Consider the following 177281-nt stretch of genomic DNA (forward strand, 5'->3'; position numbering starts at 1 on the left):
TTCTGGGCATGCGCATTTTGGGCGGGCTGGGATTTGTATGGTGGGAGCGGGCTTGCCAGCGAGCTTTTGGAGGCCCACAAAGCTCGCTGGCAAGCCAGCTCCCACAGTTGCAACTTGCAGCCGGCTAGCGCATCAATACTGAATGAACCTGCCCGCTTCCGACGACCCGGCGCTCGACGGTTTCCACCCCGCCACCCGCGCCTGGTTCCAGCACACCTTCCCGGCCGTGACTCCGGCCCAGGCGCGCGCGTGGCCATTGATCAAGGCCGGCGAATCACTGCTGGTGGCGGCGCCCACCGGCTCGGGCAAAACGCTGACGGCGTTCCTGGCGGTGATCGACGACCTGGTGCAGCTGGGCGACGCCCTGCCCGAGCAGACCCTGGTGGTCTATGTGTCGCCACTGAAAGCGCTGTCCAACGACATCCAGATCAACCTGCAACACCCCTTGGCCGGCATCGGCGAACAGCTGCAGGCCATGGGCCTGCCGCCGGTGCCGATTCGCACGGCGGTGCGCACTGGCGACACCCCGCAGAAAGAGCGCGCGGCCATGCGCAAGCAGGCGCCGCACATTCTGGTCAGCACCCCTGAATCGCTGTATGTGCTATTGGGCTCGGCCTCGGGGCGCAAGATGCTCGGCAACGTCGGCACGGTGATCGTCGACGAGATCCACGCGGTGGCCGCCAGCAAGCGCGGCAGCCACCTGGCGCTGAGCCTGGAGCGTTTGCAGGCGCTGTGCCCGGCGCCGCTGCGGCGTATTGGCCTGTCGGCTACCCAGCAGCCCATCGAACGCGTGGCGCGGTTCCTGGTAGGGCACGAACGGCCGTGCGCCATCGTCGACATCGGCCATGCGCGGCCCCGCGACCTGGCCATCGAGGTACCGCCGGTGCCCTTGGGCGCGGTGATGGCCAATGACGTGTGGCTGCTGGTCTACGACCGCCTCGCCGAATTGAGCCGCCAGCACCGCACCACGCTGATCTTCGTCAACACCCGGCGCCTGGCCGAACGCCTCGCGCGGCACCTCAGCGACCGCCTCGGCCGCGATGCAGTGGCCGCCCACCACGGCAGCCTGGCCAAGGAACAGCGGCTGGCCGCCGAACAGCGGCTCAAGCGCGGCGAGCTGCGGGTGCTGGTGGCCACCGCCTCGCTGGAACTGGGGCTGGACATTGGCGACGTCGAGCTGGTGTGCCAGATCGCCTCGCCGCGCTCGATCTCGGCGTTCCTGCAAAGGGTCGGGCGTTCGGGCCACCAGGTGGGCGGCACGCCCAAGGGCCGGCTGTTCGCCACGTCCCTGGACGACCTGATCGAATGCGCGGCGTTGCTCGACTGCGTGCGCCGTGGCGAGCTGGATATCCTCCACGTGCCCAAGGCCCCCCTGGACGTGCTGGCCCAGCAGATCATCGCCGAGGTCAGCTGCCAGGAATGGCACGAAGACGCACTGCTGGCGCTGATGCAGCGGGCCATGCCCTACGCGCAGCTGGACCCGGCCCATTACCAGGCGCTGCTGCGCATGCTTGCCGAGGGCTACAGCGGGCGCCAGGGCGTGCGTGCCGCGTACCTGCACCGCGACGCGGTGAGCGGTACCCTGCGTGGCCGCCGTGGCGCACAGCTGACCGCCGTCACCAGCGGCGGCACCATCCCCGACAACGCCGACTACAGCGTGGTGCTCGAACCCCAGGGCCTGAACGTGGGCAGCGTCAATGAAGACTTCGCGGTGGAAAGCATTGCCGGTGACATCTTCCAGCTCGGCAACACCTCGTACCGCATCCTGCGCATCGAGACCGGCCGGGTGCGCGTGGAAGACGCCCAGGGCCAGCCGCCGAACATCCCGTTCTGGCTGGGCGAGGCGCCGGGGCGCAGCGACGAGCTGTCGCTGGCGGTAGCGCGCCTGCAAGGGCATATCGACGAACGCCTGGGCGCACTCGACGGCCAGCTGCGGAGGCTGATCGAGCAACTGCAGGCCGAGCTGGGACTGGGCGCCGACAGTGCCGAGCAACTGGTGGACTACCTGGCCCGCACGCGCAACGCCCTGGGCGCCCTGCCCTCGCGCGACACGCTGATCATGGAGCGCTTTTTCGACGAGTCCGGCGGCACCCAACTGATCATCCACACACCGTTTGGCAGCCGCATCAACCGCGCCTGGGGCCTGGCGCTGCGCAAGCGCTTCTGCCGCACCTTCAACTTCGAGCTGCAGGCCGCCGCCAGCGAAGACGCCATCGTGCTGTCGCTGTCCACCAGCCACAGCTTCGCCCTGGACGAGGTGTGGCGCTACCTCAACAGCAACAGCGCCGAGCACCTGCTGATCCAGGCCGTGCTCGACGCGCCGTTGTTCGGCGTGCGCTGGCGCTGGACCACCGGCGTGGCCCTGGCGCTGCCGCGCTACACCGGCGGCCGCAAGGTGGCGCCGCAGGTGCAGCGCATGAAGAGCGAAGACCTGATTGCCACGGTGTTCCCCGACCAGATTGCCTGCCTGGAAAACATCGTCGGCGAGCGCGAGATTCCCGACCACCCGCTGGTGGAACAGACCCTCGACGACTGCCTGCACGAGGCCATGGACAGCGAAGGCTGGCTGGCCCTGCTGCGGCGCATGGAACAGGGCCAGGTACGGCTGATCAGCCACGACCTGCCGGCACCCTCGCCGTTGGCCGCGGCAATTCTGAATGCGCGGCCCTATGCGTTTCTCGACGACGCGCCGCTGGAAGAACGCCGCACCCAGGCGGTGCTCAACCGCCGCTGGCAGGAACCTCAGGCGGCCGATGACCTGGGCGCGCTGGACGCCGAAGCGATTGCCGCGGTGGCCGCCGAAGCCTGGCCGGCGCCTCATACGCTGGACGAGATGCACGAGGCGCTGATGCAACTGGCGGCCATCAACAGCCACGAAACCGCCAGCCAGCCCCAGTGGCAAGGCTGGCTGCAAGCCTTGGCGGCGGGCGGCCGCGCGACGCTGATAAACGCCGGCAACGGCCAGTTATTGTGGCTGGCCGTGGAGCGCCTGCCGCTGCTGCGGGCGCTGTACCCCGCCGCGCGCTGCACGCCCGCCTTGCACCCATTGCCTGGCTTCGACGAGCCTTGGGACCGCGACGCTGCCTGCCAGGAGCTGCTGCGCGCGCGCCTGAGCGGCTTCGCGCCGCTGCGCCTGGGGGAAATCGCCGGGCCGCTGAACCTGCCCCTGCCACAGGTGGAACAGGCGCTGGCGCGGTTGGAAGGCCAGGGCTACCTGTTGCGCGGCCAGTTCCGCCCCGGTGTGCGCGACAGCCAGTGGTGCGAACGGCACCTGCTGGCACGCATCCATCGCTACACTGTGAAACGCCTGCGGCGCGAAATAGAACCGGTCAGCCTGCAGGATTTCATGCGCTTTCTGCTCGACTGGCAGCACCTGGGCAGCAGCACCCGCTTGCAAAGCCAGGCTGCCCTGGGCCAGGTGCTGGAACAACTGGAAGGCTACAGCGCCCCAGCCGCAGCCTGGGAAAGCGACCTGCTGCCCTGCCGCCTCAAGGACTACAGCGGCCAATGGCTGGACGATGCCTGCCGCACCGGCAAAACCTTGTGGACGCGCCTGGCCGCCAGCGGCAAGGCGCTGACCGCCACCCTGCGCAGCACGCCCATCGTGCTGCTACCGCGGGCGCGGGCCAACCTGTGGCGCGGCCTGTCGCCGGCGGTGGGCATTGAAGAACTGTCACCGCGTGCGCGCAAGGTGCACGAGGTGCTGGGCCAGCACGGCGCGCTGTTCTTCGACGAGTTGGGCAGCGACGCGCACCTGCTGCGCAGCGAGCTGGAGACCGCCCTGCAGGAATTGGTCTCGGCGGGCCTGGTAAGCGCCGACAGCTTCGCCGGCCTGCGTGCGCTGATCACCCCCGCCAGCAAGCGCCAGGCCCGCAGCCCCCGGCGCGGGCGCGGTGCGTTCATCGGTGGCATGGACGACGCCGGGCGCTGGGCGCTGCTGCGGCCGGTGGGCAACGACAAGCGTGACCCGCTGGACGAGGTGGCCATGACCCTGCTGCGGCGTTATGGCGTGGTGTTCTGGCGGTTACTGGAGCGCGAGGCCGACTGGCTGCCCAGCTGGCGCGAATTGCTGCGTACTTATCATCGCCTGGAGGCCCGTGGCGAGATACGCGGTGGGCGCTTTGTCAGCGGCCTGGCCGGTGAGCAGTTCGCCCTGCCCGAGGCCATTCCGGTGCTGCGCGAGGTGCGCAAGCGGCCGCTGGACGACAGCCTGGTGGCCATCAGCGCCAGCGACCCGCTGAACCTGGCCGGCACCTTGCTGCCCGGCGCCAAGGTGCCGGCCATCAGCGGCAACCGCCTGGTACTGCGCGACGGCTTGCCGGTGGCGGCGATCATTGCCGGCAAGCCGCAGTATTGGCAACCCGAAACCCCAGCGCTGCGCGCCGCGTTGCTGCATACCCCGTAGCAGCTGCCGCCAGGCTGCGTCACCCGCACCGCGAATTATCAGGCATAGGCGGCGGCCTCGGACGCAGCCTGCGGCAGCTGCTACGTGGGTTCGGCGGGCTGCGCGGGAGGCAATCGCGCCAGGCACCTGTAGCAGCGGCCAAAGGCCGCGTCCGAACACACCGCGCCATAGGACGCAGCCTGGCGGCAGCTGCTACGAGGCGGTTATGTCGCTTCCTGGAAATCCATCTCCGGTGGTTGGCGGCGCAGGCCGCCGGTCAGCACCAGCAGGTAAACGCAACCCAGCGCCAGCCAGCTGACGCCGAGAATGATCGCCAGATGGTCGAGGCTGATCATCAGCCACAGGTCCGCCAGCAGGCCGATCAACGGGCACAGCAGGAACAGCAGCACTTCGCGTGGGCCGCGTTTTTCACCATTGATCCAGTAATGGAAGATGACCGACAGGTTCACCAGGCTGAAGGCCAGGAAGGCGCCGAAGTTGATGAACGAGGTGGAGGTGGTCACGTCCATTTTCAGCGCCAGCAACGCCACCACGCCGCACAGCAGGATGCTGTTGACCGGCGTGCCGAAACGCTCGCTGAGCTTGCCGAAGAACGCCTTGGGCAGCACGCCGTCGCGGCCCATGGCGAACAGCAATCGCGAGCCGCTGGCCTGCGCCGACAGCCCCGAGGCGAACTGGCCGACGATCAGGCCGATCATGAACACCGACACGAACAGGTCGCCACCGATATTGCGGGCAATTTCATAGGCCGCAGAATCGACGTTGTCGAACACGAACGAGGGGTGCGCCAGCTGCACGAAGTACGACACCGCCACGAAGATCAACCCGCCGATCAGGGTGATGAGCATGATCGCCCGCGGGATGGTGCGGCGCGGGTCACGGGTTTCCTCTGTCAGCGTGCTGACCGCATCGAAGCCCAGGAACGAGTAGCAGGCGATGGCCGCGCCGCTCATGATCAGCGGCATCTGCATGTCACCGTTGAAGAACGGTGCCACGGTCCACAATGGCTTGCTGGCATCACCGGCCACGTAGTGCACGGCCAGCGCGACGAAGGCCACCAGCACCAGGAACTGCACCAGCATCAGCAGCGCGTTGACGGTGTTGGCCAGCTTCAGGCCCACGCAGTTGATCAGGCTGGTGACGCCGATGAAGGCCAGCACCCACAGCCATTGCGGCACGGCGGGGAATGCCGAGCCCAGGTAGGCGGCGCCGATCAGCCAGATGGCCATGGGCAGGAACAGGTAGTCCAGCAGCACTGCCCAGCCCGCCAGGAAGCCCAGCTTGGGGCTGATGGCCTTGCGCACGTAGCTGTAGGCCGAGCCGGCCACCGGGAAGGCGGCGGCCATGCGCCCGTAGCTCATGGCGGTGAAGAACATCGCCACCAGCGCCGCCAGGTAAGCGGCCGGCACCATGCCGGCGGTGGACTGGGCGAGGATACCGAAGGTGCCCAGGACGATGATCGGGGTCATGTAGGCGATGCCGAACAGCACCACCGAACCCAGGGAAAGGGTGCGTTGCAAACGAGCCATGTACGACTACTCCGCGAATTATTGGATTTATGGCAGAACCGAGGTCGGCAAAAACAGCAGGCGGCGGGCCTCTGCGGGCCCGCGCGCCAAAAGTGCATCAGCGCGGGATAAGCAGCTCGCGCAGGCCGTTGGCGTGCTCAACGACTTCGCCCGGCAGGCGCAGGCGCTGGTCGTCCAGGTAGCGATAGTCCTTGCGGGCGGCCTGCAGGCGAGTCAGGTCCAGTTCGACACTGAACTGCACCTCGTCGCGGCCGGCTTCCTCAAGCAGCGTGCCGAACGGGTCGACCAGCGCGCTGCCGCCGGCGAACAGCAGGCCGCCATCACCATCACCAACGCGGTTGACCATCAGCGCGAACGCCTGGTTTTCCTGGGCGCGGGCCATGATCGCAGTGCGGTGCGTGGGGCCGTAGGGGTCCATGTTGCCGTTGGTGACGATGATCAGCTCGGCGCCCAACTGCCCCAGCGCGCGGGCGCTTTCCGGGAACTCGATGTCGTAGCAGATCAGCAGGCCTACGCGCACGCCCTGCCACAGGGTGGTGGCGAAGCGGTCACCGGCGCTGAACACGCCACGGTCCGAGGCCCACAGGTGGGTCTTGCGGTACTTGAGGGCAATACCCTCGGGGGTGATCAGCAGCGTGGTGTTGTAGAACCTTCCCTGGTCGTTCTCGGCCACGCCGATCACCACGGCAATATCGCGCTCGCGGGCGGCCTGCTCGATGGCGCGCACGGTGGGGCCGTCCAGCGGCTCGGCGACCGCAGCCACGGTGTGGGCGGAGGGGAAGCCCATCAGGTGGGTTTCCGGGAACACCACCAGGCGAGTATCCTCGGCGCACGCGGCAATCGCCGCCAAGGCGCGTTCAAGGTTGTACGCGGTGGCATTGTCCTGGCCCGCCAGCTGGGCAAGTTCGACCTTCATGGGTTCTCCTTGTTGGATAGTGAATTCCCTGTAGCAGCGGCCGCAGGCCGCGTCACTGCCAACGCCGTGGCGGCGCCGGACGCCGCCTGGCGGCAGCTGCTACGGGATTGAGCCAGTATGCGCAGCACACCCCCACCAGGGGAATTACGCAGCCGGGGTAACCCGATAGGGGTAGTTGCATGAGTCTTTCGCTGGACGACGTGGCCTGGCACCGGGCCGTCGGGCAATTGATCGAGGGCCTGGACAAGGCCAATTTCTGGACCCGCCTGGTGCGCCTGCTGGACCAGTACGTCAGCTTCGACAGCTGGGTGGCGCTGCTTTTCAGCAGCAACCAGCGGCCCGTGGTGTTCGCCGAGTGCCCCGGCGAGGACGGCAGCCCCGACCAGCTGTTCCAGGACTACCTCAAGGGCCTGTACCTGCTGGACCCGTTCTACATCGCCAGCCGCGAGCCCACCCCTGACGGCCTGTACCGCCTGGCCGAGGTGGCGCCCGAGCATTTCGAGCTGACCGAATACTACCAGCGCTACTTCCGCCTGAACGTGGTGGCCGACGAGATCCAGTTCAACTGCCGCATCGACGCCGACCGCACCTTGTGCCTGTCGCTGGGCAGCACCCGGCGCTTCGGCAACGAGCAGATCGCCCTGCTGGCGCTGATTCAGCCGTGGGTGCTGGCCCTGCTGCGCCAACGCCTGGCGTTCGAGGACAACAGCCCGCCCGCAGTGATTGCCGCGCCGGACTGGCGGGCGCAGCTGGAGGCCTCGGTGCAGCAGCTCAAGGGCGCGCAGCTGACCGCGCGTGAACTGGACGTGGGCCGCCTGATGCTCAGCGGCTGCTCCAGCAAGGAGATCGCGCGCAAGCTGGATATTTCGGTGGAAACCGTGAAGGTGCACAAGAAACACATGTACAGCAAGCTGGGCATCAAGTCGCAATCCGAGCTATTTTCCATATTCCTGCAGGCCCAGAACACCTGAGCCTGACATGTACTGGTCACCCGGGGATATTGCATGAGCCTGTCGCTGCTGAGCCGCTACGCCTTCTTTGCCGCCTGTGTCCTGTTCACCCTCGCCTGCATGCCGTTCATGAACCACGACTGGCTGTGGCCGTTCGCGTTCGCCAGCGGCATCCTCAGCCTGATCGGCATTTTCGACCTGCTGCAGACACCCCACGCGGTGCGCCGCAACTACCCCATCCTGGGCAACATTCGCTACTTGGTGGAGGGCATACGCCCGGAAATCCGCCAGTACCTGCTGGAGTCCGACAGCGACGCCCTGCCCTTCTCCCGCGCCCAACGTTCGCTGGTGTACGCCCGGGCCAAGAATGAGACCGCCGACAAGCCGTTCGGCACGCTGATCGACGTGTACCACCCCGGCTTCGAGTTCATCGGCCACTCCATGCGCCCGGCGCCGCTCAGCGACCCGGCCAGTTTCCGGGTGATCATCGGCGGCCCGCAGTGCACCCAGCCCTATTCGGCGTCGATCTTCAACATCTCCGCCATGAGCTTCGGGGCCCTCAGCGCCAACGCCATTCGCGCGCTGAACCAGGGCGCCAAGCTGGGCAACTTCGCCCATGACACCGGCGAGGGCAGCATCAGCCCTTACCACCGCGAGCACGGCGGTGACTTGACCTGGGAGCTGGGCAGCGGCTATTTCGGCTGCCGCACCAGCAGCGGCCTGTTTGACCCGGAAAAATTCGCCGTGCAGGCCCGCGAGCCGCAGGTGCGCATGATCGAAATCAAGATGAGCCAGGGCGCCAAGCCCGGCCACGGCGGCATCCTGCCCAAGCACAAGGTCACCCGCGAGATCGCCGACACCCGCGGGGTGATGATGGGCGAAGACTGCGTGTCGCCGTCACGCCATTCGGCGTTTTCCACGCCCATCGAGATGATGCATTTCATTGCCCAGCTGCGCGAACTGTCCGGCGGCAAACCGGTGGGGTTCAAGTTCTGCATGGGCCACCCCTGGGAGTTCATGGGCATCGCCAAGGCCATGCTGGAGACGGGCATCCTGCCGGACTTCATCGTGGTGGACGGCAAGGAAGGTGGCACCGGCGCCGCCCCCGTGGAGTTCACCGACCACATGGGCACGCCCATGCGCGAAGGCCTGCTGTTCGTGCACAACACCCTGGTGGGCATGAACCTGCGCGACAAGATCAAGCTGGGCGCCAGCGGCAAGATCGTCAGCGCGTTCGACATCGCCAGCGTGCTGGCCATCGGCGCCGACTGGGCCAACTCGGCGCGTGGCTTCATGTTCGCCATCGGCTGCATTCAATCGCAAAGCTGCCACACCAACAAATGCCCCACCGGCGTCGCCACCCAGGACCTGCTGCGCCAGCGCGCCCTGGTGGTGCCGGACAAGGCCAACCGGGTGCTCAACTTCCACCACAACACGCTCAAGGCGCTGGCGGAAATGCTCGCCGCGGCGGGCCTGGTGCACCCCTCGCAGCTGGAAGCCAAGCACCTGGTGCGGCGCATGTCGGCCACCGAGGTTAAGCTTTTTTCCCAGCTGCATGTGTTCCTCAAGCCCGGTGAACTGCTGAGCGGCGAAGTCAGTGGCGAGTTCTACCAGCGCATGTGGGCCATGGCCCGCGCCGACAGTTTCGAGCCGAATGCGATCTGACCCGCGTGGTAACATGCATGACATTTTGCGAGAGCTGCCATGCTGATTCCCCACGACCAACTGTCGCCCGAGACCCTGACCCTGCTGATCGAGGATTTCGTCACCCGCGACGGCACCGACAACGGCGACGAGACGCCGTTGCAGACCCGTGTGGAGCGGGTCCGCCACGCCCTGGCGAAAGCCCAGGCCTTCATCGTGTTCGACCCCGAGAGCCAGCAATGCACGCTGATGCTCAAGCACGACATCCCCAAAGAGCTGTTCGACTGAACCTGGCGGCCTCAGCTGCCGTGCATCACCGCCGCCGCTTCGCGTGCCGTCTGCGCCATGATGCGGCGGTACACCTCGGCCCGGTGGATCTCGACATGCTTCGGCGCCTGGATGCCGAAGCGCACCTGGTTGCCCCGAACCTCCAGAATTTTTACCCAGATGTCATCGCCAATGGCAATGGCCTCGCCCACCGATCGCGTCAATACCAGCATCGTCCAACCCTCACGCTCATTGAATGAGCCCTGAGACTGCGCCGGGTATTGACCGCTATCAATGCTTACGGATCAAAACAGGATTGCCCTACAAGCCGTGTCGAATTTGCCTACAGAAAAGTCTGAGGAAATGACGTAGGACCACACCAATTCGTACGGTTTCGAACGCTTTTCCACCCTTATGAACTGTGCAGTTTCGGCCCCCACAGGATGATGCTGGCGCCGATCACGCACAGCACCGCGCCCAGCCAGTCACTGCCCGCCGGGCGCACGCGTTCCACCAGCGCCAGCCACGCCAGTGAAGTCACGATGTACAGGCCCCCGTAGGCGGCATAGGCGCGCCCGGCGTAGGCGGCTTCGACGCGGGTGAGCAACAGCGCGAAGCAGGCCAGGCTGAGCAGCGCCGGCACGGTCCACCAGGCGCTCTTGCCCAGCCGCAGCCACATGTAGAAGGCGTAGCAGCCGGCGATTTCGAAGACAGCCGCCAAGATGAACCACAGATAGTTGAGCACAGCGCCTCCCGGGTAGAAAAAAACCCGGGCGTCTGGCCCGGGCTTTTCAAGGATACTCAGGATCGCGCCGTGGTTACGAGCCCTGCCGTGCCTTGGCGCGCATTTTCTCTGCCATGCTCGCCATCTCGTCATACAGCGCCTGCGGATTCTGCTGCTTCAACGCCCACGCCTGCCGCCCCTGCTCATGCGGCAAGATCATGAATTCGCCCTCTGCCACCCGCCGGTAAACGTAATCGGCAATATCGGCCGCCGTGATCGGCGAGCTTTCCAGCAGCTTGCCCACCTGCACCTTCATGGCCGGGGTGGGCCCGCGGAAAGAGTCCAGCAGGTTGGTCTGGAAGAACGACGGGCACACCACGTGCACGCCCACTTCCTGCTGGCGCAGTTCCACCAGCAAGCTCTCCGACAGCGCCACCACGCCCGCCTTGGCGACGTTGTAGTTGCTCATGGCCGGGCCCTGCATCAGCGCCGCCATTGAAGCGATGTTGATGATTGTGCCCTTGCTCTTTTCCAGCAACGGCAGGAAAGCCTTGCAGCCCTTGACCACGCCCATCAGATTGATCGCTATCTGCCAGTCCCAGTCCTCCAGCTGCAACTCGCTGAAGAAGCCACCGGAGGCAACGCCGGCGTTATTGACGATGACGTCGATGCCGCCCAGCTTCTCCTCGCACGCCTGCGCCAGGGCCGTGAGCTGGCTGTAGTCGCGCACGTCGCAACGTTGCACGAAGCCGTCGCCGCCTGCTTCACGCACCAGCTTCAGCGTCTGCGCCAGGCCCGCCTCGTTGACGTCCGCCAACGCCAGGTGCCAGCCCTCGCGTGCCCAGCGAAGCGCGATTTCGCGGCCCAGGCCCGACCCGGCGCCGGTGATCATCATGCGATTGTGCATAGCCAATGCCCTGTGTTCCTTGAATGGTAGTGGCCAGTCTAGTGAAGGAAGGCGCAGGGCTCATGCACCATCAGGTTAGTGAATGGGTGATGCAAACGAAGGCCTGCCCAGCGCTTTGTGACATTCGGTAATAACCCGGTTTTGCAATCACCGGCAAAAACCGCGACCCTCCCCGCCGCTGATCGGTCGTCATGCTTCACGCGGAACCTGCCCGCCGAACGCCTATCCTTATTCCATCACCTTTCGTTCAAGGCCATTCATCATGATCACTCGCCGCGACCACCGTATCGACTTCTATCGAGGGCTGGCGTTGATCTTCATCTTCTGGGATCACATACCGCAAAACCCGCTCGCCAACTTCACCGCGCGCAATTTCGGCTTCAGCGACGCGGCGGAGATCTTCGTGTTCCTGGCCGGCTACGCGGCCGTGCTGGCCTACGGCAAGATTGCCCTGCGCAGCGGCTACCTGATCGCCACGGTGCGCATCCTGCGCCGCGCCTGGGTGCTGTACGTGGTGCACATCTTCCTGCTGGTGCTGTTGATGGGCATCATTTTCGTCGCCAACAGCCATGTCGAGACCCGCGACATGATTCAGGAAATGAACCTCAACTACTTCATCTTAAACCCCCAGCAGGCGCTGGTGGATGAGCTGCTGCTACGCTTCAAGCCCAACCTGATGGACCCGCTGCCGTTGTACATCGTGCTGTTGGCGGGGCTGCCGCTGGTGCTGCCGGTGCTGATCAGGCACACCGGGCATGCGGTGGGCGTGTCGCTGGCGGTGTATGGCCTGACGCAGTGGTTTGGCTGGAACATTCCTGCCCACGGCAACGGCCTGTGGTATTTCAACCCCTATGCCTGGCAGGCACTGTTCGTGCTGGGCGGCGCGGCGGCGCTGCATAGCCAGGCGCCGCAGGTGGCCGATACGCGCCCGTTGCGCCAGCAGCCGCTGTTCATGACCTGCGCAATTGCTCTGGGCGTCAGCGCGGTGGTTGCCCTGAGCTGGAAATGGCCGGCGCTGCACGACGCCTTCATGCCCACCTGGATCGCCGAGCGCCTGTACCCCATCAGCAAGACCAACCTGGCGCCGGTGCGCCTGCTGCACTTCCTGGCGCTGGCGTATTGCGTGGGCAAGTTGGTGCCGTCCGGCGCCTGGGTGCAACACTGGCTGGTGCAGAAGGTGGCGACCATGGGCCGCTATTCACTGGAGATTTTCTGCCTGAGCGTGGTGCTGGCGCCGCTGGCGGACATGGCCAACGCCCTGGCCGATGACCGCATGCCCATGCAGATAGCCACGTCGCTGGCAGGCGTGGGCCTGATGCTGGCCCTGGGGCAGTGGCTGGAATTGAACAAGCGGCTGACCAGCCCGGCGCCAACGGCGGCGGGCGTGGCCAGCCAGGCCTAGGCAGCCCCTAGGCGTTGCCGGACAGCTTCATCCGTGCAGCCTGGGTGAAGTCGAGCATGCGCTTGAGCGGGCGGATGGCCTGGGGAATCAGCGCCGGGTCGACGAAGATTTCGTTGCGCCCTTCACGCAGCGCGTTCAGCGTGCGCTCCAGGGTATTCATCGCCATCCACGGGCAATGCGCGCAGCTGCGGCAGGCGGCGCCGTTGCCGGCGGTAGGCGCTTCCACAAAGATCTTGTCGGGGCACAGCTGCTGCATCTTGTAGAAGATGCCGCGGTCGGTGGCGACGATGAAGGTCTTGTTCGGCATGCTCTGGGCGGCTGCGATCAGCTGGCTGGTAGAGCCCACGGCATCGGCCAGCTCGATCACCGACTCCGGCGATTCAGGGTGCACCAGGATGGCCGCGTCCGGGTACAGCGCCTTCATGTCTTCCAGTTGGCGCCACTTGAACTCCTCGTGAACGATGCACGAACCGTCCCATAGCAGCATGTCGGCGCCAGTCTTTTTCTGGATGTAGCGGCCCAGGTGCTTGTCCGGGCCCCAGATGATGGTCTCGCCGTTGTCCATCAGGCTTTCGACGATTTCCAGCGCGCAGCTGGAGGTCACCACCCAGTCGGCACGCGCTTTCACCGCCGCCGAGGTGTTGGCGTACACCACCACGGTGCGTTCGGGGTGCTGGTCGCAGAAGGCCGAGAAGTCTTCCACCGGGCAACCCAGGTCCAACGAACAGGTGGCGTCCAGCGTCGGCATCAGCACGCGCTTTTCCGGGGTGAGAATTTTTGCCGTCTCGCCCATGAAGCGCACGCCGGCCACCACCACGGTCTTGGCCGGGTGGTTCTTGCCAAAGCGGGCCATTTCCAGGGAGTCGGACACGCAACCACCGGTTTCTTCGGCCAGGGCCTGAATTACCGGGTCACAATAGAAATGCGCGACCAACACGGCGTCCTGAGCCTTGAGCTCGGCGGCGATGGCGGCACGGTAGTCGGCTTCCTGCTCGGGCGTCAGCGGCTTGGGCTGCTTGGCATCGAGGTGGGCCTGGACCAGAAGGCGTTCGGAAATCTGCGTCATGTTGGCAAGACCTGCAGGCGCTTGTGCGCGAAAGTCGAGTATACCACCCGTGCTTACGCGAGCCTGGGCGTTGTTTCCCTGGTGGTACAAACCACCGGGCCGACGAAGGCTACAGCCAATGAGATGATTTCCAAAGATTTTTTTGCGCGCCGCAGACAGCCAGCGATGAATAGAAAACGCGGACGAAAAAAGCCGGATCGTGCTGTGCACGTTCCGGCTCTTTTCTTCTTGCATATGGTGGGTCGTGTGGGACTCGAACCTACGACCAATTGGTTAAAAGCCAACTGCTCTACCAACTGAGCTAACGACCCGCTGTGTTAGCATCGCTGCGACTGTGTGTCTGTGTCGCCGCGTTGTGGTGCGTATAATACTGATTTCTAACGAGAATTCAACACCTTATTTGAAAAAAATCAAAAATATCTCGTTGGGTCGTTTACACCGGCCGCCGCGAAGCCTTCGGCGCGCAGGCGGCAGCTGTCACATTTGCCACAGGCACGGCCCTGATCGTCCGCCTGGTAGCAGGAAACGGTAAGGCTGTAATCCACGCCGCGGGCGATGCCTGCCTTGACGATATCGGCCTTGCTGAGGTTCTGCAGCGGCGCCTGGATGGTGAAGCCCTGCCCTTCCACGCCAGCCTTGGTGGCCAGGTTGGCCATGCGTTCGAACGCTTCGACGAACTCGGGGCGGCAATCGGGGTAGCCGGAATAGTCCACGGCGTTGACGCCGATGAAGATGTCACGGGCGCCCAGCACTTCCGCCCAGCCCAGGGCCAGGGACAGGAACACGGTGTTGCGTGCTGGCACGTAGGTCACCGGGATACCTTCGGTGGGGGCCTCGGGCACGTCGATGCTGCTGTCGGTCAGGGCCGAGCCACCGATGCCGTTGAGGTTCAGGCCGATCACTTTGTGCTCTACCGCGCCCAGGTCGCGGGCAACGCGGGCGGCAGCGTCCAGTTCTGCGCGGTGGCGCTGGCCGTAGTCGAAGCTCATGGTGTAGACGCTATAGCCGTCGGCCTTGGCCATGGCGACGACGGTGGCCGAGTCCAGGCCGCCGGAGAGCAGGATTACCGCTTTTTTGTCAGTCATGTCTGATGTCCTTGAAGAAAATCGACGGGGATTTAGCGGCCGGGTTCGTCGTTCCACAGCAGTTTATGCAGTTGCACCTGGAAGCGTACCGGCAGGTTGTCGGCGACGATCCAGTCGGCGAGGTCGGTAGCGTTCAGTTGGCCCTTGCTCGGCGAGAACAGCACATCGCTGACACGACGGTCGAGGCCGTACTGAATCAGCTTGGAGACCGCCCAATCGTAGTCGTCACGCGAGCAGATCACGAACTTGACCTGGTCATTGGGGGTCAGCAGCTCGATGTTCTCGTAGCGGTTGCGGTGCGATTCCTCGGACGCCGGGGTCTTGAGGTCCAGCACGCGGCTGGCGCGGGTGTCGACCTTGGAAATATCCAGGGCGCCGCTGGTTTCCACCGACACTTCATAGCCGGCGTCGCACAGCTGCGCGATCAACGGAATGGCGTTGGGCTGGGCCAGGGGTTCGCCGCCGGTAACGCACACGTAGCGCGGCTTGAATTCGGCCACCTGTGCCATCAGCGAATCGAGGGTGCGAATGGTGCCGCCCGTGAAGGCGTAGGCGCTGTCGCAGTATTGGCAGCGCAGCGGGCAGCCGGTCAGGCGCACGAAAACCGTGGGCAGGCCCGCCGTACGAGTCTCCCCCTGCAGCGAGTAGAAGACTTCGGTGATGCGTAATGTGTCTTGCATAGGGTCCACGGGCATGACAGCTAAACAGGCTGACCGCCTCCGTTGGGCACTTCGATGAACCCGCAAACGCGTAGTCCAGGGAAGCGTGTTCGAATAAAAGGGCATCAATTCTAACGAAAAAACCCGCGGCAAGCGCGGGTTTCTTCAAGTTGGCAGTGCCAGCTTACATTTTCTGCAGGTCACGCTGGGCCAATTGCGCAGCGGAAGTGCCAGGGTACTGGCTGACCACTTGCTGAAGGATGCCCTTGACGCGGTCGGTATGGCCCAGGCGGCGCTCCACGTCGGCCAGCTTGTACAGCGAATCAGGCACTTTGGCGTGCTTGGGGTACAACTGGCTGACCTTGGCGAAGGCCTGGCCGGCGCCTTGCAGGTCGCCCTTGGCCAGGTTCACTTCACCCAACCAGTATTGGGCGTTGCCCGCGTACTGGCTGTTGGGGTATTTGCGCAGAAAGGCGGCGAACGCCAGGCTGGCCTTGTCGAAGTCCTTGGCCTTGATGAGGTCGAAGGCGGCATCGTAGTACAACTTTTCCTTTGCCGGGTCACCCGGCTCGGCGCTGGCCGCAGGCGCCTGGGCGGCTTGCGGAGGCACCGGGGAACCGGCGGCGTTGATATCGCCACCGGCTTGAGAATTCTCGGAAGGTGCGGCGGCTGCAGGTGCAGTGCCGGTTCCAATACGACGATCGAGATCCTGATAACGCTCCAGGCCCTGCTGTTTAAGCTGCTGGATATCGTTTTGCTGGACTTCGACCTGTCCGCGCAGACGCGCGATGTCTTCCTGCATTTGTTGCAGCTGCATGAACAGCTGACCCTGCGCGGAAACCGGGGCTTGCGCCCCGGCATCAGCGTAGGCGCCGCTCGTGCCATAACCCGATGGCGGATTACTGCTGGTACCGTTGGTACCATCACCATCAACCACAGGAACCTCTGCCCAGGCCACGAGTGGCAGGGCGAGAGCCAGAATAGTTACAGCACGGCGGCACGTTCGCATATCGAATTACTTACGCAGTTCGACGCGACGGTTCTGAGCCCACGACTGCTCGTCGTTGCCAGTTGCAACTGGACGCTCTTCGCCGTACGAAACGATTTCCAGCTGAGCTGGCGAAACGCCTTGCAGGACCAGGTAGCGTTGAACGGCTTTCGCACGACGCTCGCCCAGAGCCATGTTGTACTCGCGGGTACCGCGTTCGTCGGTGTTGCCTTCCAGTACGACGTGAGCGCCATTGGCTTTCAGGTCTTTAGCGTGGACGTCCAGAGCGCGCATGGCTTCTGGTTTCAGGTCCGAGCTGTCGTATTCGAAGTAGAAGGTGGTGATTGCGCGCAGAGCAGCTTCTTCGCTCAGGGAGCCATCAACGGCACCGGTGTTTGCGCCGTAACCAGCGTTAGGGTCAACAGCTGCTTGACCAGCGTTGTCGCCGCCTTTCGAAGAGCAACCTACAGCTACGGCCATGGCCAGAGCCAGCGCAGCAAACTTACCAAACTTCAGCATTTCCATCGTGAAACTCCTAATGAACCCCAATGTGTTAAGTACAACGTGTAGCGCCGCGTCAGTTCAGGTAAGGGGACCAGGACGGTTCTCTGACTTCGCCTTGAGCGGTAGGAAGCGGGAGCCTCACGCGGCCGTTTAGCGACACGAGCATCAAGACTCCCCGGCCCTGCTGGCGGGTGGCGTAGATTACCATGGTGCCGTTGGGCGCAACAGTAGGCGACTCATCAAGACTTGAATCTGTGAGGATCTTTACAGTTCCGCGTTCCAGGTCCTGGGAGGCCACCTTGAAGTTGGTGAAACCATCCTGACGGTGGATCATCACCAGGGTCTTTTCATCAGCCGACAATTTCGGGTTGGCGTTGTAGTTGCCAATGAAGGTAACGCGAGTTGCGCCACCGCCACCCAGCGACTGTTTGTAGATCTGTGGCTTGCCACCGCGGTCGGAGGTGAAGTAGATGGTCGAGCCATCCTTGCCCCAGAACGGTTCGGTGTCGATGGCCGGATCATTGGTCAGGCGGGTGAGGTTGCGCGAGCCCAGGTCCATCACGTAGATCTCCGGGTTGCCGTCCTTGGACAGCACGAACGCCAGCTTGCTGCCGTCAGGCGAGAACGCCGGGGCACCGTTGAGGCCTTCGAAGTTGGTGATCTGCTGGCGGGCACCGGTGTCGACGTTCTGCACGAAGATGCGCGGGCGCTTCTGTTCGAACGAAACGTAGGCGATGCGCTTGGCATCCGGTGCGTAGCGTGGCGACAGGATCGGCTCGCGCGATTGCAGCAGGGTCACGGCGCGGGCGCCGTCATAGTCCGAGCGCTGCAGGGTGTAGCGGGTGCTGTTGGTGCTGAAGCGTTCGGCGGTTACATAAAGGAGGCGAGTGGAGAACGCGCCCTTCACGCCGGTCAGCTTCTCGAACGACTGGTCGGAGATGTAGTGGGCCATGTCGCGCAGTTGGTCCACGCTACCCGACACGCTGCCGGTCAGCACAGGCTGCTGGCTGCTGACGTTGAGCAGTGCATACGACACCTGCAGGCGGCCGCCCGCAGGGACGATGCTGCCGACCATGACGTACTGGGCGCCCAGGGCCTGCCAGTCGCGCCATACCACTTCGCTTGGCTGCGACGGGGTGCTGATCATGTTCTGCTTGTCGATCGGCGAGTAGTAGCCCGAGTTGCGCAGGTCGTTGGCGATGATCTGGCCCATGTCCTCGGGCAGCACGGCGCCGCCCTGGGAGCCGAACGGCACGACGGCGATCGGGGTGGCCCGGTCGCTGCCGCTGGTGACCAGAATGTTCTTTTCATCTGCCTGGGCAACGGCTGCAACGCAGCACAGTGCAACCAGCAGTCCTCGAAGAAGGGTAATCACAAGGCAAGGTCCTCAGGGGTGAATGTCATCTTGAAATTGCGGTAAGGGTTGAAATCACTTGGTTTCAGGCCCTGCATTTCGGTTAAGCGACCGATGTTCTTGACCGCTGCCACTGCCGACGCATCGAACGGACCGTCGCCGCTGGACTTGGCCACGGTTACGTTGGTCACGGTGCCGTCAGGCAACATGTTGATCTGCAGCACAACCGTCATGTTCTTGCGCGCGGATGGCGGACGAGTCCAGCCTTCGGCGGCACGCGAACGGATCAGGTCATCGAAGTTGCCGGCGGTCTGGTCGCCCTGCTCGTCCGCCAACGCCTGCTGACGCTGTGGCGTATCGGACAACAGATCAGCCAATGCCTGCGCCTTCTTGTCTTCAGCGGCCTTGCGGGCGGCTGCCTGGGATTTCTTCTTGGCGTCGTCGGCCGCAGCCTTCTTCGCATCCTCGGCGGCTTTCTTCTTCGCCTCCTGCGCGGACTCGGCAGCTTTCTTGGCGTCGTCAGCGGCTTTCTTCTTGGCGTCCTCGGCGGCTTTCTTCGCAGCCTCGGCAGCCTTCTTCGCGTCTTCCTCGGCCTTTTCCTTCGCCGCTTCCTCGGCTTTCTTCTTGGCTATGTCAGCCTGCTCGGCTTTCTTGGCCTCGGCAGCCTTCTTCGCGTCGTCGGCTTTCTTGGCAGCATCCGCCGCGGCCGCCTTGGCCTCGTCGGCAGCAGCCTTCTTGGCGTCATCGGCCTTCTTGGCTTCCTGGGCCTTTTGAGCGGCTTCTTCCTGCTTTTGTTCCGCGGCCTTCTCAGCTTGCTCCTGCTTCTCCTGCTCGACCTTCTTCTGCTCCATCTGCTCGACTTCGGTCTGTTTGGCAGCCGACTTCTTGGCCTCCCCGGCAATCTTCTGATTGGTCTGGGTGGTGGCCTGGCTCTTGGACTTCAGCTGATACAGCGTAGCCTGAACGATGGGCCTGGCAGGGGGCAGATCCGGGGTCATGGCGAAGCTTATGAACAGCATGCCAAAAATCAGGATATGCAGCGCAATGGCCCAGACACTGGGCCAGAAATAGCTTTCCGAGGCGGAGGGCTCTCGTTGTCGCATCAGGGCGCCTCGGTAATCAGGCCAACGTTACCGACACCCGCCTTCTGCAACCCACCCATGGCACCCATCACGGCGCCGTAGTCCACGGACTTGTCGCCGCGGATGAATACCTGGGTGCGTTTGCCGCCTTCGTTGCCGGCGCGAATGATCTTGGTGACGGCGTCGGTCATGGCAGGCAGGGTCATTGCCTTGTCCATCACCTTGTCGGCGTCGACTTCGCTGCCAAGGTTCCAGTAGTAGGTCTTGTCAGCCTTGATCGAAATGGTCAGGACCTGGGTGTTGTTGTCCTGCGGCAAGGCTTCGCTGGAAACCTTTGGCAGGTCAACCTTCACGCCCTGGTTGAGCATTGGTGCGGTGACCATGAAGATAACCAGCAGTACCAACATCACGTCGATGTAGGGCACCACGTTCATCTCGGCGACCGGCTTGCGTTTCTGGCGAACTCGGGCCATGGGTAATTACCTGCTCACTCTTCGCTGGTGTGCACTTTACGGTGCAGGATGGCCTGGAACTCGTCAGCGAACGTGTAGTAACGGCTGATCAAGGTTTCGCTGCGGGCGGCGAAGCGGTTGTAGGCGATAACCGCCGGAATTGCCGCGAACAGGCCGATGGCGGTGGCCACCAGGGCTTCGGAAATACCCGGGGCAACGGTGGCCAGGGTGGCCTGCTGGGCGCCGGCCAGGCCGCGGAAGGAGTTCATGATGCCCCACACGGTGCCGAACAGGCCGATGTACGGGCTTACCGAACCAACGGTGGCCAGGAACGGCAGGGTCTGCTCAAGCTTTTCCTCTTCGCGCGAGATGGCCACGCGCATGGCACGGCCCACGCCGTCCATGACTGCGTCCGGGTCCACGCCCGGCTGCTGGCGCAGACGCGAGAACTCCTTGAAACCGGCGCGGAAGACTTGCTCCACACCCGAATCCGGGTCTGGGTTGCTGCCCGCCTGGCGGTACAGCTTGGACAGGTCGATGCCCGACCAGAAACGCTCCTCGAAGGTGTCCAGGGCCCGGCGGCCGGCACGAATCAGTGCGCTGCGCTGGAAAATCATGACCCATGAAGTGACCGATGCGGCTACCAGAATCAGCATTACCAGCTGTACAACCACGCTGGCATTGCTGACCAGGCTCCACATGGAGGTATGGTCGACGACGTTAGCTTCCACGCTTAATCTCCTGCTTTTGAGTGTGTACCCGGGCCGTCTGCAGCGGCGAAGGCCGCGCGCAGAGCTTCGGGAATGGCCCGGGGTTTGAAAGTATCGGCGCGCACACAGGCCACCAAAAACTGCCCTTCGCAGAGCAGCGTCATATCCGCTGCGCGCCAGACCTGCTGCTTGAAGCGCAGGCTGGCGCGGTTCAATTCAATTACCTGCGCAGTGACGAGCAATTCGTCGTCCAGACGGGCCGGCACCAGGTAGCGCGCCTCGCTGGAATGCACCACGAACAGCAGGTTCTCGCGTGCCAGAACCGACTGCACGTAACCCAGCTCACGCAGCCTTTCGGTGCGTGCCCGCTCCATGAACTTGAGATAGTTGACGTAATAAACGACGCCGCCCGCATCGGTGTCCTCGTAATAGACGCGACAGCGATGTGCGAACGACTCAACCCCATTTTGCGCGCGCATACTCTAGTGCTTACTCCTCAGGTTGCCAATCCGGCCAGGCAACTGTTTTTTCATCGTTTTTGCGCCGTTCAGGCAGGGCAAAACACTGCTCGCACCCTAGGACCGCAAAAACTCCAATTAAATCGCCACCATGACGTTATTCGTCAGCCGGATCGACGAACTGCTCGGTCGCCGGCATTTCCCCCAGGCGGCCGGGAATGTTCAGGCCGAAATGCAGGTACGCATGGCGGGTAACCACCCGGCCACGCGGGGTGCGCATGATATAGCCCTGCTGGATCAGGTACGGCTCCAGCACGTCCTCGATGGTGTGGCGCTCTTCGCTGATGGCCGCGGCCAGGCTGTCGACGCCCACCGGGCCGCCATCGAACTTCTCGATCATGGTCAGCAATAGACGCCGGTCCTGGTGGTCGAAGCCACGTTCGTCGACGTCCAGCAGGTTCAGCGCCAGGTCGGCGATGGGCTTGGTGATATGGCCCTTGCCACGCACTTCGGCGAAATCACGCACACGGCGCAGCAGGCGGTTGGCAATACGCGGGGTGCCGCGGGCGCGGCGGGCGATCTCGAAGGCGCCCTCGTCTTCCACCGGCAAGCCGAGGATATTGCCCGAGCGGCTGACAATGGTCGCAAGGTCGGCGGTGCTGTAGAACTCCAGCCGCTGAACGATACCAAACCGGTCACGCAACGGGTTGGTGAGCATGCCCGCGCGCGTGGTGGCGCCCACCAGGGTGAATGGCGGCAGGTCGAGCTTGATGGAACGCGCCGCCGGCCCCTCGCCGATCATGATGTCCAGCTGGAAATCTTCCATGGCCGGGTACAGCACTTCCTCGACGATGGGCGACAGCCGATGGATTTCATCGATGAACAGCACATCGTGCGGCTCAAGGTTGGTGAGCAGCGCGGCCAGGTCACCGGGGCGTTCGAGCACCGGGCCCGACGTGCTCTTGATGGACACGCCCATTTCCTGGGCGATGATGTTCGCCAGGGTGGTCTTGCCCAGGCCAGGCGGGCCGAAGATCAGGGTGTGGTCCAGGGACTCGTTGCGCCCGCGGGCAGCCTGGATAAACAGCTCCATCTGTTCGCGCACGGTGGGCTGGCCAATGTAGTCGGCCAGGCTCAGCGGGCGGATGGCCCGGTCCTGCTGTTCTTCCCGGTCACGGCCCGTGGTGGCGGTAATCAGGCGGTCGGCTTCGATCACTTAAATCATTCCCTTCAGGGCATGGCGAATCAGCTCTTCGCTGCTCAGGCCTTTGGTCTTGATGGCGGCCACAGCCTTGCTGGCCTCCTGGGGCTTGTAACCCAGGGAGATCAGCGCGCTGACGGCATCGCTTTCGGCGCTGGCCACCGGCGCGACACTGTTGGGGCCGGTAGGCATCAATTCGAACATCGCCGGCGCGGTTTCCCAGGCCTTGAAGCGGTCCTTGAGTTCCACCAGCAGGCGCTCGGCGGTTTTCTTGCCCACACCCGGCACCTTGGTCAGGGCCGACGCATCCTGGGCCTGCACGCAGCGCACCAGCTCATCCACATCCAGGCTCGACATCAGCGCCAGGGCCAGCTTGGGCCCTACGCCGTTGAGGCGGATCAGCTCGCGGAACAGTTCGCGCTCGCGTTTTTCAAAGAAGCCGTAGAGTAACTGAGCATCCTCGCGCACCACCAGATGGGTGTGCAAAGTCACCGCCTGACCGACCGGCGGCAGGCGGTAAAGGGTGGTCATCGGCACTTCCAGCTCGTAGCCCAGGCCATTGACGTCGAGAATCAGGTGCGGCGGCTGCTTTTCCGCCAGGGTGCCGCGCAAGCGTCCAATCACGTTTCAATCCTATGTTCGGTACCAGCAAGCAATGCTCGCCATCATTGCAGGCCCGGCGGGCCATGCAAGTCAAAAATCTTCAGCAGATGATGCTATCAGAGCCGCAGGCGCCCGCCGCGGCTGCGTGCGGTGCCCAAGCCGTGGGGAATCAGGCTGGAGCGAGTGTGGGCATGGGTCAGGGCGATAGCCAGGGCGTCGGAGGCGTCGATCTGCGGCTTGGCCACCAGCTTCAGCAGGTGCATGACCATCATCTGCACCTGCTCCTTGTTGGCGCCACCGGTACCGGCCACGGCCTGCTTGACCTGGGTGGCGGTGTACTCGGCCACTTCCAGGCCCTCTTCCATGGCCGCGACAATAGCGGCGCCGCGCGCCTGGCCCAGCTTGAGGGCGGAGTCGGCGTTGCGGGCCATGAACACCTTCTCGATGCCCATGGTGACCGGGCCGTAGGTCTGGATCACTTCGCGTACGCCGCGGAAGACAATCTGCAGGCGTTCCTGCAATTCGCCGCTGCCGGTACGAATACAGCCCGAAGCCACGTACTCGCAGCCGCGCCCGGTGTCGCGCACCACGCCGTAGCCGGTAATGCGCGAACCGGGGTCGATACCAAGAATTAACGTCATAAAGCCTGCAGCTCGAAAGGTGCCGAAAAAGCAGAAACCGGAGCGGCAAAGTCGCGCTGTTGAACGCGATTCTGCTGCTCCGGCCTCAAGAGTAGAACGTGGCGCGGGATCAGCCGAGCTTTTCCATCACCTCGTCGGGGATCTGCGCGTTGGAATAGACGTTCTGCACGTCATCCAGGTCTTCGAGCATGTCGATCAGCTTGATGACTTTTTCCGCCCCTTCCAGGTCCAGTTCGGCACTGGTGCCTGGCACCATGACGATTTCCGCGTCGGTGGACTTGAAGCCCGCCGCTTCCAGGGCGTTGCGCACCGCGTAGAAGCTGGCGAACGAGGTGAACACGTCCATGGAGCCATCTTCGTGGGTGGTGACGTCGTCGGCATCGGCCTCCATGGCCGCTTCCATCAGCGCGTCTTCATCGGTGCCCGGCGCAAAGGAGATCTGCCCCTTGCGTTCGAACAGGTAGGCCACCGAACCGTCGGTACCCAGGTTGCCGCCCGACTTGCTGAAGGCGTGACGCACGGCAGCCGCAGTGCGGTTGCGGTTGTCGGTCATGCACTCGACCATCACCGCCACGCCACCTGGGCCGTAGCCTTCGTAGGTCAGCTCGACCATGTCGTCCGTGGCTGCTGCGCCAGTGCCGCGCGCCACGGCGCGGTCAATGATGTCGCGGCTCATGTTGGCGCCCAGGGCCTTGTCCAGGGCCAGGCGCAGGCGCGGGTTGGAGCCCGGGTCGCCGCCGCCCTGACGGGCCGCGACGGTCAGCTCACGAATCCACTTGGTGAAGATCTTGCCTCTCTTGGCATCCTGACGCTCTTTGCGGTGCTTGATGTTCGCCCACTTGGAATGGCCAGCCATAACAACTCCGAAATTCTTTTTTCAAAACACCTGCAGGTGTTTTTTTGTGGGAGCTGGCTTGCCAGCGAGCTTTGGGAAAACCCTGAAAAACTCGCTGGCAAGCCAGCTCCCACACGAACAGTGCCCCACTTTTGATGGGGAGGCAGAACCCTCTGCCATGTAAAAAGCGCATCCGAAGATGCGCTCTGGTTCAGCTTTTACTCAGCCTTTGGCTGTTCGCGCAGGCGAATGTGCAGCTCGCGCAGGGCCTTGGCGTCGACCAGGCCAGGGGCCTGGGTCATGACGCATGCGGCGCTTTGGGTTTTCGGGAAGGCGATCACTTCGCGGATCGACTGGGCGCCGGTCATCAGCATCACCAGGCGGTCCAGGCCGAAGGCCAGGCCACCGTGCGGCGGTGCACCGTACTTCAGGGCGTCCAGCAGGAAGCCGAATTTCTCTTCCTGTTCGGCTTCGTTGATGCCCAGCAGGCGGAACACGGCCTGTTGCATTTCCTTGCGGTGGATACGGATCGAACCGCCACCCAGCTCGGTGCCGTTCAGGACCATGTCGTAGGCACGCGACAGCGCGGTGGCCGGGTTGGCCTCCAGCTCTTCAGGCGAGCACTTCGGCGCGGTGAACGGGTGGTGCAGCGCGGTGAAGCTGCCGTCATCGTTCTCTTCGAACATCGGGAAGTCGACGACCCACATCGGTGCCCATTCGCAGGTGTGCAGGTTGAAGTCGTTGCCAACCTTGATACGCAGCGCGCCCAGGGCCTCGCTGACGATCTTGGCCTTGTCGGCGCCGAAGAAGACGATGTCGCCATCGACCGCGCCAACGCGATCCAGGATGGTGTTCAGCGCAGCTTCAGGGATGTTCTTGACGATTGGCGACTGCAGGCCTTCGACGCCCTTGGCGCGCTCGTTGACCTTGATGTACGCCAGGCCCTTGGCACCGTAGATGCCGACGAACTTGGTGTAGTCGTCGATCTTGCTGCGCGGCATGCTCGCGCCGCCAGGCACGCGCAGGGCGGCAACGCGGCATTTAGGGTCGTTGGCCGGGCCGCTGAACACCTTGAATTCCACGTCTTTCAGCTGGTCGGCAACGTCAACCAGCTCCAGCGGGTTACGCAGGTCCGGCTTGTCGGAACCGTAGCGGCGCATGGCCTCTTCGAAGGTCATGTGCGGGAATTCGCCGAATTCCAGGTCCAGCACTTCCTTGAACAGGTTGCGGATCATGCCTTCGGTCAGGCCCATGATGTCTTCCTCGTTGAGGAAGCTGGTCTCGATGTCGATCTGAGTGAACTCAGGCTGACGGTCGGCACGCAGGTCTTCGTCGCGGAAGCATTTGGCGATCTGGTAGTAACGGTCGAAGCCGGCCACCATCAGCAGCTGCTTGAACAGCTGTGGCGATTGCGGCAGGGCAAAGAAGCTGCCGGCGTGGGTGCGGCTAGGCACCAGGTAGTCACGGGCACCCTCAGGGGTGGCGCGGGTCAGGATCGGCGTCTCGACGTCGAGGAAGCCGTTCTCGTCCAGGAAGCGACGGATGCTGGTGGTCATGCGCGAACGCAGACGCAGCTTCTCGGCCATTTCCGGGCGGCGCAGGTCGATGAAGCGGTAGCGCAGGCGGGTTTCCTCGCCAACGTCGGAGTATTCGTTCAACGGGAACGGCGGGGTTTCTGCTTCGTTCAGCACTTCCAGCTCGTAGCCCAGCACTTCGATCATGCCCGAAGCCATGTTGGCGTTGCCGGCACCGGCCGGGCGCAGGCGCACCTTGCCGGTAACCTTGACCACGTATTCGCTGCGCACGCGGTCGGCCGCGGCGAAGGTCTCGGCGCGATCCGGGTCGAAGACCACCTGGGCCAGGCCCTCACGATCACGGATATCGAGGAAGATAACCCCGCCATGGTCACGACGGCGGTGGACCCAGCCGCAAAGGGTGATTTCCTGACCTTCCAGGGTCTCGTTCAGTTGGCCGCAATAATGGCTGCGCATCATGATGGTGGTTTCGCTTCTCGTATTCGGTATTCGGGGAAGGCCTTGCAAGCCTGGCTGGCCTAATAGTGCAAGACCCTGCGGGTGCAGTTCAACTCAATCGGCTTTGTCGCCGCCCGCCAGATTCTTTTTGCTGCCGGTCTTGAAGTCGGTTTCGTACCAGCCGGTACCACTCAGGCGAAAGCCAGGCATGGAGAGCATTTTCTTCAGCTCGGGGGCCTGGCAGGCCGGGCAGTCCGTCAACGGTGACGCACTGATCTTCTGGATGACTTCCATCTGGTGACCACAGGAAGCACATTGATAGTCATACATGGGCATGGGAATGTCTCGGCAAGCAAATACACGGCACAGGCCGCACCACGCGGCAAAGAGCGGGATTATATCCTTATACCGCGCGCCTGTGCAGCCGTGACGACACCCCGAATGTCGCCCTGCCCCCTCCACGCGCTTCAGTGCGCCCCACAATAGCGCTCCATCAGGTGCACCACGCAGACGACTCGCACCAGCCCGCTGAAATTCTTCACCCCACCGTGACGCAGGTGCACCTCGCGGTCCACGTGGGAAAGAATGGCATTGACCGAACAGCCATTGGCCCTGGCGATGCGTTCCAGTACCTTCCAGTACACCGACTCAAGACGCAGGCAGGTCGCAAAACCGTTCAACCGCACGGAACGCGACAACGGCTGCGCCAGTTCCATATTGAAGTCAGCCAGAAAAGGATCATGAGGTATCTTTCCCGTCCTCGCCACCAGCCGAGTGCTTTGAATTAATTCGCTGGACATAACTATCACCACATCCTTGTGTAAAACAACACTGAGAAAAAACAGTTACAGTTTTAGCAATTCCCCCCGTCCATGAGGCCCTAACTAAATACCTACAACCAGCGGAAGCGGCACTTCGCCTCGTAGGAACAAGCTGCCAAGTGCCTGTAATTAGTTCACCCACGTGCAGTCCCACTCCCCTCTGCCCGGCGCAGCGCCAAGCCGGCCGGGGCCTACGGGCAAAAGTTCACGGTGGCAAACCCGAACTCCACGGGGACTGCCCAGCGCACCCAACGCTCCACGCCCTGCAACTAATCCAATTTGCGAAATACCAACCCGCCTACAACCACGCAGGCACTTTCTTATTGCCAACTCACCGCTGGGATGTTGCACCACCGACGCAGCGCAAACGTTTGGTGAATGCAGCGAAAAATGACCGTCCGGTGCGCTGATTTGAGTAGCCACCGGCTTTGCTGTTAAATAGAACGCCTGCACCCCGCACACCTTCATTGCGTGCGGGTGTTCAGGCTGAGCCCGCCCCGTGAACTGCGTCTCATTTTGTTCCGATGCGCACCGTGACGTGCCAGCTCTTCCTCGTGATCCGTCTGAACGTGAGTTAATAAAATGTTGAAAATTGTTCACCTCCTAACGGGCGCTGCAGCCTTGCTGCTGTCGTTCATACCCAGCCTGCGGGCAGAAGCGGTGCCCTACCTGCAACAACCCGAAGCCATTTACCTGGCATTGTTCGGCCTGCTCAACCTGACCCTCGCCCCGGTCATTCCATACTGGAACCGCGGCCCGCGGCATCAAGTGCAAAACCTGGTCAGCGCCCTGCTGATCCTGGCGGTAGTGGCACAGACCGTCACCCTGCTGGCCGAGTGGAACAGCATCGGCGGCTTCCCTGCCCTGCTGCCAGCCCTGGCCTGTGCGGTACTTGCCGTATTGCTGCACCTGGCAGTCAGCTTCTACAAATCCTCCCCTGCCGCTGCTGCACCTTCGTATGACATGAGCAACCGCGATACCGGCACCGTGAAGTGGTTCAACACTTCCAAGGGCTTCGGCTTCATCTCCCGCGACTCGGGCGACGATATCTTCGTGCATTTCCGCGCCATCCGTGGCGAAGGCCACCGCGTACTGGTCGAAGGCCAGCGCGTGGAGTTCTCGGTGATGAACCGCGACAAGGGCCTGCAGGCTGAAGATGTGATCGCCGCTTCACCGCGACGCTGATTGCCAGCCACAAAAAAACCGCGCCTAGCGCGGTTTTTTCATGCCTGCGATTTTGTCACCGGCCGGCCTTAATAATGTGGGGGCGGCGCCTCGTGCTCGCTGACCCCGAACTGGCCTACCATCTCTTCCTGACGCTTGAGCAGGGCCGCCATCTGCAACTGCAGGCGCTCCAGCTGGCGCTGCTGCTGCACCAGCTCGTCATTCAGGGCCTGGATGGTGTCATCCTGGAAGGCCAGCCGGGTTTCCAGCTCCATGACCCGCGCTTCAAGCGTCATGGGCAGCCTCCAGGAATGTAAAATCTTGCGTCAGTATTCCCTTCAGCCGCTCACGAATGGCCGTAACTTGTTCGGCACTGTAAGGCTGCCCGGCAACTTTGCCCCAGACTGGCGCCGGCCATGCCGCATCTTTCTTGTAACGAACAATGACGTGCATGTGTAGCTGGCTAACAACATTACCCAAGGTAGCGACATTCATCTTGTCGGCGGCAAAGTGCTCATTAAGCAGTTTCGCCAGGGTATTCGTTTCCTGCCACAGTTGAAGTTGCTCAGTGTCATTGAGCTGAAACAGCTCGCTGATACCATCGCGGCGTGGCACCAGAATAAACCAGGGATAGTTGGCGTCGTTGCTCAGGAGCAGCCGGCTCAGGGGGAAATCCCCGATGAGGTGGGTGTCGTGCTGCAGGCGCGAATCTAAAGAAAACACCGCGAGATCTCCGGCAAGGTGAAAATTTTTTTAGCCCCATGAGCCAGGAGGGCCCATGCACCTACAGGATACCTGCGATCGAACCCGGGTTCACGGGCAACCACGCGAAACCCCACAAACAGGCTCGCTCGACACCGAAGAAAACGCACCATATAAGCGCACTCCGCACCAAAAAACCCCATGCAAGGCGCGGTTTTTACTGCCTTCCGGCAGGTGCATGCGCAACCTTGCGCGCAATCGTTTTATTGGCAAGGGCCACCACCTGGCGGGCCGGTTTGCCAAAGTGCAACTGTGGGCTAGGCTGCCTTGGGCAACCGCTACTTTTCGCACCAAAACGGGCCGGAGTGAGTAATGCCAGTGCGCCAGTCATCCGCCAAGTTCCCACTTGCGAACGTGGACGGTAACGTTTCCGCCCAGCTCGGCGAGCTCACCCGATCCTCGCCGCCGCGTCAAGTTCCCCAGCGCACCCCCGATTTCATGAGGCGGCACCGCCGCCCGGTAAAAAAAGTGAAAGAAATGTCATGCGATGGCACGTTTGGGCGCGCTTGTTGCATTCCTACCCACCCAAGTCGGCAGGCAGCCCTGGATGGGGATGATTCGCGACAAATAACAACAGCTGCACGGAAGACCAAGGAGTTTTCAGGCAGGAGCTTAGAAGTAATTTTCCTATGCTCGCCCCCTTGAAAACAGCGCTGAAGTTGTGCAGCTTGTGTTACCCGAAGCTGTGGTTTGCGACACGGACGGAAGTTTTTGCGACAGGCTCGAGAAGAAGCCGGACGATTGAGCTTAGAAGTATCGCCATAAAGCGTCAGCGTGATATAAGTTTGCGCTGACACAAAAAGAAAGAGCCGCCCAGATAATAAACCAGGTGGGACGGCAGTACTCTTCCTAAAAACCAAAGGAGCAAATCACGATGAAAGTGATTAAGTGGAGCGCAATCGCACTGGCAGTTACCGCGGCTAGCTCGCAGCTGGCCGGCGCCGCAGCATTCGTTAGCGATCAGGCAGACTCGAAGGGCTTCGTCGAAGACGCAACCCTGAACTTGCTGCTGCGCAACTACTACTTCAACCGCTACTCGTTCGGTTCCGAGCACAAGTCGGCTGACTGGACCCAAGGCATCCAGGGCGTCTTCACCTCCGGCTTCACCCAAGGCACCATCGGTGTCGGTATCGACGCATTCGGCTACCTGGGCCTGAAACTGGATGGCAGCAGCGGCACCACCGGTACCAACAACCTGACCGTGGGCGAAAACGGCCCGAACGACAGCTACGGCAAGGCCGGCGCTGCGGTCAAGTTCCGCATCTCGAAGACCATGCTGAAGATCGGTGATCAACAGCCTAGCACCGCACCGGTATTCGCAGTGGGCGGCTCGCGCCTGACCCCGCAGACCGCTTCGGGCATCTCCCTGATGAGCAGCGAGATCAAGGGCCTGGACCTGGAAGGCGGTCACTTCTACTCGGCTTCGAGCGAAAGCAGCACCAACCGTGATGGCTCCCTCTGGGCCACCTACGCCAACGTGCCAGCCAACTCGATCGACTACGCCGGTGGCAAGTACGCGTTCAACGACAACTTCACCGCTTCGCTGTATGGCGCGAACCTGGAAGATATCTGGAACCAGTACTACACCAACCTGAACTATGTTCTGCCACTGGCTGATACCCAGTCGCTGACGTTCGACTTCAACTACTACCGCACCACCGACGCCGGTAGCGCCAAAGCAGGCAGCATCGACAACAACACGTTCTCGCTGTCGGCCGCCTACTCGTTCCTGTCGGCACACACCATTACCCTGGGCTTCCAGAAGGTCAACGGCGACACCCCGTTCGACTACATCGGTGTGGGTGACAACAACCGCGGTGGCGACTCGATCTTCCTCGCCAACTCCATTCAGTACTCCGACTTCAACGGCCCAGGCGAGAAATCGTTCCAGGCTCGTTACGACCTGAACATGGCGACCTTCGGCGTGCCTGGCCTGAGCTTCATGGCCCGTTACGCACACGGTGACGACATCGACGGCACCAAGATGGCTGCCGACAGCCCTTACCGCGCCTACGGCTACGGTGAAGACGGCAAGCACCACGAGACCAACGTCGAAGCCAAATACGTAGTACAGGAAGGCCCAGCCAAAGACCTGTCCTTCCGTATTCGCCAAGCGTGGCACCGTGGCAACGCCGACCAGGCCGAAGGCAACGTCGACGAGTTCCGCCTGATCGTCGACTACCCTCTGTCGATCCTGTAATTACAGGGCAACCGCCAGCGGTACCGACAGCTATATAAAGAAGCCCGGCGCATGCCGGGCTTTCTTTTGCTCGCGATACCTCATGGCCACCACCCTGTACGTCGCCGGGCGTGCACCGTACAATGCCCAGCTTCAATAAAATTCAGCAACAGACACGGCCTATCATGCGCACCAGTCAATATTTGCTCGCCACCCAGAAAGAAATCCCCAACGACGCGGTCGTCATCAGCCACCAGCTGATGCTGCGCGCCGGCATGATCCGCAAGCTTGCCTCGGGCCTGTACACCTGGCTGCCGATGGGCCTGCGCGTGATGCGCAAGGTGGAAAACATCGTGCGCGAGGAAATGGACGCCGCCGGCGCCCTGGAAGTGCTGATGCCTGGCATCCAGCCTGCCGAGCTGTGGCAGGAATCCGGCCGCTGGGAACAGTACGGCCCAGAGCTGCTGCGCCTGAACGACCGCCACGGTCGTGATTTCTGCGCCGGCCCTACCCACGAAGAAGTCATCACCGACCTGGCACGCAACGAGCTGAACAGCTACAAGCAGCTACCGATCAACCTGTACCAGATCCAGACCAAATTCCGTGACGAGATCCGCCCGCGCTTCGGCTTGATGCGTGGCCGCGAATTCATCATGAAGGACGCCTACTCCTTCCACGCCGACCAGGCATCGCTGCAGCAGACCTACGATCGCATGCACCAGGCCTACTGCAACGTCTTCACCCGCCTGGGCCTGAAGTTCCGCCCGGTGGAAGCCGACAACGGTTCGATCGGCGGCGCCGGCTCCCACGAATTCCACGTGCTGGCCGAGTCCGGTGAAGACGACATCGTCTTCAGCGACACTTCCGACTACGCCGCCAACATCGAGAAGGCCGAAGCCGTCCCACGCGAGACCGCCCGTGGCGCTGCCACCGAGGCGCTGCGCCTGGTGGACACGCCGAACGCCAAGACCATTGCCGAGCTGGTGGAAAACTACGGCCTGGCCATCGAGAAGACGGTCAAGACCCTGATCGTGCACGCGGCCGAGGAAGGCAAGCTGATCGCCCTGGTAGTGCGCGGCGACCACGAACTGAACGAAATCAAGGCCGGCAACCACCCCCTGGTTGCCAGCCCGCTGGAGATGGCCAGCGACGCCGAACTGCGTGACGCCATCGGCGCCGGCGCCGGCTCCCTGGGCCCGCTGAACCTGCCGCTGCCGTGCATCATCGACCGCTCCGTGGCGCTGATGAGCGATTTCGGCGTGGGCGCGAACATCGACGACAAGCATTACTTCGGCGTGAACTGGGAACGCGACCTGCCGGTCCCGGAAGTTGCCGACCTGCGCAATGTCGTCGAGGGCGACCCAAGCCCGGACGGCCAGGGCACCCTGGTGATCAAACGCGGCATCGAAGTGGGCCACATCTTCCAGCTGGGCACCAAGTACAGCGAAGCGATGAAGTGCCAGGTACTGGGTGAAAACGGCAAGCCTGTCACCCTGACCATGGGTTGCTACGGCATTGGCGTATCGCGCGTGGTGGCTGCTGCCATCGAGCAGAACAACGACGCCGGCGGCATCATATGGAACGACACCCTGGCGCCATTCCAGATCGCCCTGGTGCCGCTGCGCTATGAAACCGAGCAGGTGCGCGAAGCTACCGACAAGCTGTACGCCGAACTGACCGCCGCAGGCTTCGAAGTGCTGCTGGACGACCGCGACAAGAAGACCAGCCCCGGCATCAAGTTCGCCGACATGGAGCTGATCGGCATTCCGCACCGCATCGTCGTCAGCGACCGCGGCCTGGCCGAAGGCAACCTGGAATACAAGAGCCGCACCGAAGGCGAGGCCCAGGCCATTCCAGTCGCCGACGTCCTGTCGTTCATCCAGGCCCGCGTGCGTCGCTGATCCAGACCAGGGAAACCATGTACAAGCGAAGTGGCTTAAAACTGGGGAGCACCGCCTTGTGCGGTGCTCTGCTTCTGGGCGGTTGTGCCAACCACATGTCCCAGCGCAGCGAACATGACGAGCGGGTCGAGCGCAAGCTGCTCGACCACAGCCTGCAGATCGACGCTGGCAGCCCCGCGGCGCTTGAACTGCCGCAACGCCGGGTACGTATTCACGAGCAGAAGACCTTCGAGGTTACCGAGTTCGAGGTTACCCGCCGTTACGACCGCTACACGCCCTACCAGCCCTGGCGCGAGCTGTACGAAGTGCCGCTGGGCGCGGTAGCCGTGGTGGCCGGCGTTGGTGCCAACGTGGTGAACGTGCTGATGTTCGGGCAACTGCCCGACAGCGTCACCAAGGACTGGATCAGCTACGGTTTCGCCGGCCTCAACCCGTTCATGAACGTGCAATCCAACGGCCGTGCGCAACAGAATCTGGCGGGCGTGGACCAGGTGCAGAAAGACAAGCGCCTGGAAACCACAACGCTCCCGTGGAGCGAGCGCCCGGTGGACGTGCAGTCGGGCAAGCAGACCTATGAGCTGACCACCGACCGCAATGGCGTGCTGAAGGTCAACCTGCTGGACAGCCCCTTCGCCGACCAGGACCTGAAAAACGTCAGCCAGCTGAAGATCAGTGTCGAGGACGCCGACGACAACGTCCGTGCCGACGCGACACTGGGCCTTGGCAACGACCTGCGCGGCAAGCTGGCCGAAGCCCACGGGCTGATTTACGACGACCTTGAAGGCGAGGACGTCCGCCAGTGGGTGCACCGGGTCAAACGCCTGTCGGACCTGGGCATGGAAGAGGAGGCCAGCGAGCTTGAGCAGAGCCTGATCGAGCTGACCCGCAACGATCCAGAACTGCAACAGCAATTCCTGCGCTCGCTGACCCGCGACGCTGGGCGCCTGGTGGCCGACCCCGGTTTGTAACCCGGGACGCAGATGGACGCGGCCTGCGGCCGCTGCTACGGGATCGCATGTAGCAGCTGCCGGCAGGCGGCGTCCAGCCGTTACCCATTCTCACCAAACAGTTCCAACTGCTCCAACGCGCCACGCAGGTCCTGCAGGCGCACGCCAATCCCCAGCAACCGCACCGGCTTGCCGCCGCGCGCCACCGCCTGGCTCAACAGCTGCCGGTAACTTTCCAGGTCCCTGCCCGCCCCCGCCTGCTCCAGGGTAGTCTGGCTGAAGTCATGAAACTTGACCTTCACGAACGGCTTGCCCGGCTTGTAGCTGCTGTCGATGCGCGCCATGCGCGTGGCCAGGGTTTCCATCAGCTCCGGCAATTTCGCCAGGCAGGCCTCCACATCAGGCAAGTCCGTGTCGTAGGTGTTTTCCACGCTGATGGACTGCCGCCGGCTATCGTTGTGCACCGGGCGCTCATCAATGCCGCGGGCCAGGCCCCACAGCCGCTCGCCGAAACTGCCGAACTCGCGCACCAGGGCCAGCTTGCTCCAGTCGCGCAACTCCAGGCAGTTGCTGATACCCAGCCGCCCCAGCCTGTCGGCGGTGACCTTGCCCACACCGTGCAGCTTGCTGACCGGCAAGGCGGCGACAAAATCCTCCACCTCACGCGGTGTCACCACGAACAACCCGTTCGGCTTGCGCCAGTCGCTGGCAATCTTGGCCAGGAACTTGTTGGGTGCCACCCCGGCCGACACAGTGATGTGCAACCGCCGCGACACCTTGCGGCGGATGTCTTCGGCGATGCGGGTAGCGCTGCCGGCAAAGTGCGGGCAATCCGACACGTCCAGATAGGCCTCGTCCAGCGACAGCGGCTCAATCAGCTCGGTGTATTCGCGGAATATGCCATGGATCTCGCGCGACGCCTCTTTATAGGCCTCCATGCGCGGCTTGACGATGGTCAGGTCGGGGCACAGCTTCAACGCGTGGCGCGACGACATGGCCGAACGCACGCCGTAGGCCCGGGCTTCATAGTTGCAGGTGGCAATAACGCCGCGCCGGTCCGCCGAACCGCCCACAGCCAGGGGCTTGCCGGCCAGGCTGGGGTCGTCGCGCATTTCGATGGCGGCATAGAAGCAGTCACAGTCGACGTGGATGATTTTGCGCTGCGTCATGGCCCAGGTGTTTCTATCTATATAAAGGAGGCGTTTTCGTACGAAACGCTGGCCAGTATCTCACTCACCCCGCTGCGATGGCAGACCCAGGCGGGATCCGATATTTATTTTCTCAATCAAAATGCCACCACCGATAGGGCTGAGAGCCCCGCCCCGCCTGCCTCGCAGCCATTTTTGAGCACGCTAAGCACTTGAACAAAAAGACTTTTCCTGAAACTGGCGTTTGACACACATGGGGAAGTCTGTAGAATCAACTCCACAGACGCGGGATGGAGCAGTCTGGTAGCTCGTCGGGCTCATAACCCGAAGGTCGTCGGTTCAAATCCGGCTCCCGCAACCAAACATCGAAGAAGGCCACTTGAAAAAGTGGCCTTTTTTGTGCGCGTGTGTTTTAGGCGACGTCGCCCTTGGACGCAGCCTTCGGCAGCTGCTACGGGAATTGTTTGGTAGTTCAAGGGGTTATCCAAGATTAACTGTTGACACCTTGCCGCCGTGCTGTAGAATCCGCCCACACAGACGCGGGATGGAGCAGTCTGGTAGCTCGTCGGGCTCATAACCCGAAGGTCGTCGGTTCAAATCCGGCTCCCGCAACCAAACATCAAAGAAGGCCACTTGAAAAAGTGGCCTTTTTTGTTTCTGCTTGTTTCAAACAATACGCTCCCCTCGTAGCGGCTGCCGAAGGCTGCCTCCAACAGCGACGCGGCCTTCGGCAGCTGCTACGAAGTTCGACGAATTCCTTGGCACTTCAAAGACTTGCCTAAAGCGCGCCACTTTGTCGCAGCACTGTATTAACAGTTGACACCCTACCCTCTTACTGTAGAATCCGCCCCCACAGACGCGGGATGGAGCAGTCTGGTAGCTCGTCGGGCTCATAACCCGAAGGTCGTCGGTTCAAATCCGGCTCCCGCAACCAAATATCGTAGAAGGCCACTCGCAAGAGTGGCCTTTTTCGTTTGGGCGCAGAAATAAAAACGGCACAAACCTGCCGTATCGTGGTCCACCCTTGCGCGACCTCAGGTGGAAGAAACATGAAACTTCCCCTATAGATAAAGCGTCCGAGCCCGATAAAAGGTCAAACGGGTTAATATATTCCGAATTATTTTTGTATAGGGATTGGTAACTTGACTGGATACCTTCATCCTGTTGCGCACAATCCACGAGGTGATTGATGCGCCCCGACTCGCCAGAACTGCCTGAAACCGTGACTGCCCCACATCCGTTGAACCCAAGCAAAATGCGCTGGCTGGAGCTGCTGAGCAAGTACCGTCAACCCATCGGCCTGGTCGTGACCCTGTTGCTGTTCGGCATCGCCCTGATCGCGTGCCGTCACCTGCTCGCCGAACTCGATATCTATGCCCTGCATGATTCGGTACTGAGCACGCCCAAGGCTTCCCTGTTCGGTGCATTGGCTGCGGCCGCTGCCGGTTTCGTCGTGCTGCTGGGTTATGAATGGTCGGCCAGCCGCTATGCCGCCGTGACGCTGCCGCGCCGTACCCTGGTGCTGGGCGGGTTCACTGCGTTCGCCATTGGCAACGCCATCGGCCTGTCGCTGCTGTCCGGCGGCTCGGTGCGCTACCGTCTGTACGCCCGCCACGGCATCGGCGCCGCCGAAGTGGCACGCATGACCCTGTTCGCCAGCCTTTCGCTGGGCTGCGCACTGCCGCCGCTGGCAGCCCTGGCCACGCTGAGCAACCTGCCCGCTGCCTCTGCCGCCCTGCACATCGCCCCCGGCCTGCTGGGTACCATTGCCGGCGCCGTCATTGCCCTGACCGCGCTGCTTGGCGCCGGTATCTACCGCCGCCGCCTGGGCGAGCAACCCATCGCAGACAACCTGCTGGTCAAGGTCGGCCGCCGTACGCTGCGGCTGCCGGGTGTGCGCCTGACCCTGCTGCAACTGGTGATCACCGCCCTCGACGTGCTGTTGGCAGCCACCGTGCTCTACCTGCTGCTGCCCGACGCCCCGCCGTTTGGCGCCTTCGTGCTGGTGTACCTGCTGGCCCTGGCTGCCGGCGTGCTCAGCCACGTGCCCGGCGGCGTCGGCGTGTTCGAGGCCATCCTGCTGGCCGCTTTCGCCAATGAACTGGGGGCCGCGCCACTGGCCGCCGCCCTGCTGCTGTACCGCCTGATCTACGTGATGCTGCCGCTGCTGCTGGCCTGTATCGTGCTGCTGGCCACCGAAGCCAAGCGCTTCTTCTTCGCCCAGCAGGCCATTCGCGTGGCCTCCGGCATGGCGGCGCCGATCCTGGCGCTGCTGGTGTTCCTGTCTGGCGTGGTGCTGCTGTTCTCCGGCGCCACCCCCGAGATCGATACGCGCCTCGAACACCTGGGCTTCCTGATTCCCCACCGCCTGATCGACGCCTCGCACTTCGGTGCCAGCCTGATCGGCGTGCTGTGCCTGCTGCTGGCCCAGGGCCTGCGCCGGCGCCTGTCCGCCGCCTGGATGCTCACCACCACCCTGCTGCTGGTGGGCGCGCTGCTGTCGCTGCTCAAGGGCTTCGACTGGGAAGAAGCCAGCCTGCTGATCTTCACCGCCTGCCTGCTGGCGATCTTCCGGCGCTCGTTCTACCGCCCCAGCCGCCTCCTGGAGCTGCCGTTCTCGCCGTTCTACCTGATGGCCAGCGCCTGCGTGGTGGGCGCCTCGATCTGGTTGCTGCTGTTCGCCTACCAGGACATTCCCTACAAGCACCAACTGTGGTGGCAATTCACCCTGGACGCTGACGCCCCGCGCGGCCTGCGTTCGGCCCTGGGCAGCGCCGTGCTGCTGGTGATCGTCGCACTGACCTGGCTGCTGCGTACCGCACGCCCGGTGATCCACCTGCCTGACAGCGAGGAACTGCACAAGGCGGCGAAAATCCTGATGACCTCCGATCAGCCGGACGGTGGTCTGGCGCTGACGGGTGACAAGGCGCTGCTCTTCCACCCCAACGACAACGCCTTCATGATGTACGCCCGCCGCGGGCGGAGCCTGGTTGCGCTGTACGACCCCATTGGGTCGACCCAGCAACGGGCGGAAATGATCTGGCAGTTCCGCGACCTCTGCGACTTCCATCATGCCCGCCCGGTGTTCTACCAGGTGCGTGCGGAGAACCTGCCGTTCTACATGGACATCGGCCTGACCGCGATCAAGCTGGGCGAGGAAGCCCGGGTAGACCTGGTCAAGTTCGACCTGGAAGCCAAGGGCAAGGAGATGAAGGACCTGCGCTACACCTGGAACCGCGGCACCCGCGACGGCCTGTCGCTGGAGATCCACGAGCCGGGCCATGCGCCGCTGGAAGAGCTGAAGGTGATTTCCGATGCCTGGCTGACCGGCAAGAACGTGCGGGAAAAAGGCTTCTCCCTGGGTCGTTTCAGCCCGGAGTACCTGCAGCATTTTCGTATTGCAATCATTCATTTCGAGGGACGCCCCGTGGCGTTCGCCAACCTGCTCGAGACCCACAGCCATGAACTGGCCAGTCTCGACCTGATGCGCGCACACCCCGAGGCACCAAAGCTGACCATGGAGTTCATGATGGTCGGCCTGATTCAACATTATAAGAGTCATGGTTACGCGCGCTTCAGCCTGGGCATGGTGCCGTTGTCGGGCCTGCAACCACGTCGCGGCGCACCGCTGACCCAGCGTCTGGGTTCGATGGTGTTCCGCCGTGGTGAACAGCTCTACAACTTCCAGGGCCTGCGGCGCTTCAAGGATAAATTCCAGCCCGACTGGGAACCCCGTTACATGGCCGTGCCCGCAGGACTCGATCCGCTGGTGGCACTGGCCGATACCGCCGCCCTTATCGCGGGCGGCCTGACAGGATTGGTGAAACGCTGATGATTCGACGCAACTGGCGTAAATGGCTGGCGGTCGTGGTGGTAGTGATCGCTGGCGCCGCGGCGGTCTACTGGTACATGAACCGCCCCGCCCCCGCGCCCCTTCTTGAACAGGTGAAGCTGGACGACGGCAACACCGCGACCCTGGTAACCCCCGGCACCCGCATCAAAGCGCGCATCGTGCTGTCGGTGCCGGCCGAGCAGGCGCTCACCGACAAGCAACTGACCGACCTCAGCAAGGACGGCTCGGCGCAACTGGTGCAAGTGCTGCTGGCCAAGTCCGACTGCGACGAGCAGGAGGCCGACCTCAAGGCCGCGGCCCAGCACCTGGACGGCCCGGTGACGCTGTTCGGTGGCATCGGCTCCGGCGCTGCCGAAGCCTGGTCGTGGCTGGCCAGGCAGACCGACGACAAGGCCACTGCCGTGTCGGTGGGCTTCAGCCTGGAACAGCCTGGCTGCGCCACCCCGCTGCCGAAGAAAGCCGAGCACGGCCACTGGATCGTTGCCTGGAACGACAACCCGGATGACGCCAGCGCCTCCTTCGTGCGCGACACCCCGAACGCCGAGACCAGCATCAGCGACTACGACGTGCACCTGCCACAGGTGCTCAAGAACGAGCTGACCAAGCTGCTGGTTGGCGACAACAAGGACGCCCTGAGCATGCCCGTGGTGGAAGTGCCCGCCGGCCAGGCCACCGACACCGTGACGCTGTTCCTGTCCGGTGACGGCGGCTGGCGCGACCTGGACCGCGACGTGGCGGGCGAGATGGCGAAAATGGGCTACCCGGTTGTGGGCATCGACATGCTGCGTTACTACTGGCAGCACAAGACGCCTGAGCAGAGCGCCGAGGACCTGTCCGCGCTGATGCTGCATTACCGCCAGAAGTGGGGCACCAAGCGCTTCATCCTCGCCGGTTACTCGTTCGGCGCCGACGTGCTGCCTGCCACCTACAACCGCCTGCCGGCCGAAGACCAGAAGCGCATCGACGGCGTGCTGCTGCTGGCCTTCGCCCGCAGTGGCAGCTTCGAGATCGAAGTCGAGGGTTGGTTGGGCAACGCTGGCAAGGAAGCACCGACAGGGCCTGAAATCGCCAAGATGCCGCAGGACAAGATTCTGTGCGTGTACGGTGTCGAGGAAGCCGACGAAACCGGCTGCACCGACAACAAGACCTACACCGGCGAGACCCTCAAGCTGCCTGGCGGCCACCACTTCGATGAAGACTACCCGGCACTGGCCAAGCGCTTGATCGACGCGATCGAGAAGCTGCAAGGCAAGCCACCGGTGGCCAAGGCCAACTAAGGCCCTGCCCCGCCGTTAAAAAAGCCTCCCTTGTGGAGGCTTTTTTGTGCGCACAACCAACTTGTGGGAGCTGGCTTGCCAGCGAGCGGTTGAGGCCCCAAAAGCTCGCTGGCAAGCCAGCTCCCACAAGGACAATTACAGCCACCGCCGACTGCGTCGACAAGGACAATTACAGCCACCGCCTACTGCGTCGACCAGGCCGCCAGGTAATCCGCCACCACCTGCACCCGGCGTGGCAAGCCACCTTGATACGGATGCACCAGGAACAGCGGTGCGCTGGAGGTCTGGTACTCACGCAGCAGCCACACCAGCCTGCCCTCTGCCAGATCCTCGTGCAGCATGTATGACGGCAACCTGGCCACCCCAGCCCCCGCCAGCGCAGCTTTCTTCAACAGGCTGTAATGGTTGCTGGCGAACGGCCCCGCCACGGCCACGCGGATTAGCTCGTGCTGCAGGTGGTAGCGCCACTCCTCCCGCCCCCGGTAATGGCTGTTGAGCAGGCAGGCGTGCGCGGCCAGGTCCTGCGGGGTTTGCGGGGCCGGCCGCGCAGCCAGGTAAGCCGGGCTGGCGCAGGTTATTTCCTGCATGGTCAGCAGCGGCCGCGCCACCAGCCGCTCGTCGCTGGCCACAGTCTCGCGTACCGCGAGGTCAAAGCCGTCGCGGGCCAGGTCGCGGTAGGCGTTGCTCAGGTCCAGCTCCAGGTTGATCTGCGGATAATCCCGGGCGAGCGCCAGCAGCAACCCCTCGAAGAAGGTTTCGCCCAGCGACACCGGCACCGTCAGGCGCACTGGCCCGGCCAGTTCGTCCTTGAGCTGCGCCAGGGCCTGGTGCGCGCGCTGCATCTGCGCCACCAGCGCCTGCGCCTCGGGCAGCAACGCGGCGCCCGCCGCCGTCAGGCTCAGGCGCCGGGTGCTGCGGTGCAGCAGCTGCACGCCATGGCCGCTTTCCAGGGCGCTGATGCGCTTGGACAACTGCCCCTTGCTCCAGCCCAGCTGCTCGGCGGCACGGGTGAAACTGCCGGCGCCGACCAACGTCGCGAACGCCGCCAGGTCATCGAGCTCACTCATGGATTGTTTCCATATGAAAACCAAAGGTTGCCTATTAGAGGGATTATCCGAAAAAAGCAAATCCCTACACTGGTTGCCTACACCCATGAGGACTCAACCATGAAGATTCTGTTGCTAGGTGCCAGTGGCACCGTCGGTTCCGCCGTTGCCAGCGAACTTGCCCAACGCCACGAAGTGATTCGCGTGGGCCGCACCAGCGGCGACTTCCAGGTGGACATCAGCGACCCCGACTCCATCCGCCGGCTGTTCGAGCAGACCGGGCGTTTCGATGCCCTGGTGAGCGCCGTGGGCAGCGTGACCTTCAAACCGCTGGGGGAAATGACCGACAGCGATTTCAGCCTGGGCCTGCACAACAAACTGATGGGCCAGGTGAACCTGCTGCTGATCGGCCGCGAGTTCGCCAATGACGGCGCCTCGTTCACCCTGACCTCAGGCATCCTCAACCGCGACCCTATCCGCACCGGCGCCTCGGCGGCGCTGGTCAACGGCGCGCTGGACGCCTTCGTGCGCGCGGCCGCCATTGAACTGCCCCGCGGCCTGCGCATCAACGCCGTGAGCCCCACGGTGCTGGTGGAAGCCATGGGCAGCTACGCGCCGTACTTCCGCGGCTACAAGCCGGTGCCTGCGGCCGATGTGGCGCTGGCCTACGCCAAGAGCGTGGAAGGCCTGCAGACCGGCCAGGTGTTTATCGTCGGCTAGCAGGCCGCACAATTTTCACTTCTGCTGTGCTACGGTGCGCCCCACTTACCAGGAGGCCCCCGATGCGTGTTGCCCGTAATCTGCTGTGTTTTGCCCTGCTGCCGCTGTTCGCCGGTTGCCAGCTGTTCGCCTCTGCGCCCAGCCAGCCTTCCCACGCCGACCTCACGCGCATGCAAGGCGTGCTGATGGGCAACAACGGCCAGCTGCTGTTCCAGCCCTGCGGTGAACAGCGCCACTACACCGTGACCGATGTCGGCCATACCGGCGTGCTGCAGGAAGCGGCCGGTATCGTCGGCAAGTCCGGGCAGGTCTACGCCGATGTGCGCGGGCGCTTCGAAGCCAGCAAGACCGGCGGCCTGGACGGCACCATCGACCTGCGGCAGTTCTACCGACTGGAACGCACCACCGCCGCCTGCAACGACCCCAATTTCAAACTGCTGACCCTGCGCGCCGCCGGCACCGAACCGTCGAAGTGGGAACTGCGCGCCAGCGGCAAGGGCCTGGAGCTGAGCCGTGCCGACCAGCCGCCGCTGGCCGTGCCCTTCGTCGAGGAAACCCTGCCTGATGGCCGCCTGAGCCTGAGCACCGAAGCCAACGGCCTGAAGGTCGAATTGTGGGTTGCGCCGCAGCGCTGCGTGGACCCGACCACCGGTGGCATTATGCAGATGAGCGCCGAATTGCGCGTGAACGACCAGCCTTACCGGGGCTGCGCCTACTTCGGTGGCGCACGCAACGACTGAACATCTGCCGTCGGGCAGTTAAAACCTGACGGCAACTGCTTCCGAACGCTTATAATGGCCGGTTAGTGCAAAGCTGCCGGGTCAACCCTGTGGCCCGGATATTGGACCCTGTCATGTTACGAATCACCGAACTCAAACTGCCCCTGGACCACGCCGACGAGGCCCTGCGCCCGGCCATCGTGCAGCGCCTGGGGATCGCCGACGCCGATCTGCTGGACTTCACCCTGTTCAAGCGCAGCTACGATGCGCGCAAGAAGAACAGCGAGCTGCAATTCATCTACACCATCGACCTCAGCGTGCGCGACGAAGCCGCCGTGCTGGCGCGCTTCGCCGAGGACCGCAACGTCGGCCCGGCGCCGGACGTCAGCTACAAGGTGGTGGGCCATGCCCCCGCCGGCCTGGAAGAACGCCCGCTGGTGGTCGGCTTCGGCCCGTGCGGTATCTTCGCTGCCCTGCTGCTGGCGCAGATGGGCTTCAAGCCGATCGTGCTGGAGCGCGGCAAGGAAGTGCGTCAGCGCACCAAGGACACCTGGGGCCTGTGGCGTAAAAGCGTGCTGAACCCCGAGTCCAACGTGCAGTTCGGCGAAGGCGGCGCAGGCACCTTCTCCGACGGCAAGCTGTACAGCCAGATCAAGGACCCGCTGCACCATGGCCGCAAGGTGCTGCACGAGTTCGTCAAATCCGGCGCGCCGGAGGAAATCCTCTACGTCAGCAAGCCGCACATCGGCACCTTCCGTCTCACCGGCATGGTGGAAACCATGCGCAAGGAGATCGAAGCACTGGGCGGCGAGATTCGTTTCGAGCACAAGGTCACCGACCTGCTGCTGGACAACGACCAGGTGCAGGGCGTTGTGCTGGAAAACGGCGAACAGCTTGCCTCGCGTCACGTGGTCATGGCCCTGGGCCACAGCGCCCGCGATACCTTCCGCATGCTGCACGCCCGTGGCGTGTTCATGGAAGCCAAGCCGTTCTCCATCGGTTTCCGCATCGAACACCCGCAAGGGCTGATCGACCAGGCGCGCCTGGGCAAGTACGCCGGCCACCCGAAACTGGGCGCGGCCGACTACAAGCTGGTGCACCACGCCAAGAACGGCCGGTCGGTGTACAGCTTCTGCATGTGCCCGGGCGGCACCGTGGTTGCGGCCACGTCCGAGCCAGGCCGGGTGGTCACCAACGGCATGAGCCAGTACTCGCGCAACGAGCGCAATGCCAACTCGGGCATCGTCGTCGGCATCACCCCGGAAGTCGACTACCCGGGTGGCCCGCTGGCCGGTATCGAGCTGCAGGAAAAGCTCGAATCCACCGCCTACCTGCTGGGTGGCAGCAACTACCAGGCGCCTGCGCAGCTGGTGGGTGACTTCATCGCCAACACGCCGTCCACGGCGCTGGGCGAGGTGGAGCCGTCTTACAAGCCAGGCGTGTCCCTGGGTGACCTGGCGCTGTCGCTGCCGGACTTCGCCATCGAGGCGATCCGCGAAGCACTGCCGGCCTTCGACAAGCAGATCCGCGGCTTCGCCCGCCCGGACGCGATTCTCACCGGCATCGAGACCCGCACTTCGTCGCCGCTGCGCATCACCCGTGACGCCAGCTTCCAGAGCCTCAACGTCAAGGGCCTGTTCCCGGCCGGTGAGGGCGCAGGCTACGCTGGCGGCATCCTGTCCGCCGGTGTCGACGGTATCCGCATCGCTGAAGCCGTGGCCCGCAGCATGCTCGGCATCGACGCCTGATGTCCCTGTAGCAGCTGCCGAAGGCGGCGTCCGAAGCACTTGGGTGCTCAAGACGCAGCCTGCGGCAGCTGCTACGGGAAATGTCCTACATCCATATCAGACACGTCCTATCTCCGCTGGCCTCCTTCGCTGTTAGGGTCCACTGCCCTGCCGTACCTGCCATTTTTGTTATAACAAAAAAGAATATAACTTTTGTTTTAACAACTGCCAGTTAGGGTTAGGGTGTCCCCCTTCGAACACCAGGATGGAGAGCGACCGTGCCCCTGCGCAGAACCCTGACACGATTCTTTCAACTGGAAGCTGCCAGCGGCCTGCTGTTGATTGCCGCCGCCGTGCTGGCACTGATCATCAACAATTCCCCCCTGACCGGGCTGTACAACAGCTTCCTCGAAACGCCAGTGGTGGCCCAGGTGGGCGCCCTGAAAATCGACAAGCCACTGCTGCTATGGATCAACGACGGCCTGATGGCCCTGTTTTTCCTGATCATCGGCCTTGAGGTCAAACGCGAAGTGCTTGAGGGCCAGCTGTCCAGCGCCTCGCAGATCGCGCTGCCGGGTGCCGCGGCGATTGGTGGCATGGTGGTGCCAGCACTTATCTTCTGGGCCCTGAACAAGGACAACCCCGAGGCGCTCAGCGGCTGGGCCATTCCCATGGCTACCGACATCGCCTTTGCGCTGGGCGTGCTGGCCTTGCTGGGCAAACGCGTGCCGGTGTCACTGAAGCTGTTCCTGATGACCTTGGCCATCATTGACGACCTCGGCGCCATCGTGGTGATCGCGCTGTTCTACTCGGGCGCCATTTCCGGCCTGGCGTTGGCGCTGGCCGCGGCCTGTCTGGTGGCGCTGATCACCATGAATCGCCTGGGGGTGGTAAAGCTGGCGCCCTACCTGGTGGTGGGCGCCATTCTATGGGTATGCGTGCTGAAGAGTGGCGTGCATGCCACGCTGGCCGGCGTCACCCTGGCCTTCTGCATCCCCCTGCGAACCCGCAACGCCGAGCCGTCGCCGTCGCGCAGCCTGGAGCATGCCCTGCATCCTTGGGTGTCCTACGCCATCCTGCCGCTGTTCGCCTTCGCCAACGCCGGGGTGCCGTTGGCGGGCGTCACCTTGGAAAGCTTTACCCACCACGTGCCGCTAGGCATAGCCAGTGGCCTGCTGGTGGGCAAGACCCTGGGGGTATTCGGCCTGACCTGGCTGGCGATCAAGGTGGGCCTGGCCAAGCTGCCCCAGGGCGCCAGCTGGACCCAGCTGCTGGGGGTGGCGATCCTGTGTGGCATCGGCTTTACCATGAGCCTGTTTGTCGGCTCGCTGGCCTATGTGCCAGGTGAGAGCGTGTTTGCCGGCGAGGACCGCATGGGCATTCTGACCGGGTCGATACTGGCGGCATTCATTGGTTACGCGGTAACGGCCTTGGCCAGCCCCAAACGGCGATAGCCCTGCCCGCCCTGGGCATAAAAAACCCGGCCTAGGCCGGGTTTTTCATGTGCAGCAAGTATCAGTGCGAAACGCGGCTGGTGCCATCCACGGTCATGATGCGAACACGTTCGCCGACGCGGAAGATTTCGTTTTCCTGAACCTGCTGAACGTAAGCACGCATGCTGCCGTCGTCTTCACGCACGGTGATCTCCACGCCCTGGGCGCGGGTCATGCCCTCTTCAGCGGCAGAACCTACCAGGCCACCGGCCACTGCACCGATTACCGCAGTAATGATGCTGCCACGGCCGCCACCAATGGCGCTGCCGGCAACGCCGCCGACCACTGCACCGGCGCCAGCGCCGATTGGGGTCTTGGTACCTTCGATTTTCACTGGGCGCAGGGACTCGATGGTGCCCATGCGCACGGTTTGCACACGGCGAGCTTCATCACGCGAATAGGTGTCGCCCTGCAGGTTGGAGACGCAACCACCCAGGAACAGGGACGAAGTCGTGAAGCAGGCAAGAAGCAGTGCGGATTTACGCATGAAAATTCTCCGTAGGGCGTGTTTGCCCATTAAACGCTGGCCGCCGCAGGGTGTCACGACGCCAGCTGTAATAAATTGCGTCCATTCAGCTGTAGTACAGCCGGTACTGGCGGGCTTCGGGAAGCCGACGAAATGGCACGCTTGCGCACAATATGCCACATCGTCTGGACAACACAGGAGAGGAAAAGGTCGAACGCGCCGATCAGGGGGCCAGGCGCTCGCGCTGCCAGGCCTGGTCGGCCCAGCGGAAGTTCAGCCGATCATGCAGGCGGCTGGAGCGCCCTTGCCAGAATTCGATGCGCTCGGGTACCAGGCGGTAGCCGCCCCAGTGCTCGGGGCAATGCGGCTGGGTGTCGCTGAAGCGCTGCTCGGTGGCCTTGAGCAGGCCCTCAAGCTCGGCGCGGTCGGCGATGACCCGGCTCTGCGGCGAGGCCCAGGCACCCAGGCGGCTACCCAGCGGGCGCACCTGGAAGTAGGCATCGGACTCGTCGTGACTGACCTTGCTTACCCGCCCTTCGATACGCACCTGGCGCTCCAGGGTGGGCCAGAAGAACGTCATGGCCGCGAACGGGTTGGCTTCCAGCTGCCGGCCCTTGTCGCTTTCGTAGTTGGTGAAGAAGGTGAAGCCCTGGGTATCCAGGGCCTTCAACAACAGCACGCGGCAGTGGGGCCGGCCCTGTGCATCGACGGTGGCCAATGTCATGGCGTTGGCCTCCACCGGCGCTTGCTCGGTGGCAATTGCTTCCTCGAACCAGCGCGTGAACAGCGCGAACGGCTCGGCCGGGGCATTCGCCTCGGTCAAGCCGTCACGGGTGTAGTCACGGCGCATGTGGGCGAGTGCCTGGGTCATTGCGCGTTCCTTGACGATCAGTTCTGGGTCTGGGCGACCGCGTCAGCCTTTTTCTTGGCCGGGGCTGCTGCCTTGGCCGGGGTTACCTTTTTCTTGGCAACGGCCTTGGCCGGGGCCTTCTTCGCGGCAGTGCCTTTCTTGACTGCGGCTTTCTTGCCGGCCGGCGCTGGAGCCACGACTGGCTTGACGTCCTGCACGGCAACCATTTCGGCCACTGGCGGGGTTGGCGAGTTGTACTTGGCCACCAGCGCGACCATAGTTTCTTGCGGGGTCAGCATGATTTCGATACGGCGGTTCAGCGCACGGCCCTGGACGCTATCGTTGGCAGCGCGCGGCATCAGCGAGCCCATGCCACGCATGGCCAGGCGCTTACGGTCCAGGCCGCTGAGGCGGAAGATGGCAGCAACCGAGCCAGCACGCTTCTGGCTGATTTCCTGCACGTCGGCGGCACCGGTTGCATCAGCGTGGCCGAGCACCAGCACGGCGGTCTTGGGGTCAGTCTCGATGGCCTTGGCGATGTTGGTGATCGGGCTCAGGGTTACCGGCAGCAGCAGTTCAGGACGCTTGGGGTTGAAGCTGCTGTCGATCGGGGCGATGACCACCAGCACGTCTTCACGGCGCTCTACCTGGAAGCTGGTGCCTTTGACGGCTGCACGTACTTTTGGCTCGTAGCTGTCCAGCCAGGCCTGGGTCATCTTGGCGTCGATTTTCGGTACCACGGCCACGGCCGGGGCGGCAGGCTTGGCGGCATCGCTGCTGCCGAACGGCCAGTACCAGTGCTTGCCAGTGTCGGCCGGGGCGGCGGCCACGGCAGCGGGGGCAGTGACAGGGGCAACGGCAGACTTGGCTTCATCCTTGGCGACTTTGTCGTTGATCGCGCCAGCCACGTTCTTGTCGGCGGCGTGGTCCGCAGCGCCGAACGGCCACCAGCGGAAGCCGCTGTTGTCGGCGGTGCTGTTTTGTGGAGTCTGGGCGCAGCCGGTCACAGCCAGGCACAGGGCTAACGCGATGGATTTATTGGAGTACATAAGCTTTCCACAAGGATGAGGTTGATACAAAGCGGGTTAGAAAACCCGTTTAAACCGTTGATTTGATATTAGATGAATCGGCCGTTCGCAACTGCCCGTCGGTCGATTCGCGCAGTTTATAGACAAGTGGCAAGTACCCGCACCAGCTTTTGCGCGCGCGGGTCCATGAGGATGTACGGGCCCAGGGTATTGGTGACAAATCCGAAGGCAACGTCGTGCTCGGGGTCGGCAAAACCCACCGAGCCGCCGGCACCCGGGTGCCCGAATGCCTTGGCGCCCAGGCCGAAGGTGGCGTTGGCCAACGTGGGCTGGTCCAGCATGCAACCCAGGCCGAAACGGGTGGGCGTCAGCAGCGTCTTGTCCGGGCCGACGCTGTGCTCCCGCGTCAGTTCACCCAGCAGATCGGGCTCCAGCAGGCTGCCATCGAGCAGGCCGCTGTAGAAGCCGGCGAGGCTGCGCGCGTTGCCGTGGCCATTGGCCGCCGGCTGCTGCATGCGGCGCCATTCCGGCTTGTTGGTGCTGGTAAGTACCGACGGCGGGTTGGTGAAGGCACGAGTGCTCATGGCGGCAGGCTCACGCATGGTGACCTGTAGCAGCCGCTGGGCCGCCTCGTCGCCCATGTTGCCCTTGCCGCGGGCGATGTGCGCGACGCGGTGAAACTCTGAATCAGCCAGGCCGACGTGGAAATCCAGCCCCAACGGCCGCGCGATGCGGGCAACAATGGCTTCACCGGGGCCACGGCCATCGGCGCGGCGCAGGAGCTCGCCAACCAGCCAGCCATAGGTGATGGCCGCATAACCGTGGCCGGTGCCCGGCGTCCACCAGGGAGCCTCGGCGGCCAGCGCATCGACCATAATCTGCCAGTTGTACAGCGCCTCGGGGGGCAGCAGCTCACGCAGCGCCGGTAGCCCGGCCTGGTGGCATAGCAGCTGGCGCAGGGTGACGCTTTCCTTGCCGGCAGCGGCAAACTCGGGCCAGTAACGGGCCACGGGCAGGTCGAGGTCAAGCTTGCCCTCGCCTACCAGCTGCAGGGCCGTGACGGCCGTGAAGGTCTTGGTGCAGGAGAACAGGTTGGCGATGGTGTCGCTGTGCCAGGCCTCCTGGCTGTCCTTGTCGGCGGTGCCGGCCCACAGGTCGATGACCGTGCGCCCGCCTACCTGGATACACAGCGCGGCGCCGCGTTCCTGGGGATCGTCGAACAAGGCGGCGAACGCCTCGCGCACCGCTTCGAATTGAAGCTCGTAATGACCCTGAATCTGCACTCAGTGACTCCTGCACGACATTGAACGAAGTGGCCGGCATTGTTTCAGCCCTTGGGGCTTTTGTGAACAGATGCCGGTCAGTTGGCGGGTATCTTTCTGCATACAGCGTGTATCTGCTGCTGCGTGGGAAATGGCATAGGCCGCAGGACGCGGCCTATCGGCGGGTGGACGCGCCACCGCTGCTACCGGTTATTTGTGGGCGCCGCCCTTGTCGCCTTTTTCGGCGGGGGCTGCTGCGGGCAGGGTCTTGGCGAGCTGGTCCAGGGTGTCCTGGTTGCTCTTGCGCACCGCGTTGATGAAGCCCTGGTACGGTACGTCGGTAATGCCCACCAGGCCGAAGTGGCCGTTCTCGCCGTCCAGCAGGCGCCCGGTGACGGGCTGGTCCAGGTACTGGAACCAGTGCACGCCGACAATCGTCGGTTCTTGCAGGGCGGCCTTGAGGAAGCCCGTATAGGCAGCGCCACGGTCTTCTTCCTTGGCCACTTCCATCGGGCCTGGCCAGAACGGGCCGCGGTCGCGGGAGCCGAAGGTGAACTCGGAAACCAGTACCGGCTTGTCCAGTTGGCGCAAGCGGGCGAAGTCATAGCCATCCTGTGGCTTGGGCGTGTAGAAGTTGAAGCTCAGCACGTCGCAGTATTGCGCGCACGAGTCCACCGCTTCGGGGCTGGATACGGCGAAACGCCCGCCCAGCAGCAGGTGGTTGGGCGCATGCCACTTCAAGGCATCGGCGATAGTCTTGAAGTAGGTGTCGGCGAACACGCGCTGGAACTGCTTGAGGTCAGCCTCGATCTCCGGGTGTTCGGCGTTGGGCAGCGGCGCTTCGAAGCCCGGGTCTTCCATCAGCTCCCACGCTGGCAGGTTGATGCCCCAGGCCTTGGACAGGCCTTCCTGGTTCCGGTACTTGTCACGCAGCTGCTTGAGGAAGGCGCGCTTGGCCGGCACGTCGGTGGTCTGGCGCAAGGTGCCGTAGGCCAGCGCGTAGCGCGACTTTGGATCATTGCCAGGGCCGGCCCACGCCAGTTCGTTGTCTGCGAAGTAGCCGATCAGGAACGGGTCGTCGCGATGGTCCCGGGCGGCAATGGCCACGGCTCGTTCGGTGGCCATGGCGAAACGCGGGTCGAACGGGTCGGGCATGCGGCCCCACCAGTCCATGCCCGTGCTGATACTGGCGTAATCGCCGACGATGGACAGCGGCAGCACGTACGGCACGCGCTGGTTGCCCTCCAGCGTCGGCGCGCTCCAGTTGCCCAGGGTGTTGAAGCCCCACGCCTGCAGGCGGTCCAGGGTGTGCTTCTGCCAGCGCATGCCATCGAACGGCTGGGCCACGCACGGCGCCTGCGGCGTTGGCGTACACGGGGTGCCGTAGGTGCGCTGCAGGTTGGCGGCGTAGAAGTCGAACCAGCGCCCACTACCGAAGCCGCGCCCCACGGACGAACCATTGCCGTCCTGGTTGCTGCTCTGGCCGTAGTACTGGGCCGAGGGGTTTTCGGCCTTGGGCAGGTCGCTGAACATCCACTCGCGGCCCTGCACGTAGGTGCGGTCATTGTCCGGGGCCACGGCATTGACGCCCAGGGAATAGAACGGGTGGCCCTCAGGGGTCACCAGGTACCAGCGGCCGTCACGTTTCTCGGTGCGGAAGTAACCGCTGGCGTTGAACGCCGGGCCCTGCTCCAGGCCACCAAACTTGTCCAGCGCAGCCTTGCCGCGCTCGGCCAGCCAGCCCTTGAGCTGCTGTTGCTCGCGGCCGGCGGCCGCCTTGAGCTGGTCGTCGCTGGCAACTTTTTCCGGCCAGCGGCCGCGGCTGAACTGCCCGTATTCGTCGACGATGTCGGCGTAGGCGGCCTTCTGCATTTCGTCGCCTTCGACCACGCCAAAGCGCTCCAGCAGGATGTTCTGGGCCACGGCAGGCTTGTCCATCGACAAGGTCACCGAGACCACCTGGCTGGCGGTGACCTCACCCTCGCTGCTGGCCAGCAGGGTGCGCTGGCCATCGTGCAGCCACGGCATCGGCGGGCCCGCGCGCATGCCCTGGCTGAGCGGCGAGTTGGCCGTCAACGGAATGACCAGGGTCTGCGCCGGGCCGGCCGGCAGGTCGATGCGGCTGGTCAGGGTCTTGCCATCGTTGCTCTGAATCTTCACGTACAGCGTCACGGCCCAGTCCATGGCGCTTTGCGCACGCAGGGTCATGGCACTGTCGGCAGACCAGTCCCAGGCCCCGGTCTGCGGCTTGAGCGTGAGGCTGGGCGCCGCCACCGGGTTGAAGGTTACCCGGCGCAACACCTCACCTTCGGCCGTCTGTTCGGCGTTGTACTGCGGCAGGCTGGCATCCGCGACCGTCACTTGCACCACATCGGCGGGACGGACGAAGTTGAACAGCGTCTGCTGGGCGCCCGGGGCCGCCAACAGCGGGTTGGCGCACAGCAGTGCGAATACAGCGGGTAACGAACGGCGAATCATGGGGTTCCAGCTCTCCTTGATGGCCGGTGTCGGCCTCGGTCAGGGGTATAGACAGCAAAGCAGGGATTTTTCACCCTGCGTGCATCAGGAAATTTCGCGACGGAACGGCGGCAGCGCGTTGAGGATTGCCTTGCCGTAGCGCTGGGTGACCAGGCGGCGGTCCAGCAGGGTGATGGTGCCGCGGTCCTGTTCGGTGCGCAGCAACCGGCCACAGGCCTGGATCAGCTTCAGGGACGCGTCGGGCACGGCGATTTCCATGAACGGGTTGCCGCCCCGCGCTTCGATCCATTCGGCCAGGGCCGCTTCCACCGGGTCGTCCGGCACCGCGAAGGGGATCTTGGCGATGACCACGTGTTCGCAGTAGGCACCCGGCAAGTCGACCCCTTCGGCGAAGCTGGCCAGGCCGAACAGCACGCTGGAATCACCGCCATCGACGCGTGCCTTGTGCTTGTTCAGGGTTTCCTGCTTGGACAGGTTGCCCTGGATGAACACCTGCTTGCGCCAGTCGCGGTCCAGGCCGTCGAACACATCCTGCATCTGCCGGCGCGAGGAGAACAGCACCAGGGTGCCGCGCGAACCTTCCACCAGGCTGGGCAGGTCGCGGATGATGGCTGCGGTGTGCGCCGTGGCGTCGCGCGGGTCGGCACGCAAATCCGGCACCCGCAGCAGGCCGGCGTCTGCATGGTGGAACGGGCTGGGCACCACGGCGGTAACAGCCGTCTTGGGCAGGCCCGAACGCATGCGGAAACGGTCGAACTTGCCCAGCGCAGTCAGGGTGGCCGAGGTCACCACCGCGCCATGGGCGACGTTCCACAGGTTGCGCCGCAGCATCTCGGCGGCGAGGATGGGGCTGGCGTTGACCTCGATGTCGAACATGGCGCCGGCCTCGGCCAGGGTCAGCCAGCGCGCCATGGGCGGGCTGTCTTCCGGGTCTTCGGCGGTGAAGGCGGTCCACAGCTCCCAGTTGCCCAGGGCGCGGGACTGCAGGCTGCCGAACAGCGGGTACCATTCCTCGGCCTGGTGGCTGGGGATGCCGATACTCTTCTCGGCGTCCATGCCTTCCTTGAGCAGGTCGGCCAGGCGGGTGAGCAGGTCATTGAGACGGGCAAAGCCCTTCTTCAGCTCGATGCCCATTTCACGCATGTGCTCAGGCACCACGCCGCCGACGAAGCGATGGCGTGGGCGTTCGCGGCCTTCCATGTCCTCGCCGGCGCGAAAATCGGCCAGTTGCTCGCAGGCACTGAACATGAACTGCTGGTGGGTCTTGATCTCGCGGGCCAGCTCCGGCACCTGCTCGATCCACTTGCCCAGGTCACCCGGCAGCGGGTGCTGGGCCAGCAGCTTGGTCAGGTTCTTGGCCGTGCTTTCCAGCCAGTCGGCGGTGGAGCGCAGGCGGGTGTAATGGGCGAAATGGCCGATGGCCTTGTCCGGCAGGTGGTGGCCTTCGTCGAACACGTACATGGTGTCACGCGGGTCGGGCAGCACGGCGCCGCCGCCCAGGGCCAGGTCGGCCAGGACCATGTCGTGGTTGGTGACGATCACGTCGACCTTGCCCATGCCTTCGCGGGCCTTGTAGAAGGCGCACTGCTGGAAGTTGGGGCAATGGCGGCTGGTGCACTGGCTATGGTCGGTGGTGACGCGGGCCCAGTCCTTGTCTTCCAGGGCGGTTGCCCAGCTGTCGCGATCACCGTCCCATTTGTTGCCGGCCAGCTTCTCGATCATGCTGGTGAACAGCTTCTGGCTGGCTTCGTCCACCTCGATGCGGAAGCCCTCCTCCTCGAACAGCTGGGCGGTGGCGGTCTGCGCATGGCCTTCCTGCAACAGGATGTCGAGCTTGGAAAGGCACAGGTAGCGCCCACGGCCCTTGGCCAGCGAGAACGTGAAGTTCAGGCCGCTGTTCTTCATCAGGTCCGGCAGGTCCTTGTAGACGATCTGCTCCTGCAGGGCGACGGTGGCCGTGGCTATGACCAGGCGCTTGCCCGCTTCCTTGGCAGCCGCGATCGCCGCCAGGCTGTAGGCCACGGTCTTGCCGGTACCGGTGCCGGCCTCGACGGCCACCACGGCGCATTCGCCCGAGCGACGCCCTTCGTCGTCACACTCGATGTCGCCCAGTACCTTGGCGACTTCGGCGATCATCAAGCGCTGGCCATAGCGGGGCTTGAGGCTCTTGGCTTCGAGGAAACGCGTGTAGGCGCCCTGGATCTGGGTTTTGAGTTGGTTGCTGATCATGATTCTGGGGCGTGAACGCCTGGATAAATTTTCAGTGTTTCATTAAGGGCCGCTATCATACCCCGCTAAACCCTCGCGCGCTGAACGGAGATCCACATGGCTGCATATGCCCCCCTCTACACCTTGCATGTCTGGGCAGCCCTGATCTGGGTAGGCGGCATGTTCTTCGCCTGGCTGGTGCTGCGCCCGGCGGCGGTTACAGCCCTGGACGCACCCGCGCGGCTGAAGCTGTGGGGGGAAGTTTTCCGACGCTTCTTTCTCTGGGTCTGGCTGGCCGTGCTGATTCTTCCGATAAGTGGCATCGCCATGATCCAGATCAGCTTCAGCGGTTTCGAGACCGCGCCGCGATACGTGCAAGTGATGATGGGGCTTTACCTGGTGATGGTGGCGCTGTTCATCCGCATCACCCTGCTGCAGCTGCCAACCTTCAACACGGCGCTGCAGGCCCAGGACTGGGCGACGGCAGGCACCAGCCTGGCGCAGATACGCAGGCTGGTGGGGGTGAACCTGATTATCGGCTTCCTGCTGGTGGCCGTGGCTGCGGCCCGGCCACCGTTCTGAGGGCGCCTACAGGCGCTGCACGGTCAGCGCACCAGGCTGGCCGGCGACACCAGGCTCGCCCGGCTGGCCAGGGCGGCCGGCCTTGGCACCTGCGGTGCTGTAGATAAGGCAACCCTTCGACTTGCCGCCGACACCGGCCTTGCCCGCCGCGCCCGCCATGCCACCGGCGCCGCCGTCCAGCTGCACCTTGATGGCATCGTTGGGGTAGTCACGTGGCACCTGCAGGCGCACCTGCGCGCCGTTGGCACCGTCATGGCCGTTGCCGCCATTGAGGCCGTCGGCACCGCGGCCCGCCTCGCCCCACAGGCAGCCCGGGGCCTGGCCGTTGGCGCCGTCCAGGCCGAAGTAGCCCGGCGCGCCCGCGCCGCCACGGGCATCCACCGTCAATTGCGGACCCTGCAGCGCTTGCAGTTGCAGAACCAGGTTGCGCCCGGGCAACGCAGCCTTTTCATAGGTACCCGGGGCGCCACGGGCCAAAATCTGGCTGCCCTCGCCCAGCTCGGCGCGATGCGCCTCGATACGCAGTTCCTGCTGCCCGGGGACGATGGCGATGCGCGCCTCATGGCCCAGGCGCAGCTCACCGACTTTCAGTTCCACCAGGTTGTCCGGCACCAGCAGGGTGGCGTAATCATCCACCACCAGCCGGTCCAGGGTCAGCACGCCGTCCTTGCCTGGCAAGCGCATCAACGAATGGGGTTCGACACTCAGGCTTTCGGCCATTGCCAAAGGCGTGAACAACGCCGCTACCAGACACAGCCTACGCATTGTTGCTCTCCTGCACCGACCGGGTCGGAATTGAACGCACATGAAATATTCCCACCAGCAGGATCTGCAAGCGGTCAAACCAGGGATGGGTGCGGCCACGGAGGCTGGCGCGAAAAAACAGGACTTCCAGCAAATGCAGAAGCATCAGCGCCGCGCCGGTCAGGTTGATCAGCGAACGGAACGGATGTGTCATGGGCATGAACAGGTTGACCAGTACCACCCACCAGAACAGTACCGTCAGGGCCTTGCCCAGGGTACACCACCACGTCATGCCCGCCCCCAGTGATTATTCTTTCCCCGCACAGTAACGCCGGGGTGGTGTTTGTGCCATATCTGCATGAACAAAAAATGACAGTGTTGCGTTGAACCCGTGGCAGCCGCCTTCGACGACGGCCACGGGAGCTTTCAACGGTTGATATGCAACTCCACCCGGCGGTTCTGCGCCCGGCCTTCATCAGTGCTGTTGTCGGCCACCGGCTTGCGTTCACCGTCGCCTTCGCTGGTCACCTTGTTGGCGGGCACGCCCTGGCTGATCAGGAACTTCGCCACGCTGTCGGCGCGCCGTTCCGAGAGCTTCTGGTTATAGGCATCGCTGCCCTTGCTGTCAGTGTTGCCGACCACCTTGATGCTCACCACGTCCGCCGCCTTGAGCTTGTCCAGCAACGCCACCAGCTGGTTGCGCGCCTCTTGCGTGAGGGCCGAGGAGTCGAAGGCAAACAGCACATTGCCGGCATCGCTCAGGGTGATCACTTCTTCAGGTGGCGGGGTAGGCTCGGGCGCCTTGGCCGTCGCCGGGTATTGCGGCAATGGGCAACCCATGTGGTTTACCGGGGTGTTGGGCGGTGTGCCCGGGCAATGATCACGGCGGTCGAACACGCCGTCGCCGTCCTCGTCGCCATCTTGCGCGTAGCAGATCAAGCCGCCGGTGATTGCGCCCAATACCCCCAGGCCACCGGCCCAGGATGAGCTTTTGATGGCGCCGAGGCCGCCACCCACTACACCACCGATAAGGCTGCAGATAGGCCAGTTCCTTTGATTGAGCGGGGCACTGCCATCACTGGTAGTGGCGCAACCGGAGAGAACACTGCTGACCAGAAGAACGGGAAGTGCTGCCCGCCAGATTAATCTCATATGGAATGCTCCTGTGTCACCGGCCGGTGCCGGTAACACAGGAGTAAAGACCGGCCTGTGAAATTCACAAGCCGCGCGGGGCGAGGTTTTCAGCGGTCGATGCGGATTTCCACACGACGGTTCTGCGCACGGCCGTCAGCCGACTTGTTGTCCGCCACAGGCTGGCTCTCGCCGGCGCCGCTGATGGACACGAAGCTTGCGCGTGGGATACCGGCGCTGATCAGGTAATCCACCACCGAATGCGCGCGGCGCTCCGACAGTTTCTGGTTGTAACCAGGCTTGCCGACGCTGTCGGTATGGCCGGTCACGGTCAGCTGGGTGGAAGGTGCTTCGGTCCTGAGCTTGGTGGCTACCTTGTCCAGCTGTGCCTTGTCGGGGCCGGTCAATTTGGCGGAGTCGAACTCGAAGTGCACGTCACGAATGACGATGACTTCCTGCTTGGGCAGCGGCGCCGGTTCCGCGACAGGCGCAGGCGCCGGTGGCGGGAATGGGCAACCAGTGGCATCCACCGGCGTGCCTTTAGGCGTGTGCGGGCATTTGTCGACGCTGTCCATCACGCCATCGCCATCCTCATCGCCATCACCGTGCACCCAGCAGTAGGCAGCCGCGACACCGCCACCTACCAGCACGCCCCAACCGGCATAAGTCGAGTTCTGGATCGAGCCCAGCGCCGCACCGGTGACACCCCCGACGGCCGCGCACTTGGGCCAGTCGGTCTTCTGCAACCCTGCGCAACCAGTCAACACACTGGCTAGCAGTACCAAAGGTAATGCCTTACTCACTATGCTCATCAGGTCTCTCTCCAAACGGGGGGGAAATCGGCGCACAAACCGATGCATTGGGAGTAAAGACGGCAGTTTGCAGATGCGCCAGCAATAAGCCATATGGCTAGGCTCGTGGGCCGAACAAGGCTAGCATTGGCAGTTCTGATCGAGGACGTTCAATGACCGCAAGCTTCTCTACGCGCACGCCGCAGCAAGCCCTCGCGGCCCTGCTGGACCGCTACGCCCCACGACACCTGTTGGTGGTGGGTGCCAGCGACTTCCCGGCCCTGGCCGCCTTCAAGCAGGCCCATCCGGACAGCATCGTCGCCCAGGCCGCACCTGGTGCATTGCCACCGGAACTGGCCAGCCAGCGCTTCGACCTGGCGGTAGTGGTCGACTGCCTTGAGCACCTGCCCAAGCGCACGGCGCTGGAGTTGCTGGGCGGCATTCGCAACCTCAACGCCAGCCGCCTCGCCGTGCTGGTGGACCTGGCGGCCAGCGGCTGGAGCGACACCGACTTCTACGCCCTGGCGTTGCAGGCCAACGAACGCTTTCAGCGCGACGAGCAGGTGCTGACCCTGTTCAACTACGACCTGCGCGAATACAAACAGGTGCCTGACTGGCTCAATTCACGGTTCTGGGCCAACCCGGAAAACTTTGGCAAGTACTGGTGGTGATGCAATGAGTACAAGCATTTGCCCGTGCGGCAGCGGCAACCTGCTGGACGCCTGCTGCGGCCATTACCACGGCGGCGTGCCCGCCCCGGACGCCCAGGCGCTGATGCGCTCGCGCTACAGCGCCTATGTGCTGGGCCTGATCGACTACCTGGTGGCCACCACGTTGCCGGTGCAGCAATCGGGCCTGGACCGCCAGTCCATCAGTGACTGGAGCGCGCAGAGCACTTGGCTGGGCCTGACAGTGGAAAACGCCGAAGTGTTTGGCGGCCAGCCGGAGCATGCGTTCGTCACCTTCGTCGCGCGCTGGCATGACGCATCGGGTGAGCACAGCCACCGCGAGCGCTCTTCTTTCGTGCAGAACGGCGGGCGCTGGTATTTCATCGACCCTACCGTGCCGCTCAAGGCCGGGCGCAACGACGCCTGCCCCTGCGCCAGCGGGCAGAAATTCAAGAAGTGCTGCGCCGCCTACCTCACGGCATGAGCTTGAGGTGCCCGGTGTCCGGCGCTGGCGGCGGCGCTGGCGCACGGGCCTGCCCCATGTCGGTGCCGATCGGGGCCACGCTGAACTGCGCAAGGTTCAGCTGCGGCGGCGCCACGTAAGGTTTTTCGGGCTGCAGGTCACTGCCGGCCTCGGCCACCTCATAGCCTGGCGCCTGCACCTCGACGAACGCCGCCATGTAGCAATCGCGCGGTACCCACGGCTCGGCCATCTTGCTTGGCTTGCGCACGAAGCCTGGGGCATCCGGCGGCGGCGCCATCTCGATTTCCTCCACCTGCACCGGCACCGCCTCCACCGACACGACGATGCCCGCGCGTTCCAGGGTAGAACGGTATTTTTCCGCGGCCTGCGGGTCCAGGTCGCTCTTGAGCACCAGGCGCCGCCCACTGAACAGCGCGTCGATGCGTGCGCCATCAGACTGAAACAGCTTGGCCAGGTTGGCCTTCACCAGCGCCAGCTGCGCCCCGGGCACCAACTGCCCCCTGAAGACTATTTCGAACAGCCCCATCACGTGCCTCCTGCCTGCCGGGCACTGGCCCATCGCGAGTAATGGCATCAGTATGGCTCATCTGCGATTTTGCCAACAAGCGAGCCGTGGCATTGGGTAGACTCAAGGCATCGCGAGGGACTTGTCATGCACACACGGACACTGCGCCTGCTCACCTTCTGCCTGTTCCTGGGCCTGAACGGCTGCGCCAGCTGGTTTGCCGACGACAGCCAGCCCCCGCAAGTGCACCTGCTGAGCGTGCAGGTGGTAAAAGCCAAGCTGCTGCAACAACAATTCATGCTGCACTTCCGCATCGACAACCCCAACGACGGCACCCTCACGGTGCGTGGCCTGCACTACCGCGTGCACCTGGCCGACATCCTGCTGGCCGACGACGAATACGATGAATGGTTGCGCGTGGACGGCCATTCCAGCGCCCGCTTCAACGTGCCGGTGCGCACCAACCTGTGGGAGCACCTGCGCGACGTGGTGAAGTTGCTGCGCCACCCCAACCGGCCCATTCCGTACCGGCTGGAAGGGGAACTGAAGACCGGGTGGTTCTGGGGGGATGATGTGGTGCTGCGGCGCAATGGGGAGATCATGCCTGGGGAGTTGATGCGTAAATAGCGGCGACGCAGCCTTGCGGCAGCTGCTACGGGGCTGTGCCCACCCGCCAGTCCGCTCCCAAGGCACGACAGGAGTGCGCTTGACGCTCGCCCTCCCCCCACCAGCAATGAGATAATTCCCGCCGATCTAATTCGGAGACACCCAGATGACCCAGCAACCCCATGTCCATGGCCCTGACTGCAACCACGATCACGACCATGATCACCATCACGACCACGGCCATGTACACGGTCCACACTGCAACCACGAGCCTCAGGAGCCGGTGCGCAATGCCCTGAAGGACGTCGGCCGCAACGACCCGTGCCCATGCGGCAACGGCAAGAAGTTCAAGAAGTGCCACGGCGCCTGATTGAATGACCCGCGGCCGGGCGCATGCGTCCTGGCTGCGGAACGCTGAAATGCTTTGAAACAAAAATCCTGGCGCAGTACAACAGTCGTTCTTGCTGTAGCCCCCCAGGACTTTGGAGCGTTTCATGATCGATCTGCATTACTGGACCACCCCCAACGGCCACAAGATCACCCTGTTTCTGGAAGAAGCCGGGCTTGAGTACCAGGTCCACCCGGTCAACATTGGCAAGAACGAGCAGTTCGCGCCGGCTTTCCTGAAAATTTCCCCCAACAACCGCATCCCGGCCATTGTCGACAGCCAGCCTGCCGATGGCGGCGAGCCGATCTCGCTGTTCGAGTCCGGAGCCATCCTTTTATACCTGGCGGAAAAAACCGGCCAGTTCCTGCCCAAGGACCTGCGCGGCCGCGAGCAAGTGTTGCAGTGGCTGTTCTGGCAGATGGGCGGCCTGGGGCCGATGGCCGGCCAGAACCACCACTTCAACGTGTTCGCCCCGGAAAAAATTCCCTACGCCATGAAGCGCTACATCGACGAGACCGCACGGCTTTACGGTGTGCTCGACAAGCGCCTGGCCGACCGCGCGTTCGTGGCGGGCGAGGACTACAGCATCGCCGACATGGCCATCTACCCCTGGGTGGTGCCCTACCAGCGCCAAAGCCAGAACCTCGACGATTTCCCCCACCTCAAGCGCTGGTTCCTGGCCATCCAGGCGCGCCCGGCCACCGAACGCGCCTATGCCTGGGTGGACCGCATCAACCCGCCAAAAGCCTGATTTGCCCAGCGCCTCCGAGCCTTGCGCGCAAGGCCCGGGGCACCGGCCGTCCTGCCATGCAAATAAAGCTGGCCGCCCGCTTGCGTGGCGTGTGCGCGCTCACTAACGTAGCGCCTTTTAGCCGCCAGCCCCGCAGGAGCTTCCGCCATGGCCTCGCCAGCCTTTACTCAATTCATTCCCCGGTTCGGCGCCGCCGCGACCCTGGCCGGGCTGATCAGCCTGAGCGGTTGCCAGGCCTGGCTCGACAGCCGTTACGCCGACAGCGTGCCGCCGGACAGCGGCGTGCAGCCACTCAAGGGGCTGGCCCAGAATGTGTCGGTGCGCCGCAACGCCCTCGGCATGCCACTGATTGAAAGCAGCAGCTTCCATGACGCGTTGTTCGCCCAGGGCTATATCGCCGCCAGCGACCGCATCAGCCAGATGGTGGGCATGCGCCTGCTGGCCCAGGGCCGCCTGTCTGAAATGGACGGCCCGCAGATGCTCGACGTCGACCGTTTCATGCGCGCCGTGAACCTCAAGAAGAACGCCGAGGAGCTCTACGCGGCGGCCTCGCCGCGCCTCAAGCGCTTCTTCGAGGTGTACGCGCGCGGCGTCAACGCCTACCTGTTCCGTTACCGCGACAAACTGCCGGTGGACTTGGCTGAATCCGGCTACAAGCCGGAGTACTGGAAGCCGGAGGACTCGGCGCTGATCTTCGCGCTGTTCAACTTCAGCCAGTCGGTGAACCTGAAGGAAGAGCTGGCATCGCTGACCCTGGCGCAGAAAGTCGGCGTCGACAAGCTGGCGTGGCTGATTCCGACCTACCCGGACGAGCCATTGCCCTTCGACGAGACCGACAAGCTGAAAGGCGTCAGCCTGGCGCAGATTCCCGGCCTGGCCAACGCCAACAAGGCCACCGACGACCTGGCCGGCCTGAACCTGCCCAGCATCACCAGCGCCGACAACTGGGCCGTCACCCCAGGCCGCGCACGCAGTGGCCGCAGCCTGCTGGCCAACGACACGCACCAGCCGCTGGCCAGCCCGTCGCTGTGGAACTACGTGCAGATTCGTGCGCCCAAATACCAGGCAGCGGGCGTGGCCCTGGCCGGTATCCCAGGGGTACTGGCCGGTTTCAATGGCAAGGTGGCGTGGGGCATGAGCCCGGCCATGGGCGACAACCAGGACCTGTTCCTGGAAAAACTGCAGCGCCAGGGCAACCAGCTGCAATACCTGGCCGATGGCAAGTGGCGGCCCGTGGGCGTGCGCCAGGAAACCTTCTTCATCAAGGGCCAGGCGCCGCTGCGCGAAGCGGTGTACGACACCCGCCACGGCGCGCTGCTGAACAGCACCCTGGGCGGCGCTGCGCTCACCAACGGCCTGGGCCTGGCGCTGCAGACTCCGGACTTCAAGGACGACAAGAGCCTGGACGCGTTGTTCGACCTGTCGCGGGCGCAATCGGTGGAAGCGGCGTCCGACGCCAGCCGTGAAATCCGCGCCATTGCGGTGAACATGATGTTCGCCGACGCCCAGCATGTAGGCTGGCAAGTGACGGGCCACCTGCCCAACCGCCGCGAAGGCCGCGGCCTGGTGCCGTCGCCCGGCTGGGACGGACGCTATGACTGGGACGGCTTTGCCGACGCCATGCTGCACCCCTACGACCAGGACCCACCGCAAGGCTGGCTGGGCACTGCCAACCAGCGCACCGTGCCGAAAGGCTACGGCATGCAGCTGTCCAATTCCTGGTACTACCCGGAACGCATTGAGCGCCTGGCCGAACTGGCCGGTGCCGGCAAGCAGGACACGCGCAGCATGATCGCCATGCAGTACGACCAGACCACCACCTTCGCGGCCAAGCTGAAGACGATGTTCCAGGCACCCGGCATGGCCCAGCCGCTGAAACAGGCCATCGATGCCCTGCCGGCTGCCGACCGCGCCAAAGCCCAGGAAGCCCTGGCCCGCCTGCTGGCGTTCAACGGCAACCTGGCTGCGCAGTCTTCCGACGCGGCGCTGTACGAGTTGTTCCTGCAGGAAAGCAGCAAGCAGATTTTCCTCGACGAACTGGGCCCGCAGGACAGCGCGACGTGGAAGGCCTTCGTGGCCGCTGGCAACCTGTCGTATTCGGCCCAGGCCGACCACTTGCTGGCCCGCGAAGACAGCCCGTTCTGGGACGATGTGCGCACCACGCAGAAAGAAGACAAACCGGCCATTCTGGCCCGCAGCCTGGCGGCGGCGGTGAACGAAGGCGAGCGGCAACTGGGCGGCGACCACAAGGCCTGGCAGTGGGGCAACCTGCACCGTTACCAGTGGGCGACCAAGGGCGTGCAGCTGCCGGCGCGCCAGGCCGGTGGCGATCACACCACCCTGAACGCCGCAGCCTACGCATGGGGTGAGAACTTTGATGTCACCCAGGCGGCGTCCATGCGCTTCATCGTCGACTTCGCGCAGAACGAACCGATGATCGCGCAGAATAGCCCCGGCCAGTCCGGCAACCCGGCCAGCCCGCATTACGCCGACGGCATCGATGGCTGGATGAAGGCGCAGTACACCAGCATCCCGCTGCAATCGCAGAACTATGACCGCGCCTACGGCACCAAGCGCCTGACGCTGACGCCAGGCAAGTAGGACGCAGCCTTCGGCAGCTGCTACAGCCCGTAGCAGCGGCCACAGGCCGCGTCCCCCTCCCCCACAAAAACCGCAGACGAAAAAAAGCCTGCACAAGGCAGGCTTCTTTTTTGGTACCAGGCGTTCAGTGTTCCTGGTGCCGAATATGGCGCAGCGGACGGGACTCGAACCCGCGACCCCCGGCGTGACAGGCCGGTATTCTAACCGACTGAACTACCGCTGCGCGATACACTGTGAGCGAGTGGTGGGTGATGACGGGATCGAACCGCCGACCCTCTGCTTGTAAGGCAGATGCTCTCCCAGCTGAGCTAATCACCCTTCGTCTCTCGGTGTGGCGCGCATTCTACGGATGGATAACCGGTATGGCAAGCACGAAACGCAATAATTCTTGCATCAATTTCCGCAGACGAAAAAAAACCTGCGCTAGGCAGGTTTCTTTTTTGGAACCAGGCGTTCAGTGGTCCTGATTCTTGAATATGGCGCAGCGGACGGGACTCGAACCCGCGACCCCCGGCGTGACAGGCCGGTATTCTAACCGACTGAACTACCGCTGCGCGATACACTTAGAGAGAATGGTGGGTGATGACGGGATCGAACCGCCGACCCTCTGCTTGTAAGGCAGATGCTCTCCCAGCTGAGCTAATCACCCTTTGTCTCTCGGTGTGGCGCGCATTCTACGGACGCACCTATAGCCTGGCAAGCTCTTTTTAAAATTATTTTTCCAAGCCTTCCAAACACTTAGCGCAGGGTTGGCCTGCGCCCTCACACGGGACAATAATGCGCCCCTTATGTGCTGAGGAGTGATTCACCCCATGTGGTTCAAAAACCTGCTTGTCTACCGTTTGACCCAAGATATTCCTTTCGACGCCGAAGCACTGGAAACCGCATTGGCCACCAAGCCGGCCCGCCCCTGCGCCAGCCAGGAGCTGACCACCTACGGCTTCGTCGCTCCCTTCGGCAAAGGTGAGGACGCCCCCCTCGTTCACGTCAGCGGCGACTTCCTGCTGATCAGCGCCCGCAAGGAAGAGCGCATCCTGCCGGGCAGCGTCGTGCGCGACGCCGTCAAGGAGAAGGTCGAAGAGATCGAAGCCGAGCAGATGCGCAAGGTCTACAAGAAGGAGCGCGACCAGATCAAGGACGAGATCATCCAGGCCTTCCTGCCGCGTGCCTTCATCCGCCGCTCGTCCACCTTCGCCGCAATCGCCCCCAAGCAGGGCCTGATCCTGGTGAACTCGGCCAGCCCGAAACGCGCCGAAGACCTGCTGTCCACCCTGCGTGAAGTGCTGGGCTCGCTGCCAGTGCGCCCGCTGACCGTGAAGACCTCGCCGACCGCCGTGATGACCGAGTGGGTGAAGACCCAGCAAGCCGCGCCGGACTTCTATGTACTGGACGAGTGCGAACTGCGCGACGTCGAAGAAGACGGCGGCATCGTCCGTTGCAAGCGCCAGGACCTGACTGCCGACGAGATCCAGCTGCACCTGAGCACCGGCAAGCTGGTGACCCAGCTGGCACTGGCCTGGCAGGACAAGCTGTCGTTCGTGCTGGACGACAAGATGGTGGTCAAGCGCCTGAAGTTCGAAGAACTGCTGCAGGACCAGGCTGAAGAAGACGGCGGCGACGAGGCCCTGGGCCAGCTGGACGCCAGCTTCACCCTGATGATGCTGACCTTCGGCGACTTCCTGCCGGCGCTGTTCGAAGCGCTGGGCGGTGAAGAGTTGCCGCAGGGTATCTGATGCGGCCCTGACGTAAACGGCGGCCACTCCCCTTGTGGGAGCTGGCTTGCCAGCGAGCTTTTGGGGGGCATCAAAATCTCGCTGGCAAGCCAGCTCCCACGAAGCGAATCGCTGCCACCGCGAACCATAATAAGGAAACACCCCCATGCGCGCCCTGGCCGCCCTCAGCCGCTTCGTCGGCAATACCTTCGCTTACTGGGTCCTGCTGTTCGCCGTGCTCGCGTTCCTGTTCCCGCAATGGTTCATCGCCCTCAAGGTGCTGATCGTGCCGTTGCTGGGCCTGGTGATGTTCGGCATGGGCCTGACCCTGAAAATGGACGACTTCGCCGAACTCAGCCGCCACCCCTGGCGGGTGCTGCTGGGCGTGGTCGCCCACTTCGTGATCATGCCGGGCATGGCCTGGCTGCTGTGCCAGCTGTTCCACCTGCCGGCCGAGATTGCCGTAGGCGTGATTCTGGTGGGCTGCTGCCCTAGCGGCACGGCCTCCAACGTCATGACGTGGCTGGCGAAGGGCGACCTGGCGCTGTCGGTGGCGATTGCCGCGGTTACCACCCTGCTCGCCCCGCTGCTGACGCCAGCGCTTATCTGGTTGCTGGCCTCGGCGTGGCTGCCGGTATCGTTCATGGAAATGTTCTGGTCGATCCTGCAACTGGTGATGCTGCCGATCGTGCTGGGCGTGGTCGCCCAGCGCCTGCTGGGCGCACGGGTGCGCTACGCGGTGGAAGTGTTGCCGCTGGTGTCGGTAGTCAGCATTGTCATGATCGTCTGCGCCGTGGTGGCTGCCAGCCAGGCGAAAATCGCCGAGTCGGGGCTGTTGATCATGGCCGTGGTCATCCTGCACAACAGCTTCGGCTTCGTGCTGGGCTACTTCACCGGGCGCATGTTCAAGCTGCCCCTGGCCCAGCGCAAGTCGCTGGCGCTGGAAGTGGGCATGCAGAACTCCGGCCTGGGCGCCGCGTTGGCCAGCGCGCACTTCTCGCCGCTGGCGGCAGTGCCCAGCGCGCTGTTCAGTGTGTGGCACAACATTTCGGGGGCACTGCTGGCCACGTTCTTCCGCAAGATGAAGGACCGCCCATAGGGCTTGGCTTGCCCTGGGGCAGCAAATTGTGCACTATAATGCGCATCGACGGGACGACCCGGCGATGCGCATTTTTTATTGCCCAGGGGACGACCCCATCACTGAAACTGGATGATGGAGCGTGCTCATGTCCTGGTTGATTCTGTTCTTCGCCGGCCTGTTCGAGGTTGGCTGGGCCATCGGCTTGAAATACACCGAAGGCTTTTCCCGCCCCCTGCCTACCCTGCTCACCGTCGCCGCCATGGCGGCCAGCCTTGGCCTGCTGGGCCTGGCCATGCGCGACCTGCCGCTGGGCACTGCCTACGCCATCTGGACGGGCGTAGGCGCAGTGGGCACGGTGATCGCCGGTATCCTGCTGTTCGGCGAATCAATGGCGCCCATGCGCATCGCCAGCGTGGCGCTGATCATCACCGGCCTCATCGGCCTTAAAATCAGCGCCTGACGCTCAACGGCCGGCGCCGCGCAACTCGCTCACGCGTGCCCGCAGTTGCGCCGGCACGGCGTCATCGCCCTGCACCGGCTGCCCGGCAATCAGGATGACTCGCGACCACAAGCGGCGGAAAAAGCCCTTGGCCGGGTCGCGGCTGAAGAAACTGCCCCACAGCCCCTGCAACGCCAGCGGCACTACCGGCACCGGGGTTTGCTCCAGCACTTTGGTCACGCCGCTCTTGAACTCGTCGATCTCGCCATCGGTGGTCAGCTTGCCCTCGGGGAAGATGCACACCAACTCGCCATCGGCCAGGTACTGGGCAATACGCTGGAACGCCTGCTCGTAGATCTGCGGGTCTTCGCCGCGCCCGGCAATGGGAATGGCACCCGCCGTGCGGAAGATGAAGTTGAGCACCGGCAGGCGGAAGATCTTGTAGTACATGACGAAGCGAATCGGCCGCCGCACGGCGCCGCCGATCAACAATGCATCGACGAACGACACGTGGTTGCACACCAGCAGCGCCGGGCCCTCGTCGGGAATGCGGTCGAGGTCACGGTGCTCCACCCGGTACATGGAGTGGCTGAGCAGCCAGATCATGAAACGCATGGTGAACTCGGGGACAATCTTGAAGATGTAGGCGTTGACGGCAATGTTCATCACCGACACCACCAGGAACAACTGCGGGATCGACAACTTGGCCAGGCTAAGCAGCACAATGGAGACGATGGCCGACACCACCATGAACAGCGCATTGAGGATGTTGTTGGCGGCAATCACCCGCGCCCGCTCGTTCTCGGCGGTGCGCGACTGGATCAGCGCGTACAGCGGCACGATATAGAAGCCGCCAAACATGCCCAGGCCGAGAATATCCAGCAGCACCCACCAGGTGTGGCCGATGCCCAGCAAGGTCAGCCAGTCATTGGCCTGGGGCGCCTGGGCGAAATCGCCCGAGTGCCACCACAGCAACAGGCCGAATAGCGTCAGGCCGAACGAGCCGAACGGCACCAGGCCGATCTCCACCTTGCGCCCCGACAGCTTTTCGCACAGCACCGAACCCAGGGCGATACCCACCGAGAACACGGTGAGAATCAGGGTGACCACGGTTTCGTCGCCATTGAGCCAATCCTTGGCATAGGCCGGAATCTGCGTCAGGTAAATGGCCCCGACAAACCAGAACCACGAGTTACCCACCACCGAGCGCGACACCGCGGGCGTCTGGTTCAGGCCCATTTTCAGCGTGGCCCAGGACTGACTGAAGATGTTCCAGTCAATTTTCAGCTCTGGGGTATCGGCTGCCGCGCGCGGAATACCGCGGCTGGCCAAATACCCGAGCACGGCCACCCCGACAATGGCGGCGCTGACCAGCGGCGCGTAATGCGCCTGGGACATCAGCACCCCGGCGCTGATGGTGCCTGCCAGGATGGCCAGGAAGGTGCCCATTTCCACCAGGCCGTTGCCGCCCACCAGCTCTTCTTCGCGCAGGGCCTGGGGCATGATCGAATATTTCACCGGGCCGAACAGCGCCGAGTGGGTGCCCATGGCGAACAACGCCGCCAGCATCATCCACAGGTGGTCGAACATGAAGCCGGTAGCCCCCACCGCCATGATCACGATCTCGCCGATCTTGATCACACGGATCAGCGCGTCCTTGTTGAATTTCTCGCCGAACTGCCCGGCCAGCGCCGAGAACAGGAAGAACGGCAGGATAAACAGCAACGCGCACAGGTTGACCCAGATGGAGCGGTCGCCGCCAATGCTCAATTTGTAGAGGATGGCCAGGATCAACGACTGCTTGAATACGTTGTCGTTGAAGGCACCCAGGGATTGGGTAAGGAAAAACGGCAGGAAGCGCCGCTTGCCCAACAGGTTGAATTGCGAGGGGTGACTCATCGTCCTTGCACCTTGGTGGCGCCGTTTGCGGCGTAGGCTTTTAGCATTGGATGCGGCCTGCTGCCGTGCAAGCCACATCCGCCAGCCTAGATTACCTAAAGTTTCCGAGCAGCGATGCACGGCGATACAAACAGCTCGCCGCGCCAGGCACCGCCCAGGGTGCGCACCATTACCACCGCCCACAGCATGGCCAGGCAGGCCACCAGCCCCTGGCCGCACCAGGTAAAGAAGCCCAGGTGCAGCACGTTACCCAGGCGCAGGGTGGCCAGGGTGTACACGCCCAGCGGGAAGATGAACGCCCACCAGCCCAGGTTGAACGGCATGCCGCTGCGCAGGTAGCGCACGGTAATCAGCACCGCCAGCAGCATCCACCACAGGCCCATGCCCCAGAGGATCACCGCGCTGACCACGCCCAGGCCATCGATCATGCTGCCCACGCCTGGCAGCACGCCGGCGCCTGCGAATATCGCCGGGGCGTCGCTGCCCAGCAGCAACATGCCCAGCGCGCCTGTACCGATGGGGCCCAGCGCCAGCCAGCTGGAGGCTGCCATGCTTTCATGCGGAAGCTTGTGCAGGGCCATGCGCAGCACCAGGATAGTGAGGATGGCGAACGCCACCGGCACCGAGAACGCCCACAGCACGAAGCTGGTGATGAGCATGCCAAACTGTGCGGCGGGGTCAAGCAGGTGCGGGGCCAGCAAGCCGCCGCTGGCTGCGGCCACCTCGGCCGCCACTACCGGCAGCAGCCACACGGCAGTCATCTGGTCGATACTGTGCTGCTGGCGGGTGAACATCAGGAACGGAATGCCCACGCCGCACAGCAGCGACAAGGCCACGTCCAGCCACCATAGCCCCTGCAACCAAGGCAGCGCAGCGTTGCCGACTGCGGGCAAGGCGAACAGCACGAAGCCATTGATCAACGTGGCCAGGGCCATGGGGATGGTGCCGATGAACATCGACACGGTGGAATGCCCGAAAATGCGCCGCGCCTCGTCGAAGAACAGCACCCAGCGCGCCCCGTACAGTGCGGTGAACACGCCAAACAGCACGGCGGCCAGCAGCCACAGGCCATGCGCCAGGCCATGCACCAGCGGCCAGCCGGCCGGCAGCTGCGCCAAGGCCAGGGCCAGCACACCGGTGCCCATGACCACGGCGAACCAGTTGGGGGTGAATTGGCGAATCACTTCGCGGGGGTGCTGAAGCGCACTGAACGGCCGGGTGGCCAGGGGAATCGGGCGGTGCATGGTAGGGTCTCCTGTCCTCGTGTGAGGTCAGGCCATGCTAGCCGTCCTTGGCTTATCTGCTAAACGGGTAGTTTCGCTATAGGTCATCGATTATGCCGATATGGCCCGCGCATCGCGGCGTAGCCACATGCCCAGCAGCGCTGCCAGGCACAAGGCAATCTGCAACAGCCCGTAGCCGTCACTGGTGGCCAACAAGCCAACGCTGCGCACCATGAACCCCGCCAGAATGGCCGGCACGCAGAATGCCAGGTAGCTGAGCACGTAGAACGTCGACATCAGCCCGGCGCGCTCATGGGCATGGGCCAGCGGCAACACGCTGCGGGCCGAGCCGAGGAAGCCGCTACCGAACCCGGCACCGGCGATGACCGCCCCCATGAAGAACAGCACCAGCACCTGCTGGTTCGCCGCCAGCAGCACCAGCGCCACGCCGATCGGCAGCAGCACTGTGCCCAGGCGCAGCACCTTGTCGGCCGCGCTGGCGCGCAGCGCGTAGATGGCGGCGGCGCCGCTGAGAGTGAGTGTGGCGACCAGCGCCCCACCGATCAGGTTGGACGTGGAGCCGGTGGCCGCGCGCACCAGCGACGGCGCCAGGGACAGGAAAAAGCCACCGGTCATCCACACCGCAGTATTCACCGGCAGCATGCGCCACACCGCCGCGCGGGCCTGGGGTGGCACCGCCAGGCGCGGACGCAGCGAGGCCAGCGCGCCGGGCTGGGCGCTGACGCTTTCCGGCAGCCACACCAGCAAACCCGCCTGCACCACCAGCAACACCAGCAGCACCATGTACACCAGGCTCATCGGCATGGGCGCGTACTGCACCAGCAGGCCACTGCCCAAAGCGCCCAAAGCCATGCCCAGCAGCGGCGCCAGGCTGTTGAGCAACGGGCCTTTCTGCCGGTCGTTATCCAGCAGCGCAGCGCCCAGCGAGCTGGTGGCCATGCCGGTGGCGAAACCCTGCAGAATACGTGCGGCCAGCAGCCAATTGACGTCACGGGCGTAGATAAAGCCCAGCATCGACACCATGTTCAGCACCAGCGCCATGCGCAGCACCGGGCGCCGGCCGATATAATCCGACAGCGCGCCCACGGTCAGCAGCGCTGCCAGAAGCGCCAGGGCATAGACGCCGAAGATCATCGTCAGCATGCCCGGCGAAAACTGCCAGGCTTCCTGGTACAGGTGATACAGCGGTGTTGGCGCGCTGGAGGCAGCCAGGAAGGTCAGCAGCACCACCGAGAGGTAGGCCAGGCTGTTTCTCGCAGAGAAGACGTTGGACATGGCGGGCTCCGTAAAGCTAATTTATTGCGTTAGTGGAGTCTGCACCTGCCTGGGGCTTAAAGCAAACGCTTTGTGTTAAGGTATATGCATGGCTATCAAAGAAGGTATTCGCACGGGCGGCCGCAGTGCCCGTGTGCAAGAGTCTGTACACGCGGCCGTCCGCGCCCTGCTGCAAGAGCAGGAGCGCGACACCCTCACCGTGCCGCTGATCGCCAGCCGCGCCGGCGTCACCCCGTCGACCATCTACCGGCGCTGGGGTGAACTGGCCGCGTTGCTGGCCGACGTCAGCCTGGCGCGCCTGCGCCCCGACAGCGACCCGGCCGACACCGGCAACCTGCGCGACGACCTGCTGGCCTGGGCCGAGCAGTACCTGGACGAGATGAACTCGGCGCCGGGGCGCAACATGATGCGCGACTTCATTGCCAGCGGTTGCTCGTTCCAGTGCGCCACCGTGCTGCGTGGCCAGTTGCAGACCATCATCGAGCGCGCCCGGGTGCGTGGCGAAACCGCACCCGACGCCGACCACCTGCTGAACCTGATCGTCGCCCCGGTGGTGTACCGCATCCTGTTTGCCGAATCGGCGCCCAGTGTCGAGCAGATGCACGAGCTGGTGGACCTCAGCCTGACCTGCGACCTTCGTCGTCGCTGACGCCGCGCCCTGCGGCGTGCGAGACTGGCACAACACGCTACCCCCGTAGCAGCGGCCACCAGGCCGCGTCCTGGCCCACGCGGTCTTCCTGACCTAGCGCGTCGCCGGTGACGCGGCCTGTGGCCGCTGCTACGGGGGCCCTTCCTTTGCATCGGAGCCTTTGATGTCGCTGTCCAGCGGGCTGATCGCCGCAGTCGCCCTGGCCTACATGGCCGTCATGTTCGCCATTGCCTTCTACGGCGACCGGCGCGCCACGCCGCTGTCGCCGCGCCTGCGTGCCTGGGTGTACAGCCTGTCGCTGGCGGTGTATTGCACCAGCTGGACCTTCTTCGGCGCCGTGGGCCAGGCTGCCGAGCAGCTGTGGGCGTTCCTGCCCATCTACCTGGGGCCGGTGCTGCTGATGGTGTTCGCACCCTGGGTGCAGCAGAAGATGATCCTGATCAGCAAACAGGAAAACATCACCTCCATTGCCGACTTCATCGCCGCCCGCTACGGCAAGTCGCAATCACTGGCGGTGGTGGTGGCGCTGATCTGCCTGGTGGGCGTGCTGCCCTACATCGCCTTGCAGCTCAAGGGCATCGTGCTGGGCGTGAACCTGCTGATCGGTGCCGGCGCCGATGCCAGCGGCACCCGCGTACAGGACACCGCCCTGGTGGTGTCGCTGGTGCTGGCGCTGTTCACCATCGTCTTCGGCACGCGCAGCCTGGACGTCACCGAACACCACCGCGGCATGGTGCTGGCCATCGCCTTCGAGGCGCTGGTCAAGCTGCTGGCCTTCCTCGGCGTGGGCGCCTTCATCACCTACGGGCTGTACGATGGCTTCGACGACTTGCTCAGCCAGGCCCGCCTGGCGCCGCGCCTGGAAACCTATTGGCAGGAAACCATCAACTGGCCGTCCATGGTGGTGCAGACCAGCGTGGCGTTGATGGCAATGATCTGCCTGCCCCGCCAGTTCCACGTCACCGTGGTGGAGAACATTGAGCCCCAGGACCTGCGCCTGGCGCGCTGGGTGTTCCCCGCCTACCTGGTTCTGGCCGCGCTGTTCGTGGTGCCGATCGCCCTGGCAGGGCAGCTGCGCCTGCCCAGCTCGGTGATTCCCGATTCATTCGTGATCAGCCTGCCCCTGGCCGAGTCCCACCCTGCCCTGGCGCTGCTGGCGTTCATCGGTGGCGCGAGCGCCGCCACCGGCATGGTCATCGTCGCCAGCGTGGCGCTGTCGACCATGGTCTCCAACGACATGCTGCTGCCATGGCTGCTGCGCCGCCAGAGCGCCGAGCGGCCCTTCGAAGTATTCCGCCACTGGATGCTGTCGGTGCGCCGCATCAGCATTGTGATGATCCTGTTGCTGGCCTACGTCAGCTACCGCCTGCTGGGCAGCACCGCCAGCCTGGCCACCATCGGCCAGATCGCCTTCGCCGCCGTGGCCCAGCTCGCCCCGGCCATGCTGGGCGCGCTGTATTGGAAAAAGGCCAACCGCCGTGGCGTGTTCGCCGGCCTCGCGGCCGGCACCTTTGTGTGGTTCTACACCCTGGTGCTGCCGCTTGCGGCCCATAGCCTGGGGCTGTCGCTGCACCTGTTCCCGGGGCTGGCGTGGCTGCACGACGACGCCATGGGCCTGCCGATCACCCCGCTCACCCTGGGTGTAGTGCTGTCGCTCGCCGGCAACTTCACGCTGTTCGCCTGGGTCTCGGCGCTGTCGCGTACAAGGGTCTCCGAACACTGGCAGGCCGGGCGTTTCATCGGTCAGGAAACCAGCGCCCGCCCCGGTGGCCGGCTGCCGCTGTCAGTGCAGATCGAAGACCTGCTGACCCTGGCCTCGCGCTTCGTCGGCGAAGAACGTGCACGCCAGAGCTTCATCCGCTTCGCCTACCGCCAGGGCATCGGCTTCGACCCCAGCCAGAGCGCCGACAACGACTGGATTGCCCACACCGAGCGCCTGCTATCCGGCGTGCTGGGCAGCTCGTCGACCCGCGCCGTGGTACGCGCGGCCATTGAAGGCCGCGACATGCAGCTGGAAGATGTGGTCAAGATCGCCGACGAAGCCAGCGAGGTGCTCCAGTTCAACCGTGCGCTGCTACAGGGCGCCATCGAGAACATCAGCCAGGGCGTCAGCGTGGTCGACCAGTCCCTGCACCTGGTGGCCTGGAACCGTCGTTACCTGGAGCTGTTCAACTACCCGGACGGCCTGATCAGCGTCGGCCGCCCCATCGCCGACATCATCCGCTACAACGCCGAGCGCGGCCTGTGCGGCCCCGGCGAAGCCGAAGTGCACGTGGCCCGCCGCCTGCACTGGATGCGCCAGGGCCGCGCGCACACCTCCGAACGGCTGTTCCCCAACGGCCGGGTGATCGAACTGATCGGCAACCCCATGCCCGGCGGCGGCTTTGTCATGAGCTTCACCGACATTACCGCGTTCCGCGAGGCCGAACAGGCCCTGACTGCCGCCAACGAAGGCCTGGAACAACGCGTTGCCGAACGCACCCACGAGCTGTCGCAGCTCAACCAGGCGCTGACCCTGGCCACCAACACTGCCGAGGCCGCCAACCAGTCCAAGACGCGTTTCCTCGCGGCCGTTAGCCATGACCTGATGCAGCCACTGAACGCTGCGCGGCTCTTTTCCGCCGCGCTGTCACACCAGGGTGACGGCCTGTCTGCCGAGGCCCAGCAACTGGTGCAGCACATGGACAGCTCGCTGCGCTCGGCTGAAGACCTGATCAGCGACTTGCTGGACATCTCGCGCCTGGAAAACGGCAAGATCACCCCCGACAGCAAACCTTTCGCCCTGGGCGACCTGTACGAAACCCTGGGGGCCGAATTCAAGGCACTGGCCCAGGAGCAAGGGCTGGAGTTTCACCTGCGCTCGTCGAAACTGCGGGTGAACAGCGACATCAAGCTGCTGCGGCGCATCTTGCAGAACTTCCTGACCAACGCCTTCCGCTACGGCAAGAGCCCCATCCTGCTGGGCGTGCGCCGCCAGGGCGACACCCTGAGCCTGGAGGTGTGGGACCGCGGCCCGGGCATTCCCGAGGACAAGCTGCAGGTGATTTTCGAAGAGTTCAAGCGCCTGGACAGCCACCAGACCCGCGCCGAGAAAGGCCTGGGGCTGGGCCTGGCGATTGCCGACGGCCTGTGCCGAGTGCTGGGCCACCGCCTGCAAGTGCGCTCGTGGCCGGGGAAAGGCAGCGTGTTCAGCGTGCAGGTACCGCTGGCGGCCGCCGAGACCAGCGCGCCGGTGGTTGCCGCAGCCAGCAAGGGCCAGGACCTGACCGGCCTGCATGTACTGTGCGTGGACAACGAAGACAGCATCCTGATGGGCATGAACAGCCTGCTCAGCCGCTGGGGCTGCCAGGTGTTCACCGCGCGCGACCGCGCCGGTTGCAGCCGCCTGCTGCAGCAGGGCATGCGCCCGCACCTGGCGCTGGTGGACTTCCACCTGGACGAAGGCGACACCGGCCCGCAACTGATGGCCTGGCTGCGCGCACATTTGAACGCGCCGTTGCCGGGCATGGTCATCAGCGCCGACGGCCGCCCCGAGATACTGGCCCAAGTGCATGCCGCCGGCCTCGACTACCTGGCCAAGCCAGTGAAGCCGGCGGCGCTGCGGGCGCTACTGAACCGGCACCTCAGCCGGCAGTGACGCGCCCTCGGCGTCGGTCATGGCACGTTCCAGCAGGTCGGCCGGCAGGCTCTTGCTGGCGCGGGCGCCCAGCAGCTTGAGCTGCTCGGTGCGGCTCACCAGGTTGCCGCGGCCGTCGGTTAGCTTGTTGCGCGCCGCGCTGTAGGCCTTGTCCAGTTGCTGCAGGCGGTTGCCCACCTCGTCCAGGTCCTGGATGAACAGCACGAACTTGTCGTACAGCCACCCGGCGCGCTCGGCGATCTCCCGGGCGTTCTGGCTCTGGCGCTCCTGTTTCCACAGGCTGTCGATCACGCGCAGGGTAGCCAGCAGCGTGGTCGGGCTGACAATCACGATTTGCCGGTCGAATGCTTCCTGGAACAGGTTGGGTTCGGCCTGCAACGCCGCCGAAAACGCCGCCTCGATAGGCACGAACAGCAACACGAAATCCAGGCTATGCAGGCCTTCCAGGCGGTTGTAGTCCTTGCCCGACAAGCCCTTGACATGGTTGCGCAGCGACAGCACGTGCTGCTTCAGCGCCGCCTGCGCCACCGCCGGGTCGTCGGCACTGATGTATTGCTGGTAGGCGGTGAGGCTGACCTTGGAGTCCACCACCACCTGCTTGTCGCCCGGCAGCATGATCAGCACGTCCGGCTGGAAACGCTCGCCGTCGGGGCCCTTGAGGCTGACCTGGGTTTGATACTCGCGGCCCTTCTCAAGGCCTGCGTGCTCAAGTACCCGCTCCAGAATCAGCTCGCCCCAGTTGCCCTGGGTTTTTTGCCCCTTGAGTGCCTGGGTCAGGTTGGTGGCCTCGTCGCTCAGGCGCTGGTTCAGCTGCTGCAGGCGCTCCAGTTCCTTGCCCAGGGAGAAACGCTCGCGAGCCTCCTGCTGGTAGCTTTCTTCCACCCGTTTCTCGAACGACTGGATGCGCTCCTTCAACGGGTCCAGCAGCTGCCCCAGGCGTTGCTGGCTGGTCTCGGCGAAGCGCTGCTCACGCTCATCGAAGATTTTCCCGGCCAGCTCGGCAAACTGCGCGCGCAGCTCGTCGCGTGAACCCTGCAGGTCGGTCAGGCGTTGCTGATGGCTGTCCTGTTGCTCGCGCAATTCTGCCTGCAGGCCGGCGCACTGGGCGTCCAGGCGGCGCAACTCCACCTCTTTGCCATTGCGCTCCAGGCTCCAGGCATGGGCGGCGTCGCGGGCGTTATCGCGCTCTATCTGCAACAGGTCCAGCTCGCGCGCCTGGGCGGCCAGTTCGGCCTGCTTCACCGCGTTGGCCTGGGACAGGTCGCTGATCTCGTCGCGGCAGGCATCCAACTGCGCACCCAGGCCATCCTGGGCCAGTTGGGCGGTGGCCAGGCGCTCCTGGCACAGGGCCGACTCGGCGCCCAGCGCGCTCAGGCGCCGTTGTATCTGCCAGGCCAGCGCCAAGCTGGGCGCCCCTGCCAGCAGCAGGCCAAGCAACAGGCTGGTGAGGTCAAATGCCATTTCAAATTCCACCGCGTTCTAACAAAGGTCACAGTCTGAGCGAAGCGACGACTGGCGGCAAACCGGACAGCTGCCACACCTCCGGTCGGGCGGTAGCCGCACATTTTTTCACCGGTCGGGAAAAAAATTTTCGAGGCTTGCCGAGGAAAAAATCACCCCTTCCGGCATTGACATAATCCGATGAACACTTGGTAAGAAAGATGAAATATCCGGGTACGCCCGTGCTAGAGCAAGCGCTCGGGACAATCCACAGAAGCTGTGGATAAGTCAGTGGACAACCCCGCTTCCGTGCCCGCAAACCCTTGTAGAATAGGGCCTCCAGTCAAACTGTCGATTTTTTCACCAGTTAAAAAAAGCGTTTTTTTTCATTGACTTAAATTTTCAATGCGGCGTAGGGGAACTTTCGGCAAGGGCTTTGCAGGGGTATGACGTTTCGATTGCAGCGTGTGCACAACCGCCCCGAATGAAGGCATCGGGCCGCACCATTATCGTACCGGGTGTCAAGTACGGGGCGAAAAACAGCGGCCAGAGGGGCTTCCCACATTGGTTTTTTGAAGGCAAACTGGTCTGCTGACGATCTGGCAGAGGTAACGGGTTTTCAGCCTTTCGCTCATACAGCGGGTAAATTGAAAAACCGCTTGCAAGTCACGCAACCTATCGGTTAGTCTTGGCACTGTTAGTACCAAGCTGAAAGTCAATTTTTGGTCGATACAGTCCTCCAGCACGTCGTTCGCAGCTAAGCGAACCCCCTGCTGACACAGCGGACCGACCTACTCGATGGTTTCCAGGTAAACACTTCACGAGCCGTGGCCGATGCCAGGTATCGCTGACAAGCCTCTTTACTCTGACCTAACCAACCTGCTGATTGATCAGGATCTTCACCCACGGGCAGCGAACCTTTGCCCCGGTGTGTTGCCTGTCCTCCTAAGTACCTACCGGTCAGCCCAAGCGCCACATTCTAAATGCGCTCACACTGGCTGCTTTGTTCCAGTCAGGTTCTTCGTCCGGCCAATGGTGGCCCGCGTTACTGGAACGTTTTTAGTGTGCACGGATCATATCCGTGTCTTTTGCAGGAACATCCAATAACTATGAACACTATTCATACCCAAGACGCCATGCGCACCCTGACTGACGCCTTTGCCCCGCTGAACTGCCTGATCATGGCTGCTCGCAAAGGCTGCTTCAGCTTTACCGTTGTCAACGAGCACGGTATTGCCCGTCACAGCGAACGCCTGTACCCGGAGCAATATTCCAGCGCTGAACCGCTGCAAGCCGTGATTGACCGTACGCGCCAGGCACTGGTCGCCTAAAGCGCCCAGGTTGCACCCAAGGCCCCGCCATGAGCGGGGCTTTTTTATGGGTGATGGATAGACCAGCGACAACGCGTCTATCCGTCATTTTTCCGCCTCGGTACCTTTTACGGAAATAACGATAAAATACGTTATCGTTAGTTTTTAACGCTGGTCGCTGCGCAGTGAAATTGCCTGATCAGGGGTTTGCAAGCGGAGTGGTATTCATCGCAGGCACGTAGGTGGCCACGCCCAGGGCGAGGCCGGCAGCAGCGTGGCACGCACCGTGAGAATTATCGCTTATCGGCCACACCGACTCGTTACGTCGATTCAGCTCTGGACATGGCACAATGATGACCTGACCACAGCCAAGATTGAGCAATTGCGTTTGAGCACGGACACTCTCCTACCCAGAATTTCTGAAGTAAAAGGTCAACCCACCTGGATTGACAGCAATCTCCCCGACCTGCGCACCCTGGAACGCGAGCTGCGTACGCAAGCGAAGTCACAGCCGCAACCACCCATGAAGAAGCTATCGAGGTGACAGCTCAGCACTTGGGCTTCATTGACCCTGCGATAACGTCCATCACCGTCGAGACGCCTACGGGTGAGGTGCGGATCCTGCGCACTAGCCTCTACCACATTGTAGAAAAACGAGTGGATGCCCGTGAGCGCTACGTGAGGCTGTCTTTAGACACGCTCACAGGTCCGCTGGAAGTCTGGAAAGTAGCCTTCACGGACGGCACTGATCGCCTTGCGTTCATCGGTGCCTATGAGTCGAAGCGACAGATGCTAGTGAGTGTGGCGTTTGTCGACGGCCAGCTGCTGTGGAATTTTATGCACACGGATGCCAAATCGCTCAACAAGCACCGTCACGGCAAGCTGCTATACCAGCGCTACACACTTTTGTGACGGCAAAGAAAAAGGGCTACTGGTTACAGTAGCCCTTGAATTTTGCGCTTGATACTCATATACACGCCCTCAAGCAGGGGTGTGGAGGTCTCACCCTACGCCGATGTTCAGCCATCGCCGGGGTTCCTACGCCAGTCTTTGCCGCTGAAGGCCACTGGTTTCGCGCTCACCTCTAATCATATAGAAGGTGCCACCTGTGTCAACCAAATTTGATTACTTAGCATGATTTTCCGGGGTCTACTGGTTATCCCGGATTAACGCATACGCCCCGGCAGCGCTTGCCACGCAGAATCGCAAATGATACTGGTGGAGCTACCCGCAGCAGCGTTCGGCAGCACCGTACAGCCCCAAGGCGATAACCACCCAGATGGGCAACACCAACCAAGCCCAGCCACCGCTGTCTAGTGAAGCAAACTCATTTTCGGATTGAGTTCCCCGAAGCCGACGATAGGCCCGGCCGAACCAAATTCGAGCTGACTGCAATGAGTTTTCGGGCGTTCTTGAGATCGAGCGCCGCGCGGGCGGCATGACACAACGCGGCGGCAGCTGCTAAGTCCGTTGCTACGTGCCGCAAGCCTTTCGTATCCAGGAGTTTCTTTATCACCTCAGGGCATATGCGCCGGCACCTCAAACGGGCAAATAATTTAAAAACAGCCCTTTACAGCACAAATATGACACTACACTTCAATTCAAGCGGCCCCAAGCCGCTTCCGGCGGAGCCATCCGATTCACAGCTGCCAAGCACCCAGGTTCCGTCGGCCAGACAGAGAGGTCGAAGGGTTTTATGGGGATCGCCGCACGGGAATTGAGCCAGTACGTGATACGCCCGACGCTGCTGTACCTGGGTCGTCACTGCGCCACCGCCGAAGCTTTATTGCTCGGTGTGGCCGCCAGCCAGTCGGCGCTGGGCACCGCACTTCACGATCGCCGCGGCCATGGGCTGTACCGCATCGGCGCGTTGCGCCACCAGGCTCTATGGGACCACTACCTCGCCCTTGACCCCGACCTTGCCAGCCTCGTGAGGGGGCTCGCCAGCCAGCATGCTTTTTTAAGTGGCCCGCATCAGGAATTGACCGTCAACCTTCGGTACGCCACGGCCATTGCTTGGCTTTTGATCGAAGAGCAGAAAACGCCCTTGCCACAGGCCGATGATCTTATCGGCATGGCCAGAATATGGCGCCAAACCTTCCAACCCCAGCGGCGTTTAAGGGATTTCACCGCCGCCTGGGCAAGCTGCATCACCATTGCTGACAGATTAGCCAGCTGAAGATCATGGCATAACGCCAGCTTATAAGCCTTCAGCCTGGTCGGATTGTCCTACAAAACCGCTCTATCTCCTGCGATACGGGCTATAGCGCCGCAGCGAAAATGTTGGTAGTTTTCGCTTCGGTGATCACATGGAGTTCTAATAATGAAAAAAGTAATGCTCAAGACCACAATCAGCATCGCCGTCGCACTCGCCTCCACCCAGCTGTTCGCCAGTGGCTTTGCCATCAACGAAACCAGCATCAGTGGCATGGGCACCGGCTTCGCCGGCCGTTCCTCTTCTGCCGATGACGCCAGCACCATCTACGGCAACCCTGCCGGCATGTCGCGCCTCAAGAAGGCCCAGGCGACCGTGGGGGCGGCCGTCATCGATGCAAAAACCGACATCAGCGACTCGCGTGCCACCCTGGGGGGCAAAGAGGGTGGCGACATGGTGCCGATGACCACGGTACCCATGGGTTACTACGTACAGCCAATCGATGACCACTGGGCCTTCGGTGTCGGCTTCTACGTGCCGTTCGGTCTGATCACCGACTACAGCAGCGACTTTGCCGGCCGTTACTACGCCAACAAGAGCAAGGTCTCGGTCATGACCTTCCAGCCTACCGTCAGCTATGCGTTCAACGATATCGTGTCGATCGGTTTCGGCCCGACCATCAACCGTATTGATGGCGAGCTGAGCTCCATGGTGCCCAACTCGTTCACGCCCGGCACCAACGACGGCAAGGTCAAGATCAACGGCAACGATACCGCCATCGGCTTCAACGCCGGTATCCTGGTGCAGGCCACACCAACCACCAGCCTGGGCCTGACCTACCACTCCAAGGTTGACTACCACCTGGACGGCGACACCAAGGTCACCGGCGGCACCTTCAGCCTGCTGGGCCTGAGCGGCCACAGCTACGATGCCTCGCTGGACCTGGACACCCCGGAATCGGTCGACTTCTCCGTTACCCAGAAACTGGGCGACGACTGGACCGTGTACGCCGGCAGCACCTGGACCCGCTGGAGCCGCCTGAAAGACATCACCGTGGAGAACAAAGGCGTTCCTGCGCTGCTGTCGGGCTCGCTGAGCACCATCACCGAAGAGCAGAACTGGCACGACACCTGGGCCCACGCCATCGGTGCCGCCTACCAGTTGAACAAGCAAGTGGTACTGCGCGCCGGCTACTCGGTTGACCAGTCGCCCACCAACAACGTCAACCGTTCGCCACGTATCCCTACCGGTGACCGTCAGGCTGTCAGCTTCGGCGTTGGCTACACCCCGGTGGAAAACATCACCCTGGACTTCGCCTACTCCTACCTGTGGGAAGAGAGCGTGAAGATCAACGAAGTGTCGGCCAGCAAGCTGGCTTACAGCTCCAAGTACAAGAACAGCGCCAGCGGTTTCGGTACCTCGATCACCTACCGCTTCTGATTCACGTACCGGCAGCAAGAAAAAACCCGCCTCGGCGGGTTTTTTCATGCCTAGGGTTTCGAGGCGATGGCTTTTTCCACCGCCGCGATCAGGTCCGGGTCGTCAGGCTTGGTAATGCTGGAAAAACTGGCCAGCACATTTCCCTGGCGATCGACCACGTACTTGTAGAAGTTCCACTTGGGCGCGCTGCTCTGCTCGGCCAGCACCTTGAACAGGTGCGTGGCGTCCGAACCGCGCACGGCGGCCGGCTGGGTCATGGTGAAGGTCACGCCGTAGTTGGCGTAGCACACCTTGGCGGTCTCGGCGCTGTCCTGGGCTTCCTGCTTGAAGTCGTTGGACGGCACGCCAATCATCTCCAACCCCTTGTCCTTGTAGCGAATGTACAGCCCTTCCAGCCCGCTGAACTGCGGGGCAAAACCGCAGTAGCTGGCGGTATTGACGACTACCAGCGGCTTGCCGGCAAAACGCTGGCACAGGTCGATGGCCTCCTTGCCACGCAATTTGGTCATCTGCCCTTGCAGCAGTTCCGGGCAATCGGCGGCCAGCACCGGGCCACTGGCGGCAAGCAGCAATAGCGGGACCGTTATCCAGCGCAGGTTCATGGCAGCCTTCCTCAGTGATTTGAACCTCCAACCTACCCTCAGTCACGTCCCTACGCAAACGCGCACAATTAGCGAACTTCCGGCGGCAGCGCAGCCTCTGACGATTAAGCCCCTTTGCCACAGGCCGACCCCATGGACCTTGTCATTGCCCGCCCCGAAGGCCTGTACTGCCCGCCCGGGGATTTCTACATCGACCCCTGGCGGCCCGTGGAGCGCTCGGTGATCACCCACGGCCACGGCGACCACGCACGCACCGGCAACAGCCATTACCTGGCAGCCAGCCCCGGCGCCGGCATTCTGCGCGCAAGGCTGGGCGCCGACATCAACCTGCAGACCCTGGCCTACGGCGAACGCCTGATGCACCACGGCGTGACCCTCAGTTTCCACCCGGCCGGCCACGTGCTTGGCTCGGCCCAGGTACGCCTGGAATACCAGGGCGAGGTGTGGGTGGCGTCCGGCGACTACAAGGTGGAAGCCGACGGCACCTGCGCGCCGTTCGAGCCGGTGCGCTGCCACACCTTCATTACCGAATCCACGTTCGGCCTGCCGATCTACCGCTGGCAGCCGCAGCAGGAAATATTCAGCGAAATAGACGCCTGGTGGCGCGCCAATGCCCAGGCCGGCAAGGCCAGCGTGCTGTTCGCCTACGCGTTCGGCAAGGCCCAGCGCATCCTGCATGGTATTGACGCCAGCATTGGCCCGATCCTTGTGCACGGCGCCGTGGAGCCGCTGAACCGGGTGTACCGCGAGGGCGGCATTCATATTCCAGAGACCCACTATGCCGGTGACTTCAAGAAAACCGACCCGGCCCTGCGCCAGGCATTGATACTGGCGCCGCCGTCTGCCGGCGGCAGCACCTGGATGCGCCGCTTCGGCGACTACAGCGACGCCTTCGCCAGCGGCTGGATGCGCCTGCGCGGCACCCGCAGGCGGCGCGGCGTGGACCGTGGCTTTGTGCTGTCCGACCACGCCGACTGGCCCGGCCTGCTGTGGGCCATCGAGCAGACCGGCGCCGAGCGGGTCATGGTCACCCACGGCTCGGTGGCGGTGCTGGTGCGCTACCTGCGCGACCTGGGGCTGGATGCCCAGGGCTTTACCACCGAGTACGGTGATGAGGACGAGGAGAAAGCCAGCGCATGAAAGCCTTTGCCGAACTTTACGGGCGCCTGGACGAAACCACCTCTACCAACGCCAAGCGCGACGCGCTGCTGGCCTATTTCAGCCACGCCGACGCCGCCGATGCCGCCTGGGCGGTGTATTTCCTCTCCGGCGGCCGCCCGCGCCAGCTGGTGCCCAGCCGCGTGCTGCGCGAAATAGCGGTAAACACCAGCGGCCTGCCCGAGTGGCTGTTCGAGGAAAGCTACCAGGCCGTGGGCGACCTCGCCGAAACGTTTTCCCTGCTGCTGCCGGAAACGTCCCACAGCAGCGACCAGGGCCTGGCCTGGTGGGTGGAACAGGCGCTGTTGCCCCTGCGCGGCCTGCCGCCGGAAACCCTGGCGCAAAGGCTGCCGCCGCTGTGGGCACAACTGGATCGGCAAAGCCTGATGGTGTGCCTGAAACTGATCACTGGCAGCTTCCGCGTGGGCGTGTCGAAACTGCTGGTAACCCGCGCCCTGGCGCAGCTGGCCGGCATCGACAGCAAGCGCGTGGCCCAGCGCCTGGTGGGCTACACCGACCTCTCCCACCGGCCCACCGCCGACAGCTACCGCAAGCTGATCGCCGCCGAATCCGCCGACGAGCACGCCCAGCGGGGTGGCCAGCCCTACCCGTTTTTCCTCGCCCATTCGCTGCAGCAACCGGTGGACCAGTTCGACGCCTTGCTGGGGCCGGTGAGCGCCTGGCAGGTGGAGTGGAAGTGGGACGGCATTCGCGCGCAGCTGGTGAAACGTGACGGCCGCCTGTGGGTCTGGTCCCGCGGCGAGGAACTGGTCAGCGAACGCTTTCCCGAACTGCTGGCACTGGAGCAGAGCCTGCCCGACGGCACCGTTATCGACGGCGAAATAGTGGTGTGGCACGAACAGGGCGAACCTCAGGTGCAGCCCTTCGCCCTGCTGCAGCAGCGCATTGGCCGCAAGACCCTGGGCAAGAAGCTGCTGGAGGAAGTGCCGGTGGTGGTGCTGGCCTACGACCTGCTCGAATGGCAGGGCCACGACGTGCGCACAAACGCCCAGGGCGAGCGCCGCGCGCAATTGGAACAACTGGTGAACGCCGTGGCGGCGCCGGTGTTGCGCCTGTCGCCGCTGGTGCAGGGCAGCGACTGGCTCGAGCTGGCCCGCCAGCGCGAACATTCCCGGCGCCTGGGCGTGGAAGGCATGATGCTCAAGGCACGCGACGCCCTGTACGGCGTGGGCCGCACCAAGGACATGGGCACCTGGTGGAAATGGAAGGTCGACCCCTTCAGCGTCGACGCCGTGCTGATCTACGCCCAGGCCGGCCACGGCCGCCGCGCCAGCCTGTACAGCGACTACACCTTCGCCGTGTGGGACGGGCCGCCCGAGGCCAGCGAGCGCACGCTGGTGCCGTTCGCCAAAGCCTATTCGGGGCTGACCGACGAGGAAATGCGCCAGGTCGACGCCATCGTCCGCAAGACCACCGTGGAAAAATTCGGCCCGGTGCGCAGCGTGCGCCCTACCCTGGTGTTCGAGCTGGGTTTCGAGGGCATCGCCCTGTCAAAACGTCATAAAAGCGGCATTGCCGTACGTTTTCCGCGCATGTTGCGTTGGCGGCATGACAAGCCGGTGGAAGAAGCCGATAGTCTGGCTACGCTGCAGGACCTGCTGAGCTGAATGCGCGTTTTTGGGGCGCGTTTCCGAGGCCGCCCAATTTTGGGCAGGCCACCGCGCCAGAGCCTTTGCAGCGCCCCATTTAAACGCTCGTTCGTGGACTGTGGTGCGAAAATTGCTATCAAAATGATGTCTGGCATCCGCCGGTAACGAATGTCGCGTACACCGTACGCTCTTCTCAGGTTCTAAGGACTGCACAATGAAAAAAGCATTGCTGACCCTTTCTGCACTGGCCTTATGTTTGTCTGCTGGCGCCGCGATGGCCAAGGATTACAAGGTACTGCGCTTCGGCGTCGACCCTTCCTACGCACCGTTCGAATCCAAGGCCGCCGACGGCAGCCTGGTGGGCTTTGACATCGACCTGGGCAATGCCATCTGCAAAGAGCTGAAAGTTGAGTGCAAATGGGTCGAAAACGACTTCGACGGCATGATCCCAGGCCTCAATGCCGGCAAGTTCGACGGCGTGATCTCGTCCATGACCGTGACTGACGCACGCGCCAAGGTCATCGACTTCTCCAGCGAACTGTTCTCCGGCCCGACCGCGCTGGTGTTCAAAAAAGGTGCAGGCTACGGCAGCCCCGAGTCGCTGAAAGGCAAGACCGTGGGCTACGAGCAGGGCACTATCCAGGAAGCTTACGCCAAGGCCGTGCTGGACAAGGCCGGGGTCACCACCAAGGCCTACGCCAACCAGGACCAGGTGTACGCCGACCTGACCTCGGGCCGCCTGGACGCTTCCATCCAGGACATGCTGCAGGCCGAGCTGGGCTTCCTGAAATCGCCACAGGGCGCCGACTACGAAGTCAGCAAGCCGGTGGATGACCCACTGCTGCCGGCGAAGACTGCCGTCGGTATCAAAAAGGGTAACAAAGAGCTCAAGGCCCTGCTGGACAAAGGTATCGAAGCGTTACACAAGGACGGCACCTACGACACCATTCAGAAGAAACACTTCGGTGATCTGAACCTGTACAGCGGCAAGTAACAATTGGTAACGACGCCTTCTCCCGTCCGGGGGAAGGCGTTTTTTCTACCTGCACAGGCACCATCCATGTTCGACGACCTATTACAAAACCTGGGGCTTTCGGCATTCAGCCTGAAGGGCTTTGGCCCGATCCTGCTGGAAGGCACCTGGATGACCATCAAGCTGGCGGTGCTGTCACTGCTGGTGAGCGTTTGCCTGGGCCTGCTGGGCGCCAGCGCCAAGCTTTCAAGCCTTAAAGTGCTGCGCATTCCCGCACAGCTCTACACCACCCTGATTCGCGGCGTGCCGGACCTGGTACTGATGCTGCTGATCTTCTACAGCCTGCAAACCTGGCTGACCAATCTCACAGATGCCATGGACTGGGACTACATCGAGATCGATCCTTTCACCTCTGGTGTGATCACCCTCGGGTTCATCTATGGCGCCTATTTCACCGAGACCTTCCGTGGCGCCATCCTGGCCGTGCCGCGCGGCCAGGTGGAAGCGGCCACTGCCTACGGCCTGAAGCGCGGCCAGCGCTTCCGCTACGTGGTATTCCCGCAAATGATGCGCTTTGCCCTGCCGGGCATCGGCAATAACTGGATGGTGATGCTCAAGGCCACCGCGCTGGTGTCCATCATCGGCCTGGCCGACCTGGTCAAGGCCGCCCAGGACGCGGGCAAGAGCACCTACCAACTGTTCTACTTCCTGGTCCTGGCGGCCGTCATCTACCTGCTGATCACCAGCGCCTCCAACGTGGTGTTGCGCTGGGCCGAGCGGCGTTACAGCGCTGGCAGCCGGGAGGCCGTGCGATGATTGAACTCCTGCAACAGTACTGGCGCCCGTTCCTGTATTCGGACGGCCAGCACATCACCGGCCTGGCCATGACCATGTGGCTGCTCAGCGCCTCCATCGCCATCGGCTTCGTGGTGTCGATCCCGCTGTCCATCGCCCGTGTGTCCACGCACTTCTGGGTGCGCTGGCCGGTGCAGTTCTACACCTACCTGTTCCGTGGCACGCCGCTGTATATCCAGTTGCTGATCTGCTACACCGGCATCTACAGCATCGAGGCGGTGCGTGCGCAGCCGCTGCTCAACGACTTCTTCCGCGATGCCATGAACTGCACCATCCTGGCGTTCGCCCTGAACACCTGCGCCTACACCACCGAAATCTTCGCCGGTGCCATCCGCAGCATGAACCACGGCGAGGTCGAGGCGGCCAAGGCCTACGGCCTGACCGGCTGGAAGCTCTACACTTACGTGATCATGCCGTCGGCCCTGCGCCGTTCGCTGCCGTTCTACAGCAACGAAGTGATCCTGATGCTGCACTCCACCACCGTCGCCTTTACCGCCACGGTGCCGGACATCCTGAAAGTGGCCCGCGACGCCAACTCGGCCACCTTCATGACCTTCCAGTCGTTCGGCATCGCCGCACTGATCTACCTGACCATCACCTTCACGCTGGTGGGCCTGTTTCGCCTGGCTGAACGCCGCTGGCTGGCCTTCCTCGGCCCTGCGCACTAGGAACCGGAAATGCACCATCGCACTCATGACCTGATCAGCCCGGTGCCAGGCACCAGCCGGCAGATCCACAGCTTCCACTACGGCCCCACGGACGGCGCCGGCAAGATCTACATCCAGGCCTCGCTGCACGCCGACGAGTTGCCGGGCATGCTGGTGGCCTGGCACCTCAAGCAGCGCCTGGCCGAGCTTGAGCAGGCCGGGCGCCTGAACAGCGAAATCGTCCTGGTGCCCGTGGCCAACCCGGTGGGGTTGGAGCAGGTGCTGATGGACGTGCCCCTGGGCCGCTACGAGCTGGAGAGCGGGCAGAACTTCAACCGCCTGTTCGTCGACCTCAGCGACGAGGTGGGCACCGAGGTGGCGCCGCTGCTGGGCGACGACCCGCAGCACAACGTGCGGCTGATCCGCGCCGCCCTGCGCCGTGCGCTGGAAGCCCAGGTGCCGGCTACCCAGCTGCAGTCCCAGCGCCTGATCCTGCAGCGCCTGGCGTGTGACGCCGACATGGTGCTGGACCTGCACTGCGACTTCGAGGCCGTGGCGCACCTGTACACCACGCCCGAGGCGTGGCCGAAGGTGGAGCCGCTGTCGCGCTACCTGGGTGCCCAGGCCAGCCTGCTGGCCACTGACTCGGGCGGGCAGTCGTTCGACGAGTGCTTCACCCTGGTGTGGTGGGAGCTGCAACAGCGCTTCGACCACCGCTTCGAAATTCCCCAGGGCAGCTTCTCGGTGACCCTGGAGCTGCGTGGCCAGGGTGATGTCGACCACCACACCGCCGCCACCGACAGCCAGGCGATTCTCGACTACCTCACCCATCACGGTGCCATCGCCGGTGAAGCGCCGCCGCTGCCCGAACTGCCCTACCCCGCCAGCCCGCTGGCGGCGGTGGAACCGGTGGTCAGCGCTGCAGGTGGCCTGCTGGTGTTCCATGTGCTGCCGGGCGAGGTCGTCAGCGCCGGCCAACTGATCGCCGACGTCATCGACCCCATCAGCGACCGCATCACCGCCGTGCGCTGCGCCCAGGCCGGGGTGATGTACGCCCGCTCGCTGCGGCGCATGGCCACCGCCGGCATGGTGGTGGCCCACGTCGCCGGCCGCGAAGCCTACCGCAGCGGCTACCTTCTTTCGCCTTGAGACCTGATTGCCCATGTACAAACTGACCATCGATGGCCTGCACAAACGCTACGGCGACAACGAAGTGCTCAAGGGTGTCTCGCTCAAGGCCAAGACCGGCGACGTCATCAGCCTGATCGGCGCCAGCGGCTCGGGCAAGAGTACTTTCCTGCGCTGCATCAACTTCCTCGAAACCCCCAACGACGGCGCCATGAGCCTGGACGGCAAGCAGGTGCGCATGGTGCAGGACAGCCATGGCATGCGCGTGGCCGACCCGGCCGAGCTGCAGCGCATTCGCACGCGCCTGGCCATGGTGTTCCAGCATTTCAACCTGTGGAGCCACATGAGCGTGCTGGAGAACGTCACCATGGCCCCGCGCCGGGTGCTGGGCGTCAGCAAGCACGAGGCCGAGGAGCGCGCCCGCCGCTACCTGGACAAGGTGGGCCTGCCCGCACGGGTAGCCGACCAGTACCCGGCGTTCCTTTCCGGCGGCCAGCAACAGCGCGTGGCCATCGCCCGTGCCCTGGCCATGGAACCCGAGGTGATGCTGTTCGACGAACCCACCTCGGCCCTCGACCCGGAGCTGGTGGGTGAGGTGCTGAAGGTGATCCAGGGCCTGGCCGAGGAAGGCCGCACCATGATCATGGTCACCCACGAAATGAGCTTTGCGCGCCAGGTGTCCAGCCAGGTGATGTTCCTGCACAAGGGGCTGGTGGAGGAGGAAGGCGTGCCGGCGGACGTGCTCGGCAACCCGAGGAGCGAGCGTCTGCGCCAGTTCCTCAGTGGCAACCTGAAGTAACCCGGTAGCCGCAGCCGCCAGGCTGCGGCTACACGCGTCGCAACTAACCTTCCACTGCCGCTGTCACTGGTTTAACCCCCACGGACAGCGCCCATGCCCGACCACGCCAAACCCTGGTTCGCCGCCCGCCACTGGAAACCCTTCGCGTTCCAGAAACAGGTCTGGGCCGCCGTCAAGGCAGGGCAGTCGGGGTTGCTGCACGCCAGCACCGGGGCCGGCAAGACCTACGCCCTGTGGTTCGCCGCCCTCAACCGTTTTGCCAAACCCGGCCCGCGCACCGCCCCGTTGACGGTGCTGTGGCTCACGCCCATGCGCGCCCTGGCCGCCGACACCCACCGCGCCCTGCAAGCGCCACTGGACGACCTGCAACTGCCCTGGACCCTGGGCCTGCGGACCGGCGACACCAGCAGCGCCGAACGCGCCCGCCAGGGCCGGCGGCTGCCCACCACGCTGATCACCACGCCGGAAAGCCTGACCCTGCTGCTGGCCCGCGAGAATGCCGCCAGCGAATTCGCCAGCCTGGTCATGGTCGTGGTGGATGAGTGGCACGAATTGATCGGCAACAAGCGCGGCGTGCAGTTGCAGCTGGCCCTGGCGCGCCTGCGCCGCTGGCAGCCTGGTTTGATCGTATGGGGCATCTCCGCCACCCTCGGAAACCAGGCGCACGCCCAGGATGTGCTGCTGGGGGCAGGCCAGGGCATCACCGTGCAAGGCGCCGAAGCCAAGCGCATCGAAGTCGACACGCTGCTGCCGGCCGCCATCGAACGCTTCCCCTGGGGCGGCCACATGGGCCTGCGCATGCTCGACCAGGTGGTGCGCGAAATCGACACCAGCAGCAGTTGCCTGGTGTTCACCAACACCCGCTCCCAGGCGGAAATCTGGTTTCAATCGATTCTCGACGCGCGCCCCGACTGGGCGGGCATCATCGCCCTGCACCACAGCTCCCTGGCCCGGGAAACCCGCGACTGGGTGGAGCGCGCCCTCAAGGACGGCCAGCTCAAGGCGGTGATTTGTACCTCCAGCCTCGACCTGGGCGTGGACTTCCTGCCCGTGGAACGAGTGCTGCAGATCGGCTCGGCCAAGGGCGTGGCGCGCCTGATGCAGCGCGCCGGGCGCTCGGGCCACGCCCCAGGCCGGCCTTCGCGCGTGACGCTGGTGCCTACGCACAGCCTGGAACTGGTGGAGGCTGCGGCGGCCGAACAAGCCGTGGCGGCGCGGCAGATCGAGCCACGCGAATCCCCGCACAAACCCTTGGACGTGCTGGTGCAGCACTTGGTGAGCATGGCCCTGGGCGGCGGTTTCCGGCCCGACGAACTGCTGGCCGAAGTCCGCAGCGCCTGGGCCTACAGCGACCTCACCGACGACGAATGGGCCTGGGCCCTGGCGTTCGTGCGCCATGGCGGCCACTCGCTCACGGCCTACCCTGACTACCGACGTGTGGAGCCCGATGCGCAGGGCATGTGGCGGGTGCCCGACGCGCGTCTGGCGCGCCGCCACCGCATGAGCATCGGCACCATCGTCAGCGACGCCAGCCTGCAACTGAAGTACTGGAGCAAGGGCGGTGGCGGGCGCTCGTTGGGCAGCGTCGAGGAAGGCTTTATCGCCCGCCTGCGGCCCGGTGACGGTTTCCTGTTCGCAGGGCGGCAGCTGGAGCTGGTGCGGGTGGAAAACATGACGGCCTACGTCAAGCGCAGCACCACGAAAAAAGCCGCCGTGCCACGCTGGAATGGCGGGCGCATGCCGCTGTCCAGCGAGCTGGCCGCCGCCCTCGTACGGCAACTGGGCCTGGCCGCCGAGGGCGAATACCAGAGCGCGCCCATGCGCGCCGTGCGGCCACTGCTGGAGGTGCAGCAGCACTGGTCGGCACTACCCACGCCGAACACCTTGCTGGCCGAAACGCTGAAGTCCCGCGAGGGCTGGCATCTGTTTCTCTACCCCTTCGCCGGCCGCCAGGTGCACTTGGGGCTGGGCAGCCTGCTGGCATCGCGCATGAGCCAGCGCCAGCCGCTGACCTTCTCCATCGCCGTCAACGACTACGGCTTCGAACTGCTCAGCGCCACTGCGGTGGACTGGTCGCAGTGGCTCAATGGCGCGCTGCTGAGCCCCGAGCAGCTACTGGCCGACGTCCTGGCCAGCCTGAATGCCGGCGAGCTGGCACTGCGGCGCTTTCGCGAGATAGCGCGTATCTCCGGGCTGGTGTTTGGCGGCTACCCCGGCTCGCAGAAAAGCACCCGCCAGGTGCAGGCCTCCAGCGGGCTGTTCTTCGAGGTATTCAAGCAATACGACGCCGGCAACCTGCTGCTGACCCAGGCCCAGGAAGAAGTGCTGCGCCAGGAACTGGACGTGGAGCGCCTGGAGCAGACCCTGCTGCGCATGCAGCACCAGCGCCTGGACCTGCACGCGCTCAAGCGTGCCACGCCACTGGGCTTTCCGCTGATGGTGGAACGCTTCCGCGAAAGCCTCAGCTCCGAGAAATTGGCAGACCGCATCGCACGGATGGTCAGCGACCTGGAAACGGCGGCAGGCCCATGAGCGGTCACCACGCTTTCACCTTCCACGGCACAACCCTGTGGCTGTTGCCGGAAAAGGCCATCTACTGGCCCGAACAACGCGCGCTGCTGATCGCCGACGCACACTTCGGCAAGGCCGCGGCCTACCGTCGCCTGGGCCAGCCGGTGCCCCACGGCACCACGGCCAGCAACCTGGCGCTGCTGGACAGGCTGCTGGCCTTGCACGACTGCCAACGGCTGATATTTCTCGGCGACTTCCTGCACGCCCCTGGCTCCCAAGGGCCGGCGACGCTGGCGGCGCTGCAGCAATGGCGCGACCGCCACCCCACGCTGGCCGTGACGCTGATACGCGGCAACCACGACCGCCGCGCGGGTGACCCGCCTGCGGCATTGGCATTCGAGGTGGTGGCCGAGCCGTTGCTGCTGGGGCCCTTTGCCTTGCAACATGAGCCAGAGCCGCACCCACAGTTGCCCGTACTGGCCGGCCATGTGCATCCGGTGTATCGCCTGCACGGCAAAGGGCGGCAAAGCCTGAGGCTGCCGTGTTTCAGCTTTGCGGTAAAAGTCAGCCTGCTACCGGCGTTCGGCGCCTTTACAGGGGGGCATGCGCTGCACCCTGGCCGCGGCGACCACGTGTTCGTGATCGGCGACGGCCAGGTGTGGCCGCTACGACGTCACGCCACAGGCGCAGGCGGGGGCTGATCGGGGATGGTGGGTTCGCCCGGCTCTTCGGGTTGAGGGTAATCCGGGTTCGGGTCGGGGTCCGGTTGGCCCGGCAAGCCACCCGCGTGCTGCGCCATGGGGTTGGCCAGCAAGGTCCACGCAAGCACGCCAATCTGGTTGGGCTCCAGCCTGGCCAGTTCGGCGCTGATGGTCGGGTCGATTTTCATAGGCACTCCCTGGTCAATGGCCCGCTTCGCATGACGCGAAACGGAACAGTTCACCTCGATAGAGTGCCTTTTCCCCGACTAATTCCTTGCGCCGGTCGGATTATGTACGCGGCAGGGTCACGCCACGCTGGCCTTGGTACTTGCCGCCGCGGTCCTTGTAGGACACTTCACATTCTTCGTCAGATTCCAGGAAAAGCATCTGCGCCACGCCTTCGTTGGCGTAGATTTTTGCCGGCAGCGTGGTGGTGTTCGAGAACTCCAGGGTCACGTGGCCTTCCCACTCCGGTTCCAGCGGGGTGACGTTGACGATGATGCCGCAGCGCGCGTAGGTGCTCTTGCCCAGGCAGATGGTCAGCACGTTGCGCGGAATGCGGAAGTACTCGACGGTGCGGGCCAGGGCGAAGGAGTTCGGCGGAATGATGCACACGTCGCTTTTCACATCGACGAAGCTCTTCTCGTCGAAGTTCTTCGGGTCGACGGTGGCCGAGTTGATGTTGGTGAACACCTTGAATTCATCGGCGCAGCGCACGTCGTAGCCATAGCTGGACACGCCGAAGGAGATCAGCCGGTCGGCGCCTTCGCCACGCATCTGGCGCTCGACGAAAGGCTCGATCATGCCGTGCTCTTGCGCCATGCGGCGAATCCACTTGTCCGATTTGATGCTCATGGCGGGGTGTCCTGAATAGCGAGGTGGTGAAAATGTTGCCCGCATCTTACCGGACCGCGCGCCATGGCTCAAAGCACCGCGGCCATTTGTTCGGACCGGCTGGTCATTTCATGCCGTACAGGCCCCGAAAACTGCGACTTTTCGCCACTTGCCGGCACCGTCAGTCATGATTTGTGTTATTCGCGGCGAATGGCATTGGCAGGTCCCGGAAAAAGGGTTAAGGTGGCGTCACTGTGTTGCTTGTGTCACTGAGAATCTCTACCCGATGTTTTACATCTTCATGAATTTTCCTGCTCTTTGCACTCAGTCTCGGCCAGGGCATTTCCTGAACCGCAGTTAACTTTGTCCAAGGAGATTTACCATGTCCAATCGCCAAACCGGTACCGTTAAGTGGTTCAACGATGAAAAAGGCTTCGGCTTCATCACTCCACAATCCGGTGACGACCTGTTCGTTCACTTCAAAGCTATCCAGGCTGACGGCTTCAAAAGCCTGAAAGAAGGCCAGCAGGTTTCTTTCGTCGCTACCCGCGGCCAGAAAGGCATGCAAGCTGAAGAAGTTCAAGTTATCTAACTTGTACTGAACAGTTCAAAAGAACCCCGCTCTCGAGCGGGGTTTTTTTATGCCTGCGATTTACCGTCGCCGCTGCCTGGGGCAGCGGCGACAGGCGCGCTCAGTCGTCGCTGACGGTAATGCTCGGCATGGCCGGCGCCGCCGCTTCCTGCATCACAATGCGCGCGCCCACCTGGCGAGCCAACTCCTGGTAGACCATGGCAATCTGGCTTTCCGGCTCGGCGATGGCCGTGGGCTTGCCGCTGTCGGCCTGTTCGCGGATCAGCATCGACAGGGGCAGCGAGGCCAGCAGTTCCACCCCGTACTGCGACGCCAGCTTCTCGCCACCGCCTTCGCCGAACAGGTGCTCGGCATGGCCGCAGTTGGAGCAGATGTGCACGGCCATGTTTTCCACCACGCCCAGCACCGGGATGTTGACCTTGCGGAACATCTCCACGCCTTTCTTGGCGTCCAGCAGAGCCAGGTCCTGAGGCGTGGTAACGATGACCGCGCCGGCCACCGGCACTTTCTGCGCCAAGGTCAGCTGGATGTCACCGGTGCCTGGGGGCATGTCGATGACCAGGTAATCCAGGTCGTCCCAGGCGGTCTGGGTGATCAGTTGCAGCAGGGCACCGGACACCATCGGCCCACGCCATACCATGGGCGTGTTGTCGTCGGTGAGGAAGGCCATGGACATCACCTCGACGCCGTGGGCCTTGAGGGGCACGAACCACTTCTGGTCCTTGACCTGCGGGCGGGTGCCCTCGGCGATGCCGAACATCACGCCCTGGCTGGGGCCGTAGATATCGGCGTCGAGGATGCCCACGCGCGCACCTTCGCGTGCCAGCGCCAGGGCCAGGTTGGCGGCGGTGGTGGACTTGCCCACGCCACCCTTGCCCGAGGCCACGGCCACGATGTTCTTGACGTTGGCCATGCCCGGGATCTGCGCCTGGGCCTTGTGCGCGGCAATCACGCAGTCGATACGCACCGTGGCCCGGGCCACGCCGTCCAGGCCCTCGATGGCCAGTTGCAGCATTTGCGCGAAACCATTCTTGAACAGACCGGCGGCATAGCCCAGCTCCAGCACCACGCTGACCTGCTCGCCAGCGATATCGATGGCCCGCACGCACCCGGCGCTGACCGGGTCCTGGTTCAGGTAAGGGTCGGTGTACTGGCGAAGCACGGCTTCGACGGCTGCGCGATTGACGGCACCCATGGGTTCTCCCGTTATAAAGACTGAGCAAGACAGACGGCTATCCTAGCGCGTCCGGCGCACCGGTGGAAAAACAATGCTGCTACGGGCCGCGCCACCGATCCTCTGTAGCAGCGGCCGCAGGCCGCGTCCCAGCCGCCGCACAGGCTCTGGCACCGCGCATTGGCCCGGACGCAGCCTTCGGCAGCTGCTACGGGGGTTTGTTCGCGCAGCGCGGGTCCTTTATAGTGGCCGATCTTGTTTTGACTTCTAAGTAGCCGAGCCCCATGTCCGAGCCCCGCAAGATTCTCGTCACCAGCGCCCTGCCCTACGCCAACGGTTCGATCCACCTTGGCCACATGGTCGAGTACATCCAGACCGACATGTGGGTGCGTTTCCAGAAGCACCGTGGCAACCAGTGCACCTACGTCTGCGCCGACGACGCCCACGGCTCGGCCATCATGCTGCGCGCGGAAAAGGAAGGCATCACGCCTGAACAGCTGATCGCCGGCGTACAGGTCGAGCACAGCACCGACTTTGCCGACTTCCTGGTGGAGTTCGACAACTTCCACTCCACCCACGCCGAAGAAAACCGCGAGCTGTCGTCGCAGATCTACCTGAAGCTGCGTGACGCCGGCCACATCTCCCAGCGCTCGGTCACCCAGTACTTCGACCCGGACAAGCAGATGTTCCTGGCCGACCGCTTCATCAAGGGCACCTGCCCCAAGTGCGCGGCCGAAGACCAGTACGGCGACAACTGCGAGAAATGCGGCGCCACCTACGCGCCCACCGAGCTGAAGAACCCCAAGTCGGCGATCTCCGGCGCCACCCCGGTGCTCAAGGACTCCCAGCACTTCTTCTTCAAGCTGCCTGACTTCCAGGCCATGCTGCAGGAGTGGACCCGCAGCGGCACCCTGCAGGACGCCGTCGCCAACAAGCTGGCCGAGTGGCTGGACAGCGGCCTGCAGGAATGGGACATCTCCCGTGACGCGCCGTATTTCGGCTTCGAGATTCCGGGCGAGCCTGGCAAGTACTTCTATGTATGGCTGGACGCGCCCATCGGCTACATGGCCAGCTTCAAGAACCTGTGCGCGCGCCGCCCGGACCTGGACTTCGACGCCTACTGGGCCAAGGACTCCACCACCGAGCTGTACCATTTCATCGGCAAGGACATCATCAACTTCCACGCCCTGTTCTGGCCCGCCATGCTCGAAGGCGCCGGCTACCGCAAGCCGACCGCAGTGAACGTGCACGGCTACCTGACCGTCAACGGCCAGAAAATGTCCAAGTCGCGTGGCACCTTCGTCAAGGCGCGCACCTACCTGGACCACCTGTCGCCGGAATACCTGCGCTACTACTACGCCTCCAAGCTGGGCCGTGGCGTCGACGACATGGACCTGAACCTGGAAGACTTCGTGCAGAAGGTCAACTCGGACCTGGTGGGCAAGGTGGTGAATATCGCCAGCCGCTGCGCAGGCTTCATCCACAAGGGCAACGAAGGCGTGCTGGTGGCTGAAAACGCCGCCCCGGAACTCACCGACGCGTTCCTGGCCGCCGCGCCAAGCATCGCCGAGGCCTACGAGAACCGCGACTTCGCCCGCGCCATGCGTGAAATCATGGCCCTGGCCGACCGCGCCAACGCGTTCATCGCCGAGAAGGCGCCGTGGGCCCTGGCCAAACAGGAAGGCAAGCAGGCCGAAGTGCAGGCCGTATGCGCCCTGGGCGTGAACCTGTTCCGCCAGCTGGTTATCTTCCTCAAGCCGGTGCTGCCGAACCTGGCCGCCGACGCCGAGGCGTTCCTCAACGTCGCGCCGCTGACCTGGGCCGACCACGCCACCCTGCTGGCCAACCACCAGCTCAACCCGTTCCAGGCGCTGATGAGCCGCATCGACCCGGTGAAGGTGCAAGCCATGGTCGACGCCTCCAAGGAAGACCTGGAAGCCAGCCAGGCGGCCACCGCGCCTGCCGGCAACGGCGAACTGGTCAAGGAGCCGCTGGCGGCGGAAATCGAGTTCGACACCTTTGCCGCCGTCGACCTGCGCGTGGCCCTGATCGTCAAGGCCGAGCACGTGGAGGGCGCCGACAAACTGCTGCGCCTGACCCTGGACATCGGTGACGAGCAGCGCAACGTGTTCTCGGGCATCAAGAGCGCCTACCCGAACCCGGCTGAACTGGAAGGGCGCCTGACCATGATGATCGCCAACCTCAAGCCCCGTAAAATGCGCTTCGGCATGTCCGAAGGCATGGTCATGGCCGCCGGCCCTGGCGGTGAAGAGATCTACCTGCTGAGCCCTGACAGCGGCGCCAAGCCGGGCCAGCGCATCAAGTAATACTCTTGTGGGAGCTGGCTTGCCAGCGAGCTTTTTGGGGCACCTCAAAATCTCGCTGGCAAGCCAGCTCCCACAATTGTTCATGGCACTGCCGGACAGAAAGATGAGCCTGACCCAACGCATAGACGCCCTGCTGCCCCAGACCCAGTGCGGCAAATGCGGCCATGGCGGCTGCCTGCCCTATGCCCAAGGCATGGCGGCAGGCGATGCGATCAACAAATGTCCGCCAGGTGGCACCGAGACCCTCGCCGCGCTCGCCAACCTGCTGCAGGTGCCGGTCATCGCCCTGGACACCAGCCGCGGCAGCGCCCCACCCCAAGTGGCCTATATCCGTGAAGCCGAATGCATCGGCTGCACCAAATGCATCCAGGCCTGCCCGGTAGACGCCATCGTCGGCGCCGCCAAGCTGATGCACACTGTCATCGTCGACGAATGCACCGGCTGCGACCTGTGCCTGGCGCCCTGCCCGGTGGATTGCATCGAGCTGCGGCCATTGCCGGCCAACGCCGGCGTGGCGATCGTGGGCGGCCTGGCGCATACCGACGGCGAACGCCAGGCCCGTGCAAGCAAGCGTGACCGCGCCCGCAGGCGTTTCGAGCAGCGCAACGCGCGCCTGGCCAGCCTGGCCGCGCGGCGCGAAGCCCAGCGCCTGGCGCCCGCACCTGCGCCCGCTGCCATCAGTGACCCGGTGCAAGCGGCCCTGGCGCGGATCAAGGCGCAGCAGGCCGCTGCCGCCGACGCCACGAACCAAGGACACCGTGACCGATGAACAACGTCAAACGCCGGGAAATCTTTCGCCGGCTGCATGAAGACAACCCCGAACCCAAGACCGAGCTGGCCTACACCTCGGCCTTCGAGCTGCTGATCGCGGTAATCCTGTCGGCCCAGTCCACTGACGTAGGCGTGAACAAGGCCACCGCCAGGCTTTACCCCGTGGCCAATACGCCGGCAGCCATTTACGCGCTGGGCGTGGATGGCCTGTCGGAATACATCAAGACCATCGGCCTGTACAACAGCAAGGCACGCAACGTGATCGAAGCCTGCCGCATGCTGGTGGAACTGCACGGCGGCGAGGTTCCCCAGGACCGCGAATCGCTGGAAGCCCTGCCAGGCGTAGGCCGCAAGACCGCCAACGTGGTACTCAATACCGCCTTCCGGCAGCCGACCATGGCCGTGGACACGCACATATTCCGCGTCGCCAACCGCACCGGCATCGCCCCGGGCAAGAACGTGCTGGAGGTGGAAAAGAACCTGCTCAAGTTCGTGCCCAAGGAATACCTGCTCGATTCGCACCACTGGCTGATCCTTCACGGCCGCTATGTGTGCCAGGCGCGCAAGCCGCGCTGCGGCAGTTGCCGCATCGAAGATTTGTGCGATTACAAGCACAAGACCTCGGACGATTGAAGGCTTATTGAAAAACCTGATCAGCCGATTGAAAAAATCTTTTTTACGCGTGGAAGATTTACCGATATAAGGTGCGCCAATGGCATTCCAAGCCTGGAGTTGACTTTATGAGCACCGGTAAAGAAGAACTGGATGTGGAAGACGAGTTTGCCCCTGTCGACAACGACGAAGCCGAAGCCCCTGCGGAAACCGCAAAGACCAACCTGAGCAAACGCCGCACCATCGACAATCTGCTGGAAGAACGCCGCCTGCAGAAGCAGCTGGCCGACTACGACTTCGATCTGTAACCCTTTTCAGCCTTTCCTTTCGCGCACCGGCCGCGGGCCGGTTCACGCCAGGCCATTGCGCTGCGCCAGCTCGATCAGGTCCACCAGCGACCGCGCATTGAGCTTGAGCAGCAAGCGGGTCTTGTACGTGCTGACGGTCTTGTTGCTGAGGAACATGCCGTCGGCAATTTCCTTGTTGCTCTTGCCCCGCGCCAGCTGCTGCAACACCATCATCTCGCGCCCGGAGAGGCGCTCTATCATTTGTGACTCCGAGGCGTTGCCCAGGCTGGACCGCACCGAATGCAGTGCCTGGTTGGGGAAATAGCTGTACCCCGAGAGCACCGCCTTGATGGCGCTGAGCAGCTCCGTCAGCTCCTGTTGCTTGCACACATAACCCGCCGCGCCGGTCTGCATGCAGCGCATGGAGAAATGCCCCGGCATCTGCGAGGTCAGCACCAGCACCTTGGTAGCGCGACGCTCGCTGCTCAGGCGCGCCATTACCTCCAGGCCGTCGAGCTTGGGAATGCAGATGTCGAGTATGACAAGGTCCGGTTGATGCTCTCGGGCCAACTGCAAGGCATCCACGCCGTTGTTGGTTTCGCCGACCACCTCGTAGCAATGGCGCTCCATCAGCATGCGCAACGCCAGGCGAACCACAGGGTGATCATCCACGATCAGCACTTTATTCATGGGAAAATCCAATTTTCGCTGTTCGAATTTTTAGAGCCCGCACAATAGCCTAGTCATCCGGCACTTTGCATTGCGTCACCGCCTGCAACCAAGCAGCAAAGACAAGACTTACAGCCAAGAGAGACATTTCCTACAGAAAACCTCACTCCCTGAAGTTCTCTCCAGATCTTTCCGACAATTGGTAGCCCTACATTGAAAAATATCTGAGCCCAAAGAGCATTGCACATTGATTTATGGGCAGCAATTGAGTATTTGCTTACAAGCCATTCATTCTGTGTCGAATAGTCCCGGGGACAATAACCAGGGCCTCAGCGCACCACCGGGTGCGGCAGCAACGCCTCTGCGCCGCTGCCTCTCTTTATAACAAAGTGTAAATACCCTTACACCTGTCACTTCCCGCAAAGCCCCTTACGCTGTGGGCCCCAGGTGTCATCAGGCAGGAAAGGCATTCCCGGCCCGCAACTGGCAGCGATTGAGCAAAGCGATATATTTGCAATATGAACAAATAAAATAATTATGCATCTCTCGCCTACCACCGCAGAAACTCTAGAATTTCAACCACAGATACGGCCAGGCAAAAACCGCCGTACAAGGAGTTTCCATGCCCACCCCACCCGCGAATACAAAGAACCCGCTGACAATCATTGCCATATTTGCCGCCATTGTCGAAGCGTCTGCACTGGCTTCGCTGCCTTTTTTGAAAGACGATAGCCAGGACCTGTATACCTGGTTCCTTATCGGCTTTCCGCCTTTCCTGACTCTGCTATTCTTTGTAACATTGAATTTCAATTACAAAGTGCTTTATTCCCCGTCGGACTTCCGCAACGAGAACGATTTCCTTGAAATAGCCAAGGGCCAGCCAACACAGGCCAAGCCAGCTCCGTTGCCTGCTACGCAAGCCGGCCCACCTCCCGCCACCGAGCCCCCCAAGGTAACCCCTGCGCAGGCGCCCCCACCCCGTGACGTCCCCACCCTGCGCCAGCGCCGCAGCGAAGAGTTCAGGGCGCTGTACATCCTGGACTACAGCCACTTCGCCAACGAGCAGGACCTGGACGAGATGATCAATGAGATCCTGCGGCCCAAGGCCCCGGCCGAACGCCACCTGATCATGCTGTACCGGCTGCAACAACTGCGCAGCCCGGTGAATGTGCTACTGGGGCACCTGCTGGGCAAGGCCTTCGAGCACAGTGCCGAGTGCACCATCAGCGCCTACGACCTGGATGAAGCCGCACTCACCACCCTCACCCGCCGGCTCAGCAGCCTGCCCGCCCGCCAGGCTGCGGCGCCGGCATGAAACACTTTGCCCAGAAACGCAAAAGCCCCGGCAATGCCGGGGCTTTCGGGTGCAGCCAGGGGGCAATCAGAACAGCTTGCGACCCTTGTTGGCAGCAATGCGCATGCGCAGGGCGTTGAGCTTGATGAAGCCCGCCGCGTCGGCCTGGTTGTACGCGCCGCCGTCTTCTTCGAAGGTGGCGATGTTGGCGTCGAACAGCGAGTCGTCGGACTTGCGGCCGGTGACGATGACGTTGCCCTTGTACAGTTTCAGGCGGACCACGCCGTTCACGTTGACCTGGGAGGCGTCGATCATCTGTTGCAGCATCAGGCGCTCAGGGCTCCACCAGTAGCCGGTGTAGATCAGGCTGGCGTACTTGGCCATCAGCTCGTCTTTCAGGTGAGCGACTTCGCGGTCCAGGGTGATGGACTCGATGGCACGGTGGGCGCGCAGCATGATGGTGCCGCCTGGGGTTTCGTAGCAGCCACGGGACTTCATGCCCACGTAACGGTTCTCGACGATGTCCAGACGGCCGATGCCGTGGGCGCCGCCGATCTTGTTCAGGGTGGCCAGGACAGTGGCCGGGCTCATCTCTACGCCGTCCAGCGCAACGATGTCACCGTTGCGGTAGGTCAGTTCCAGGTACTGGGCGGTGTCTGGAGCGTTCTCTGGCGAGACGGTCCAGCGCCACATGTCTTCTTCGTGCTCGGTCCAGGTGTCTTCCAGCACGCCGCCTTCATAGGAGATGTGCAGCAGGTTGGCGTCCATCGAGTACGGGGACTTCTTCTTGCCGTGACGCTCGATCGGGATCGCGTGCTTCTCGGCGTAGTCCATCAGCTTCTCGCGCGACAGCAGGTCCCATTCACGCCAAGGGGCGATCACTTTCACGCCTGGCTTGAGGGCGTAGGCACCCAGCTCGAAACGCACCTGGTCGTTGCCCTTGCCGGTAGCGCCGTGGGAAATGGCGTCGGCGCCAGTTTCGTTGGCGATCTCGATCAGGCGCTTGGCGATCAGCGGACGGGCGATGGAGGTACCCAGCAGGTACTCGCCTTCATAGACGGTGTTGGCGCGGAACATCGGGAACACGAAGTCACGCACGAATTCTTCGCGCAGGTCGTCGATGTAGATTTCCTTCACGCCCATGGCTTGCGCCTTGGCACGTGCAGGCTCTACCTCTTCGCCCTGACCCAGGTCAGCGGTGAAGGTCACCACTTCGCAGTTATATGTGTCCTGCAGCCACTTGAGGATCACCGAAGTGTCCAGGCCGCCGGAATACGCCAGAACGACCTTGTTTACGTCCGCCATGCCATCACTCCACGGGGTTGTACGGAAAGCCGATTAGTCTACCGTTCAAACCCGCAGAATTACAGAGGCGCGACAGCAAATGACGATGAAGCGACAATAACTTTCGCTTCAGCGACCCTTAAAGTTGCGCTGGCGGCTTCGGTTGCGCCGGGCCTGGCTGGGCCGGGGCCTGCTGCGAGCTTGGCACAGGCGCCTGCTGCACCGCCTCGGGCGGCACCGCTGGCTTGTCGGCCATCGCCACCCGCGACAACTGGATGTTCACCCGGCGGTTCAGCGCGCGGTTGGCGGCGCTGGTGTTGGGCGCCACCGGGAACTGCTCGCCGTGGAAGCGCATGACCATGTCGGACTCCGGCACACCCGCAGCTTTCAGGTAGTCCAGTACCGCCAGTGCGCGGCGGCGCGACATGTCACGATTGGTGAGGCGGTTGCCGCTGTTGTCGGAGTGGCCGTCCAGCTCCACATGGTTCACCGACGGGTCGGCTTTCATATAGGCAAGAATGGTATCCAGGCGGCGCTTGTCGGCGGCGTCCAGGTCGGCGCCGCCACCCGGGAAGCCCACCTGGGTGCGGCTGACCTGGTCGAAGTTCATCGGCAGCAGCTTGCTGGTGCAGGCCTGGAAGTCACTGTAGCCCTGGCTGAAGCGCACCGGCAGCACGCGCACTTCGGTAGGCCTTCCGGTGGTGCCGGAGAAGGTGCGGATGACCGTGCTGCGGCCTTCCATCAACCCACCGATCAAGCGGCTGGCCTGGCCTTGGGAGCTGCTGAACAGGGTGCCGCGCTCGCCCATGCGCACCGAGCCCAGGTTGATGTCGCCACGCCCCGGCTGCCACGGCGCGGCCGCCGCCAACAAGGTGGCCGAGCCACGGCCCAGCAGCAGACTGCCGGATTTGAGGCTGAATACAGCCCCCTCGCCCGCGCGCTGGACGAACTCGCCCGAACCGAAGTCGGCGATCGGCTGGACAAGACGGCATTCGAACTGGTCGCCCTCGACCTTCCACTCGACGTTCTCCAGGCGGGTCTGGAAAGTGATAGCCATGGCGGGCAGGCTGGCGAAGATACTGAACAGGGCTAGATAACGCTGGCGCACGGGAGGCTCCACAGATTTGTACCACATACCCCCGGGCTATCGGACGTCGTCGGCAAAACTTGATAGCGAGTGCCTGCCGAGGCCATTTGCGGTAGCATTCCCCCGAGTTCGAACCGCCTGGAACCCCCCCAATGTCCGACCGCCTGACCCTCCTGCGTCCCGATGACTGGCACATCCATCTTCGCGATGGCGCTGTGCTGCCCCACACCGTCGGCGACGTCGCGCGCACCTTTGGCCGCGCGATCATCATGCCCAACCTGGTCCCACCCGTGCGCAACGCCCAGGAAGCCGACGCCTACCGTCAGCGCATCCTCGCCGCACGCCCGGCCGGCAGCCAGTTCCAGCCGTTGATGGTGCTTTACCTCACCGACCTGACCACCCCCGACGAGATCCGCGCCGCCAAGGCCAGCGGCTTCGTGCACGCCGCCAAGCTGTACCCGGCCGGGGCCACCACCAACTCCGATTCGGGCGTGACCAGCATCGACAAGATTTTCCCGGTGCTCGAAGCCATGGCCGAAGTGGGCATGCTGCTGCTGGTGCACGGTGAAGTGACCCGTGGCGAAGTCGACGTGTTCGACCGCGAGAAGCAGTTCATCGACGAGCACATGCGCCGTGTGGTGGAACGCTTCCCGACGCTGAAAGTGGTGTTCGAGCACATCACCACCGCCGACGCCGTGCAGTTCGTCAACGAGGCCTCGGCCAACGTTGCCGCGACCATCACCGCGCACCACCTGCTGTACAACCGCAACCACATGCTGGTGGGCGGCATTCGCCCGCACTTCTATTGCCTGCCGATCCTCAAGCGCAACACCCACCAGGTGGCGCTGCTGGACGCGGCCACCAGCGGCAGCCCGAAGTTCTTCCTGGGCACCGACTCGGCGCCCCACGCCCAGCACGCCAAGGAAAATGCCTGCGGTTGCGCCGGCTGCTACACCGCCTACGCCGCCATCGAGATGTACGCCGAGGCGTTCGAGCAGCGCAATGCGCTGGACAAGCTGGAAGGTTTCGCCAGCCTGTTTGGCCCGGCGTTCTACGGCCTGCCGGTGAACACCGACCGCATCACCCTGGTCCGCGAAGAGTGGACTGCCCCGGCCACCTTGCCGTTCGGCGAGCTGTCCGTCATCCCGCTGCGCGCCGGTGAAAAACTGCGCTGGCGCCTGCTGGAGCAAAACGCGTGAGTGAAGACCAATTCGACGAAGACCTGGACACCGGCAGCAGCGCCTCGCGCCACCCCATGGCGGCGCGTTTTCGCGGTTACCTGCCGGTAGTGGTCGATGTCGAGACCGGTGGCTTCAACAGCGCCACCGATGCCTTGCTGGAGATTGCCGCGACCATCATCGGCATGGACGATATGGGCTTCCTGTACCCCGAGCACACCCTGTTCTTCCGGGTGGAGCCGTTCGAGGGTGCCAACATCGAGGCCGCCGCGCTGGAGTTCACCGGCATCAAGCTGGACCACCCGCTGCGCATGGCGGTCAGCGAGGAGTCGGCGCTGACGGAAATCTTCCGCAGCATCCGCAAGTCGCTGAAGTCCAACGGCTGCAAGCGCGCAGTGCTGGTTGGCCACAACGCCAGCTTCGACCTGGGCTTCCTCAATGCCGCCGTGGCGCGCAATGACCTCAAGCGCAACCCGTTCCACCCCTTCTCCAGCTTCGACACCGCCACGCTGGCGGGCCTTGCCTACGGCCAGACCGTGCTGGCCAAAGCCTGCCAGGCTGCCGACATCGACTTCGATGGCCGCGAGGCGCACTCGGCGCGCTACGACACCGAGAAGACTGCCGAGCTGTTCTGCGGCATCGTCAACCGCTGGAAGGAAATGGGCGGCTGGGAAGACTTCGATCATTGATTGCGCCTGCCTGATCACCTTGTGATCATTGTGGGAGCTGGCTTGCCAGCGAGTTTTTTGCACCTGAAAAGCTCGCTGGCAAGCCAGCTCCCACATTTCCATTACCCTTCCAACCTCCCTGAAACAACCGCTCATCGACCCTCACGAATATAGAGCGAAGTTGTTTTGACAAGCATTCTCATTACGATTAGTCTCACCGCATCAAGACGACACAGCGACGGTGTGTACCCCTATGTATGTTTGCCTCTGCCAAGGTGTGACCGACGGTCAGATCCGTGACGCGATCTATGAAGGATGCTGCAGCTACAAGGACGTCCGCCAGACCTTGGGTGTGGCCTCACAATGCGGTAAATGCGCGTGCCTGGCCAAGCAGGTGGTACGTGAAACCCTCACCGAACTGCAAGCCACCCAGGCCGCCCTGCCCTACCCGGTAGAATTTACCGCCGCCTGAAACAACGAATTTCGAAGAACCGGACCCTGTGTCCGGTTTTTTTATGTCCGTAATTCAAGTAGTTACGCGCTGGATGCAGAACTCAAACATTCTTATTCCGATTAATTTTCATATATTATTCAATAACTTAGGTTTGACAGCAGAAGTTGTCGGGCTCAAACTTCCTGTTATTGGCACCCCACAACCAGGACAGGACCCCACCATGAAAGGCGATATCAGCGTCATCCAGCATCTCAACAAGATCCTCGGGAACGAGCTCATCGCCATCAACCAATACTTCCTGCACGCGCGCATGTACGAAGATTGGGGCCTGAACAAGCTGGGCAAGTACGAGTACAAGGAATCCATCCAGGCAATGAAGGACGCTGACAAGCTGATCAAGCGTATCCTCTTCCTGGAAGGCATTCCCAACCTGCAGGAGCTGGGCAAGATCCTGATCGGCGAGCACACCCGCGAAATGCTGGAATGCGACCTGAAGATCGAGCGCAAGGCCCACGGCGACATCAAGGCCGCCATTGCCCACTGCGAAACCGCCGGCGACTTCGGTAGCCGCGAAATGCTCGAAGACATCCTGGAAGACCAGGAAGAGCACATCGACTGGCTGGAAACCCAGCTGGGCCTGATCGACAAGGTCAGCCTGGAAAACTACCTGCAATCGGGCATGGGCGACGACGAATAACGTCCCCCCCGATTACCAGAAGCCCCGCCTTTGCGGGGCTTTTTTTGTTCCATGAAGCAATATGAAGATACTTTCATGTACCCCGTACCGGGTGCGACAAACCGCCGCAGGCCGCCAAGCACGGGGCTTTCAGGCATTTGCCCGTTTTCTGCAAATATCCGTTGCAAAAATCAGCTGTTTACTTAGGAAGCTAACAAATTCTATAAAAGAGTCCTGCAGAGCCTTGCTGCAGAACTTGAGAAATTGGAGCTTTCAAATGACTGTTAAAGTAACCGAACGCGACGATTCACATATGTCCCACGAAGGCCTCGCCGCTGGCATCCGTATCTGGGACGTTTACCAACAAGACCTGCTGGTCGGCATGTTCCACAACGAGAACGACGCCCACAGCTATAAGGCCGAGCTGGAAAACCTGGAAGCGCAGCGCTCCGGGCAGTAACAAATATTCGACTTTCCTGCCTTAAACAAAAAACCCCGCCTCGGCGGGGTTTTGTTTATCTGGCGTGGCTTACCACATCAGGTCATCCGGGATGACGTAGGCGGCGTACGGGTCATCCGCGTCCGGCTCTTCGGTCACCACATTGAGCAGCACGATACGCTCGGGGGCGCGCTCCTGGATCTTCAGCGCCGCCTCGCGCGGGATCACTTCGTAACCACCGGCGTGGTGCACGATGGCCAGGGAGCCGGAACTCAGCTTGGCACGCATCAGGGCGTTCACCGACAGGCGCTTGACCTTCTTGTCGTCGACGAAGTTGTAGTAGTCCTCGGTGTTCAGCTTGGGCAGGCGGGACACCTCGATCAGCTGCTTCACCTGGGCAGCACGGGCCTTCTGCTCGGCCTTTTCCTGCTGCTGGCGGTTCAGCTCCTGGTCGCGCTTGACCTTCTCGGCCATCGCTTCCTGGGCCAGGCGCTGCTGGCTGTCGTCGACCTCGACCTGGCCTTTCTGCTCCAGGCGTTTCTGTTTCTGCTGGTTCTTGCTGACTTGCTTGACCTGTTTCTGGTTGACCAGACCGGCTTTCAGCAATTGGTCACGAAGAGAGATGCTCATGTACGGGCTCACTTATGCAACGGGCTCAGCCACAGCTGGGCAGGTTCTTTTCCTGACGTTTGGCTTCGCCCCACAGGGCGTCCAACTGTTCCAGGGTGCAATCTTCAATGGGACGGTGGGTGTCGCGCAATGCCTGTTCGATAAAACGGAAGCGTCGCTCGAATTTGCCATTGGCGCCACGCAGCGCGTTTTCCGGGTCGACCTTGAGGTGCCGTGCCAGGTTGACCACGCTGAACAGCAGGTCGCCGACCTCTTCGGCCACTGCCGCCTGGTCGTCGCCGGCCATGGCTTCCAGCACCTCGTCCAGTTCCTCGCGCACCTTGTCCAGCACCGGCAAGGCAGCCGGCCAGTCGAAACCGACACCGGCGGCGCGCTTCTGCAGCTTGGCCGAACGGGCCAGGGCCGGCAAGGCGTGGGGCACGTCATCGAGCAACGACAACTGTTCAGGCGCGGAAGCCTTCTCGGCGCGCTCCTGGGCCTTGATCTCCTCCCAGCGGTGCTTGACCTGCTCCTCGCTCAGGCGCGGGGTGTCCAGGGGCGCGTAGAGGTCACCGGTGGGGAACACGTGGGGGTGGCGGCGGATCAGCTTGCGGGTGATGCTGTCGACGACCCCGTCAAACTCGAACCGCCCTTCCTCGCGCGCCAGCTGGCTGTAATACACCACCTGGAACAGCAGGTCGCCGAGCTCGCCCTGCAGGTGCTCGAAATCGCTGCGCTCGATGGCGTCGGCGACCTCGTAGGCCTCCTCCAGGGTGTAGGGCACGATGGTGGCGTAGGTCTGCTTGATGTCCCATGGGCAACCGTATTGCGGGTCGCGCAGGCGGGCCATGAGGTGTAGCAGGTCTTCAAGTGAGTACATCAATCAGCCTCGGTACATGCCCTGTGGGAGCTGGCTTGCCCGCGAGCTTTTAGGGGGCGCCCAAACTCCCGGGGCAGCCACCACCCCCACGTGTTGTCAACCTGCCCGGGGGGGCGGGGGGTGCCCTGGTCGTTGTGGGGGCCCCAAACCGCGCGCGGGCACGCCAGCTCCCACAGGTGTTCTCAAACCCTGACAGGTTCAGTGTCAGGATCGTAACTCATGGGGTACGGTTGCGGCGGGTCTCGATGATGTTCGGCAGCTGCGAGATACGCCCCAGCAGGCGGCCCAGGGCGTCCAGGCCGGGAATCTCGATGGTCAGCGACATCAGCGCGGTGTTGTCTTCCTTGTTCGAGCGGGTGTTCACCGCCAGCACGTTGATGCGCTCGTTGAGCAGCACCTGGGAGACGTCACGCAGCAGGCCGGAACGGTCGTAAGCACGGATGATGATGTCCACCGGGTAGGTGAGCACCGGCACCGGCCCCCAACTGACCTGGATGATGCGCTCCGGCTCGCGGCCGGCCAGCTGCAGCACCGAGGCGCAGTCCTGGCGGTGGATGCTCACGCCGCGGCCCTGGGTGATGTAGCCGACGATGGCGTCGCCCGGCAGCGGCTGGCAGCAGCCGGCCATCTGCGTCATCAGGTTGCCCACGCCCTGGATCTGGATGTCGCCACGCTTGCCCGGCTTGTAACCGGTGCTGGACTTGCGCGGTATCAGTTCCAGCTGCTCGTTGCCGCGCTCCGGCTCCACCAGCTGCTGGGCCGAATTGACCAGGTGTGCCAGGCGCAGGTCGCCGGCACCCAGGGCGGCGAACATGTCCTCGGCAGTCTTGTGGTTGGCCTTTTCGGCCAACTGTTCGAAGTCCACCTGTGGCAGGCCCAGGCGGCTGAGTTCGCGCTCCAGCAGGGTCTTGCCGGCTGCCACGTTCTGGTCGCGGGCCTGCAGCTTGAACCAGTGCACGATCTTCGCCCGGGCGCGCGAGGTGGTCACGTAGCCCAGGTTGGAGTTCAGCCAGTCACGGCTCGGCGTGCCGTGCTTGCTGGTGATGATCTCCACCTGCTCGCCGGTCTGCAGGCTGTAGTTGAGCGGCACGATGCGCCCGTTGATCTTGGCGCCACGGCAGTTGTGGCCGATCTCGGTGTGCACCCGGTAGGCGAAGTCCAGCGGCGTGGCGCCCTTGGGCAGGTCGATGGCGTGGCCGTCGGGGGTGAACACGTAGACGCGGTCAGGCTCGATGTCCACGCGCAGCTGCTCGGCCAGGCCGCCGATGTCGCCCAGTTCCTCGTGCCATTCCAGCACCTGGCGCAGCCACGAGATCTTCTCTTCGTAGTGGTTGGAGCCGGACTTGACGTCGGTGCCCTTGTAGCGCCAGTGCGCACACACGCCCAGCTCGGCTTCCTCGTGCATGGCGTGGGTGCGGATCTGCACTTCCAGCACCTTGCCCTCGGGGCCGATCACGGCCGTGTGCAGCGAACGGTAGCCGTTCTCCTTGGGGTTGGCGATGTAGTCGTCGAACTCCTTGGGGATATGCCGCCACAGGGTGTGGACGATGCCCAGCGCGGTGTAGCAGTCGCGCATTTCGGGCACCAGCACGCGCACTGCGCGCACGTCGTAGATCTGGCTGAACTCCAGGCCCTTGCGCTGCATTTTGCGCCAGATGGAGTAGATGTGCTTGGCACGGCCGCTGATGTCGGCCTTGACGCCGGTGGCCAGCAGCTCGTTCTGCAGCTGGGTCATCACGTCGCTGATGAAGCGCTCGCGGTCCAGCCGACGCTCGTGCAGCAGCTTGGCGATCTGTTTGTACTGGTCGGGCTCAAGGTAGCGGAAGGACAGGTCCTCCAGCTCCCACTTGATGTGGCCGATGCCCAGGCGGTGGGCCAGCGGCGCGTAGATGTCGAACACCTCGCGGGCGACGCGGTTGCGCTTCTCCTCGTCGGCGTTCTTCACTGCGCGGATGGCGCAGGTACGCTCGGCCAGCTTGATCAGCGCCACGCGCACGTCGTCGACCATGGCGACGAGCATCTTGCGCAGGTTTTCCACCTGCCCCTGGCTGCCCAGCACCAGCGACTGGCGCGGGCTGAGGCTGGCGCTGATGGCGGCCATGCGCAGCACGCCGTCGATCAGCTTGGTGACCACGGCGCCGAAGCGCTCGCCCACCTCGGCCAGGGTTACCCGGCCTTCACGCACGGCGCGGTAGATGACCGCGGCCACCAGGGTGTCCTGGTCCAGCTTGAGGTCGGCGAGAATTTCGGCAATTTCCAGGCCCGCCTGGAAACACGACGTGCCGTCGGCCCAGGAGTGCTTGGCCATGTTGCCTTGCTGCTCGGCCTGCAGGGCGAATTCACACGCCGCTTTCAGGGCCTCACGGTCCAGTGCCAGGTCGACACTGACAATGTGGTCCAGCCATGCATCGAGATTGATACTGCCGTCAGTGTTGATCGGCTGGTGTGCTCTCACCTGTACCATCTTGTTTACCTTCCCTATGACACGTTGCTAACGCATCAACAGATCGCTGGCTTTGACCTTCGCTGGGCCGGCGAAGGACTTGCTTTCAAGCACCAGTCGGATTAGACGGACCTTCCTGGTCCGCTTCAAATAACGCCATCGCCTCGACATGCGCTGTCTGGGGGAACATATCGAGGATTGCGGCACGTTTTAACCGGTAGCCCTGCTTGATCAATTCGACCGCGTCGCGGGCCAAAGTTGCCGGGTTGCAGGACACATACACCAATCGCTTGGCACCCAATGCCGGCAGGTTCCTGACCACCTCGAAAGCACCGTCGCGCGGTGGGTCCAAGAGTACCGCAGAAAAACCGTCGGCGGCCCATTCGGCCCCGGCCAGCGGCTGGGACAAATCGGCCTGAAAAACCTTCACGTTATGCAGCTTGTTGCTCAGGGCGTTGGCTTGCGCGCGGTCCACCATGGCCTGCACGCCTTCCACCGCCACCACCTCGGCCACCCGCGTGGCCAGCGGCAGGGCAAAGTTGCCCAAACCACAGAATAGATCCAGTACGCGCTCCTGAGGTTGCGGGTCGAGCCAGGCCAGGGCCTGTTCGATCATCGCGGTATTGACCCCTTCGTTCACCTGCACGAAATCGCCGGGGCGGTACGCCAGGGTCAGGTCCCACGGCGCCAGGGCAAAGCCCAGCGTGGCGTTGGTATCCACCGGTTGCGGCGCGCCTTCGCCTTGCAGCCACAGCTGCGCGCCGTGCTCGGCGCAGAACGCCAGCAGGGCTTGCAGGTCGGCTTCGGGCAACGCCTGGGTGTGGCGCACCAGTACGCACAACGCGGTGCCGGCGAACAGCTCCACATGGCCGATGGCCTGGGGTTTGCTCAAGCCGGCCAGCGCTGCAGGCAGGCCGCTCATGATGGGTTGCAAGGGCTGTACCAGCACCGGGCAATCGGCGATGGTGACAATGTCCTGGCTGGCAGCGGCGCGGAAACCGACGTCCAGCTTGCGCGCCTTGATGTCCCAGCGCACGGCCACGCGGGCGCGGCGGCGGTAGGCGAATTCGGGCCCGGTGAGGGGCGCATCCCATTGCAACGGGGCGATGTTGCCCGCACGCTGCAGGTGCTCGGCGAGCATGCGCTGTTTCAGCGCCAGCTGCTCTTCGCGCGGCACGTGTTGCACGCTGCAGCCGCCGCAGCGGTCCACATGCCGGCAGGGTGCGGGGCGGCGCATGGCGCTGGCCTTGAGCACCTTTTCGGTGCGTGCTTCCACTACCTTGCCGTGGGCGTTGAGCACACGGGCTTCCACCTGCTCGCCCGCAAGGGCGCCCAGCACGAACCAGGTGCGGCCTTCCAGGAAGGCAATGCCGCGGCCGTCGTTGCTCAGGCGCTCGATGTCCAGGCGCTGTTTCTTGCCGGTGGGTACCTGCACGGCGCGCTGCCCGCCCGTGGGCTGGAAGCGCAGGCCGACGTTCTTCTTAGCCATCAGTTAGCCGCATCGAAAATGCCGCTGGACAGGTAGCGGTCGCCCCGGTCGCAGATGATCGCGACGATGGTGGCGTTTTCCACTTCCCGCGACAGGCGCAGCATGGCCGCCACGGCACCGCCCGAGGACACGCCGCAGAAGATGCCTTCCTCGCGCGCCAGGCGGCGGGTGACGTCTTCGGCTTCGGCCTGGGCCATGTCGACGATACGGTCGACGCGGTCAGCCTGGTAGATTTTCGGCAGGTACTCGGTGGGCCAGCGGCGAATGCCGGGGATGGCCGAGCCTTCCATGGGTTGCAGGCCGACGATCTGCACGCCCGGGTTCTGCTCTTTCAGGTAGCGCGACACGCCCATGATGGTACCGGTGGTGCCCATGGAGCTGACGAAATGGGTAATGGTGCCGTTGGTCTGCCGCCAGATCTCGGGGCCGGTGCTCACGTAGTGGGCCTCGGGGTTGTCGCCGTTGGCGAACTGGTCCAGCACCTTGCCGCGGCCTTCGGCCTGCATGCGTTCGGCCAGGTCACGGGCACCTTCCATGCCCTGCTCCTTGGTCACCAGGATCAACTCGGCGCCGTAGGCGGTCATGGCCGCCTTGCGTTCGGCGGTGGAGTTGTCGGGCATGATCAGGATCATCTTGTAGCCCTTGATTGCTGCCGCCATGGCCAGGGCGATACCGGTATTGCCGGAGGTGGCCTCGATCAGGGTGTCGCCGGGCTGGATCTGGCCACGCGCCTCGGCGCGGGTGATCATCGACAGCGCCGGGCGGTCCTTCACGGAACCTGCCGGGTTATTGCCTTCGAGCTTGAGCAAAAGGGTATTGCTGGTCTCACCGGCCAGGCGCTGCAAGCGCACCAGCGGCGTGTTGCCGACGCAATCGGCGATGGTTGGGTACTGCAGGGTCATGGCGTATTCGCAATCCGGACTGCGGGGGCGCCTATCATACCGGCAAACGCTTCAAGGCCATATCACGCAAAGTGCGCGCCTTATTCCATTGAACTATAAGCAGCGGGCACGCGCAGGTTCAGGCGCAGGCCCACGCCGGTGTTCTGCGCCCACAAAGCCCCGCCCTGGCGGGCCAGGGCGTTACGCGCGATGCTCAGGCCCAGGCCGAAACCGCCGTCGCCGGGGCGCGAGCCGTCCAGGCGAATGAACGGATGAAAGATGCGTTCCAGGTCACGCTCGGCCACGCCGCCGCCCTGGTCGTCCAGCCACAGCAGCCACTGGTCGCCGTCGCGGCGGCCATGCAGGCTGACCACGCCGCGCGGCGGTGAATGGCGGATGGCGTTGCGCAGGATGTTTTCCAACGCCTGGGCCAGCGCATTGAGATTGCCCTGCACCCAACAGTCGGCACTGACCGCGCAGTGCAACTGGCTGCTGGGCCAGCCGCTTTCGTAACAGGCGTTTTCGGCCAGCATGTCCCACAACGCCTGCACCTGAATCGGCTCCAGGGCCGGGGCGCTGCGTTCGGTGTCCAGCCAGGCCAGCTGCAGGGTATCGTCCACCAGCCGCTGCATGCCCTGCACTTCGCGCTGCACCCGGTCGCGCAGGCGCGCGCAGTCCTGCTCGCTGTCGCCGGCCACGCGCAGGCGGCTCAAGGGCGTGCGCAGTTCGTGGGACAGGTCGCGCAGCAGCTGGCGTTGCAGCGCCACGGTGCTTTGCAGGCGCTCGGCCATATGGTCGAAGGCGCGGCCCAGCTCGCCCAGCTCATCGGCGCGGCCGGTGGCCTGCGCACTGAGGCGGCCCTGCAGCGGGTCGGCGCGCCAGGCATTGGCCTGTTCGCGCAGGCGGTTCAGTGGGGCAATCAGCAGGCGGTAAAGGCCCACGCACAATAGAAAGGTGAACACCCCGGGGATTATGCCGGTGATGGTCAGGTGCCACAGCAGCGCATAGCGGCCGGGCATCAGCCGCTCGGGTAGCTCGATCACCAGGCTGCCGGCCCGCGGGTTGCCGGGGAATGGCACGCGCAGCCACGGCAGGCCCATGCTGCGGCGGCTCACCGGCCAGTCCAGGCCCCGCAGGAAGGTCATGCGCTGCGCCTGGGCGTCACTCAGGGCCTGGCTGCCCAGCGGCTGCAGGTCATGGCCGATCACGCCCATCCAGCCCTTCTCGCGCCGCGCCATGGCCGCCAGCCAGGCGTCTACGCCAGCGCTGCCGCCCTGCTCCCAGGCCCGTTCGGCATCCTCGGCGTAGTCAATCAGCAGCGCCTTGGCGTCGCGCGACAGGAAGGCGTTCCGGGTCTCCATGTAGCGCCCCCACGACCAGCTCAGCCAGATCATCAGCAGGCAGAACGCAACCAGCAGCACCACCAGCTTCCAGAACAGTGACTGACGCCCCGGCACTTCAGACCTCTTCATTGGCGGTGAACACGTAGCCCTTGCCCCACACCGTGCGCACCTGGCGCGCCAGGTAACCCACGGCCTTGAGTTTGCGGCGGATCTGGCTGATGTGCATGTCCAGGCTGCGGTCGTGCTGGGCGTAGCCGCGCTGCAGCACATGCTGGTACAGGAAGGCCTTGGTCAGCACCTCGTCGGCGCTGCGGTTCAGGGTGTCCAGCAGGCGGAATTCGCTGCGGGTGAGGCCTGCGGCCTTGTCGCCGAAGGTCACGTCGAACAGCGTGTCGTGGAAATGCAGGCCGTCGCCCTCGCTGCGCTGCAGCGGTGCCTGGCTGCGCCGCCGTTCCAGCGCCACGCGGCGCAGAATGGCTTCCACCCGCGCCTGCAGTTCGTCGACGCTGAACGGCTTGGGCAGGTAATCGTCGGCCCCCCGGCGGAAGCCGGTGATGCGGTCGGCCTCGGCGCCCAGCGCCGACATCAGAATCACCGGCGTGGCCGAGTGCTCGCGCAAATGCTGTAGCACGTCCAGGCCGTTCATGCCCGGCAGCAGAATGTCCATCAGCACCACGTCGAAGCCTTCGCCCCGCGCCAGCGCCAGGCCGTCATTGCCGTTCTGGCACCAGGTCACCTGGAACCCGCAGCGGCCCAGTTCCTCGTGCACATAGGCGCCCAGCACCGGGTCGTCTTCGATGGCGAGGATGTTGCCGACACAACTGGTTACAGGATTCATTGGCATCTAGAAGTGATTATCAATAACGAATTATTCAGGATGTTTCATCTTCTAGGCAACCATTGCCCGACATAACGGCACGTATGAAGTGCATAAGTGGCGCTATCGAGGTATTTTCCCCGGGTAAACCACCAGGCCTTGAAGGGAGAAGCAGGCGTGTTGAAACGACTCGGGATCCGCGGCCGCGTGCTGTTGCTGGCCTTGCTGCCTGCCACCTTGATGGCGGTGCTGCTGGGCGGCTACTTCAGCTGGATGCAGCAGGCCGAACTGCAGGCGCAGCTGCTGCGCCGCGGGCAGATGATCGCCGAGCAGCTGGCGCCGCTGGTGGCCCACGGCATGGCGCGCAACGACGCGCCGCTGCTGGAGCGCATCGCCGCCCAGGCGCTGGAGCAGGCCGACGTGCGCGCGGTGTCGTTCCTGGCCGCCGATCGCACGCCGTTGGCCCATGCCGGCCCGAGCATGCTCAACCCGGTGCCCATCGGCAACAGCACCCACCTGCTGCTGCGCAGCGGCAACGACGCCACCCGCTACCTGCTGCCGGTGTTCGGCCACCACCGTGACCTGGCCGGCGACGTGGTGCCCACCGAGTCCGACCTGCTGCTGGGCTGGGTAGAGCTGGAGCTGTCCCACGACGGCACGCTGTTGCGGGTGTACCGCGGGCTGTTCGCCAGCCTCATGCTGATCGCCTGCGGGCTGCTGGCCACGGGCCTGCTGGCCATGCGCATGAGCCGCGGCATCAACGGCCCCATCAGCCAGATCAAGCAGACCGTGGTGCAGCTCAAGGATGGCAACCTGGAAGCGCGCCTGCCAGCGCTGGGCAGCCATGAGCTGGACGAACTGGCTGCCGGCATCAACCGCATGGCCGAAACCCTGCAGGGCGCCCAGGAAGAACTGCAGCACAGCGTCGACCAGGCCACCGAAGACGTGCGCCAGAACCTGGAGACCATCGAGATCCAGAACATCGAGCTGGACCTGGCGCGCAAGGAGGCCCTGGAGGCCAGCCGCATCAAGTCCGAATTCCTGGCCAACATGAGCCACGAGATCCGCACCCCGCTCAACGGCATCCTGGGTTTCACCCACCTGCTGCAGAAAAGCGACCTCACGCCGCGCCAGCTCGACTACCTGGGCACCATCGAGAAGTCCGCCGACAGCCTGCTGGGCATCATCAACGAGATCCTCGACTTCTCGAAGATCGAGGCCGGCAAGCTGGTGCTCGACAGCATTCCGTTCAACCTGCGCGACCTGCTGCAGGACACCCTCACCATCCTCGCCCCCGCCGCCCACGCCAAGCAGCTGGAGCTGGTGAGCCTGGTGTACCGCGACACGCCCATTTCCCTGATCGGCGACCCGCTGCGGCTCAAGCAGATCCTCACCAACCTTGTCAGCAATGCCATCAAGTTCACCCGCGAAGGCACCATCGTCGCCCGCGCCATGCTTGAAGATGAAAACGACGACGGCGTGCAGCTGCGCATCAGCGTCAAGGACACCGGTATCGGCCTCTCCAACCAGGACGTGCGCACCCTGTTCCAGGCCTTCAGCCAGGCCGACAACTCGCTCAGCCGCCAGCCCGGCGGCACCGGCCTGGGCCTGGTGATTTCCAAGCGCCTGATCGAACAGATGGGCGGCGAGATCGGCGTCGACAGCACCCCGGGCGAAGGCTCGGAGTTCTGGATCAGCCTGCGCCTGCCCAAGGCTCGCGACGACGCCGAGGACCTGCCCGGCGAGCCGCTCAACGGCCGCAGCATTGCCGTGGTCGAACACCATGAACTGGCGCGCCAGGCCCTGCAGCACCAGCTTGAAGACCTGGGCCTGAAGGTGGCCACCTTCCCGTCGGTGGAAAAACTGATCACCGCCGCCGACGCCGCGCACCTGGCCGGCCAGCCCATCGACCTGGCCGTGCTGGGCCTGACCAGCTATGACGTCGGCCCCGACCGCCTGGCGCAGCAGGTGCGCGATGTCGAGCAATCGGGCTGCCGCGTGCTGGTGCTGTGCCCCACCACCGAACAGACGCTGTTCCATGCCGCCGTGCCCAACCCGCACAGCCAGCTGCAGCCCAAGCCTGCCTGCACGCGCAAGCTGCGCCGCGGCCTCAGCGACCTGATCAACCCCAAGCGCCTGCGCAACGACAGCCACGACAACAACGAACCACTGACCAACCGTGCGCCGCGGGTGCTGTGCGTGGACGACAACCCGGCCAACCTGCTGCTGGTGCAAACCCTGCTCGAAGACCTGGGCGCCGAAGTGCTGGCCGTGGACAACGGCGCCAGCGCCGTGCGTGCGGTGCAGGAAGAGCGTTTCGACCTGGTGCTGATGGACGTGCAGATGCCCGGCATGGACGGCCGCGAGACCACCGAGAAAATCCGCCTGTGGGAGGCCGCGCAACCAGGCCCGGCGCTGCCTATCGTGGCGCTGACGGCCCACGCCATGGCCAACGAGAAGCGCGCCCTGCTGCAGAGCGGCATGGACGACTACCTGACCAAGCCCATCAGCGACCGCCAGCTGGCCCAGGTGGTGCTGAAGTGGACCGGCCTGGTGCTGCGCACGCGCACCAGCGAGCGCGGCGAATGGGTGCAGGAAGACGACGTGCTGCACGTGCTCGACCCTGACGAAGGGCTGCGCCTGGCCGCCGGCAAGGAAGACCTGGCGGCCGACATGCTGGCCATGCTGCTGGCCTCGCTGGAAGAAGAGCGCCAGGCCATCCAGGCGGCACGCAAGGACGCCAATCACACCCTGACCATCGAACGCGTGCACCGCCTGCACGGCGCCACCCGCTACTGCGGCGTGCCGCAACTGCGCGCGGCGTGCCAGCGCAGCGAGACGCTGCTGAAACAGAACGACGGCGAGGCGCAGGAGGCACTGGATGAGCTGGACGCGGCCATCCTGCGCCTGGCCGAGCACGCCCGAATAGCCGTGTAGCCACTACTCCCAAGGAAGCCCGACCATGCGCACCCTCCTGTTCAGCAGCCAGCACTACGACCAGGACAGCTTCCTGGCCGTGCCTCGCGATCTCGATATCGACCTGCACTTCCAACCCGCGCGCCTGACCCCGGACACCGCGCCCCTGGCCGCCGGCTTCGAAGTGGTGTGCGCCTTTATCAACGACGACCTCCGCGCCCCGGTGCTGGAACAACTGGCCGCCGGCGGTACACAGCTGATAGCCCTGCGCTCGGCCGGCTACAACCACGTCGACCTGGCCTGCGCCCGGCGCCTGGGCCTGGCCGTGGTGCGCGTGCCAGCCTATTCGCCCCACGCCGTGGCCGAACACGCGGTGGCGCTGATTCTGGCGCTGAACCGCCACCTGCACCGCGCCTACAACCGTACCCGCGACGGCGACTTCACCCTGCACGGCCTGACCGGCTTCGACCTGGTGGGCAAGACCGTGGGCGTGGTCGGCACCGGCCAGATCGGCGCCGCCTTCGCGCGCATCATGCATGGCTTCGGCTGCCAGTTGCTGGCCTACGACCCATACCCCAACGACGCGGTGCTGGCCCTGGGCGCGCGCTACCTGCCGCTGGACGAGGTACTGGCGCAGGCGCAGATCATCAGCCTGCACTGCCCACTGACGGCCAGCACCCAGCACCTGATCAACGCCCACAGCCTGGCCAACCTGCAGCCCGGCGCCATGCTCATCAACACCGGCCGGGGCGCGCTGGTGGACACCCCGGCGCTGATCGACGCGCTGAAAAGCGGCCAACTGGGCTACCTGGGCCTGGACGTGTATGAAGAGGAAGCCCAGCTGTTCTTCGAAGACCGTTCCGACCTGCCCCTGCAGGATGACGTGCTGGCGCGCCTGCTGACCTTCCCCAACGTGATCATCACCGCGCACCAGGCATTCCTGACCCGCGAGGCCCTGGCGGCGATCGCCAGCACCACGCTGGCCAATATTTCCGACTGGGGGCGTGGCTCGCCGCAGAATCTGGTCGAGGCTTGACCCGCAGCCCGTGCTAGCATGTCGCGCAGATTTGGAGGACCCATGGTCGAACACGATTTTCGCTACAGCCTGCTCAACCCGCACCACACCCTGATTGAATGCCGCGCCCTGGCGCCGGGCCGCTATCAGGTCACCGGCAACGGTGGTTCGATTCACAACGACGACGTTCTGCTGGTGACCCTCAAGGGCAGCAAGACCCTGTCCATGCGCCTGACCATCGAAAAAGTCCGCCACCTGATCAACCCGCCCGGGCAATGGGTAGCCGTTGCCCGTGGCCCGGTGTTCGGCGAGCTGGCCATTCACCAGTGGCACGTGCAGTGCGACGCCTGCAACGCCGACCTTGAGTTCGAGTTCGCGGTAGACGCCAAGCTGGGCACCAAGGCGCAGAAACCTGCCGCCGTGGCGCGCATTGCTGAATTGGGCTGGAGCACCGAGGGCGACAAGCACCTGTGCCGCAAATGCCAGGAGTCGCGCCCGTGAAACAAGCCCTGCTGCTGGCGGCACTGACCGCCACCCTCGCGGGCTGCGCGTCCGGGCCCAAGCTGCAACAGGAACAGGCGTACACCCTGGAGTGGATCGGCGACAAACCGCTGATGGACTACAGCCACATCAGCCTGACCCTGGGCGAAGACGGCCGCGCCTACGGCAACGCCGGCTGCAACCACTGGTTCGCGCCCTACACGCTGTCGCACCACCACCTGACCTTCGGCGCGGTAGGCAGCACCCGCCGCCTGTGCGACCCGGCCACCATGGAGCAGGAACAACGCTTCCTGCAGGCCCTGGGCGGCGTGCAGCGCTGGAGCGTGTCGAAGGAAGGCCAGATTCGCCTCTGGTCCGAGGAAGGCAAGCCGCTGCGCTTGTGGCCTGACGAAGGCTGACCTTGTGGGAGCTGGCTTGCCGCTGTTGAAGCCCTAAAGGCTCGCTGGCAAGCCAGCTCCCACAAAGGCCGCGTCCTGGGCCCTCACGAACTCTTCAACTTCGCCAGTTTCTCGCTGATACCCGCCGCCGTCTGCTCGCCCACCAACTGCTCGCGCACCTTGCCCTTGGCATCGATGATGTAGGTAATGGGCAGCGCATCATTCTGCGGCAGGTCGAAACGGGGCGCCGGGTCGTCGGCCAGCACCGTGAAGTTGATGCCCAGCTCCTGGGCCGCCTTCTTCAGCTCATCACCGTGCAAGCCATCGAAATTCACCCCCAGCACCGCCACGCCCTTGCCCTTGAGCTGCTCGGCCAGCGCGTTGAGCTGCGGCACCTCGCTGCGGCACGGGCCGCACCAGTCCGCCCAGTAATTCACCACCAGCCATTGATCTGCCAACTGCCGCGCCTTGACCAGCTTGCCGTTCTGGTCCACCCCATAGTCCGCCCCGCAGCCGCTCAACAGGACCAGGGCCAGACACACCGCCACACGCCATGCCATGATTGCTACCTTCCTTAAGTGCTGCCAAAAAGGCGGCGAGCGGTTAGACACCGCCCGCCACACGGTTAGAATAGCCCCCACTTGACTCAAGGTGCGACCGCAAATGACCGACCTGACGCTTTACCACAACCCGCGCTGCTCCAAGTCCCGTGCCGCGCTGGAACTGCTGCAGGCCCGCGGCCTGGAACCCACCGTGCTGAAATACCTGGAAACCCCGCCTGACGCCGCCGCCCTCAAGGCCGTGCTGGCCAAGCTGGGCCTGCACGCGCGCGCCCTGCTGCGCACCGGCGAAGACGAATACAAGGCCCTGAACCTGGCCGACGCCACCTTGGGCGAAGACCAGTTGATCGCGGCCATGGTGCAGCACCCACGCCTGATCGAACGGCCCATCCTGATTGCCGGCGACAAGGCCGCCATCGGCCGCCCGCCCGAGAAAGTGCTGGAGATCCTGCCGTGACCCAACCGTACATCCTGGTGCTGTTCTACAGCCGCAGTGGCGCCACCGCGCAGATGGCCAAGCACATCGCCCGGGGCGTGGAACTGAGCGGCATCGAGGCGCGCCTGCGCACCGTGCCGCCGGTGTCGGCCGACCACGAAGCCACCGGCCCCAGCATCCCCGAGCACGGCGCCCCGTACGCCAGCATCGACGACCTGAAGAACTGCGCCGGCCTGGCCATGGGCAGCCCTACCCGCTACGGCAACATGGCGGCGCCGCTCAAGTACTTCCTCGACGGCACCAGCAGCCTGTGGCTGAGCGGCGCCCTGGTGGGCAAGCCGGCCTCGGTGTTCACCTCCACCGCCAGCCTGCACGGCGGCCAGGAAACCACCCTGCTGTCGATGATGATGCCGCTGCTGCACCACGGCATGCTGATCAGCGGTATTCCCTACAGCGAATCGGCGCTGCTGGACACCCGCGGCGGCGGCACGCCCTACGGCGCCAGCCACCACGCCGGGGCCGACAGCAAGCGCGCCCTGGACGAGCACGAGATAGCCCTGTGCCGCGCCCTGGGCCAACGCCTGGGCAGCATCGCGCAGAAACTGGAACCTGCGCGTGGCTAAACGCGCCAAGGTGCTGCCCAGCGTCGACTGGCTGCAACCCCGGGTTCGGGCGGCGCGCTGGCTGAGCCTGGCGTGCTTCCTGGGCTTCATGGCCCTGCTGTGCGGCTACTACCTGCTGGTGGCCGACCTGCATGGCGCCCGCCCGTGGGTGATTCTGCTGATCGAACTGGTGCCGCTGCTGCTGCTCACCCCAGGCATGCTGCTGGGCAGCCCGCGCGGGCACTCGTGGACCTGCTTTGCGGTCAACCTGTACTTCATCAAGGGCGCCCTGGCCGCCTTCGACCCCAACCGTCAGCTGTTCGGCCTGCTGGAAATGGCCGCCAGCCTGGCGGTGTTCACCAGCGCCCTGTTGTATGTGCGCTGGCGCTTTCAATTGAATCGGAAACTGGCCGGAGAGGGCCTGGTGTGAATGCAGGACTACAAGTGGCTACACGAATACTGCCTGAACCGCTTCGGCTCGGCGCAAGCACTGCAAGACCATCTCCCCGACGCGAAAACCCCGGCGCAACTGCGCAAGATCCCCGCTGACCGCTACCTGTCGACCATGGCCCTGCGGGTGTTCCGCGCCGGCCTCAAGCACAGCCTGGTGGACGCCAAGTGGCCCGCCTTCGAGCAGGTGTTCTTCGGCTTCGACCCGGAAAAAGTGGTGCTGATGGGCGCCGAGCACCTGGAGCGGCTGATGCAGGACACGCGCATCATTCGCCACTTGGGCAAGCTCAAGAGCGTGCCGCGCAACGCCCAGCTGATCCTCGACATCGAGCATGAGCACAAGAGCTTCGGCGACTTCATCGCCGACTGGCCGGTGACCGACATCACCGGCCTGTGGCAATACCTGGCCAAGCACGGCAACCAGATGGGCGGCCTGTCGGCGCCGCGCTTCCTGCGCATGGTGGGCAAGGACACCTTCATTCCCACTTGGGACGTGGTGGCCGCGCTCAACGCCCAGGGCATCGTCGACAAGGTGCCCAGCAGCAAGCGCGACCAGGCCAAGGTGCAGGAAGTGTTCAACCAGTGGCAGGCCGAAAGCGGGCGGCCCATGTGCCAGCTGTCGGCGATGCTGGCCTATACCGTCAACCATTAAGGACAATGATGAAGCTCAAATCGCTGTTGTTACTGGCGGGTATTCCCGTCGCCTGCGGGTTAGGTTTCCTTGCCTGGCAGCACTACTGGCCGGTGCAGGCAGCCGCTGGCTGGAGCACGCGGCTGGTCTACGACAACGTCGAGAAGGCCGCCGGCCTGGGCCTGGACGGCGCCAACGTGCTGGTCACCGAGGAACTGCGTGACGACAAGGGCCGCCTCAGCAGCATCGCCCCCGACGGCACCCGCACGCTGATTGTCGACGGCCTGACCAAGCCCGACGGCCTGGCGCCGTTCCTGGGCGGCCACGCCTTCAGCCAGGAGTTCGACAACAAGCCGGTGCAGCTGCTCAAGGACGGCAAGGTCACGCAGCTGTTCATGGGCCGTGACGTGCAGGGGCTGAAAGCTGACGGGTACAAGCTGTACGCCATCGAGGACCGCCACGACGACGGCCGGCTGATGCGCTACGACGCCACCGACGGCTCGCTGACCGTGCTGCGCGACAAGCTGGCGCAAACCGAATCGGTAGAGATCTGCCCGGGCGGCAAGCTGCTGTACACGGTGAAGAAGGAAGGCGTGATCCGCCAGTTCGACGAATCGGGTAAAGACCCGGTGTACGTCGACGGCATCACCAACCCCACGTTCATCCTGTGCGACAAGCGCGGGCTATGGATAGTGGAAGACCAGACGCACCTGGCGCGGCTGTGGCTGCGCACGCCGGATGGTAAGCTGCAGGTGATTCTGTCGCACCTGCGGGCGCCGCAGGAGTTGCTGCCTACGGGCGACAACACGTATCTGCTGGCCGAGGGCGGGCGTAACCGGGTGATCGAGCTGAAAGCGCATTGATCTGTGGGAGCTGGCTTGCCAGCGAGTTTTTGGGGGCACCCGAAAAGCTCGCTGGCAAGCCAGCTCCCACTGAAACAATCAGATGTTCACCACATTCAACACCCGCGAAGGCGCGCTTTCATCAATCGCTAGGTTGACGAAATCAAACAGGTTGCGGTCCGCCAGCTGCGACGGCACCACGTTCTGCAGGCCGCGGAAAATGCTCTCGGTACGCCCCGGGTGCTTGCGCTCCCACTCCACCAGCATGTCCTTGACCACCTGGCGCTGCAGGTTTTCCTGCGAGCCGCACAGGTTGCACGGGATGATCGGGAACTGTTTCAGGTCCGAGTAGGCCTGGATGTCCTTCTCGTTGCAGTACGCCAGCGGGCGAATCACCACGTTGCGGCCGTCGTCGGCGCGCAGCTTGGGTGGCATGGCCTTCATGCTGCCGTTGAAGAACATGTTCAGGAAGAAGGTCTCGACGATGTCGTCGCGGTGGTGCCCCAGGGCCATCTTGGTGGCGCCGATCTCGTCGGCAAAGGTGTACAGCGTGCCACGGCGCAGGCGCGAGCACAGCGAGCAGGTGGTCTTGCCCTCTGGAATCAGCTCCTTCACCACCGAGTAGGTGTCTTTCTCGACGATGTGGTATTCCACGCCCAGCTCTTTGAGGTAGGCCGGCAGCACGTGCTCGGGGAAGCCTGGCTGCTTCTGATCCATGTTCACGGCGACGATGTCGAACTTGATCGGCGCAACCTTCCGCAGGTGCAGCAGCACGTCGAGCATGGTGTAGCTGTCCTTGCCGCCCGACAGGCAGACCATGACCTTGTCACCGTCCTCGATCATGTTGTAGTCGGCGACGGCTTCGCCCGCCAGCCGGCGAAGGCGTTTCTGCAGTTTGTTCTGGTTGACCGAAAGGGTGCCCATGGCGCTTGAAATCCGCGTGGTGAGACGAAAAGCCGGGCATTTTACCTGTAAAGCCGGCGCGGGGGTACGGTATCTGGTCAACTGACCCCACCATCCGGGCAAATACTGCAAAGTGATTACAACAGCCCTCTAGAGCGCGATTTGCTCTAAAACTGCCGACATCTGCGCCCTATACTCCCGTGTGAAGCTGTAACTACCGTAGGAGTAGCTGGCATGATCCATCACGTCGTGGGGTTGTTCACCCATCCCGATCAAGAATGGCACCAGATCCGTGGCGAGGAAGAATCCATCGGCCACATGTACCTCACTCACACCCTGATATTGGCGGCGATACCGCCCATATCGGCGTTCATCGGCACCACCCAGGTGGGCTGGGTGATCGGCAACCGCGCGCCGGTGATGCTCACTCTGGAAAGCGCCATCTGGATGACGGTGATGTCGTACGTTGCCATGCTGGCCGGCGTGGCGGTGATGGGCGCGTTCATTCATTGGATGGCCCGCACCTACGACGCCAGCCCCAGCCTGGCGCGCTGCATCGCCTTCGCCACCTACACCGCCACCCCGCTGTTCATTGGTGGCCTGGCGGCGCTGTACCCACACTTGTGGCTGGGCATGATGGTGGGCACTGCGGCCATCTGCTACACCGTGTACCTGCTGTACGTGGGGCTGCCGACCTTCATGAATATCCATGCCGATGAAGGTTTTCTGTTTTCCAGCTCCGTGCTGGCGGTGGGCCTGGTGGTGCTGGTGGCGATCATGGCGTTCACCGTGATCATCTGGGGCCTGGGCGTAGGCCCGGTCTATACCAACTGAACAGCGCTGGCCGCCCGGCGACGGGCGGCTCGGCATGCCCGTGTGGTTGCGGCATAATCGGCACATATGGAGTGTCGTCTAGCATGCCCGAAGTACTCAATTCCCGCGTCGAATCCTGTTTCCAGCAAGCCGAAGCCTTCTTCAAACGTTCCTTCATTCGCCCCCAGGTGAGCTTCAAGCTGCGCGGCCAGAAAGCCGGCGTCGCGCACCTGCACGAGAACCTGCTGCGCTTCAACCCGCAGCTGTACCGCGAGAACAGCGAAGACTTCCTGCGCCAGACGGTGCCCCACGAGGTGGCCCACCTGGTGGCGCACCAGCTGTTCGGCGACCGTATCGCGCCCCATGGCGAGGAATGGCAGCTGATCATGCGCGGCGTGTACGAGCTGCCGCCCAACCGCTGCCACACCTATGAGGTGAAACGCCGCCGGGTGACGCGCTACATCTACCGCTGCCCCTGCGCCGACAGCGACTTCCCGTTCAGCGCCCAGCGCCACACCCTGGTGCGCCAGGGCCGGCGGTACCTGTGCAGGCGTTGCCGGCATACGCTGGTGTTCACCGGCGAAACCCGCGTCGAATAACCCGCAGGCATAAAAAAACCCATCCGAAGATGGGTTTTTTCGTTTGCGCCAGCGCTTAACGCGGGGCGTCGACTACCACGGCGTCGTGGGCTTCAGCCACTTCGATGGCAGTAGGGCCTGCGGCCAGCTGCGCTTTCATGGTGTCTTCATCCAGCTCGCCTACCCACTTGGCAACCACCAGGGTGGCCACGGCGTTGCCGACCAGGTTGGTCAGGGCGCGGGCTTCGGACATGAAGCGGTCGATACCCAGAATCAGCGCAAGGCCGGCAACCGGCAGGTGGCCAACGGCCGACAGGGTGGCGGCCAGCACGATGAAGCCGCTACCGGTAACGCCCGCTGCGCCCTTGGAAGAGATCAGCAGCACGGCCAGCAGGGTCAGCTGGTGGAACAGGTCCATGTGCGTGTCGGTAGCCTGGGCGATGAACACCGCGGCCATGGTCAGGTAGATGGCGGTGCCGTCTAGGTTGAACGAGTAGCCGGTAGGAATCACCAGGCCAACCACCGACTTCTGCGCGCCCAGGCGCTCCATTTTCACCAGCATGCGTGGCAGGGCCGATTCCGACGAGGAAGTACCCAGCACGATCAGCAGCTCTTCACGGATGTAGCGCACCAGTTTCAGGATGCTGAAACCGTGGAAGCGCGCGATCGAGCCCAGCACCAGCAGCACGAACAGGATGCAGGTGATGTAGAAGCAGATCATCAGCTGGCCCAGTTGCACCAGCGAGCTCACGCCGTAGGCGCCGATGGTGAAGGCCATGGCACCCAGCGCACCCAGGGGCGCCAGCTTCATGATCATGCTGATGATGTTGAACATCACGTGGGCGAAGCGGTCGATCAGGTCCAGCAGCGGCTTGCCGTAGGCGCCCAGGCGGTGCAGGGCGAAACCGAACAGCACGGCGAACATCAGCACTTGCAGGATGTCACCGGTGGCGAAGGCACCGACGATGGTGTTGGGGATGATGTTCAGGAAGAACGCGATCACGCTCTGGTCTTTACCGGCGGCCACGTAGGTGGCGACCTTGGAGGCGTCCAGGGTGGCGGGGTCGATGTGCATGCCGTTGCCCGGGCCAACCACGTTGACCACGACCAGGCCGATCAGCAGGGCGATGGTGGAGACGATTTCGAAGTACAGCAGCGCGTAGCCACCGGTCTTGCCCACGGCCTTCATGCTTTCCATGCCGGCGATGCCGCTGACCACGGTGCAGAAGATGATGGGGGCGATGACCATTTTGATCAGTTTGATGAACCCGTCGCCCAATGGCTTCAGGGTTACCGCGGTGTCAGGGTAGAAGTGCCCCAACGCGATACCGATGATGATCGCGACGATCACCTGGAAATACAGCGATTTGTACAGTGGCTGACGAGTCGTCATTGCAAGTTCCTCAAGTGCATCGCCTGGCATCCATTCCTGTGATGCACACGACACCTAAAGCACGAACCCTCCTGTACTGGAGGGATTTATTGTCGAGCTGCGCGCGGCAGACCTTGCCAGTTGTATCGCAAGGGGCGTGCCAGGTCGCGCGCCAAGGCGAATGTTCAATGATTGTGGGGGTTGGGTGCCATCATGTTAGCCACTACTGGAGGAACTGCATGGCGGCTTTCCGCCATTTCCCCCGGACAACTTCCGCCACATGGCGGGTTTCCGCCGCAATATCGCGTAACGGCTGGACGCAGCCTGGCGGCAGCTGCTACGCCTTACCTGTAGCAGCGGCCAAAGGCCGCGTCACGGGCCACCACCTACCTAAAGGTATAGCCCACTTCAGAGCGGTTTAAAGCGCACCCGAAACGCCGCCCCACCCAAAGGCGAGTCATCCAGAATCAACTGCGCGTCGTAGCTTTCGATGATGTCCTTCACCACCGCCAGGCCAATGCCCTGCCCCGGGTTCTGCCGGTCCAGCCGCTCACCCCGTTGCAGGATGCGCGCGCGCTGGCTCTCGGGCACGCCCGGGCCGTCGTCCTCGATACTCAGCTGGGTGCCGAACTCGCCAGCGGCCAGGCTCACCCGCACCTCGCCCAGGCACAGGCGGTAGGCGTTCTCCAGCAGGTTGCCGAGCATCTCCAGCAAAGCGCCCTCCTCCATTGGCACCTGGGCAGAGTCGGCCAGGTGCAAGGTCACGCTCACGCGCTTGTCGCGGTACACCTTGGCCAGCGTGCTGCACAGGCTGTCCAGCAGCGGCTTGAGCAATACCTGGTGGCGCACCAGGCCACTCTTGCGCAGGCTGGCGCGCTGCAGCTGGTAGCCGATCTGTTGGCTCATGCGTTCGATCTGGCTTTGCAGAATACGCGCCTGCTCGATGTTTTCCGGGCGCTGGGCGATGGTTTCGCTCACGCCCTGCAACACGGCCAGCGGGGTTTTCAGGCTGTGGGCCAGGTCGCCCAGGGAATCGCGGTAGCGCCCGCGCTGCTCGCGCTCGCTGCTGAGCAGGCGGTTCAACGAGCCGGTCAGGCGCAGCAGCTCGCGGGGGTGGCGCTCGCTGAGGCTCTCGCGCTCACCGGACTCGATCTCGTCCAGTTCCGAGCTCAACCGCCGCAACGCGCGCAAGCCCCAGGTCAGGCCGCCCCATAGCAGTACCAGCAACGCCAGCAAGGCGGCGCCGAAGCCCAGCGAGAGTTTTTCCCGCAGCCCCGACAGAATCTGCTTGTACTCTTTCACCGGCTGCAGGGCGACGATGCTGTAGGCGGCGCTCTTGCCCCCCAGCAGCTTCACCTCGACGTCGTAGACAAAATACTCGTCGCCGTTGTGCTCGTGGATATGCGCGAACTGCGCGCCCAGGCCGTCATAGCGGGGCATGTAGTTGATACTTTGCTCGGTGGTGGCGCGTGAACGCCACACCAGGTTGCCCTGCCGATCGTAGATGTAGCCCAGCAGGCGGCTGTCGGGCAGGTTGAAGCGTTCGTCGGGCAGCAGGTCGGGCATCTGCAACTTGCCGTTTTCTACCCGCGCGGCGGAGATCAAGGTGGTGACGTCCGACGCCAGGCGCTGTTCGATGGACTCGCGCAACGCCAGGCTGAAGGTGCTCTGCAACGCGGGCAGCAGGCCGAGCATGAACAGCACCGCCAGGATAAAGGCAGCCAGCATCAACCGTACGCGCAGCGATCGAATCATTTACACCGCTCGGTGAACAGATAGCCCAGCCCGCGCACCGTCTCGATGGGCTTGAACCCGTTGGCGCCTTCAAGCTTGCGGCGCAGGCGGCCCACCAGCACCTCTATGACGTTCGGGTCGCGCTCGTCGTCGTCCGGGTACAGCTGCTCCATCAGGCGGTCCTTGGCCACCACCTGCTGGTGGTGACGCATCAGGTATTCAAGAATGCGGTATTCGTAGGCGGTCAGGGCCAGGGGCTGCTCGTCCAGGCTCGCCTGCTTGCGGTTGAGGTCCAGCAGCAGGGGGCCGGCGACGATGGTCGACTGGATGAAACCACTGGAGCGGCGCAGCAGGGCGTTCAGGCGCGCTTCCAGCTCTTCGAACTGGAAGGGTTTTACCACGTAGTCGTCGGCGCCGGTAGCCAGGCCCTCGACCTTGTCCTGCCAGTTGCCGCGGGCAGTGAGGATCAGCACCGGGAAGGCCTTGCCGTCGGCGCGCAGGCGGCGAATCAACTCCAGGCCGCCCATGCCGGGCAGGCCCAGGTCCACCACGGCCAGGTCGTGGTTGTACTGCGAGGCCTGGTACAAGGCTTCCTCGGCATTGGCCACGGCCTCCACCACATGACCGCTCTCGGTCAGGCGGGTATACAAGTGGTGCCGCAACAGCGCCTCATCTTCTACCACCAGCAGTTTCATAGTGCTCCCCGGTTGGTGCCCTGCTTTGCGGGCCGCCGTGTTACCTCATCCGAATGACGGCACCAGGCGCTTGCACGAACAAGCCCCGGCGCCAAGAGTGTACCTGTAACAAGCTTAGTCAGGCAGCGCTGAACCCTTACTGAACCAGCCATGGTCTAGGCTGAGCTGACTGCTTATTCAAGGAGCCACGAACATGCGTGTACTGCTGATGTGCCTGCTGCTGGCGGCCAGCACCCTGGCCCAGGCCGAAATCAAGACCCAGGAACTGCACTACAAGGACCTCAACGGCACCCCGCTGGTGGGTTATTTTGCCTACGACGATGCCATCCAGGGCCCACGCCCCGGCGTGGTGGTGGTGCACGAATGGTGGGGCCTCAACGACTACGCCAAGGCCCGCGCCCGCGCCCTCGCCGCCCTGGGCTACAGCGCCCTGGCCATCGACATGTACGGCAACGGCAAGAACACCGAACACCCGAAAGACGCCATGGCGTTCATGCAGGAGGCTTCGGCCAACGCCCAGGTCTCCAGCGCCCGCTTCGACGCCGGCGTGCAACTGCTTAAACAGCAGCCGCAAACCAACCCGGCGAAAATCGCCGCCATCGGTTACTGCTTCGGCGGCACCGTGGTGCTCAACGCCGCCCGCCACGGTGCCACCCTGGCCGGCGTGGTCAGCTTCCACGGTGGCCTGGCCGCCAAGACCCGTGCCACCAAGGGCAGCGTGAAAACCCCGATACTGGTGGAGCACGGCGAACTGGACAGCATGAGCACGGCCAAGGATGTGGCCGACTTCAAGACCGAGATGTCCACCGCCGGCGTCAACTACCAGTTCGTGGTGCAGCCGGGGGCCAAGCATGGCTTCACCAACCCCGACGCTGACCGCCTCGCCCACGGCGACCATGGCGGCCCGGACATTGGCTATAACAAGGAAGCCGACGAAAAATCGTGGGCGGACATGCAGGCGTTCCTGAAGAAGGTGTTTGGTTGACCCGGGCGCGGCCTGTAGCAGCGGCCGCAGGCCGCGTCCCGCCCCACCCCAAACATGCGCCATGAGCATTTATGGCAAACTACGCCAATGAATTCGCCCATCGCCTGCTGCACCGCCCCCCACGCCCACTGGCCCCTGCCCTTTGCCCTGCCCGGCGTGGTGCTGGCCAGTAACCGCTTCGACCCCAAGGCCCTGGCCGCCGATGATTTCGCGCGCGCCGGCATCCAGCCGCCCGCCAACATCCAGCGCTCGGTAGCCAAGCGCCAGGCCGAATTCCTGGCAGGCCGCCTGTGCGCGCGCAGTGCGTTGCAGCACCTCGCCGGCCTTGAGCACGTTCCTGCCATCGGCGACGACCGCGCGCCCATCTGGCCTGCCGGCATCAGCGGCTCCATTACCCACGGCACCGGCTGGGCCGGCGCCATCGTCGCCCGCAGCGGCGATTGGCAAGGCCTGGGGCTGGACATGGAAACCCTGCTGGGCGATGAGCGCGCCACGCGCCTGGCCGGGGAAATCCTCACCCCCGCCGAGCTTGTGCGCATGGACCCGGCCGAGGTGTCGCTGGCCGTGACGTTGACCTTCTCCATAAAGGAAAGCCTGTTCAAGGCGCTGTACCCCATCGTCGGCCAGCGTTTCTATTTCGAGCATGCCGAGGTGGTGGAATGGGACGTTGCAGGCAAGGTGCGCATGCGGCTGCTGACGGACCTCTCCGAACAGTGGTGCCATGGGCGGGAGATAGAGGGGCAGTTCGCGCTGGAGAACGATCATCTGCTGAGCCTGATCGCAATCCAGGCCTGACGCCCTACGCCGTCAACAACGGGCAATGCTCGCAGTGCCCCACCCAGTCCACCTTGTACGCCAGGCAGCAGCTGCGCCGTTGCCGCTTGCCATCCGGCAAATAGCGCACCGGCTCATATAAAGGGTTGCTGCGCCCATCCGCCGACTTGCGCGAATGCAGCAGCGCCAACGCCGGCCCCACCGCCACGCCCAGCGCCTGCAGGCGCACCGTGGCCTGCTCCAGGTAATCCCCAGCGTTGCCCCACAACACCGCCGTCGGCACTTCGCCATACGCGCTCAGGCGCTCGATGAACGGCCGCAGGCTGGCCTGTACCACCGGCTCCAGTGATTCATCCACCTCACCAGGCTCGCCCTCCTCCAGCAGCTTCACCGCCAGCGGCAAGCCACGCTCGTTCAGCACCAGCCCCAACTGGTCCAACTGCAGCGGCAGGTACCAGCCATGCACCAACTGGGTCACCAGAATGGCGGGCCACCAGTGCATGAAAAAATACTTCGACCACTGGGAAACCAACACCGGCTTCTGCTCATCGAACAGCGGCTGCCCATAGATGCGTAAAAGTGCCGCATCCAGCTCGCCGGCCTGCAAGGCGTGGTGCAGTGGCTGCGCTGGGCGCGGGTCGTCCACGGGCAACAGGCCCTGTAGGAAAGCGGCATACGGGCCGTGGGCCCAATCGTGGTTCATCGTCACTCCGGTAGCGCCTGCAGGGGCGCCACGGGAAGCCGTCGGGCGCTTGAAACAACAGCATGCCAAAAACGTGTCGGTGGCTGTGTTTTTTTGTGTTAGGGTGCGCGCCCGCAAAAAACCGGGAGGCATTTTCGCCACCAAAAAAAGCCGGACAAATGGTCTCGGCGGCGTGGGACGCGGCCTACGCGGGTTACGGGGTTTCTCCCACAAATTACCCACAACTTATCCACAGCGCCATCGTATTGCAAAGTTGGTGGAGGGGCCTTATCTTGTATGGATTGCTCGGCAAACCACTACATGTTGGGTTTTTGAGGTCCTTGCCAACCACATTTATTACGCTAACCTCAAGCCGTTTTTGCCAAAAATTTTTTTTCTAACGCCCCATATTTTTGCTCTTTAACGCTCCCGAACGGATCCAGCACGACCCAGGGTCGACTGCTGGATTTTTCCGTTTGCGAGTCAAGACTTTTCCTCATGGAGAAACCGATGCAGACCGACACAACTCGCGAGAACCCAGCGGGCAAGGCGCCCCAGGCTACAGAGTCCAACCTGGACCTGAACGCCACCGCGCCAGGCCAGCTTCGCGTGATCAAGCGCAACGGCACCGTCGTCGCCTACACCGACGACAAGATCACCGTCGCCATCACCAAGGCTTTCCTCGCAGTTGAAGGCGGCACCGCCGCCGCCTCGTCGCGCATCCACGACACCGTGGCGCGCCTGACCGAGCAGGTCACCGCAACCTTCAAGCGTCGCATGCCTTCGGGCGGCACCATCCACATCGAAGAAATCCAGGACCAGGTAGAACTGGCCCTGATGCGTGCCGGCGAGCAGAAAGTGGCCCGCGACTACGTCATCTACCGTGACGCCCGCTCGAAAGAACGCGCCGTGCGCACCACCGCCGAAGCCCCGGTCGATGCCCACCCAAGCATCCGCATCACCCTGGCCGACGGCAACCTGGCGCCGCTGGACATGGGCCGCCTGAACACCATCATCACCGAAGCGTGCGAAGGCCTGGCCGAAGTCGACGGCGACCTGATCCAGCGCGAAACCCTGAAGAACCTGTACGACGGCGTGGCGCTGAAAGACGTCAACACCGCCCTGGTAATGACCGCCCGTACCCTGGTGGAGCGCGAGCCGAACTACTCGTTCGTCACCGCCCGCCTGCTGATGGACACCCTGCGCGCCGAAGGCCTGGGCTTCCTGGAAGTGGCCGAGAGCGCCACCCACCACGAAATGGCCGACCTGTACGCCAAGGCCCTGCCGGCCTACGTGGCCAAGGGTATCCAGTTCGAACTGCTGAACCCGGTGCTGGCTGAATTCGACCTGGTGAAACTGGGCAACGCCATCAACCACGAGCGCGACCAGCAGTTCACCTACCTGGGCCTGCAAACCCTGTACGACCGCTACTTCATTCACAAGGATGGCGTGCGCTTCGAACTGCCGCAGATCTTCTTCATGCGCGTGGCCATGGGCCTGGCCATCGAAGAGAAGCAACGCGAAGACCGTGCGATCGAGTTCTACAACCTGCTGTCGTCCTTCGACTACATGGCCTCGACCCCGACCCTGTTCAACGCCGGTACCCTGCGTCCGCAGCTGTCCAGCTGCTACCTGACCACCGTGCCGGATGACCTGTCGGGCATCTACCACGCCATCCACGACAACGCCATGCTGTCCAAATTCGCTGGCGGCCTGGGCAACGACTGGACGCCGGTCCGTGCGCTGGGTTCGTACATCAAGGGCACCAACGGCAAGTCGCAAGGCGTGGTGCCGTTCCTGAAAGTGGTGAACGACACCGCCGTGGCCGTGAACCAGGGTGGCAAGCGCAAGGGCGCTGTCTGTGCCTACCTGGAAACCTGGCACCTGGACATCGAAGAGTTCATCGAACTGCGCAAGAACACCGGTGATGACCGTCGTCGTACCCACGACATGAACACCGCCAACTGGATCCCTGACCTGTTCATGAAGCGTGTCTTCGATGACGGCAAGTGGACCCTGTTCTCGCCGAACGAAGTGCCAGACCTGCACGACCTGACCGGCAAGGCCTTCGAAGAGCGCTACGAGTACTACGAAGCCCTGACCGAGTACAACAAGATCAAGGTGTTCAAGACCATCCAGGCCAAAGACCTGTGGCGCAAAATGCTGTCGATGCTGTTCGAAACCGGCCACCCATGGTTGACCTTCAAGGACCCATGCAACCTGCGTTCGCCGCAGCAGCACGTGGGCGTGGTCCACAGCTCGAACCTGTGCACCGAGATCACCCTGAACACCAACAAGGACGAGATCGCGGTCTGCAACCTGGGCTCGATCAACCTGCCGAACCACATCGTCGACGGCAAGCTGGACACCGCCAAGCTGGAACGTACCGTCAACACCGCAGTGCGCATGCTCGATAACGTTATCGACATCAACTACTACTCGGTGCCACAGGCGAAGAACTCCAACTTCAAGCACCGTCCAGTCGGCCTGGGCATCATGGGCTTCCAGGACGCGCTGTACCTGCAGCACATCCCGTACGGTTCCGATGCAGCCGTCGAGTTCGCCGACAAGTCCATGGAAGCGGTCAGCTACTTCGCCATCCAGGCTTCCTGCGACCTGGCCGACGAGCGCGGCGCCTACGAGACCTTCCAGGGTTCGCTGTGGTCCAAGGGCATCCTGCCACTGGACTCGCAACAGATCCTGATCGAAGCCCGTGGCCAGAAGTACATCGACGTCGACCTGAACGAATCGCTGGACTGGGCCCCGGTCCGTGCCCGCGTGCAGAAAGGCATTCGTAACTCGAACATCATGGCCATCGCACCGACCGCCACCATCGCCAACATCACTGGCGTGTCGCAGTCGATCGAACCGACCTACCAGAACCTGTACGTGAAATCGAACCTGTCGGGCGAATTCACCGTGATCAACCCGTACCTGGTTCGCGACCTGAAAGCCCGCGGCCTGTGGGACTCGGTCATGATCAACGACCTGAAGTACTACGACGGTTCCGTGCAACAGATCGAGCGCATCCCGCAAGAGCTGAAAGACCTCTACGCGACCGCCTTCGAAGTGGAAACCAAGTGGATCGTCGACGCTGCCAGCCGTCGCCAGAAGTGGATCGACCAGGCTCAGTCGCTGAACCTGTACATCGCCGGCGCCTCGGGCAAGAAGCTGGACGTGACCTACCGCATGGCCTGGTACCGTGGCCTGAAAACCACCTACTACCTCCGTGCCCTGGCCGCGACCAGCACCGAGAAGTCGACCATCAACACCGGCAAGCTGAACGCCGTGTCGAGCGGTGGCGACAGCGCACCCGTGCAGGCCGCTGGCCCAGCACCCGTGCCAAAGGCTTGCGCCATTGACGAGCCGGATTGCGAAGCTTGCCAATAAGGTTTAGCTAGCAACACGAAAAGGCCAACCTTCGGGTTGGCTTTTTTGTGCCCGCTATTTCATACCCCGTAGCAGCGGCCGCAAGGCCGCGTCACGCCCCCCCTCTTCACCTGGCCCCCGCCAGCACCCACCTCGAACCCAACCGCGACACACAGCCACACACCCCGGAAACACCCCGAAATCCGCCTTGCGATTCCGCCCCCAAAACACTATATTTAGTGCCTGCAAACGCACAGCAACACCACATACGCGATTCACCCGCCTACTCAGGCAAAACCCGTTTGCAAACAAAGGGCTCCATGACGCCCTATCCAAAATAGCGAATTGATTGCGCCACGATGAACACGGACGCTGCAATATTCCGTATAATCGCGTCCCCCAACACAGGGCAAAAACCATGACGACTTGCGTACCTGACTTCGGCCTCAACCCCGCCGTTCACCGCAAGCGTCACTGCTGATTCCGATCATGCGCAGCGGTCGCCACGAAACGTAGCGGCCGGGCAATCCGAACAATTTAGAAATGCCGTCCGTCCAGCCTTCGTGCGCTAAACGGCCAATGGCAACCTCATCTTAAAATCCATCCGGTCGCCCGCGGGCAGACCCAAGCAGGAGCCTTCATCACCATGCTGAGCTGGGACGAATTCGACAAAGAAGACGGCGAACAACCCGCCAAAGGCGCCAACGCCGGCCACGCCGCTGAAGCAGCCATGGACAAACTCGACAGCGCCGGTGCCGGTGCTGCCCAGGAAGCCCGCGCCGTCACCGCCAACGACTCCGCCGCCGTAGCCCGCGCCAAGGCCGCCCTCGACAAGCTCGACGTCGCCGAAGGCCTGGCCGAGCTGGAAGGTTCCGCCGCCCGCGTCGCCGTTGACGAAAAGCGCATGATCAACTGCCGCGCCGACCTCAACCAACTCGTACCGTTCAAGTACGACTGGGCCTGGCAGAAGTACCTCGACGGCTGCGCAAACCACTGGATGCCGCAAGAAGTCAACATGACCGCCGACATCGCCACCTGGCGTAACCCGGAAGGCCTGACCGACGACGAGCGCCGCATCGTCATGCGCAACCTGGGCTTCTTCAGCACCGCCGACTCCCTGGTTGCCAACAACCTGGCACTGGCCGTGTACCGCCTGATCACCAACCCGGAGTGCCGCCAGTACATCCTGCGCCAGGCCTTCGAAGAGGCGATCCACACCCACGCCTACCAGTACTGCATCGAATCGCTGGGCATGGACGAAGGCGAAATCTTCAACATGTACCACGAGATCCCATCGGTCGCCAAAAAGGCAGCCTGGGGCCTGAAGTACACCCGCGCCATCTCTGACCCGGAATTCAACACCGGCACCCCAGAGACCGACAAGGAACTGCTGCGCAACCTGATCGCCTACTACTGCGTACTGGAAGGCATCTTCTTCTACTGCGGCTTCACCCAGATCCTGTCCATGGGCCGCCGCAACAAGATGACCGGCGTCGCCGAGCAGTTCCAGTACATCCTGCGCGACGAGTCGATGCACCTGAACTTCGGTATCGACGTAATCAACCAGATCAAGATCGAAAACCCGCACCTGTGGGACGCCGAGCTGAAGGAAGAAGCTTCGCAGATGATTCTGCAGGGCACCCAGCTGGAAATCGAATACGCGCGTGACACCATGCCTCGCGGCGTGCTGGGCATGAACGCGGCGATGATGGAAGATTATCTGAAGTTTATTGCCAACCGTCGTCTGTCGCAGATTGGGTTGAAGGAAGAGTATCCGGGGACTACTAACCCATTCCCTTGGATGAGCGAGATTATGGACTTGAAGAAGGAGAAGAACTTCTTTGAGACGCGGGTTATTGAGTATCAGACTGGTGGGGCGTTGAGCTGGGACTAAGTCTCCCTGCTACTTCGAATAAAAGGGCTGCCATCAGGCAGCCTTTTTTTATGGGCAAATCAGCAGGATGATTGTGCCGGTAGGCGCTCACAAATACCCCTGCGTACAAGCACTCGCCACAATCAACAACCCTATAAACGGCACAATCAACAGCGTGCTGATGGCCATGGCCACGACATTCGCCACATGGGGGTGCACCCACCGGGGCAGCTTCTGCGCCATGCCGTCTGCCAATGGCGCCGCCACAAGGGCACCGAGCACGGCACTCAGCGCCACCACCAGCGCGCTGCCGCCATGGGTTAGCACGGCGGCGGGCACCACCGAGACGATGGGGATGTAGGTGGGGTACCAGCCCTTGGCCATCCAATGCCCGCGCCACAGGTAGATGCCAATGGCCGAGCTCAGTGCCTGGCCGATGATGATCGGCAGCAGCAGGCCGGTGCCGTAGACGGGGCTGGCGGGGTTGAGCCACCAGGCCAGCAGCACGCCGCCCAGCAGGCCGAGGCTGGCCAGTTCATTGCCGAAGAAGGGCATTTCGGAGAAGTCGGCGAGCACGCGGCGCAGGCCCCATACCAGGCCGTACTTCTGCCCGCGTGTGTGCGCCGGCGTGGGCGGTGGTGGGCTGGCGTTTGCGGCGCCTGGCTTGACCAGGGCGGGGAACCATTTGCACAGCAGGCAGGCGACGATACTGGCCAGCGCCATGCCGGACACGGCCCCCACCACGGCAGGAATTTTCCACGGCACGCACACGTAGTTGACCAGCGCCAGGCTGGCCGGGGTGACCAGCAGCGCGCCGAACACGGCGCCAGTGAGGGTGATGCGCCAGCCGGGGCCATGCATGAGTACCAGGGCGGCGGGTACCGAGACGAAGGCGACGAAGGTGGGCTGCCAGGTGTCGGCGTCCAGGGTCCAGCCCCACAGCAGGTTGCTCAGCACCAGGCTCAGCAGCGAGCTGGTTACCAGCCATGGCCACAGCCCGCTGCCGTAGGCGATGGCGAAGCCCTGCCAGCGCTTGCCGGTGCTGTTGGCCCACCAGGCCAGGCCGGCCCCGGCCAGCAGGCCGATGGCGGCGAATTCGTGTTTGTAGAAGGCGAACTCGCTGATGTCGCCGATGCCCCAGCGCAGCCAGGCGCCGGGTTGGTCGAGGTTGTTGACGATGTCGCTGTACGTGGGCCAGTTGGCTTCCAGCACCAGGCCATGGGACAGCAGCAGGCCGGCGATGAAGCTGAGCGCGGCCACGGCCAGCAGCAGGCAGAGCACTGGGCGCGCCTGGATGGGCAAGGTGGGGCTGAGGGTGTCGCGGGGCATGGGCGGTCCTTGTTGTTGTCGGTTCATTCACCTGGATGGTTTTCCAATCAGAAACCAATCGTTCAGGTGTAAAAACCAGCTGTTTCCGGTTCCTGCGTAGGACCTTTCCCAATAATGGGTTTGGGCGCCATAAACCCTGCCCTGACGCGTAGGCCAGGTGATACACGCATTCATGTTCCGTACAGCTGAAAAGGATTACTGTTCAAGCAAGCCCTTGCTGGCGTGGTGGGGGCTGGGGCGCCTGGAATGCTTGTGCCACTGGGCGCCTGACCGGCTTGCGCATCGGACTTGATCTATCATCAAGTGGGATGTACGGGTGTTTTCCGGCCCCCGCGGCGACCGGATTGCCTGGACACGAACGCCCATTCCCCCCACGGGAGCGAAGCTCAACCGCCCACGCGAAAAACCGCCGTAGGACTTTTCATCTGGCAGGCATCATGAACATCGATCGGATTAAACGCAGTGTGCTTATTGGCGTACTCGCTGCTGCAACCGGGCTGTCGGCCCCGGCTTTTGCCGGCCCGCATGGCGGTGGTGGTGGTTGGCATGGTGGGGGTGGCGGTTGGCATGGCGGCGGCGGTGGCTGGCGCGGTGGCGGTTGGGGCAGCAGCGGCTGGTGGGGCTTGGGGCTGGGGCTGGGGCTGGGCTATACGGCCGCGGTAGTGGGCAACTCCTACTATTACCCACGTACTACCTATTACTACGCGCCCCCCAGCTATTACTACCCGCCCTACGGCTATTACGCGCCTGCGCCGGTCTACCAGGCCGCACCGGTTTACCAGGCGGCGCCCGTGTACCAGGCCGCTCCGGTGCAGACGTCTGCCCCGCCGCCGCCACCGGCCCAGGCGAACTCGGATTGGTATTACTGCCGGTCGAGCCAGGCGTATTACCCGAACGTGCGCACCTGCAACGTGCCGTGGCAGCAGGTACCGGCTACGCCGCCGGGCAGCATCCGCTGATACAGCGCCCGTAGCAGCAACTGTCTTGGCGGAGATAATTGCAGCCGTCTCTGTAGCCGCTGCCGCAGGCTGCCCTGGCCCTTCTCCACGCTGAGAATCTTCAGTGCACGCCGGGGCCAGCGCAGCCTCGCGGCAGCGGCTACAGCAATCGCACGCTGCACCTGTAGCAGCGGCCCCAAGGCCGCGTCCGAACACGCCGCGCATTCCCAGGCATTCCCCGCCATAGCAGGACGCCGCCTGGCGGCAGCTGCTACGGGGGGCGTTTTGCAGGCAATAAAAAACCCGCCGAAGCGGGTTCTTTTGTGGCCTTCCAACATCCTGTCGGAGCGCGTTCCGTGCTGGCCTGTCTTCCGTGACTGAGCGCGTCCTGCGCATCACCTGTGTAGCTAGATTAAGCTTGGATCCGAGCCAGCAATAGAGGAGATTGCTGGCACCGCGTGTAAGCCTTTCGCCATGGGCGGTGTAACCAAGGTTTTGCACAGGCAATAAAAAACCCGCCGAAGCGGGTTCTTTTGTGGCCTTCCAACGTCCTGTCGGAGCGCATCCGTGCTGGCCTGTCTTCCGTGACTGAGCGCGTCCTGCGCATCACCTGTGTAGCTAGATTAAGCTTGGATCCGAGCTGGCAATAGAGGAGATCGCTGCGGCGTTTTGTAAGCCTTTGGCTATTGCTGGTGTAACCCACCTCCGACCTTGGTGAAGGGCGCGGCCGAGATCGCTGGTTTCCCTTTCTGGTGCAGCTGAAGGAAGGATCCTACAACTGCGAATGAGGATTCGTGGGCGTCGCCGAGAAGGCCATGCTAGAGCGGTTCGCTCGATCGGTGGGTTGCTAGACCTTGCATTTCGCAACGCTGTGGGGACGCTGCCCGGTAGATCGACTCGCTTTTCCCGTACCCCTATTGTTGCTGGTCTTTCCTGGGTATAGAGCAGCGACTGATCATGACCAAACCATCAAACGACCCTGGCCTGCAGACAAGCTTTACCGAGGTTGCCCTGTTGATTTCAGGGGCGCGGCAACGGGCGGCGCAGGCGGTGAATACACAGTTGATTGAGCTGTATTGGCAGGTGGGTGGGTATATCAGCAAGAAGTTGGAAAGCGCCGAGTGGGGCGAAGGTGTGGTAGCGGATTTGGCGGCTTACCTGGCGAGGCATCAGCCTGGCCTTCGAGGGTTCACACGGGCGAGCCTGTTCCGCATGCGCCAGTTTTACAAAACCTACCACCAGGACGAATTAGTCGCACCGCTGGTGCGACAATTACCGTGGAGCCACAACCTGATCATTCTCGGCCAGTGCAAGCGGCCCGAAGAGCGTGAGTTTTACTTGCGTATGGCCATCAGGGAGCAATGGTCCAAGCGCGAGCTTGAACGCCAATTCAAAACCGCCCTGTTCGAACGCACTGTCCTTGAGCCCGCCAAATCCACCCCTTCCATCGCCACCACCCACCCCAACGCCCTCGACGTGTTTCGTGACGCCTATATGGTGGAATTCCTGGGGCTACCCAAGCAGCACGGCGAAGCCGAACTGCACGCAGGTCTCATCCACAGGCTCAAGGACTTCCTGGCTGAACTGGGCCGCGACTTCTGCTTCGTCGGTTCCCAGTACCCGTTGCAGGTAGGCCACCGCGATTTCGCGCTTGACCTGCTGTTCTTCCACCGCGGCCTCAACTGCCTGGTGGCGCTGGAACTCAAGGTAGGCCGGTTCGAGCCGGAGTACCTGGGCAAGCTGGAGTTCTACCTGGAAGCTCTGGACCGCGATGTTCGCAAGCCCCACGAGAACCCGGCCATCGGCGTGCTGCTATGCGCCAGCAGTGATGACGAAGTGGTGGAGTACGCATTGAACCGGTCACTGTCGCCGGCGTTGATCGCGGAATACCAGACGCAACTGCCGGACAAGCGCCTGTGGCAGGCCAAGTTGCAGGAGTTCTACAACCTGGACGCCGCCGCTGCCGAAATTCAGGCAACAAAAAACCCGCCGAAGCGGGTCTAGTGTCCTGGCCATTCCAACCTCCCTGTCGGGCTGCGTCCTTTCAATGGCCAACCATCCTTGGCGCTGAAGCGCTTCCTTGGCTTCAGTTGTTGGATCCAGAATATCGATGCACTGGCCCCGGCGAAAGAGGAGATCGCTGCGCCAACGTGTAAGCCTTTCGCCATAGGACCACCAAACACAATCCCGTAGCAGCGGCCGCAGGCCGCGTCACAGCCGCCAAACGTCCATTTCAAAGGCAATAAAAAACCCGCCGAAGCGGGTTCTTTGTGGCCTTCCAACATCCTGTCGGAGCGCGTTCCGTGCTGGCCTGTCTTCCGTGACTGAGCGCGTCCTGCGCATCACCTGTGTAGCTAGATTACCCAGCTACCCGGCAGCGCAATAGAGGACATTGCTGGCAGCGCGTGTAAGCTTTTCGCCATGGCGCCTGTAAACGCCGCCATCAACGGCCGCAGCACTGCTTGTACTTCTTGCCGCTGCCGCACGGGCACGGGTCGTTGCGGCCCACTTTCGCTTCGTGGCGCACGGTCTGCAGGTCGATCGGCTCGTCGCCGGTGCGCTGCTCGGCCCAGTAGGCGTGCAGTTCGCGGGCGGCATTGGCCAGGGCGTCGGGCAGGTCGGCGGCCGGGGTGGCGGCCTGCTTGTCGGCGTCCAGCTGGCTGAAGATGAAGTTCAGGGCGGCGGTGGGCGCCTCGGGCATCTGGCTCCAGCCGCTGACCAGGGTGGTGGCGCCACGCAGGTAGCCCACGCACCAGTCCAGCACGTCCAGGCCTTCGCCGTCTTCAACCTGGTTGAAGATGGGGTGGTAGTCGGCGGGCTGCTCGACCAGCAGCATCGAAATCTGGTTCAGGTGCTGGATCAGCGCATCGAAGAAGCGCTGGTAAGTGTCTTCGCTTTTCCACTTCGGCAGGTCGCCGCCGCCCCAGAACGACAGGTACCAGGCGTCGAACGGAATGTCGCTCTTGTAGGACATGACGGCGGTCAGGTAGCCGTCCATTTCCGACACCGTACGCACGCCGGACTCGAACGCGAACGCGTCCAGCTGAGCCTGGATGAAGTCGAACTGCTCTGGGGTCAGGGGGTCGTTGCTGATGGTGTAGGCCATGGCGGGTGTCCTGTAGGGCAAAGGGGGCGCATTCAAGGGTATCAGGGTGAAACGGCAGGCAACAAAAAAGGGCGACCCTTTCGGATCGCCCTTTTCTCACCGCCCAGCAGAGCGGATTTTGTTTGGTAGGCGCGATTGGACTCGAACCAACGACCCCCACCATGTCAAGGTGGTGCTCTAACCAACTGAGCTACGTGCCTGCTGTGGGGCGGCATTCTACGGATTTCACGCGGGCTGTCAACATGGGCGTGCGCAATTGTGACAACGGCACCAGGCAGGGGGCTACACTGACTGCCTGGACTGTTGAATCAGGGAGGCTGTCTCGTGAAAAGAACAACGCTGTCACTTGCCCTTTGCTCTGCCCTTTTCGCCCTTTGCGCCTGCTCGCCCGACCCAAACGCCCCCAAGGTGGACTACCGCACCCTGCTCACCGCCGACCAGCAGCTGGACCCTGCCAAGGTGCAGGACGCCCGCGCCAAGTGCGCCGCCATGCCGGCCAGCCAACAGAATGACAACGACTGGTGCGCGGCCGTGCGCAAGGCCGCCGACTGCGCCAAGGAAAAACTCTGCCCCTGACGCGCTGCACTTGCGCGCGACCTGAGCTTGCAGCACCCTTGCTTCCCCGCGCCGTGCCCCGCCCCCAGGTGGTGCGGCTGTTCAGGAGTAACCGATGTTTCGCACGCTTTCCCACGCCGCGCTGATCGCCGCGGCCCTGGCGCTGGCCGCACCGGCCATGGCGCAGACCCACACCCACGCCAAGCACACCACGCCTGCGAAAAAGCCGACGCCCGCCGGGCCAAAGGTGTCGACGCTCAAGGGCAAGTTCAGCTTCACCCTGCCGGCCGGCTTCGTGGCCAACAGCATGGAGGCGGGTGACGAAAAGGACGGCACCACTGGCGCCAGCGGCACGCTGTACCAGAGCGAAAAGGAAAAGCGCGTAGTGATGGCCAGTGAAGGCCCCACCCCGCAACAGGCCAGCGTGGGCGACTATGACCCGGAGTTCCTGGACGCGGCCGTGCAGGACTTCGTCAAGCAGCAAAGCGCCGGCCTGCCGGACTTCAAGAAGACTGGCGAGAAGGAATTCACCATCAAGGGCCTGGGCGTGCGTGAAATCGACAGCACCGCCACCCAGGGCGGCGGCCGCACGCTGTCGAGCACCTTCATTGCCGGGTCTGGCACCAGCATGTCAATCGTGCAGGTGATTTCGCGGGCGGATGACCAGAAGGGGCATGACGCGGTGGTGAAGAGGATTGTGGCGGGGAAGTGAGGCTAATGCAGGCGTTGCCGTGGCCCTGATCACACTGGACATATCCGGTGAGGCTCAGGGCCAGCGCAGCCTTCGGCAGCGGCTACAGGGCGACGGAAACCGACCTTAGTGCAAACAGCACTGCTTGAACTTCTTCCCGCTCCCGCACGGGCACAGGTCGTTACGCCCAACCTTCTCGCCCACCCGCACCGGCTCGCTCGGCTTGCGCTGCGCCAGCCAGTAGGCGTGCAAGGTCAGCGCGCCAATGCAGACCATGTCGGCGGCTTCTTCCGGGTCGATTTCTTCCTCTTCGGTTTCGTCGTCGTAGGTGTGGATAAGGATGCCGGCCAGCAGCTCCTGCTCCTCTTCCGGCAGGCCTGGCCAACCGTCGCCCATGACCACGCCGCGCTCGTAGCCGAAGCACCAGTCTTCGACGCTGAGGGTGAAGTGGCCGTCTTCGTGCTCGTCTTCCATGAAGATGGGCGAGAACTCTTCGGCGTTTTCGATCAGCTTGCCGGCGATTTCGTTCATGTGCTGTACGACCAGGCTGATGAAGCGGTCGGACTGCTGATCGCTTTCCCATTTGGGCAGGAATTCGACGCCGCCCCACAGCGCCTCGAACCACTCTTCAAACGGAATCACCACCGGGCCGGACACCAGCGCGGTCAGGTAGCCGTCCAGCTCCGAGGTGTTCCAGACGGAAGTTTCGCTTTTGTGTTGCTCAAGCATCGACTCGATAAAGTCCCATTGGGCGTCGGTCAGGGGTGCAGCGCTTGGAGTGTTCATTGGATAGGGCCGTGGGGAGATAGTTAACAGTGTAAGTCGATTTACCGCGCAACGTAGTCCGCTGGGCAATATGTGGGCGGCATTATGACGGCTCACCGTGGGAAGCATGGCCTGGATGACAAATTTATTTCGCCGAAACAGCGAAGTGTCATAAAGCCATCATGCGCGACTGTTACAAACGCTGGCGTCGTTTTCAATTGAGTCAGCCGCCGTGAACCTTCGTTTTTCCCTGCGCCGCAAGCCCTCCCACCGCCCTGCCCTGCTGCGCCGCATGAGCATCGGCAAGCGCCTGCTGGCCAGCTTCGGCCTGTGTGCCCTGCTGCTGGCCGGGCTTGGCGGGCTGTGCCTGGCGGCGATGCAGCACATTCGCCACCAGGGTGAGTTGATTGAGCAGGGGCCGCTTTCAAGCATCGCCCAGGCCGATGCCATCGCCATTGACCTGGGCAAGATGCGCACCGAGGCCGCCCTGCTGCTGGTGTATGCCAACGACCCGGCGGAGCTGGTGAACCGCAAGATCAACCTGCAGCAGCTCAGCGCCGAGGTGGAGCAGGGTTTCGCCCAGTATTTGGCGAAGGTACCGGAAGGCACCGAGCGTGACTCGATCAAACTGCTGCAGGATGCTTCCCAACAGTTTGTAAGCCTGTTCAAGCAGGCCATTGACCTGGTGGAACAGAAGCAGCTGAGCGAAGCCACCAACCTGTCCAACAACGGCCTGGCCAACCAGGGCGCGCTGATGGACATGCAGGTGCAGTTGCTGCGCGAACTGAACAAGCAGACCAGCGCCCAGGCCCTGGACAACACCGCCAGCACCTTCGGCAAGGTGCAACTGATACTGCCCATCGCCATCGCCGTGGCGCTGGCATTGATGCTGCTGCAGGCCTGGCGCCTGAGCGTGAGCATCACCCGGCCGCTGCGCCAGGCCTTGCAGGTGGCCACCACCGTGGCCAACGGTGACCTCAGCCAGCCGGTGGTTGCCCATGGCCAGGATGAAGTGGCGCAACTGCTGCAGGCCCTGGGGCACATGCGCGACCAGCTGCACGGGGTTATCCAGCAGATTGGTGGCGCCGTGGGCCGGCTCAATTCGGCCACCCAGGAGATGGGCGCCATCATGCACGACAGCGCCCAGGGCCTGCAGCAGCAATACAGCGAGATCGAGCAGGCCGCCACCGCCGTGACGCAGATGAGCCAGGCGGTAGAGGAAGTGGCCGGCAACGCGGTGGAAACCTCCACCGAGTCACGCAGCTCCAGCACCGCCGTGCGCGAAGGCCAGCAGCAGCTGGACGAGACCATGGCCGACATCGGTGCCCTGGCCGACCAGGTGGAGCAGGCCAGCCTGCGCGCCCAGGCGCTGGCCACCGAAACCCAGGGCATCAGCAAGGTGCTGGAGGTGATCCGCAACGTCGCCGACCAGACCAACCTGCTGGCGCTGAATGCCGCCATCGAAGCTGCGCGAGCGGGTGAGGCGGGCCGCGGCTTTGCCGTGGTGGCCGATGAGGTGCGCGGCCTGGCGCATCGCACCGGCGCGTCGACGCGGGAAATCGAGCAGATGATGGCGGGCATTCACCAAGGCACTGGCCAGACGGTGCAGGCATTGGCGGAAAGCGCCGCCCAGGCCGGCCGCACGCGCGAGCGGGCGCAGGTGGCCAAGGACGTGCTGGGCAGTATCTCAAGGTCGGTGGCCGGTATTGACGAGCGCAACCAGGTGATTGCCACCGCAGCCGAACAGCAGGCGCAAGTGGCCCGGGAGGTTGACCGCAATTTGGTGCGCATTCGCGACCTGTCGATGCAGACCGCCAGCGGCGCGGCGCAGACCAGCACCGCCAGCCAGGAACTGGGGCGCCTGGCGGTGGAGCTCGACGGAATGCTGGGGCGGTTTTCGCTATAACCCTGTAGCCGCCGGTGTCAGTTCGCCGGCAACGCCAGCTTCACCCCACCCGGATGCTGCGCCACCACCCCATACGGCAGCACCGACCACTCGGTGCCTTCGCACATTCGCGCCACCCGCGCAAAACTTGGGCCGAAGGCGATGCCCTTGGCGGTGAAGTGCCAGGTGGGGAAGTTCCACACCTGCGGGTCGCTGTAGTCACAGTCGTTTTCATCCGCAGGCTTTTTCATCTCGTTGGGGTACAGCTGCTTGAACTGTTCCACCAGCCATGGCGCCAGGAATTTCTCCCGGTAGCTGGAGAATTTGTCGAAATCCACGTCAGCTTCTTCCGATTGCTGCGCGCCTTCGCGGTCGTCGTAATGGAACGCCGGGCCCTCCCCCACCCACAACACATCCTCCAGCGACAACGGCTTGCCGTGGTTGACGTCGAAGTTGATCGGCGCATCGCCGAAGTCCGGGTGCGCGCCGCCACAGTAGTAGCTGGTGTAGACACTGACACTGACCACCGCTGGCGACAGGAAGGTGGGCGTCACGGTCTGGTCGTACTCGCCCTCGCCAAAACGGGTGCTGCCCAGCATGCACTCGTGGTAGCTGACCACCTCGCTCAGCAACCGCGCACGCAAGGCCTGGTTGACCCGGGTCAATTGCGGCTCGGGGTAGCCGGATTCCACTTCGAACAGCTGGATCTTCGAGTTGGGCTCGCCGCGCCACTGCAGCGGGTAGCCCATGAAACTGTCGTGCTTGCCGTTCACCAGCGGCAGTTGCAGCAGGCGCAGGTAATCGTAGGGCGCGTTGTCGCGCAACTGTGTCCAGAACGGGTCGGCGCCGGCCGCAGTGTCAGGGATCTGCGCGGGCTTGAGCTGCACTTTCAGAGCCTTGCCACCCACCTTCTGCCACTCGCCTTCCCAGCCGTCGTCGCTGCGGTGGCGCAACTGCAGCTGCGGGCGCGGCGTGTCGCTGTTGTCGTCCAGGCCTTCGCTCAGGGTCAGCTGGGCGTCGGCCAGGGTGCCGGACAGGGCCAGGTCGCGGTGGTATTTCTCGTAGAAATAGCGCCCGCTGACCTGCTCGGGGTTGCTCAGGTCGAGGTCGACCACAACGGGCATGGAGCCCAGGGTGCCGGTGTACACCTGGGCCTGGACCGCGCTGGCCAGAAGGCTCAGCGACAGCACACAAGGGCGCAGCCATCCATTGGTCATGGAGAAAATCCTTACAGGGCAATACGCCGATTATGGCTGAAGGCTGGCAGTGCCGAACAGTTGCACCGCCACCAATTCGCCCTGCTGCGCCTGCAGTTTCAACGGTGCGGTGCCGCCGGGCATCTGCACCTTCACTTGGCCGGCCTGCACCAGCCCCACGTGCCAGGCCGCGCAGGCCACGGCAGTGGCGCTGGTGCCGGACGATTCGGTAGCGCCCTCGCCGCGCTCGAACACCCGCGCCTCCAGGTGTTGCGGCCCGCGCCAGGCGGCCCATTGCAGGTTGATGCCGGCCGGGCACGGCAGGCCCTTGCCCTGGCCACCGCTGCGCGAATAGGCGATTTCGGTCAAGGCGGCATCCAATTCGTGGCTACGCAGCTGGGCCATGCTCGGCAAGGCATCGGGGCCGTCCAGCCAGGTCACGCAGTGCGGGTTGCCGATACGCACGAACACGCTGCGCTGCCAGCGCTGGTCGATGGCCGCAAGGCCCGGCACGCGGCACACCTGCTGCTGGTTGAACGCCGCCGGCTGCACCTGCTCGGCGCCCACGGCGCCGGGCCCGAACGCCGGCGCGCCGAGATCCAGCCAGAAGCCCTGCACGCCGTCGACGTCGGCCGGCTCTGCGCTGACCGGTACTGGCGACAGCGCATCGGTTTTGTCATGGTGCACGTTGAGGGTGAACGCCTGCTCGCCGTCAACCTGGCCACCATCGCGCAGCGCCTGGGAAAAAATGGTCAAGCCGTTGCCACTGCGCTCGGCCAGGCTACCGTCGGTGTTGACGATCAACAGGTCGAACGGCGCCTGCGCCTGGAACGGCCCCACCAGCAGGCCATCGCTGCGGTGGCCCTTGGCGCCAGCGGGCCGCGTGCCTGCGGGCCAGTCACACAGGGCGCCGATGGCGGCCTGCGCCCACTGCTCGCGCTCGGCAGCGGCACGGGCGGCATCGGCAGGCACGGCGATGCCCAGGCTGCGCAGGTTTTCAGGGGTGCTCACAACGTAGCGGTTGCCACGCGCGTCATACAACATGGGGACAGCCTCGCAATGACTGGAAATACACCGACATTACCGGGAAACGCTGCCGCTGAGTACACTCGGGCCCTGTTCATTCCATTCGTTCAGGAGGCACCATGCCCTCGCTGATCCGCCGTCGCTGGCGCTCCCTGAGCCTGCTGGTGCTGGTACTGCTGGCCCTGCCTTATGGTTGCTCACGCCTGGCCCTCAAGGAGCGCGAGTTGCTGTACAGCATCGAACCCGGCACCGCCAGCTGGTTCAGCGGCGTGCCCGCAGGTGTGCAGCAGATGAACATCCCCCTGGACCACGCCCAACACCTGCACGCCTGGTGGTGGCCGGCACCGGGCAGGAATGCGCCCACGGTGCTTTACCTGCACGGTACACGCTGGAACCTCACCGCCCAGGTGCGGCGCATCACCGAGCTGCGCAACCTGGGTTTCTCGGTACTGGCCATTGATTACCGCGGCTTCGGCGACAGCCCCGGCGGCCTGCCGTCGGAGGCCAGCGTGTATGAAGACGCGCAGGTGGCGTGGCAGCGCATGAGCCAGCTGCAGCCCAATGCCGACAAGCGCTTCATCTACGGCCATTCCCTGGGCGGCGCCATTGCCATCGACCTGGCCCAGCGCCTGACTCGGCAACCCGAACCGCAAGCCGCCGGGCTGATCATCGAGTCCACCTTTACCGACCTCGGCGACGCGGCCGCAGCGGTCATTCATACCTCGCTGCCGGTGCGCTGGATCATGTCCGAGAAATACGATTCCATCGACAAGATCGGCACCATCGGCCTGCCGGTGCTGATCGTCCACGGCACCGACGACCGCTACGTGCCGCCGCGCTTCAGCCAGGCGCTGTACGACGCCGCCCACGGGCCCAAGCAGTTATTGCTGGTGCCCGGCGCCACCCACTTGAACAGCATGACCCTGGGCAGCGCCGACTATGCCCGTGCGCTGCACCAGCTGTTTGGCCTGAAGGCTGTGCAGGGCGCTGGCTGACGCAACTTTCAGGGGCCGGCGAGGGTCATCTTCATAGGCATTTGCCGGTCCCTCGCACGCAGTCAGGAGCCCCATGGACAGTCAGCAAGGCAAGACCCCGGGCCTGTCGCCCGACGAGGAACAGGAAGTCCATGAAAACCAGCCGCCACGCGCGGCGGTGCTGCACGAAATTATCCGCACCCAGGGCGAACACGAACTGTCGCGCAACGTTGCCGCGCTGTGGTGGTCGGCGCTGGCGGCCGGGCTCACCATGGGCCTCTCGTTGATGGCCATGGGGCTGTTCAACTCACGGCTGCCAGACGTGGAGGCCAGCAAGGTGATTGCCAGCCTGGGCTATTCAGCCGGGTTTCTGGCGGTGATCCTGGCCCGCCAGCAACTGTTCACCGAAAACACCCTGACCGCTGTGTTGCCGCTGATGAGCCACCCTACCCTGGTGAACGTCGGCAAGCTGCTGCGGCTGTGGTTCGTGGTGCTGGCCGGCAACCTGGTGGGGGTGCTGCTGGTGTCCTACGTGATGCTGCACCTGCCGATTTTCGACAGCAAAACCGATCAGGCCTTCCTGGAAATCGGCCGCAAGGTGATGGAAAACGACCTGTCGCAGATGTTCTCCAAGGGCATTGTCTCGGGCTGGATGATCGCCACCATGGTGTGGATGATCCCCTCCCAGGAAAGCGCGAAGATGTGGATCATCATCCTCATCACCTACCTGATGGCGCTGGGGGACTTCACCCACATCGTCGTCGGCTCGGCAGAGGTTTCCTACCTGGTGTGGGCCGGCGAGTTGGGCTGGAGGGATTTCTGGCTGGGGTTTGCCGCGCCGACCCTGGCGGGCAACATCATTGGCGGCAGCTTCATCTTCGCGCTGATCAGCCACGCGCAAATCCGCAGCGACAGCAGCACGCCACCGCCGGACAAACCGAAGGCGAAAACCAAAAAGATGTAACGCGTGGGAGCTGGCTTGCCAGCGAGTTTTTAAACATCTCGCTGGCAAGCCAGCTCCCACAGGTCATGCTCAAGGGTTGGTGGCTACGTCGGCAGCATCAGCCGGCGCCCCTTCCCACCACTCCCGGCCCTGCTGCGGCGCACGCAGGTCCACCCGCTCGCCCATCTGCGGAGTGCTGACCGGTACTCCCTTGGCGTGCGCCAGGGCGACGATGCGCTGGAACGGTTCCTCCCAGTTGTGCGAGGACAGATCAAAGGTGCCGTTGTGAATCGGCAGCAGGCAGCGCCCGCGTACATCCAGGTGCGCCTGCAGGCTCTCTTCAGGCTGCATGTGTACGCTGGGCCAGTTGACGTTGTAGGCGCCGGTCTCCATCAGCGTCAGGTCGAAGGGCCCGTAGCGCTCGCCAATCTGTTTGAAACCGTCGAAGTACCCCGAGTCGCCACTGAAGAAAACCCGCAGGTTGGGCTCCATGATCACCCACGAGGCCCACAGCGTGCTGTTGCTGTCGAACAGGCTGCGCCCGGAGAAATGCTGGGTGGGGGTGGCAGCGAAACGCGTGCCGGCCACTTCGGTCTCTTGCCACCAGTCCAGCTGGCGCACCTTGGCGGCGGGAATGCCCCACGCTATCAACCGGTCGCCCACGCCCAGGGTGGTGAGGAAATACTCGGTCTTGCCGGCCAGTTGGCGAATGGCGCCTTCGTCCAGGTGGTCATAGTGGTCGTGGGAGAGGATGACTGCCGTGATAGGCGGCAACTGTTCGATGGTCAGCGGTGGCGGGTGAAAGCGCTTGGGCCCCGCCCACTGCACCGGCGAAGCGCGCTCGCCGAATACCGGGTCGGTGATGAAGAAGCGCCCGCGCAGTTTCAGCAGCAGGGTGGAGTGCCCCAGGCGCCAGAGGCTGTCATCAGGCGATGCAAGCAACTGTTCCTTGTCCAGGTTTTGTACAGGAATTTCCTGATGCGGACGGGTGCCTGGCGGTTTGCGCAGCAACAGGTACTTGAACCCGATGCGCAGCTTCTTGAGAAAACCGTCACGGGGCAGCACGGTGGTGTTGCGGTATTGGCCGTCCACTCGCCGGGAGGCATCTGCCGCCCCTGTGGCAGCGACTTCGGCGGCGTTCAATGACGATTGAGCCATGATTCACAGTACTCCAAGGTTCAGGACGACAACGTGTGCGCCCCGCTTCGGGCCTGCCGAGGCGGTAGAGGATACCCCTACTCCCGCCTGGGGAAAGCCCTTGGGTGTTACAGTGCGTGTCCTTATGCCACTACGGAACGAATTACCGTTGAAATGGCTTGCAAGGCCACTGCCAATCTCCACATTATTTATGCGATAAACCGCACAAACTCTACAAAATCCGCCACCCTGTACAAGAACACGGCTGCAATCAGCCCGGTAACTCGACTTATGGAAAACCGCATCGGCAAGGGGCTGTCATTTGCCAAACGCATCTATGCACCGCGAGTACTGGGTACCGCCCTTTGCCTGATCAGTGTGCTGGCGGGGATCTACCCCCTGGCGCCGCCCGCCTGGTTGCTGGCACTGCTGGCCGTAAACGGCCTGGTGTGGCCGCACCTTGCCTACCAGTTGGCGCGCAGGTCCCCGGCGCCATTCGAAGCCGAGCGGCGCAACCTGCTATGCGACGCCCTGTTCTGTGGATTTTGGGTCGCCGTGCTGCATTTCAACCCACTGCCTTCAATCACCCTGTTGTCCATGGTCACAATGAACAACGTCGCCGGCGGCGGCTTGCGCCTGTTCCTGCATGGCCTGGGCGCGCAATTGCTGGGCATGCTTGCGGCTGTCACGCTGTTCGGCCTGGGCTGGGCGCCGCAGTCGACGCCCACTCAAGTGCTGGCTTGCCTGCCGATGCTCACCCTCTACCCGCTGGCCGTAGGCTGGGTGTGCTACCGCCTGGCCATTCAGTTGTCGGAACACAAGCGCACCCTCAGCGCGCTGAGCCGTACCGACAGCCTGACCGGGCTGCTGAACCACGGCGCCTGGAAGGATGCCCTCAGCAGCAAATTCCGCAAATGCCGCCATGACCACAGCCAGGCGGTGCTGGCGCTGATCGACATCGATCATTTCAAGGATATCAATGACACCTTCGGCCATATTGTTGGTGACGAAGTGCTGCGCCACCTCAGCCTGCAACTGCAGCGCAACCTGCGCGACACCGACCTTGCCGGGCGTTACGGCGGCGATGAGTTCTGCGTGATCCTGCCGGGCATCACCATTGCCCAGGCCTGCGAGGTGATGGAGCGCGTGCGCCTGGTGTTCCACGGCTACCGCCACCACCAGGTGGAGCCCCTGCGCGTGAGCCTGAGCATTGGCCTGGCGGCCTGCCGCCTGGAACTGGACGATGCCGCCGCCTGGCTGGACGAGGCCGACAAGGCCCTGTACGTGGCCAAGAACACCGGCCGCAATCGCGTGAATATCTGCGCCGCCGACCTGCTGTTGCTCACCTGACCCGACAATCGGACGATCGGCAGGAACAAAACTGGATCCAGCTGCTTCTATAGATCAGGACGTCTTCATGCTGTGCGCCCTTCCGCCACCGGCATGTGCCACAAGGATGCGCCTGATCCATGGACAGCACACTCGCAGCGCCGCGACACCAGGTGTTCACCCGTAAGCTGCTGGCCATTGTCGCGTGCCTGTTCGCGCTGACGCTGCTGGCGGCCATGGCCATGCTGGTGCAGATCGCCAACGGCCTCAACGCCGAGCAGCGGCACACATCCACCTTCTACGCGCAGAAAGCCCTGGACACCCGGCAGGCCACATCGGCCAGCCTGGTCAGCGGCCTGGGCGTGTGGAACACCGCTTTCCAGCACCTCGACGGCCCGGTGGACCGCCAGTGGGCCTACAGCGAGCGCAACCTGGGCCCGGCCTTGTACAGCCAGCACGGTTATGAAGGCGTGTTCGTGGTGGACAGCCGTGGCACCAAGTACAGCCTGTACCAAGGCCAACTGAGCAACGCGCCGGTTACCGACTTCATCGCCACGCCCTTGCGCACGCTGATCCAGCAGGCCCAGGCCGCCCTGCCCGGCGCCCCGGCGGTAACTGCCGTGGTGATGTTCAACGGTTGGCCAGCGCTGCTCAGCGCCTCGCCCATACTGCCCGACGACGATGGCCCGCAACCAGCACCCGCCGACACCTCGGTGCTGCTGTTCGCCGACCTGCTGACCCCCGCCAAGCTGCGCCCGCTGGGCGAAAGCTACGGGCTGAAGGATTTGTCCGTCCAGAGCCACGCCACCGGCGGACCCGGGCAGCCGCGGCTGCCACTGGGCGACACCGGCTACGACCTGACCTGGAGCGCTCCGCAGCCGGGCAACCAGCTACTGTGGCAAGTGCTGCCGACCCTGGTGGCGGCGTTTGTGGTGCTGGCGCTGCTGATGGCCTGGTTTTTCCGCTACGCCCTGCGCACCGCGCGCCAGATCGAAGATGGCTACACCCGCCTGCAACAGACCAACCGGGCGCTGGAGGCGAGCGAGGAACGTTTCCGCGCGGTGGCCGAGGCAGCCTCGGACTGGATCTGGGAAACCGACCACCATTGCCGCATCAACTACCTGTCGGCACGTTTCGCCGCCGTCACCGGCTACGCCAGCCAGGACTGGGTGCACCGCACCATCGACCAGTTGCTGCACTGCGAGACCACGCCGCTGGCGAGCTGGCTCCACAGCCTCGACGACAGCCCGGCCAGCACGACCCTGCGCTGCGCCTACCGCGACCACGGCGGGCAGTTGCGTTACTGCCGGCTGGCGGCGCGCGCCATCGTCAGTGACCACCAGGTAGTGGGCTACCGTGGCACCGCCAGCGACATCACCGACGAGGTAGCCGCCCACGCGCAAATCCAGCACTTGTCGATGCACGATGCCCTTACCGGGCTGGCCAACCGCAACCAGCTGGCGCGCTACTTCGACAACCTGCGCGGCCAGCCAGGCCCGCTGGTAGTGACCCTGATCATGCTGGACCTGGACAGCTTCAAACCCATCAACGACGGCTTCGGCCACGGCGCCGGCGACACCGTGCTGCTGGAAGTGGCGGCACGCCTGCGCGATTGCACCCGGGACCGGGACCTGGTGGTGCGGCTGGGCGGCGACGAGTTCGTGCTGGTGTTGAACGGCATGGCCACCCACCAGGAAATCGACCGTTTCTGCGCCCGCCTGATCGACAGCCTGCACCAGCCCATCGACTACCAGGCGCAGCCGCTGCACGTGGGCGCCAGCCTGGGCATCGCGCAATCGGCGCACCAGGGGCTGGACCCTGACGAGCTGATCCGCTGCGCTGATATCGCGCTGTACCAGGCCAAGGCCGACGGCAAGAACACCTGGCGCTATTTCGCCACGCACATGCGCGAACGCATGCAACACCGCCGGCAATTGGAACAGGACCTGCGCCTGGCGGTGAAGAACCAGGAGTTCGTGCTGCACTACCAGCCCCGCTACCGCCTGTGCGGCATGGAGATTGTGTCGGTGGAGGCGCTGGTGCGCTGGCAGCACCCCGTCCATGGCCTGCTGGCGCCCGACACGTTCATCGGCCTGGCGGAAGAAACCGGGCTCATCGTGCAGATTGGCCGCTGGGTACTGCGTGAAGCCTGCGACGCCGCCCGCCACTGGCCGGCGCCGCTGATGGTGTCAGTGAACCTGTCGCCGGCGCAGTTCGCCCGCAGCGACGTGGTGCGCGAGGTGCGTGACGCCCTGGTGCAGACCCAGCTGCCGGCGCACCGCCTGGAGCTGGAGGTGACCGAAAACGTGATGATGCACGACATCGAAAACGCCCTGGGCACCCTGACCGCCCTCAAGGAGCTTGGCGTGAAACTGAACATGGACGACTTCGGCACGGGCTATTCATCGCTGGGCTACCTGCGCACCTACCCGTTCGACAGCCTGAAAATAGACAAGCGCTTCATCGCGGCGCTGGAAAGCACCGACAGCGACCGCGCGGTGGTGCAGGCCATCATCAGCCTGGGCAAGGCCATGGGCCTGACCGTGACCGCCGAGGGCGTGGAAAACCAGCAGCAGTTGCAAACCTTGTGCAACGACGAGTGCCACGAGGTGCAAGGGTACTTCATGAGCCGGCCGGTGGACCGGCAATCGTTGACGGAGCTGTTGGGCATTGGCGCCTTGCCCAGCAGGACCCCACGGGTCCCCGAACTCCCCTGACCGTAGCAGCGGCCGCAGGCCGCGTCGGCGCCACACCTGACACACCGCGCCGCGTGTGACGCGGCCTACGGCCGCTGCTACGGTGAAAATCGCTCGACTTGCCGGCCAGACTTTGGGAAATTCAACACTTCCTGAGTTTTTCCTCATTCACCAGCAGGCTCATCATGGCGAACACCCTGGCCGCCGACATCGCCACCATCGGCCGCATCAACGCCGTCCCCGCCATTTTGCAAGTGATCTGCGAGACCACCGGCATGCGCTTCGCCGCCGTGGCGCGGGTCACCGACACCCACTGGACCGCCTGCGCCGTGCGCGACGACCTGGGCTTCGGCCTGGGGGTGGGCGGCGAGCTGGAACTGGCCACCACCCTGTGCAACGAGATCCAGGGCAACCACCGGGCCATCGTCATCGACCAGGCCAGCAGCGACCCCCAGTACTGCGCCCACCACACCCCGCGCATCTACCAGTTCGAAAGCTACATTTCCGTGCCGGTACTGCGCACCGATGGCAGCTTCTTCGGCACCATTTGCGCGCTGGACCCGCGCCCGGCCAACCTTCGGCAAAGCGCCATTCTGCCGATGATGGAGTCGTTCGCACGGGTGCTGGCGCTGCAGATGGAGAACGATGACCACCACCAGCTGACCGCCGCCGCCCTGCTCCAGGAACGCGAAATCGGCGATTTTCGCGACCAGTTCATCGCCGTGCTCGGCCATGACCTGCGCAACCCGCTGTTCGCCATCGGCGCCGGGGCCGAGCTGCTGTTGCGCAAGACCGAGGATGAAAAAAGCCGCGGCATCATCCAGCACATCCTCACCGCCGGCCAGCGCGCCGCGCAGCTGGTGGAGGACGTGCTGGACTTCGCCCGTGGGCGCCTGGGCAATGGCATCACCGTCAAGCTTGCCCAGCGGCCGGACCTGGCCCAAGCCTTCGCCCACGTGGTGAACGAGGTGCAGCGCGTACACCCCGAGCGGCAGATCGACCTGCGTATCGAACAGACGCTGGACGTGCGTTGCGACCGCGACCGGCTGGCGCAACTGCTGTCAAACCTGGTGGCCAACGCCATTTACCATGGCGCCGAAGACAGCGTGGTGACGGTTAGCGCCGAGCTGCGCGACCGGCAGTTCGTGCTAGCGGTGCACAACCACGGCGCGCCCATCGAGCCTGCAATCCAGGCCCAGCTGTTCCAGCCGTTTTCGCGGCGCGCCAGTGGCTCGCCGCAGAGCGGCCTGGGCCTGGGGTTGTACATCGCCAACCAGATAGCGGTGGCCCATGGCGGCCAGATGCACGTGGCGTCCAGCGCCGAGGCCGGCACCCTGTTCAGTTTTCACATGCCGGCCTAGACCAGCCGCGACACCACTTCCACCATCCGGTCCAGGCTCTGGCCCCAGCCATCGTGAAAGCCCATCTGTTCATGGGCCTGGCGGTCGGCTGCGTTCCAGTGCAAGGCGCGGGCGGTGTAGCGGGTCTTGCCGTCGAGGTCTTCCAGGCTGATGACCGCGGTCATGAACGCCCGTGCCGCCGGCACCCAACCGGGCTTGAAGGCATCGGTGAACACCAGCCGGTGCGGCGCCTGAATCTCCAGGAACACGCCCTCGCTGGGGTATTCGGTGCCGTCGGGGGCGCGCATGACCGTGTGGAACAGGCCGCCCACCCACAGCTGCATTTCGCACACCGGCGTGGTCATGCCGTGGGGGCCCCACCACTGGCGCAACAGGTCGGGCTCCACCCAGGCACGGAACACTACGCTTGGGGGCGCATCGATCAAGCGGGTAATGGACAGTTCGAATTCGCCAGGCGGCGTGTCCAGGGGGTGAAGGCTCATTTTATTATTCTCCTTCGCGGGCGGGCTGTTACGCAGACAACCGCCACTATGGCGGCAAAACCGTCAAAGGACGAAAGCGCAATTGGGAATAAACTTCCCGGTATTAAGAGCCAAGCCCGTGCGATCATCGCCTCACGCGGCCGCGGCCGTTCAACCGGACCTATACCGTGCACACACATCTGGTTTGCCATGCCCAGCTCACCGAGCAGCAGCAGGCGCAGTTGCTGGATATCCAGGTGCTGGCCAGCCAGCGGCCGTTCTGTGGCGACATCGACAGCGCGCTCTACACCCTGCTGCACCGGCCCAGCCCCAGCGTGCGCGGCTTTGCGCTGCTGGCCCAGGGGCAGCCGGTGGCGTTCCTGCTGCTCAAGCGCGCGCCCTTCCTGGCGGCGTGGGCTGCTGAAGATGCCGCTACCCTGCACGCCTTGCAGGTGGACCATCGCGTGCAAGGCCGCGGCCTGGGCACCGCCTGCCTGGCGGCATTGCCGGCGGTGGCGCTGGGCGCCTGGCCCGGGGTGCGGCAATTGATGTTGTCGGTGGACACCGACAACGTTGCAGCCCTGGCGCTGTACGCGCGCCTGGGCTGGGTGGACTCGGGTAACGGTTACCGCGGGCGCAACGGTTATGAACGGCGGTTGAGCCTGGCGCTGCCCAGCACCTGAACTATGTTACAAGTTCACGCTTTTTTGACGGCGCACAGGCTAAATTTTTTTGCCCCCGCAGGGGCACACGATTTGTAACAGCACAAATAAGAAGGCGAGGAGCAGTGAAGATGGTGGCAAGTCAGGGCAGACGGTTTCAGATCAGTTCAACACGGCTGGTATTGTTGTTTTCATTGGCCATGGTGCTGTTCTACAACCTGGCGACCTGGGAGGCGCTGGGCAACCTGATCACCCTGGAAGGCCCCAAGCGCGTGGGCTTCTACCTTTCCTTCGGGCTGTTCCTGTGGGCGACGTTCACCCTGCTGCTGACCCTGGTGTCGTTCCGGCCGCTGCTCAAGCCGGTGATCACCATCGTCGCGCTGGCGTCGGCGGCCGCGGCCTACTTCATGAACGACTACGGTATCGCCATCGACACCGTGATGATCCAGAACGTCATCGAGACCAACCCGGCAGAAGCCAAGGCGCTGCTTAGCCCGAAAATGTTCGGTTACCTGCTGGTGCTGGGCGTTATCCCCTCGGTGCTGGTGTGGTGGCTGCCGGTGCAATACCGGCGCTTCTTCCCCGGCCTGCTGAACAAGGTGCTGGTGGCGGTGGCCTGCCTGCTGGTGGTGGCGGTGTCGGTGGGGGCGTTCTACTCCACCTACGGGCCTATTTTCCGCCAGCCCGACAAGCTCACCCACTTCATCAACCCCAGCAACTACATCTATGCCGTGACCAAGCTGGCGAAGTCGCGTTACTCGGTCAAAGAGAACGTGGTGGTGCAGCAGGTGGGGACCGATGCGGTGATGAGCGCGGCCGCCAAGGCCCAGCCGAAAAAGAACCTGATGATTTTCGTGGTCGGTGAAACCGCCCGCGCCGACCATTTCTCGCTCAACGGCTACGAGCGCGAAACCAACCCGGAACTCAAGAAGCAGGACATTCTCAACTTCACCCGCGTGCATTCCTGCGGCACCTCCACCGCCGTGTCGGTGCCGTGCATGTTCTCGATGTTCCCGCGCAGTGACTACAGCGACAAGAAGGGCAAGACCTACGAGGGCCTGCTGGACATATTGCAGCGTGCCGGCGTGCAGACCGTGTGGCTGGACAACAACAGCGACTGCAAGGGCACCTGCCTGCGCATTCCCAACCACGACATTCCCAAGGACCAGAAGAGCCCCTTCTGCGACGGCACCAACTGCCTGGACGAGTCGCTGCTGGTGGGCCTGCAGGACTACATCGACGGCCTGAAGGACAACGCCATCATCGTGCTGCACGCCGACGGCAGCCACGGCCCGGAATACTACGACCGTTATCCGAAGGACAAGGAGGCGTTCCAGCCGGTATGCCGCACCAACCAGTTGGGCAGTTGCACCCACGATGAGCTGATCAACGTGTACGACAACACCATCCTCTACACCGACTTCTTCCTGTCCAAGGTGATCGACCTGCTGAAGCAGAACCAGGACAAGTACGACACCTCGATGATCTACGTGTCGGACCACGGCGAATCGCTGGGCGAAAACGGCATGTACCTGCACGCCGCGCCCTACAGCATCGCCCCGGAAACCCAGGTTCACGTGCCCATGGTGATGTGGTTCGGCAAGGACACCCTGGCCCAGGAAGGCATCGACCGCGGCTGCCTGAAGGCCAAGCAGGACGAAGGCGACCTCAGCCACGACAACATCTTCCACTCGGTGCTGGGCATGTTCCAGATTCAGACGGGTGTGTACCAGTCGGGCCTGGACATGTTCCACGACTGCCGCCGCGCGCTCACTGCCGGCCAGTGAGCGCCGCTGCCGGTCAGTCCTTGATCGGCAGCCAGATTTCCAGCCGGCCATTCCCGGTGGCCGGCTCGTAATCATCGCTATAGCGCTCGAACTCGGGCGCATCAGCTGCTTCCAGCCCGGAATTGGGCAGCCACACCTGCCAGATGGCCTGGAAGGTCTGGCCCAGGCCGGAAATATGCCCCTGGTGTTCGAACACCGCATAGCGCTGGGGCGCCAGCTTGATCCAGCGGAAATCCTGCGGCAGTTCCTGCTCGGTCTCCACCTCCACCCCGGCGATATATTCGAAACCGCCCACCCCGTCCGGGTTGCAGCACACGCCGTAGCTCTCGTGCCCCAGTTGGCCGGGCACCTTGCCCAGGAACGGCACGAACTCGCGCCACAGCGCTTCGATGCCGCTGGTGGTGTCCTGGGTGAAGCGGTCGGACAGGCCGGCGATGATCATCGCCCGGCCCTGCTCGTAGCGCACCGGCTCAATGCCGGTGGGTTCAATGCCTGTCATGAATACCTCGCATCCTGAGTGTGCAATCACTGTAGCAGTGGCCGCCTGTGGGAGCTGGCTTGCCAGCGAGCTTTTGAAGCCCCATCAGTTCGCCGGCGCGCGAAGCGCCGTGCCGGTTCCCCCGCTTGCAGGGCAAATTCCCCTGCGTTAACGTTCAGACCTCCTGCACCCCGGAAAAGTCGGCATGAACCTGATTACCGAAGACTGGCATGCCGGCGCCGTGGTCGAAGCCTGCTGGGTTCGCGCCGAAGCCGCCAGCTTCCCCCGCCACACCCACGACGAATACGTGCTGGGCACCAACCTCACCGGCATCGAGCATATCTGGCTGGACGGCCACGCCCTGGAAGCCCCGGCCGGCGCCATCACCCTGTACAACCCGCAGGCCATGCAGGCGTCGCAGTTCAGCCCACAGGGCGTCGAATACATAAGCCTGCACCTGGCGCCCCAGGCGGTGGAACAGGTGGTGCGCGACAACAACCTGGCCGGCAGCACGTTCGAACAGGGCGTGTTTCGCCACGCCGGGCTGCAGCGCGCCATCCTCGACTTCGCCCGCACGCCCACCGCCCACCGCGCCGAGCAGGAAGAAGCCTTCATTCACCTGCTGTGCCAGTGGCTGCAGCCAGGGCCCGGCAAGGCCGGGGAACAGCACGCCAGCGTGCTGCGCAGCCTTGAGTACCTGCGTGACAACCTTGGGGAAAAAGTGGACCTGGAAGTGCTGGCCAGCGTGGCGGGCCTGAGCAAATACCACTTCGTGCGCTGCTTCAAGAAACAGACGGGCCTGGGGCCGCTGCAATACCAGATGCAACTGCGCCTGCTGGAAGCGCGCAAACGCCTGCGCCGCCAGCAGCATTCACTGCAGATAGTGGGCGAGCTGGGGTTTTACGACCAGAGCCACTTCATCAATGCGTTTCGCAAGGTGATGGGCGTGACGCCGCAGGCCTATGCGCAGGCCTTCAAGACAAACGCCCGCGGGTAGGCGGGCGTCTGTCGTACCTGGCCAGGGCGTCAGTGGCCAAAAACGTTAGACTTTTTCGCGCGTTTTTCAGCGCGTTTCTCTTCAGCGGTACGGGTTGGTTTTTTCTTCGCCGCTTTTTTCGAATCCATGCCTTTCATGCTGCGCACTCCCCTGTTGGGTGGATGGTTCTAATAGGTATAACACCTGCGCCAGCGGCGTGCGGACTATTTAAACCGCCGCCTGGCCGAGGATGAATTCCTCGTAGCCGGAGCCGATCACATAGGCTGCGAACCAGGCGAAAATACCCGCCGACGCCAGGTAGGAATAGCGCAGCAACCTGTCCCCCAACAACTTGCCGCCCTGGCTGGCTGCTGTGCAGATCGCCACGCACCAGAGCACGCCGGCGCAGAAGAACCCGGCCAGGAACTGCCCGGCGCTGAGCAGGCCACCGCCCCCCGAACGGGAAATCAGCGTGCCGCCCACCGCCGCGAACCACAGGATGGCGCTGGGCGAGGACATGGCCAGGAAGATGCCCCGGGCAAATTCCTTCAGCCCCGAGCGGGCGGTGGCTACGCCGTCTGCCTGCAGGGCGCTGTTGTGGCGCCAGGCGCTGAGCAGCATCTTCACCGCGAAATACACCAGCAATAACGAACCGCCCACCCACAGCGCCCAGCGCACCCAGCTGTAATGCAGCAACACGGTCATGCCCAGCAGCGCCAGGATCGCGTAGGCCAGGTCGCCGAAACAGGTGCCCAGGCCCAGCCAGAAGCCTTGCAGGTAACCGCGTTGCATGGCCAGGGTGATCATGGCGATATTGGCCACGCCAATGTCCAGGCACAGGGAGAGGCTCAAGAGGAAACCGCTGGAGAACTGCATGTAACGTGTCCGCAAGGCAGGTGAAAGAAGCTGTCATTGAGCCAGAAGCCCGTGCCCTGGTATTGGACGAAATTGCGCTGTGGGAGCTGGCTTGCCAGCGAGCGGTTGGGGCCCGAAAAACTCGCTGGCAAGCCAGCTCCCACGGCGGAAATTTCCCGGGTTCATGTCCGTTGGTGGCGCGAGCGGGGTTATTAAAAACCGCGCGGCTTCTAGGATGCTGCCATGCACACACCACTGGAGGGCCGCATCATGACTGACGCACGCACGCTGCTGGGTATTCGCACCCCCATCATCCAGGCGCCCATGGCCGGCACGGCCACGCCCCAGTTGGCCGCGCAGGTCAGCAATGCCGGGGGCCTTGGCTCCATTTCGATTGCCGCAGTGGACGCCGAGGCAGGGCGAAGCATGATTCGCCAGTTGCGCGAACTGACCGAGCAACCCTTCAACATCAACGTATTCTGCAATCGGCCGTCGACGCCGAACAGCAAGGTGGAAGGCGCCTGGCTTGAGCATCTGCAGCCCTTCTTCGCCGAATTCGGCGCCCAGGCGCCTGCCTCGCTGCACGACATCTACAGCAGCCTGTACAACGACGAAGCGCAATTGCAGGTGCTACTGGAAGAACGCCCGCCCGTTGTCAGCCTGCACCTGGGCCTGCCGCCGCAACCGCGCATCGATGCGCTGAAGCAGGCCGGCATCGTGCTGCTGGCCAGCGCCACGTCACTGGAAGAAGCGTTGCGGGTGCAAGCCGCCGGCATTGACGCGGTGGTGGCGCAGGGCGCCGAGGCCGGCGGCCATCGCGGTATTTTCGACGAGCATGGGCCGGATGAGCAGTTGGGCACCCGCGAGCTGGTGCGGCTGTTCCGCGAACACCTGAACATTCCCATCATCGCCGCCGGCGGCCTGATGGACGGCGCCGACATAGCCGAGGTGCTGGCACTGGGCGCAGTGGCCGCGCAATTGGGCACGGCGTTCGTGCTGTGCCCCGAGTCTGCCGCCAACCCCGCTTACCGGCAGATGCTGGGCAGCGCACGCGCCGGGCGCACAGCGTTTACCCAGGTGATTTCCGGGCGGCCGGCGCGGGGCATCGTCAACCGTTTCATGCTTGAGGTGGGCGCGCCCGGGCACCCGCCTGTGCCCGGTTTCGGCATTGCCTACAACGCCGGCAAGAAGCTGATAGAAGCTGCTGCCAAGGCCGGCTCGGCGGAGTTTGCCGCACACTGGGCCGGCACCGGGGCGGCCAAGGCGCGCAGCCTGCCCGCATCCGAATTGCTGGCAGTGCTTACGGACGAATACCACGCGGCACGGTCTACTCTCTGACAGGACAACGTCTTGAAGGAGCCAGACATGGCCAAGGACACCGCGCGCACTCTGGGGATCCGCACCCTCGCCGTCCACGCCGGGCAAACGCCCGACCCAAGCACCGGCGCCGTCGCCACGCCGATCAGCACCGCCTCGGCCTATACCTATGGCGACTTCGACACCGGGGAACAACGCTTCAGCGGCGAGAGCCCGGGTTACATTTACAGCCGTTTCGCCAACCCCACCGTGGCAGCGTTCGAAGGTAAAATGGCCGCCCTGGAAGCCGGCGACAGCGCGGCGGCCTTTGCCAGCGGCATGGCCGCCATTTGCTCCACGGTGCTGGCCCTGGTGTCCAGCGGCGACGAGCTGATTCACGTCGGCACCCTGTACGGCGGCACCGAAGGCGTGATGCGCAACCTGCTGCCACGCTTCGGCGTGCGCTCGTTGCACGTGGCCACGGTAGACCAACTGGAAGCGGCGATCACCCCGAAGACCCGGTTGATATTCGCCGAAACCCCGGACAACCCCATGCTGGGCATCGTCGACCTGGCGCAGACCGCGCGCATCGCCCGTGCCCACGGCATCGTCACGGTGGCCGACAACACCTTCGCCACCCCCTGCCTGACCCGGCCATTGAGCCTGGGCATCGACGTGGTGGTGCACTCGGCGACCAAATTCATCGGCGGCCATGGCGACGCCACCGGCGGTGTGGTGGTAGCCAGCCGGGCGCTGGTGGACAAGATTCGCGGCGTGGGCCTGAAGCAGTTCGGCGGTTGCCTGAGCCCCTTCGAGGCCTCATTGCTGATTCGTGGCCTGAAAACCCTGCCGCTGCGGGTGGACGCCGCTTGCGCCAGTGCCGAACGCATCGCCCGGCTGCTGGACGAGCACCCGGCGGTGACCACGGTGTTCTACCCAGGCCTGGAAAGCCACCCGGGGCACGCCGTGGCGCGGCGGCAAATGAGCCGTTTCGGCGCGCTGATGGCGTTCGAACTGAAGGGCGGCAAGGCCGCCGCTCGCACCTTCCTCGACAGCCTGGCCCTGGTGACCCAGGCGGTTTCGCTGGGCGATACCGATTCGCTGGCCTGCCACCCCGCCTCCACCACGCACAGCGCAGTGGCCGAAGACATTCGGCGGCAATATGGAGTGACAGAGGGATTGGTGCGTTTGAGCGTGGGAATCGAGGACGTCGAAGACCTGGAACGCGACATAACCCAGGCGCTGAAAAACCTGTAGCAGCTGCCGCAGGCCGCGTCCCGCAACACCTCGGTGCCTAGGGGACGCGGCCTGCGGCCGCTGCTACGGGATCATGCTTTGCGGCGCAGCAGGATGATCGCGAAGATGGCCGTCCAGATGGCCGACACGAAGGTATTCACCCGCTCATACAAGCCATGGCCCACGAGGTTCTTCGCCGAAATGGCCACCATCGGCAATGTCACCAGCGCCGCCAGGGTGAACACCATGGAGAAGAACGCCAGGCCGCGGAAACCTTCCAGGCGCAGGCCCAGCCAGGCCCAGATGGCGCTGGCGCCGATCAGGCTCCAGGCCATGACCAGCCCGGCAATATGGTGAACTTGCTGGGCAGCCGACGGATCATCAAGGCTGCAACCGGCATCACAGGCGAAGTCGCCCGTCACGAAACTGGCCAGGCCATGCAGCACAATCAGCAGCCCACTGACACGGCCCAGTGCCGATTGCGGAAATGTCTTGTAAACACCTACCCCGAACAAAATGAATAACAGCCCAAGCGGAAAGTTATTAATGATCGGTGCAATGAAGTGCGTCGGTGCATCCACCGCGCCCAATACACTCATGGACTGTTCAAACTGGCTGTAGTCCGGGTACAGGCTACCCAGAATCAGCAGTGCAACTGCCAACCAGAATGGCGTGGCCAGACCGGCCACATACAGCGGTTTCAAGGGAAGGGATTTCAAGCGAACACTCCGCGGGCAATAATTGGCGTGGACCTTACTACACTGGGCACGGCCACGTCACGGCCCGCCGCCCCCGCACACTGCGCGAGGGCCTGGCCGCACGGCATCAGTTGTCCTGGCAACCGTTGCCCATCACCCGGTATTCGATGGTGTGGCGTTCGCCCTGGTGGTCCAGGTAAGTCATCTTCGCCGGCACCACTTCGCACACATCGGGGATCGAGGTCATGCTCACCACCTTGGCAATATCAAGGTGAGTACCGTAGGTATATTCCTGCACGTTGTTATTGCCAGCGGGCAGAGTGGCAGCGCCGGCAACAGTCGAGAACGCGACCAGTGCGGCAATCAAAAGAGTTTTCATGGTAATGGGGCCTTTAAAGCAATCACGCTGATTGACTTCATTTGCCGGGTTGGGGCTGGAAGAAGTTGTTACACAATGTTTGGAACTATTTGCGTAACACGAAGTACCTGTCACCGCTGTTTCATGTTTCAGCGGGGACATATATAGAATACAACTTCCCCAGCATGAATAAAGCGCACGTGACGACAAGCACTGTTGTCAAAGTTGCAATAATTCAGCCCTTGCTGTGCAGTGCATTGCTCAGCTCATCACGGATGCGCCCCAACTCCTCACGAATGCGCAGCTGGTGCTGTTCGATGCGCCAGGCCGGCCCCACCACGGTCATGGCGTAGTTGCCCTGGGGGGTGTCCAGCAACGTGGCAATACCGCCCACTCCCTGTACATGCTCCTGGCGGTCATAAGCAAAACCCTCGGCGCGAATCTGCGGCAGTTGCGCCAGCAGCTGTTCAAGGTCGAGGGTGGCCGGCGTCAGTTGCTCCATCTGCCCTTCCAGCAACTCGCGCACGGCCTCATCGGTCTTGCGCGCCAGCAATACCTTGCCGCCTGACGACGCATGTATGCGCAGGAAGTTGCCGGTGCCGGGCGATACCCGCAGTTCGCTGGCCGAGACCACCGAATGCAGCAGCAACAGGTCGGCGCCGCTGGCGTGCAGCAGCACCGAGGTTTCGCCGGTCAGCCGCGACAGGTCCTCCATGAATGGCCGCGCCAGTTGCGAGATATCGACGTGGCTGTGGGTAGCCAGGCGCATCAGCGCCGGCCCCAGGCACACGCCGCCGGCACCCCGCACTTCCAGCAACTGCTCCAGCGCCAGGGCGTCGACCAGGCGCTGCACGGTGGAACGCGGCAGCTCGATGCGCTTGGCGATGGCGCCCAGGCTCAGGCCTGCGGGTTCGTTTTCCAGGCAGCGCAGGATAGCGGCGGCGCGGGAGATCACCTGAATGCCGTTGCGGTCGTTGTCGGTCGTCATCACTGGATTGCCTCATGTATCGCTGATCAGTACACTGTACCAATTATCGCACTCTTACTCGCTCGCGTCTCGGGAATTCTTTCGTGTCGGCACCTGCACCTCCACCCGCCCCCACGCCGTTCGGCTGGCGCCTGGCAATCGGCCTGATCGGCGTGCTGATCGCGGCCCTGACCTCGGGCATCAACGACCGCGCCACCGACATTGCCCTGGCCGATGTGCTGGGGGTGTTCGGCCTGGGCCATGACGAAGGCAGCTGGATCAGCTCGGCCTACAGCGCCGCCGAAGTCTCCGCCATGCTGATTGCGCCGTGGCTGGCGGTGACCTTTTCGCTGCGCCGCTTCGCCATTGTCGTCACCCTGCTGTTCAGCCTGTGCGGGGCACTGTGCCCGCTGGCGCCGAACCTGGAAAGCCTGCTGACCCTGCGCGTGCTGCAAGGCATGGCCGGCGGCTGCCTGCCACCGCTGCTGATGACCGTGGCCCTGCGCTTCCTGCCCTGGCACATCAAGTTGTACGGGCTGTCCGCCTACGCCCTGACGGCCACGTTCGGCCCCAACGTGGCCATGCCCCTGGCCTCGCTGTGGACGGAAAACTCCGACTGGCGCCTGCTGTTCTGGCAGATCATCCCCGCCGGCCTGGTGGGCTCGGCGTGCATCGCCTACGGCCTGCCCCAGGACCCGCTACGCCTGGAACGCTTCAAGCAGGTCGACTGGCGCGGCGCGCTGCTGGGTTGCGGCGGCATCAGCATGCTGGTGGTGGCGCTTACCCAGGGCGAGCGTCTGGACTGGCTGGACTCCAGCCTGGTGTGCTGGCTGCTGCTGGGCGCCGCCGTGTGCCTGCCGCTGTTCCTGCTCAACGAATGGTTTCACCCGCTGCCCCTGTTCAAGCTGCAGTTGCTGGAACGCCGCAACTTCGCCTTCGGCATCACCACCCTCACCCTGTTCATGTTCGTCAGCCTGGCCGGCAGCGCCATCCCCGCCGCCTACCTGGCCGGCGTGCACGGCTACCGGCCGCTGCAGACCATGCCGCTGGCCCTGAGCATCGCCCTGCCGCAACTGCTGCTGGCGCCATTGGTGGCCACGGTGATCAACCGCAACTGGGTGGACGCCCGCTACGTGATCGCCGCCGGCCTGGCCATTCTGACCGTGGCGTGCCTGGGCGGCGCGCTGCTGACCGGTGATTGGATTCGCGACGACTTCTACTGGCTGCAGGCGCTGCACGCCATCGGCCAACCGATGATCGTGGTGCCGCTGCTGATGCTCGCCACCGGGGTTATCCACCCCATGGAAGGGCCGTTCGCCTCGGCCATGGTCAACACCCTGCGCGCGCTGTTCTCGGTGCTGGCGGCGGTGGCCCTGGAAAACTTTGTCACCGCCCGCGAACACCTGCATTCCAACGTGCTGCTCGACCGCCTGGGCAATGTGCGCCAAGGGCTTGAACCGCTGCTGGATGAAACCGGCCTGGCCCACCGCGTGCACGCCCAGGCCCTGGTGCTCACCGCCAGCGACGCGTTCCTGGCCCTGACCGCCGTGATCGCCGTACTGCTGCTGGTATTGCTGACCCTGCCCAAACGCGCCTATCCACCGCAACCTCCGGTATCCCCATGAAACATAGAACCGCCATTTCGCTGATCACCGCCGCCATCCTGCTGTGCGGCACTTACGGGGCCTACCGACTGTTGAGCCACGGTTCGCTGGAAAGCACCGACGACGCCTACATCAACGCCGATTCGGTGCTGGTGGCGCCGCGCGTGGCCGGCCAGGTCACCCAGGTGGTCGTGGCCGACAACCAGGCCGTGCGCGCCGGGCAACTGCTGGCGCAGATCGATGACCGCGACTACCTGGCCACCCAGGCTGCCGCCACGGCCAACGTCGACGCTGCCCAGGCGCAGCTGAAGAATCTGGCCGCCGGCATTGAGCGCCAGGGCGCCGAGATCGACCAGGCCACGGCAAAAATCCGCGCCACCGCGGCCTCCCTGGCGTTCGCCCAGGCCAATGCTCAGCGCTATCGCAACCTGTCCAACGCCGGCGCCGGTACCCAGGAAGAACGCCAGAAGGCCGAGTCCGACCTGCAGGGCTGGCAGGCGGCGCGCGACCGCGACGACGCCGCCAAGGTAGCCGCGCAGAAGACCCTCGACGTGCTCAAGGCCCAGCGCGAAGTGGCGCAGGCGCAACTGGCCAAGGACCAGGCGGCGTTGCAACAGGCCAACCTGAACCTGTCCTACACGCGCATCACCGCGCCCCAGGACGGCATGGTCGGCCAGCGCTCGGTGCGCGTAGGCGCCTACGTGGCGGCGGGCAAGCCGCTGCTGGCGGTGGTGCCGTTGAAAGACGCCTACGTGGTGGCGAACTTCCGCGAAACCCAGCTGGCACACATGCACCTGCAGCAGACCGTGCGCATCCATGTCGACAGTTTCCCCGAGCGTACCTTCACCGGCCATGTGGACAGCGTGGCGCCGGCTACCGGCCTGGCGTTCTCGGCCATCGCCCCGGACAACGCCACCGGCAACTTCACCAAGGTGGTGCAGCGCATCCCGGTTAAAATCGTCTTCGACGCCGGCCAGCCAGAGCTGGAAAAACTGCGCGTCGGCATGTCGGTGGTCGCCAGCATCGACACCGCCCAGGAGCAGCATTGAGATGAAACGCCCCTTGCTTGCGCTGGCCATGGCCAGCCTCGGTGCCTGCAGCGTCGGCCCCGATTTCCATAAGCCCCAGCCACAATTGCCCGCGCACTGGCAGCAACAGGCCCAGGCCGCCGCCGCAGTCGACAGCCAGTGGTGGCAGACCCAGGGCGACCCGCAGCTGAGCTCGCTGGTGCAGCGCGCGGCCAAGGCCAACTTCGACGTGCGCGTTGCCAGCAACCGGCTTGAGCAGAGCCGCGCCATGCGCCAGGTCAGCGGCGCCCAGCAACTGCCTGGCGTGGCCCTTGGCGCCAGCTACCAGCGCGAACGCAACAGCGCCGTCAGCCTGCTCGACCCTTCCAACCTGAGCGGCAAGGCGCCGTTCGAGATGTGGAACAGCGCCGCCGACGCCAGTTGGGAAGTGGACCTGTGGGGCCATGTGCGCCGTGCAGTCGAGGCCGCCGATGCCGAAGTGGCTCTCAGCGAGGCGCAGCGCAATGGCGTGCTGCTGAGCATCAGCGCCGAAACCGCCAGCGACTACCTCAAACTGCGCGGCGTACAGACGCAATTGCAGGTCGCCCAGCAGAACCTCGACATCGCCAAGCGCAGCCGCGACCTGACCCAGACCCGCCTGGAAAACGGTGTGACCACGCACCTGGACACCGCCAACTCGGCGGCCCAGGTGGCCAGCATCGAAGCCCTGCTGCCCATGCTGCAGGCCCAACAGGACCGCCTGATCAACGCCCTCAGTTACCTGCTGGGCGAGGCCCCGGGCGCTTTGGCCGACGAGTTGAAAACACCGAAACCGCTGCCCGCTGCCGCGCCGGACGTGCCCTTGGGCCTGCCTTCGGAACTGGCCCAACGGCGCCCCGACATCCAGGCCAGCGAAGCGGCGCTGCACCGCGCCACCGCCGCCATCGGCGTGGCCAAGGCCGACTTCTACCCACGCATCAGCCTGGGCGCCAGCTTCGGTTTCCAGGCCCTGGACGGTTCCAACTTCGGCGCCTGGAACTCGCGGCAGTGGAACTACGGCCCCAGCCTGTACCTGCCGATTTTCCAGGGCGGGCGCCTGACCGGCACCCTGCAGCTGCGCGAGCACCAGCAGCAGGAAGCCGCGCTCAATTACCAGAAGACCGTGCTGGGTGCCTGGCATGAAGTGGACAACGCCCTCACCGACTACCGCGCCGAACAGCAGCACCATGCCGCGCTGGCCGAAGCCGTACGGCAGAACGACATGGCCCTGAACGTGGCCCAGGAGCGCTACCGCCAGGGCGCCATCGACTTCATCAACGTGCTCAACGTGCAGCGCATCCGCCTGCAGAACCAGAGCGAACTGGTGAACAGCAGCACCCAGGTAGCGCTCGACCGCGTGCAGTTGTACCGCGCCCTGGGCGGCGGCTGGCCGGCAACATGAGCATCGACTACGCGCCACTGGCGCCAGCGCTGTGGCCGCTGCTGAACAAGTTCTACCGCGAGCAGCGCTCGGCCATGCGCGGCGACAAGGCGGCCCAGGCCTGGGTGGCGCGCGACGGCGAGATCATTGCCGCGCTGAACCTGACGCCGGTGGCCGACGGCCATTGGCTGACCGGGCTGCTGGTGGCCGACACCTGTCGCGGCCAGGGTGTGGCGCGGCAGTTGGTGACACAGGCGGTGGCCAGCGTGGACGGGCCAGTGTGGCTGTTCTGCGACCCGGCGCTGACGGCGTTTTATCAGCGGCTGGGTTTTGCGTTGGCCAAGGATATGCCGCAGGCGCTGGCCGACCGGCTGGTGCGCTACCAGCGCAACAAGGCGTTGATCGCTCTTGTGGGAGCTGGCTTGCCAGCGGGCTGTTGACGCCCTGAAACCTCGCTGGCAAGCCAGCTCCCACAAGAGCGATGCTGCTACGCTGTGGGAATCGTCTTTTCGCCTACAGGGATCGTCATGAAACGTCCGTTGCTCGCGGCTATTGCCCTGGCGTGCGCCGCCCCCGCCTTCGCCTTGACCCTGGCGGCCGTGGCGCCGCCGTCCACCATCAGCGACAAGACCTTCGCCAGCGTGCTCAAGGGCACCTGGCGCGACCCGGCCAACAGTGCCCGCGACCGCTACCGCCACCCGCGCCAGACCCTGCAGTTCTTCGGCCTGCGCCAGGACCAGACGGTGATCGAGATAACCCCCGGCACCGGCTGGTACAGCGAGGTATTGGCGCCGCTGCTCAAGGACCGCGGCACCTACATAGCCGCGGTGCAGTCGTCCGGCAGCTTCGACACGCTCAAGCGCAAGTTCGACGCCGACAGCGCCCGTTACGGCAAGGCGCAGTTGGTGACGTTCGACCCCAAGGCGCCCAGGTTCGGCCCGGACGCTTCGGCCGACACCCTGCTGACCTTCCGCAACGTGCACAACTGGGTGATGGCCGATAACGCCAAGGCGATGTTTCAGGGCTTCTACCAGGTGCTGAAACCAGGCGGCACCCTGGGCGTGGTGGACCACCGCGGCAAGCCTGGCGAGACCGTGGACCAGATCAAGAGCAGCGGCTACCTGCCCACTGAATACGTGATCAAACTGGCCACCGACGCCGGCTTCACCCTGGTGGGGCAAAGCGAGATCAACGCCAACCACAAGGACACCAAGGACTACCCGCAAGGCGTGTGGACCCTGCCGCCGACCTACAAGCTGGGCAACAAGGACAAGGCCAGATACCAAGCCATCGGCGAGTCGGACCGCATGACCTTGCGGTTCATCAAGCCGGTGGCGGTAGCGAAGGATTAGTGGGGGGCGCCGGACGCGGCCTGGCGGCCGCTTACGGCGTTGTTGTGGGAGCTGGCTTGCCAGCGAGCTGTTGAGGCGCTAAAAACTCGCTGGCAAGCCAGCTCCCACAAAGACAGTTGCTGCTACACGGAAAATGCGTTAATCATCGGACGCCGGATCCAGCCCCGGGAACAGCACCTCGGTAAACCCGAACCGGCTGAAGTCGGTGATGCGCGAGGGGTACAGCCGGCCGATCAGGTGATCGCACTCATGCTGCACCACCCGCGCGTGGAAGCCCTCGGCCACGCGCTGGATCGGCTGCCCCTGCGGGTCGAAGCCTTCATAGCGAATGGCCGCGTAGCGGTCCACCACCCCACGCAACCCCGGCACCGACAGGCAGCCCTCCCACCCCTCTTCGGTGGCCGGGCTCAGGGGGGTAATCAGCGGGTTGATGAGGATGGTCTGCGGCACGGCCTCGGCGTCCGGATAGCGCTCGCTGCGCTCGAAGCCGAAGATCACCAGCTGCAGGTCGACGCCGATCTGCGGCGCCGCCAGCCCAACGCCGCCCACGTGTTCCATGGTCTGGAACATGTCGGCGATCAACTGGTCGAGCTCGGCGCTGCCGAACATTTCCGCCGGCACCGGCTGGGCCACGCGCAGCAGGCGTTCGTCGCCCATTTTGAGGATGTCGTGAATCATGATGCGGCCACTCTCCCGGTCAAGCCTGCTCGGGGTCCGGTTTCAGCGAGTGATCGCGGCCCAGACCCGAAACGTGCTTTTTATCACTTTGCGCTTCGTCTTCGGGAAATTCCTTGTGGCCCGGGTCCTTGCCTTCCTCGGACATGTGCTCGATCACCGCATTCATCTCGGCGCCCAGCAACAGCACCGCCGAGGAAATGTAGAAATACAGCAGCAGCACGATGATCGCCCCGATGCTGCCGTACATGGCGTTGTAGTTGGCGAACGTCTTGACGTAGAAGGCAAAGCCCAGCGAGGCGATGATCCACACCACCACCGCCAGCACCGAGCCTGGGGTAATGAAGCGAAACTTCTGCCGCACGTCCGGCATCACGTAGTAGATCAACGCCACGGCGATCATCATCAGGATGACGATGACCGGCCAGCGGGCGATGGTCCACAGCGTCACGATGAAGTCTTCCAGGCCGATCTGCCCGGCCAGCCAGCCCATCACCTGCGGCCCCAGCACCATCAGCGCGGCGGCGGCCAGCAACATGCCGGCGATGCCCACGGTGTAGAAAATCGACAGCGGGATACGCTTCCACACCGGGCGCTCCTCCACCACGTCGTAGGCGGCGTTCATGGCGCTCATCATCAAGCGCACGCCCGCAGAGGCAGTCCACAGGGCAATGACGATACCGAACGACAACAGCCCACCCTTGGACTGTTGCAACTGGTCGATCACCGGGTTCACCGAGTCCAGCGCCTGGGGCGGCAGTACCAGTTCGGCCTGCAGGCGCAGCCACGAGAAGAAGTCGGGCAGGTGCAGGAAGCCGATCAGGGCAATCAGAAAGAGGATGAAGGGAAACAGCGAAAACAGCATCTGGTAGGCCAGCGCCGACGCGTACGTGGACATTTCGTCATCGATGAATTCCTTCACCGTGCGCATCAACACTGTCTGCAGACTCAGTTCACGCAATTCCGGGAAAATCATTAGCGTCTCCTTTCGCCGCCATGGGGAGGGTTACAACGAGTGAAACGCCGGCCTGGCCAAGCACTCGGGGGCACAGGTTTTACCTCAATGTAGCGTGAAACACGAACCTGGAACGGTTACCGGCGGTGTCCAGACAGCACAGCGGCCATCCGAGGATGACCGCTGTATTGGCTCAGACCGCGCGAACACCGATTAGTGCTTGCTCAGCTTGTCCTTGGCTTCGCCAATGGTTTGCTGGACTTTGCCCTTGGCCTTGTCGGCAGCGCCTTCGGCACGCAGTTTGTCGCTGCCCACCAGTTTGCCGGCGCCTTCCTTGACGTTGCCCTTCGCTTCGTTGGCCATTCCTTTCACTTTGTCTTTAGTGCCACTCATGGTATTTCTCCTTTCAGGAAAGTACAGGTGTCTGTCTAAAGTCGACATAAGGTTGACTGAACGCTTTGCCCCAGAGTTTCAAAAATTTCTCGGTAATTATCTTTACCCGATGAAGTGCACTGGGCGAATATCGACCGCAACCACCCGCACCGTCCACACACCGCGTTCTGCATTTATTAGACTCATGCCGCGTTTTCGCCACCGAGCCGGCGAACGTGAAAAAACAACAGTGTTCTCCCGGAATCGATACTCATGCGTGTTTCTCCCGTACTGGCAGCCCTGCTGCTCGCCCTGCCCGTGGCCATCGCCCACGCGGCCGAGCCGACCGCGACCGCGGATGCGCCGCAGACCCTGGTGGTCAACAGCTACGCCGACGACGGCAAGGATGGCACCCTGCGCTGGGCCATCGAGCAGAACAACCAGAACCCCGGCCACTACCGCATCGAGATCCAGGCGGTAGGCAGCGCGCCCTTCGTGATCAAGCCCACCTCGGCCCTGCCCGACATCAAGGGCCCGGTGGTGATCGAGGGTTCGGCGTGGAAACACAGCGGCGACTTCATTGCCATCGACGGCTCGGCGTTGGTCCAGGGCGACACCGCCAAGGCCTGCCCGGGCGCGGTGGCCGGCCAGTCCGGCGCCAACGTGCGCACCCTGAGCAACCCCGGCCTGAGCGTGCGCGACACCCAGGGCGTGGACATCAGCGGCCTGGAAGTGCGCAACTTCTGTATCGGCATCCTGCTCAACCGCGCCGGCAACAACGCCGTGCATGACAACCGCATCATCGCCAACCGCGGCGGCGCCGGCATCATGCTGACCGGCGACGACGGCCAGGGCAACGCCACGGCGAACACTACGAACAACAACCGTATTCTGCGCAACCAGCTGATCGACAACGGCGACGGCCTGGAGCTGAGCCGCGGCGCGGCGTTCAACCTGCTGGCCGACAACCTGTTCCGTGCCAACAAGCTGACCCCGGAGGCGTCCCAGGGCGTGGAAATCTTCCAGGCCAGCGACAACGCCCTGACCCACAACCGCTTCGAGGGCTACTCCGACGGCGTGCAGATCAACGCCGGCGACCGCAACTACCTGGGTGGCAACGTGCTCATCGGCAACTCCATCGGCATCAGCGTTACCGGCGCCGACAACCTGCTGGACCGCAACCTGATCCACGGCAACCGCATCGGCGTTGCCCTGCGCCCTGAAGCCGTGAGCCACAACACCCGCCTGACCGCCAACCGCATCTGGGACAACAGCCAGGACGTGAAGCGTTGCCAGAGCGGCGGTTCGTGCATCCCCACCCAACGCACCGGCGCCATCGTCTTCGGCGTGCCTGGCCCGGACAACGCCAGCTTCGTGGGCAACCGCGGCGCTGGCGTCGAAGCCGGCAAGGCGGTGATCTGCGCGGCCAAGGGTGCCCCGGTGGTGGACTGCCAGCAACTGCCCAACCACAACCAGCCGGCGCCCAAACTGCGGGCCATCGCTGCCGGCCGCCTGCACGGTGAAGTCAGCGGCGAGCCCAACAGCCGCTACCGCGTGGAAGTGTTTGGCAACATCAAGCCTACCGAGACCGAAGCGGCCAACTTCCTCGGCGAGGTGTACGTGTCCACCAACGGCCGCGGCGTGGCCAACTTCAGCTTCCCGCTGGACGTGAAAGAGCCCAACCGCTCGTTCACGGCCACCGCCACAAGCCCGGATGGCGCCACTTCCGAGCTGAGCAAGGCCCTGCCCCGCTGACGTCAGAACCGCGCCCTGCCCGCTTTTGGCGGCAGGGCGTCAGGTTTGCCTTTATGTTTGCGCGGTTTACCCCGAGAATGCACCGCGTATTCAGCCACGGCGCTGACGCTTCATTTGCGTAGGACTTCTATGAAACTCGACAAACCCCTGGCCATCGCGCGCCGCAACAAAGAACTCGGCGGCGCGGTGCTTGGTGTCAACAACTGCCATTTCACCCTGCACGACGCCCGTCGCAACATCTTCTGGTTCGACATTCCGATGGGGCGCCTGGCGGTTGGCCAATATGAGTGGATTCACATGCTCATGCACACCCCGGCCACCGACCAGCTGCTGCACCTGAAGGTGCCTACCGCGTTCTTCCGCGAACGCATGGAAGGCCTGACGGTGCGCAACGCCGGCAAGCGCAAGTCGACGGTGAGCCTGGAGCTGAGCGCCGACAAGGATTCGTTCCTGAAAGACGTGCGCCCGAACGGCACCGGTGTCAGCTTCGCGCAGTTTCTGCAGGGCTGAAATCGCTGACGCGGGCGGGGGGGGGGGGGGGGGGGGGGGGGGGGGGGGTGGGGGCCCCCCCCCCCCCCCCCGGCCCCCCCCCCCCCCGCG

Annotated in this window: 164 protein-coding genes, 9 tRNA genes and 1 pseudogene; 92 read left to right on the forward strand and 82 right to left on the reverse strand. The window is 63.8% G+C overall.

The genetic code is table 11. The features are described from left to right. The first annotated feature begins 142 nt into the window (after positions 1-142). Positions 143-4405 (forward strand): DEAD/DEAH box helicase, encoded by a 4263-nt coding sequence (locus tag AC0SZ7_RS11220; protein WP_475504466.1) that lies wholly within the window; start codon positions 143-145, stop codon positions 4403-4405. Positions 4406-4608: 203 nt separating this feature from the next. Here the strand turns inward: AC0SZ7_RS11220 and AC0SZ7_RS11225 are convergent, their stop codons facing one another. Further along, positions 4609-5934 (reverse strand): APC family permease, encoded by a 1326-nt coding sequence (locus AC0SZ7_RS11225; RefSeq protein ID WP_475504467.1) that lies wholly within the window; start codon positions 5932-5934, stop codon positions 4609-4611. 97 nt (positions 5935-6031) lie between these two features. Then, a complete protein-coding gene (locus tag AC0SZ7_RS11230; protein WP_475504468.1) occupies positions 6032-6850 on the reverse strand; it encodes a carbon-nitrogen hydrolase family protein in 819 nt (272 codons plus the stop codon). 179 nt (positions 6851-7029) lie between these two features. Between AC0SZ7_RS11230 and AC0SZ7_RS11235 the strand changes: the two genes are divergently transcribed. From AC0SZ7_RS11235 to AC0SZ7_RS11245, 3 genes are read left to right on the forward strand one after another with little or no spacing between them, the layout of a single operon-like run. Then, positions 7030-7821, forward strand: a complete 792-nt coding sequence (locus AC0SZ7_RS11235) for a helix-turn-helix transcriptional regulator (protein WP_475504469.1) — start codon at positions 7030-7032, stop codon at positions 7819-7821. A gap of 33 nt (positions 7822-7854) precedes the next feature. Further along, a complete protein-coding gene (locus tag AC0SZ7_RS11240) occupies positions 7855-9465 on the forward strand; it encodes an FMN-binding glutamate synthase family protein (RefSeq protein WP_475504470.1) in 1611 nt (536 codons plus the stop codon). A 39-nt stretch (positions 9466-9504) separates the two neighbouring features. Beyond that, complete coding sequence (locus tag AC0SZ7_RS11245) at positions 9505-9732, forward strand: YheU family protein (RefSeq protein WP_416426270.1); 228 nt, start codon at positions 9505-9507, stop codon at positions 9730-9732. A gap of 11 nt (positions 9733-9743) precedes the next feature. Here the strand turns inward: AC0SZ7_RS11245 and csrA are convergent, their stop codons facing one another. From csrA to AC0SZ7_RS11260, 3 genes are all read right to left on the reverse strand, one after another. Then, positions 9744-9944: a carbon storage regulator CsrA gene (gene csrA / locus AC0SZ7_RS11250; RefSeq protein WP_475504471.1), complete on the reverse strand. Its 201-nt coding sequence runs from the start codon at positions 9942-9944 to the stop codon at positions 9744-9746. 179 nt (positions 9945-10123) lie between these two features. After that, complete coding sequence (locus AC0SZ7_RS11255; RefSeq protein WP_475504472.1) at positions 10124-10456, reverse strand: YnfA family protein; 333 nt, start codon at positions 10454-10456, stop codon at positions 10124-10126. Positions 10457-10529: 73 nt separating this feature from the next. After that, a complete protein-coding gene (locus AC0SZ7_RS11260; protein WP_475504623.1) occupies positions 10530-11342 on the reverse strand; it encodes an SDR family oxidoreductase in 813 nt (270 codons plus the stop codon). 262 nt (positions 11343-11604) lie between these two features. On the opposite strand from AC0SZ7_RS11260, the gene AC0SZ7_RS11265 reads away from it, so the two are divergent. Then, the gene (locus tag AC0SZ7_RS11265; RefSeq protein ID WP_475504473.1) at positions 11605-12744 is read left to right on the forward strand and encodes an OpgC family protein; all 1140 of its coding nucleotides are present in this window, start codon (positions 11605-11607) and stop codon (positions 12742-12744) included. Positions 12745-12751: 7 nt separating this feature from the next. On the opposite strand, the gene nadA is transcribed toward AC0SZ7_RS11265, so the two are convergent. The 18 genes from nadA to AC0SZ7_RS11355 form a co-directional block, all read right to left on the reverse strand. Further along, on the reverse strand, positions 12752-13810 hold the full coding sequence (gene nadA / locus AC0SZ7_RS11270; RefSeq protein ID WP_475504474.1) for a quinolinate synthase NadA: 1059 nt from the start codon (positions 13808-13810) through the stop codon (positions 12752-12754). Positions 13811-14045: 235 nt separating this feature from the next. Then, positions 14046-14121 (reverse strand) — tRNA-Lys (locus AC0SZ7_RS11275). A gap of 99 nt (positions 14122-14220) precedes the next feature. Further along, positions 14221-14895 (reverse strand): 7-cyano-7-deazaguanine synthase QueC, encoded by a 675-nt coding sequence (gene queC, locus AC0SZ7_RS11280; RefSeq protein ID WP_475504475.1) that lies wholly within the window; start codon positions 14893-14895, stop codon positions 14221-14223. Between the two features lie 32 nt (positions 14896-14927). Continuing rightward, positions 14928-15575: a 7-carboxy-7-deazaguanine synthase QueE gene (gene queE, locus AC0SZ7_RS11285; RefSeq protein WP_475504476.1), complete on the reverse strand. Its 648-nt coding sequence runs from the start codon at positions 15573-15575 to the stop codon at positions 14928-14930. A gap of 163 nt (positions 15576-15738) precedes the next feature. Then, the gene (gene ybgF / locus AC0SZ7_RS11290) at positions 15739-16563 is read right to left on the reverse strand and encodes a tol-pal system protein YbgF (protein ID WP_475504477.1); all 825 of its coding nucleotides are present in this window, start codon (positions 16561-16563) and stop codon (positions 15739-15741) included. A 6-nt stretch (positions 16564-16569) separates the two neighbouring features. Beyond that, positions 16570-17067, reverse strand: a complete 498-nt coding sequence (pal, locus tag AC0SZ7_RS11295; protein WP_027978757.1) for a peptidoglycan-associated lipoprotein Pal — start codon at positions 17065-17067, stop codon at positions 16570-16572. Positions 17068-17119: 52 nt separating this feature from the next. Next, positions 17120-18421, reverse strand: a complete 1302-nt coding sequence (tolB, locus tag AC0SZ7_RS11300) for a Tol-Pal system beta propeller repeat protein TolB (RefSeq protein ID WP_475504478.1) — start codon at positions 18419-18421, stop codon at positions 17120-17122. Next, entirely contained in the window at positions 18418-19506 is a 1089-nt protein-coding gene (gene tolA, locus AC0SZ7_RS11305) for a cell envelope integrity protein TolA (protein WP_475504624.1), read from the reverse strand. Before tolA ends, tolB begins: the two co-directional genes overlap by 4 nt. Further along, positions 19503-19955, reverse strand: a complete 453-nt coding sequence (tolR, locus tag AC0SZ7_RS11310; RefSeq protein ID WP_475504479.1) for a protein TolR — start codon at positions 19953-19955, stop codon at positions 19503-19505. Before tolR ends, tolA begins: the two co-directional genes overlap by 4 nt. A 14-nt stretch (positions 19956-19969) precedes the next feature. Then, entirely contained in the window at positions 19970-20665 is a 696-nt protein-coding gene (gene tolQ, locus AC0SZ7_RS11315; RefSeq protein ID WP_027978760.1) for a protein TolQ, read from the reverse strand. A 2-nt stretch (positions 20666-20667) separates the two neighbouring features. Next, positions 20668-21123: a tol-pal system-associated acyl-CoA thioesterase gene (gene ybgC / locus AC0SZ7_RS11320; protein WP_475504480.1), complete on the reverse strand. Its 456-nt coding sequence runs from the start codon at positions 21121-21123 to the stop codon at positions 20668-20670. 136 nt (positions 21124-21259) lie between these two features. After that, positions 21260-22318, reverse strand: a complete 1059-nt coding sequence (gene ruvB, locus AC0SZ7_RS11325) for a Holliday junction branch migration DNA helicase RuvB (RefSeq protein ID WP_475504481.1) — start codon at positions 22316-22318, stop codon at positions 21260-21262. After that, positions 22319-22927, reverse strand: coding sequence for a Holliday junction branch migration protein RuvA (ruvA, locus tag AC0SZ7_RS11330; RefSeq protein WP_475504482.1), 609 nt, complete (start codon positions 22925-22927; stop codon positions 22319-22321). Positions 22928-23022: 95 nt separating this feature from the next. Next, complete coding sequence (ruvC, locus tag AC0SZ7_RS11335; RefSeq protein ID WP_416426297.1) at positions 23023-23547, reverse strand: crossover junction endodeoxyribonuclease RuvC; 525 nt, start codon at positions 23545-23547, stop codon at positions 23023-23025. Positions 23548-23656: 109 nt separating this feature from the next. Continuing rightward, positions 23657-24403 carry a YebC/PmpR family DNA-binding transcriptional regulator gene (locus tag AC0SZ7_RS11340; protein ID WP_475504483.1) on the reverse strand — a complete coding sequence of 249 codons (747 nt, stop codon included), beginning with the start codon at positions 24401-24403 and terminating at the stop codon, positions 23657-23659. Positions 24404-24600: 197 nt separating this feature from the next. After that, the gene (gene aspS / locus AC0SZ7_RS11345; protein WP_475504484.1) at positions 24601-26376 is read right to left on the reverse strand and encodes an aspartate--tRNA ligase; all 1776 of its coding nucleotides are present in this window, start codon (positions 26374-26376) and stop codon (positions 24601-24603) included. A 93-nt stretch (positions 26377-26469) separates the two neighbouring features. Further along, on the reverse strand, positions 26470-26691 hold the full coding sequence (locus AC0SZ7_RS11350; RefSeq protein ID WP_027978767.1) for an FmdB family zinc ribbon protein: 222 nt from the start codon (positions 26689-26691) through the stop codon (positions 26470-26472). Positions 26692-26822: 131 nt separating this feature from the next. Next, positions 26823-27155: a ribbon-helix-helix domain-containing protein gene (locus tag AC0SZ7_RS11355; protein ID WP_475504485.1), complete on the reverse strand. Its 333-nt coding sequence runs from the start codon at positions 27153-27155 to the stop codon at positions 26823-26825. Positions 27156-27758: 603 nt separating this feature from the next. On the opposite strand from AC0SZ7_RS11355, the gene AC0SZ7_RS11360 reads away from it, so the two are divergent. Next, a complete protein-coding gene (locus AC0SZ7_RS11360; protein WP_475504486.1) occupies positions 27759-28361 on the forward strand; it encodes a cold-shock protein in 603 nt (200 codons plus the stop codon). Positions 28362-28429: 68 nt separating this feature from the next. On the opposite strand, the gene AC0SZ7_RS11365 is transcribed toward AC0SZ7_RS11360, so the two are convergent. Together AC0SZ7_RS11365 and AC0SZ7_RS11370 are read right to left on the reverse strand one after the other, a co-directional pair. Further along, a complete protein-coding gene (locus tag AC0SZ7_RS11365) occupies positions 28430-28636 on the reverse strand; it encodes a SlyX family protein (protein WP_475504487.1) in 207 nt (68 codons plus the stop codon). After that, complete coding sequence (locus tag AC0SZ7_RS11370) at positions 28626-29063, reverse strand: HIT domain-containing protein (protein WP_475504488.1); 438 nt, start codon at positions 29061-29063, stop codon at positions 28626-28628. The genes AC0SZ7_RS11365 and AC0SZ7_RS11370 overlap by 11 nt, the downstream gene beginning before the upstream one ends. A gap of 913 nt (positions 29064-29976) precedes the next feature. Between AC0SZ7_RS11370 and AC0SZ7_RS11375 the strand changes: the two genes are divergently transcribed. The 3 genes from AC0SZ7_RS11375 (at position 29977) to AC0SZ7_RS11385 (ending at position 34150) form a co-directional block, all read left to right on the forward strand. Then, complete coding sequence (locus tag AC0SZ7_RS11375; protein ID WP_475504489.1) at positions 29977-31302, forward strand: OprD family porin; 1326 nt, start codon at positions 29977-29979, stop codon at positions 31300-31302. Between the two features lie 164 nt (positions 31303-31466). Next, entirely contained in the window at positions 31467-33182 is a 1716-nt protein-coding gene (locus AC0SZ7_RS11380) for a proline--tRNA ligase (RefSeq protein WP_475504490.1), read from the forward strand. 17 nt (positions 33183-33199) lie between these two features. Beyond that, positions 33200-34150, forward strand: coding sequence for a hypothetical protein (locus AC0SZ7_RS11385; RefSeq protein WP_475504491.1), 951 nt, complete (start codon positions 33200-33202; stop codon positions 34148-34150). Between the two features lie 80 nt (positions 34151-34230). On the opposite strand, the gene dinB is transcribed toward AC0SZ7_RS11385, so the two are convergent. Further along, positions 34231-35298, reverse strand: coding sequence for a DNA polymerase IV (dinB, locus tag AC0SZ7_RS11390; protein WP_475504492.1), 1068 nt, complete (start codon positions 35296-35298; stop codon positions 34231-34233). A gap of 263 nt (positions 35299-35561) precedes the next feature. Between dinB and AC0SZ7_RS11395 the strand changes: the two genes are divergently transcribed. The 5 genes from AC0SZ7_RS11395 to AC0SZ7_RS11415 all read left to right on the forward strand — a co-directional run bounded on the left by AC0SZ7_RS11395 (position 35562) and on the right by AC0SZ7_RS11415 (position 40407). Next, a tRNA-Met gene (locus tag AC0SZ7_RS11395) sits at positions 35562-35638 on the forward strand. 177 nt (positions 35639-35815) lie between these two features. Then, a tRNA-Met gene (locus tag AC0SZ7_RS11400) sits at positions 35816-35892 on the forward strand. 242 nt (positions 35893-36134) lie between these two features. Continuing rightward, a tRNA-Met gene (locus AC0SZ7_RS11405) sits at positions 36135-36211 on the forward strand. A gap of 321 nt (positions 36212-36532) precedes the next feature. Further along, positions 36533-39109 (forward strand): bifunctional lysylphosphatidylglycerol flippase/synthetase MprF, encoded by a 2577-nt coding sequence (mprF, locus tag AC0SZ7_RS11410; RefSeq protein WP_475504625.1) that lies wholly within the window; start codon positions 36533-36535, stop codon positions 39107-39109. Further along, positions 39109-40407, forward strand: a complete 1299-nt coding sequence (locus AC0SZ7_RS11415; protein WP_475504493.1) for a virulence factor family protein — start codon at positions 39109-39111, stop codon at positions 40405-40407. Before mprF ends, AC0SZ7_RS11415 begins: the two co-directional genes overlap by 1 nt. A gap of 182 nt (positions 40408-40589) precedes the next feature. On the opposite strand, the gene AC0SZ7_RS11420 is transcribed toward AC0SZ7_RS11415, so the two are convergent. Continuing rightward, complete coding sequence (locus AC0SZ7_RS11420; RefSeq protein WP_475504494.1) at positions 40590-41474, reverse strand: LysR family transcriptional regulator; 885 nt, start codon at positions 41472-41474, stop codon at positions 40590-40592. 99 nt (positions 41475-41573) lie between these two features. Here AC0SZ7_RS11420 and AC0SZ7_RS11425 point away from each other — a divergent pair, with 99 nt between their 5' ends. From AC0SZ7_RS11425 to nhaA, 4 genes are all read left to right on the forward strand, one after another. Then, positions 41574-42173, forward strand: a complete 600-nt coding sequence (locus AC0SZ7_RS11425) for a short chain dehydrogenase (protein ID WP_475504495.1) — start codon at positions 41574-41576, stop codon at positions 42171-42173. Positions 42174-42235: 62 nt separating this feature from the next. After that, the gene (locus AC0SZ7_RS11430; protein WP_475504496.1) at positions 42236-42913 is read left to right on the forward strand and encodes a hypothetical protein; all 678 of its coding nucleotides are present in this window, start codon (positions 42236-42238) and stop codon (positions 42911-42913) included. Between the two features lie 113 nt (positions 42914-43026). Beyond that, positions 43027-44640 carry an NAD(P)/FAD-dependent oxidoreductase gene (locus AC0SZ7_RS11435; protein WP_475504497.1) on the forward strand — a complete coding sequence of 538 codons (1614 nt, stop codon included), beginning with the start codon at positions 43027-43029 and terminating at the stop codon, positions 44638-44640. Positions 44641-44897: 257 nt separating this feature from the next. After that, entirely contained in the window at positions 44898-46073 is a 1176-nt protein-coding gene (gene nhaA, locus AC0SZ7_RS11440) for a Na+/H+ antiporter NhaA (RefSeq protein WP_475504498.1), read from the forward strand. Positions 46074-46134: 61 nt separating this feature from the next. Here nhaA and AC0SZ7_RS11445 read toward each other — a convergent pair whose 3' ends face one another. The 6 genes from AC0SZ7_RS11445 to dinG all read right to left on the reverse strand — a co-directional run bounded on the left by AC0SZ7_RS11445 (position 46135) and on the right by dinG (position 54425). Continuing rightward, a complete protein-coding gene (locus tag AC0SZ7_RS11445) occupies positions 46135-46599 on the reverse strand; it encodes an outer membrane lipoprotein (RefSeq protein WP_416426319.1) in 465 nt (154 codons plus the stop codon). A 202-nt stretch (positions 46600-46801) separates the two neighbouring features. Continuing rightward, the gene (pdxH, locus tag AC0SZ7_RS11450) at positions 46802-47449 is read right to left on the reverse strand and encodes a pyridoxamine 5'-phosphate oxidase (protein WP_475504499.1); all 648 of its coding nucleotides are present in this window, start codon (positions 47447-47449) and stop codon (positions 46802-46804) included. A 17-nt stretch (positions 47450-47466) separates the two neighbouring features. Continuing rightward, positions 47467-48477, reverse strand: coding sequence for an OmpA family protein (locus AC0SZ7_RS11455; RefSeq protein ID WP_475504500.1), 1011 nt, complete (start codon positions 48475-48477; stop codon positions 47467-47469). Between the two features lie 116 nt (positions 48478-48593). Continuing rightward, positions 48594-49739, reverse strand: a complete 1146-nt coding sequence (locus AC0SZ7_RS11460) for a serine hydrolase domain-containing protein (RefSeq protein ID WP_475504501.1) — start codon at positions 49737-49739, stop codon at positions 48594-48596. Between the two features lie 189 nt (positions 49740-49928). Next, positions 49929-52196: a beta-agarase gene (locus tag AC0SZ7_RS11465; RefSeq protein WP_475504502.1), complete on the reverse strand. Its 2268-nt coding sequence runs from the start codon at positions 52194-52196 to the stop codon at positions 49929-49931. An 84-nt stretch (positions 52197-52280) separates the two neighbouring features. After that, positions 52281-54425 carry an ATP-dependent DNA helicase DinG gene (gene dinG, locus AC0SZ7_RS11470; protein WP_475504503.1) on the reverse strand — a complete coding sequence of 715 codons (2145 nt, stop codon included), beginning with the start codon at positions 54423-54425 and terminating at the stop codon, positions 52281-52283. 96 nt (positions 54426-54521) lie between these two features. Between dinG and AC0SZ7_RS11475 the strand changes: the two genes are divergently transcribed. Continuing rightward, positions 54522-54986 carry a CopD family protein gene (locus AC0SZ7_RS11475; protein WP_475504504.1) on the forward strand — a complete coding sequence of 155 codons (465 nt, stop codon included), beginning with the start codon at positions 54522-54524 and terminating at the stop codon, positions 54984-54986. 6 nt (positions 54987-54992) lie between these two features. On the opposite strand, the gene AC0SZ7_RS11480 is transcribed toward AC0SZ7_RS11475, so the two are convergent. The 4 genes from AC0SZ7_RS11480 to AC0SZ7_RS11495 form a co-directional block, all read right to left on the reverse strand. Further along, entirely contained in the window at positions 54993-55751 is a 759-nt protein-coding gene (locus AC0SZ7_RS11480) for a collagen-like protein (RefSeq protein WP_475504505.1), read from the reverse strand. Beyond that, complete coding sequence (locus AC0SZ7_RS11485) at positions 55744-56022, reverse strand: DUF1145 domain-containing protein (protein WP_475504506.1); 279 nt, start codon at positions 56020-56022, stop codon at positions 55744-55746. Before AC0SZ7_RS11485 ends, AC0SZ7_RS11480 begins: the two co-directional genes overlap by 8 nt. A 134-nt stretch (positions 56023-56156) precedes the next feature. Further along, positions 56157-56882: a PA1041 family peptidoglycan-binding anchor lipoprotein gene (locus AC0SZ7_RS11490; RefSeq protein ID WP_475504507.1), complete on the reverse strand. Its 726-nt coding sequence runs from the start codon at positions 56880-56882 to the stop codon at positions 56157-56159. Positions 56883-56971: 89 nt separating this feature from the next. Then, positions 56972-57673, reverse strand: a complete 702-nt coding sequence (locus AC0SZ7_RS11495) for a PA1041 family peptidoglycan-binding anchor lipoprotein (protein ID WP_475504508.1) — start codon at positions 57671-57673, stop codon at positions 56972-56974. Between the two features lie 152 nt (positions 57674-57825). Here AC0SZ7_RS11495 and AC0SZ7_RS11500 point away from each other — a divergent pair, with 152 nt between their 5' ends. Both AC0SZ7_RS11500 and AC0SZ7_RS11505 read left to right on the forward strand, forming a co-directional pair. Beyond that, entirely contained in the window at positions 57826-58323 is a 498-nt protein-coding gene (locus AC0SZ7_RS11500; RefSeq protein ID WP_475504509.1) for a DUF6231 family protein, read from the forward strand. A 4-nt stretch (positions 58324-58327) separates the two neighbouring features. After that, complete coding sequence (locus tag AC0SZ7_RS11505) at positions 58328-58804, forward strand: YchJ family protein (protein WP_475504510.1); 477 nt, start codon at positions 58328-58330, stop codon at positions 58802-58804. Here the strand turns inward: AC0SZ7_RS11505 and AC0SZ7_RS11510 are convergent. Continuing rightward, positions 58794-59330 carry a hypothetical protein gene (locus AC0SZ7_RS11510; protein WP_475504511.1) on the reverse strand — a complete coding sequence of 179 codons (537 nt, stop codon included), beginning with the start codon at positions 59328-59330 and terminating at the stop codon, positions 58794-58796. The two genes, AC0SZ7_RS11505 and AC0SZ7_RS11510, sit on opposite strands and share 11 nt — an antisense overlap. A gap of 126 nt (positions 59331-59456) precedes the next feature. Here AC0SZ7_RS11510 and AC0SZ7_RS11515 point away from each other — a divergent pair, with 126 nt between their 5' ends. From AC0SZ7_RS11515 to AC0SZ7_RS11530, 4 genes are all read left to right on the forward strand, one after another. Then, positions 59457-59936 (forward strand): LEA/WHy family protein, encoded by a 480-nt coding sequence (locus AC0SZ7_RS11515; protein WP_475504512.1) that lies wholly within the window; start codon positions 59457-59459, stop codon positions 59934-59936. A gap of 145 nt (positions 59937-60081) precedes the next feature. Then, the gene (locus AC0SZ7_RS11520) at positions 60082-60285 is read left to right on the forward strand and encodes an SEC-C metal-binding domain-containing protein (RefSeq protein ID WP_027977214.1); all 204 of its coding nucleotides are present in this window, start codon (positions 60082-60084) and stop codon (positions 60283-60285) included. A gap of 124 nt (positions 60286-60409) precedes the next feature. Beyond that, on the forward strand, positions 60410-61054 hold the full coding sequence (locus AC0SZ7_RS11525) for a glutathione binding-like protein (RefSeq protein ID WP_475504513.1): 645 nt from the start codon (positions 60410-60412) through the stop codon (positions 61052-61054). 147 nt (positions 61055-61201) lie between these two features. After that, complete coding sequence (locus AC0SZ7_RS11530) at positions 61202-63655, forward strand: penicillin acylase family protein (protein ID WP_475504514.1); 2454 nt, start codon at positions 61202-61204, stop codon at positions 63653-63655. Between the two features lie 146 nt (positions 63656-63801). On the opposite strand, the gene AC0SZ7_RS11535 is transcribed toward AC0SZ7_RS11530, so the two are convergent. From AC0SZ7_RS11535 to AC0SZ7_RS11550, 4 genes are all read right to left on the reverse strand, one after another. Beyond that, positions 63802-63878, reverse strand: a tRNA-Asp gene (locus AC0SZ7_RS11535). 19 nt (positions 63879-63897) lie between these two features. Continuing rightward, positions 63898-63973, reverse strand: a tRNA-Val gene (locus tag AC0SZ7_RS11540). A 159-nt stretch (positions 63974-64132) separates the two neighbouring features. Beyond that, a tRNA-Asp gene (locus AC0SZ7_RS11545) sits at positions 64133-64209 on the reverse strand. A 19-nt stretch (positions 64210-64228) separates the two neighbouring features. Then, positions 64229-64304, reverse strand: a tRNA-Val gene (locus AC0SZ7_RS11550). 163 nt (positions 64305-64467) lie between these two features. Between AC0SZ7_RS11550 and rdgC the strand changes: the two genes are divergently transcribed. From rdgC to sugE, 3 genes are all read left to right on the forward strand, one after another. Further along, a complete protein-coding gene (gene rdgC / locus AC0SZ7_RS11555) occupies positions 64468-65388 on the forward strand; it encodes a recombination-associated protein RdgC (RefSeq protein ID WP_475504515.1) in 921 nt (306 codons plus the stop codon). A gap of 145 nt (positions 65389-65533) precedes the next feature. Then, positions 65534-66466 carry a bile acid:sodium symporter family protein gene (locus tag AC0SZ7_RS11560; protein ID WP_475504516.1) on the forward strand — a complete coding sequence of 311 codons (933 nt, stop codon included), beginning with the start codon at positions 65534-65536 and terminating at the stop codon, positions 66464-66466. 127 nt (positions 66467-66593) lie between these two features. Then, a complete protein-coding gene (gene sugE / locus AC0SZ7_RS11565) occupies positions 66594-66908 on the forward strand; it encodes a quaternary ammonium compound efflux SMR transporter SugE (RefSeq protein ID WP_475504517.1) in 315 nt (104 codons plus the stop codon). A 3-nt stretch (positions 66909-66911) separates the two neighbouring features. Here sugE and AC0SZ7_RS11570 read toward each other — a convergent pair whose 3' ends face one another. From AC0SZ7_RS11570 to AC0SZ7_RS11580, 3 genes are all read right to left on the reverse strand, one after another. Further along, positions 66912-68786 carry an MFS transporter gene (locus tag AC0SZ7_RS11570; protein WP_475504518.1) on the reverse strand — a complete coding sequence of 625 codons (1875 nt, stop codon included), beginning with the start codon at positions 68784-68786 and terminating at the stop codon, positions 66912-66914. A 95-nt stretch (positions 68787-68881) separates the two neighbouring features. Next, entirely contained in the window at positions 68882-70030 is a 1149-nt protein-coding gene (locus AC0SZ7_RS11575; RefSeq protein ID WP_475504519.1) for a TDT family transporter, read from the reverse strand. A gap of 90 nt (positions 70031-70120) precedes the next feature. After that, positions 70121-71305, reverse strand: a complete 1185-nt coding sequence (locus tag AC0SZ7_RS11580; RefSeq protein WP_475504520.1) for an MFS transporter — start codon at positions 71303-71305, stop codon at positions 70121-70123. Between the two features lie 88 nt (positions 71306-71393). Here AC0SZ7_RS11580 and AC0SZ7_RS11585 point away from each other — a divergent pair, with 88 nt between their 5' ends. Together AC0SZ7_RS11585 and AC0SZ7_RS11590 are read left to right on the forward strand one after the other, a co-directional pair. Then, positions 71394-71954 (forward strand): TetR/AcrR family transcriptional regulator, encoded by a 561-nt coding sequence (locus AC0SZ7_RS11585; RefSeq protein ID WP_475504521.1) that lies wholly within the window; start codon positions 71394-71396, stop codon positions 71952-71954. Positions 71955-72117: 163 nt separating this feature from the next. Beyond that, positions 72118-75591, forward strand: a complete 3474-nt coding sequence (locus AC0SZ7_RS11590; protein ID WP_475504522.1) for a hybrid sensor histidine kinase/response regulator — start codon at positions 72118-72120, stop codon at positions 75589-75591. Here the strand turns inward: AC0SZ7_RS11590 and AC0SZ7_RS11595 are convergent. Continuing rightward, positions 75562-76938, reverse strand: a complete 1377-nt coding sequence (locus AC0SZ7_RS11595; protein ID WP_475504626.1) for a DNA recombination protein RmuC — start codon at positions 76936-76938, stop codon at positions 75562-75564. The two genes, AC0SZ7_RS11590 and AC0SZ7_RS11595, sit on opposite strands and share 30 nt — an antisense overlap. Positions 76939-78140: 1202 nt before the next feature. Between AC0SZ7_RS11595 and AC0SZ7_RS11600 the strand changes: the two genes are divergently transcribed. The 4 genes from AC0SZ7_RS11600 to AC0SZ7_RS11615 all read left to right on the forward strand — a co-directional run bounded on the left by AC0SZ7_RS11600 (position 78141) and on the right by AC0SZ7_RS11615 (position 81936). Beyond that, positions 78141-78362, forward strand: coding sequence for a hypothetical protein (locus AC0SZ7_RS11600; protein ID WP_027977204.1), 222 nt, complete (start codon positions 78141-78143; stop codon positions 78360-78362). Between the two features lie 519 nt (positions 78363-78881). Next, positions 78882-79253 (forward strand): PBECR2 nuclease fold domain-containing protein, encoded by a 372-nt coding sequence (locus tag AC0SZ7_RS11605; protein ID WP_475504523.1) that lies wholly within the window; start codon positions 78882-78884, stop codon positions 79251-79253. A 784-nt stretch (positions 79254-80037) separates the two neighbouring features. Further along, positions 80038-80520 carry a hypothetical protein gene (locus AC0SZ7_RS11610; protein ID WP_475504524.1) on the forward strand — a complete coding sequence of 161 codons (483 nt, stop codon included), beginning with the start codon at positions 80038-80040 and terminating at the stop codon, positions 80518-80520. Positions 80521-80664: 144 nt separating this feature from the next. Continuing rightward, positions 80665-81936 (forward strand): OmpP1/FadL family transporter, encoded by a 1272-nt coding sequence (locus AC0SZ7_RS11615; RefSeq protein WP_475504525.1) that lies wholly within the window; start codon positions 80665-80667, stop codon positions 81934-81936. Between the two features lie 50 nt (positions 81937-81986). Here AC0SZ7_RS11615 and AC0SZ7_RS11620 read toward each other — a convergent pair whose 3' ends face one another. After that, the gene (locus AC0SZ7_RS11620; RefSeq protein ID WP_475504526.1) at positions 81987-82538 is read right to left on the reverse strand and encodes a glutathione peroxidase; all 552 of its coding nucleotides are present in this window, start codon (positions 82536-82538) and stop codon (positions 81987-81989) included. 132 nt (positions 82539-82670) lie between these two features. On the opposite strand from AC0SZ7_RS11620, the gene AC0SZ7_RS11625 reads away from it, so the two are divergent. The 9 genes from AC0SZ7_RS11625 (at position 82671) to pdeM (ending at position 92920) form a co-directional block, all read left to right on the forward strand. Continuing rightward, a complete protein-coding gene (locus tag AC0SZ7_RS11625; protein ID WP_475504527.1) occupies positions 82671-83678 on the forward strand; it encodes a ligase-associated DNA damage response exonuclease in 1008 nt (335 codons plus the stop codon). After that, positions 83675-85324, forward strand: coding sequence for an ATP-dependent DNA ligase (locus tag AC0SZ7_RS11630; RefSeq protein WP_475504528.1), 1650 nt, complete (start codon positions 83675-83677; stop codon positions 85322-85324). Before AC0SZ7_RS11625 ends, AC0SZ7_RS11630 begins: the two co-directional genes overlap by 4 nt. A gap of 196 nt (positions 85325-85520) precedes the next feature. Continuing rightward, on the forward strand, positions 85521-86300 hold the full coding sequence (locus AC0SZ7_RS11635) for a transporter substrate-binding domain-containing protein (RefSeq protein WP_475504529.1): 780 nt from the start codon (positions 85521-85523) through the stop codon (positions 86298-86300). Between the two features lie 66 nt (positions 86301-86366). Then, entirely contained in the window at positions 86367-87095 is a 729-nt protein-coding gene (locus tag AC0SZ7_RS11640) for an ABC transporter permease (protein ID WP_475504530.1), read from the forward strand. Continuing rightward, on the forward strand, positions 87092-87802 hold the full coding sequence (locus tag AC0SZ7_RS11645) for an ABC transporter permease (protein WP_475504531.1): 711 nt from the start codon (positions 87092-87094) through the stop codon (positions 87800-87802). Before AC0SZ7_RS11640 ends, AC0SZ7_RS11645 begins: the two co-directional genes overlap by 4 nt. A gap of 9 nt (positions 87803-87811) precedes the next feature. Next, positions 87812-88930 (forward strand): succinylglutamate desuccinylase/aspartoacylase family protein, encoded by a 1119-nt coding sequence (locus tag AC0SZ7_RS11650; protein ID WP_475504532.1) that lies wholly within the window; start codon positions 87812-87814, stop codon positions 88928-88930. Positions 88931-88943: 13 nt separating this feature from the next. After that, the gene (locus tag AC0SZ7_RS11655; RefSeq protein ID WP_475504533.1) at positions 88944-89708 is read left to right on the forward strand and encodes an ABC transporter ATP-binding protein; all 765 of its coding nucleotides are present in this window, start codon (positions 88944-88946) and stop codon (positions 89706-89708) included. 93 nt (positions 89709-89801) lie between these two features. After that, positions 89802-92240 (forward strand): ligase-associated DNA damage response DEXH box helicase, encoded by a 2439-nt coding sequence (locus tag AC0SZ7_RS11660; RefSeq protein ID WP_475504534.1) that lies wholly within the window; start codon positions 89802-89804, stop codon positions 92238-92240. Next, positions 92237-92920: a ligase-associated DNA damage response endonuclease PdeM gene (gene pdeM / locus AC0SZ7_RS11665; RefSeq protein WP_475504535.1), complete on the forward strand. Its 684-nt coding sequence runs from the start codon at positions 92237-92239 to the stop codon at positions 92918-92920. The genes AC0SZ7_RS11660 and pdeM overlap by 4 nt, the downstream gene beginning before the upstream one ends. Here pdeM and AC0SZ7_RS11670 read toward each other — a convergent pair. Both AC0SZ7_RS11670 and dcd read right to left on the reverse strand, forming a co-directional pair. Continuing rightward, the gene (locus tag AC0SZ7_RS11670; protein WP_475504536.1) at positions 92893-93108 is read right to left on the reverse strand and encodes a hypothetical protein; all 216 of its coding nucleotides are present in this window, start codon (positions 93106-93108) and stop codon (positions 92893-92895) included. The genes pdeM and AC0SZ7_RS11670 overlap by 28 nt on opposite strands. Before the next feature lie 100 nt (positions 93109-93208). Next, a complete protein-coding gene (gene dcd / locus AC0SZ7_RS11675; protein WP_003184751.1) occupies positions 93209-93775 on the reverse strand; it encodes a dCTP deaminase in 567 nt (188 codons plus the stop codon). A 361-nt stretch (positions 93776-94136) separates the two neighbouring features. Here dcd and AC0SZ7_RS11680 point away from each other — a divergent pair, with 361 nt between their 5' ends. Continuing rightward, a complete protein-coding gene (locus AC0SZ7_RS11680; RefSeq protein ID WP_008365925.1) occupies positions 94137-94346 on the forward strand; it encodes a cold-shock protein in 210 nt (69 codons plus the stop codon). Positions 94347-94446: 100 nt separating this feature from the next. On the opposite strand, the gene apbC is transcribed toward AC0SZ7_RS11680, so the two are convergent. Beyond that, positions 94447-95541 (reverse strand): iron-sulfur cluster carrier protein ApbC, encoded by a 1095-nt coding sequence (gene apbC, locus AC0SZ7_RS11685; RefSeq protein ID WP_475504537.1) that lies wholly within the window; start codon positions 95539-95541, stop codon positions 94447-94449. Positions 95542-95804: 263 nt separating this feature from the next. Here apbC and metG point away from each other — a divergent pair, with 263 nt between their 5' ends. The 4 genes and pseudogenes from metG to AC0SZ7_RS11705 all read left to right on the forward strand — a co-directional run bounded on the left by metG (position 95805) and on the right by AC0SZ7_RS11705 (position 99538). After that, positions 95805-97847 carry a methionine--tRNA ligase gene (gene metG, locus AC0SZ7_RS11690; RefSeq protein ID WP_475504538.1) on the forward strand — a complete coding sequence of 681 codons (2043 nt, stop codon included), beginning with the start codon at positions 95805-95807 and terminating at the stop codon, positions 97845-97847. 103 nt (positions 97848-97950) lie between these two features. Then, positions 97951-98589 (forward strand): annotated as a pseudogene (locus AC0SZ7_RS11695) (RnfABCDGE type electron transport complex subunit B); the annotation flags it as partial. A 23-nt stretch (positions 98590-98612) separates the two neighbouring features. After that, a complete protein-coding gene (gene nth, locus AC0SZ7_RS11700; RefSeq protein ID WP_475504539.1) occupies positions 98613-99251 on the forward strand; it encodes an endonuclease III in 639 nt (212 codons plus the stop codon). Positions 99252-99358: 107 nt separating this feature from the next. Next, positions 99359-99538 carry a PA3496 family putative envelope integrity protein gene (locus tag AC0SZ7_RS11705; RefSeq protein WP_416426384.1) on the forward strand — a complete coding sequence of 60 codons (180 nt, stop codon included), beginning with the start codon at positions 99359-99361 and terminating at the stop codon, positions 99536-99538. Positions 99539-99580: 42 nt separating this feature from the next. Here AC0SZ7_RS11705 and AC0SZ7_RS11710 read toward each other — a convergent pair whose 3' ends face one another. After that, complete coding sequence (locus AC0SZ7_RS11710; protein ID WP_475504540.1) at positions 99581-100207, reverse strand: response regulator; 627 nt, start codon at positions 100205-100207, stop codon at positions 99581-99583. A gap of 796 nt (positions 100208-101003) precedes the next feature. On the opposite strand from AC0SZ7_RS11710, the gene AC0SZ7_RS11715 reads away from it, so the two are divergent. After that, positions 101004-101501 (forward strand): hypothetical protein, encoded by a 498-nt coding sequence (locus AC0SZ7_RS11715; protein WP_475504541.1) that lies wholly within the window; start codon positions 101004-101006, stop codon positions 101499-101501. A 66-nt stretch (positions 101502-101567) separates the two neighbouring features. On the opposite strand, the gene AC0SZ7_RS11720 is transcribed toward AC0SZ7_RS11715, so the two are convergent. After that, positions 101568-102785, reverse strand: a complete 1218-nt coding sequence (locus AC0SZ7_RS11720) for an argininosuccinate synthase (RefSeq protein ID WP_455924394.1) — start codon at positions 102783-102785, stop codon at positions 101568-101570. Positions 102786-102903: 118 nt separating this feature from the next. Next, a complete protein-coding gene (locus AC0SZ7_RS11725) occupies positions 102904-103872 on the reverse strand; it encodes a flagellar protein MotY (protein ID WP_475504542.1) in 969 nt (322 codons plus the stop codon). Between the two features lie 131 nt (positions 103873-104003). Between AC0SZ7_RS11725 and pyrC the strand changes: the two genes are divergently transcribed. The 5 genes from pyrC (at position 104004) to AC0SZ7_RS11750 (ending at position 107287) form a co-directional block, all read left to right on the forward strand. Beyond that, positions 104004-105050 (forward strand): dihydroorotase, encoded by a 1047-nt coding sequence (pyrC, locus tag AC0SZ7_RS11730; protein WP_475504543.1) that lies wholly within the window; start codon positions 104004-104006, stop codon positions 105048-105050. Next, a complete protein-coding gene (gene rnt, locus AC0SZ7_RS11735) occupies positions 105047-105718 on the forward strand; it encodes a ribonuclease T (protein ID WP_475504544.1) in 672 nt (223 codons plus the stop codon). The genes pyrC and rnt overlap by 4 nt, the downstream gene beginning before the upstream one ends. Positions 105719-105950: 232 nt before the next feature. Next, positions 105951-106169 carry a bacterioferritin-associated ferredoxin gene (locus tag AC0SZ7_RS11740; protein ID WP_008365903.1) on the forward strand — a complete coding sequence of 73 codons (219 nt, stop codon included), beginning with the start codon at positions 105951-105953 and terminating at the stop codon, positions 106167-106169. A gap of 202 nt (positions 106170-106371) precedes the next feature. Continuing rightward, positions 106372-106848, forward strand: a complete 477-nt coding sequence (bfr, locus tag AC0SZ7_RS11745; RefSeq protein WP_475504545.1) for a bacterioferritin — start codon at positions 106372-106374, stop codon at positions 106846-106848. Positions 106849-107104: 256 nt separating this feature from the next. Next, positions 107105-107287: a hypothetical protein gene (locus AC0SZ7_RS11750; protein WP_475504546.1), complete on the forward strand. Its 183-nt coding sequence runs from the start codon at positions 107105-107107 to the stop codon at positions 107285-107287. A 69-nt stretch (positions 107288-107356) separates the two neighbouring features. Here AC0SZ7_RS11750 and AC0SZ7_RS11755 read toward each other — a convergent pair whose 3' ends face one another. From AC0SZ7_RS11755 to AC0SZ7_RS11785, 7 genes are all read right to left on the reverse strand, one after another. Beyond that, entirely contained in the window at positions 107357-107896 is a 540-nt protein-coding gene (locus AC0SZ7_RS11755; protein ID WP_475504547.1) for a DUF2058 domain-containing protein, read from the reverse strand. A 25-nt stretch (positions 107897-107921) separates the two neighbouring features. After that, positions 107922-108755: a nucleoside triphosphate pyrophosphohydrolase gene (gene mazG, locus AC0SZ7_RS11760; protein ID WP_475504548.1), complete on the reverse strand. Its 834-nt coding sequence runs from the start codon at positions 108753-108755 to the stop codon at positions 107922-107924. A 217-nt stretch (positions 108756-108972) separates the two neighbouring features. Further along, complete coding sequence (gene relA, locus AC0SZ7_RS11765) at positions 108973-111219, reverse strand: GTP diphosphokinase (RefSeq protein ID WP_416426401.1); 2247 nt, start codon at positions 111217-111219, stop codon at positions 108973-108975. A gap of 85 nt (positions 111220-111304) precedes the next feature. Further along, entirely contained in the window at positions 111305-112687 is a 1383-nt protein-coding gene (rlmD, locus tag AC0SZ7_RS11770) for a 23S rRNA (uracil(1939)-C(5))-methyltransferase RlmD (protein WP_475504549.1), read from the reverse strand. Continuing rightward, positions 112687-113589, reverse strand: a complete 903-nt coding sequence (cysM, locus tag AC0SZ7_RS11775; RefSeq protein ID WP_475504550.1) for a cysteine synthase CysM — start codon at positions 113587-113589, stop codon at positions 112687-112689. The genes rlmD and cysM overlap by 1 nt, the downstream gene beginning before the upstream one ends. Before the next feature lie 80 nt (positions 113590-113669). Continuing rightward, positions 113670-115040 carry a sensor histidine kinase gene (locus AC0SZ7_RS11780; RefSeq protein WP_475504551.1) on the reverse strand — a complete coding sequence of 457 codons (1371 nt, stop codon included), beginning with the start codon at positions 115038-115040 and terminating at the stop codon, positions 113670-113672. Next, positions 115027-115749, reverse strand: a complete 723-nt coding sequence (locus AC0SZ7_RS11785; protein ID WP_475504552.1) for a response regulator transcription factor — start codon at positions 115747-115749, stop codon at positions 115027-115029. Before AC0SZ7_RS11785 ends, AC0SZ7_RS11780 begins: the two co-directional genes overlap by 14 nt. 156 nt (positions 115750-115905) lie before the next feature. Here AC0SZ7_RS11785 and AC0SZ7_RS11790 point away from each other — a divergent pair, with 156 nt between their 5' ends. From AC0SZ7_RS11790 to AC0SZ7_RS11805, 4 genes are read left to right on the forward strand one after another with little or no spacing between them, the layout of a single operon-like run. Then, positions 115906-118665 carry a response regulator gene (locus tag AC0SZ7_RS11790; RefSeq protein ID WP_475504553.1) on the forward strand — a complete coding sequence of 920 codons (2760 nt, stop codon included), beginning with the start codon at positions 115906-115908 and terminating at the stop codon, positions 118663-118665. 25 nt (positions 118666-118690) lie between these two features. Continuing rightward, on the forward strand, positions 118691-119680 hold the full coding sequence (locus tag AC0SZ7_RS11795) for a 2-hydroxyacid dehydrogenase (RefSeq protein ID WP_475504554.1): 990 nt from the start codon (positions 118691-118693) through the stop codon (positions 119678-119680). A 42-nt stretch (positions 119681-119722) separates the two neighbouring features. Beyond that, a complete protein-coding gene (locus AC0SZ7_RS11800) occupies positions 119723-120160 on the forward strand; it encodes a hypothetical protein (RefSeq protein WP_475504555.1) in 438 nt (145 codons plus the stop codon). Then, the gene (locus AC0SZ7_RS11805; RefSeq protein ID WP_475504556.1) at positions 120139-120558 is read left to right on the forward strand and encodes an META domain-containing protein; all 420 of its coding nucleotides are present in this window, start codon (positions 120139-120141) and stop codon (positions 120556-120558) included. Before AC0SZ7_RS11800 ends, AC0SZ7_RS11805 begins: the two co-directional genes overlap by 22 nt. Before the next feature lie 83 nt (positions 120559-120641). Here AC0SZ7_RS11805 and AC0SZ7_RS11810 read toward each other — a convergent pair whose 3' ends face one another. Next, positions 120642-121097: a TlpA disulfide reductase family protein gene (locus AC0SZ7_RS11810; protein ID WP_475504557.1), complete on the reverse strand. Its 456-nt coding sequence runs from the start codon at positions 121095-121097 to the stop codon at positions 120642-120644. Positions 121098-121200: 103 nt separating this feature from the next. Here AC0SZ7_RS11810 and arsC point away from each other — a divergent pair, with 103 nt between their 5' ends. From arsC to AC0SZ7_RS11835, 5 genes are read left to right on the forward strand one after another with little or no spacing between them, the layout of a single operon-like run. Beyond that, positions 121201-121554 carry an arsenate reductase (glutaredoxin) gene (arsC, locus tag AC0SZ7_RS11815; RefSeq protein WP_475504558.1) on the forward strand — a complete coding sequence of 118 codons (354 nt, stop codon included), beginning with the start codon at positions 121201-121203 and terminating at the stop codon, positions 121552-121554. Next, complete coding sequence (wrbA, locus tag AC0SZ7_RS11820) at positions 121551-122156, forward strand: NAD(P)H:quinone oxidoreductase (RefSeq protein ID WP_475504559.1); 606 nt, start codon at positions 121551-121553, stop codon at positions 122154-122156. Before arsC ends, wrbA begins: the two co-directional genes overlap by 4 nt. Beyond that, complete coding sequence (locus AC0SZ7_RS11825) at positions 122149-122565, forward strand: DUF2069 domain-containing protein (protein ID WP_475504560.1); 417 nt, start codon at positions 122149-122151, stop codon at positions 122563-122565. Before wrbA ends, AC0SZ7_RS11825 begins: the two co-directional genes overlap by 8 nt. Continuing rightward, on the forward strand, positions 122566-123237 hold the full coding sequence (locus tag AC0SZ7_RS11830; RefSeq protein WP_416426423.1) for a DNA-3-methyladenine glycosylase I: 672 nt from the start codon (positions 122566-122568) through the stop codon (positions 123235-123237). 8 nt (positions 123238-123245) lie between these two features. Further along, on the forward strand, positions 123246-124079 hold the full coding sequence (locus AC0SZ7_RS11835; RefSeq protein ID WP_475504561.1) for an SMP-30/gluconolactonase/LRE family protein: 834 nt from the start codon (positions 123246-123248) through the stop codon (positions 124077-124079). A gap of 78 nt (positions 124080-124157) precedes the next feature. On the opposite strand, the gene ttcA is transcribed toward AC0SZ7_RS11835, so the two are convergent. Then, entirely contained in the window at positions 124158-124982 is an 825-nt protein-coding gene (gene ttcA / locus AC0SZ7_RS11840) for a tRNA 2-thiocytidine(32) synthetase TtcA (RefSeq protein WP_475504562.1), read from the reverse strand. 213 nt (positions 124983-125195) lie between these two features. Between ttcA and AC0SZ7_RS11845 the strand changes: the two genes are divergently transcribed. Next, positions 125196-125795, forward strand: a complete 600-nt coding sequence (locus AC0SZ7_RS11845; RefSeq protein ID WP_475504563.1) for a Yip1 family protein — start codon at positions 125196-125198, stop codon at positions 125793-125795. A gap of 83 nt (positions 125796-125878) precedes the next feature. Continuing rightward, positions 125879-126373, forward strand: a complete 495-nt coding sequence (locus AC0SZ7_RS11850) for a SprT family zinc-dependent metalloprotease (RefSeq protein WP_475504564.1) — start codon at positions 125879-125881, stop codon at positions 126371-126373. A gap of 55 nt (positions 126374-126428) precedes the next feature. On the opposite strand, the gene AC0SZ7_RS11855 is transcribed toward AC0SZ7_RS11850, so the two are convergent. From AC0SZ7_RS11855 to AC0SZ7_RS11865, 3 genes are all read right to left on the reverse strand, one after another. Then, on the reverse strand, positions 126429-127745 hold the full coding sequence (locus tag AC0SZ7_RS11855; protein ID WP_475504565.1) for a dicarboxylate/amino acid:cation symporter: 1317 nt from the start codon (positions 127743-127745) through the stop codon (positions 126429-126431). Between the two features lie 387 nt (positions 127746-128132). Beyond that, entirely contained in the window at positions 128133-129479 is a 1347-nt protein-coding gene (locus tag AC0SZ7_RS11860; RefSeq protein ID WP_475504566.1) for an ATP-binding protein, read from the reverse strand. Beyond that, on the reverse strand, positions 129476-130153 hold the full coding sequence (locus tag AC0SZ7_RS11865; RefSeq protein ID WP_475504567.1) for a response regulator: 678 nt from the start codon (positions 130151-130153) through the stop codon (positions 129476-129478). Before AC0SZ7_RS11865 ends, AC0SZ7_RS11860 begins: the two co-directional genes overlap by 4 nt. Before the next feature lie 193 nt (positions 130154-130346). Between AC0SZ7_RS11865 and AC0SZ7_RS11870 the strand changes: the two genes are divergently transcribed. Then, entirely contained in the window at positions 130347-131138 is a 792-nt protein-coding gene (locus AC0SZ7_RS11870) for a dienelactone hydrolase family protein (protein ID WP_475504568.1), read from the forward strand. Between the two features lie 87 nt (positions 131139-131225). Then, positions 131226-131933 carry a 4'-phosphopantetheinyl transferase family protein gene (locus tag AC0SZ7_RS11875; protein WP_475504569.1) on the forward strand — a complete coding sequence of 236 codons (708 nt, stop codon included), beginning with the start codon at positions 131226-131228 and terminating at the stop codon, positions 131931-131933. A gap of 4 nt (positions 131934-131937) precedes the next feature. Here the strand turns inward: AC0SZ7_RS11875 and fhuF are convergent, their stop codons facing one another. Further along, positions 131938-132615 carry a siderophore-iron reductase FhuF gene (fhuF, locus tag AC0SZ7_RS11880; RefSeq protein ID WP_475504570.1) on the reverse strand — a complete coding sequence of 226 codons (678 nt, stop codon included), beginning with the start codon at positions 132613-132615 and terminating at the stop codon, positions 131938-131940. A gap of 49 nt (positions 132616-132664) precedes the next feature. Between fhuF and AC0SZ7_RS11885 the strand changes: the two genes are divergently transcribed. The 3 genes from AC0SZ7_RS11885 to AC0SZ7_RS11895 all read left to right on the forward strand — a co-directional run bounded on the left by AC0SZ7_RS11885 (position 132665) and on the right by AC0SZ7_RS11895 (position 137857). Beyond that, positions 132665-133018, forward strand: coding sequence for a hypothetical protein (locus AC0SZ7_RS11885; protein WP_475504571.1), 354 nt, complete (start codon positions 132665-132667; stop codon positions 133016-133018). 86 nt (positions 133019-133104) lie between these two features. After that, positions 133105-135984 carry a ribonucleoside-diphosphate reductase subunit alpha gene (locus AC0SZ7_RS11890; RefSeq protein ID WP_475504572.1) on the forward strand — a complete coding sequence of 960 codons (2880 nt, stop codon included), beginning with the start codon at positions 133105-133107 and terminating at the stop codon, positions 135982-135984. Between the two features lie 625 nt (positions 135985-136609). Continuing rightward, positions 136610-137857: a ribonucleotide-diphosphate reductase subunit beta gene (locus AC0SZ7_RS11895; RefSeq protein WP_416426443.1), complete on the forward strand. Its 1248-nt coding sequence runs from the start codon at positions 136610-136612 to the stop codon at positions 137855-137857. An 87-nt stretch (positions 137858-137944) separates the two neighbouring features. On the opposite strand, the gene AC0SZ7_RS11900 is transcribed toward AC0SZ7_RS11895, so the two are convergent. Further along, the gene (locus tag AC0SZ7_RS11900; protein ID WP_475504573.1) at positions 137945-139165 is read right to left on the reverse strand and encodes a hypothetical protein; all 1221 of its coding nucleotides are present in this window, start codon (positions 139163-139165) and stop codon (positions 137945-137947) included. Between the two features lie 437 nt (positions 139166-139602). Between AC0SZ7_RS11900 and AC0SZ7_RS11905 the strand changes: the two genes are divergently transcribed. Both AC0SZ7_RS11905 and AC0SZ7_RS11910 read left to right on the forward strand, forming a co-directional pair. Continuing rightward, positions 139603-140124 (forward strand): hypothetical protein, encoded by a 522-nt coding sequence (locus tag AC0SZ7_RS11905; protein ID WP_475504574.1) that lies wholly within the window; start codon positions 139603-139605, stop codon positions 140122-140124. A 936-nt stretch (positions 140125-141060) separates the two neighbouring features. Beyond that, positions 141061-142107, forward strand: coding sequence for a PDDEXK nuclease domain-containing protein (locus AC0SZ7_RS11910; protein ID WP_475504575.1), 1047 nt, complete (start codon positions 141061-141063; stop codon positions 142105-142107). Positions 142108-142546: 439 nt separating this feature from the next. Here the strand turns inward: AC0SZ7_RS11910 and AC0SZ7_RS11915 are convergent, their stop codons facing one another. Both AC0SZ7_RS11915 and AC0SZ7_RS11920 read right to left on the reverse strand, forming a co-directional pair. Beyond that, positions 142547-143209, reverse strand: a complete 663-nt coding sequence (locus tag AC0SZ7_RS11915) for a UPF0149 family protein (RefSeq protein ID WP_475504576.1) — start codon at positions 143207-143209, stop codon at positions 142547-142549. 123 nt (positions 143210-143332) lie between these two features. Further along, positions 143333-143409 (reverse strand) — tRNA-Val (locus AC0SZ7_RS11920). Positions 143410-143617: 208 nt separating this feature from the next. Between AC0SZ7_RS11920 and AC0SZ7_RS11925 the strand changes: the two genes are divergently transcribed. Both AC0SZ7_RS11925 and AC0SZ7_RS11930 read left to right on the forward strand, forming a co-directional pair. Then, positions 143618-143785, forward strand: coding sequence for a hypothetical protein (locus AC0SZ7_RS11925; protein WP_475504577.1), 168 nt, complete (start codon positions 143618-143620; stop codon positions 143783-143785). 94 nt (positions 143786-143879) lie between these two features. Next, positions 143880-144476, forward strand: coding sequence for a DcrB/PsbP domain-containing protein (locus AC0SZ7_RS11930; protein WP_475504578.1), 597 nt, complete (start codon positions 143880-143882; stop codon positions 144474-144476). Positions 144477-144581: 105 nt separating this feature from the next. On the opposite strand, the gene AC0SZ7_RS11935 is transcribed toward AC0SZ7_RS11930, so the two are convergent. Then, complete coding sequence (locus AC0SZ7_RS11935; RefSeq protein WP_475504579.1) at positions 144582-145349, reverse strand: UPF0149 family protein; 768 nt, start codon at positions 145347-145349, stop codon at positions 144582-144584. A gap of 163 nt (positions 145350-145512) precedes the next feature. On the opposite strand from AC0SZ7_RS11935, the gene AC0SZ7_RS11940 reads away from it, so the two are divergent. Beyond that, complete coding sequence (locus tag AC0SZ7_RS11940) at positions 145513-147126, forward strand: methyl-accepting chemotaxis protein (RefSeq protein ID WP_475504627.1); 1614 nt, start codon at positions 145513-145515, stop codon at positions 147124-147126. 17 nt (positions 147127-147143) lie between these two features. On the opposite strand, the gene AC0SZ7_RS11945 is transcribed toward AC0SZ7_RS11940, so the two are convergent. Beyond that, positions 147144-148322, reverse strand: a complete 1179-nt coding sequence (locus AC0SZ7_RS11945; protein ID WP_475504580.1) for a hypothetical protein — start codon at positions 148320-148322, stop codon at positions 147144-147146. Between the two features lie 30 nt (positions 148323-148352). After that, positions 148353-149345, reverse strand: coding sequence for a diaminopimelate epimerase (locus AC0SZ7_RS11950; protein WP_475504581.1), 993 nt, complete (start codon positions 149343-149345; stop codon positions 148353-148355). A gap of 101 nt (positions 149346-149446) precedes the next feature. Here AC0SZ7_RS11950 and AC0SZ7_RS11955 point away from each other — a divergent pair, with 101 nt between their 5' ends. Both AC0SZ7_RS11955 and AC0SZ7_RS11960 read left to right on the forward strand, forming a co-directional pair. Then, the gene (locus AC0SZ7_RS11955; protein ID WP_475504582.1) at positions 149447-150322 is read left to right on the forward strand and encodes an alpha/beta hydrolase; all 876 of its coding nucleotides are present in this window, start codon (positions 149447-149449) and stop codon (positions 150320-150322) included. Positions 150323-150395: 73 nt separating this feature from the next. Further along, a complete protein-coding gene (locus AC0SZ7_RS11960) occupies positions 150396-151265 on the forward strand; it encodes a formate/nitrite transporter family protein (protein ID WP_475504583.1) in 870 nt (289 codons plus the stop codon). Between the two features lie 69 nt (positions 151266-151334). Here the strand turns inward: AC0SZ7_RS11960 and AC0SZ7_RS11965 are convergent, their stop codons facing one another. Further along, positions 151335-152402 carry an MBL fold metallo-hydrolase gene (locus tag AC0SZ7_RS11965; RefSeq protein WP_475504584.1) on the reverse strand — a complete coding sequence of 356 codons (1068 nt, stop codon included), beginning with the start codon at positions 152400-152402 and terminating at the stop codon, positions 151335-151337. Positions 152403-152672: 270 nt separating this feature from the next. On the opposite strand from AC0SZ7_RS11965, the gene AC0SZ7_RS11970 reads away from it, so the two are divergent. The 3 genes from AC0SZ7_RS11970 (at position 152673) to AC0SZ7_RS11980 (ending at position 157767) form a co-directional block, all read left to right on the forward strand. Next, positions 152673-153731 (forward strand): diguanylate cyclase, encoded by a 1059-nt coding sequence (locus tag AC0SZ7_RS11970; RefSeq protein WP_475504585.1) that lies wholly within the window; start codon positions 152673-152675, stop codon positions 153729-153731. 119 nt (positions 153732-153850) lie between these two features. Then, a complete protein-coding gene (locus tag AC0SZ7_RS11975; RefSeq protein WP_475504586.1) occupies positions 153851-156427 on the forward strand; it encodes a bifunctional diguanylate cyclase/phosphodiesterase in 2577 nt (858 codons plus the stop codon). A gap of 164 nt (positions 156428-156591) precedes the next feature. Then, entirely contained in the window at positions 156592-157767 is a 1176-nt protein-coding gene (locus AC0SZ7_RS11980) for a GAF domain-containing sensor histidine kinase (protein ID WP_475504587.1), read from the forward strand. Here AC0SZ7_RS11980 and AC0SZ7_RS11985 read toward each other — a convergent pair. Then, entirely contained in the window at positions 157764-158249 is a 486-nt protein-coding gene (locus tag AC0SZ7_RS11985) for an SRPBCC family protein (RefSeq protein ID WP_475504588.1), read from the reverse strand. The genes AC0SZ7_RS11980 and AC0SZ7_RS11985 overlap by 4 nt on opposite strands. A gap of 167 nt (positions 158250-158416) precedes the next feature. Here AC0SZ7_RS11985 and AC0SZ7_RS11990 point away from each other — a divergent pair, with 167 nt between their 5' ends. Together AC0SZ7_RS11990 and AC0SZ7_RS11995 are read left to right on the forward strand one after the other, a co-directional pair. Further along, positions 158417-158911: a GNAT family N-acetyltransferase gene (locus AC0SZ7_RS11990; RefSeq protein WP_475504589.1), complete on the forward strand. Its 495-nt coding sequence runs from the start codon at positions 158417-158419 to the stop codon at positions 158909-158911. 110 nt (positions 158912-159021) lie between these two features. Next, positions 159022-160677 (forward strand): phosphoethanolamine transferase, encoded by a 1656-nt coding sequence (locus tag AC0SZ7_RS11995; protein ID WP_475504590.1) that lies wholly within the window; start codon positions 159022-159024, stop codon positions 160675-160677. 13 nt (positions 160678-160690) lie between these two features. Here AC0SZ7_RS11995 and AC0SZ7_RS12000 read toward each other — a convergent pair whose 3' ends face one another. Beyond that, complete coding sequence (locus AC0SZ7_RS12000; RefSeq protein ID WP_475504591.1) at positions 160691-161176, reverse strand: GyrI-like domain-containing protein; 486 nt, start codon at positions 161174-161176, stop codon at positions 160691-160693. A gap of 184 nt (positions 161177-161360) precedes the next feature. Here AC0SZ7_RS12000 and AC0SZ7_RS12005 point away from each other — a divergent pair, with 184 nt between their 5' ends. Beyond that, a complete protein-coding gene (locus tag AC0SZ7_RS12005; protein WP_475504592.1) occupies positions 161361-162152 on the forward strand; it encodes a helix-turn-helix domain-containing protein in 792 nt (263 codons plus the stop codon). 207 nt (positions 162153-162359) lie between these two features. Here the strand turns inward: AC0SZ7_RS12005 and AC0SZ7_RS12010 are convergent, their stop codons facing one another. Further along, complete coding sequence (locus tag AC0SZ7_RS12010; protein ID WP_475504593.1) at positions 162360-163007, reverse strand: LysE family translocator; 648 nt, start codon at positions 163005-163007, stop codon at positions 162360-162362. 249 nt (positions 163008-163256) lie between these two features. On the opposite strand from AC0SZ7_RS12010, the gene AC0SZ7_RS12015 reads away from it, so the two are divergent. Then, a complete protein-coding gene (locus tag AC0SZ7_RS12015; protein ID WP_475504628.1) occupies positions 163257-164324 on the forward strand; it encodes an NAD(P)H-dependent flavin oxidoreductase in 1068 nt (355 codons plus the stop codon). A 27-nt stretch (positions 164325-164351) separates the two neighbouring features. Next, the gene (locus AC0SZ7_RS12020) at positions 164352-165539 is read left to right on the forward strand and encodes a trans-sulfuration enzyme family protein (RefSeq protein ID WP_475504594.1); all 1188 of its coding nucleotides are present in this window, start codon (positions 164352-164354) and stop codon (positions 165537-165539) included. Positions 165540-165610: 71 nt separating this feature from the next. Here AC0SZ7_RS12020 and AC0SZ7_RS12025 read toward each other — a convergent pair whose 3' ends face one another. The 3 genes from AC0SZ7_RS12025 to AC0SZ7_RS12035 all read right to left on the reverse strand — a co-directional run bounded on the left by AC0SZ7_RS12025 (position 165611) and on the right by AC0SZ7_RS12035 (position 167562). Beyond that, positions 165611-166237: a DUF998 domain-containing protein gene (locus AC0SZ7_RS12025; protein WP_475504595.1), complete on the reverse strand. Its 627-nt coding sequence runs from the start codon at positions 166235-166237 to the stop codon at positions 165611-165613. 106 nt (positions 166238-166343) lie between these two features. Continuing rightward, complete coding sequence (locus AC0SZ7_RS12030; protein WP_475504596.1) at positions 166344-166595, reverse strand: DUF2790 domain-containing protein; 252 nt, start codon at positions 166593-166595, stop codon at positions 166344-166346. Between the two features lie 214 nt (positions 166596-166809). Next, entirely contained in the window at positions 166810-167562 is a 753-nt protein-coding gene (locus AC0SZ7_RS12035; RefSeq protein WP_475504597.1) for an IclR family transcriptional regulator, read from the reverse strand. 83 nt (positions 167563-167645) lie between these two features. Here AC0SZ7_RS12035 and AC0SZ7_RS12040 point away from each other — a divergent pair, with 83 nt between their 5' ends. The 5 genes from AC0SZ7_RS12040 to AC0SZ7_RS12060 all read left to right on the forward strand — a co-directional run bounded on the left by AC0SZ7_RS12040 (position 167646) and on the right by AC0SZ7_RS12060 (position 172924). After that, positions 167646-169166, forward strand: coding sequence for an MFS transporter (locus AC0SZ7_RS12040; RefSeq protein ID WP_475504598.1), 1521 nt, complete (start codon positions 167646-167648; stop codon positions 169164-169166). After that, the gene (locus tag AC0SZ7_RS12045; RefSeq protein WP_475504629.1) at positions 169157-170194 is read left to right on the forward strand and encodes an HlyD family secretion protein; all 1038 of its coding nucleotides are present in this window, start codon (positions 169157-169159) and stop codon (positions 170192-170194) included. The genes AC0SZ7_RS12040 and AC0SZ7_RS12045 overlap by 10 nt, the downstream gene beginning before the upstream one ends. Position 170195: 1 nt before the next feature. Beyond that, entirely contained in the window at positions 170196-171593 is a 1398-nt protein-coding gene (locus AC0SZ7_RS12050) for an efflux transporter outer membrane subunit (RefSeq protein WP_475504599.1), read from the forward strand. Continuing rightward, on the forward strand, positions 171590-172012 hold the full coding sequence (locus tag AC0SZ7_RS12055; protein WP_475504600.1) for a GNAT family N-acetyltransferase: 423 nt from the start codon (positions 171590-171592) through the stop codon (positions 172010-172012). The genes AC0SZ7_RS12050 and AC0SZ7_RS12055 overlap by 4 nt, the downstream gene beginning before the upstream one ends. Positions 172013-172099: 87 nt before the next feature. After that, on the forward strand, positions 172100-172924 hold the full coding sequence (locus AC0SZ7_RS12060; RefSeq protein ID WP_475504601.1) for a class I SAM-dependent methyltransferase: 825 nt from the start codon (positions 172100-172102) through the stop codon (positions 172922-172924). A 138-nt stretch (positions 172925-173062) separates the two neighbouring features. Here AC0SZ7_RS12060 and def read toward each other — a convergent pair whose 3' ends face one another. The 3 genes from def to AC0SZ7_RS12075 form a co-directional block, all read right to left on the reverse strand. Continuing rightward, entirely contained in the window at positions 173063-173602 is a 540-nt protein-coding gene (def, locus tag AC0SZ7_RS12065; protein WP_475504602.1) for a peptide deformylase, read from the reverse strand. 19 nt (positions 173603-173621) lie between these two features. Beyond that, positions 173622-174575, reverse strand: a complete 954-nt coding sequence (locus AC0SZ7_RS12070) for a YihY/virulence factor BrkB family protein (protein ID WP_475504603.1) — start codon at positions 174573-174575, stop codon at positions 173622-173624. Positions 174576-174767: 192 nt separating this feature from the next. Further along, entirely contained in the window at positions 174768-174947 is a 180-nt protein-coding gene (locus AC0SZ7_RS12075; protein WP_416426490.1) for a CsbD family protein, read from the reverse strand. A gap of 252 nt (positions 174948-175199) precedes the next feature. Here AC0SZ7_RS12075 and AC0SZ7_RS12080 point away from each other — a divergent pair, with 252 nt between their 5' ends. Both AC0SZ7_RS12080 and AC0SZ7_RS12085 read left to right on the forward strand, forming a co-directional pair. Then, entirely contained in the window at positions 175200-176681 is a 1482-nt protein-coding gene (locus tag AC0SZ7_RS12080) for a right-handed parallel beta-helix repeat-containing protein (protein ID WP_475504604.1), read from the forward strand. Between the two features lie 129 nt (positions 176682-176810). Next, positions 176811-177191, forward strand: a complete 381-nt coding sequence (locus tag AC0SZ7_RS12085) for a hypothetical protein (RefSeq protein WP_475504605.1) — start codon at positions 176811-176813, stop codon at positions 177189-177191. The last annotated feature ends 90 nt before the right edge of the window (positions 177192-177281 follow it).

The organism is Pseudomonas sp. JC1203, assembly GCF_056175065.1.

Bases quoted from the DNA above. Each gene is read 5' to 3' on its own strand.
- AC0SZ7_RS11220 (WP_475504466.1), top strand. From the start codon at position 143: ATGAACCTGCCCGCTTCCGACGACCCGGCGCTCGACGGTTTCCACCCC.
- AC0SZ7_RS11225 (WP_475504467.1), bottom strand. From the start codon at position 5,934: ATGGCTCGTTTGCAACGCACCCTTTCCCTGGGTTCGGTGGTGCTGTTC.
- AC0SZ7_RS11230 (WP_475504468.1), bottom strand. From the start codon at position 6,850: ATGAAGGTCGAACTTGCCCAGCTGGCGGGCCAGGACAATGCCACCGCG.
- AC0SZ7_RS11235 (WP_475504469.1), top strand. From the start codon at position 7,030: ATGAGTCTTTCGCTGGACGACGTGGCCTGGCACCGGGCCGTCGGGCAA.
- AC0SZ7_RS11240 (WP_475504470.1), top strand. From the start codon at position 7,855: ATGAGCCTGTCGCTGCTGAGCCGCTACGCCTTCTTTGCCGCCTGTGTC.
- AC0SZ7_RS11245 (WP_416426270.1), top strand. From the start codon at position 9,505: ATGCTGATTCCCCACGACCAACTGTCGCCCGAGACCCTGACCCTGCTG.
- csrA (WP_475504471.1), bottom strand. From the start codon at position 9,944: ATGCTGGTATTGACGCGATCGGTGGGCGAGGCCATTGCCATTGGCGAT.
- AC0SZ7_RS11260 (WP_475504623.1), bottom strand. From the start codon at position 11,342: ATGCACAATCGCATGATGATCACCGGCGCCGGGTCGGGCCTGGGCCGC.
- AC0SZ7_RS11265 (WP_475504473.1), top strand. From the start codon at position 11,605: ATGATCACTCGCCGCGACCACCGTATCGACTTCTATCGAGGGCTGGCG.
- nadA (WP_475504474.1), bottom strand. From the start codon at position 13,810: ATGACGCAGATTTCCGAACGCCTTCTGGTCCAGGCCCACCTCGATGCC.
- queC (WP_475504475.1), bottom strand. From the start codon at position 14,895: ATGACTGACAAAAAAGCGGTAATCCTGCTCTCCGGCGGCCTGGACTCG.
- queE (WP_475504476.1), bottom strand. From the start codon at position 15,575: ATGCAAGACACATTACGCATCACCGAAGTCTTCTACTCGCTGCAGGGG.
- ybgF (WP_475504477.1), bottom strand. From the start codon at position 16,563: ATGCGAACGTGCCGCCGTGCTGTAACTATTCTGGCTCTCGCCCTGCCA.
- pal (WP_027978757.1), bottom strand. From the start codon at position 17,067: ATGGAAATGCTGAAGTTTGGTAAGTTTGCTGCGCTGGCTCTGGCCATG.
- tolR (WP_475504479.1), bottom strand. From the start codon at position 19,955: ATGGCCCGAGTTCGCCAGAAACGCAAGCCGGTCGCCGAGATGAACGTG.
- ybgC (WP_475504480.1), bottom strand. From the start codon at position 21,123: ATGCGCGCGCAAAATGGGGTTGAGTCGTTCGCACATCGCTGTCGCGTC.
- ruvC (WP_416426297.1), bottom strand. From the start codon at position 23,547: ATGACGTTAATTCTTGGTATCGACCCCGGTTCGCGCATTACCGGCTAC.
- AC0SZ7_RS11340 (WP_475504483.1), bottom strand. From the start codon at position 24,403: ATGGCTGGCCATTCCAAGTGGGCGAACATCAAGCACCGCAAAGAGCGT.
- aspS (WP_475504484.1), bottom strand. From the start codon at position 26,376: ATGATGCGCAGCCATTATTGCGGCCAACTGAACGAGACCCTGGAAGGT.
- AC0SZ7_RS11350 (WP_027978767.1), bottom strand. From the start codon at position 26,691: ATGCCCATGTATGACTATCAATGTGCTTCCTGTGGTCACCAGATGGAA.
- AC0SZ7_RS11355 (WP_475504485.1), bottom strand. From the start codon at position 27,155: ATGTCCAGCGAATTAATTCAAAGCACTCGGCTGGTGGCGAGGACGGGA.
- AC0SZ7_RS11360 (WP_475504486.1), top strand. From the start codon at position 27,759: ATGTTGAAAATTGTTCACCTCCTAACGGGCGCTGCAGCCTTGCTGCTG.
- AC0SZ7_RS11365 (WP_475504487.1), bottom strand. From the start codon at position 28,636: ATGACGCTTGAAGCGCGGGTCATGGAGCTGGAAACCCGGCTGGCCTTC.
- AC0SZ7_RS11375 (WP_475504489.1), top strand. From the start codon at position 29,977: ATGAAAGTGATTAAGTGGAGCGCAATCGCACTGGCAGTTACCGCGGCT.
- AC0SZ7_RS11380 (WP_475504490.1), top strand. From the start codon at position 31,467: ATGCGCACCAGTCAATATTTGCTCGCCACCCAGAAAGAAATCCCCAAC.
- AC0SZ7_RS11385 (WP_475504491.1), top strand. From the start codon at position 33,200: ATGTACAAGCGAAGTGGCTTAAAACTGGGGAGCACCGCCTTGTGCGGT.
- dinB (WP_475504492.1), bottom strand. From the start codon at position 35,298: ATGACGCAGCGCAAAATCATCCACGTCGACTGTGACTGCTTCTATGCC.
- mprF (WP_475504625.1), top strand. From the start codon at position 36,533: ATGCGCTGGCTGGAGCTGCTGAGCAAGTACCGTCAACCCATCGGCCTG.
- AC0SZ7_RS11415 (WP_475504493.1), top strand. From the start codon at position 39,109: ATGATTCGACGCAACTGGCGTAAATGGCTGGCGGTCGTGGTGGTAGTG.
- AC0SZ7_RS11420 (WP_475504494.1), bottom strand. From the start codon at position 41,474: ATGAGTGAGCTCGATGACCTGGCGGCGTTCGCGACGTTGGTCGGCGCC.
- AC0SZ7_RS11425 (WP_475504495.1), top strand. From the start codon at position 41,574: ATGAAGATTCTGTTGCTAGGTGCCAGTGGCACCGTCGGTTCCGCCGTT.
- AC0SZ7_RS11430 (WP_475504496.1), top strand. From the start codon at position 42,236: ATGCGTGTTGCCCGTAATCTGCTGTGTTTTGCCCTGCTGCCGCTGTTC.
- AC0SZ7_RS11435 (WP_475504497.1), top strand. From the start codon at position 43,027: ATGTTACGAATCACCGAACTCAAACTGCCCCTGGACCACGCCGACGAG.
- AC0SZ7_RS11445 (WP_416426319.1), bottom strand. From the start codon at position 46,599: ATGCGTAAATCCGCACTGCTTCTTGCCTGCTTCACGACTTCGTCCCTG.
- pdxH (WP_475504499.1), bottom strand. From the start codon at position 47,449: ATGACCCAGGCACTCGCCCACATGCGCCGTGACTACACCCGTGACGGC.
- AC0SZ7_RS11455 (WP_475504500.1), bottom strand. From the start codon at position 48,477: ATGTACTCCAATAAATCCATCGCGTTAGCCCTGTGCCTGGCTGTGACC.
- AC0SZ7_RS11465 (WP_475504502.1), bottom strand. From the start codon at position 52,196: ATGATTCGCCGTTCGTTACCCGCTGTATTCGCACTGCTGTGCGCCAAC.
- dinG (WP_475504503.1), bottom strand. From the start codon at position 54,425: ATGATCAGCAACCAACTCAAAACCCAGATCCAGGGCGCCTACACGCGT.
- AC0SZ7_RS11475 (WP_475504504.1), top strand. From the start codon at position 54,522: ATGGCTGCATATGCCCCCCTCTACACCTTGCATGTCTGGGCAGCCCTG.
- AC0SZ7_RS11480 (WP_475504505.1), bottom strand. From the start codon at position 55,751: ATGCGTAGGCTGTGTCTGGTAGCGGCGTTGTTCACGCCTTTGGCAATG.
- AC0SZ7_RS11485 (WP_475504506.1), bottom strand. From the start codon at position 56,022: ATGACGTGGTGGTGTACCCTGGGCAAGGCCCTGACGGTACTGTTCTGG.
- AC0SZ7_RS11490 (WP_475504507.1), bottom strand. From the start codon at position 56,882: ATGAGATTAATCTGGCGGGCAGCACTTCCCGTTCTTCTGGTCAGCAGT.
- AC0SZ7_RS11495 (WP_475504508.1), bottom strand. From the start codon at position 57,673: ATGAGCATAGTGAGTAAGGCATTACCTTTGGTACTGCTAGCCAGTGTG.
- AC0SZ7_RS11500 (WP_475504509.1), top strand. From the start codon at position 57,826: ATGACCGCAAGCTTCTCTACGCGCACGCCGCAGCAAGCCCTCGCGGCC.
- AC0SZ7_RS11505 (WP_475504510.1), top strand. From the start codon at position 58,328: ATGAGTACAAGCATTTGCCCGTGCGGCAGCGGCAACCTGCTGGACGCC.
- AC0SZ7_RS11510 (WP_475504511.1), bottom strand. From the start codon at position 59,330: ATGGGGCTGTTCGAAATAGTCTTCAGGGGGCAGTTGGTGCCCGGGGCG.
- AC0SZ7_RS11515 (WP_475504512.1), top strand. From the start codon at position 59,457: ATGCACACACGGACACTGCGCCTGCTCACCTTCTGCCTGTTCCTGGGC.
- AC0SZ7_RS11520 (WP_027977214.1), top strand. From the start codon at position 60,082: ATGACCCAGCAACCCCATGTCCATGGCCCTGACTGCAACCACGATCAC.
- AC0SZ7_RS11525 (WP_475504513.1), top strand. From the start codon at position 60,410: ATGATCGATCTGCATTACTGGACCACCCCCAACGGCCACAAGATCACC.
- AC0SZ7_RS11530 (WP_475504514.1), top strand. From the start codon at position 61,202: ATGGCCTCGCCAGCCTTTACTCAATTCATTCCCCGGTTCGGCGCCGCC.
- rdgC (WP_475504515.1), top strand. From the start codon at position 64,468: ATGTGGTTCAAAAACCTGCTTGTCTACCGTTTGACCCAAGATATTCCT.
- AC0SZ7_RS11560 (WP_475504516.1), top strand. From the start codon at position 65,534: ATGCGCGCCCTGGCCGCCCTCAGCCGCTTCGTCGGCAATACCTTCGCT.
- sugE (WP_475504517.1), top strand. From the start codon at position 66,594: ATGTCCTGGTTGATTCTGTTCTTCGCCGGCCTGTTCGAGGTTGGCTGG.
- AC0SZ7_RS11570 (WP_475504518.1), bottom strand. From the start codon at position 68,786: ATGAGTCACCCCTCGCAATTCAACCTGTTGGGCAAGCGGCGCTTCCTG.
- AC0SZ7_RS11575 (WP_475504519.1), bottom strand. From the start codon at position 70,030: ATGCACCGCCCGATTCCCCTGGCCACCCGGCCGTTCAGTGCGCTTCAG.
- AC0SZ7_RS11580 (WP_475504520.1), bottom strand. From the start codon at position 71,305: ATGTCCAACGTCTTCTCTGCGAGAAACAGCCTGGCCTACCTCTCGGTG.
- AC0SZ7_RS11585 (WP_475504521.1), top strand. From the start codon at position 71,394: ATGGCTATCAAAGAAGGTATTCGCACGGGCGGCCGCAGTGCCCGTGTG.
- AC0SZ7_RS11590 (WP_475504522.1), top strand. From the start codon at position 72,118: ATGTCGCTGTCCAGCGGGCTGATCGCCGCAGTCGCCCTGGCCTACATG.
- AC0SZ7_RS11600 (WP_027977204.1), top strand. From the start codon at position 78,141: ATGAACACTATTCATACCCAAGACGCCATGCGCACCCTGACTGACGCC.
- AC0SZ7_RS11610 (WP_475504524.1), top strand. From the start codon at position 80,038: ATGGGGATCGCCGCACGGGAATTGAGCCAGTACGTGATACGCCCGACG.
- AC0SZ7_RS11615 (WP_475504525.1), top strand. From the start codon at position 80,665: ATGAAAAAAGTAATGCTCAAGACCACAATCAGCATCGCCGTCGCACTC.
- AC0SZ7_RS11620 (WP_475504526.1), bottom strand. From the start codon at position 82,538: ATGAACCTGCGCTGGATAACGGTCCCGCTATTGCTGCTTGCCGCCAGT.
- AC0SZ7_RS11625 (WP_475504527.1), top strand. From the start codon at position 82,671: ATGGACCTTGTCATTGCCCGCCCCGAAGGCCTGTACTGCCCGCCCGGG.
- AC0SZ7_RS11630 (WP_475504528.1), top strand. From the start codon at position 83,675: ATGAAAGCCTTTGCCGAACTTTACGGGCGCCTGGACGAAACCACCTCT.
- AC0SZ7_RS11635 (WP_475504529.1), top strand. From the start codon at position 85,521: ATGAAAAAAGCATTGCTGACCCTTTCTGCACTGGCCTTATGTTTGTCT.
- AC0SZ7_RS11640 (WP_475504530.1), top strand. From the start codon at position 86,367: ATGTTCGACGACCTATTACAAAACCTGGGGCTTTCGGCATTCAGCCTG.
- AC0SZ7_RS11645 (WP_475504531.1), top strand. From the start codon at position 87,092: ATGATTGAACTCCTGCAACAGTACTGGCGCCCGTTCCTGTATTCGGAC.
- AC0SZ7_RS11650 (WP_475504532.1), top strand. From the start codon at position 87,812: ATGCACCATCGCACTCATGACCTGATCAGCCCGGTGCCAGGCACCAGC.
- AC0SZ7_RS11655 (WP_475504533.1), top strand. From the start codon at position 88,944: ATGTACAAACTGACCATCGATGGCCTGCACAAACGCTACGGCGACAAC.
- AC0SZ7_RS11660 (WP_475504534.1), top strand. From the start codon at position 89,802: ATGCCCGACCACGCCAAACCCTGGTTCGCCGCCCGCCACTGGAAACCC.
- pdeM (WP_475504535.1), top strand. From the start codon at position 92,237: ATGAGCGGTCACCACGCTTTCACCTTCCACGGCACAACCCTGTGGCTG.
- AC0SZ7_RS11670 (WP_475504536.1), bottom strand. From the start codon at position 93,108: ATGAAAATCGACCCGACCATCAGCGCCGAACTGGCCAGGCTGGAGCCC.
- dcd (WP_003184751.1), bottom strand. From the start codon at position 93,775: ATGAGCATCAAATCGGACAAGTGGATTCGCCGCATGGCGCAAGAGCAC.
- AC0SZ7_RS11680 (WP_008365925.1), top strand. From the start codon at position 94,137: ATGTCCAATCGCCAAACCGGTACCGTTAAGTGGTTCAACGATGAAAAA.
- apbC (WP_475504537.1), bottom strand. From the start codon at position 95,541: ATGGGTGCCGTCAATCGCGCAGCCGTCGAAGCCGTGCTTCGCCAGTAC.
- metG (WP_475504538.1), top strand. From the start codon at position 95,805: ATGTCCGAGCCCCGCAAGATTCTCGTCACCAGCGCCCTGCCCTACGCC.
- nth (WP_475504539.1), top strand. From the start codon at position 98,613: ATGAACAACGTCAAACGCCGGGAAATCTTTCGCCGGCTGCATGAAGAC.
- AC0SZ7_RS11705 (WP_416426384.1), top strand. From the start codon at position 99,359: ATGAGCACCGGTAAAGAAGAACTGGATGTGGAAGACGAGTTTGCCCCT.
- AC0SZ7_RS11710 (WP_475504540.1), bottom strand. From the start codon at position 100,207: ATGAATAAAGTGCTGATCGTGGATGATCACCCTGTGGTTCGCCTGGCG.
- AC0SZ7_RS11720 (WP_455924394.1), bottom strand. From the start codon at position 102,785: ATGGCGGACGTAAACAAGGTCGTTCTGGCGTATTCCGGCGGCCTGGAC.
- pyrC (WP_475504543.1), top strand. From the start codon at position 104,004: ATGTCCGACCGCCTGACCCTCCTGCGTCCCGATGACTGGCACATCCAT.
- AC0SZ7_RS11740 (WP_008365903.1), top strand. From the start codon at position 105,951: ATGTATGTTTGCCTCTGCCAAGGTGTGACCGACGGTCAGATCCGTGAC.
- bfr (WP_475504545.1), top strand. From the start codon at position 106,372: ATGAAAGGCGATATCAGCGTCATCCAGCATCTCAACAAGATCCTCGGG.
- AC0SZ7_RS11750 (WP_475504546.1), top strand. From the start codon at position 107,105: ATGACTGTTAAAGTAACCGAACGCGACGATTCACATATGTCCCACGAA.
- AC0SZ7_RS11755 (WP_475504547.1), bottom strand. From the start codon at position 107,896: ATGAGCATCTCTCTTCGTGACCAATTGCTGAAAGCCGGTCTGGTCAAC.
- mazG (WP_475504548.1), bottom strand. From the start codon at position 108,755: ATGTACTCACTTGAAGACCTGCTACACCTCATGGCCCGCCTGCGCGAC.
- relA (WP_416426401.1), bottom strand. From the start codon at position 111,219: ATGGTACAGGTGAGAGCACACCAGCCGATCAACACTGACGGCAGTATC.
- rlmD (WP_475504549.1), bottom strand. From the start codon at position 112,687: ATGGCTAAGAAGAACGTCGGCCTGCGCTTCCAGCCCACGGGCGGGCAG.
- cysM (WP_475504550.1), bottom strand. From the start codon at position 113,589: ATGACCCTGCAGTACCCAACCATCGCCGATTGCGTCGGCAACACGCCG.
- AC0SZ7_RS11780 (WP_475504551.1), bottom strand. From the start codon at position 115,040: ATGAAGAGGTCTGAAGTGCCGGGGCGTCAGTCACTGTTCTGGAAGCTG.
- AC0SZ7_RS11785 (WP_475504552.1), bottom strand. From the start codon at position 115,749: ATGAATCCTGTAACCAGTTGTGTCGGCAACATCCTCGCCATCGAAGAC.
- AC0SZ7_RS11795 (WP_475504554.1), top strand. From the start codon at position 118,691: ATGCGCACCCTCCTGTTCAGCAGCCAGCACTACGACCAGGACAGCTTC.
- AC0SZ7_RS11800 (WP_475504555.1), top strand. From the start codon at position 119,723: ATGGTCGAACACGATTTTCGCTACAGCCTGCTCAACCCGCACCACACC.
- AC0SZ7_RS11805 (WP_475504556.1), top strand. From the start codon at position 120,139: ATGCCAGGAGTCGCGCCCGTGAAACAAGCCCTGCTGCTGGCGGCACTG.
- AC0SZ7_RS11810 (WP_475504557.1), bottom strand. From the start codon at position 121,097: ATGGCATGGCGTGTGGCGGTGTGTCTGGCCCTGGTCCTGTTGAGCGGC.
- arsC (WP_475504558.1), top strand. From the start codon at position 121,201: ATGACCGACCTGACGCTTTACCACAACCCGCGCTGCTCCAAGTCCCGT.
- AC0SZ7_RS11830 (WP_416426423.1), top strand. From the start codon at position 122,566: ATGCAGGACTACAAGTGGCTACACGAATACTGCCTGAACCGCTTCGGC.
- AC0SZ7_RS11835 (WP_475504561.1), top strand. From the start codon at position 123,246: ATGAAGCTCAAATCGCTGTTGTTACTGGCGGGTATTCCCGTCGCCTGC.
- ttcA (WP_475504562.1), bottom strand. From the start codon at position 124,982: ATGGGCACCCTTTCGGTCAACCAGAACAAACTGCAGAAACGCCTTCGC.
- AC0SZ7_RS11845 (WP_475504563.1), top strand. From the start codon at position 125,196: ATGATCCATCACGTCGTGGGGTTGTTCACCCATCCCGATCAAGAATGG.
- AC0SZ7_RS11850 (WP_475504564.1), top strand. From the start codon at position 125,879: ATGCCCGAAGTACTCAATTCCCGCGTCGAATCCTGTTTCCAGCAAGCC.
- AC0SZ7_RS11855 (WP_475504565.1), bottom strand. From the start codon at position 127,745: ATGACGACTCGTCAGCCACTGTACAAATCGCTGTATTTCCAGGTGATC.
- AC0SZ7_RS11860 (WP_475504566.1), bottom strand. From the start codon at position 129,479: ATGATTCGATCGCTGCGCGTACGGTTGATGCTGGCTGCCTTTATCCTG.
- AC0SZ7_RS11865 (WP_475504567.1), bottom strand. From the start codon at position 130,153: ATGAAACTGCTGGTGGTAGAAGATGAGGCGCTGTTGCGGCACCACTTG.
- AC0SZ7_RS11870 (WP_475504568.1), top strand. From the start codon at position 130,347: ATGCGTGTACTGCTGATGTGCCTGCTGCTGGCGGCCAGCACCCTGGCC.
- AC0SZ7_RS11875 (WP_475504569.1), top strand. From the start codon at position 131,226: ATGAATTCGCCCATCGCCTGCTGCACCGCCCCCCACGCCCACTGGCCC.
- fhuF (WP_475504570.1), bottom strand. From the start codon at position 132,615: ATGAACCACGATTGGGCCCACGGCCCGTATGCCGCTTTCCTACAGGGC.
- AC0SZ7_RS11890 (WP_475504572.1), top strand. From the start codon at position 133,105: ATGCAGACCGACACAACTCGCGAGAACCCAGCGGGCAAGGCGCCCCAG.
- AC0SZ7_RS11895 (WP_416426443.1), top strand. From the start codon at position 136,610: ATGCTGAGCTGGGACGAATTCGACAAAGAAGACGGCGAACAACCCGCC.
- AC0SZ7_RS11900 (WP_475504573.1), bottom strand. From the start codon at position 139,165: ATGCCCCGCGACACCCTCAGCCCCACCTTGCCCATCCAGGCGCGCCCA.
- AC0SZ7_RS11905 (WP_475504574.1), top strand. From the start codon at position 139,603: ATGAACATCGATCGGATTAAACGCAGTGTGCTTATTGGCGTACTCGCT.
- AC0SZ7_RS11910 (WP_475504575.1), top strand. From the start codon at position 141,061: ATGACCAAACCATCAAACGACCCTGGCCTGCAGACAAGCTTTACCGAG.
- AC0SZ7_RS11915 (WP_475504576.1), bottom strand. From the start codon at position 143,209: ATGGCCTACACCATCAGCAACGACCCCCTGACCCCAGAGCAGTTCGAC.
- AC0SZ7_RS11930 (WP_475504578.1), top strand. From the start codon at position 143,880: ATGTTTCGCACGCTTTCCCACGCCGCGCTGATCGCCGCGGCCCTGGCG.
- AC0SZ7_RS11935 (WP_475504579.1), bottom strand. From the start codon at position 145,349: ATGCTTCCCACGGTGAGCCGTCATAATGCCGCCCACATATTGCCCAGC.
- AC0SZ7_RS11940 (WP_475504627.1), top strand. From the start codon at position 145,513: ATGAGCATCGGCAAGCGCCTGCTGGCCAGCTTCGGCCTGTGTGCCCTG.
- AC0SZ7_RS11945 (WP_475504580.1), bottom strand. From the start codon at position 148,322: ATGACCAATGGATGGCTGCGCCCTTGTGTGCTGTCGCTGAGCCTTCTG.
- AC0SZ7_RS11950 (WP_475504581.1), bottom strand. From the start codon at position 149,345: ATGTTGTATGACGCGCGTGGCAACCGCTACGTTGTGAGCACCCCTGAA.
- AC0SZ7_RS11955 (WP_475504582.1), top strand. From the start codon at position 149,447: ATGCCCTCGCTGATCCGCCGTCGCTGGCGCTCCCTGAGCCTGCTGGTG.
- AC0SZ7_RS11960 (WP_475504583.1), top strand. From the start codon at position 150,396: ATGGACAGTCAGCAAGGCAAGACCCCGGGCCTGTCGCCCGACGAGGAA.
- AC0SZ7_RS11965 (WP_475504584.1), bottom strand. From the start codon at position 152,402: ATGGCTCAATCGTCATTGAACGCCGCCGAAGTCGCTGCCACAGGGGCG.
- AC0SZ7_RS11970 (WP_475504585.1), top strand. From the start codon at position 152,673: ATGGAAAACCGCATCGGCAAGGGGCTGTCATTTGCCAAACGCATCTAT.
- AC0SZ7_RS11975 (WP_475504586.1), top strand. From the start codon at position 153,851: ATGGACAGCACACTCGCAGCGCCGCGACACCAGGTGTTCACCCGTAAG.
- AC0SZ7_RS11980 (WP_475504587.1), top strand. From the start codon at position 156,592: ATGGCGAACACCCTGGCCGCCGACATCGCCACCATCGGCCGCATCAAC.
- AC0SZ7_RS11985 (WP_475504588.1), bottom strand. From the start codon at position 158,249: ATGAGCCTTCACCCCCTGGACACGCCGCCTGGCGAATTCGAACTGTCC.
- AC0SZ7_RS11995 (WP_475504590.1), top strand. From the start codon at position 159,022: ATGGTGGCAAGTCAGGGCAGACGGTTTCAGATCAGTTCAACACGGCTG.
- AC0SZ7_RS12000 (WP_475504591.1), bottom strand. From the start codon at position 161,176: ATGACAGGCATTGAACCCACCGGCATTGAGCCGGTGCGCTACGAGCAG.
- AC0SZ7_RS12005 (WP_475504592.1), top strand. From the start codon at position 161,361: ATGAACCTGATTACCGAAGACTGGCATGCCGGCGCCGTGGTCGAAGCC.
- AC0SZ7_RS12010 (WP_475504593.1), bottom strand. From the start codon at position 163,007: ATGCAGTTCTCCAGCGGTTTCCTCTTGAGCCTCTCCCTGTGCCTGGAC.
- AC0SZ7_RS12015 (WP_475504628.1), top strand. From the start codon at position 163,257: ATGACTGACGCACGCACGCTGCTGGGTATTCGCACCCCCATCATCCAG.
- AC0SZ7_RS12020 (WP_475504594.1), top strand. From the start codon at position 164,352: ATGGCCAAGGACACCGCGCGCACTCTGGGGATCCGCACCCTCGCCGTC.
- AC0SZ7_RS12030 (WP_475504596.1), bottom strand. From the start codon at position 166,595: ATGAAAACTCTTTTGATTGCCGCACTGGTCGCGTTCTCGACTGTTGCC.
- AC0SZ7_RS12035 (WP_475504597.1), bottom strand. From the start codon at position 167,562: ATGACGACCGACAACGACCGCAACGGCATTCAGGTGATCTCCCGCGCC.
- AC0SZ7_RS12050 (WP_475504599.1), top strand. From the start codon at position 170,196: ATGAAACGCCCCTTGCTTGCGCTGGCCATGGCCAGCCTCGGTGCCTGC.
- AC0SZ7_RS12055 (WP_475504600.1), top strand. From the start codon at position 171,590: ATGAGCATCGACTACGCGCCACTGGCGCCAGCGCTGTGGCCGCTGCTG.
- AC0SZ7_RS12060 (WP_475504601.1), top strand. From the start codon at position 172,100: ATGAAACGTCCGTTGCTCGCGGCTATTGCCCTGGCGTGCGCCGCCCCC.
- def (WP_475504602.1), bottom strand. From the start codon at position 173,602: ATGATTCACGACATCCTCAAAATGGGCGACGAACGCCTGCTGCGCGTG.
- AC0SZ7_RS12070 (WP_475504603.1), bottom strand. From the start codon at position 174,575: ATGATTTTCCCGGAATTGCGTGAACTGAGTCTGCAGACAGTGTTGATG.
- AC0SZ7_RS12075 (WP_416426490.1), bottom strand. From the start codon at position 174,947: ATGAGTGGCACTAAAGACAAAGTGAAAGGAATGGCCAACGAAGCGAAG.
- AC0SZ7_RS12080 (WP_475504604.1), top strand. From the start codon at position 175,200: ATGCGTGTTTCTCCCGTACTGGCAGCCCTGCTGCTCGCCCTGCCCGTG.
- AC0SZ7_RS12085 (WP_475504605.1), top strand. From the start codon at position 176,811: ATGAAACTCGACAAACCCCTGGCCATCGCGCGCCGCAACAAAGAACTC.